This is a genomic window from Rathayibacter sp. AY1B6 (genome assembly GCF_002932755.1).
In the GTDB taxonomy this organism is placed as follows: Bacteria; Actinomycetota; Actinomycetes; order Actinomycetales; family Microbacteriaceae; genus Rathayibacter.
This window is the reverse complement of record NZ_PSWL01000003.1, coordinates 1-192,670: the sequence shown is the minus strand read 5'-3', so window position 1 is coordinate 192,670 and position 192,670 is coordinate 1. Positions and strand designations below refer to the sequence as shown.

Here is a 192,670-nt window from a genome sequence, read left to right as displayed (position 1 = left end):
CTCGCAGAGCGAGGGCGGCGTCTCCGTGGTGCTCGAGAGCGGCGCCATGGCGGAGGGCGAGATCCTGCTGGTCGCCGTCGGCCGCGGCCTCGGGCGCGGCGGGCTTCTCGGCGGCCGGGGCGGGCTCGGGCTCGGCGGGGGCGGGAGCCTCGGCGTCGCTCTCGGCGTCGACCGACGGGGTCGCCTCGTCGGTGGGCTCGGTCTCGGCGGCCTGGACCTCGGGGGCCTCCTCGGCGGGAGCCTCGGGCTTGGACGCCGACGCCGCTCCGGAGCCGTCGCCGATGCGCACCAGCTCGGCGCCGACCTCGACGGTCTCGTCCTCCTGGACGAGGATCTCCTCGATCACGCCCGCGACGGGCGACGGGATCTCGGTGTCGACCTTGTCGGTCGAGACCTCGAGCAGGGGCTCGTCCACCTCGACGCGGTCCCCGACGTTCTTCAGCCAGCGGGTGACCGTTCCTTCCGTGACACTCTCTCCGAGTGCCGGGAGGCTGACGGATTCGCTCATGAGCCTGTCTCCTTAAGACGCTTGTGTTTCGATGTCCAGCTTACTGATGCGGAAGCGGCGGGTCGCCGCACCGCAGTGGTTCTACAGGGCGTGCAGCGGCTTCCCGGCCAGAGCGAGGTGCGCCTCGCCGAGCGCCTCGTTCTGAGTGGGGTGCGCGTGCACGAGGGGCGCGACGTCCTCGGGGTGCGCCTCCCAGTTCACGATGAGCTGAGCCTCGCCGATCAGCTCGCCGACGCGGGCTCCGACCATGTGCACGCCGACGACGGGGCCGTCGACCAGGCGCACGACCTTCACGGAGCCGGTGGTCCCGATGATCGTGCTCCGGGCGTTGCCGCCGAGGCCGTAGTCGTGCACGGCGACGCGCTCGGCGCCGTACTCGGCGATCGCCCGGGCCTCGCCGAGGCCGACGGAGGCCACTTCGGGGTCGCTGTAGGTCACCTTCGGGACGTTGACGTCCGAGACGACCTGCGGGCCCAGGCCGGCGATCTCCTCCGCGACGAAGATCCCCTGCTGGAAGCTCCGGTGCGCGAGCTGGAGTCCCGGCACGATGTCGCCCACGGCGTACACGCCGGGGACGGAGGTCTGCAGGCGCTCGTCGGTCAGCACGTAGCCGCGGTCGAGGCGGACCCCGGCCTCCTCGAGGCCGATGCCCGCGGTCACCGGGCCGCGGCCGACGGCGACCAGCAGGATCTCGCCCTCCGCCATGGCGCCGCTCTCGAGCACCACGGAGACGCCGCCCTCGCTCTGCGAGACCGACGCGACGCGGGAGCCCAGCTGGAAGGCGATGCCCCGCTTGCGGAAGGCGCGCTCCAGCTGCTTGCTGACGCTCTCGTCCTCGTTGGGGACGAGGTGGGGGAGTGCCTCGACGATCGTGACCTCGGCGCCGAACGAGCGCCAGACGCTCGCGAACTCGACGCCGATCACGCCGCCGCCGAGGACGACGACGCTCGCGGGCACGTGGTCGAGCTCGAGAGCCTGGTCGCTCGCCAGGATGCGGCCGCCGATCTCGATCCCGGGGAGGGTGCGGGAGGCGGACCCGGTGGCGACGACGACCGATGCTCCGTGGAGCACGTGCTCGCCGACCGTCACCGTGCCGGGCGCGGTGAGGCGGCCCTCGCCCGCGACGACCGTGATGCCGCGCGAGGACACGAGGCTCTGCAGCCCCTTGTACTTGCCGGCGACCACTCCTTCGCGGTAGCGCGTGACGCCTGCCATGTCGATCCCGGCGAAGCTCGAGAGCACGCCGTACTTCTCTCCCTCACGGGCGCCGTCCGCCAGTTCGGCGGCGTGCAGGAGTGCCTTGGTGGGCACGCACCCGCGATGCAGGCAGGTGCCGCCGAGCTTGTCGCGCTCCACGAGCGCGACGCTCATCCCGAGCTGCGTCGCCCGGAGGGCCGCCGCGTACCCGCCGCTGCCACCTCCGAGCACGACCAGGTCGTAGCGCTCTTCCGACACCCAGTGACTCCCTCGCGACGTGCGGTCCCGCTTCCCGGCCGACCGGCTCCGGCGCTGGGCGCCGAGCGGATCGGGAGGGGGGACGAGGCGGGATCTCCCGCCCCGTCGACCCTACTACGCGCTCGCGAAGCCCTCGGCCAGAGCGATCAGGGCGCGCACCGAGACGCCCGTGGCGCCTGCTCCGGTGAAGCCGTGGCCGGCGCCGCCGTTGCTCGACGGACCGGCGATGTCGAGGTGCGCCCACGGGATCGTGGCGGCGTCCTCGCCCTCGCCGCGCTTCCCGACGAACTCGCGGAGGAAGTGGCCGGCGAGGAGCATGCCGCCGGCGGTGTTGCCCGGCTTGACGTTCGCGATGTCGGCGATGTCGGAGTTGAGCAGCGGCCGCAGCTCCGCGGGGAGGGGCATCTGCCAGAAGGGCTCTCCCGCCGCGCGGGCGGCGTCGAGGACGCGCGAGACCAGCTCGTCGTCGCCCAGGGCGCCGACGGTCCGGTTTCCCAGGGCGACCACGGAGGCGCCGGTCAGCGTCGCGACGTCGATGATCGCGTCGGGCTGCTCCTCGCTGGCGGCGACCAGGCCGTCGGCGAGCACCAGCCGGCCCTCGGCGTCGGTGTTCAGCACCTCCACCGTGGTCCCGCCGCGCACGGTCAGCACGTCGTCCGGGCGGATCGCGGTCCCGGAGGGGAGGTTCTCGGCGATGCAGAGCCAGGCGGTCGCGCGGAGCGGGAGGCCGAGCTCGGCGATGGCGCGCACCACGGCGAAGACGGTCGCCGCGCCCGCCATGTCGGTCTTCATCCCGATCATCGAGGCCGGCGGCTTGAGCGAGAGTCCGCCGCTGTCGAAGGTGATGCCCTTGCCGACCAAGGCGAGGTGGGTGCTCGCGCCCTCGGGCGCGTAGGCGACCTTCACGAGGCGGGGCGGACGGGAAGAGCCGCTGCCGACTCCGAGGATGCCCCCGAACCCCTCCTCCGCGAGGGCCTTCTCGTCCCAGACGGTGACCTCGAGGGGCAGGCCCTCTGCGCCGGTCTGCACGGCCTCGGCCAGCGTCTGCGGGTAGAGGTGCGACGGGGGAGTGTTGACGAGGTCCTTCACCGTGCCGACCGCGCGGCCGAGCACGAGAGCGCGGTCCAGGACGGCGGGGTCGGCCGACTCGCCGCCGCCCAGCAGGACGACGTGCTCGACGGGCGCCTTCGCGGCGGCGGCGGTGCTGCCGCGGAAGGCGGTGAAGGAGTAGGAGCCGAGGGCGGCGCCCTCGGCGACCGCGGCGAGCGTGCCGTCGGAGCCGGCCGGGAGGGAGAGGGCGACGGAGGCGGACCCCGCGAGCAGGCGGACGGCGGCGCCCGCGGCGTTCCGCAGCGCGGCGTCGTCGGGCTCCGCCGAGCCGAGGCCGACGAGGACGATCACTCCGGCACGGACCGAGGACGGCACGCGCACGAGCGTCTCGGCTGCGCCGGTCGCGCCGAGCGCGCTCAGCGCGGGGGCCAGCTCCTCGAAGCCCTCCGCGCCGACGAGCCGGGGACCGTCGGGTCCCGGTGCGACGCCGAGGACGAGGGCGTCGGTGTCGATGTCGGAGGCGGGAACGGTCGAGTACTCGAGAGAGGAGAGGGGCATGGCGGCAATGCTAGGCGCTGTTCGCTGAGGGCTCAGCGGACCCGGCCGGGGCGCCGGGACCCCCGTTTAGACTGGACGCATGCTGGATCCGGAAGACCTGTTCGAGATCGAGGGCGACCTCTCCGAGATCCCGCGCGGGCTGCACCTCGTCGCGGGCCTCACCGGCTCGGCCGACGCCGGCGGAGCCGTGGGGCAGCTGGGCGAGTACCTCTTCGAGACGCTCGAGCACCGCGACGTCGCGGTCTTCGACCAGGATCAGCTGCTCGACTACCGGGCCCGCCGCCCCATCATCACGTTCGACCAGGACCACCTGACGGACTACCGTCCGGCGATGCTCCGGCTCTCGCTCGCACACGACGAGCTGCACCAGCCGTTCCTCCTGCTCACCGGCTTCGAGCCCGACTTCCAGTGGGAGCGCTTCACCCGCGCGGTGGTCTCCCTCCTCGAGCGGCTCGACGTCGCCTCGACCACGTGGGTCCAGGCGATCCCGATGCCCGTGCCGCACACCCGGCCGGTCGGCGTCACCGTGAGCGGCAACCGCGAGGACCTGATCGAGGCGATGTCGGTCTGGAAGCCGCACACGCAGGTGCCCTCGAACGTCCTCCACCTGCTCGAGCTGCGCCTCTTCGAGCGCGGCCTGACCGTGGTCGGCTTCGCCCTGCTCATACCCCACTACCTGTCGGACACCGAGTACCCGCAGGCGGCGGTCGCGGCGCTCGAGAGCATCTCGGCGTCGACCGGCCTCATCTTCCCCACGGACCGCCTGCGCGAGAGCGGGCGGGACTTCCTCGGCAAGGTCGACGAGCAGGTCGGCGGCAACGACGAGCTGCGGAAGCTGGTCTCGGCCCTGGAGGCCCGTCACGACACCTACATGGAGGGGACGAGCCTCCGCTCGCCGCTCACCGACGAGGACGGCTTCGTGCCCAGCGCCGACGCGATCGCCGCCGAGCTCGAGAAGTTCCTCGCGATCCGCCGCCCGGGCGAGGAGCCCACCGCCCCCTGAGCGGCCGTAGGATCGGACGAGTGCGTGATCGTCGAGCCTGGTTCGTCTTCGGTGCCGGAGCGTTCGCCTACCTCGTCGCGGTCCTGGACCGCACGACGCTGGGCGTCGCGGGAGTGGACGCCGCGGAGCGGTTCGGAGTGGCGGCCGCCGTCCTCTCGTCGCTCGCCGTCGTCCAGCTGATCGTCTACGCCGGGATGCAGATCCCGGTCGGGATCCTCATCGACCGGTTCGGCCCGCGGACCCTGATCCTCTCGGGCACGGCCCTGATGATGGCGGGTCAGATCGTGGTCGCGATCGCACCGAGCATCGGCGTCGCGATCGTCGGGCGGATCCTGCTGGGAGCGGGGGACGCCGCGATCTTCACCTCCGTCATCCGCCTCACAGTCACCTGGTTCAGCGGACCGATCGTGCCGCAGCTCTCGCAGTGGATCGGCAACATCGGCCAGGTGGGCCAGATCCTCTCCGCACTCCCGTTCGCGGCGATCCTCCACACGTTCGGCTGGGAGCCCGCGTTCCTCAGCGCCGCCGCCCTCGGGGCCGTGTCCTTCCTCGGCGTGCTCCTCCTGGTCGCCGACGTCCCGCCGCGCACCGAGCCGATCACCGTGGTGCCGCCGACGCTCCGGGCGACGATCGCGCAGCTCGGAGTGAGCCTGCGCCGGCCCGGCACGCAGCTCGGGTTCTGGTCGCACTTCGTCACGCAGTCCTCAGGGACGGTCTTCACCCTGCTCTGGGGCTACCCCTTCCTCGTCTACGCGATCGGCCTGCCTCCGACCGTCGCCGCGCCGACCCTCACGATCGTCGTCATCGCGGGGATCGTCGTCGGGCCGGTGCTCGGCGTCCTGACCGCGCGCCACCCCATGCGCCGCAGCAACCTCGTGCTCGGGATCGTCTCGGCGATGGCGGCCGCCTGGACCGTCGTGCTGCTCTGGCCCGGCGTCCCGCCGTACTGGCTCGTCGTTCTGCTCCTGATCGTGGTCGGAGCGGGCGGCCCCGGCTCCATGATCGGATTCGACTTCGCCCGCACGTTCAACCCCTCGCGGAGCCTCGGCGCGGCCAACGGAGTCGTCAACGTGGGCGGGTTCCTGGCCAGCTTCACGATGATGTTCGCGATCGGCCTGATCCTCGACGCGCTGGCCGGTCCCGGCGCCTCCTCGGAGCAGACCTACTCGCTCGAGCACTTCCGCCTGGCGTGGTGCGTGCAGTACGTGGTGGTCGGCGCCGGAGTCGTCGGACTCGTCGTCGCGCGCCGCCGGACCCGCCGCCGCCTGGCCGAGGACGAGGGAATAACAGTGGCCCCCCTCTGGGTTGCACTGAGTGACCGGATGCGCCGCGGCCGCGCGGGGCGCTGACGGTCGTCCCCGTCGATCCGCCCTTCTGCAGACGCGATGTCCCAGCTGAGCGGCCCGGATCCCGTCGGATCGAGCCCCACTCGCACCGCACCGCACGGCTGCACTACTCAGACGTGCAATAATTGTCAATAGGACCCGTTCGGGTCGAGGAGCACCAGGCCCACGTCGGGCGTGCGACGTCCTCGACTTGACATGGGTCCTCGTAATGCCCACCGACGGACGACGCCCTCCCGCGCCGCCCGCCCCCGGGACGCAACGGATGGAGAGGTGCCGCCATGGCCACCAGAGCTACCAAGACCGCAACGCTCGACGCCGTCGACGACGACGTGACGACGACCACCAAGAAGCCCGCGACGCGCAAGCCCGCGGCGAAGGCCACGGCGGCCAAGACCACCGCGGCCAAGACGACCCGCTCGCGCGCCACGACCAAGGCCGCCGCTCCCGCCGACACCGAGGAGGAGCCGACCGACGCCGTCGAGCCCGACGAGGCCGCGGAGGACGAGGAGACCGAGGTCGTCGCCGAGGACACCGAGACCGACGCGAAGGACGACGCGGAGACGCCGGAGGCCCCGGCCGCCGCTGCCGTCGCCGCTCCGGCCGAGCCGCTCCCGAGCGGCGCGCTCGTGCTGTCCTTCGGCGGGGAGGACGACGAGGTCCCGGTCTACTCGACCGCGATCACCGGCGCCACCGCCGACCCGGTCAAGGACTACCTCAAGCAGATCGGCAAGGTCGCGCTCCTGAACGCGGCCGAGGAGGTCGAGCTCGCGATGCGCATCGAGGCCGGCCTGTTCGCCGAGGACAAGCTCGCCAACTCGACCGACCTTAGCCCGGAGCTCGTCCGCGAGCTGCGCTGGGTCGCGAAGGACGGCCAGCGTGCGAAGAGCCACCTGCTCGGAGCGAACCTCCGCCTCGTCGTCAGCCTCGCCAAGCGCTACACCGGTCGCGGGATGCAGTTCCTCGATCTCATCCAGGAGGGCAACCTGGGCCTCATCCGTGCGGTCGAGAAGTTCGACTACACCAAGGGCTTCAAGTTCTCGACCTACGCGACGTGGTGGATCCGCCAGGCGATCACCCGTGCGATGGCCGACCAGGCGCGCACCATCCGCATCCCGGTGCACATGGTCGAGGTCATCAACAAGCTGGCCCGCGTGCAGCGCCAGATGCTGCAGGACCTGGGCCGCGAGCCCACGCCCGAGGAGCTCTCGCGCGAGCTCGACATGACCCCCGAGAAGGTCATCGAGGTGCAGAAGTACGGGCGCGAGCCGATCTCGCTGCACACGCCCCTCGGCGAGGACGGCGACAGCGAGTTCGGCGACCTCATCGAGGACACCGAGGCGGTCGTCCCGGCCGACGCCGTGGGCTTCACCATGCTGCAGAAGCAGCTGGAGTCGCTGCTCGACTCGCTCTCGGAGCGCGAGGCCGGCGTGATCCGCATGCGCTTCGGCCTCGGCGACGGCATGCCGAAGACACTGGATCAGATCGGCGACACCTTCGGCGTGACGCGCGAGCGCATCCGTCAGATCGAGTCCAAGACGATGGCCAAGCTCCGCCACCCGTCCCGCTCGCAGTCGCTCCGCGACTACCTCGAGTAGGCCGGTGATCCGCTACGCGCCGGCGGTCCTCCTCGGGAGGGCCGCCCGGTTCGCCGCGCGGGTCCGGAAGCCCGGCGGGGGATCCGCCGTGCCCGGACTCGTGGTGAACCGCGTCGCGCCGGGGTTCCTGCCCGCGGTGCTCGACGGGTTCCGGGACGGCCTCGTGGTCGTCACGGGATCGGCGGGCAAGTCGACCACGACCAAGATGCTGGTCGCGGTCCTCCGCGCGCACGGGCTCCGGGTCTTCACCAATCCCTCGACGGCCAACATCGCGCAGGGGCTGACGTCCGCGCTGCTGGAACGGGCCGACCTCCGCGGACGGATCGACGCCGACATCGCCGTCCTCGAGATGGACGAGGGTCACGGCGCGCGCCTCGCGCCCCGGATGCACCCCCGCGTCGTCCTTCTGACGAACGTCGTGGTCGACCAGATCGACCGCTTCTTCGATCCGGCGATGGTCGCCCGGATGCTCGGCACCATCGCCTCCCGCGCGACCGGTCCCGTCGTGCTGAACGCCGACGACCGCCACGTCGCCGACCTCGCGACCACCCTTCCCGACGAGCGGATCCGCTGGTACGGCGTCTCCTCCTCCGTCCGCGAGTCCGCGTCCGGTGGCCTGGGCTACGCCGCGGAGGCGGAGGCCGGAGCCGACCGCGCCACCACCGTCGTCGAGAGCACGACGGGAGCGGCCGCGCGCATCGTCAGCGACGGCGACCCGCTCGAGGTCCGGCTCCCCGCACGGGGCGTCCACTACGCGGTCGACGCCGCGGCCGCCGTCTCCACGGCCCGCGCCGTACTCGCCGAGCGTTTCGACCCGGCTCTCGCCGCCTCCGCGCTCTCGAGCATCGACCCCGTCTTCGGGCGGGGCGAGATCGTCACGGTGCGCGGCCAGGAGGTCGAGTTCGTCCTGGTCCAGAACCCGGCGAGCTACCGTCTGAACATCGCGGAGATCCCCGAGGGGACCGATCAGATCATGCTGGCGATCGGCTCCGACGTCCGAGACCCCTCCTACTTCTGGCCCGTGGACACCTCCGTGCTCGGGCATGTCAGGGTCGTCTCGGGGTCGAAGGCGCACGAGGCGGCGCTGCACCTGCGCTACGACGGCGTGCGCGTCGATTCCGTCGACGAGGACCTGGGTCGCGCGCTCGACGCGTTCCTCGCTCTGCCGACCCCCGCCTCCGGCCGGAAGACCATCGTCTTCTCGGCCGATTCGATGCGCCGCACGCGTGCGCACCTGCAGCTCGTCACCAACCGCGAGGAGACCGCGTGACCACCCTCCGCATCGCCGTGCTCTCTCCCGATGTCCTGGACAGCAACGGCGACGCGGCGAACGCCCGGGTCCTCGCGGCTCGGGCGCGCTGGTCGGGCGTCGAGGCGGAGGTCGTGCCGCTGGCGACCGCCTCCGACGCCGAGGTCCGTCCGGACGTCCTGGTCGCCGGAACCGGAGCGGACGAGGACCTCCCGGGCGTCCTGGCGCTCCTCCACCAGATCGCGCCGACGCTGCGCGCCTGGGTCGATCGGGGCACCCAGGTGATCGCTGTCGGAGCCGGTTGGGAGATGCTGGCCGGCGCGATCAGCACGGCCGCGGGCGGTGCCCGGGGGATCGGACTGTTCCCCGGCGACTCGGTCACGGGTGAGCGCGCGACCGACGACCTCGTCGTCGAGACTCCGGGCGGCGTCCTCGTCGGCTTCGAGAACCACGAGCGCCGGATGACCGGGGTCGCGCCCGAGCATGCGCTCGGCCGAGTGCTGCACGGCACCGGCGACGGTGCCGGCCACGAGGGCTACGCAGTGGGGGGCCTTCTCGGCACGCACCTGCACGGCCCCGTCCTCGCGAAGAACCCCTCGCTCGCGGATGCGATCCTGCGGCGCGCCCTCGGCGACGCCTACTCCCCGTCGGACGAGCGGTTCCGCCTGGTCGATGAAACGGCACGAGCCGCTCGCGAAGTGATCGCGAAGCGGCTCGGTGTCGGTCGGTAGGGCGCTGACGCGCCGTCCGGGCTGATCGGGGACGCGCTAGGGGCGCTGCTCCTCGAAGAGCCGGGCGGACTCGTCGTGCCAGCTCTGGGCGATGCTGGAGAGCTTCTCCTGGTACTTCTTCCCGTGGTGTGCGCAGAACAGCAGCTCTCCGTTGTTCACGATCACTCGGATGTACGCCTGCGCACCGCAGCTGTCGCAGCGGTCGGCGGCGGAGAGCTGGTGGGCACCGGCGAGCTCGTCCACGCCGTTCTGGGTTGCTGTGGTCGACATGACTTGGCCTCCTGCACTCGGTCTTCGATCTCTGCTTAGTGGAACCCATCCAAGCACGCGATTGTTTCCGCACGGAGTCGATCGGTCGGCATTTCGCTCTGCGCGTAGGGGCCCCGCGCCGAGCGGCCATCGTGCTGTCGCCGAGTGCCGCGCCACCGCGGCCGGAGCGGTTCCCGAAAGTAGACTGGGCGGATGGCCTCCACCGACTACAACGCCCGTCACCTCTCCGTCCTCGAGGGTCTCGAGGCGGTCCGGAAGCGGCCCGGCATGTACATCGGGTCGACCGACTCGCGCGGCCTCATGCACTGCCTCTGGGAGGTCATCGACAACTCCGTCGACGAAGCGCTGGCCGGGCACGGGACCGAGATCAGCGTGCTCCTGCACGCCGACGGCAGCGTCGAGGTGCGCGACCGCGCCCGCGGGATCCCGGTGGACATCGAGCCGAAGACGGGGCTCTCCGGAGTCGAGGTCGTGTTCACGAAGCTGCACGCGGGCGGCAAGTTCGGCTCGGGGTCCTACGCGGCGTCCGGCGGTCTGCACGGCGTCGGCGCCTCCGTGGTCAATGCGCTCTCGGAGCGCCTGGACGTCGAGGTCGACCGCAACGGCCGCACCTACCGGATGTCGTTCCACCGGGGGGAGCCCGGTCGCTTCGCGGACGGGGGCGAGCCCACGCCCGACGCTCCGTTCACGCCGTTCGAGAACGGGTCGGAGCTGACCGTCGTCGGCAAGGTCGCCAAGGGCGTCACCGGCACGCGCGTGCGCTACTGGGCCGACCGGCAGATCTTCACGAAGGGCGCGTCGTTCCAGACGGACGACCTCGTGACGCGCGCCCGGCAGACCGCGTTCCTCGTCCCCGGCCTGACGATCGACATCGTCGACGACCGCGCGGACGAGCGCCGCGCCGAGATGTTCCGCTACGACGGCGGCATCTCGGAGTTCGTCGAGTTCCTCGCCCCCGACGCGCCCGTGACCGAGGTGCTGCGCCTCACCGGCTCGGGCACCTTCACCGAGACCGTGCCGGTGCTGACCCCCGGCGGCGCGATGGTGCCCACCGAGGTGGAGCGCACCTGCGAGGTCGACATCGCCCTGCGCTGGGGAACCGGCTACGAGACGGTGATGCGCAGCTTCGTGAACATCATCTCGACGCCCAAGGGCGGCACGCACCAGACCGGCTTCGAGCAGGGCCTGCTGAAGCTGCTCCGCTCGCAGGTGGAGGCGAACGCCCGCCGCCTCAAGGTCGGCTCGGACAAGCTCGAGAAGGACGACGTGCTCGCCGGGCTCAGCGCCGTGCTGACGGTGCGGCTCCCGGAGCCGCAGTTCGAGGGCCAGACGAAGGAGGTGCTGGGCACGCCCGCGGTGCGCGCGATCGTCGCCTCCACCATCGCCTCGACGCTGGGCGCTGTGTTCTCCTCGACGCGCCGCGAGGACAAGGCGCAGACCTCGCAGCTCCTCGAGAAGGTCGTCGCCGAGATGAAGTCGCGGATCTCGGCCCGCGCGCACAAGGAGACGCAGCGCCGCAAGAACGCGCTGGAGTCCTCCTCTCTGCCGGCGAAGCTGGTCGACTGCCGCAGCAGCGACGTCGAGAACAGCGAGCTCTTCATCGTCGAGGGCGACTCCGCCCTCGGCACCGCCAAGCTCGCCCGCAACAGCGAGTACCAGGCCCTGCTGCCGATCCGCGGGAAGATCCTCAACACGCAGAAGGCGAGCATCGCCGACATGCTCTCGAACGCCGAGTGCGCCTCGATGATCCAGGTGATCGGAGCCGGCTCCGGCCGCTCCTTCGACCTCTCTGCCGCGCGCTACGGGAAGATCATCCTGATGAGCGACGCCGACGTCGACGGCGCCCACATCCGCACCCTGCTGCTCACCCTCTTCTTCCGCTACATGCGGCCGCTCGTCGAGGCGGGGCGCGTCTTCGCCGCCGTGCCTCCGCTGCACCGGCTCGTGGTGATGAACGCGGGGAAGAAGCCGAACGAGACGATCTACACCTACTCCGAGAAGGAGCTGCAGAGCGTGCTCGCGGCCCTCGGCAAGGCGGGCCGCCGCTACCAGGACCCGATCCAGCGCTACAAGGGGCTCGGCGAGATGGACGCGGACCAGCTGGCCACGACGACCATGGACCGCTCGCGCCGCACCCTCCGCCGGGTGCGGGTCGCCGACGCCGAGAACGCGGGCCGGGTGTTCGAGCTGCTGATGGGCAACGACGTGGCACCCCGCAAGGAGTTCATCGTCCGCGGGTCGGAGTCGCTGTCGCGCGACCGCATCGACGTCTGAGACGCGGGGCTCAGAACACCTCGGGCGCCGCTCCGATCGTCGCGATCGGCGCCGCGAGCGCCACTCCGGAGCCGTCGCGCTTCATCCCCGAGTCGGGCAGCGCGGCGACCGAGCCGTCGGCCTCGAGCGCGTGCGCGGGACCGGGGCCGACCCAGGCCACCCCGAGGGCCGTCTCGCCCTTCAGGAAGCGCTGCGCACGGACTCCGCCGGTGGCCCGGCCCTTGGCGGGGAACTCCGAGAACGGCGAGACCTTCGCACTGCCGGTGTCGGTCCCCGAGAGGGCCCAGCTGTCGACGGCGACCGTCGCCACGACGGCCTCGTCCCGGTCCTCGGCGGCGACGACGGCGAAGTGCACGACGTCGTCGGTCTCGGCGAGCTTCACCCCGGCCATCCCCGCGGCCGTCCTGCCCTGAGGGCGGACGGCGGACGCGGAGAAGCGCAGCAGCTGGGCCTCGCCGGTGACGAAGACCAGCTCGTCCTGCTCCGCCGACGCGGCCGCGCCCACGACCGCGTCCTCGGGCTTCAGGGCGATGAGCTCGATGTCCGGGCGGTTGGGCAGCTCGCCCGGCGCGACGCGCTTGACGACGCCCTGCTGGGTGCCGAGGGCGATCGGCCGCTCGTCGTCGAGAGCGACGAGCGCGAGCACCCGCTCGTCCTTCGCCAGGTGCGGGAGGTAGTCGCTCATCCGCACGCCCGCCCCCAGCTGCACTGAGGAGGAGGGGACGGCGGGAACGTCGACCGGCGAGAAGCGGAGGAGCCGGCCGGCGCTGGTGACCGCGCCGATCTCCGTCCGGCTGGTCGTGTCGAGCACACTGAGCACGGCGTCGTGCTTCGAGCGGCGCGTAGCGCGCTCGGGGTGGGGAGCGGCCTCGGGGTCGCGGTCGACCCGGACCATGCGGCCGGTGGTGCTCAGCAGGACCCGGCAGGGCACGTCCGCGATCTCGAGGACCGCGGAGGCCTTCCGCCCGGTGGTGGCGACGGAGGGGCGCGCCTCGGTGAGCAGGGTGCGCCGCGGGGTCCCGAGGCGCTGGGCGACCTCGTCGAGCTCGTCCGAGACCAGCTCGTCGATCCGGGAGCGGCTGGCGAGGAGGGCCTCGAGCTCGGCGATCTCGGCGAGGAGGGTGTCGCGCTCGGTCTCGAGCTCGATGCGCGAGAACTTCGTGAGACGGCGGAGCTGGAGCTCGAGGATGTAGTCGGCCTGCAGGGTGCTGAGGTCGAAGACCTCGATCAGCCGGGCCCGCGCCGCCGCGGTGTCGTCGCTCCCGCGGATCAGCTGGATGACCTCGTCGATGTCGAGGATCGCGATGAGCAGGCCCTCGACCAGGTGCAGGCGCTCCTGGCGCTTGCGCAGGCGGTAGCGGGTCCGCCGGGTGACGACCTGCACCCGGTGGCCGATGTAGACCTGCAGCAGCTCCTTCAGGCCGAGGGTGCGCGGGCCGCCGTCGACCAGCGCGACGTTGTTGATCGAGAACGCGTCCTCGAGGGGCGTGTAGCGGTAGAGCTGCTCGAGGACGGCCTCCGGGCTGAAGCCGGTCTTGATCCCGATGACGAGCCGGAGGCCGTTGTCGCGGTCGGTGAGGTCGGTGACGTCCGAGATGCCGCTGAGCTTCTTGTTCTGGACGCCGTCCTTGATCTTGTCGATGACCTTCTCGGCGCCGACGAGGTAGGGCAGCTCGGTGACGACCAGGCCGGACTTGCGCGCCGTGATGCTCTCGACCGAGACGCGGGCGCGGGTCTTGAAGCCGCCCCGCCCGGTCGCGTAGGCGTCGCGCACGCCGGCGAGGCCGACGATCGTGCCACCGCTCGGGAAGTCGGGGCCCGGGACGAACGACATCAGGTCGTCCAGGGACGCGTCGGGGTGGGCGATCAGGTGCCGGGCCGCCCCGACCACCTCGACGAGGTTGTGGGGCGCCATGTTCGTCGCCATGCCGACGGCGATGCCGCTGGCGCCGTTGACCAGCAGGTTCGGGAACGCGGAGGGGAGGACCTCGGGCTGGTCGTGCGAGTTGTCGTAGTTCGGGACGAAGTCGACGACGTCCTCGCCGAGGTGCTCGGTCATGGCCGTGGCGGCCGGGGCGAGGCGGGCCTCGGTGTAGCGGGACGCGGCCGGGCCGTCGTCGAGGGAGCCGAAGTTGCCGTGCCCGTCGACGAGGGCGACCCTCATCGTGAACGGCTGGGCGAGGCGCACGAGGGAGTCGTAGATCGAGGCGTCGCCGTGCGGGTGCAGCTTGCCCATCACCTCGCCGACCACGCGGGCCGACTTCACGTGGCCGTGATCGGGCCGCAGCCCCATCTCGCTCATCATGTAGAGGATCCGACGCTGCACCGGCTTGAGGCCGTCGCGGGCGTCGGGCAGGGCCCGCGAGTAGATGACGGAGTACGCGTACTCGAGGAAGGACCCCTCCATCTCGGCCGAGACGTCGACGTCCTCGATGCGCTCGGTGAGCGAGGATCCGGAGGAGGGGGCTGCAGCGTTCATGACTCGATTCGGTGGCGGGCGCGGGACGGCGGCGGGGGACTGCACCGCCCTGCGGCGCCCGGCGGGACGGGCGGAGCGGGGACGGCGCCTCGCGGACGGGACCGGCCCTCCCGTGCACGCGGACGCTCCGCTGCACCGGCCCGGCGGGGACGGCGGCGCTGTGCGAAACTGGGCGCGATGACCCACATGCTACCGCCAGCCCCCGACGGGCGGCGGAGCCTCGCCGACGTCCTGCCGGGCGCCCTCGACGCGCTCCTCGGCCGCCCGGGCCTGTTCGGCTCGCCCCGCGTCGAGCGGATCGTGGTCGTCCTCGTCGACGGACTGGGAGCCGCGAACCTCCGCCAGCGCGCGGGACACTCGCGCACGCTCGCTCCGGCCCTCAACCGCGGCACCACGCTCGTCTCGGGCTTCCCGACGACCACCGCTGCGGCCCTCGCGAGCCTGACGACGGGCCTGCGCCCGGGCGGGCACGGGATGGTCGGCTACCGCGTGCTCGACCGCGCGTCCGACCGCCTGGTCAACCAGCTCTCCGGCTGGGACGAGGGCATGGTGCCCGAGACGTGGCAGCCCCACCCCACGCTCTTCGAGCAGGCCTCGGCCGCCGGTGTCCGGGCCGGAGTGATCGGCCCCGCGCGGTACGCCCGCTCCGGTCTCACTCGGGCGATCCTGCGCGGCGCCGAGTACCACTCCGCCGGCGGCGTCGCCGAGCGCTTCACGGCCGCGCGCGCCCTGCTCGACGAGGGCGGCCGCCAGCTCGTGTACCTCTACGTCCCCGAGCTCGACCAGGCGGCGCACGCGCGCGGCTGGGAGTCGCCGGAGTGGACGGCGGCGCTCGAGCTCCTCGACGGCGAGATCGGCGGAGCGGTCCGCGGGCTCTCCGCCCGGGAGAGCGTGCTGGTCACCGCCGACCACGGCATCGTGGACGTCCCGGCGTCCTCGCACGTGCTCGTCGAGCGGGGACCGCTGCTCGAGGGCGTCCGGCACCTCGGTGGAGAGCCCCGCTGCCTGCAGCTGCACCTCGAGCCGGGCGTGGACCCCGACCAGGTGGCGCGGCGCTGGATCGAGGCGGAAGGCGCGCGCGCCTGGATCGCGACGCGCGACGAGGTGGCCGCGAGCGGCTGGTTCGGCGAGGTCTCGCCGGCGGCGGCCGAGCGGATGGGCGACGTCTTCATCGCGGCACGGAGGACCATCGCGTACTACGCGGCGGACGACTCCTCCGGCCGCTCGATGATCGGGCAGCACGGGTCGCTCACGCCGGAGGAGACGCAGGTTCCGCTCCTGCGCTTCGGCGCGCTGGCCTGAGCCGCGCCCGAGGGCCCGTTTCCGACCGCACGATCCGCCTCGGCGGAGCCGCGCGCCCGCGGAGGGTCAGTCGTCGCTGCGCGCCCCGAAGACGATCTCGTCCCAGCTCGGCATCGACGCCCGTCCCCGGCGGAGGCTCCCGCGCACACCCGACGGCTGCTCGGGGACCGGGGGAGCGGTGCGCGGCGGCTCCGGCGCCTTCTCGACCGGAGGAGCGGCCTCGGCCTCGGGCTCCGGCTCCTCGCGGACGCGGAGACTCGAGGCGTGGTCGCGCTCGCCCCGGCGTCGCCGCAGGGCGTCGAGCAGGTCGGCGGTGTCGTTGAGGTTGCGCTCGCGCTGCTCCGTCGTGCTGGTGACGGGGCGGGGGAGCGTGGAGATCGGCCGCGGGGAATCGGAGAGGGCCGGCTGCGGCTCCGTGTCGGAGGGGCGGACGGCGGCCGGACGGGCGTGCGGCATCGCGGCGGGGCGGCCGGCCGTGGGGTGGTCGGCCCGGGCGGAGCGGGTCGGCGCCTCCGCGGACTCCGGGTCGAAGCGCGTGGCGAGCTCGTCGACAGCGGCGGGGATGACGGCGCGCAGGCGCGGGATGAGGGTCGGCCGGATCTCGCCCTGCTGCGAGAGCGTGATCGCCTCGGAGGTCAGCGGCGACAGCAGTGCCTTCCGCGGGTCGAAGCGCCATCGGGCGTCGTGGTCGATCTCGTCCGAGCGGAAGAGGAGCTTGACGACCCAGCTCTCTTCCTCCTTCCAGCTCGACCACTGCTCGCCCTCGGCGCCGAGGGACGCGAGGCGGTCGCGGATGACGTCGCCGAACGGCGTGCCCTCCTCGAGGGGATCGGGGTCGGTGGTCGTGTAGACGCGCACGGCGAGAGCCGAGGCGACGATGTGCTCGCGCTCGGCCGTGACGGGTCCCTCGAAGCGCTGGACGTAGCCCAGGTCGGCGCCCGTGAGCTCGGCGACCTCCTCGGCGGAGAGCCCGGAGCGGATGTGCGCCTGGATCTCGCGGGGGGAGACGCGCTTCTCGCGCGGCGGGAGGGTGTGGACCCGGGGCCGCAGCTGGCTCTGCAGCGTCTCGTCGATGCGGACCGAGAAGCGCTCGCCGCCCTCGGACACGAGGACGAGCGATCCGCCCTCGACGCCGATCACCTTCAGTTCCATCATCGTGGGGACCCTCCTTCTGGACGCGGACCGGGCAAGGATGCCACGCGCCCGGGCGATCGGCCGGGAATACCCCGGGCGGGTCGAAAGTTGGTGCGGAAGGAGGCGGGGCGAGCGGGTGTCAAGAGCCGTTCGAGGTGGTTTGCGAATCGATGCGTCGTGATGCACACTGACCCCGCCGATTTGTTGAACAGCAGAAATAAGAAGTGGATGGGAATGGCTACGGACTACGACGCCCCCCGCAAGACCGATGACGACTCCGAGTCGATCGAGGCCCTGAAGGAGCGAGTCCCCGACAAGATGTCCGGAGTCGTCGACGTCGATGACGCCGACAACCCGGGCGGATTCGAACTGCCCGGTGCCGATCTGTCCGACCTCGATCTGGACGTCGTGGTCCTTCCGCCCCAGGCGGACGAGTTCACGTGCGTGAGCTGCTTCCTCGTGAAGCACCGCTCGCAGATCGACCACGAGGAGAAGCTCGGACCGATCTGCCTGGAGTGCGCCGCTTAAGCGCCTCCCGGCCCCGAAGGACGACCGCTCCGTCGCCGTGATCCCCGGATCGCGGCGACGATGTCGTCCGGGCGGCGGGTCGAGACCAGCCAGTACGGCGTCGGGTCGGCCGGATCCTCGATCGGGACCCGCACCACGTCCTTCACCCAGCCGCGGATGACCAGGTAGGCCCGCGCGTCCAGGCGCGTCCCCCGCTCGGCGAACGCCTGGTCCCCCGTGTAGGAGGACGGCTCGCCCACGAGGTCGAGCGGGATGTGAGCGCGGCCGGCGCGCAGCTCCCCCTCCGCCACCTCGATCACGGGGGAGAGGGCGAGCAGCGACAGCACGCAGCCCGCGTACAGCACGACCGCGACGATCACCCCCACCGCGAAGTCGATGGGCGCGAACACCAGGATGCTGGCGGGGATCACGAGGGCGGTGGCGACGAAGAGCCAGGGCGCGGGCCACAGCCTCTCTCGGTAGGACGGCATGACCCTATTGGATCAGACGTTTGGTCTACCCTCGTCACGTGCCTGCAACCGTCGACGTCCCGATCACCGCGGACCGGCTCCCCTCCTACGCCCGTCCGGGCGACGCGGGAGCCGATCTCCACTCGACGGAGGACGTGGTGCTCGCTCCTGGCGAGCGCGCCTCCGTCGGCACCGGAGTGGCCGTCGCCCTCCCGGACGGCCACGCCGGCTTCGTCGTCCCCCGCAGCGGGCTCGCCTTCGCGCACGGCATCACCGTCGTCAACGCCCCCGGCACGATCGACGCGGGCTACCGCGGCGAGATCCGGGTGGCGCTGCTGAACACCGACAGCCGCGAGACGTACCGCGTCTCGGCGGGGGACCGGATCGCGCAGCTCGTGATCGTCCCCGTCGTCCAGGCGAGGTTCACGGCCGTCGACGAGCTTCCCGAGTCGGTCCGCGGTACGGGCGGCTTCGGATCCACCGGGTACGCCGCCGGCGCCCAGGAGACCAGAATCCACGAGGAGAGCGCATGAGCGACATCCAGCCCACGGCCGGCGAGGCCGCCGAGCCGGTCCAGCAGGACTACGAGAAGTCGGCGCCGGAGGACCGCGCGGAGGCCGGGCCCCTGGACGAGCGCGAGGCCAACCCGGTCCGCCCCTACATCGACCTCGGCGGAGTGAAGGTGCTTCCCCGCGAGGGCATGCACATCCGCCTCGAGGTCGAGGAGGGGACCAAGCGCGTCATCGCCGTCGGCCTCGACTACGCCGGATCGACGCTGCAGGTGCAGCCCTTCTCCGCGCCGCGCTCCTCGGGGCTCTGGCACGAGATCCGCGGACAGATCGCCGAGCAGATCGGCCGTCAGGGCGGATCGACGACGGAGCGCGACGGCGTCTTCGGTCCGGAACTCGTCGCCGAGCTCCCGATCGCCGGCGGCCAGACCCGCGTCGCCCGGTTCGTCGGCGTCGACGGTCCGCGCTGGTTCCTCCGCGGCGTGATCGCCGGAGCCGGAGCCGTCGACGAGGAGGCCGCGGCCTCGGTCGAGGAGCTCTTCCGCAGCATCGTCGTGGTCCGCGGCAGCGGCCCGATGCCTCCGCGCGACCTGATCCCGCTGAAGGTGCCCACCGGCAGCCAGACCCAGCAGAGCGCGAGCTGACCGGCATGGAGCCGGTGCGGCCCGAGGACCCGGCCCGCCCGGAGGAGCCGGTCCGGCCCGAGGTGGGCGACGCGATCGCGCAGGCCGCCCGCCGCTCGGGCCTCGGCGCGGTCGCCGACGGCGAGCCGTTCGACGGGAAGGCGCTGCTGCGCACGATGGGCGGCGTCCGCGGGATCCTCGAGGCCGTCGTGCCCGGCATCGCCTTCGTCCTGCTCTACACGGTCACCTCGGAGCTGGTGCTCTCACTGGTCGCGTCCGTCGGGCTCGCCGTGGCGTTCACCGTGGCGCGGGTGCTCGGCCGGACACCCGTGATCCAGGCCGTCGGCGGACTGCTCGCCGTGGTGGTCTCGGCCGCGTTGGCGCTGTTCACCGGGCGGGGTGTCGACAACTTCGCCCTGGGGCTGCTCACCAACCTCGTCTACGGGCTCGTCTTCCTGATCTCCGTCCTCGTGCGCTGGCCCCTGATCGGCGTCGCCGCCGGCTTCCTGATGGGGGACGGCACCTCCTGGCGGTCCGATCGGCGCAAGCGCCGCCTCTTCGGGGCCCTGACCCTCGCGTGGGCGGGGCTCTTCCTCCTGCGCCTGGCCGTGCAGTACCCGCTGTTCCTCGCCGAGGACACCACGGCGCTGGGCATCTGGAAGCTGGCTCTGGGCCTGCCCCTGTACGCGCCGCTGCTGGTGCTCACCGTGCTCGCCGTCCGGGCCGAGTACCGCGGGGCCGGCGAGCGCGCCGATGCGGGCGATGCTCCGGATCGGGCATAGAATTGTCTCGACGTCGAGATAAATAGCGCTCGCCTCCCCGCACCGTCGCGGCGAGGTCGACCGGGCGCCTCGGCGTCGAGGAGTTAGGTCCTCCTTGGTGGCAGGCCGCTGTGCGCGGTCGTCAAGATGAGGACGGAGAGCGGCTCCGCCCGTCGGCGGAAGCTGCAGTCAGCGAAGGAGAGGGCGACGTGTCCGCGGTAGACAGCTTTGGATCGAAAGACACCTTGAAGGTCGGCTCGACCGACTACGAGGTGTTCCGCATCGACCGGGTCCCCGGTCACGAGAAGCTCCCGTTCAGCCTCAAGGTGCTGCTCGAGAACCTCCTCCGCACGGAGGACGGCGCGAACATCACCGCCGACCACATCCGCGCCCTCGGCGAGTGGGTCCCGGAGTCGGAGCCCGACACCGAGATCCAGTTCACGCCGGCCCGCGTGGTCATGCAGGACTTCACCGGCGTGCCCTGCATCGTCGACCTCGCCACCATGCGCGAGGCCGTCGCGGCCCTGGGCGGCGACGCGAACCGGATCAACCCGCTCGCGCCCGCCGAGATGGTCATCGACCACTCCGTCATCGCCGACCTCTTCGGCACCGAGGACGCGCTCGAGCGCAACGTCGAGCTCGAGTACGAGCGCAACGGCGAGCGGTACCAGTTCCTCCGCTGGGGCCAGACCGCCTTCGACGACTTCAAGGTCGTCCCGCCCGGAACCGGCATCGTGCACCAGGTCAACATCGAGTACCTGGCCCGCGTCACCATGACCCGCGAGGTGGGCGGCGCGCTGCGCGCCTACCCCGACACCTGCGTCGGCACCGACTCGCACACGACGATGGTCAACGGCCTCGGCGTGCTCGGCTGGGGCGTCGGCGGCATCGAGGCCGAGGCCGCGATGCTCGGCCAGCCCGTCTCGATGCTCATCCCGAAGGTCGTCGGCTTCAAGCTCACCGGCTCGATCCCGACCGGCGTGACCGCGACGGACGTCGTGCTCACCATCACGCAGATGCTGCGCAAGCACGGCGTGGTCGGCAAGTTCGTCGAGTTCTACGGGGCCGGCGTCGCCGCGGTGCCGCTCGCGAACCGCGCCACCATCGGCAACATGAGCCCCGAGTTCGGCTCCACCGCCGCGATGTTCCCCATCGACGACGTGACCCTCGACTACCTGCGCCTCACCGGCCGCAGCGACGAGCAGATCGCCCTCGTCGAGCAGTACTCCAAGCTGCAGAAGCTCTGGCACGACCCCGCGGTCGAGCCGGTCTTCAGCGAGTACCTCGAGCTCGATCTCGGCACGGTCGTCCCCTCGATCGCCGGCCCGAAGCGCCCGCAGGACCGGATCGAGCTCTCGTCCGCCAAGACGCAGTTCGAGTCGGACCTGACCAACTACGCGGACGTCTCGCACGACATCGTCGACCTGACCATCGCGGAGTCGTTCCCCGCCTCCGACCCCGGAGAGCTGCAGCCGCAGGACGAGCACAGCAGCCACGAGCACACCCACCGCTCGCACGCGCCGTCGACCGCCTCCAAGCCGACCACGGTCGAGCTCGGCGAGGGCGGGACCTTCACCATCGACCACGGCGCCGTCGCGATCGCGGCGATCACCTCGTGCACCAACACGTCGAACCCCTCCGTCATGCTCGCTGCCGGCCTGCTGGCCCGCAACGCGGCGCAGAAGGGCCTGAAGGCCAAGCCGTGGGTCAAGACCACGCTGGCGCCCGGGTCGAAGGTCGTCACCGACTACTACGAGAAGGCCGGCCTGACCGAGTCGCTCGAGGCGCTGGGCTTCTACACCGTCGGCTACGGCTGCACGACCTGCATCGGCAACTCCGGCCCGCTGCTCGAGGAGATCTCGGCCGCGGTGCAGGACAACGACCTCGCCGTGACCGCCGTGCTCTCGGGCAACCGCAACTTCGAGGGCCGCATCAACCCGGACGTGAAGATGAACTACCTGGCGAGCCCCCCGCTCGTCATCGCGTACGCGCTCGCCGGCTCGATGAACTTCGACTTCGAGGTCGACGCGCTCGGCACCGACTCCGACGGCAACGACGTGTTCCTCAAGGACATCTGGCCCGACGCGGCCGAGGTGCAGGCGACCATCGACTCGTCGATCGACAAGTCGATGTTCGACACGCAGTACGCGGGCGTGTTCGACGGCGACGAGCGCTGGCGCGCGCTGCAGACCCCCGAGGGCTCGATCTTCGAGTGGGACGAGTCGTCGACCTACGTGCGGAAGCCCCCGTACTTCGACGGCATGACGATGGAGACGACCCCGGTCACCGACATCGCCGGTGCGCGCGTGCTCGCCAAGCTCGGCGACTCCGTCACGACCGACCACATCAGCCCCGCCGGCTCGATCAAGGCCGACAGCCCCGCCGGCCGCTACCTCGACGAGCACGGCATCGACCGCAAGGACTACAACTCCTACGGCTCGCGCCGCGGCAACCACGAGGTGATGATCCGCGGCACGTTCGCGAACATCCGCCTGCGCAACCAGCTGCTCGACGGCGTGGAGGGCGGCTACACCCGCGACTTCACGCAGCCGGACGCCCCGCAGTCCTTCATCTACGACGCGTCGCAGAACTACCAGGCCGAGGGCACCCCGCTCGTCATCCTGGGCGGCAAGGAGTACGGCTCCGGCTCGTCGCGCGACTGGGCGGCCAAGGGCACGAGCCTGCTGGGCGTCAAGGCGGTCATCGTCGAGAGCTTCGAGCGGATCCACCGCTCGAACCTCATCGGCATGGGCGTCGTCCCGCTGCAGTTCCCCGCGGGCGAGAGCTGGGAGTCGCTGGGCCTGGACGGCACCGAGTCGATCAGCATCTCGGGCATCGAGGAGCTGAACGAGGGCGTGACCCCCAAGACGGTGCACGTCGTCGCGGAGCCGACCGAGCACTCGGCCGAGGGCAGGCAGACCGTCGAGTTCGACGCGGTCGTCCGCATCGACACCCCCGGTGAGGCGGACTACTACCGCAACGGCGGCATCCTGCAGTACGTGCTGCGCTCGCTCGTCTAGATCGGCCGCAGAACGTGTGCGCCTTCCCTCCGGGGGAGGCGCACACGCGTTCCCGGGGGCCCCGTGCGTAGACTCGGAAGACGTCCTCACCTCGCTCACGACCCCGGAAGGCGGCGCGCATGGCTGTTCTCGAGACCATCGGCGGTCCTCGCGATCTCGATCGCCTGACCGCGGCCGAGCTCGAGACGCTGGCGCAGGAGATCCGCGACTTCCTCGTGCGCGAGGTCTCGAAGACCGGCGGCCACCTGGGCCCGAACCTCGGCGTCGTCGAGACGACCATCGCGATCCACCGGGTCTTCGACTCGCCGCACGACGCGATCGTGTTCGACACCGGCCACCAGTCCTACGTCCACAAGCTGCTCACCGGCCGCCAGGACTTCTCGAAGCTCCGGCAGCGCGGCGGCCTCGCCGGCTATCCGCAGCGGCGGGAGTCGCCGCACGACATCGTCGAGAGCTCGCACGCCTCCAGCTCGCTGTCCTGGGCGGACGGCATCTCCCGCGCCTTCACGATGACCGGCCAGACCGACCGCCACGTCGTCGCGGTCGTGGGCGACGGCGCCCTCACCGGCGGCATGACCTGGGAGGCGCTGAACAACATCAGCGACGACAACTCCCGCGGCCTGGTCATCGTGGTCAACGACAACGGGCGCTCCTACGCCCCGACCATCGGCGGCATGGCCCGCTTCCTCAACGGCGTCCGCACGCGGCCGACCTACCGCACGATGCACCGCGGCTCCCGGGCCGTCTCCGAGCGGCTGGGCGGCCCCGCCGCCGCCGTCTACCGCGGGGTCCGCGGCGGTCTCCACGGCTTCCTCAGCCGCTTCATCAACAACGAGGCGCTCTACTCCAATCTCGACATCAAGTACCTGGGTCCGATCGACGGGCACGATCTCACCGCGATGGAGGAGGCACTCCAGCAGGCGAAGGACTACGGCACGCCGGTCATCGTCCACGCGATCACCCAGAAGGGCAAGGGCTTCGGCCCGGCCGTGCACGACCTCGCCGACCAGTTCCACGCCGTCGGGCAGATCGACCCCGAGACCGGCGAGCCGCTGAGCGCGGCCGGTGCCCGCTCGTGGACGTCGGTGTTCGCCGAGGAGATCGTCACCCTGGCCGACGAGGACCCGACCATCGTCGGCATCACGGCCGCGATGCTCCGGCCCGTCGGTCTCGACCGCCTCGCCGAGAAGTACCCGGAGCGCGTCTTCGACGTCGGCATCGCGGAGCAGCACGCCGTGACCTCGGCCGCCGGTCTCGCCTTCGGCGGGCTGCATCCGGTCGTCGCGCTGTACGCCACCTTCGTGAACCGCGCCTTCGATCAGGTGCTCATGGACGTCGCGCTGCACCGCGCGGGCGTCACCTTCGTGCTGGACCGCGCCGGGGTCACCGGGCCCGACGGTCCGAGCCACCACGGCATGTGGGATCTGGCGATCCTCCAGGTCGTCCCGAATATCCGCCTCGCCGCTCCGCGGGACTCCGTGCGCCTGCGCGAGGAGCTGCGCGAGGCCGTCGGCGTCACCGACGCGCCGACCGTGGTGCGCTTCTCGAAGGGGAGCGTCGGCGACGAGATCGACGCCGTCGAGCGCCTCGGCGACGGGGTCGACGTGCTCGCCCGCGCCGAGCGCAAGGACGTGCTCCTCGTCACGGTCGGGCCGATGGCCGAGATGGGCCTCGAGGTCGCCCAGCGGCTCGCGGCGCAGGGCATCGGCGCCACCGTCGTCGACCCCCGCTGGGTCGTGCCCGTGCCCACCAGCATCATCGAGCTCGCCCGCGAGCACCGCATCGTCGTCTCGATCGAGGACGGGGTGCGCGTGGGCGGGATCGGCACGCGCATCCGCCAGGACCTGCGCGAGGCCGGCGTGGACACCGCGGTGACCGAGCTCGGGCTGCCCGATCAGTTCCTCGACCACGCCAAGCGCGAGGAGATCCTCGAGGACGTCGGGCTCACTCCCCAGCACATCGCCCGCGACGTGGTCGCGCAGGTGCTGGGCAGCAAGATCCCGGTCGCCCGTCCGCTCCAGGACGAGGTCGAGGCCCGGGACGACGCCCGCAGCGACTGATCGGCCGCGGTCGGTGCGCGGGCGGCGGGTGGACCGGGCCCGGTCGCCGGGCGCGCGCGCTGAGGGCGGACGCTGAGGCGGCCGGTCGCGAGCGGTGTGCAGTCCCGGGTGTCCTCTGAAGGCGCGTGTGCGATCTGCAGGGGTTTGTGCCGCCCGCAGGGGATTGGTCCCGTCCGCAAGGGACCGTGCCGTCTGCAGGGGACCGTCTCTTCTGCTCGAGTCTGTGCCGTCTGCAGGGGTCTGTGCCGTTTGCAGGCGGCCGTCTCGTTTGCAGGTGCGATCTGCAGGCGTTCCGGGCCGCAAGGGCGCTTCTGCCGCGCGAACCGATCGCTACAGGGTCGATCCCCTGCATACCGAACGTTCCCCTGCAGATCGCACGGCGGCCTGCACACGGCACGTTCGCCTGCAGATCGCACGTGTCCCTGCAGACGGAACGGTCCCCTGCAGATCGAGGGGGCGGCACGAGCGGGCGGGCGGCGATAGGGGCGGACGCGGAGAGGGGGACGCGGACTGCGGGTCGGCGTCCCCACTCCGCGTCAGTCGACGCCGCGGATCGCGGGGTGGTGGAACGTGTCCCCGAACGCCCGCTCGCTCGCACCGACGCGGTCGAGGTAGGGCGTGAGCCCGCCCATCTGGAACGGGTAGCCCGCGCCGAGGATCAGGCAGAGGTCGATGTCCTCGGCAGCGTGGACGACGTCGTCGTCCAGCATCCGCTTGACCTCGTCCGCGAGACCCGTCTCGACGCGCAGCCGCAGTTGCTCGGCCGTCATCGGCTCCGTTCCGCCGGCGACGATGGCGACCGCGCGCTTGTCGACGCCCTTCACCCGCCCCTTCGCGTCGCGCTCGAAGACGTGGCCGAGCTCGGCGAGGCGGTGCAGGTTGGGGCTGTCGAAGAAGCGGTCCGGGAACGCGGCGTGGTGGGTGTCGAGCACGTGCGCGCCGACCTTGAGGCCCACCAGCTCGAGCAGCTCGAACGGGGTCATCGGCAGGCCGAACGGAGCCAGCGACTGCTCGACGACCTCGAAGGGAGTGCCCGTGTCGACCGCGTGCATCGCCTCGCCCAGGACCTTCGCCAGCACGCGGTTCACCACGAAGCCCGGGGTGTCGCGCGTGATGACGGCGTTCTTCCTGAGCTTCGCGGCGGTGACCATCGCGGTCGAGAGCGTCTCGTCGTCGGTGTGCGGCGTCCGGACCACCTCGATCAGCGGCATGACGGCGACCGGGTTGAAGAAGTGGAACCCCACGAGGCGCTCCGGGTGCTGCAGCCGCTCGCCGATGCGCTCGACCGAGAGCGACGAGGTGTTGGTCGCGAGGACCGCTGTGGGCGAGACGTAGCGCTCGATGTCGGCGAACACCTCCTGCTTCACCGACAGCTCCTCGAAGACGGCCTCGATCACCCAGTCGGCGTCGGCGAAGTCGGAGCGGTCGGTCGTGCCGGTGATCAGCGCGCGGAGGCGGTTCGCGTCGTCGGGGGAGACGCGTCCCTTCGCCAGCAGCGCGTCGATCTCGGCGCGGATGCCCGCGACGCCCTTGTCGACCCGCTCCTGGTCGAGGTCGGTGATGACCACCGGCACCTGGAGTCGGCGGAGGAAGAGCAGCGCGAACTGCGAGGCCATGAGGCCCGCGCCGACGACCCCGACCTTGGTGACGGGCTTGGCCAGCGCCTTGTCGGGTGCTCCCGCGGGGCGCTTGGCCCGCTTCTGCACCAGATCGAACGCGTAGATGCTCGCGCGGAACTGATCGCCCGAGATCAGATCGGCCAGCGCCTCGTCCTCGGCGGCGAAGCCCTCGTCGCGGGTGGTGTTCTTCGCGGCCTTGAGCAGATCCAGCGCTCTGTACGGCGACGCCGCGACCGTGCCGATCCGCGACTCCAGCTGCTTGCGCGCGATCGAGATCGCGACGTCCCACTTGACCAGCCGCTCCAGCTTGCCGGGCGCGTTCGGCCGCTCCACCTTCACGGAGCCGCCGATCACGCCGTCGGCCCAGCGGAGGGAGTCCTCGAGGAAGGCGGCGGGCGGGAAGATCGCGTCGGCGATGCCGAGGTCGAACACCTCCTGGCCCTTGAGGGTGCGGTTGTTCTTCAGCGGGTTCTCGACGACGACCTTAAGAGCGTTCTCGATGCCGATCAAATTCGGCAGCAGCCACGCGCCGCCCCAGCCGGGGATGATGCCGAGGAAGACCTCGGGGAGCCCGAGCGCGGGGATGGAGGAGTCGACGGTGCGGTAGTCGGCGTTCAGGCCGATCTCGGTGCCGCCGCCCAGGGCGAGGCCGTTGATGAAGGCGAACGACGGCACTCCCAGCTCGGCCAGCATCCCCAGCGTGCGGTGGCCCAGGCGCGCCAGCTGACGGCCGAGCACACGGCTGGGGATGGCCCCGACCTTGCTGAGGTCCGCTCCCGCGGCGAGGATGAACGGCTTGCCGGTGATGCCGACCGCCTGGATCTCGCCGCGCGAGGCGCGCTCCTTCTGCGCCAGGAGGACGTCCGCCAGCTCGAAGAGCGACGCCGGCCCGAAGGTGTTGGGGCGGGTGTGGTCGCGGTCGTTGTCGAGCGTGATCAGGGCGAGCGTGCGGCCGCTGGGCAGCGGCACGTCGCGGACGTAGGAGTGGGTGACGACCTCGCCCTCGGCGAGGTCCACGAGGTTCTCGAATCCGTCGAGCATGGGTCAGCGTCCCTTCCGTCGTCCGCGCTTGCCGTCGTAGTGGGGGTTCTCCCAGATCACCGTGCCGCCCTGGCCGAGGCCGACGCAGAGGGCCGTCACTCCGTAGCGCACCTCGGGGTGCGACTCGAACTGCCGAGCCAGCTGGATCATCAGCCGGACCCCGGAGGAGGCGAGCGGGTGCCCGATCGCGATCGCTCCGCCGTACTCGTTGACGCGCGGGTCGTCGTCGTCGAGGCCGAAGTGGTCGAGGAAGGAGAGCACCTGCACGGCGAACGCCTCGTTGAGCTCGAAGAGCCCGATGTCCTCGATGCCCAGGCCCGCCTTGCGCAGGGCCTTCTCGGTGGAGGGGACCGGGCCGAGCCCCATGATCTCGGGCTCGACGCCGGCGTACGCGAAGCTCACCATCCGCATCTTCGCGGACAGGCCCAGCTCCCGCGCGGCCTCGGCGCTGGCCAGGAGCGACACCGTCGCTCCGTCGTTGAGACCGGAGGAGTTGCCCGCGGTCACCCGGCCGTGGGGGCGGAACGGGGTGCGCAGGCCCGCGAGGCCCTCGAGGGTCGTCTCGGGGCGCGGCGCCTCATCGGCGGTCGCGAGCCCCCAGCCCGCGGCGCTGCGCGTGGCGACGGGGACGAGGTCCGGCTGGATGTCCCCGGCGGCGTACGCGGCGGCGAGCTTCTGCTGGCTCCGCAGGGCGTAGTGGTCGGCGCGCTCCTTCGTCAGGTGCGGGAACCGGTCGTGGATCCGCTCGGCCGTGCGGCCCATGTTGAGCGCGTCCTCGCCGACGAGGCGCTCGGAGAGGAAGCGCGGGTTCGGATCGGCGCCGAAGCCCATCGGGTGCCGGCCCATGTGCTCCACGCCGCCGGCGAGGACCACGTCGTAGGCGCCGAACGCGATGCCGCCCGCGGTCGCGGTGACCGAGGTCATCGCTCCGGCGCACATGCGGTCGACGGCGAAACCGGGCACCGACTTCGGCAGCCCGGCGAGCAGCGCCGCCGTGCGGCCGAGGGTCAGGCCCTGGTCGCCCTGCTGGGTGGTGGCGGCGATCGCCACCTCGTCCACCCGCTCCTTCGGCAGCGCGCCGTTGCGCTCCAGCAGACCGATCATCGCCTTGACGACGAGGTCGTCGGCTCGGGTCTGCCAGTACATGCCCTTCTCGCCGGCACGCCCGAACGGAGTACGGACTCCGTCGACGAACACGACTTCGGATCTCTCGGCCACAATGCCTCCCAGGAACTCACGGTCGCCGACGATCGTAGGAACCGGCACCGCGCGGCCGGAATCCTTTGCCGCTTCCTACGAAGGGGTTTCGGTGCCCTCGGCCGCCGCTTGGGCCGCTTCGACAAACGCGGTGGCGATCGAGCCCGATGTGGCCTCGACCTGCCAGGCGCGGGCGCCGGCGCGGGTGAGCTCGGCGGCGACCGAGTCACCGGTCAGCGGCTCGGGTGGGTTCCAGGCCACCCGGCGCAGCAGCTCCGGCGTGAGCAGGTTCTCGACCGGGAGCGAGAGCAGCTCGGCGATCTCGGTGACCACGGCGCGTCCCGCCTTCAGGCGAGCGTCGGCGGCCGGGTTGCGATCGCCCCACGCGCGTGGCGGAGGGAGCGTGTCGGCGGCCGGGCGGGTCGGGCTCGGCAGGTCCTCGGTCGTCGTCCCGCGCTCGATCGCGGCCCACCAGCGCTCGACCTCGCCGCGGCTGGCGCGGCCGGTGAAGTCGCGGCGGCCCGAGAGCTGGCCGATGCTGGTCGGGATGTTGCGGGCGACCGCGATGATCGAGGAGTCGGGGATGAGCCGGCCGGGTGCGATGTCGCGCTCGCGGGCGAACGCGTCGCGGGCCAGCCAGAGCTCGCGCGCCACGGCGAGGGGGCGCGGGCCGCGGAGCGAGTGCATGCCGGAGAGGCGGCGCCACGGGTCCGGGGGGACCGCCTTGGGAGCGCGCGCGAGCGTCGCCTCGAACTCCTCGCGGGCGATGCGCGTCTTCCGCGCGGCGATGAGCATCTCCTCCATGCGGTCGCGGAGGTCGACGAGGAGCTCCACGTCCTTCGCGGCGTAGACGAGCCAGCTCTGCGGGAGGGGGCGGGTCGACCAGTCCGCGGCCGAGTGCTCCTTGGCCAGGTGGATGCCGAGGAGGTCCTCGACGACGGCGCCGAGCCCCACCCTGGGCAGTCCGAGGAGCCGGGCGGCGAGCTCGGTGTCGAAGATCCGCACCGGGTCCAGGCCCACCTCGCGCAGGCAGGCGAGATCCTGACTGGCGGCGTGGAGGATCCACTCCTCCTGGCCGATGACCGCCTGCAGGGCGTCCATCCGGCCGATGGCGGGGGGATCGAAGAGGAACGCGCCTGCGCCGCGCCGGTAGACCTGGATCAGGTAGGCGCGCTGCGAGTAGGTGAAGCCGGAGGCGCGCTCGGCGTCGACGGCGACGGGACCCTCGCCGGCGGCGAGGGCGTCGACCGCGGCGAGGAACTCGTCGGGCGTGGAGAGGACACGGTAATCAGTCACGGTTGTTCCGTCGGAAGGCGAGCGGGGTCACACCGTCGCTCGATACGGGCGGGAGACCCGCGAGCATGCACAACAGCTCCCCCCACCCTTCCACGTGAGCGGCGAGCTCCGCATCATCGGGACTCCAGGAGGCGCGGATCTCGATCTGCGCACCGTCCCCCTGAGCGGCCAGCTCGCCGAAGCCGGTGGAGAGCACCTTGGTGGCCGTGCCGGACGCGGCCGAGTAGGAGGCGCCCCGCGCCCCGAGGGCGTCGATGAGCCAGGACCAGGCGACCTCGGCGAGGAACGGATCGGTGCCGATCTCGACCTCGAGCGGAGCCTGCGCGAAGCAGACGACACGGAAGGGGCCGCCCCACTGCTCGGGCTCCTCGGGGTCGTGGAGCAGGATGAAGCGCCCCGTGCCCAGCTCGGAGTCGCGTCCGTGCGCGTGCGGCGCGACGTCGCCCGACAGGGCGAGGGCCCAGGGCGCGAGACCCGACGGCGAGGCGATCTCGGACACGGTGAGCTCGTCGCGCGTGGCAGCGGCGCGGATCGACTCCGTCGCGACCCGGAACTCCTCGGGGAGCTGGGACGACGCTGGGAATTCGGGCACGATCGCAGACTAGGGTTCCGACGCGCCCGGGACGCGGAGGCACGCCGGGTGGGCGGCTCTCAGCGCGTGCGGCTCCACCGGGTGTACACGGCCCCGGAATCGTCGGCGGCCAGCAGCGTGAGGGCGTAGGCGTCGTCGACGACAGCGGTGCCCGTCGCGACCGGGAGGCCCGGGAGGACGACCCGCGGGGAGGTGGTGAGGCACAGCTCGTCCACTCGGCCCGAGGCGAGGAACTGGCCCGAGAGCGAGGCGCCGCCCTCGCAGACGACGCGACGCAGGCCGAGCCCGGCGAGAGCGTCCAGGAGCTCGTCGACGCCGATCCGCTCCGAGGAGGACGGGATCCGGACGACCTCGACGCCGGCGGGGAGCCCCTCCACCGCGCCGCGCGACTCCGGCACCAGCAGCAGGACCCGGGAGCCCTCCTGCAGCTCCAGGCGGTGCCCGGCGAGATCGCCCGAGGCGGAGACGACGGCGAGCGGGACCCGCCGGGGCACGCGGTAGCCCTCGGCGCGGACGCTGGCGGCTCCGACGAGGACGACGTCGGCCTGCTCGCGGATCACTCCGAGGATCGTGCGGTCGACGCGGTTGGTGAGCGTCTCGCTGGTGCCGTCGGAGCCGGTGCTGGAGCCGGTGACGCTCGCGATCATGTTCAGGCGCACGCGCACCGCCCCGTCGGGGCGCCAGGCGTCCGCGACCGCCGCTCGCGCACCGTCCTCACCGATCACGATCGGCGGACCGGGGGGGACGAGCGGTCGGAGGATCATGCGGCCAGGTGCGCGCGGACCTGCCGCTTGGTGCGGCCGAGCAGCGCGGTCATGCCGCGCAGGCGCAGCGGCGAGACCGCCTCCGAGAGGCCGATGGTCTGCGGGAAGTCGTCGGGGACGGCGAGCACCTGCTCGGGGGTGAGCCCGGCCAGGCCCTGCGCCAGGATCGACGCGAAGCCGCGCGTCGTGGGCGCCTCGCGGGGAGCCGTGGCGTGCAGGTGCACGATCCCGCCCTCCACGTCGACGACGATGAAGACGGGCGCCTGGCACTCCTCCACGCGCTCGAAGAGGTCCGGGTGGTCGCGGTAGCGCTCGGGCAGGTCGGGGAGCTCGTTCGAGAACTCGAGCAGGAGCTGCAGGCGCTCCGGCTTCTCGAGGGCGAGGAACTCCTCGCGGATGTCGCGCAGAGCGTCGGGGAGCGTGGTGTCGGTCATCGGTTCCAGTGTCTCATCGGGAGTCGGTCGGAGGGCCCTCACGACGAAGGCCGAGAGCCCCGATCCGGGCCCTCTCGGGGCCTGTCGGCGCTCTCGGCCTTCGTCGTGACGGTCAGCGGGCGGCGGGGGCCTCGCCGGCCTCGGCACCCTGCACGATCGGGACGCGGACGGCGCTGCCCCACTCGGTCCAGGAGCCGTCGTAGTTGCGGACGCCCTCGAAGCCGAGGAGGTGGGTCAGCACGAACCAGGTGTGGGCGGAGCGCTCGCCGATCCGGCAGTAGGCGATGACGGAGTCGCCGTCCTTCAGCCCCGCGCCCTCGCGGTAGACGCCGTTCAGCTCGTCGAGGGGGCGGAAGGTGCCGTCCTCGGCGGCGGCCTTGCCCCAGGGCACGTTCTGCGCGCTCGGGATGTGACCGGCGCGCAGGGCGCCCTCCTCCGGGTAGGCCGGCGCGGTCGTGCGCTGCCCGGTGAACTCCTCCGGGGAGCGGACGTCGATCAGCGGGTTGCCGAAGTGCGCGAGGACGTCGTCCTTGAAGGCGCGGATCTCGGCGTCGCTGCGCTCGACGACCGGGTACTCGGCAGGCTCCGGGGAGGAGGCGTCGGTGGTCGTCGGGCGGCCCTCGGCGAGCCACTTGTCGCGGCCGCCGTCGAGCAGACGGACGTCCTCGTGGCCGAAGAGGGTGAAGACCCAGAGCGCGTAGGCGGCCCACCAGTTGTTCTTGTCTCCGTAGATCACGACGGTGGTGTCGCGGGCGATGCCCTTGCCGCCGACCAGCGCGGCGAACGCGGCGCCGTCGATGTAGTCGCGCTGCACCGGATCGTTGAGGTCGGTGTGCCAGTCGATCTTGACGGAGCCGGGGATGTGGCCGGTCTCGTAGAGCAGGACGTCCTCGTCGGACTCGACGACGACGAGACCGGGAGTGCCGAGGCGCTGCTCGAGCCAGTCGGCGCTGACGAGCCGTTCGGGGTGCGCGTAGGAGGCGAACTTCGGCGACGGATCGGTTTCGACGGACAAGGAGGACCTCCAGGATGGTGCGCGGAGCGCGGGCGTGATTCCACGGCGGGCTACGCTGGAGCCCGCCCTTCAGCGACAGTACGCGTCCGCGGACGACGCCGCACGGAGGGCGCCGTAAGAGTTCGACACAGAACCGCGGCGGGTCCGTTCCCGGTGCGGCCGCCGCCACTGAGCGCACAGGCCCCCGCCGTGTGCAGGATGCGAGACGCGAGTGAGCCCCGACGACGTCCGATCGACGAGCAGCCTGACCGCCCGCTCGCCCCAGATCAGCGGGCACGAGATCGCGTCGACGCTGGTGCCCCCGCGCCAGTTCGAGGGCGCCACCTTCGAGAGCTACCGTCCCGACCCGGAGTACCCCTCGCAGGCCGACGCGGTGGAGGCTCTCCGCGCGTTCGCCGCCGGCGGCGGGTCGAAGGGCGGCGGAGGCGGCTTCCTGGGCTTCGGCCGGAAGAAGGCCCCGGCGGTCAAGCCGGGCGTGTACCTCGACGGCGGCTTCGGCGTCGGCAAGACCCACCTGCTCGCGGCGATCTGGCACGCGGTGCCGGGCCGCACCTACTTCGGGACGTTCATCGAGTACACCGCGCTCGTCGGCGCCCTCGGCTACGCGGCGACCGTCTCGCTCCTCAAGGGCTCGGCGCTGCTGTGCATCGACGAGTTCGAGCTGGACGACCCGGGCGACACGATGCTGATGACCAGGCTCCTCGGCGAGCTCGTCGCCTCCGGGACCCGCATCGCCGCGACCTCGAACACCCCGCCCAACGCGCTGGGCGAGGGGCGCTTCGCCGCAGCGGACTTCCTCCGCGAGATCCAGTCGATGGCCGCCCACTTCGAGACGATGCGGATCGACGGCACCGACTACCGGCGCCGCGACATCGAGGGCCACGCCGTGGTGCGCAGTGACGAGGAGATCGACGCCCTCGTCGCGGCCGCCCCCGTCGGCTCCGTCGTCACCGACGACCCGTTCGCGGACGCCGTGCACCACCTGGGCACCGTGCACCCCTCCCGGTACATCAAGGTGATCGACGGCGTCGACACCATCGTGCTCCGGGGCGTCACCGCTCTGACCGACCAGACCGACGCCCTGCGCCTCGTGGCCTTCATCGACCGGGTCTACGACGCGCAGATCCCGGTCCTCGCCTCCGGGACGCCCCTGGACGAGGTCTTCGGTGGCGACATGCTGAGCGGCGGCTACCGCAAGAAGTACCTGCGCTCGATGTCGCGGCTGATCGCGCTCACGTCGATGGCGCCCCGCTCCTAGGAGCCGATCCTCCGAGGAGCCGGTCCTCCGAGGAGCCGATCCTCCGAGGAGCCGATCCGCTCTCCTCCCGGCGTTCCCGGGGTCGTCGTCGTGCCGTTCGCCAGCGTGCCGTAACGCGCTTTTTACACAGGGGCCTCGGCCGTAACCTCCCCGAAACGCGGTGCCTCACGGGACGAAACCTCGCGCCACCAGACTGTCGGCTACCCGAGGTGACCCGACACCCGCGTGTCTCCAGGCCGTGCTCCGACGCAGCGTCCTCGCTCCGGGCTTTTCTCTGCACACTCACGAGAGGTTCAACAATGGATCAAGGCAATACCGCGTTCCTGCTCATCGCAGCCGCGCTGGTCCTGCTCATGACCCCCGGGCTCGCCTTCTTCTACGGCGGCCTGGTGCGTGCGAAGAGCGTCATCAGCATGATGATGCTCAGCTTCGGAGCCATGGGCCTCATCGGGGTCCTCTGGGTCCTGTACGGCTACGCGATCGCGTTCGGCAACGGCCCGTCCGGCCCCGCCGGCACCGACACCTTCGTCGGCATCGACGGCGTCCTCGGCATCGACACCGCTCAGATCGGCCTGCAGGGCATCTACAACGACGCGCTCGGCGAGCAGACGTCGGCCTACCCGACGCTGGCCTTCGCCGCGTTCCAGGCGACGTTCGCGATCATCACCGTCGCGCTCATCTCCGGCGCCATCGCGGACCGCGCGAAGTTCGGCGCCTGGATGGTCTTCGCCGGCGTCTGGGCCACCGTCGTCTACTTCCCGGTCGCCTCGTGGGTCTTCAACTTCACCCTCGGCGACGACGCCACCGTCGTCGACGGCGGCTGGATCGCCTACAACGTCGGAGCGATCGACTTCGCCGGAGGCACCGCGGTGCACATCAACGCCGGTGCGGCGGCCCTCGCCCTCGCCCTGGTGCTCGGCAAGCGCGTCAACTTCACGAAGGGCGCGCACCAGCCGCACAACCCGCCGTTCGTGCTCCTGGGCGCCGGACTGCTCTGGTTCGGCTGGTTCGGCTTCAACGCCGGCTCCGAGCTCGCCGCCGACGGCATCGCGGCCGTCGCCTTCCTCAACACCATCGCCGCTCCGGCCGCCGCGATCCTCGGCTGGCTCGTCGTCGAGAAGATCAAGGACGGCAAGCCCACCTCCATCGGCGCCGCCTCGGGCGCGGTCGCGGGCCTCGTCGCGATCACCCCGGCCTGCGCCAGCCTGTCGCCGTTCTGGGCGATCGTCCTGGGTGTCATCACCGGTGCCGTCTGCGCCCTGGCGATCGACCTCAAGTACCGCCTCGGCTACGACGACTCGCTCGACGTGGTCGGCGTGCACCTCGTCGGCGGCCTCATCGGAACGCTCTACATCGGCTTCTTCGGCACCGGCGTGGGCCTGTTCCTCACCGGCGACGCGAGCCAGCTCGGCAAGCAGGCCCTCGCGGCCTTCACCGTCCTCGCCTACTCCTTCGTCATGACGCTCCTCATCGGCTGGATCATCCAGAAGACCATGGGCTTCCGCGTGAAGAACGAGGACGAGATCGCCGGCATCGACACGGCCATCCACGGCGAGGCGGGCTACGTCCTGGCGGACTGACCTCGCGCTCCTCGCAGCATCCGACGGGGTGCCGACTCTCCGGAGCCGGCACCCCGTCGGCGCGTCCGCGAGGCACGGGCACTCGGGGCGGCGGGGACCTGATCCGGGCTAGGGTTCCGGGGTGCCCTCCTCGCGCTCGGTCGTGTCCCTGCTCCTCCGACTCCTCGGCCGCGCGGTCGCCCCGCGGCCGGACGCCGGGCCCCGCCCGCAGCGCCCGTACCTGAGCACGACGGCGCCGACGCCGGGCGCGAGCGGAGTGGGCCGCACCGTCGAGGTCGACCCGTCGCGGCTCCGCGGCGTCCGCCTGGGCTACGCGCCCACGCCCGACGGCGACCCGGACCCGGGCGAGGTCGTCTGGACCTGGGTGCCCTACGAGGAGGACGACGGCCGCGGCAAGGACCGCCCGGTGCTCGTGCTCGCGGTCGAGAAGTCGGGGACGGTGCTCGCCGTGCGGCTGAGCTCGAAGGAGCACTCCGACTACCTGGCCGTCGGCACCGGTGGCTGGGACCCGGACGGACGTCCCAGCTGGGTCGACCCGGAGCGCGTGTTCCGCGTGCATCCCGCAGGGATGCGCCGGGAGGGCGCCGCCCTGGATCGTCCCCGGTACGACGCCGTCGCCCGGGTGCTCTCGGCGCGGTACGGCTGGCACTGAGCGCTCGACGCCGCCGAGCCGCCGCGAGAGATCGCCGCTGAGCGCCTCAGGAGGAGATCCCGGCCCGACGGACGAGGGCCGTGCTCCTCGGAGGAGGCGTCAGGCCGGGTCGATCGGCACGAAGCCCGCGTACTTCGCAGCGCGACCGTCCCCGGAGGACGTGCCCGTGAGCCTGCGCTGCACCCAGGGCGCGACGTGCTGCCGGTAGTACTGGACCGTTCCGCCGCGCCGGAGTGCGGTCTCGGGGGCGTCCGGCAGCGCGGGGAGCGGCGTGAGCCCGAGCGCCCGGAGGACCCGGTCGGCCACCCGCCGGTGCCCCCGCGGGCCGAGGTGCAGGCGGTCCTCCGACCACAGCGCCGGGTCGGCGAAGGCCGGGTCGTGCCAGTTGTCGGCCACCACCACGTCGGTCCGGTGGCTCGTCCGACGCAGGACGGCGTCGGTCAGCGCGTCCCCGCGGCGGCGGATGAGCGACCCGAGCGGGAGCCGGGGGGACGGGTCCGCGCCGGCGAGGGCGATCAGCACGACGCCCTGCTCGTCGCAGCGCTCGAGGACGCGGAGGTAGGCGTCGGCGATCCGCTCGATGTCGGCCCGCGGGCGCAGCATGTCGTTGCCGCCTCCGTTGAAGGAGAGGTGGGTCGGGCCCAGGGCGAGCGCGGGCTCGAGCTGCTCGGCGAGGATCGGCGCGATGAGCCGGCCCCGGATCGCGAGATTGGCGTACTCGACCCGCTCACCCGTGGCCGCCGCCCATCCCGCGGCCGTGAGGTCGGCCCAGCCTCGCGGGGTGCCGTCCGGCCGCTCGTCGCCGACCCCCTCGGTGAAGGAATCGCCGATCGCGACGTAGCGGACGGCCGTCATCGGCGGGTTCCGGAGGTGCGCATCGTGGCACTGTACCGCTCCGCGGCAGGGCTCAGGCGCGGCGCCTCAGGGGGGTGACCGGTGCCGAGCGGACGCTGCTGAGGCGGGCCGGCGTCGTGGCGCCCGGCGCTGCGGCGAGCAGCTCCTCCTCGGGCCGGGTGCCCGGACGGGGCTCGCGCTCGGGACGCGGGGCGGCCCGGAACCAGGCGCCCAGCGCGGAGGACCGGCGGTGCCTCCGGTGATCGCGGTCCAGCTCCGCGGTGCCGCGGTAGCCGGAGCACCGGGCGATGCGGTCGAGGCCGCCGAGCCCCACGGGGGTGCTCGCCATCAGGACGGCGGCCAGCTCGAGTCGGCGGAGGGCGAGGTGCTCGTCGAGGCCGAGCCCGTAGCAGCGGCGGAACCGCAGCCGCAGCAGCAGGGCGGGCATCCGCAGCTCGGCGGCGAGGCGGGCGACGGTGAAGCGCCGATCGAGGTAGCGCTCGTTGACGAGGGCGGCCGCCGCGATGGCGAAGACGTCGAGCGGCCGGCGGGACGCTGTGGGGCGGGGGGCGGGGGTTCGGGTGTCCAGGGTAGGCATGCAGAGGAGACGCGCGAGGTCCCTGTTCGTGACGCGGAGGCGCGGAATGCGCTCGGGTGGCGCGGTGATCGGTGTCGGAGAGGCTCGACCGTCGGGGGCTGTGCCATCGTCGGGTGGGCGCGGACTCCCCGCCGATCCGGAACAGACACCCCAGGAGACGACCGCATGGCGCACGCCGCGCTGATCATCCACAGCGCACGGAAGGTCGACGCGGCCGGGTCGGTGGAGGACCACTGGCTCCTCGCGCGGGACGGCGCGATCACGGCGACCGGCACCGGCTCCGGTTGGCGCCGGTCCGCGGAGGGGGCGGAGCTGCACGACGCGCGGGGCCTCACCGCTGTCCCGGGCTTCATCGACCTCCACGTGCACGGCGGCGGGGGTCACGGCTTCGACGGAGGAGCGGAGGCGATCCGCGCGGGCCTCGCGCTGCACCGCTCCCGCGGCACCACGCGCTCGCTGGTCAGCCTGGTCTCGGCGCCGCTGGAGCAGCTGGAGGCCTCGCTGGACGCCGTCTCGGCCCTCGCGGCCGTCGACCCGCTCGTGCTCGGCGCGCACCTCGAGGGCCCGTTCCTCGCGCCCTCGCGCAGCGGTGCGCACGACCCCGCGACTCTCGCGCACCCCTCCTCCGGCGCGGTCGACCGGCTGCTGGACGCCGCCCGCGGACGGCTCGCGCAGATCACGCTCGCGCCCGAGCTGCCGGGAGCCCTCGCAGCAGTGGAGCGGCTCGCCGGCGCCGGCACGGTGGTCGCGGTGGGCCACACCGAAGCGGACGCCGACCAGACGCGGGCCGCGTTCGACCGAGGAGCCCGGCTGGTCACGCACGCGTTCAACGCCATGCCCGGGATCGGCCACCGCTCCCCGGGCCCGATCCCGGTGGCCCTCGGCGACGAGCGGGTCGCGCTCGAGCTGATCCTCGACGGCAGGCACGTGGACGTCGAGGTGGCGCGGCTCGCGTTCGCGGCGGCTCCCGGGCGGATCGCACTGGTCACCGACGCGATGGCGGCGGCAGGGGCGGGCGACGGTGCGCACCGCCTCGGCCCGCTCGACGTCGAGGTGCTCGGCGGAGTCGCCCGACTCGCGGGCACCGCCGTCCTCGCCGGATCCACGCTCACGCAGGACGAGGCGCTGCGGCACGCCGTCGGACCCGGCCGTCTCGGGCTGGAGGCGTCCGTCGCCGCCCTCACCGCCGTTCCCGCCCGCGTGCTCGGCCGTGGCGACCTCGGCCTGCTGGCTCCCGGGTACCGCGCCGACGTCGTCCTGCTCGACGCGTCACTCCGCGTGCGGCGGGTCTGGGCAGACGGGGCGCCCGTCCCCTGACTCCGCGGTCGGTGCGTCGCGACCCCGGGTCAGGGCGTCGGTGTGACGGTCCAGGTGCCCTCGGTCTGGACGGCCATCACGCCGGGGAGATCGGCGTCGAACACCTCGGAGAAGGCACCGGTGTCGCCGAACAGCTGCGGCTGGTCGGAGGTGGTGAACACCCGGCCCGAGAACGAGTCGTCGGGTCCGGCCGGGGTGTACTCGACCGTCACGCGCGGGACGTCGTCCGAGAAGAAGAGGACGGCCGGGCCGGTGCCGGACTGCGCCCCGCTCACCGTCGCGAGGTCGTTCCAGCTCTGGAGGCCGAGCGTCCACGGCCCCTCCGCTCGGACGATCACCTGCTGATCGACGGGGTCGTCGCGGAAGACGCCGGTCAGGAACGAGCCGGTCATCGGGGCGGCGGCCTCGCCGAAGGGCGACATCCGGCCCGCGGCGGTGACGATCGCCGTGCCGGTGCAGGCCGAGCAGTCCAGGCTCAGGACGACCGCGAACTCGCCCTGCCGCTGGAACGACACGTCGGCCGGCCCCGTGCCCGAGACGGTGGCGGGGACTCCTTCGCCGACCGGCCCCGCGTCGACCACGGTGCCGACCGGCTCGGCGGTCGCCGGAGCGGAGGAGGTCGGGCTCGGAGTGATCAGGTCGATGATGGCGGGTCTCGGCGTCCGCGAGGCGGGTGCGGACGCCGTGGCGCCCGTGTCGGCCCCGCCGCCGGCGGTGCACCCGCCCAGCAGCAGGAGCCCCGCCGCTGCCGTCGTCACCAGTGCCGCTGTCGTCCCCCGTGCCCTCATGCCTCCAGCCTGCCAGGGCCGGACCCGATCATCGCCCCCGAGGGAGTCAGAGGAGGAGGGCGCCGAGGCCCGCGGCGGCGAGGACGACGATCCACGGGGGCACGGTCCAGCGCGTCAGCGCCACGAAGGCGCCGATCGCGAGCGCCAGAGCACCGGTCGAGCCGATGCCCTCGGTCAGCACCGGGTCGTAGAGGGCCGCTCCGAGCAGTCCCACCACGCCGGCGTTCACGCCGGCCAGCGCCCGCTGCGCGACCGGCAGGTGTCGCAGCCGCTGCCAGAACGGGAGCACGCCGATCACGAGCAGCGCGCCCGGCAGGAAGATCGCGACCAGCGCGATCGACGCCCCCGCGACGCCGTCCGGCGTCCCCGCGCCCACCGCGCCGAGGAACGCGGAGAAGGTGAAGAGCGGGCCGGGGACCGCCTGCGCCGCTCCGTAGCCGGCCAGGAACTCGCTCTGCCCGACCGCGCCGGCGCCGACCGTCTGCGCCTCCAGCAGAGGGAGCACGACGTGCCCGCCCCCGAACACCAGAGCGCCCGCGCGGTAGAAGACGGAGGCGAGACCTGCCGCTCCCTCGCCGGTGAGCGCGGCGGCCAGGGGGAGGCCGGCCAGGAGGAGTCCCCAGAGGGCGAGAGCCGAGACCGCGAGCGCCGTCGGGATCCGGACCGCGAAGCCCGGGCCGTCGTCCGGAGCCGCCTCCTCGCGGCGCAGCCACAGGACGCCGGCCAGGCCCGCCGCCGCGATCACCGCCACCTGCAGCGAGGGCTCCGGGGCGAGGAGCACGGCGACGGCCGCCGCGCCGGCGATCGTCGCGCGGCGGCGGTCCGGTGCGAGTGTGCGCGCCATCCCGAGCACGGCCTGCGCGACGACCGCGGCCGCCGCTGCCTGGAGGCCCAGGAGCCGGCCGGCGGCGGCGACGTCGCCCGCGCCGACGACGACACCGGCGACGAGGACCAGGGCGATCGCCGAGGGGAGCGTGAATCCGCACCACGCGGCGACGAGTCCTGCGAGTCCCGCGCGCTGCAGGCCGACCGCCATCCCGACCTGGCTGGACGCGGGTCCGGGGAGGAACTGGCACAGCGCCACGAGGTCGGCGTACGCGCGATCGGTCAGCCAGCCGCGGCGCACCACGAACTCCTCACGGAAGTAGCCGAGGTGCGCGATCGGCCCGCCGAACGACGTCAGCCCGAGGCGGAGGAACACGAGGAGCACGGGGAGGGCGCCGCCCCGCTGCGGCCGACCCGTCTGCGACACGGGGGCATCCTGCCAGACAGCGGTGTCCGGCAGGAGTCGTGTCACCGGAGAAGGGACGATAAGCGACCGGACAATCGACTCCTCGCGCATTCTCTTTTCGATGGATGAAGCGGTGGGTATAAATACTGAACCGCTTCTCGATCCCCCTGTTAGCCTGGCCCGGCTTCCCTTTCCTTCTCGAGGAGAAGGCGATCCGCATCGGTATCGCGAGCACTGCCGCTCGTTCACTGAACGCCTTCTCCTCCTCTTTCGATCGGTGTACCCGGAACGGTGACGATCGGAAAGGCGTTCTCTTCCGTGACTCCTCAGGACACTGCCGTCGGCGACTCCGGCGACTCCTCCCGCACCGACCCCCGATCCGGCGTCGAGGCACGCTCCGCTCTCTCGCGCCGCACGATCCTCGCCGGATCCGTCGCCGGCGCGGGCGCGATCGCCTTCGCGACGCCGGCCCTCGCGGCCGGCGACCTCACCGCGGTGCCCCGGCTGCCCGGCGAGGTCTCCCGCCTGTCCACCGCCACGTCGAAGACGGGCGGCAAGCGCTACGAGATCATCGACGTCGTGGTCGCGGGAGACCGGGCGCGCCTGTTCGTGCCGCACGCGACGCCTCCGTCGCAGACCAGGGGCGCATCGATGCTCTGGTACTACCACGCCCGCAACGGCACCCACACGGCGCTCTCGAGCGCCTTCGCCTACTCCGCCGACCTCGCCGTGGACCGCGGCATCGTCAGCATCTGCCCGACCTACGGCGGCAGCATCTGGTCGAGCCCTCGGGCGATCGAGCTCCAGGCCGCGGTCGCCGCCTGGGCTGCGTCGGTGTGGCGGATCGACGCGAGCCTCCTGCGCTCCGACTCCGGGGGCGGACCGCTCCTGGCCTGGGCCTACGGGAAGCGGATGGTGCCGAACATCCGGGGCGCGTACGTCTGCAGCAGCTCCTACGACATGGAGGAGCGCGCGGCGAGCGAGCCGGACAAGATCGGCCCCGAGTACGCGGACGCCGCGGCGATCGCCGCCACCAATCCCGCGCGACTGCCCGCGTCGGTGTGGCGCGGCGCCCGGCTGAGGATCACCGGATCGCCCGACGACGTCATGGTGCCGCTCGCCCTGCACGGCGCCGCCCTGCACGCCGCGGCCCTGCCCCTGGCGAAGGAGGCGACGCTGCGCACCCACCCGGGGGAGGGCACCGACGGCCACAAGGTCCCGAGCTTCACCAACAAGGAGATGATCGACACCTTCCAGCGCTGGATCGCCGAGGGCCCCGTGCCGCAGACGGAGCCCGCGCCCGAGACTCCCCCCGTGTCCACGCTGCCCGGCGCGGGCACCTACGAGAACGGCTCCGCGCAGATCGCCACCACGGGCACCTGGACGACCCTGAAGGCCACGGCGGACAGCGGCGGGAGCATCGCCTACTCGACCAGCTCCGGCGCCTCCGCGACCCTCGCCTTCACCGGCACGAGCATCGCCTGGATCAGCCGCCTCACGTCGTCCTCCGGGATCAACGACGTCGAGCTCGACGGGGTGAAGGTCGCGTCCGTCGACCGCTACAGCGCGTCCACCCGCTCGAAGCAGACGGTGTGGAGCAGCGGACAGCTCGCCGCCGGGCCGCACACGCTGACCATCCGCCGCGGGAGCGGCCGCAATCCGGCCTCGACCGGGACCAACCTGCTGCTCGACTCCTTCGTGGTCCAAGACGCGACGCCTCCGCCTGCGACGACCCTTCCCGGTGCGGGCACGTACGAGAACGGCTCCGCCCCGATCGTCACGACCGGCACCTGGTCGACGCTCACGGCGAGCACGGACAGCGGCGGCAGCATCGCCTACTCGACCACCGCGGGCGCCTCCGCCACCCTCGCCTTCACGGGCACCAGCGTGAGCTGGATCAGCCGCCTGACCGGCTCGTCCGGCATCAACGACGTCGAGCTCGACGGCGTGAAGGTCGCATCGGTCGACCGCTACAGCGCCGCGACGCGGTCGAAGCAGACGGTCTGGAGCAGCGGGCAGCTCGTGGCCGGGCCGCACACGGTGACGATCCGCCGCGGGAGCGGGCGCAACCCCGCCGCGAGCGGCACCAACCTGATCCTCGACGCGTTCGTCGTCGGGGACGCCGCCCCGGTCCCCACGGTCAGCGTGCCCACGCCGATCGCGGAGTGGTCCTTCGCCGAGAGCGCCGCCCCCTTCGCCTCGGCCGTCGCGGGCGCTCCGGCGTTGCGGCAGGGCGCCGGCTCCTCCGCCCGCGCCGTCGCCACGCCCTTCGGCACCGGAGTCGCCCTCAACGGGACGACGGACCACCTCCTCGTCCCCAAGGGCGAGGTCGGCCCGCTCAACCTGGGCGCTTCGACCGGCCAGGTGACGATCGCGGCGTGGGTGCTCAACTCCGACCCGGACGGCGCCTGCATCGCGGGCGTCTGGGAGGAGTCGACGGTCGGGCCGCTGCGCTCCTACGCACTGTTCAACAACCTCCCCGAGTACGGCGGCTGGGAGCGGGTGTGCATGCACGTCTCGAAGCTCGGCGGGCCGACGCCCGGCTACCCGTACTCGCGCGACTACTCGGTGGAGCCCCGCCGGATCACGCGCGGGACGTGGCAGCTGCACGTCGGGACGTACGACGGCGCAGTCGCGGTCTCGTACCTCGACGGCGCCGCCACCGCGTACCCGGTCTACACCGACAAGCTCGGCGCGACCTACGCGAAGAACCCCTACGTCTATCCCGACGGCCTCAACGCGGCTCCGGGCGACTTCGTGGTCGGAGCGGTCGGCCGGGACGGCACGATGATCAACCGCTTCGCCGGCTCCCTCGCTCGACTGCGGGTGTGGGACCGGGCGCTGACCGCGGAGCAGGTGAAGCAGCTCTATTCCGCCGAGAAGGGCGCCCTCGGCTGATGTCCCGAATGCCGTGACACGAGTCCGAGAAGCGGATGTTCCGCTTATCGGATCACGCCGTGTGGTCGATGAAGCATGTCCCTCTTCCGGGGAGGGTGCGCCGGGTGGCCATAGCCGGTCCACTGACCGGATCACGATCGTCCCGTCGTTCTCCGCCGCCTTTTCGAGGAGGGCGGGAGTCCGGTGCCTCTCTCTCTCCGGAGAGGCACCGGATCCGGTCCGGAATCACGTGGACGTGCATTCCCGGAGGGACGATCGGCGGAGGAGCTGAATCCGGCGACCGAGCCGCCCGGTCGTGGGCCTCAGAGTGCGGCTCCGCGCCAGATGCGCACCGGCGCGACCACCTCCCACCCGAGGGCGAGGTAGAGGGAGCGGCCGTCCGTGCTCGCGACGAGGAGACCGCTGCGGGCGCCCTCGACGCGGGCCCAGGCGGTGAGGGAATCGACGACCTGCCGCCCGAGCCCGCGCCGGCGGAACCGCGCATCGGTCTCGATCCGGTCCAGCACCGCCACCGTCCCGTTCACGGCGGCGCTGCCGCGGGCGGCGACGACTCCCTCGACCAGCAGCCGGACGGTCGCCACTTCGTCGGCGGCCTCGAGCACGGCTCCCTCGACGGTGCGACCCGGGCCGAGGAGCGCCGCCATCAGGCTCTCGTCGCCCGCGACGAGCTCCAGCCCGGCGGCGGGCGCGAGGCGGGCGTCGTCGCCCACTCCCACGATCGTCAGCCACTCCGCGGGGCCCGCTGTCCGCTCGGCGCCCTGCTGCAGCGCGGAGGGCGACGGATCGACCAGGATCCGCTCCCGCGTGCGGGACTCCGCTCCGACGTCGACCAGCCAGGCCCCGTCCTCGCGGACGCGCTGCACGCCGCGTGCACGGCACCAGCCCCCGATCCAGTCGTCCACCCGCTCCGTCGTCGTGATCACGCCCCGAGAGTAGCCGCGACCGGACGGGTGCGGGCACGGAAGCAGGCTCCCCGGGCGGTGGTCGTCCGCCGACGCCACGACCGCCCAGGCCAGGACCGCCCACGCCAGGACCGCCCCCTCCGCACGGCGATCCGCCGGGCGCTCCCGTTGTCAACCTCAGTGCCACGGCGCCGTCCCCGGCCCTACCGTCGGCGCGAGACATCCGCTGCACCGCCGGGACCCTGACGGCCGTGCCGAGAGTGAGGGGCCGATCCGATGCCCAGGCAGAAGGGCGACCCGCGGAGCACCACCCGAGTGCTGCGCGAGCTGGTCGCCGCGTTCGAGGACCCGGGAGCCGTGCACCCGGCGCTGGCCCGGCAGGTGCGGAGCGCCGCCCGCGAGCTGCTCGGCGTCTCGGAGCGGGAACCGCTGCGCCTGCGCGTGCGGATGCCGACCCTGATGGTCCCCCGCTCGGTCGTGGACGAGGTGCCCGATCCGCCCCCGGTGCCGCCCGCCGCGCTCTGAGCCTGCGGCGCTCGTACACTCGGACGATGCGACACGGCATCGTCATCCTCCCGCAGGACCCGTGGGCCGAGGCTCGCCGGAAGTGGCAGTCGGCCGAGGGCCTGGGCTTCGACCACGCGTGGACGTACGACCACCTCTCCTGGCGCTCCCTCGCCGGCGAGCCGTGGCACGCGACCGTCCCCACCCTCACCGCTGCTGCGATGGTGACCGAGACGCTCCGCCTGGGCACGTTCGTGGCCTCCCCGAACTTCCGCCACCCGGTGCCGTTCGCCAAGGAGATCGCGACGCTGGACGAGATCTCGGGCGGTCGGACGGTCCTCGGGGTCGGCTCGGGCGGCACGGGCTTCGACGCGCGCGTGCTCGGACAGCCCGAGTACTCGCCCCGGCAGCGGCACGAGCGCTTCTCCGAGTTCGTCTCGGCCCTCGACGCGCTGCTGCGCTTCGAGGAGCCCGGCTCGGGCGGCGTGGACCTCGAGGGGGAGTGGTTCACCGCCCGCTCGGCGCGCATGGTGGGCGAGCCCGTGCAGCGCCCTCGCGTCCCGCTCGTCCTCGCCGCGAACGGGCCGAAGGGCCTCGCGCTCGTCGCCGAGCGCGGGCAGGGCTGGGTCACCACCGGCCCGGAGGGAGTGTCGAGCGAGGAGTGGTGGCGGGCGATCGCGTCTCTCTCCCGGCGGCTCGACGCAGCGCTCGAGACGGCCGGGCGCGACCCGCGCACCGTCGAGCGCCACCTGTCCCTCGACTCCGGGAGCGACTACTCCCTCGAGAGCGTCACCCGGTTCGAGGACATGGCCGGCCGGGCGGAGGAGCTCGGCTTCACGGACGTCATCGCGCACTGGCCGCGCCGGGACGGGATCTACGCGGGCGACGACGAGGTCCTCTACGAGGTCGCCTCGCGCTTCTGAGCGGGCCTCGATGTCTTCCGCGTCCGGGGCTCAGACCGCCCGGGCGCTCCCGCGGTCGACGAGACGGGCGGGCAGGAGGCGGATCGACGGCTCCTCGCCGCGGGACGGCTGCTCGATCCGCTCGACGAGGGTGTCCACCAGGTGCGCGCCGAGTTCGGCGGGGCCGGTCTCGACATAGCTGTAGGGGAGTGAGAAGTCGCGGGCGAACTCCGCCGAGTAGAGGCTCACGACCGAGAGCTGCTCGGGCACGACGACGGCCCGTCGGCCGAGGATCGCCGGGAGCATCGCGATCGTGCGGTCGCTGTGGACGACCAGCGCCGTGAGACCGGGGTGGTCATCGAGGAACGCCGCGACCATCGGCTCGACGGCGTCGGCGGCGGTGGCGGCCGGGCGCAGCACCAGCTCGATGCCGAGCCGGCCGGCGGTCTCGAGAGCCGACTCGCGGAACCGGAGCCCGTAGGTGCCTCCGCGGTCGAAGACGCGCTCAGGAGGAGTGATGAGACCGATGCTCCGATGCCCGAGGGCGCCCAGGTGCTCGATCAGCAGGCGGGCCGCGTCGCCGAAGTCGAGGTCGAAGACGTCCACCCCGGAGGCGTCCGCGGGCACGCCGAGGGCGGCACCGGGCCGCCGCGAGGCGCGCAGGACGGGCAGCCGGTCGTCGTCGTCCGCGACGCTCAGGAGGATCAGTCCGTCGACCTGGCCGGAGCGCGTGAGCCGGCGGACCGCAGCCGCCCCGTCGGCCTCGGTGGCCAGCAGCACGTCGTAGCCGAGCTCGCGGGCGCGGGCCGTGATGGGGAGCACGTACTCGACCATCGCGGGTGCGAACTCGTCCGGGTCGAAGTGGACGAGCAGGCCCAGCGCCATGGTGCGGCGCGTGGCGAGCGCTCGTGCTCCGGCGTTGACCGTGAAGTCGAGCTCGGCGATCGCGTCCTCGATCCGCTTGCGCGTCTCGGGGGAGATGCTGCGCTTGCCGGAGAGGACGTACGACACCGTGCTGCGCGAGACCCCGGCCGCTTTCGCGACGTCTCCGATCGTGGCCATCTCCACCCCCGCTCGAACCGTGTCGAGAGTGGCAGTGCGGCGCGGCGCACGCAACTCGGGCGCCGCGTCCGCTGCCCGAGGACCGGACGCTCCGGCTCCGGCGCTCTGCTCGTCCACGGCGCGCTCGTCCCCGTCGCGGCCCGTCCGGTCCCGACGGCACGCCGACGCGGCCGGGCGCACGAGGAGCCCGGCCGCGTCAGCGCGTTCTGGACGGATCAGCCGCAGCGCGCCGCACCGTAGGCCGGTGCCGTGGATCCGCTCGCCGCAGCGCCGTCGACAGTCCCCGCGATCCGCACGTCGAGAGCGCCGGCTCCGACGCTCGCAGCGCGGGTGCTGAAGGCGGCCGAGACCGTCTTGCCGGGAGCGACCCCGGTGAAGGTCTTCGTGCCCCAGGCCGAACCGATCGTGATGTCAGCGGCGACCGCGCTGGTGTTGGTCGCCGTCCCCGTGATCGTGACCTTCCCCGCCGTGCAGCGCGAGGCCGCCGTGCCGGTCACCGTCAAGCCCGCGGTCCGTCCGACGAAGGGCGTGACCGAGATCCTGTCGATGTTGGGCGCGTACTGCGAGGTGAGCAGGACGCCGGGGAAGGTGTCGGAGAGGTAGGTCGTCCCGTCGAAGCCCGGGAGCTCCTTCGAGGTGATCGCGATGGTGTTCGAGCCCTTCCTGAGCGTGACCGGCACGCTCAGGTCCCACAGCTGGTTCTGGTGGAACGTGTGCGGGAAGAGCACGCGCTGCGTCACTCCGTTGACCGTGATGTCCGCGTGGCGGGCGAGCGGGTCGGGGTTGTAGTGCGTCGCGGGGGACTGCTCCTCGTTGGAGTAGCGCAACGTGAGCGCGTACGTCCCGTCCTGCTCGGCCTTCACGTCGCCGAAGGTCAGGGTCGAATCGCCGTCGCGTCCGCCGCCGATGTTCCCGACGGCCTTGCCGCCCGACGCGAAGGACAGGTCGCGGACAGTGGCGGGGCCGGTGATCGTGGCCGCCTCCGCTTCGTAGCTCGTCGTCGCGGGCGGGTTCGCGCTCGCTCCGATGACGATCCGATCGACGAGGAGCGTGCCGCTCGTGCCGACGACCTCGATCTTGTTCACGCCGCCCGAGAGGAAGACCTGACGGGTCGAGCTCGCGCCCACCGGCCCGACCTTCACGTCGTTGACGTAGAGGTCGCCGGTGCCGCCGCCCAGGGTGTCCACCGTCACGGAGGACGGCGCGTCCTTCGCGGAGTAGCCCCAGACAGTGGTGGAGGCGCCGCTGGTGAGCATCGCCGTGCCCGATCCGGAGACCCCGGTGCGGGAGTAGTCGGCCGTCGCTCCGTTCTCGAGCGTGCCGGTTTCGGCCTCGTGGATCGAGGTCGCGGCGGCCGCGCTGGGGAGGGAGAGCTCGATCTTGTCGACGATCGCGTCGCCCACGGTCGACTTCGTGCCGGCGAGGTTCTTCGCGGCGAGCGAGATCGTGTGGGTGCCGGCGGTCAGCTTCACCTTCGTGTCCGCGTGGTCCCAGACCACGAACTTGTAGGCCAGCGGAAGGAGGATCTCCTGCTCCGCAGCGCCGTCGACGCTCAGGAACGCGTTGATCGGGCCCTGCTGGGCGTTGGCGGCGTAGGTGTTGAGGGAATTGGCGAAGACGCTGAGGTCGTACTCGCCGTCCTTCGGGACGGTGACCGCGAAGTCGAGCTTCAGGTCGCCGCCGGTGCGGATCCCGCCCACGTTGCGTCCACCCGAGGTGTAGAAGCCGCCGACGTTGGTCGGCGAGCCCTCGGGTCCGTTGAGGTTCCGCGATCCGGTGTAGCGAGCGTCCTCGGCCTCGTACTTCTGGCGGAAGTCGACGGGCGAGGCGGACGGCGACGACGCGTTGGCGCCCGGGGTCAGGACGACCTCGTAGGCGGAGTCGATGTCGAGCGCGGGGAGGGATCCGCCGAAGTCCAGCGAGAGGGCGCCGTCCACGACGGACGCGTCGAACTCCTTCACCGTCTGCGGGGCTCCCGAGTCGCCGACCTGGCCGGTCCAGCGGATCTCGCTGACCTCCACGTGGACCTTCGAGCCGAAGGTGGCGGCCGGGACGCTCTCGAACGCGACCTTCTGCGAGCCGCCGACGCCTCCGAAGAGGGCTCTCGCCTGCTTGGCGGCGGTGTCGAGGGTCGCGACGCCCTGGAGGGTGTAGCTCTGGCCGGGCTTGGGCGGCGTGACCGCGACAGTGTCGCCGGTCATCGAGGCGTAGGCGTTGAGGAGCCACCACTGGCCGTTGGCGCGGTTGGCCTGCACCGCGGAGTCGGAGAGGTTGCCGTCGATGTTCCAGTAGGCGATGTCGCCGTCGACCTTCTTGTCCTCGAGCGCGCTGATCCACTGGACCATCTGGCCGGGCACGGAGGTGTGGTAGTTGAAGGCGTACTCGTTGAGGTTCACCGGCAGGTGCTTCCCGGCGTAGGACGTGCCCGCGTACAGCTCGTCCTCCCAGGCCCGGAAGCGGTCGACGTTGGTGCGGATCTCACCCGGGGCGCTCAGCTCGTGCCAGGTCATCACGTCGGGGACGGTGTCCTGCTCGAGCGTGTGGGTCATGAACCCGCGGACCTGGTCGTAGAGGACGCTGGTGTTCGGTCCGGCGATGCGGGCGTCGGGCATCCTGTCGCGGATCAGCGCGTAGGTGCTGTCCCAGGCCGCGAAGAACGCGGTCGGGTCCTCCAGCCAGCTCTTCCCGTTGTAGCTCCACTTCCCGTTGCCGAACATGTTGCCCTCGGGCTCGTTGAACGGCACGAACACGATGTTGTCCTGGTACTCCTCGGGGAGCGCGAGCACCTGGTCGACCTGCGTGGCGATCTTCGCCTGGTAGTCGGCCAGCTTCTCCTGGGGAGTGCTGCCCGGCCACTCGTAGGGGAAGCCGCGGTAGATGTCCGTCATGTAGATGTAGGTGTCGCCGTCCGAGGTGTCGGCGACGGCTTTCGCGACGCTGAGCGCGTCGGCGCCCGGGTGCTGCGGCCCGTCCTGCGCCTTGGTCGAGACCGTGCGCAGGTCGATCCCCTCGAGGAGGTTGTCGGAGGGGAGGCCCTCGCCGTAGACCCCGTAGAGGGTGCCGGACGCGCCGCCCATGAACTCTCCGGTGCTCGTGCCGAGGTCGATGGTCATCTCGTCGAGTGCGCGCACCGTGACGGTCGCCGTGACCGCGGTGCCGAGGCCGGTGACGGTGCCCTTCACGGTGAAGGTTCCGCGCTTCGCGTAGGCGGCAGCGGGGACGCTCTCCCAGGTGACCGGGGCGTCGCGGTTCACGCCGTCGGAGTAGGTGGCGGGGACCCCCGGCAGGGCCGGCGCGACGCCGATGCCGGTAGTGACCGCGACGCTCGTCGAGAGAACGCCGGTGACGGCCGGTGCGGCGTCGCCCGCCAGCCCCCGGACCTGAGCGGCGGTCAGGGCGCGGTTGTAGACGCGGAAGTCGTCGATCGCTCCGTCGAAGTAGGGGTGCACGTTCCAGAGCGCCCGGCCGATGTTGCCGCTCTTGGAGGCGGAGGCGGAGTAGAGCTGCTTCGCGAGATCGACGGAGGCGGGAGCCGTCGCGACCTGCAGACCGTTGAGGTAGAGGGTCACGGTCGTGCCGTCCATCGTCGCGGTGACGTTGACCCACTGGTCCTTCTGCAGCGGCGAGGAGCTGGAGACCCCGGTCTCGCCGCCGTCCTTCAGCTGCTTGATGATCGCGCGGGCGCTGCCGCCGTCGAACGACGGAGCGAAGGCCGACGCGGCGTCGGGGCTGATGCCCAGGCACCACAGCCACTGGAAGCCCCCGGTGCCGGACCACTTCGTCCAGGCGGAGACGGTGGTCTGCGTCACGCCCTGGAAGAGCCCGTTCGGCACGGTCAGGTAGGGCGCGGAGGTCGAGTCCGCCGCGCCCCCGGGAAGGTCGATCGCCGTCGTACCGGCCTTCCGACCCGCGACGTACGTCGCTCTCGCGCTGTTGACGACGGTGCCGTCGAGCTTCTTCGACGAGAGGTCGGCGACCGTGGATCCGGACACCTGCCCCTGCTCGAAGTCGTACTGGAGGATGAGCGCGTCGGCGGGGACGGAGGTGTCGGCCGCGGAGGCGGACTCGGCGCTCGGGAGAGCGACGGCGAGGGCGGCGAGTGTCGCGGCACTCAGCGCGAGGGCGAGGGAGCGGGTGCCGCGCCTCGGGGAGGACATCGTTGTCACGCTGGTCACTTTCTGTGGGGACAGCCGGCCGGACGACGGCGGGCGTCGGTCCGGGGTCGGAGCAACAGTGCTTCGAACCGGTTCGACAAAACTAGGTTCCGGGCCTGCGACACGCAAGAGGACCTGAGAAGTTCCTCGTCCGGCTCGCAGGTGACGGCGGTCGCTCGGGCTCTCGACGGGACTCGTCCGTCCGCCGGACCAGGACGAGCGCTCGACGGATCTGCTCCTCCGCCCGGGCCTGTGCCGCGTGCGGGAGGATGAGGGCATGACGCTCCCTCGGCCGACGCTCCTCTCCCCGCCGCTCCAGGACCGGCTGGCCCGGTGGTTCGACGAGGAGGCGCCGCCGGCCCCCTCGCTGAGCTGGGCCCTGTTCGACCGCACCGGGCTGCTCGTCCACCACGGCCGCGGCGAGCACCGCCTCGACGGGGCCGCTCCCGGGCCCGGGACCGTGCACCGCATCGCCTCCATGTCCAAGAGCTTCGAGGCGGCGGCGGTGCTGATCCTGCGCGACCGCGGGCTGCTCCGCCTCGACGACCGCATCGCCGATCACGTTCCCGCGTTCACCGATCCGGTCGACTCCGCGGGCCGGACGCTGCCCGTGACGATCCGGATGCTCCTCAGCAACTGCTCGGGGCTCCCGGAGGACAACGGCTGGGCCGACGACGTCATGGCTCTGACGCGGGAGGAGTTCCTCGAGGTCGTCGGCCGCGGGCTGACCTTCACGGAGCGGCCGGGCGAGGTCTACCAGTACTCCAACATCGGCTTCTGGCTGCTCGGCGTGCTCGTCGAGAACGTGACCGGCGAGGACTTCCCCTCCTTCGCGACGCGGACGATCCTCGAGCCGCTCGGTCTCCACGACACGCGCTACAACAGCGGCCACTACCCCGACGGCACCGACCTGGCGGCCGGCTTCAGCACCTTCGACGACGGAGCGACCTGGGTGCCCCGCCCCGTCACCGGCACCGGAGCGGGCGCCTGCGCGGCGAGCATGTTCAGCACGGTCGGCGACATCGCCCGCTGGAGCGGCTGGCTCTCCTCCGCATTCGAGGGCGAGGACGGCGCGGACGACGATCCGGTGCTGAGCCGCGCCTCCCGCCGCGAGATGCAGCGCGGCTGGACGCCGGTCCCCGCGCTGGGCCCTCGCGCCGTCGAGAGCACGCTCGACGGCTCCGCCTACGGGTTCGGCCTGGTCGTCGAGCACGACGTCCGCTTCGGCGGGATCGCCCACCACTCCGGCGGCCTGCCGGGCTGGTCGTCGAACATGCGCTGGCATCTGGAGTCGGGCCTGGGGGCCGTGGTCTTCGCGACCGCGAACGGGGCGAAGCTCGCCGCCGCCGCGACGGGACTGCTCCGCGCCGCCCTCGAGGACACCGCTCCGCCGGCGCGGACCATCGCCCTCCTCCCGTCGACCCTCGCCGCGGCCGCCGCCGTCGAGGCCGCGATCGTCGCGGGAGACCTCGCCCGGGCGGGGGAGCCGGGCAGTGGCGCCCTGTTCAGCCCCAACCTGCTGAGCGATGTGCCGGCCGACGTGCGCGCTCGCCGCCTCGGCACGGCGATCGCGGAGATCGGCGGGCTCGCCGAGGACCCGACCGCGCGGCCGCTGGCAGAGCGATTGCTCTGGAGCGCCTCCGCAGCGCAGGCGGCCTTCCTCCTGCCGGGCCGCGACGGGGAGCTCGAGTGCCGGTTCGAGACCACGCCGACCGTCCCGGCCCTGATCCAGCGCCTCGAGATCGTCGTGCGCGAGACGCCGACGGCAGCCCTCCCGGTCGTGCGCTTCTACCGCCCTCAGGTCGGCTAGCGGTCGGAGACGAGGCGCGGGCGTGCCGGACCTCCACCCTCCCGGCACGCGGAACGGCGGGCGGCCCTCGAGGGACCGCCCGCCGTCACGCTCCCGCGGTCAGCGGATCGTCGTGCTCGCCGTGTCCGCATTGCTGCGGATCGACGGGTCGGGCGTCTTCGTCGAGAACGCCGCTCCCAGCGCGGTCGCCGTGCCCGGGACGGTCGCCCTCACCGTGATCTTCTCCGACACGGTCCGCCCGTCCGCCAGGCCGACCCGCTGGAACACCACGACGTTCCCGACCCTGGTGTACGAGCCGGTCGCCGAGACGAACTGCACGCCCGCGGGCAGGACGACCTGCGAGAAGACCGACGCCGCGGGGGCCGGACCGGCGTTCGTCGTGATGAGGGTGTAGGTGAGCGTCCTCCCCTTCACCGCCGAGACGGGCCCGGAGAGGTCGACGCGCAGATCGGCCTTCGTCGCGACCTGCTTCGGCGAGACCGTCAGCGTGCTCGTCGCCCGTGCCGTGCCCGCCGAGTTCACGGCCCGGATGCTGAAGGTGGTGGTGCCGGCCGTGGTCGGCGTCCCGGAGAGGCGCCCGGTCGCGTCGAGGGTGAGCCCGGCGGGCAGTGCGCCGGAGACCAGGGAGACCGACGGGGCGGGCGTGCCGCTCACCGCGTAGCGGAAGTCGTAGGCCGAGCCGACGACGCCCGCCGCGACCGTCCCGGAGAGGGTCGGCGCGACCGTCGGCGACGAGACGGTGACGGTGCTGGTGGTCTCCGCGGAGGCGGTGCCGGTGCGGGCCGCCAGCGTGAACGCGAAGGTGCCCGCCTCGGACGGAGTCCCCGACAGGCGTCCGGCCGGAGTGAGGGTGAGGCCGGGCGGGAGCGCACCGGAGGAGACGTCCACTGACGGCGCGGGGAAGCCCGCGACGGTGTAGGCGAAGTCGTAAGGGGTGCCGACGACGCCCGCCCCGGGGGTGCCCGAGATCGCGGGTGCCGCGTCCGCGGGGGAGACGACGACGGTGCTGGTGGTCTCCGCGCTCCCGGCGGTGCTCGAGGCCCGCAGCGTGAAGGTGGAGCGGCCGGCGGTGGTCGGCGTCCCGGTCAGGCCGCCGCGCTCATCGAGGCTCAGGCCCGCGGGGAGCCGGCCGGAGACGAGCGAGACCGTCGGGGCGGGGGTGCCCGTCACGCTGTAGTCGAAGTCGTACAGGGTGCCGACCGTCGCGGCGGGCGGGTCGCCCGCCAGCGTCGGCGCGACCGTCGTCTCCGCGACGGCGAAGGTGTGCGTGGCGCCGACGGTGGCCCCGAAGGGGTTCCGTGCGGAGACGGCGAAGGTGGACGTCCCCGCGGTCGTCGGCGTGCCGGAGAGGAGTCCGGACGCGCTGAGGGTCAGGCCGTCGGGGAGGGAGCCGGAGGCGACCGCGAACGAGGCGGGGCGGTCGGCCGCGAAGGTGTACGAGACGGCCGCTCCGAGCGACCCGGACGCGGGAGGAGTATCCGCCGTCAGGACGGGACGCGGGCCCCGGGCCAGGACGTGATCGGGTCCGGCCGCGAGAGCGGTCGTGCCGGCGAGACCCGCGGGGAACTGCAGCTGCCCGGCCGAGCTCCGGCCCCAGCCGACGACCGTGCCGTCGCCCTTCAGCGCGAGGCTGTAGTCCGACGCGGCGGCGATCGCCACGACTCCGGACAGACCTTCCGGCACCGTGGTCTGGCCGTAGTCGACGACGACCGAGTCGGAGCTCGCACCCCAGGCGACGACGGTGCCGTCCTCCTTCAGCGCGAGGCTGTGGGTCTCTCCCGCCGCGACGGCGACCACGCCCTCGAGGCCCGCGGGGACGTCGGTCTGCCCGTAGAGGTCCCAGCCCCAGGCGACCACCCTGCCGCCGGACACGGCGAGGCTGTGGCGCTGGCCCGCGGCGATGGCCGTGACGTCTCCGAGCCCGGTCGGGACCAGGCCCTCGCCCAGCCCGTTGCTGCCCCAGGAGGTGACGGTGCCGTCGCTGCCGAGCGCGAGGCTGTTGTCGCGGGAGGACGAGATCGCGACGATCCCGGTCAGCGCGGCGCTCCTCGAGACCTGTCCGTCACCGTCGTAGCCCCAGGAGACGACGGTCCCGTCGCTCTTCAGAGCATGGCTGCTGTAGTCGCCGGCGGAGACCGCGACGACCCCCGTGAGACCCTCGGGGACGCTGGTCTGCCCGGACGAACCGCGGCCCCAGGCGACGACCCTGCCGTCGCCGTTCGCGGCGAGGCTGTGGGTCCGGCCCGCGGCGAGGGAGAGGGCGCCCTCGACCCCGGCCGGGACCGTGGTCTTCCCGTCGGCGCTGCTTCCCCAGGCCGCCACCCCGAGGACCGGGGCCGACGGAGCGGCGACCGCCGCGAGGGGGACAGCGGCGCCGACGAGGAGCGCGACGGTGGCGGTCAGCCCGAGCAGGCCCCGCCGGAGCCGTCGCGCCGCCCCTGGATCCCGCGGCTGCGACGTGCCGTCCTCGACGGCGGGAGGAGGAGGGACGGTGCTGGAGCGCATGTGCTGCCTTCGGTCGGGACGGCCCTCATCGGCCGCCCTCGAACCGTGGCACGGCCGTCCCGCCGCTGACAATGTCCTCTAGCGGCCCTGTCCGGAAGAGGGCGCCGCGGAGCACCGCCTTCGGCACGCCCTCCCGGTGGGGCGGCTGACGACCGCTCAGCGCGGTCGGAACGGAGACCCCGCCCCTCCCGCGTACGGGGCGTCCGCCTGATCGAAGTCCCAGCCGCCGGCGGGTGAGGGGCGGACGACGACCGGCGCCCTGGTGGGGGTGGGCGTCGCCGTGGGAGTGGGAGTCCTCGTCGGCGTCGCCGTCGGAGTGGGAGTCCTCGTCGGCGTCGCGGTGGGCGCGGGAGCGGGCGCCGAGCCCTGCCCGGTGTGCCAGCGGAAGATCGCGTCGATGCCGTCCTGGTTCACCCACGACGGCGCGTTGTGGCCGAGCCCGTGCGTCCGCACAGTCGCCTCCCTCGCCGTCGGTGTCGCTCGCGAGACGAGGGCGAGTCCGTGCAGAGCGGGCGGAACGCTCGGGTCCGGGTGCGCCGTGTCGGAGACCACGGCGCGGATGTTCGCGCCCGCCCAGGCGGAGGCGGGCAGCCGCTTCGGGTTGTGGGAGTCGATCTGAGCGGTGCTGCCGTCGAAGGCGCCGCCGATCGAGAAGCGGCCTCGCGCGGTGCGGCTGTAGGTGTCGCGCAGGTCGTAGACGCCGTTGACCAGGTACACGCCGTTGATCCCCGGGAAGACCCGGGCGCCGTAGTTCTCGCAGGCGAGCGCCCCGCCCGCTGACATCGCCCAGAGGTAGCTCGCGGCGATCGGGAACTGGCCGGAGAGGTAGGCGTAGCCGTTCCGCTGGTGCTTCTGCGCGGTGTCGTTGGTCCAGACCGTGCCGCCGAGCGTCTGGCAGATCGCGATGGCGCCCCGCTCGACGGCGAGCTCGGCCGGGTACTGGAAGACGCTGGACAGCGACGTGTGGTCGGCCTGCGCCGAGTGGATGAACCAGATGACCGGGACGGGCGCCGCCTGCCGCGGCTTCACCGTCTGCGGGACGAAGACGCGCGCGAGGTCTCCGCCGATCGAGATCGTGAGGACGTCGTAGAGGACGCCGCGGTTCTTCGTCGTCACATTGATCGTCCGGGACTTCTCCCCGGGGAGGCCGGGAACGGGGGAGGCGGCGGCGGAGACGGCCGGGAGCGCCGCCGCCCCCAGGGCGAGAGCACCGGAGAGCGCGCCGCCCATGACGGTGCGCCGCCGGAGACCGGGGGCTCGGGAGGGGGTTCCTGCGGATTCGTCGGGGGACACGGGAGCTCCTCGTGCAGTGACCGCGCGCCGACGAGATCAGCGGACGGTCCGGGTCGGCGGGGGGTCTGCGGACAACGCTAGCGGGAGGACGGACCTGTCGCTCCGTCCATCTGCGTCAGTCGCTCGGCGACGGCAGCTGCTGCTCCGTCGCGCCGGGCAAGGCGAGTCCTCGACGCACTGTTCGTGGCCGCCGGACGGGCGTCCGGAGCGACGACGCCTCCTCTCGTCCGGCCCGTCCTAACGGTCGGCCCGCCCCAGCATCACTCCAGCACGGACCCCAGCTCCGCCAGGACCTCCGCGACCCGGGCCCGCGCCCGTGCGTCGAGCCCGCGGACCGGACGCGGGAGGCAGCGCGCCTCGGCCAGACCGAGCTGCTCCGCCATCGCCGCGACCACGCGGTAGCTGCCGCCGTGCTCCGCGAAGAGGTCCCAGACGGGCTGCAGGCGCGCCGATGCCGCGCTCGCGGCAGCCTCGTCGCCCGACTGCGCCGCCCGGGCGATCGACAGCGCCGCCCGCGGGAAGAGGCCGCCGATCACCGAGTACCAGGCGTCGCAGCCGCCGAGAAGCCCGCGCGCACCGGCGGCGTCCCCCGAGACCCCGATGGTGACCCCTTCCGGCACCCGCGCCCTGATCTCGCGCACGTGCGCCGCGGCGGAACCCGCCCCCTCCGGCACACCGGGGATCTTGAGGGAGGCGACCCGCGGCAGCCGGGCGACGGCCCCGTAGAGGTCGTCGGAGAAGGAGAAGCGCGTGGTCCCGGGGTTGTCGTACACGACGAGCGGCACCGAGAGCTGAGCCGTCACGTCCTCGTAGAGCCCGAGCACGTCCTCGTCCGTCAGCGGCTGGTAGCCGAGCGGCGCCAGGAGCACCGCGCTCGCCCCGGCGGTCTGCGCGTCCTCGGCGAGCGCCAGCACCTGCGAGGTGCGCAGCGCCCCGATCCCGATCACGACCGGCACCGGGCCGGCGCTGCGGACGGCGATCTCGGCGGCGCGCCGGCGCTCGCCGCGGTCCAGGTACGGAGCCGAGCCGGTCGACCCCAGCGCGCCGATCGAGTCGACTCCCGCCAGCGCGAGCCGCTCGACGAGAGCGGCGAACGACCGCTCGTCGATGCTGTCGTCGCGCAGCGGTGTGAGGGGGAAGGCACTGAGTCCGGTGAGCACGTCGGTCCGTTCGCTGGGGGCGGGAGGGGCCCGGCCAGTCTCCCCGGCGGCAGGAGCGCGGTCGAGGCCAGAACCGCCGGGGGCCGGGGGACCAGCCGTCACTCCGCGTCGAGCACCACTCGGGAGTGGAGTCCGAGCCGGTCGAGGAACGCCTCGTCGTGGCTGACGACGATCAGGCCGCCCCGCCACGCGGCGAGCACGTCGACGAGGTGGTCGGCCGTGGCCGTGTCGAGGTCGTTCGTCGGCTCGTCGAGCACCAGCAGCTGCGGCGCGGGCTGCGCCAGCACGAGCCTGGCGAGGGCCACGCGGAAGCGCTCGCCGCCCGAGAGCGTCACGATCGGCCGATCGACCACGTCGCCGCGCACAAGGAGCCGCGCGAGGGCGTTCCGCAGCTCGACGACCGGAAGGTCCGGCGCGGCCCGCGCGACGTGCTCCCGTGCGGTCGCCTCCTCGTCGAGAAGGCTCTCGCGACGCTGCGGAAGCCAGCCGATCCGGTCCGTGAGTGCTGCGGCCGTCGTGCCGGGCAGCGGATGATCACGCGCTCCCGCCGCGCCGACGAGCTGCTCCAGGAAGGTCGTCTTCCCTATCCCGTTCGCGCCGGTCACGGCGATCCGTTCCGGCCCCTGGAGGACCGTGGTCCGACCGCCGACCGTCAGCTCGGCGAGGCGACGTCCCGCCGCGACCCCGGGGTCCGGCAGGTCGAGGCGGACCCGGTCGTCGTCCCGCACCGCTCGCGACGCTGCGTCGACCCGCTCGCGGGCCTGCGCCTCCGCGGCGCCGTGCCCGGAGCGCAGGCGCCCCGCGGTCGCCTCGGCCCGGCCCTTCCTGGCGTGCGCGAGGATCGCCGGCATCGACTCCGCCGATCGCGCTCCCGCCCGCGCCCGGCGCGCGATGGTCGTCTCGGCCTCGATGCGCTGCCGCCGCTCGGCGCGCAGCAGCCGGTCGGCGTCGCGCAGATCGCGCTCCGCGGCCGCCTGCTCGAGGGCGAGCCGCTCCTCGAACGCCGAGAGCGTCCCGCCGGAGGTGCGGACCGCGCCGTCGCGCAGCTCCGCGATCTCGTCGACGTGCTCGAGCAGCTCCCGGTCGTGGCTGACGAGCACGAGCGTCCCGCGCCACCGGTCGACCAGGTCGAGCAGAAGCCCCCGGGAGCGCCGGTCGAGGTCGTTCGTCGGCTCGTCGAGCACGGCGATCGGCCGGTCGCGCAACCGGACGCCGGTCACGGCCGTGAGGACGGCCTGCCCTCCCGAGAGGGTCGCGACCGGCCGCAGCAGGTCCGCCTCCTCCAGGTCGAGACCGGCGTCGCCGAGTGCGGCGAGCGCCCGGGCCTCGAGGTCCCAGTCGTCCGCGAGCACCTCGAAGTGCCGCGGATCCGCGTCGCCGCGGAGGATCGCGTGCAGCGCGTCCAGGCGCTGCCGGATCCCGAGGAGATCGGCGCCGGTGTCGTCGGGCCCCCGCCGGAGGCGCTGGGGCAGCAGGTCGACGGGTCCCGTCGTCGAGACGTTCCCGGCGGAGGGGGAGAGGTCGCCCGTGACTAGGCGGACGAGGGTCGACTTGCCGGCGCCGTTCGCGCCGACGAGACCGGTGCGACCACGGCCGAACGCAGCGGTGACGCGATCGAGGACGACGGAGCCGTCGGGCCAGACGAACGTGCAGTCGTGGAGGACGACGGCGGGCGGGGTGGTGCGGGACGTGGAGGGCACGGTGCTCCAGGGGTCGGTGTCGGCGCACGACGACCACCGGGCTCCGAGGGAGCAGCGGCTCGCCCCTGAGGGGCGGGCACGGGGGACGTCAGTGCGAGAGCAGCTGCTGCGTCGTGGACGCAGTACCGGTGCTGGAGCGCAAGAATCCGTCTTCCGTGCGGGGAGCCCCCGTGACCGCGAGCCGCTGGATCGGCCGGTATGGCGGCCGCACCGACGTCGCGGCTCGCGACGAGGTACCCGACGACCGTACGTGCCGGCCGGATGCGCGCGCAACCGGGAGCACCTGCTCGGCCCCTGCCGACGTCCGCGGGACGGCCTTACCGCCCGGGTCCGCACGCTGCCGCCCACCGGTCGAGGGGGCCGATGGCGGGCCCTTCCGCCGCCGAGCCCTCACTACGCTGAGCCCATGGTGACCATTCGCGACGTCGCGGCCGATGCGGGGGTGGCCCGCAGCACGGTGTCCTACGTGCTCTCCGGCAACAAGAAGCTCCCGGAGGCGACCCGCCTGCGCGTGCTCGCGAGCGTGGAGCGGCTCGGCTACCGGCCCGACCCGATGGCGCGGGCCCTGGCGCTGCGGCGCACGAACATCCTGGGCTTCTTCGCCTCCGTCGATCCGGAGTCGCGGCAGACCGACGTCGACGTCTTCATGCGCTTCGTGCGGGCGGCGATGTACGCGGCCCGCGCCCGGGGCTTCGACCTGCTGATGATGGGCACGGGCGAGGGGGAGCTCTCACGCGATGTCCTCGCCGATGCGCTCGTCGTGATGGACATCCGCCGGGACGACCCCCGGCTGCCGGTCCTCGCGAGCATAGGCCTGCCGACCGCGCTGGTCGGCTACCCGGGCGAGGGCAGCCCGTTCAGCGCGATCGACCTCGACTTCGACGGCGCCGCGCGGGTCGCCGTCGACCACCTCGCCGACCTCGGGCACGTCGAGATCGCGGTCCTCGGCATGGGCCCCGACGCCTACGAGAGCGGCTACGCCTTCGCACTGCGGTTCCGCGAGGGCTTCCTCGACCAGTGCCGCCTGCGCGGCGTGCGGGGCGCCGTCATCCCCAGCACCGACGACGTCGACGACTGGTTCGAGCAGGCGCAGGAGCAGCTCCCCGGCCTCAGCGCCGTGGTCACGCACGGGCCGGGCGTGCTCGAGCCGTTCCTGCAGCGCCTCAGCGGCCTGCGCCTGCGCGTCCCGGAGGACTGCTCGATCATGACCATCGCCCCGGAGGCGGTGATGCGCCACGCCGACCAGCCGGTCACCGTCGTGGACCTGCCCGGCGACCAGATGGTCTCGCGGGCGGTCGACCTGGTGCTCGACGAGCTCGCCGGCACCGCGACTCCGGGAGTGACGGAGCTGCTGCCCGCGGTCGTCGTCGACCTGGGCACCACCGCGCCCTTCTCGCCGGGCACCAGCCGGGGCGTCGTCCCCTCGTGGCGGCGGGCGCGCGGCTGAGGTCGACCCAGTCGTCTGCGGCGTTCAGCCAGCGGTCGGTGAACCGGTTCTCCGCGATCTATTGAACCGGTTCTCCAACTCGGTTAGGCTCGCCACGACTTCCGGACGGACCGCCTCGGCGGGTGCCTCCGGAGGCTCTTCCCGGCGCGAGCGCTCCGCTCGATCCGACCGTATTCAGAGAGGAATACCGTGAAGAACAGCATCAAGCGGGCTGCAGGCGCCGCCTCCCTCGTCCTCCTCGCCGGAGTCGCCCTCAGCGCGTGCAGCGCACAGGGAGCGGGCGACGACTCGTCGAAGTCGCTCACCCTCTGGGACAGCTTCACCCAGTACGACGCGTCGTCGCCCTACGGCCAGCTCCTGGCCGGCTGCGAGGCCTCGACCGGGATCACCCTCGAGCGCACCTCCGACCCCGACCTCACCACCAAGCTCCTGCAGTCGGCCGCATCGAAGACGACGCCGAACCTCGTCGTCCTCGACAACCCCAACGTCGCGAAGTTCGCCGACACCGGCCTGCTCGTCGACAACGCGACCTCCGGCCTCGACACGACCGACGTCCTCCCGAACGTGCTCGCGGCCGGCCAGCTGGACGGGAAGACCTACGGCTCCTCGATCGGGTCGAACACCCTCGCGCTCTTCTACAACAAGGCGCTCTTCCAGGCTGCCGGCGTCACCCCGCCGACGACCTGGGACGAGCTGACGACCGCCGCGAAGGCACTCACCACGGGCGACGTCACCGGGCTGGGCTTCTCGGCGATCGGCACGGAAGAGGGCACGTTCCAGTTCCTGCCCTTCTTCTGGGGCTCCGGCGCCACCCTCGAGGACATCTCCTCCGACGACGCCGTCTCGGCGCTCGCGCTCTGGACCGACCTGGTGAAGAGCGGATCGGCCTCGCAGGCGAACGTGAACGCCAACCAGCAGGACGTCCGCGACCAGTTCCTCGCCGGCAAGCTCGGGATGATGGTCAACGGCACGTGGCAGCTCTCCGCCCTCGACGAGGCGGGCATCGACTACGGCGTCGTACCGATCCCGGCGAAGGACGGGGGAGCGGCACCGAGCCCGCTCGGCGGCGAGTTCGTCGAGGTGGTCGCCTCCGACGCCGCGAAGCAGACCCTCGCGACGGAGTTCGCGCAGTGCGTCATCCAGCCCGACAGTCTGAAGGCGTGGGCGGCCGGCCAGTCGTACATCATGCCGTACGCCGACGCGGCCGCCGAGCAGGCGACCGAGGACCCCGCGCTCCAGCCGTGGGTCGAGGCCATCTCGGTCGCGCAGGGACGCACCAGCGACCTCGGAGTCGCCTACCCCGACACCTCGAAGGCGCTCTGGACCGCGATCCAGGAGTCGCTGACCGGCTCGAAGACGCCGCAGGCGGCCCTCGACGACGCCGCGGCGAGCCTGAAGTAGCGGCCGCATGACCGACCCCGCCGTGCTCACGGCGCCGGTCGCGGGCGGGGCGGCCGTGCGGCCGCCCGCCCGCCGCCGACCCCGTTCCCACCTCCGCCTCGCCGCTGCCGCCTTCATGGCGCCCGTGGTGATCTTCCTCGCGGTGTTCTTCGTCTACCCGATCATCCGCGGCGTCGTCCTCAGCCTCCAGGACTTCGGACCGTCGTCCTTCGTGACCGGGGTCGCCCCCTTCGTCGGCTTCGACAACTACGTCACGGTCGTCACCGATCCGATCTTCGCGAGCATCGCCTGGCACACCGTGGTCTTCACCGTGGTCTCGCTGGTGGGTCAGTTCACGATCGGCATGGCTCTGGCGCTGTTCTTCAGCCGCCGGTTCCCGCTCTCGGCGACGTTCCGCTCCCTCATCCTGCTGCCGTGGCTCCTGCCGCTGATCGTCTCGGCAACGGCCTGGCGCTGGATCTTCGACCAGCAGTTCGGCATCCTGAACGCCGCGATCGGCACCTCGGTCGGCTGGCTGACCGATCCGTCCGTCTCGCTGTGGGCCGTCATCATCGCCAACATCTGGCTGGGCATCCCGTTCAACATGGTGCTGCTGCACGGCGGCCTGCAGGGGATCCCGGAGAGCCTCTACGAGGCGGCGGCACTGGACGGCGCGTCGCGCTGGCGCTCGTTCTGGAGCATCACCTGGCCGCTGCTGCGACCGGTGACCTCCGTCACGCTGCTGCTCGGCCTCGTCTACACGATCAAGGTGTTCGACGTCATCTGGATCCTCACCAAGGGCGGGCCGGCCAACAGCTCGCACACCCTCGCGACGTGGGCCTACGAGCAGTCCTTCACCGACCTGCAGTTCGGAGTCGGAGCGGCGGCCGGCCAGATCCTCGTGATCGTCGCCCTCGTCTTCGGCGTGATCTACATCCGCGCCCAGCGCAAGGAGGACCTCGGATGAACCGGCACACCACCGGGCTGCGCCGCGGGATCGACGTGGTCGTCGCGATCGTGCTCTGCGGCTTCCTCCTGTTCCCGCTGTACTGGATGGTCAACGTCTCGCTGACCAAGCCGCAGAACCTGATCCAGACCCCGCCGAGCCTGTTCCCCGGCGACCCGACCCTCGACGGGTACGTGCAGGCGTTCTCGACGCAGCTGCCGAACCTGATCACGAGCCTCGTGATCTCGATCGGCTGCGTGATCCTGACGCTGGCGATCGCCCTGCCCGCCGCCTTCGCGATGGCGAAGTTCCGGGTGCGGGGGACCGGCGTCGTGATGTTCGTGTTCCTGCTCGCGCAGATGATCCCCGGGATCGTCCTGGTCACCGCGCTGTTCGCGATCTACAACGCGCTGGGGCTGCTCAACACGTATCCGGGCCTGATCCTCGCCGACGCGACCGCCTCGGTCCCGTTCGCGGTGATCATCCTCCGGGCCTTCATGCTCGGCATCCCCGACGAGCTGATCGAGGCCGCGCGGATCGACGGTGCGAGCAACTGGCGCTCCTTCGTCTCGATCGTGATCCCGCTGAGCCGGAACTCGATCGTGACCGCGGGCCTGTTCTCGTTCCTGTTCGCCTGGGCCGACTTCCTCAACGCGAACTCGCTCACCTCGGGCAACAGCATCGTGCCGTTCACCCTCGGGCTCTACCGCTACATCGGATCGACCACCACCAACTGGAACGGGATCATGGCGACCGCCGTGATCGCCTCCATCCCGGCCGCCGTGCTGCTGATCGTGGCCCAGCGCTACGTCGCCGCCGGGGTCACCGCGGGCGCGGTCAAGGACTGAGCGCCGTGCCCGACTCGAGGAAGCAGGAGCACATGGACACCGACGCGTTCGCGCTCGAGGGGGACCGCCTCGTCTGGCGCGGGGACGGCGAGACCGTCGTCGTCGAGCCCTGGGGGAGGGACAGCGTCCGGGTCCGCGCCCGCCGGTCCGGGGAGGTCCTCGACACCGACTGGGCGCTGATCACCCCCGAGCACCACGCGCCGGAGGTCTCGATCGAGGGACCGCGGGCGACGCTGCGCGCCGGCGGGATCACCGTCGTCCTCGAGCAGCAGGAGGGCTACGGGTACCAGACCGGCTACCACGAGCTCTCCTGCACCCTCTCCTTCTACGACCGTCGAGGGGAGCTGCTCTTCCGGGAGCTGGGGAGCGGAGGTGCGCTCAAGCTGCGCGCCCGCGAGCAGCGTCCGCACCTGGGCGGCGACTTCCGGCTGACCGCGCTGTTCGAGACGTCCCCCGACGAGAAGCTGTACGGGATGGGGCAGTACCAGCAGGACATCCTCGACCTGAAGGGCTGCACGCTCGAGCTCGCGCACCGCAACTCCCAGTCGAGCGTCCCGTTCGTGCTCTCGAGCCGCGGGTACGGCTTCCTCTGGCACAATCCCGCGATCGGCCGCGCGACCTTCGCGGCCAACCGCACGGAGTGGTCCGCCGAGTCCTCCCAGCAGCTCGACTACTGGGTGACCGCGGGGGAGACCCCGGCCGACATCACCCGGGCCTACGCCGACGCGACCGGGCACGTCCCGATGATGCCCGAGCACGGCCTCGGCTTCTGGCAGTGCAAGCTGCGCTACTGGAACCAGGAGCAGCTGCTCGAGGTCGCCCGAGAGCACCGGCGGCGCGGCCTGCCGATGGACGTGATCGTGGCCGACTTCTTCCACTGGCCGCACATGGGCGACTTCCGCTTCGAGGAGGAGTTCTGGCCGGATCCGTCCGCCATGGTCGCCGAGCTGCGCGAGCTCGGGATCGAGCTGATGGTCTCGGTCTGGCCGCAGGTGTCGGTCGAGTCCGAGAACTACATCGCGATGAAGAAGGGGAACCTGCTCGTCAAGGCCGAGCGCGGCCTGGACCTGCACATGCAGTTCGAGGGTCCGAGCGCGTTCTACGACGCGACGAGCCCCGCCGCCCGGAGATTCGTCTGGGAGGCGTGCCGGCGCAACTACGGCGAGCACGGGATCCGGCTCTTCTGGCTCGACGAGGCCGAGCCCGAGTACGGCGTCTACGACTTCGACAACTACCGCTACGCCGCCGGCCCCGCCGTGCAGGTCGGCAACCTCTACCCGCAGGCGTTCTCCCGCGGCTTCTTCGAGGGGCAGCGCGAGAGCGGGGAGACCGCGATCGTGAACCTCGTCCGCACCGCGTGGGCGGGCAGCCAGCGCTACGGCGCGCTCGTGTGGTCGGGCGACATCCACTCGACGTTCGCCGATCTCCGCCACCAGATCACGGCCGGCATCCACATGGGGGTCGCGGGGATCCCGTGGTTCACGACCGACATCGGAGGCTTCGCCGGGGGAGACCCGGCCGACCCGGAGTTCCGCGAGCTCCTGGTGCGCTGGTTCCAGTTCGGCGCGTTCAGCCCCGTGATGCGCCTGCACGGGGACCGAGCGCCGTCCTCACCGGTCACGGCCGCTGACGGGAGCCGCCGCGCCGCGACCGGAGCCGCGAACGAGGTGTGGAGCTTCGGCGAGGAGGCCACCCCGATCCTCACGCGCCTGCTGCACCTGAGGGAGACATTGCGGCCCTACACGCGCGAGGCGATGCGCGAGGCCCACGAGCACGGGCAGCCGGTGCTGCGCGCGGTGTTCCACGAGTTCCCCGGCGACCCGGAGGCCTGGGATCTGGCCGACCAGTACTTGTTCGGCTCGGACCTGCTGGTCGCTCCGGTCACTCGTTCGGGAGCTGTCTCACGGCGGGTCTACCTTCCCGCCGGAGCGCGGTGGACCGAGCTCTCGACGGGCGCCGAGCACGAGGGCGGGCAGTGGATCGTCGCCGATGCGCCCCTGGCCGTCATCCCGGTCTTCGCGCGCGACGGCCGGCAGGCGCACCTCGTCGGGCAGCTCTGAGCGGTGCGTCAGAGGCCGAACGCGGGCGGATCGAGCCCGGTACGGTGGCGAGGTGATCGCCTCCTCATCCTCAGCAGGAGCGCTCGGAGTGCTCCGCGCCGCGTGGGTGATCGGCTTCCTCGTCGGGACGACCACTCACCTGACCGATCTGATCGTCGGGGGAGTGGACGCCTACAGCGCCTTCCCTCCCGGCGTCCGGCTGTTCTGGACGGCGTTGACGGTCCTCGACCCGGTCGTCGCTGCGCTGATCGTCCTCCGCCGGCGGTCCGGCATCGTGCTCGGCTGCGCCGTGATGATCGCCGACATCACCACGAACTGGACCGTTCTCGCGGTCGTCGGCGGACTCTCGCTCTTCGGCGTCGTCAGCCAGAGCCTGTTCGCGGCGCTCGTGCTCTCGACGGCTCGCCCGCTGTGGAGACGGTTCGGGCGATCCTGATCAGGAGGGATCCGCGCCGGTGACGGAGACCGGTGAAGCAGCCGGTTCACCGGGTCGCGTCCCCGTCGGTCGTCTTCGAACTGACATAATGTGCATTATCGGATAACGACGGAACAGGCGGACGGACCGGGATCGCGGCCGGTCCGTGCGTCCGCCCGCCCGGCACGGCGTCAGCGGATCGGCGAGCGCTCGACCCACGGCTCGACGTCCTCGTACCAGCACGTCTCCGTCGGAGTGTCGAAGCGCGTGCTCCGCCCGGCGGCCGCCGATGAGCGGAACCCGTCGGCGCGGACGGACTCCCCGATACCGGTCCGCTGCCGCTCACCGGAGTCGTCCTCAGCCGCTCGCAGACCTGCGCACCTGGCCTGCGCACCGGCGTCAGCTCGAGAGAGGATCAGGCGAAGTCGGAGATGTCGCCGACGAGGCGGGTGTTGTCCGCGGGGATCGGCTCGACGGCCGCCAGAGCGACCTCGGCCGCGAACTCCTGGACGTTGTAGAGCTTGCCGGCCGACTCACGACGCGAGCTGATCGCGCCCGGGTTCGCACGCTCCAGCAGAGTCGCCGTGATGGTGCCCTCGATCATGTCGCCCGAGACGACGACGAACTCGATGCCGCGATCGGCGAGCTCGCCGATCCGCTCGCGCAGCGCGTCCTCGCCGGCGCGCTTGGACAGCGCGACGGGCTCGTACTCGGGCATCGTGGGCGTGGTCCGGATGAAGTGCGCCTGGTGGCTCGTGACGAACACGACACGCGAGCCCTCGCCGAGCATCGGCAGCGCCGCGTCCAGCACGGCGACCTGCGAGTCGCGGTTGAGGACCATCGCGTAGTCCTCCCCCATGTTGCTCTCCATGCCGCCCGAGGCGTTCAGGACGAGGACGTCGAGTCCGCCGAACTCCTTCTCGATGCGCGAGAAGAGCTCCGTGCGCGAGTCGGCGTCCGTGAGGTCGGCGCCGACGGCGATGGCGGTGCCGCCGGCCTCGACGATCTGCGCGACGAGCTTGTCGGCGCGCGGCGCCTTGGAGCGGTAGTTGACGACGACGCGGGCTCCGGCCTCGGCCAGGTAGCGGACCGTGTCGGCGCCGATGCCGCGGGACGATCCTGTCACGAGAGCGCGCTTGCCGTCGAAGGAGCCGGGGGCGAGGGGGTTGGACACGGGTATTCCTCCAGAACGCCGGCTCGGAGACCGGATCGGGCACGATGACGGGCCGCGGCCCGACGGAGGAGTCTACCAAGCGCCTCGAGACCCTCGGCGCACCCCTCCTCTCCCAGCCCTCGTCCGGGGGGCGTTGATAGCCTGGGAATGCTCGTCGAGGGGAAGGAGCACACAGCATGGACGCTGTCACCCAGTACGCGTGGATCCTCTGGCTCGCGCTGATCCTCATCTTCGTGATCGTCGAGATGATCACTCTCGAGTTCACGTTCCTGATGCTCGCCGTCGGCAGCATCGGCGGTCTGCTGACGGGGCTGGTCGGCGCTCCCTTCTGGGTCCAGGTGCCCGTCGCGGCCGTCCTCGCCGCCCTCCTGCTGTTCACCGTCCGGCCGCCGCTGCTGCGGCTGTTGAAGCGGGGCGGCGATCCCACCCCGAGCGGAGCGGACGCTCTTCTCGGCCTCGCCGGCAGCGTCGTGCTCGCCGGCCCCGGAGCCGGGCAGGTCAAGCTGGCCAACGGCGAGACCTGGACCGTCCGCCTGTCCCCGCTCGTCGAGGACCGCACACTCGGAGTCGGCGAGAGAGTCGTCGTCACCGCCATCGAGGGCGCGACCGCGGTCGTCGTCCCCGCCGAAAGGAGCACACCGTGACACCGTCCTCCGTCGTGACGATCGTCGTCGTCGCCGCCGTCGTCCTCTTCGCGCTGGTCGTCCTCTTCCGGGCGGTCCGCATCATCCCCCAGGCCACCGCCGGGGTCGTGGAGCGCCTCGGCAAGTACCACAAGACCCTGCTGCCGGGCCTCAACCTCGTCGTGCCGTTCATCGACCGGGTCCGCCCGCTGATCGATCTGCGCGAGCAGGTCGTCTCGTTCCCGCCCCAGCCCGTGATCACCGAGGACAACCTCGTCGTGTCGATCGACACGGTCGTCTACTTCCAGGTGACGGACGCCCGGGCGGCGACGTACGAGATCGCGAACTACCTCGGCGCGGTCGAGCAGCTGACCACCACCACGCTCCGCAACGTCGTCGGCGGCCTGAACCTCGAGGAGGCGCTGACCTCCCGCGACAACATCAACGGGCAGCTGCGCATCGTCCTCGACGAGGCCACCGGCAAGTGGGGCATCCGCGTCGGACGGGTGGAGCTCAAGGCCATCGACCCGCCCCTCTCCATCCAGGACTCGATGGAGAAGCAGATGCGCGCCGAGCGCGACCGTCGAGCCGTGATCCTCACCGCCGAGGGCACCAAGCAGTCCCAGATCCTGAACGCCGAGGGTCAGCGCCAGGCCGCGATCCTCGCGGCGGAGGGCCAGGCGAAGGCGGCGGTCCTGCGGGCCGAGGGTGAGGCCAAGGCGATCACCACCGTCTTCCACGCCATCCACGAGGGCCGCCCCGACAGCGAGCTCCTCGCCTACCAGTACCTCCAGACCCTCCCCAAGATCGCCGAGGGCAGCGCGAACAAGCTCTGGGTCATCCCGAGCGAGCTCACCGAGGCGCTGAAGGGCATCGGAGGCGCGCTCGGCCAGCGCAGTCAGACCGCCCCGGCGGTCCGCCCGCAGGACGCGGCGCCCGCGGCGTCCGCGCCTGCCGCATCCGGGTCCGTCGGCTCCTCGCCTGTCGTGTCCGGATCGGACGCGTCCGCCCCCGTGGCGCCCGCGCCGATCGACGGAACTCCCGACTCCGCGCACACTCCCCCGCCGCCGGCCGTCTGATCCGCGGAATCCCGCCCGCGATGCGCGCCTCCGAGCGACCCCTCGTCCTGAGCGGGCCGACGCCCCGGGTGTTCGCGCATCGCGGGTTCGGCCCGCCGGCGGAGGGCAACACGCTCGCCGCCTTCGAGCGTGCCCTCGCCGCGGGTGCGGACCTCCTCGAGACCGACGCGCGCGCCTCCCTCGACGGGGTCGCCGTGCTCGTCCACGACGCCGAGGTGATCGACCGCTCCGGCCGCCGCCACGCCGTGGCCGACACCCGGTGGGAGGAGCTCGCCGACCTCCGGCTGGCGGGCGGTGCCCGGCTCGCCTCCCTCGAGCAGGCCCTCGCCGCACTCCCCCGGGCCCGCTTCACCATCGACGTGAAGTCGCGGGACGCGGTCGGCCCGGTCGTCGCTGCGGTCGCCGGTGCCGCCGCCGCGGAGCGCGTCCTGGTCACCTCGTTCTCCGAGCGTCGGCGTGCGGCCGCCCTCCGCCGCCTGCCCGGTGCGGCCACCTCGGCGTCGGCGGTCCGTTTCGTCGTCGCGCTGGTCGCCGCACACCTCGGTGCCGCCCTCCCCGTGCGCCTCGCTCTCCGCGGCATCGACGCGCTCCAGGTGCCCGAGCGCGCGCTCGGCCTCCCCGTCGCCGAGCCGCGGATCCTCGCCCGGCTGCGAGCGACCGGCTGCGAGATCCACCTCTGGACCATCGACGATCCGGAGCGGATGGAGCAGCTCCTCGCGCTCGGGATCGACGGGCTCGTGACCGACCGCACCGACCTCGCCCGAGCGGCCGTCGACACCCTCCGCGACGCCCGTCGGGGCCGCCCTCAGAAGCCGCGGAATACGCCTCCGACCTGAGGATTCTCTGGCAATGGCAGGGACGGGAAGACCACCTCCAGGTACGACGTTGACACTGGGGAAGCACAGCGAGAGGAGACCACACAATGGCAGATCGAAGCTTGCGAGGAATGCGGCTCGGATCCCAGAGCCTGCAGAGCGAAGAAGGCGTCGTCTTCTCCCCGCGATCGACCTACGAGTACCACTGCGCGAACTGCGGCCACGACACCGACATGGTGTTCTCGGCCGACGCGGAAGCACCGGAGACCTGGGAGTGCCGCTCCTGCGGTCACGAGGCCACTCTGATGGTGGACTCGAAGCCGGTCGTCGTGGACAAGGGCGAGCAGAAGGCTCCGCGCACCCACTGGGACATGCTGCTCGAGCGGCGGACCCGCGCGGAGCTGGAGGAGCTGCTCGAGGAGCGGCTCGCCTATCTGCGCGCCAGGCGCGGCGAGCACAAGATCGGCGCGTAGCGCCGGTCAGCGGGAACGGCGTCGCGGCTCGCGCGTCCTGAGGACGAACGAGACCATGCCGATGAGACCGGCGGCCAGGAAGTACCAGCCGAGGTCTCGCGCCCACACCAGAGCCGGGGTCGTGGTGGAGCTGAGGGGGACCTCATCCACCATGGCACCCGGCTCGAACCATGTCAGGGAGTCGATCGTCGTGCCGTCCGGCCCGATGATCGCACTGGTCCCGACCGTCGAGATGTTGACCACGCTGCGCCCTGTCTCGATGGCGCGCAGGCGCGCGATGGCGAGCTGCTGGACGCTCTCGTCGGTCCGGCCGAAGTCGGCGTTGTTGGTCTGCCCGAGGATGACCTGGGCTCCCCCGTCGACCATCGCGTTCGTCAGCGCGTCGTCCGAGATGTCGAAGCAGATCGCTATGCCCGCGAGCACGCCGTTCACGTCGAAGACGTTGGGACGTGTGCCGATCGAGTAGTCGCGGCTCACCAGGTCGACCAGATCAGGAGCGAACATCCGCCAGAACGCGCGGTCCGGCATGTACTCGGCGAACGGGACAGGGTGCACCTTGTCGTAGACCTGCGTCGCCCCCTCCCCCGCCTTCCAGAGCAGCGAGCTGTTGTAGAAGACGTCGTCCGACGGATTGGTGATCGTGCCCACGATGAACGGCGCGTCCATCGTCCGGCTGAGGTAGTCGAGGACGGCAGCCGACTGGGCGTTCCGGGTCGGATCGATGTCGACCCCGTTCTCGGGCCACACCACCATGTCGACGTCCTCGTCGAGGATCGGCAGCGTCGCCGAGGTGTGGTCCTCGAGGATCTGCCCGCGGTAGCTCTGCGAGAACAGGCCCGCATCGGAGTCGCCCTGGACGGCGGCGATCCGGGTCGTGCCCTCCGTCGGCGCCGGCCAGGCGGGGAACACCAGCGCCACGATCGCGAAGCCCGCGAGAGTGCTCACGCGGGCGGAGGCCGGGACGGAGACCTCGCGGACGGCCTGCGCGAGCACGGCGGCGAGGAACGCCACGACGAAGCCGAGCCCGGCGAAGCCGATCCACGCCGCGAGACCGGCGAGCGGACCGAGGGACTGCGAGATCGCGAGACGGCCCCAGGCGAAGCCGCCGTAGGGCCACACGCTGGTGATCGACTCCCGCCCGATCCAGAGCGCCCCCAGGAGGGCGGGGAGACCGACCATCCGGCCGAGCGGCCCGGTCCAGACGCGGTGGCCGCGCGTGGAGACGACCGCCATGAGCCCGGCGGAGAGGGCGAAGAAGATCGCCTGCAGGCCGGCGAGGGCCACCCACGGGACCGGACCGAGGTAGAGAGTCAGCCACTCGATGTGGACACCCCAGAAGACCGCTCCGCCGACGAGGCCGACGAGGGTCCCGCTCCAGAAGCTCCGCCCCGCCAGCGCGAACAGGATCGCCGCGGCGCCCACGATCGCCAGCGGCCAGACATCGGAGTCGGGGAAGCCGCGGTCGAGCACGGCACCGCCGAGGGCCGCGAGGGGCAGCGCCACCCACAGCGGAACGGTCCGCCCGTCGGGCGGAGGAGCGAGGGGCGTCATGCGACGGTCGAGTACGCGACGATGCCCCGGCGGACCAGGTCGAGGGCGGTCCGGGCCGCCCGGCCGACCTTGCCCTCGGCGACGACGGAGAGCTGGTCGAGGAGGTCGATGGTCTGCTTCGCCCAGCGCACGAAGTCGCCGGCGGCCATGTCGGACTCGCGGAGCACCATGTCGAGCGGCATGCCCTTGGCCCACATGTTCATCGAGAGCGCGAGGCTCGTCGAGATCGGGTTGCTGCCCGGCAGGCGGTGGTCGCGCTCGACGTCGTCGAGCCGGGCCCACAGCAGCTGGGTCCTCTCCAGCGCCTCCGGGAACGCGCCGCGGGGCAGGAACTGCTCGCCCAGCGTCCCCTCCTCGCGTCGCGGCTCGAAGACGAGGCAGCACGCCATCGCCGCGAGGCCGGCCGGATCGAGCTCCGTCCACGCCTGCTTCCGGAGGCACTCGGCGACCAGCAGGTCCCGCTCCCCGTAGATCCGGCGGAGCGTGCGTCCGTTCGGCGTCAGCGAGAGCTCGCCGACCTCGTCCCGGCGGAAGTAGCCCAGCTCGAGCAGCACGTCCGTGATGTGGTCGAAGATGCGGGCGACGGCGCCGGTGCGCGAGCGGATCTGACGCTCGATCTCGTCGGTCTCGCGGCGCAGCTTCCACCACCGCTCGGCCCAGCGGGCGTGCTGCTCGCGGTCGGAGCAGGCGTGGCACGGGTGGGCCTTCATCCGGCGCCGCAGGCTCGTGAGCTGTCCCTGGCGCTTCTCGCGCTCGGCGTGGGAGGCCGATTCGCCGCGCACCGCCCCCCGGCGCTCGAGGTCGCCGATCTCGCGGCGGATCGCCGCGTACTGCTCGAAGTCGCCCAGGTGGCACTGCATCGCCGTGACGTAGCCCGCCATCGACTCCTCCTGCTGGCGGACCCGGCGGGCGAGATCGACGACGGACCGGTCGGCCTGGAACTGCGCGAACGACGACTCGAGGATCTCGCGCGTGCGCACCCGCCCGAACTGCTCGATCAGGTTCGCGGCCATGTTGTAGCTGGGCCGGAAGCTGGAGTTGAGCGGGTAGGTCCGCCGCGAGGCGAGGGACGCGACCGCCTGCGGGTCCATCCCGCCGCGCCACTGGATCACCGAGTGGCCCTCGACGTCGATGCCCCGTCGGCCGGCGCGGCCGGTGAGCTGGGTGTACTCCCCCGGCGTGATCGGGACGCGCGCCTCGCCGTTGAACTTCTCGAGCTTCTCGAGGACGACCGTGCGGGCCGGCATGTTGATGCCGAGCGCGAGCGTCTCGGTCGCGAAGACCACGCGCACGAGCCGGCGCAGGAACAGCTCCTCCACGACCTCCTTGAAGGCGGGGAGCATCCCGGCGTGGTGCGCGGCGACGCCCCGCTGGAGTCCGTCGAGCCACTCCCAGTAGCCGAGCACCGCGAGGTCCTCGTCTCGGATGGTCCGGCAGCGCTCCTCGACGATCGCGCGGATCTCGTCGCGCTCGTGGCGCTCGGTGAGGCGCACGCCCGACCGGAGGACCTGGCGCACGGCCTGGTCGCAGCCCGCGCGGCTGAAGACGAAGAAGATCGCGGGGAGGAGGTTCTTGCCGCGCAGGATCTCGACGACCTCCGAGCGCAGCACGAGCTCCTCGGTGCGCTGCTCCGGGTAGCGGCCGCGACCGCCTCGGCCGTTGCGGCCGCCCCGGCCGCCGCGCTCGACCCGGGAGCCGCCCTGGGCCATGCGGGCGAGCTCCGGGTTCACCCGGTTCGTCGCCGCCCGTCCGGAGGAGTCGAAGAGGTCGACGAGCTTGCCGCCCACCAGCACGTGCTGGTCGAGCGGGACGGGGCGCTCCTCGGAGACGATGACCTCGGTCTCGCCGCGGACGGTCTGGAGCCAGTCGCCGAACTCCTCGGCGTTCGACACGGTCGCGCTGAGCGAGACCAGCCGCACCCGCTGCGGGAGGTGGATGATGACCTCCTCCCAGACGGCGCCGCGGAAGCGGTCGGCGAGATAGTGCACCTCGTCCATCACGACATAGGCGAGGTCGCGCAGGAGGTCCGAGTCCGCGTACAGCATGTTGCGCAGCACCTCGGTCGTCATCACGACGATGCGGGCTCGCGCGTTGACGTTCGAGTCGCCGGTCAGCAGGCCGACCTCGGAAGCTCCGTAGTCGTCGACGAACTCCTGGAACTTCTGGTTGCTCAGCGCCTTCATCGGCGTCGTGTAGAAGACCTTGGCCGTCGGGTCCTGCATGGCCAGATGGATCGCGAACTCCGCCACCGCGGTCTTGCCGGCACCGGTCGGCGCGGCGACGAGGACGCTGTGCCCGTCGTCGAGCGCGCTGCAGGCCTCGTACTGGAAGGGGTCGAGATCGAACGCGAGGGTCGAGCGGAAAGCCTCGACCCTCGCGTGGCCCTGGCGCGTCCGGAACGCGGCGAACCGCTCGGAAGGAGACGGTCCGGTCACGCGGGCAGGTCGGAGGGGCTGCCGTCGAACACCAGCTGGCGCTTGGCGGCGCGCCTGTCGTGCAGGATCGCGATCCCGCAGGCGAGGAAGAACAGGAAGATGATCGGGATGGCCAGGAGGAACATCGAGATCGGGTCGGCCGCGGGGGTCGCGATCGCCGTGAAGAGCACGATCGCCATGATCGCGAGGCGCCACGACTTGAGGATCAGCATGCCGGGGAGGATGCCGAGGAAGTTGAGGAGCACCAGGAAGACGGGCAGCACGAAGGCGATGCCGACGACCAGCACGAGCTTGAGAACGAACTCGTAGTAGACCTTGGCGTCGAGGAAGCTCGCCGCGTCGCTGCCGGTGAAGCTGGTCAGGAGCTCCACGATGTGCGGGAACACGAACCAGCCGGCCGCGCAGCCCGCGAAGAACAGCGGGATGGCGGTGAGGATGAAGCCGAGGCCGTACCGCATCTCCTTGCGGGTCAGGCCCGGGACGAGGAACGCCCAGATCTGGTAGAGCCAGACCGGGCTCGCCAGGACGACGCCGACCGTGATGGCGATCTGGAGCCGCAGGTCGAAGGCGCCGGCGATCGTCGGGAAGTTGAGGATCGCCTCCTTGCCCTGGGTGGCGGCCACCTCGGAGATCGGAGCCTTGAGCGCCTCGAAGACCCACTCCGAGACGAACCAGCCCGCGACGCACGCGATGACGATCGTGATCGCCGACTTGAAGAGCCTGTTGCGAAGCTCGACGAGATGAGCCCCGAGCGACATGCGCCCGTCGGGGTTCTTCGTCCGCTTCGTCCGTGGCTTCTTCGATGCCACGGACGTCATTACTTGAGCGGGGACTCGGGCGGCGTGGTGGTGCCGGTGCCGGTGGTCGTGCCGGTGGATCCGGCGACGGTGCCGGTGGTCCCCTCGGTCGACTCACGGCGCTCGGTGCCGTCCTCGTCCTTCATGGTCTTGACCTCGCTCTTGAAGATCCGCATCGACTGCCCGACACTGCGGGCCAGCTGCGGGAGCTTGGGCGCACCGAACAGGAGGAGGATCACGGCGAGGATGATGAGGAGGTGCCACCCCTGGAGGCCAGCGAACATTGCAGACTCACTTCACTTGTCGGTTGCGGTGTACGAGGAGCTTACCCCGTTCGACCCTTCCTGACCGGCGGAGATCGATCCTGTCGCGACGTGCGTCGCGTCGGCCCTCGTGCGCACGCCTCACGTCGTCGCGATCGGCGAACAGCGACGAAGGCGGCCGGGGCGGCAGGTCGTCCGTCACTCCGGGACTCAGTGCCTCGAGTTTCGCGGTGACCTCCGACAGCTGTCCGAGGAGCGTCTTCCCCTTGCGCCAGTAGGAGAGGGCGAAGAGGACCAGCATCGTCAGAGCGCCCAGCGCGAGGCCGAGCCAGATCAGGATCCACGACCACCACGTCATGACGGCTCCCCCTCGTTCGCGGCGAGTGCGGCGGCGACCCAGTGCGCGACCGCGGTGCGCGCCTCCGGGGGCGCCACCACGGTGACGAGTCCCGCCAATGACGCCACCAGGCGTGTCAGTCCCTGCAGATGGGCGACGCGGAGACGGACGAGGACGCCGTGGTCCTCCTCCCCCGGCTCCGGATCAGGGAACTCGGCGTCCGCCGCGTAGTCGCCCAGCAGCACGACGGCGCTGGGGGCGACGCGCAGGTCCACGACGAGATCGGAGGCGGAGGCCTCGAAGAGTCGCTCCGAGAGGGTCACCTCGTTGCGGCGCCGGACGATCGGCGTCCCCGTATCGCGGAGGGAGCGCATCCTGTCGACGCGGAACGTCCTGACGCCCTCGCGGAGGTGGTCCCATCCGCGGAGGTACCAGTCCCGGTCGACCGATTCGAGCACGAAGGGGTCGACGAGCCGGGACTCGGTCTCGCCGCGGGCGCTGCGGTAGTCGAACGCGACCTGCGTCGCGGAGTCCATCGCGGTCCGCAGGAGCGCCACAGCGGTGTCGGCGCCCGTGCCGCGCGAGACCGCCACCGCGCTCGGGGCCGAGGAGGCGCCGCGCGCGAGCTTCCCCATCAGCGAGGCGATCCGGTCGTTGCCCTGGTTCTCGGGCAGGGCTGCGAGGTACTGCATGCCGGCGATGAGGGCCGCGGCCTCGCGCGCCGAGAACCTCGGCGAGTCGTCGATGGCGACCTGGTGGGTGAGGACGACGTGGTCGTTCTCCTCGAAGTCGTCCCAGCCGATGTCGAAGAGGTCGTTCGCCTGGTACTGCGCGGTCTCGCCGGGGATGCCCGAGACGGCGATGAGTCGCACCGCGCGGCGCACCTCCTCCTCCGGGATCTCGAAGTGCGCGGCGACCTCGGCGACGGAGACGCGGCCCCGGTCGAGCAGGTAGGGCACGAGGGAGAGCAGGACGGCCAGGCGGTCGCGCGCCTGCAGGGAGCGGGGCCTAGCCACGGGGATCCCCTCCATGGTCGGCCAGGGTGCGGCGGAGGCGGTCGAGGACGCGTCGGCGGAGCTCCTCCGGCTCGAGCACCCGCACCTCGGGACCGTGGCCGGCGAGCTCGTCGGCGAGCACGTCCGGGTCTGTGTAGTGCAGGCGCAGCAGGCCCTGGCCCTCGCCCTCGGCCTCGGCACGCCCGCCGAGACGGAGGGCGGCGTCGGAGTCGGGGGCGACGCGCAGGAGCGCGCTGTTGCGCTGCAGGATCTCGTCGAGCTGGGCGAGAGCGGTCGCCGCGTGGTCCCCCTCGGCGGGGGGCGCGATGCGGCCGGTCGGTGCGACCGGCCCGACGATCCGCGACAGGAGGAAGGTCCGCGTGCCCTCGGCGCCCTCGTCCCAGCCGTGGAGGTGCCAGCGCCCCTGGTGGTTCACCAGGGCGCGCGGCTGCACGGTGCGCACGCGCGGCTCCTCGCCGCCGGGCTTGAGGTAGGGGAAACGGACGACCTGGCCGCGGTCGAGCGCGGCGTTGAGCGGCTCGAACGAGGCCTCGCGGACCCGGATCGAGGGGCTGATGCCGATGACGGGATCGACGGACTCGACTCCGATCGAGCGCAGCTTGATCAGCGCGCGCCGCGACTCCGCCGAGAGCGTCCCCTCACGCCAGACGGCACCGGCCAGGCGGAGCAGGGCGAGCTCCTCAGGATCGAAGGTCAGGTCGGCCGGGAGGTCGTAGCTGCGCTTCGCGATGCGGTACCGGACGGTCTGGGTGTTGCCCGGGTCGCCCGGGGCGTCGACCGTCTCGATCGGGATGCCCAGCTCGCGCAGGTCGTCCTTGTCGCGCTCGAACTGGCGCTCGAGCGAGGTCCGATCGCCCCGGCCCACCCGCTGCCGGTAGCCCTGCACCGTCGAGAGGACGTCGGCCTTCGTCAGTCCGTTCTCGGCCGCGACGAGCGCGAGCACGAGGTTGAACAGACGCTCCTCGGCCGGGACGCGGCTCGAGGACGGGGCGTCGGAAGGCACGCCCTCCAGTCTAGGGCCGGGCCCGGTCAGACCTTTCCGAGGATGTCGGCGACGAAGATCAGCGTGGCGCCGCCGGGGATCCCGCCCTGGGGCGAGCCCTGGTCGCCGTAGCCCTGGTCCGGCGGGATGACCGCGATGACCTGGGAGCCCACGGGCTGGCCGATGAGGGCGTCGGCGAACCCGGCGATCACTCCGCCCTGGGTGGTCGAGCCGTCGGCGGCCGTGAAGACGGCGGGCGCGCCCTTCTCCCAGCTGGAGTCGAACACCTTCCCGTCGCTCCACTGCCAGCCCGTGTAGGCCACGACGACCTGGTCGCCCTCGGCGACGACGTCGCCGTCGCCCTTCTTGAGCTGGGCGATGCGGAGGTCGGTCGGCGCGTCGCCGGAGGGCTTCGCGAGCCCCGGACGTCCGTCGTCGCCGAGGGTCACCGTCGGGAAGCCGTCGGGCGCGGGCTGGGCGGCGCCGTTCGCGCGGGCCAGCGAGGCCTCGCGGACGTCCGCGACGAGCACGAGCGTGTCGTCCTCCGAGATGCCCAGCTGCGACGAGGACTGGCCGAAGCCGTCCTCGGGGGCGATCGCGATGGCGACGCGCGAGCCGACCTGCGTGCAGAGGAGGCCCTCGTTCAGGCCGACGAGCCCGGCTCCGCCGACGCCGAAGCGGGCGGTGCTCGACCCGTCGTAGGGCGAGGTCTCGAGCACGGTGCCGTCCGCTCCGTTGACCAGGGTGTAGTCGATGGTGACGAGCTGGCCCTTCTCGAGCGGTGCGCCCGAGCCCTCGATGAGGGTGCTCACCTGCGTGCCGTCCGCCTTCAGCGGCGTCGGGACGCTGACGTCCGGCTTCGCTCCGAAGTCGCCCGTGGCGCTGACCGCCGCCGAGGAGTCGCCGGAGGAGAACGGAGCGTCGCAGTCGGCCTGCGAGGAGGACGCGGTGCATCCGGTGAGAGCGGCGACGATGCCGATGCCGGCGATGAGCGCGGTGGTCCTGCGCACGGGTCCTCGATTCGAGAGAAGGGGAGCGGTGACGCCCGAGGTGGAGACGGCCCGGAGGCCGGGAACAGCTTAGAGGATGCCCTCGTCGTCGGGCTCCGCGGTCTCCTCGCCGAAGCCGCGGGCCCGCGAGAGCTCGGCACTGGTGGCGGACTCGCGGACCCGCTTGCGCAGGCTCTTGGGGCTCACGGCACGCTCGCCGAGCGCGCCGGGCGTCCAGGCCTCCACGTCCTCGTCGCTGAAGTCGGTCTTCGACGGGCGCCGCTTGAGCTCGGGGAGCACGGTGTCCGGAGCGAGCCGGCGCGCGGTGATGAGGAAGCCGGTGTGGCCGATCATCCGGTGGTCCGGCCGGACCGCGAGGCCCTCGACGTGCCAGCCGCGGACCATGGTCTCGTTCGACGAGGGGTTCGTGAACAGGCCCGAGGCGCGGATCGCCTCCGCCGTCCGCGAGAGCTGAGTGACGGTGGCCACGTAGCAGAGGAGCACTCCCCCGGGCGTGAGAGCCACGGCGGCGACGTCGAGGCACTCCCACGGTGCGAGCATGTCGAGCACGACGCGGTCGGCCTCGCCGGACGGGACGGTGCCGGGCAGCGCCTCGACGAGGTCGCCGACGGTGACGCTCCAGTTGTCGGGCGTGTAGCCCAGGAAGGTCTCGATGTTCGCCCGTGCGACATCGGCGAACTCCTCGCGCCGCTCGAACGACGACAGCCGTCCGGTCGGCCCGACCGCCCGCAGCAGCCAGAGCGAGAGCGCGCCGGAGCCGACACCGGCCTCGACGACGCGGGCGCCGGGGAAGACGTCGGCGAGGGCGAGGATCTGGGCGGCGTCCTTCGGGTACACGATCGCCGCGCCGCGGGGCATCGACATCACGAAGTCGGCGAGGAGGGGACGCAGTGCGAGGTGCTCGACGCCGACGGTGTTGGTCACCACGGAGCCGTCGGGCAGCCCGATCACCGTGTCGTGCTCGATGCCGCCCCGGTGGGTGTGGAACACCGTGCCGGGAACGAGCGTGATGGTGTTCATCCGCCCCTTGGGGCCCGTCAGCTGGACGCGGTCCCCCGCGCGGAAAGGTCCGGAATGCTGCAGTGCCTCACCGGTCATCGGCGGGCCTCCGTCTCGGTCGTGGCCGGGCCGGAGCCGCGGTGCTCGGAGGACACCGACGCGAGGTCCGCGACGGTGCGGCCCGCGAGGGTGGGCCAGAGGGCGTAGGGGGCGGCGGGGTCCAGCTCGAGCTGGTGCGGGACGCCGATCGCCGCGGCACCGGAGGCGACGGCCGCGCCGAGGCCCGGGAGGGAGTCCTCGATCGCCACGCAGGCGGCGATGTCGACGCCGAGAGTGCTCGCAGCGAGGAGGTACGCCTCCGGATCGGGCTTGCTGCGCTCGACCATGCCCCCGCTGACGACGGCCGCGAAGGCGGGGAACGGGATCCGGTCGACGACGGCCGCGGCCATCCGCGAGATCGACATCGTGACCAGCGCCTGCGGTACTCCCGCGTCGGACACCGCGCGCAGCAGCTCGAGCGCGCCCGGGCGCCACGGGATGCTCACGGCCAGCCGGTCGACGACCTCGTCGGTCATCCGGTCGATGATCGCGTCGACGGAGAGGTCGACGCCCTTGCCCTGCAGGATGCGGGCGGCGGCGGGCAGGCCCGAGCCGACGAGTCCCATCGCGTCCTCGTGCGTCCACACTCCGCCGAAGGAGGAGACGAGCGCGTGCTCCGAGGCCATCCAGTACGGCTCGGTGTCGACGAGCGTCCCGTCCATGTCCCAGAGGACGGCGTCGGGGACGGCTGCTCCTTCGAGCGGCTCGGAGGACAGCGGCCGGGCGGAGGTCTCGGGAGTCACGAGCGACCATGGTACCGGCAGGGCCGCGCCCCTCCCCGGCCGCGGGCCGAGAGCGAACAGCGCGGTCGATCCCGCCGGGCGGGACGGGCGGGGTCGGAGGCGGTCCTATCCTGGACGGAGGGACAGGCGCGGTGTGCGCTCCCCGGACATCGAGCCGAACGCGGAGATCCTGCCTATGAATGTGATCACGGGGAACGTCCTGGTCGTGGCCTTCGAGGGCTGGAACGACGCCGGGGACGCCGCCAGCGGCGCGCTGCGGCTGGTCAAGGACGCCGGGGAGTACGTGCCCCTCTTCGCCGTCGACGCCGAGCAGTACTACGACTTCCAGTACACCCGCCCCATGCTCTCGATCGGCGAGGACGGCCGTCGCAGTCTCGCCTGGCCCGGCACCCAGATCTTCGGCCCGGCCGACACCTCGGTCGACGCCGAGAGCGCGCTGTACCTCATGATCGGCACCGAGCCCTCGCGCAGCTGGAAGAGCTTCGCCGCCGAGGTCGTCGACGCCATGCTCGCGATCGACATCTCCGCCGTCGTCTTCCTCGGCGCGATGCTCGCCGACGTCCCGCACACCCGGCCGATCTCGATCTTCGCCTCGAGCGAGAACGCGGAGCTGCGCAGCTCGTTCGAGCTCGAGCGCTCCAGCTACGAGGGGCCGGTCGGCATCCTCAGCGTGATCGGCGAGGCCGCGCAGAAGGTCGGCATCCCCGCCGTCTCGATCTGGGCCTCCGTCCCGCACTACGTGCACAACGCGCCCTCGCCCAAGGCGATGCTGGCGCTGCTCGAGAAGCTCGAGGAGGTCGTCGGCCTGGCGATCCCCCGCGGCGACCTCGTCGAGGAGGCGGAGGAGTGGGAGCACGGCATCGACGCCCTCGCCGCCGAGGACGAGGAGATGGCGGCGTACATCGCCCAGCTCGAGCAGGCGCGCGACACCGTCGACTCGCCCGAGGCGAGCGGCGAGGCGATCGCCCAGGAGTTCGAGCGCTACCTGCGCCGCCGCGGCGACGGCCGCTCGGGCGAGGAGCCCTGGCGGCCGTAGCCCCCGCCGGCGCTCGAGCGTCGGAGCCGGCGATCACAGGACCGGTCCCGACCGGTGACCCTCCGGCCTTCCTCAGAGGACCGGGCCCTGAGGGGGTCCGAGCCGGTCGGGCCTGAGGCCGGTCGGGCCTCAGGCCGGTCGGGCTCAGGCCGGACCGACCACGGACCGGACACGCCTCGAGCCGGACGGGCGTCAGGCCGGACGGACTCCGAGCAGGGCGTCGACCGCGTCGCGCAGGAGCGACGGGTCGTCCACGCCCTCGGTGAGTGCGGCGTCCACGACCGCGAGGGCGGCCGGAGTGTCGAGGTCGTCGGCCAGCACCTCGCGCAGCTGCGTCAGCACCTCGAGCGCCGAGCGCGGTCCGACGGCGGCGAGGGCCGACTCCCAGCGCGCCAGGCGCGCCTCGGCCGACGGCAGGTCCTCGGGCAGCCACTCCCAGTCGGAGCGGTAGTGGTGCGCGAGGAGTGCGAGGCGGATCGCTCGCGCGTCCGCTCCTTCGCTCCGCAGACGCGAGACCAGCACCAGGTTGCCGAGCGACTTGCTCATCTTCTCGCCCTGGTAGGCGACCATCCCGGCGTGCGCGTAGGCGCGGGCCAGAGGACGGCCGGACAGGGAGGCGGCGTGGCCGGCGCTGAACTCGTGGTGCGGGAAGACCAGGTCGCTCCCGCCGCCCTGCAGGGTGAACTCGGGTCCGAGCCGGTCGAGGGCGATCACCGAGCACTCGATGTGCCAGCCCGGACGACCGCGGCCGACCTCGGCGTCCCAGGCGGGCTCGCCGGCGCGCTCGGCGCGCCAGAGCAGCGGATCGAGGGGGTCGCGCTTGCCGGCGCGCTCCGGGTCGCCCCCGCGCAGCGCCGAGAAGCGGACCATCGACTCCGCGTCGAGCCGGCTCTCGCTGCCCAGGTGCCAGACGGCGCTCTCGGCCGCGGCGATGTCGTAGTAGAGGTCGCTCGCGCCGTCCTCCGCCGCGTCCGGAGCAGGGACGCGGTAGGCGACGCCGTCGCGCTCCAGACGGGCGACCGCCTCCGCGATGGGATCCACCGTCTCGGTGACGCCGACGTAGTGCTGCGGAGGCAGGACGCGCAGCGCGGCCATGTCGCCGCGGAACAGCTCGACCTGCTCCTCGGCCAGGTCTCGCCAGTCGACGCCGGTGGCCGTCGCCCGCTCGAGCAGCGGGTCGTCGACGTCGGTCACGTTCTGGGCGTACTCGACCGTGTAGCCCGCGTCGAGCCAGACGCGCTGGACCGTGTCGAAGGCGAGGTAGGTCGACGCGTGCCCGAGATGGGTGGCGTCGTAGGGCGTGATGCCGCAGACGTAGAGGCTCGCGACTCCGCTGGGCGCGTCGAGCTCGACGGGGCCGGCGGTCGCGGTGTCGTGCAGGCGCGGGGCGCTCCCCCGGCCGGGCAGGGCGGGGACGTCCGCGGCGGTCCAGGCGCGCATCTAGGCGGCGATCAGGCCGGTGGCGAGCGCGACCATCAGGACGACGCCGAGCACGATGCGGTACACGACGAACGGGAGGAAGCTGCGGCGGGAGATGTAGCTCATGAAGAACGCGATCACGACGAAGCCGACCACGAACGCGACGATGGTCGCCACCAGGGTCTCGAGCCCGCCGACCTGGACCTGGTTCGGGAGCACCACCGGGTCGCTGATGCTCTTGTACAGCTGGTAGAGGCCGCTGCCGAACACCGCGGGGATCGCGAGGAGGAAGGAGTAGCGCGCCGCCGCTTTGCGCTCGTAGCCGAGGAAGAGGCCGGCGGTGATGGTGCCTCCCGACCGGGAGACGCCGGGGATCAGGGCGAGCGCCTGCGCGCCTCCGAAGATCAGGCCGTCGCGGACGCCCAGATCGCGCAGGCGGCGCTTCTTCGCGCCGACCGCGTCGGCGATGCCGAGCAGGATGCCGAAGAGGATGAGGGTGGTGGCCACCACCCACAGGGAGCGGAGGGTCGTCTCGATCGCGTCCTGGAAGACGAGGCCGAGGACGATGATCGGGAGGCTGCCCAGGATGATCAGCCAGCCCATGCGGGCGTCCGGGTCCGAGCGCGGGATGCGGCCGACCAGGGAGCGGGACCAGTGCGACACGATCCGCACGATGTCGCGCCAGAAGTAGATGATGACGGCGGTCTCGGTGCCCAGCTGCGTGATCGCGGTGAACGCGGCTCCGGTGTCGCGGCCGCCGAGACCGGGCAGCAGCTCGCTGACGATCCGGAGGTGGGCGCTGGAGGAGATGGGGAGGAATTCGGTCAGACCCTGGACGAGTCCCAGGATCAGCGCGTCGAGCAGGCCCATGCGTCACTTTCGAGGAGGGCTGGGGCGTCGTCGGCCAGCAGTCGGTCGGGATCGGTCGGTGCTGACCCGGTCCGCGGCGCCGTCAGGAGCTCAGCAGGAGATCGGTCAGGACCTTCCTGCCAAACACTAGTGCGTCCAGTGGAACGCGCTCGTCGACCCCGTGGAACAGCGCCGGGAAGTCCAGGGACGACGGCAGCTGGAGCGGCGCGAACCCGTAGCCGGTGATGCCGAGCGTCGAGAGCGCCTTGTTGTCGGTGCCTCCGGAGAGCAGGTACGGCAGGACCTCGGCGCCCGGGTCGAACCGGCGGATCGAGGCGGCCATGCTCTCGACGAGGGGGCCGGCGAAGGGCACCTCGAGCCCGATGTCGCGGTGCTGGACGAGGATCTCGACATGCTGGCCCGCGAGGACCTTCAGGCGCTCGAGCACCGCGTCCTCCTCGCCGGGGAGGACGCGCACGTCGATGGTGGCCTCCGCCGTGCCCGGGATGACGTTGGCCTTGTAGCCGGCCGACAGCATCGACGGATTCGCGGTGGTGCGCAGCGTCGCGGCGATGAAGCGCGAGGCGGTGCCGGTGGCGAGTGCGAGCTCCTCCGGAGTGCTGCGCTGAGGGTCGTGGCCGAGCAGGCGGGCGACCTCGTCGAGCAGCTCGCGCGTGGTGTCGGTGAGGCGGGTGGGCCACTCCTCGCTGCCGATGCGGGCGATCGCCTGCGCCAGCCGGGTGACGGCGTTTTCGGAGTTGATCTGCGAGCCGTGCCCCGCCGTGCCGTGCGCGCGGAGGGTCAGCCACATCAGCGCCTTCTCGCCCGTCTGCACGAGGTAGGCGCGCTTGCCCGCCAGCTCGATCGAGTAGCCGCCGACCTCGCTGATCGCCTCGGTCGCTCCGGCGAAGAGCTCGGGCCGCTCACGGGCCAGGAATCCCGAGCCCCGCACGCCGCCCGCCTCCTCGTCGGCGAAGAAGGCGATGACGAGGTCGCGGGAGGGGCGCCTCCCCTCGCGGAGGATGTCGCCGAGCGAGGCGAGGATCATCGCGTCCATGTTCTTCATGTCGACCGCGCCGCGGCCCCAGAGCATGCCGTCCTTGATCTCGCCGCCGAACGGATCGACGCTCCAGTTGTCGGCGATGGCGGGCACCACGTCGAGGTGCCCGTGGACGACGAGGGCGCCGCGCTCGCGGTCCTCCCCCGCGACCCGCGCCACGACGCTCGTGCGTCCCGGGTCGGAGTCGATCAGCTCGGGCTCGAGGCCGAGGTCGCGCAGCTTCGCCGCGACGTACTCCGCGGCCGGGCGCTCCGGCTCCGCCTTCCCGTCGCCGTAGTTGCTGGTGTCGAAGCGGATGAGATCGCGCGCGATGAGCGCGGTCTCGTCGAGGGTGCTGTCGGCCACGGGCGCGCTGTCGATGCTGTCGGACATGCGGGCAACGGTACCGGCGCGGGCTCGACGGCGCGCGGAGGCCGGGGGGCCGGGGGGTGGCGTGAGAGGCTCCGGAACCGTGCTAATGTCTTCTTCGGCCGCGGAAACGCAGGTCGAAGGAAACACTCGTCCGGGTGGCGGAAATGGCAGACGCGCTAGCTTGAGGTGCTAGTGCCCGTATAGGGCGTGGGGGTTCAAGTCCCCCCTCGGACACACTGATCGGAACCCCTCGTCCCTCTTCGGAGAGGCGGGGGGTTCCGTCGTTTCCGGCACCGTCCCCTCCTCGCGTCGGCGGGAGGGATGCGAGGGGCGGAGAAAGACGGACGCCCCGCCTCTCCTCGAGGAGACGGGGCGTCCGGCATCGGGCCTCGGCGTCAGACTCTCACGGTCGCCGGCGACCAGCCGAGAGCCGGGGCGATCGACTCCGCCACGGTGCGCAGGAGCCGCGCGTTGTACTCGACGCCCAGCTGGTTGGGCACGGTGAGCAGCAGCGTGTCCGCCTCCTGCACGGCGACGTCGGCGGCCAGCTCGGCGGCCACGCCGTCCGGCTCGCCCGTGTAGCTGCGGCCGAAGCGGGCGCGGACGCCCTCGAGGGTGGCGACCTGGTCCTGCTCGCCGCGGCCGCCGAAGTACAGGCGGTCGAGATCGGTCGTGATCGGAAGGACGCTGCGCGAGACGGAGACACGCGGGGCGCGCTCCCAGCCCGCCTCGCTCCAGGCGGCGCGGTAGTCGCGGATCTGGCGCGCCTGCAGCTCGTCGAAGGGCACGCCCTCCTCCTCCAGGAGCAGGGTCGACGACTGCAGGTTCATGCCCTGCTCGGCGGCCCAGCGAGCGGTCGCGAAGCTGCCCGCACCCCACCAGATCCGGTCCGCGAGCCCGGGCGAGTGCGGCTCGATCGAGAGCGGGAGCGATTGGCGCGTCATCGCCGGATCCGACTGCGCGACCGGCGCCCCGGCGAGCGCTTCCCGGAGGATCCGCACCTTCTCCCGGGCGAGGTCGGAGTCGGTCATCCCCTCAGGCGGAACGAAGCCGAACGCCTCGGACCCGCGCAGGGCCGTCTCGGGCGATCCCCGGCTGACGCCGAGCTCGAGCCGGCCGCCCGAGATCAGGTCGGCGGCAGCCGCCTCCTCCGCCATGTAGAGCGGGTTCTCGTAGCGCATGTCGATGACCCCGGTGCCGATCTCGATGCGGCGGGTGCGCGCGGCGATCGCCGCCAGCAGCGGGAAGGGCGAGGCGAGCTGCGGCGCGAAGTGGTGCACGCGGACGTAGGCGCCGTCGATGCCGATCTCCTCCGCCGCCTCCGCGAGCTCGATCGTCTGGAGGAGGACGTCGCGGGCGGAGCGCGTCTGCGACCCGGGGACCGATTGGTAATGGCCGAAGGAGAGGAAGCCGATGCGCGAGACCATGCCTGCCTCAGCGCTCGGAGGTCCACCGCTATTCCCGGTGGTGCGCACGGTGGACGCCGAACCGCGACAGAGCTGCCGAGGAGTGCTCAATACTCGTATGGTGGTCGATGCCTGGTGGTCGGGCGGAGATGGGGTCGTCGTGGAGACGACGGATGAACGCTTCGAGCCGTTTCTCACGGTCGGCGTCGAGACGATCAGCGGGTCGCAGGTGCCGGTTCGCGCTCTCGGACCGCAGCGGGATCGCACGCCCGAGCGCGGCTCCGCGTCAGTGCGCCTCGAAGTCGGCGGAGACCGACGCGGTGACCTCGATGTCCTCCGGCTTGAGGGCCAGCGGCTCCTCCGACGAGGAGAACGCCTTGGCGCGGCTCATCAGCGCCGAGCCGCCCTCGATGCGCGTGTGCGGGCGCAGGCCCGGCTCGAAGAGGGTCAGCACCCGTACCTCGGTCAGGCCGAGGGCTGCCGCGTAGGCCTCGGCCCGCTCGCGCGCGTCGCGCACGGCAGCGGTACGGACCTCGCGCTCGATGCCCGCCCGTCGCGCCGCCGTCACGTCCCAGTCGACCCCCGAGATCTGGATCCCCGGCACCTCCGAGATCGAGCCGACCCAGCGCCCGAGAGCCGCGAAGTCGCGGTACTTCACCCGGATCCCGGCGGCCGCGACGTGGAACAGCTGCGTGACGTCCGAGTCCTTGATGTACCGGCGGACCGAGGACACCGAGATCTGATCGGAGGACCACCAGGTGGCGGCGCCGGACGCCTGCTCGGCGGCCGCCTCCTCCCGGACCCGCGCATGCAGGGCGGTGACCTCGGCGAGCGCCTGGGGCCGGGACCGCGACTCGCGCCGGATCTCGAGGCGGACGGTGCCGCGCTCGGCGGGGTGGAAGTGCTGGGCGAGACCGGCGACGGTGATGGTGACCATGGTCCCATCGTGCCGTACGCACCCCGTCAGCTCCGAGCGGCGAGCATCGCTCGGATGCGCTCGGCGAGGGCCCGCTCCGTCGTCAGGTTGCTGACCAGCTGGGCGCGGTGGCCCCCACAGGCACCCGGAAGGGGTTCTCCGGTTCTCGGGTCGATCCGGCCCAGCAGTGCCCGCTCCCCCTGGGCGATCGACGCCTCGAGCAGGGCGAGCCGCCGCTCGAGCCGCTCGGTCTCGAAGCTCTCGGGCGTGATGTCGGACTCGCGGAAGTGGCCGGCTGTGGAAGTGGGGACGCTCATCGATGATCCGTTCCGTCGGGGCGCCCAGGAGCGGCGCCATCACCAGGAAGACACCGGAGAACGGAGATCATGACGCGAAGGCGCGAAATGAACTGATTCGTGGCGCGCCTCCGGCGGTCAGGAGCGGAAGACGGCCAGGTTCTCGTTCTCCACGATGGCGAGGGTGCGGACGAGCCGGGTGTAGCGCTCGACCAGCTCGCCCTCACCCGCTCCCTGACCCAGCAGGGCCGAGAAGCTCTCGGCGGGGAAGAGGGAGACGATCTCCATCGCGACGGCCCGCGCGTGCTCGGAGGAGAGAGTGCGCGCGTACTCCAGAGCGCGGGTCAGCTGCGGCCTCTCCTCGCCCCCGGGACTCTCCGACGGCGAGGTCGTGGCGGCATGGCCGAGGACCGCCACGAAGACCCGGGCGATCTCGTCGACCCGGAGCGCGCGGACCAGGGTCAGCAGACGCGAGGAGACGCGGGAGACGCCGCGCGCCAGGAGCTCTCCACTGAGGGCGCGCACCTCGATCACGTCGCCGCCGCCGAACTCGCCGGAGACGCGCTTGATGCCCGAGGCGAACAGGCTCGAGCCCGCGCCGATGCTCCGCTCGGCCTCGAGGTTGATCTCGACGCGGCCGCGGCCGGTGGCCACTCCGGAGATCCAGCGCTGCTCCACGGGCGGATGCGCGTGCACGGCTCGGACGAGGGTGCCCGGACCCGGCCCACCCAGAGCGCCCAGGATGACCTCGGGGGTGCGCGCCCCGGCGATCCTGGTCGAGACTCCGTTGTGCGCGGCGAGCTCGGCGGCCCGCAGCTTGGAGCGGATGCCCCCTCGGCCGGTGCCGCCCTTCTGCACGCCGATGCGGCGCAGATCCGAGATGCCCAGCTCCTCGAGATGCACGCCCTCGGCGATGCTGCCGGCGAAGACGCCGGGGACGTCGGTGAGCAGCAGCAGAAGGTCCGCGCCGAGGAGCATCGCCAGTCCGCCGGCGACGCCGTCGTTGTCCGAGCCTGCGGAGTCGATGGTGTCGTTGCCGTTGACCACGGGCACGACTCCGGCGTCGAGGGCATGGCGGATCGCCTCGGCGACGTGCGCCATCTGCCGGGGCGAGGCGAGGTCCGACTCGCCGATGAGGATCTGCGCGACCAGGGCGCCGGAGAGCTCGGCCACGGAGCGGTAGAAGCCCATCAGGACGGTCTGGCCCACCGCTGCCGCCAGGCGGGCGCTGATCGGCTCCTCCTGCGAGCGGGCGAAGAGCGCCCTGCCCGAGGACACGGCACCGGAGGAGACCAGCACGACGTCCCAGCCCATCGCGCGGGCGGCGAACGCGCTCTCGAGCGCGCCGGCCAGGAGAACGGGATCCGGACCCGACTGCTTGGTGACCGAGCTGGACCCCATCTTGACCACGAGGGTCCGCCTGCGCGGCGCGGCCGGGGCTGTGGCGTCGGAGTCGGCGGGGTCGGGCAGGGCGTCGGACATGGCTCCCATGGTAGAGGCGCGGGCGGAGGCCCCTGCCCCGCCGGGATCCGGCGGAGGACGTCGCCGGACGGTGATGTCGGGGGCGGATGCGAGACTGCCCGGGACGTCGGGAACCACCTCCACGGTGCCCCGTGCGGGCCGGTCGCGGAAGGGTCCGAACGGCTCGCCGGTGGATGTCGGTGGCGATTGACATACTCGAACACATGTTCGAACATGGGCAGATGAGCCCCCCTTCACCCCTCGTCTCCGCGGAGACGGCCGAGGCCGCAGAGCCCCTTCTGCGGCAGCTCGCGTCGGTGAAGGAGCTGCAGTCCCGCATCCGGGACATGCAGGCGACCACCCTCGAGACCAGGAGCCTCGGCACTCTGCCGGCCTTCTCCTCCGTGCTCCCGGGCGGCTCGCTCAAGCAGGGTGCGGCCTACTCGGTGGAGGGCTCGATGAGCCTGGCGATGGGGCTGCTCGCCGGCCCGTCCGCCGAGGGCTCGTGGTGCGGAGTGGTGGGTGTCCCGGAGTTCGGGGCCGAGGCCGCCGCCGGCATGGGGATCGACCTCGAGCGCCTGGTGCTCGTGCCCGCACCGGCTGAGCACTGGCTCACCGTCACCGCCGCTCTGGTCGATGTGCTGACCGTCGTGCTCACCCGTCCGCCCGCCTCCGTCTCCTCGGCAGACGTCTCGCGTCTGGGAGCACGACTGCGTCAGCGGGGTGCCGCTCTCGTGGTCCTCGGCGAGTGGCCCCAGGCCGAGGCGCGGCTCAGCGTCCGCAGCAGCCGCTGGGAGGGGCTCGGCGACGGCCACGGCTACCTGCGCTCCCGGGAGGCGATGGTCGATGTGGTCGGCCGGGCCGGCACCCGGGTGCGCACGGTGCAGATGAGCATGCCCGGCGTCGAGAGCGCCTTCGGTTCCCGGGTCGAGCACGGCCGCCTGCACGAGAGGGCGGTCTGAGATGGCGAGCGCACCCGAGCTGCGGCGGACGATCCTCGTCTGGTGCCCCGACTGGCCCCTCCTCGCGGCCGCCGCCGACGCCGGCCTCGGCGCCGAGCACCCCCTGGCCCTCACGGAGAAGAGCCTGGTCTTCGCCTCCTCCCCCGCTGCCCGGGCGGAGGGGGTCCGGCGGGGCATGCGCGTGCGCGAGGCGCAGTCCCGCTGCACGGGTCTCGCCGTCCTCCCGTACGACCCGGTGCTCGACCACCGGGCGTTCGAGCCGCTCATCCAGGCGCTCGAGGAGATCACCCCGGGCGTCCAGCTGATCCGGCCCGGCCTGTGCGCGATCCGTGCCCGCGGTCCCCGCCGCTACTACGGGAGCGAGCAGAGCGCGGCCGAGGCGATCCTGCAGCGTCTGGCCGAGCTGGGTCTGCCCGACGCCCGCATCGGGATCGCCGACGGGCTCTTCGCCTCCGAGCTCGCAGCGAAGCACTCCGGCCGCCCCGTCGCCGTCGTGCCCGCAGGAGCAGCGGCCGGCTTCCTCGCCCCGCTCCCGCTCGACGCCCTCGAGACCGAGTCCGTCGCGGCCCCTGCCCGCGTACCCCGCCGAGGGGACGACCTGGTGGCGCTCCTGCGCAAGCTCGGCGTCCGCACCCTCGGCGCCTTCGCCGCCCTGCCTCGGGAGGACGTCGCCGCCCGGTTCGGTCCGGAGGGCGCACACGCGCACCTCCTCGCCGCCGGAGCGGAGTCGGAGACGGTGGTGCCCCGGCTCCCGCCGGAGCGCCTCGACCGGGCGATGGAGTTCGAGCCCCCTCTGGACCGCATCGACCAGGCCGCCTTCGCCTTCCGCGTTCCCGCTGAGGAGTTCGTCGCCGGGCTCACCCGCGCACAGCTGGTCGCGACCGCGATCCGCATCGAGGTCGTCAGCGAGCGCGGTGAGGTCTCCTCCCGGAGCTGGCTGCACCCGAGATGGTTCACCCCGGGCGACGTGCTCGACCGGGTCCGCTGGCAGCTGCAGGGCAGCGGGGCGATCGACACCGGTCTCGGAGCGCCGATCTCGCGGCTGTGCGTCGAGCCCGAGGCGGTCGACGCGATCGGCAACCATGAACAGGGTCTCTGGGGCACCGCCCCGGAGGAGCGCGTCCACCACGGGCTGAGCCGCGTGCAGAGCATGCTCGGGCACGAGGCCGTGATGACCGCGTCGATCGGAGGGGGTCGGTCCCTCCGCGACCGCCAGCACCTGATCCCGTGGGGCGACCGGGAGCCGGGCGACGCCAGGCCGAGGACACTGCCCTGGCCCGGCTCCCTGCCGCCGCCCCTCCCGCCGACGGTCTTCGCGGAGCCCGCCGCCGTGCTGGTCCGCGGACCGAGGGGCGAACCCGTCTCGGTCGACGAGCGCGGCGCCCTCAGCTCCGTGCCCGCCTACTTCACCCCCGGGACGTCCCAGGCCCGCCTGGAGCCCCTCGCCGGATGGGCGGGTCCCTGGCCGATCGACGAGCGCTGGTGGGATCCGAGCACCGCCGTCCGCTACGACCGCTTCCAGGTGGTCGACGCCGGCGGTGTCGCCTGGCTGCTGCTCTGCCTCGACGGGGTCTGGGCCGCCGAGGCCCGCTACGACTGACCCGGAGAGTCCCTCCACCACCGCGAACGAGCACCGAAGGAGCCCCGATGGGCTGGAACAATCCGCCGATCCCCTGGTCGGAGTTCGAGCGCCGCCTCTCCAGCGGCAAGCGCGCCGACGGCACGGTCGTCCGCGGCGACGGCGGCGACAGCCCGGCCTGGTCGCACAAGCGCCCCGCCTACGTGGCCGGGGACGACGTCCGGCCGCCGGCTCATCCGGTGCCCTACGCCGAGCTGCACGCCCACTCCCACTTCAGCTTCCTCGACGGGGCGAGCAAGCCGGAGCAGCTGGTCGAGGAGGCCGTCCGGCTCGGCATCGACACTCTCGCGCTCACCGACCACGACGGCCTCTACGGCATCGTGAGGATGGCTGAGGCCGCGCAGGGGCACCCCGTCCGCACGGCCTTCGGAGCCGAGCTCTCGATCGGGCTCACCTCGCCTCAGAACGGGGTCGCCGATCCGGAGGGGACCCACCTGCTCGTCCTCGCCCGTCGCGAGGAGGGCTACCACCGCCTCGCCCGCGCGATCACCACCGCCCAGCTCGCCGGAGCCGAGAAGGGCAAGCCGAGCTACGACCTCGAGGAGCTCGCCCGCGCCGCCGACGGCCACTGGATCGTGCTGACGGGCTGCCGCAAGGGAGCGGTCCGTCACGCGCTCGCCGCTGCGGGAGAGGCCGCGGCCGAGCGGGAGGTCCGCGAGCTCGTCCGGCTCTTCGGTCCCGCCAATGTCCTCGTGGAGCTGTACGACCACGGGGACCCCCTCGCCTCGCGCGCCAACGACCAGCTGGCGGCGATCGCCGAGAAGCTCCGGCTGCGGACGGTCGCCACCGGGAACGTGCACTACGCCCGGCCGGAGGAGCGCCCCCTCCAGACGGCCCTCGCCGCGGTCAGAGCACGCCGGAGCCTCGACGAGATGGACGGCTGGCTCCCCGCTGCCGGCGGCGCCCACCTGCGCTCCGGCGCCGAGATGGCCGAGCGCTTCCGCCGCTACCCCGGCTCCGTGGAGAACACGGTGCGCGTCGCCGACGAGATCGCCTTCGAGCTCGGCCGAGTCCGGCCCCGGCTGCCGCGCCAGGAGGTCCCCGAGGGGCACACCACGATGAGCTGGCTGCGCGAGCTCGTGCGGGAGGCGGTACCGGCCAAGTACCCCCGCGCAGACGCCGACGTCCTCGCCCGCCTCGAGAAGGAGCTCGCGGTGATCGAGCAGAAGGACTTCCCGGGCTACTTCCTGATCGTCCACGACATCGTCCACTACGCCAAGCGGAACGGCATCCTCTGCCAGGGACGCGGCTCGGCCGCCAACTCGGCGGTCTGCTACGTCCTGGGCATCACGGCGGTCGACTCGATCTTCTACGACCTGCCGTTCGAGCGGTTCCTCTCGAGCATCCGCGACGAGGAGCCCGACATCGACGTCGACTTCGATTCGGAGCGTCGCGAGGAGGTGATCCAGTACGTCTACCGGAAGTACGGACGGCTGAACGCGGCCCAGGTCGCCAACGTCATCACCTACCGGCCCAAGTTCGCCGTGCGCGACATGGCCAAGGCCCTCGGATACAGCGCCGGGCAGCAGGACGGCTGGTCGAAGCAGGTCGAGCGGTGGGGGTCCGTCACCGAGAGCACCGACCACGACATCCCCGAGGACGTGGTCGCCCTGACCACGCGGGTGCTGGGCACGCCCCGGCACCTGGGCATCCACTCCGGGGGCATGGTGCTGACCGACCGGCCCGTGGGCGAGGTCTGCCCGATCGAGCCCGCGCGGATGGAGGACCGCACCGTCCTGCAGTGGGACAAGGACGACTGCGCCTGGATGGGGCTGGTCAAGTTCGACCTCCTCGGGCTCGGGATGCTGGCCGCCCTGCAGTACACGTTCGACCTCGTCGCCGAGCACGTCGGCGAGAAGTGGGACCTCTCCACCCTCCCCCGGGAGGAGAAGGGCGTCTACGACCAGCTCTGCCGCGCCGATTCGATAGGCGTGTTCCAGGTCGAGAGCCGCGCGCAGATGGGCACCCTCCCCCGGCTGCAGCCGCGCCGCTTCTACGATCTGGTGATCGAGGTCGCGCTCATCCGTCCCGGCCCCATCCAGGGCGGTGCGGTCCACCCCTACATCCGCCGCAAGCTCGGCGAGGAGCCGGTGACGTACCAGCACCCCCTCCTCGTGACGCCGCTCAAGCGCACACTCGGCGTGCCGCTCTTCCAGGAGCAGCTCATGCAGGTGGCCGTGGCCGTCGGCGACTGCAATGCGGAGGACGCCGACCTGCTGCGCCGGGCGATGGGGTCCAAGCGCGGGACCGAGAAGATCGAGACCCTCCGCGAGCGGCTCTACCAGGGGATGGCCCGCAACGGCATCACCGGCGAGGTCGCGGACGACATCTACCTCCGGATCCAGGCGTTCGCGAACTTCGGCTTCGCCGAGAGCCATGCGATCAGCTTCGCCCTGCTGGTCTACGCGAGTGCCTGGCTCCGCCTGCACTACCCCGCCGCTTTCACCGCCGCGCTGCTGAGGGCGCAGCCCATGGGCTTCTACGCCCCGCACACCCTGGTCGCCGATGCGCGCCGTCACGGAGTGGAGGTCGTCTCGCCCGACGTCAACCGCTCCCTGGCGCCTCCCGGGCTCGAGGCGAAGGAGGGCGCCCCCGCACGCCGGAGGGGCGGCGCCGCCTACGGGAGCGACGACTGCCTCCGCGCCGATCAGCCGCCCACGGGGCTGTTCGACCGCACCGAGCACTTCCACACGGACGACCACCGGCGCGACAGCGGCTTCGTGATCCGGCTCGGGCTGGCCGGGGTGAAGGGCATCGGCACCGCGCTCGCCGAGCACGTCGTCGCCGAGCGCGAGCGCGGCGGACCCTACGCGAGCATGGCCGACCTCTCTCGGCGGGTCGGCACGACCGCGGCTCAGCTGGAGGCCCTCGGCGCCGCGGGCGCCTTCGACTCGCTCGGTCTGCAGCGACGGCAGGCGCTCTGGGAGGCCGGCACCGCCGCAGGCGACCGCGAGGAGTTCCTCGCCGGCTCGACGGTCGTCGTGCAGCCCCCGCTTCTGCCGATGCTCTCCCCTCAGGAGCGCGTGGTCTTCGACTTCTGGGCCACCGGCATCTCTCCCGACGACCATCCGCTGCGCCACCTCCGCGAGGGGCTCACCCGGCGCGGCGCCCGCTCCTCGGCCGATCTCCCCGGCGTCCCCTCGGGGACCCGGATCGAGGTCGGCGGGGTCGTGATCCACCGCCAACGTCCCTCCACAGCCGGTGGAGTGACCTTCCTCAACCTCGAGGACGAGCACGGGATCCTCAACGTGATCTGCTCCGTCGGAGTATGGAACCGCTACCGCCGTGTGGCCCGCGAGGCACCCGCCCTGCTGGTCAGGGGGATCCTCGAGCGCTCCGACGAGGGGGTGACGAACCTCCTCGCCGATCGGTTCGAGACCCTCACGGTCGGCGCTCGCACCACCTCCCGCAACTTCCGATGACCCCTCCGCGGCACCTCCCGCTCGCCCCACGAGAAAGCGACACCATGACCACTCTCGACCACGCCGCTCCCGCTCCGCACCTCGATGCGCCGCTCCTGAACGACCGCGAGCTGCGCGAGCGCGTCTCCTCGCTGATCGGGCCGGCCTACCGCCGGGCCCTGTGGCCGATCTTCCTCGACCGCGACGGCGTGCAGCTGCCGATCCTCTACCCGGTGGACGGGCTCCCCGTGCACCCCGACGAGGAGAAGACCGAGCGGATCGTCGCCACCCTCGCCAAAGCCGTGGCGCACCAGGACGTGGGCTCGCTCGCCTTCGCCCTGGAACGTCCCGGTCGCGCCTTCCTCGGCGAGACCGACCGGATCCTCGCCCGTCACCTGGCAGCGGCCTGCCACAAGCGGGCCATTCCCCTGCGGGCGCTCCTGCTCGTCCACGACGAGGGAGTGCGGGTCGTGACCGCGACGGAGTACGCCGCGGTCACTCCCTGAGCCCTCGGGCCGAGGCGGCCGATCAGGAGCTCGGGCGGCCGGCCACGAGCAGCCGGCCGCCGCGGAGATCAGGCGCTCAGCGTCACCAGCAGCGAGGAGGCTCCGAGATCCACCTCGGTGTCCCCCGGCCGGACCGCGTACTCCCCGACACCGAGCAGCGTCTCCGCCACCTCCGGCAGGGCGATGCGCGCGGCGGCCTGGCCCACGTTGATCGCCACGGTCACGCGACCGCGGCCGAGAGTCAGCCAGCGGGCCTCCTCGTCGAACTCCACGCGGAGCGACCCGAAGCGCGGATCCGTCAGCTCGGGGTAGCGGCGGCGGATCGCCGCCAGCTCGCGGTACACCTCGAGGGTGCGGGCGTGACGCCCCTCCCCGACCTCGGACCAGTCGAGCCGCGAGCGCAGGAAGGTCTCCGGGTCCTGCGGATCGGGCACGACCTCCGGGTCCCAGCCCATCTTCGCGAACTCCTCGATGCGGCCCTTCGCCGTCGCCTCGCCCAGATCCTTCTCGGGGTGCGAGGTGAAGAACTGCCAGGGGGTCGACGCCGCCCACTCCTCGCCCATGAAGAGCATGGGAGTGAAGGGGCCCAGCAGCGTCAGGGCGGCGGCGATCGCGAGCCGCCCCTCGTCGAGGGACGCCGTCAGACGGTCGCCGACCGCCCGGTTGCCGATCTGGTCGTGGTTCTGGCTGCAGACCACCAGGCGCCAGGTCGGCATGTGCTCGGTGTCCACCGGACGGCCGTGGTGACGGCCGCGGAACGTCGAGAGGGTGCCGTCGTGGAAGAAGCCCCGGGTCAGCACCTTCGCAAGGGCGCCGAGCGGCGCGAAGTCCTCGTAGTAGCCCGTCGTCTCCCCGGTCAGCGCGACGTGGACCGCGTGGTGGAAGTCGTCGCTCCACTGCGCGTCGAGCCCGTAGCCGTGCGCCTCCCGCGGAGTGATCAGCGTCGGGTCGTTGAGGTCGGACTCGGCGATCAGCGTCAGAGGGCGCCCGACGTGGGCCGACAGCACGGCCACCTCGCTCGCCATCTCCTCGAGCACGTGCACGGCCCGCTCGTCGGAGAGGGCGTGCACCGCGTCCAGGCGCAGGGCGTCGACGTGGTAGTCGCGCAGCCACATCAGAGCGTTGTCGATGATGTATCCGCGGACGGTGTCGGAGCTCTCGCCGTCCAGGTTGATCGAGCTGCCCCAGGTGTTGGCCTTCTCGTTCTTGAGGTAGGGGCCGAACTCCGGGAGGTAGTTGCCGCTCGGGCCGAGGTGGTTGTAGACGACGTCCTGGACCACGCCGAGTCCGGCCCGGTGGGCGGCGTCGACGAAGCGCTGGTACGCCTCGGGTCCACCGTACGGCTCGTGCACGGCGTACCAGAGGACGCCGTCGTAGCCCCAGTTGTGCGTTCCGTTCACCGCGTTGACCGGCAGCAGCTCGATGAAGTCGACGCCGATCGAGCGCAGGTGCCCGAAGCGCTCCGCTGCCGCGTCCAGGGTGCCCTCGGGCGTGAACGTGCCGAGGTGCAGCTCGTAGATGACGGCACCGGCGAGCTCGCGCCCGGTCCAGGCGGAGTCGCCCCACTCGTGCGCCGAGGGGTCGAACGTCCGGGAGAGCTCGTGCACGCCCTTCGGCTGGCGGCGCGAGCGGGGGTCCGGCAGCGGACCGCTGCCGTCCACCCGGTACCCGTAGTCGACCTCGCCGGTGGCCGGGGCCGACGCGGGCGCCCGCCACCATCCGTCGTCTCCGTGGCGGGTCATCGTCAGCGACGAGTCGCCGCCGAGCAGGAGCTCGACCGTCGAGGCCTCGGGGGCCCAGACATCGAACCGCTCGGGACCGGTCGTCGGGAGTGCGTAGCGGTAGGGGGTCGTGCTGATCACTGCTGTCTCCAGGAGGGGTCGGGTCGGTCTGCGGTGCGCTGGCGGAACCGGTCAGGAGACCGGGGCGAGCAGGGCCACGGGGTAGTCGGCGAGGATCTCGGCGACCGGGGTCACTCCTCCCGCGAAGGTGCGGCCGGTGAGGACGTCCTCCATCGGGTGCCCGGGCAGGACCACGACCGTGCCGTTCCAGCCGCCGGCGGTGCCCAGGCCCTCGGGGAGCCGGGTCGCGACGGTCAGCGCGCCGCCGCGGTCGAAGGCGATCGCGTGCTCGGCGGCGGGCCCGATCGCGGGGACGGCGGCGTAGCGCGTGAACAGCTCCGGGCGGTCGCGGCGGAGCCGGAGGGCACGCGAGGTGACGAGGAGCTTCGCGGCGCCCTCGGCGTCGATCGCGGGCTTCCAGCCGCCGTCGATCCGCTCCAGCAGTGCTCGGCGCTGCCCGAAGTCGACCTCGCGGCGGTTGTCCGGGTCGACGAGGGAGGTCTCCCAGAGCTCGCTGCCCTGGTAGACGTCCGGGATGCCCGGGGCGGTGATCTGCACGAGCTTCGCGGCGAGGCCGTTCGACCAGCCGGCGGCCGACACCCGCTCGACGGTCTGCTCCACCAGCCGGCGGACGGCGGGCTCGTCGAACGCCGCGTCGATCGCCGCGTGCATCCGCTTCTCGAACTGCTCGTCCGGAGCGGTCCAGTGCGTCGAGTCGTCGGCCTCGCGCGACGCCTTCTCGGCGTAGGCGTGCAGGCGCTCGCGGCTCGCGGGCCAGGTCCCCACGACGGCCTCCCAGAGCAGATGCTCGATCGGGCCGTCGCCGAAGCCGACGAGGGCGTGGAGCTCGCGGAGCGTCGCCGCCCACGCCTCCGGGTCCTCGGCCAGTGCGGTGATGCGGGCGCGGTTGTCCTCGCCGCGCTTCGTGTCGTGCGTCGAGAGCGTGGTGAGCGAGGCGGGGAACGAGGCCTGGCGCACGGCCTGGCGGCGGTGGAACTCGACCAGGTCGATCGCGAACTCGTCCGGGTCCGCTCCGACCTCGTTCAGCGAGGTGAGGCGGCTGAAGCGGTAGAACGCCGTGTCCTCGACGCCCTTCGCCATCACCATGCCGGAGGTCTGCTGGAAGCGCACGGACACCGGGGTCCCGGTCTCGCCGAGCGCCGCGGCGACCTCGTCGATGGTCGCGCGGATCTCGGGGCGGCGGCGCACGGCGTCGACGCGGGCGTGCTCGAGGTGCTCCGCTCCGTAGGGGAGGTAGCTGCGGTAGACCGGGTAGGTCGCCAGGAGCTCCGCCACTGCGTCGTCCGCTCCCTCGATGCCGGGGATCAGGCGGGCCAGCCGCAGGACCTCGGAGCGGAGGATCCCGTCGGCGATGCCGCGCTTGGTGTCGTGGATGAGGTCGGCCCACTGCAGTGGCGCGCCCCTCCCCGTGAGCTCGGCATCGAGGCCCTCCAGCACGGGCCGCGCGTCGGGGTCGACCAGGATGCGGTCGACGTCGGCCAGGGCGTCGTAGCCGGTGGTGCCGACCGTCGCCCAGTGCGGCGGGAGCTCCTCGTCGCCCTCGAGGATCTTCTCGACCCAGACCGGTGCGCCGCCGATCGCGCGGGCCAGGTCGTCGAGGTATCCGCCCGGGTCGGCCAGGCCGTCCGGGTGGTCGACGCGCAGGCCGTCCGCGAGCCCCTCGGTGAACCAGCGGACGATCTCGGCGTGCGAGGCGTCGAAGACCTCGGGCCGCTCGACCGTGATGGCGGCGAGGGTGTTCACCGCGAAGAAGCGGCGGTAGTTCAGCTCGGCGTCGGCACGGCGCCAGTTCACGAGCTCATAGCTCTGGCGCTCGTGCACCGTGCGGCCGGAGTCGCCGGGCTCGGCGGTGCCGGGCGCGATCGGCAGGCGGTTCTCGTAGTAGTGCAGCTCGTCGCCGACGACCTCGAGCGCGTCGAGCTCGCTGTCGCTGTCGCCCTCGCTCGCACCGTCGCCGAGGATCGGCACGCGGAGCTTCCCGCTCCCCGCCTCCCAGTCGATGTCGAAGGCGGTGGCGTAGCGGGAGGACTTCCCGTTCTTCAGCAGGTCCCACCACCACGAGTTCTCGCTCGGGGTCGCGACGCCCATGTGGTTGGGCACGATGTCGATGAGGACGCCGAGACCCTCCGCCCGCGCCGCGGCCGAGGCGTTCGCCAGGCCCGCCGCGCCTCCGCGGTCGGGATCGACCTCGGTGTGGTCCACCACGTCGTAGCCGTGGTCCGAGCCGGGCTCGGCCTTCAGCAGCGGCGAGAAGTACAGCCAGTCGGCTCCGAGCGCGCGCACGTAGTCGGCGACGCGGGCGGCGTCGTCGAGGTCGAACGCCGACCGGATCTGGAGGCGGTAGGTGGAGGCGGGCAGACGCACGTCAGGCTCCTGTCGAGGGGGCGGTCGCGGAGTCGGTCGACTCGGCGTGGGGGCTGGTGGGTCCGGACGAGGACACGATCGGGATCGCCGACGTCGCGGCGAGGGACGCGAGCGAGGCCGCGACCGAGTGGTCGACCTCGGGCTCGGGGGTGCTGTGCTCCTGCAGGATGACGAGCGACTTCGCCTGGACCGTGAGCATCGCCCCGGCCGGACGAGGGATCGAGTCGGCCTCGGCGCCGGCCGTGTCGACCAGCACGCTCCACTCGAGCGCGTACTCGTCGCTCGGGATCGCGAACTCGACGTCGACGTCGTCGGCGTTGAAGTACAGGAGGAAGCTGTCGTCGGTGACGGGGCGCCCGCGCTGGTCGCGCTCGCGGATCCCGTTGCCGTTGAGGTAGATGCCCACCGATCGCCCGAGGCCGGAGTCCCAGTCGGACGGGGACATCTCGGTGCCTGCGGCCGTGAACCAGACGATGTCGGGCAGGGGCTCGCCGTCGCCGCGCAGGACGGGGCGGCCGTCGAAGAAGCGCATGCGGCGGAAGGTCGGGTGCTCGGCGCGCAGGCGGATGAGCGCCGCGGTGAACTCGAGCAGCGGCCGGTCGGCGTGCGCCCAGTCGATCCAGGTCAGCTCGCTGTCCTGGGCGTAGGTGTTGTTGTTGCCGTTCTGGGTCCGGCCGAGCTCGTCGCCGTGGAGGATCATCGGGACGCCCTGGGAGATCAGCATCGTCGCGAGGAAGTTCCGCTGCTGGCGCGCCCGGAGCGCGAGCACCCGCGGGTCGTCCGTGGGCCCCTCCACACCGTGGTTCCAGGAGCGGTTGTGCGACTCCCCGTCGTTGCCGTCCTCGCCGTTGGCGTCGTTGTGCTTCTCGTTGTACGAGACCAGGTCGCGGAGGGTGAAGCCGTCGTGCGCCGTGACGAAGTTGATCGAGGCGACGGGGTAGCGGCCCGAGTGCGCGTAGAGGTCGGCCGAGCCGGTGAGGCGCGAGGCGAACTCCCCCAGCGTCGACGGCTCGCCGCGCCAGAAGTCGCGGACCGTGTCGCGGTACTTGCCGTTCCACTCCGTCCACTGCGGCGGGAAGTTGCCCACCTGGTAGCCGCCGGGTCCGACGTCCCACGGCTCGGCGATCAGCTTCACCTGCGAGACCACCGGGTCCTGCTGGACGAGCTCGAAGAAGGTGGAGAGCCGGTCGACGTCGTAGAACTCTCGTGCCAGCGCCGAGGCCAGGTCGAAGCGGAAGCCGTCGACGCGCATCTCCGTCACCCAGTAGCGCAGCGAGTCCATGATCAGCTGCAGCGAGTGCGGGTGGCGCACGTTGAGCGTGTTCCCGGTGCCGGTGTAGTCCATGTAGTAGCGCTTGTCGTCGTCGACGAGGCGGTAGTAGGCCTCGTTGTCGATGCCGCGGAACGACAGGGTGGGGCCGAGGTGGTTGCCCTCCGCCGTGTGGTTGTAGACCACGTCGAGGATGACCTCGATGCCGGCCGCGTGGAGCGCCTTCACCATGCTCTTGAACTCCTGGACCTGCTGGCCCTGGTCGCCCGTGGAGGAGTAGGTGTTCTGCGGAGCGAAGAAGCCGATCGTGTTGTAGCCCCAGTAGTTCGAGAGGCCCTTGTCCATCAGCGTGGAGTCGTTCACGAACTGGTGCACGGGCATGAGCTCGATCGCCGAGACGCCCAGGTGCTTGAGGTGGTCGATCACCGCGGGGTGGGCGACTCCGGCGTAGGTGCCGCGGAGCTCCTCCGGCACGTCGGGGTGCGTCTTGGTGAGCCCCTTCACGTGCGCCTCGTAGATGACGGTGCTGTCGTAGGAGGTGCGCGGGCGGCGGTCCCCGGCCCAGTCGAAGAAGGGGTTGATGACGACGCCCATCATCATGTGCGGCGCCGAGTCCTCGTCGTTCGTCGAGTCCGGGTCGCCGAAGGTGTACGAGAAGAGGGACTGGTCCCAGTCGATCTCCCCCGAGATCGCCTTCGCGTAGGGGTCCAGCAGCAGCTTGTTGGGGTTGCAGCGGTGCCCCGAATCGGGGTCGTAGGGTCCGTGGATCCGGAAGCCGTAGCGCTGGCCCGGCTGCACCTGCGGGAGGTAGCAGTGCCAGACGTACGCGTCCGACTCCTGGATCTCGACGCGCGTCTCCGTGCCGTCCTCCTCGAAGAGGCACAGCTCGACGCGCTCGGCGATCTCGCTGAACAGGGCGAAGTTCGTTCCGCTTCCGTCGAACGTCGCGCCCAACGGGTAGGCGGTTCCGGGCCAGGTCTCCACGAGACTCCTCAGGGGATTGGTCTCGGGCAGTCCGGGAGACGCCGATGTGCGGTCTGCGGATGCCCGACGTCGGGGGTGATGGTCCGTCACTTCCGCGACGGACCGACTGCTCAGCTTAGCGAGCGTGTCTCGAGCATTCCCCTGACGGTCAGCGCTCATCGCGCGGTCCCTCCTCCGGTGGTCACGACCGGCGGCCGGAACCGCCGTCCGATCCGTCCTGCGGGCGCGTCGGCGGGCAGGTCGTTCCAGTGGGTCACGCTCGAACAGTACGGTCGCACCCGGCCCGCCGGGGAGGGCTGGCGCCGCGCCGGGTGCATCGGCTAGACCGCGCCGGAGACACCGGCCGGCCCACGTGGAGGAGCCCGCCGGTCCTGACAGGAGCAGCGATCGGCTCCGTCAGAGGGAGCGCCCCCGCACCGGGACGCCCCACCGCGATCAGTGCGAGCCGAGCCTGCGCCGCAGGAGGTCGATCCGCGCCTGCAGCTGGGTCACGCTCGCCTGCGCCACCGCGGGTCCGCCGCAGAGCCGGCGCAGCTCGGTGTGCACCTGGCCGTGCGACTCGCCCGTCCCCCGTGCCCACAGGCCGACCAGGGAGTTGAGCAGGCTGCGCTGCTCCTTGAGCGTGCGGTAGAGCGGCGCCGGGATCTCGCTCGCCGGCTCGGCCGGGGCCGCCGCCCCCGCGCGGCTTCCGGCGCGCTTGGCCTGCCGCTGCTGCCGGTGCTGAAGCAGCTCCCGCACCTGGTCGGGCTCGAGGAGCCCCGGCAGGCCGATGAAGTCGAGCTCCTCCTCGCTCTCGACCTCGACCTCCATCCCGAACTCGGCGCCCTCGTAGACGACGCGGTCGAAGGTGGCGGCCGAGCCGATCGACTCGAAGCGGCCCTCCTCCAGCAGGTCGGAGGAGGCCTTGTCGCTGCGCTCGGCGTCGGCCATCAGGTCGGCCTCGGGGTACTCCTCGTCGTCGGAGGTCCTGCGGTCGAGGGCGTGGTCGCGCTGCAGCTCCATCGAGCCCGCCAGCGCGAGCAGGCCGGGCACGTTCGGGAGGAACACCGAGGCGGTCTCGCCGCGGCGCCGCGCGCGCACGAAGCGGCCGATCGCCTGGGCGAAGAACAGCGGAGTCGACGCCGACGTCGCGTAGACGCCGACGGCGAGCCTCGGCACGTCGACGCCCTCGGAGACCATGCGCACCGCGACCATCCAGCGGCTGGTGTCCTTCGCGAACTCCTCGATCCGGTCGCTCGCCTCCTTCTCGTCGGAGAGCACGACGGTGACGGTCTCCCCGCTGATCTCGCGGAGCATCGCGGCGTAGGCGCGCGCGGTGTAGTGGTCGGTCGCGATGACCAGGCCGCCGGCGTCGGGCACGGCGCGCCGCACCTCGGTGAGGCGGGTGTTCGCGGCGCGGAGGACCGAGGGGATCCAGTCGCCCTTGGGATCCAGCGCGGTGCGCCAGGCCTGCGAGGTGATGTCCTTGGTGTTGCCCTCGCCGAGCCGCGCCTCCATCTCGTCGCCGGCCTTGGACTTCCAGCGCATCTGCCCGGCGTAGACCATGAACAGCACGGGCCGGACGACGCCGTCCGCGAGCGCGCGGCCGTAGCCGTAGGCGTAGTCGGTGAGCGAGGTGCGGATGCCCTCCTCGTCCGGGAGGTAGCTGACGAACGGGATCGCCGCCGTGTCCGAGCGGAACGGCGTCCCGGTCAGCGAGAGCCGACGGACGGCGGGCTCGAAGGCCTCGCGCACCGCGTCGCCCCAGCTGAGCGCGTCGCCGGCGTGGTGCACCTCGTCGAGGATGACGAGGGTGCGGCCGGACAGGGTGAGCTCGCGGTGGAGCTCGGCGCGGACGGCGACCTGCGCGTAGGTGACGGCGACGCCGTGGTAGTGGCGGGCATGGCGGCCCATGCGGTTGGTGAAGGTGGGGTCCAGGCGGATGCCGACGCGGTGCGCGGCCTCGGCCCACTGGCGCTTGAGGTGCTCCGTCGGCGCGACCACGGTGATCCGGTCGACCGTGCGGTTGTGCAGCAGCTCGGCGGCCAGCCGCAGCGCGAAGGTGGTCTTTCCCGCGCCCGGGGTCGCGGCCGCCAGGAAGTCGCGCGGCTCGTGCTGGAAGTAGGCCTCGAGCGCCTCCGCCTGCCAGGCGCGGAGCTTGTTCGCGGTACCCCACGGGGCCCTGCCCGGGAACGACGGGGACAGGTGCTCAGCGGCGGAGGTGCCGACCTGATGACCGAAGCTCGAGGGACTGTTCACGTGGATCGAATCTAGCCGACGCCACCGACAGCGGCTCGGCCTCCGCGGCCCGCCGCGAGGCGCCCGGCGTGTCGCACTGTGCCGCCGCCGGCCGGGTGCGGAGCATGATGGAGGGATGGTCGAGCAGCGTCATCCGTGGTCCCGCTACGTCGCCCTGGGCGACTCCTTCACCGAGGGGATCGGTGATCCCGAGCCCGGCAGTCCCGGCGGGCACCGCGGCTGGGCCGACCGCGTGGCGGAGGTCCTGGGCAGCCAGAACGAGGACTTCGCCTACGCCAACCTGGCGGTGCGCGGCCGCCTCCTGCAGCAGATCGTCGACGAGCAGGTCGAGCCCGCGCTGGAGCTGCGTCCCGATCTCATCACCATCTCCGCGGGCGGGAACGACGTCATCCGCCCGGGGACCGACCCGGACGACATCGCCTCCCGCTTCGAGGCGGGCCTCGCCCGGCTCCGCTCCGACGGGGCGACCGTGGTCCTGTTCACCGGGGTCGATGTGGGCTTCTCCCCCGTGTTCGGGCGGATCCGCGGCAAGGTCGCGATCTACAACGAGAACCTGCGGGCGCTGGCCAAGCGCTACGACTGCATCGTCGCCGACCAGTGGTCCCTCCAGGAGATCCAGGACGTGCGGATGTGGGCGCCGGACCGCCTGCACCTCAACCCGCACGGCCACCACGAGGTCGCGCGGATGGTGCTCGAGTCGTTGAACGTCGAGAACGACCTGCGGCCCCTGGCCCCGGAGCTGCTCGCCCGCACGTGGCGTGCCGCCCGCACGGAGGACATCCAGTGGGCGCGGGAGTACCTCGTGCCGTGGGTGCTGCGCCGCGTCCGCCACCAGTCCTCCGGCGACTTCGTCACAGCCAAGCGTCCCTCCGCCGAGCGCTGGCGCACGGATCCGGCGGCCTCCGAGCCGGGGTCGGTCGTGCCGGGCAACGCCACTCCGGAGGAGGTCGCCGAGGACATCGCTACCGCGGGGGTGCGGATCGTCGGCGACCAGGCCGCGGATCCCCTCGCCTGATCCGCTCCGGGGGGGCGTGGGGCCGCTCGCCCCGCGCTCAGCCGAACAGCTCGGCCGGGTGGCCCAGGCGCCAGGCGAAGCCCGGGTCCTCGATCGACCCGTCGGCGACGAGGGGAAGCTCGTACGGGGTGCCGTTGACGTCGACCGTCGCGGATCCCACGCGCTCGCCGTCGGCGACCGTCTCGAGAGGATCGAGGGCCACCGTGGTCGTCGTCGACACCGCGCCCCAGACCAGCACGGACCGCGCCTCCACGGTCTCGGCCGTCGCCGTCTCCCCCCAGGCGCTGGTGAGGGTGCCGTAGTCCTGGCCCTCGACGGTCAGCGGGACGGTCCGGAAACCCGCCTCGACGGTCGGGACGAGGGTCAGCACGTCCGCGGCGAGCTGCGGATGCGTGCGCGCGCCCACCACCACGCCGACCAGGGTGACCGGCTGCCCCTCCACGGTCGCGTCGAGCGAGAACAGCAGGCAGGAGCCCGCTTCGTCGGTCGTCCCCGTCTTGATCCCGTCGACTCCCGAGCGGCCGAGGAGCGAGTTGGTGTTGTCGACCTCGCCCACTCCCGGAATGACGGCGGTCGGCATCGCGACGATCGGAGCGAGCACCGGGTCCGCGATCAGCAGCTCGCCCAGGCGCACCATCTCGGCCGTCGTGCTGACCGTCGCCGGCGACAGCCCGCTGGTGTCGGCGAGGGAGGTCCGCTCGAGTCCCTGCCCGTCGAGCCAGCTGCGCGCGGCGGCGAGGAAGGCGTCCTCCGAGCCGTAGGCCCAGATCGCGAGCGACTTCGCGTAGTTGTTCGCGGACGGGAGCATCATCGCGGTCAGCGCCTGCCGCTCGGTCAGCTGCAGGCCGGCGGTGACCGGAGCGTTCGAGCCGTTCTCTGCCAGGGTCTCGTCGTAGTACCGCACGTCCGCGCTCGTGAACGTGATCGTCTCGCCGTCCGTCCCGTCCGCGATCGGCTTCGCGGCGAGGACGACCAGGGCGGTGACGACCTTGGCGATGCTCCCGGTCGGCACGGTGTCCGTGGAGCCGTAGCGCGCGAGCAGCCCGTCCTCCTCCGTCCCGTCGACGCCGACGGCCGCCACGGCTCCCGAGCCGTAGGCCGGCCAGGCCAGGGCGGGCGCGTCGATCGCGGTCGGGACCGTCTCCACCGCGACGGCGGTCGCCGTCGGCAGCTCGGCCGTCGCGGCGTTCGTCGCGTAGGCGCCGCCCCCGCCCACCAGCACGGTCGCGGCGACGAGGCCCGCGATGAGCGCCCCGCGCCGTCGACGCGGCCGCGGCTCCTGCGCGGCGGGCTCCCCGAACAGGTCGAGAGCGTCGTCGGATCGGGTCGGGGAGGTCACCCCGTCATCGTACGGGCGGGCCTCGCACGTGGCCCGGAGTGCGCCCCGGAGCGGCGCCGTGGCGCCTCCCCGCCGAGCGCCTTCTGGTCACCGCCGGCCCGTCAGCGCCCGCAGATCGGCGCCCGCCCGTGAGCGCCCGCGGGTCAGCGCCCGCGGGTCAGCGCCCAGAGCGCGACGGCGCTCGCCGAGGCGACGTTGAGCGAGTCGACCCCGTGCAGCATCGGGATCGTCACCACCGTGTCCGCGGCGTCCAGCGCCGCCCGGCTGAGCCCGTCCCCCTCCGCTCCCAGGACGATCGCGACGCGCTCGGGCCGGGTCGCCGCGTACTCGTCCAGCGGCACCGCGTCCGGGGCGAGCGCCAGCGCCGCGACCGAGAACCCGGCCTCCAGCAGCGCCTCGCGAGCCGGTGCCCACTCGGGCGTGCGCGTCCACGGCACCTGCAGGACCGTGCCCATGCTCACCCGGACGCTGCGCCGGTACAGGGGGTCCGCGCAGCGCGGCGTCACGAGAACCGCGTCCGCGCCCATGCCGGCCGCGGCGCGGAAGACGGCGCCGACGTTGGTGTGGTCGACCAGGTCCTCCAGGATCACGACGAGGCGCGCGCCCTCCAGCAGCTCGGCCATCGGACGCAGCGGCGGACGGTGCATCGACGCGAGGGCTCCGCGGTGGAGGTGGAACCCGGTCAGCTCCTCGATCAGAGGATCCGGCGCCACGAAGACCGGCACCCCGGGGTGACGCTCGAGCACCCCGGCCGCGTCCGGCAGCCGCTTCTCCTGCACCAGCACCGAGCGCGGGCGGTGCCCGGCGTCGAGGGCGCGCTCGATCACCTTGGCCGACTCGGCGATGTACAGCCCGCCCTCCGGCTCCAGCACTCGCCGCAGCGCCACGTCGGTGAGGCGGTGGTAGTCGGCGAGGAGCGGGTGGTCCAGGTCGGTGACGGGCACGATCGGCATCCCGGCAATCTAGGGCACGGCGCGGACTAAACTCGTCCAGGGGCCGCTCGAACGGCCCTCGAAGGAGGCGCGGATGGAGTCGAGTCCGACACCGGTCGCCGAGGGCCCCGAGGCGCTCGCGGTCGAGCAGGCCGTCGAACTCCTCAGCGGGCGCCGCATCGCCGCCGTCACCGGCGCGGGCATGAGCACCGACTCGGGCATCCCCGACTACCGCGGAGCCGGCGCGCCGGTGCGCAGCCCGATGACCTACTCCCAGTTCGTCGCCGATCCCGACTACCGCCGCCGGTACTGGGCCGGCAGTCAGCTCGGCTGGCGCCGCTTCACCAGCACGCTGCCGAACGACGGCCACCGGGCGCTGGCCCGGCTCGAGGAGCGCGGCCTGCTCACGGGCGTCGTCACCCAGAACGTCGACGGCCTGCACGTCCGCGCCGGCTCGCGCCGTGTGGTGGATCTGCACGGCTCGGCGGACCGCGTGCGCTGCATGACCTGCGGCCAGTACTTCGCCCGCGACGCGGTCGCTGAGCGGATCGAGGAGCTGAACCCCTGGCTCGACGACCCCGACGTCTCCTCGCTCAACCCCGACGGCGACGCGGAGGTCCACGACGTCTCGGCGATGACCGTTCCCGAGTGCACCGTCTGCGGCGGGATCCTGAAGCCGGACATCGTCTTCTTCGGCGAGTTCATCCCGACGGAGCGGTTCGAGGAGGCGCGCGCCATCGTCGCGGGCGCCGACGCCCTGCTCGTGGCCGGCTCGTCGCTCGTGGTCAACTCCGGCATCCGCTTCCTCGAGATCGCCCGTCGCGCCCGGATGCCGATCGTGATCGTCAACCGCGGCACCACCAAGGGCGACTCGCGCGCGAGCATCAAGATCGAGGGCGGCACCAGCGAGGTCCTCCGCGAGCTCGCCGAGCGCCTGCCCGCCCGTCGCACCGCCGCCCTCTGAGCTCCTGACCGCTCCGCACCCGACCTCCCGAGAGACCCCTGTGACCCAGCTCACCCTCGTCCGACACGGCCAGACCGACTGGAACGCCGCCCGGCGCATCCAGGGCAGGAGCGACATCCCGCTCAACGCGACCGGGCGCGCCCAGGCGCGGGCGGCGGCGCGGCTGCTCGCCGAGCGGCGCTTCGACGCGGTGGTCGCCAGTCCGCTGCAGCGCGCCTTCGACACCGGAGCGATCATCGCGCGCGGTCTCGGCCTCGACGAGCCGCTGGCCGTCCCGGGGCTCGCCGAACGCGCCTACGGCGAGGCGGAGGGGATGACCGGCCCCGAGCTCGCCGAGCGCTTCCCCGGAGGCATCGAGCGCGCACCGATCCCCGGCTGTGAGACCCGAGCCGAGGTCGTCGAGCGGGCGACCGCCGCGCTGCTCGAGGTCGCCGAGCGCTTCCCCGACGCGTCCGTCGTCGTGGCCACGCACGGTGCGGTCATCGGCAGCCTGATCCGCGCGCTGAGCAGCGAGGACCTCCCCGTGCACGGCGTCTCGGTCGGCAACGGCTCCCGGCACGACTTCGCGATCGTCGACGGCGCCCTGCGCATCGTCGGCGTCGACGACTCCGGCGACGTGGTCGTGGCGGACGTCGACCTCGACGACGTGCTCAGCCCGGCCCCGGGAGCCTGACGGTTCGCCTCCCGGAGGCGGCCCGGTCGGCGGGCCTGCGTCAGCGCCGGCCGAGGTCCTGCAGGAGCCCGAAGAGCACCCGGGCGGAGTCGCGCCAGGAGAAGGCCGCGGCCCGCTCCCTCGCGCGGGCCGAGTGCGCCCGCCACACGGTGCCGTCCTCGAGCGACCGCACGCCGTCGGCGATGCCCTTCGGGCTCGACGGGTCGACGTACACGGCGGCGTCCTGGGCGATCTCGCGGAAGATCGGGATGTCGCTCACCACGACCGGCGTCCCGAGCGCCATCGCCTCGACCAGCGGGATCCCGAAGCCCTCGTCGCGGCTCGCCGTCACGAGGGCGGTCGCCCGCGCGAGCACCGCGCGGTACTCCGCGTCCGGCGCCCCCTGGTGGAACACCAGCTTCGCGGTCGGTGCCAGAGCCCGCAGCGTCTCGACGGTCTCGTCGCTCGCCCGGCTCATCAGGTGCAGCTCGTAGTCGGGCAGCAGGCGCATCGCGCGGGCGAGCGTCTCGACGTTCTTGTAGGGCATGAACGAGCCCATGTAGACGAGCGAGCGCGCGGCCGACCGGTCCGGCAGCGATCCCGCCAGAGCGACGCTCGCCTCGTCGGGCTCGGTCGCCGCGTTCGGGACGACGACCACCGGCCGGGTGGTGAGGCGGTGGGAGCGGATCAGGTCGCGGGTCGTCTCCGAGACGGTGACGACCGCGTCGGCGCGCTGGAGGAGCCTCCGCTGCGGCCACCAGGCGAGGTGGTAGAGCCGCCAGAGCGCGCGCACGGGAGCGGCCAGGTCGCGCGGCGGAGTGCGGTGGCGGTAGTAGATCAGGTCGTGCACGGTCAGCACGAGCCGGTAGCGGCGGCCGAGCGAGCCCATGGTCTGCATCGGTGAGAAGACCACGTCGGGCCGCAGCCGGTTCACCAGCAGCGCGACGAACGGCTCGAACGGGCTGGTCGGCCCGGTCACGCGCTCCCACGGGAGCGACGGGAGCATCGCGAGCTGGCGGCGGTCGCTGATCAGCATGGTCACGTCGTGGAGCTTCGCGAGCTCGCGGACGAGCTCCGCGGTGTAGCGGCTGATCCCGTCGTGCCGCTCGAGCCGGGTGTACCGGCAGTCGACGACGATCCTCATCGGTCGATCCCCTCCTCGAGGGCCGCCCGCAGCACGGCGGCGGCCTCGTCCGGCGTCTCGTAGTGGATCAGGTGGCCGACGCCGTCGATGACGTGCAGGCGGGCGTGCGGGAGCCTCACGAGGAGGCGGTACTGGGCCGCGAGCGGAGTGATGTCGTCCTGCGCCGCCGCGATCAGCTGCGTCGGCACGGCGATCCGGGGCGCGTACTCGCCGACGTCGTGGGAGACGGAGGCGCGGAACGCCTCGAGGACGGTGTCGCGGGAGGCGAACGCGCTGAAGTAGCGGTCGTGCTGGTCGTGCACGAAGCGTCGCAGCGCCGGCTCCTTCGTCTTCACCATCGCCAGGCTCATCACCCGCACGATCAGCGGGTCGCTGAGCAGGCGCCGCCCCAGTGGCCCCGGCAGGAGCGCGCCGAGCCGGTAGTAGAGGACGGCGAGCCGGGTCAGGACGCCGCGCGGTCCCTGCAGCGCCGGCGCTCCGATCGGGTTGACCAGGACCAGGAGCGGAGTCGGCAGGCCCCCGGCGATCGCGGCGGCCGCGACGATCGAGCCGAAGGAGTGGCCGAGGACGGCCGCCTCGCCGCGGAGCCCCAGCGCGTCGAGGAAGGAGCCGAGCCAGGAGGCGTAGCCGTCCACGTCGTGCGGCAGGCGCGTCATCGGGGTCGAGGCGCCGAAGCCGGGCAGATCGGGAGCGAGCACCCGCACGTCCGCTCCCCCGGCGAGCAGGCGGGCGATGACGGGCTCGAGGCCGTGGTGCTCGCCGCGGAATCCGTGCACCAGCACGAGGACGGTCGAGGCGTCCGCAGCGCCGTAGGTCCAGTAGGCGGTGTGGGATCCGGCGACGTCCACCGCGGCCTCGCGGACGGGGACACGGCCGAGATCGGAGGCGTAGGGGGAGGGAGTGGTCATCGCGTTCCTTATCGTAGGGAAAGCCCGTCGAAGATCTGGCCGCAACGCCTTGCGTGGCCTCGATCCGAGCCGGGAGCATGATCACGCGCTCGCAACACGGCGCACCGCCCACCCGTCTCGCGAGACGGTCATCCGCTCAGGCAGCAGCAGAAGGAGCACCGTGAGCTTCACGTCGCCGATCCAACTCCCCGGACTCGCCCTCGACCCCCAGTGGTACCGCCGGGCGGTGTTCTACGAGGTGATGATCCGGTCGTACTACGACTCGAACGGCGACGGCGCCGGCGACATCAACGGGCTCGCCTCCAAGCTCGACTACCTGCAGTGGCTCGGGATCGACGCCCTGTGGCTCCCGCCGTTCTACATGTCGCCTCTGCGCGACGGTGGCTACGACGTCTCCGACTTCAAGGCGATCCTCCCCGAGTTCGGCACGATGGAGGACTTCCGCGACCTCGTCCGGAAGGCCCACGAGCGCAACATGCGCATCGTGATGGACTTCCCGCTCAACCACACCAGCGACCAGCACGAGTGGTTCCAGCAGTCGCGCTCCGACCCCGAGGGCCCCTACGGCGACTTCTACGTCTGGAACGACACCGACGACAAGTGGCCGGACATCCGCATCATCTTCGTCGACACCGAGGACTCGAACTGGGCCTTCGACGCCGAGCGCCGCCAGTTCTACTTCCACCGCTTCTTCTCGCACCAGCCGGACCTCAACTTCGAGAACCCCGCCGTGCACGAGGCGATCCACGACGTGGTCAAGTTCTGGCTCGACCTCGGCGTCGACGGCATCCGGCTCGACGCGATCCCCTACCTCTACGAGTCCGACGAGGGCAACGGAGAGGGCGAGCCGCCCACGCACGAGTTCATCAAGAACCTCCGCACCATGGTCGACCGCGACTACCCCGGCCGCATCCTGATCGCCGAGGCGAACCAGTGGCCGCGCGAGGTCGCCGCGTTCTTCGGCACGGAGGAGGAGCCCGAGTGCCACATGGCGTTCGACTTCCCCGTCATGCCGCGCATCTTCTACTCGCTCCGCGCGCAGACGGCGAACGAGCTGAAGAAGGTGCTCTCCGAGACGTTCGACATCCCCAGCGGCGCCGCCTGGGGCGTGTTCCTGCGCAACCACGACGAGCTCACGCTCGAGATGGTGTCCGAGGAGTACCGCCAGGCCATGTACGGCTGGTACGCCTACGACCCGCGGATGCGCTCCAACATCGGCATCCGCCGCCGGCTCGCACCCCTGCTGGACAACTCGCGCGCCGAGCTCGAGCTGATCAACGCCCTGCTCTTCTCTCTCGCCGGCAGCCCGTTCCTCTACTACGGCGACGAGATCGGCATGGGCGACAACATCTGGCTCAACGACCGCGACGCGTCGCGCACGCCGATGCAGTGGACACCCGATCGCAACGCCGGCTTCTCGGCCGCCGACCCCGGCAAGCTGGTGCAGCCGATCGTCCAGTCGCTCGTGTACCACTACAACCAGGTCAACGTCGAGGCGCAGCTGGCGCAGTCGCGCTCCCTGCTGCACTGGATGCGGAACGTCCTGCACGTGCGCCGCGGCCACCCGGCGTTCGGTCTCGGGTCGATGCGCGTCCTCGAGACGGACCACGAGTCGGTACTCGCGTTCGTGCGCGACTACGCGGGCTCGGGCACGGCGATGGGCGACCAGCCGGAGGAGGTCCTCTGCGTCTTCAGCTTCAACCACAACCCGGTCTCGGTCACCATCACCGACCCCGAGAACCCCGGATCGACGCTGAGCGACCTGTTCGGCGGCGGCCGCTTCCCCGGATTCTCGGACGACGGCACGCTGATGATGACGCTCGGCACGCAGGGCTTCTTCTGGCTCCACGTCGCCAAGGCGCACGAGGCCCGCTGACCGGGCAGCACGCCGAGGGGCCTCCGGCCGATGTCGGAGGCCCCCTTTAGGCTGTCCGCGTGAGCACCACCGGAACGACCGAGACGCAGACCGAGCCGATGCTGTTCGACGACGCCGAGCAGGCGCTCGTCCCCTCCGAGGGGGCGCGCTGGTTCGACCTGCTGGCCGTGTTCGACCTCGAGACCACCGGCATCGACGTCCGCACGAGCCGCATCGTCACCGCACACGTCGGCGTGATCGACGCGGCGGGCGAACCGATCGAGGGCACGACCTGGCTCGCCGATCCCGGGGTCGCGATCCCGGCCGGCGCCTCCGCGGTCCACGGCATCAGCACCGAGCACGCCCGCGCGCACGGCCGCCCCGCCGGCGAGGTCGTGGCCGAGGTCTCCGAGGCGCTGCGCTCGCTCCTCGCGCGCGGCATCCCCGTCGTCGTCTACAACGCCCCCTACGACCTCTCACTCCTCGCCCACGAGGCGCGGCGCTGGGGTGTGCCCGTGCTGCTCGACCCGAGCCCGGTCGTCGATCCGCTCGTGATCGACAAGGCGGTGGACCGCTACCGCAGAGGCAAGCGCACCCTCACCCTCGCCGCCGAGCACTACGGCGTCGCCCTCACCGAGGCCCACGACGCGGGCGCGGACGCCGTCGCGGCGGGCCGCGTCGCCCAGGCGCTGGGCCGCGCCTTCGCCGACGAGCTCGGAGTGGGTGCGGAGGCCCTGCACGCGCTCCAGGTCGACTGGTGCCGAACCCAGGCCGAGTCCTTCCAGGAGTACATGCGCCGCGTCCGCGACGAGTCCTTCGTCGCCGACGGGAGCTGGCCGGTCCGCCACTGACGCCTCAGGCCAGTGTGCGCCCCTCGTGGAGGAGCGCCACGTACTCCGCGATCCGCCGCTCCCGCGTTTCGGCCCGCTTCAGCTGCGAGAGGCGGAAGAGGAACGCGAAGCGCTTCTGCCCGCCGACGGTCGCGAAGAAGGCCAGGGCCTGCGGATCCGCGTCGAGCGCCCGCTGGAAGTCGTCCGGCACCTCCGCGTCGCGCTGCCGGTAGGCCGCGTCCCAGCGCCCGTCGCCGCGAGCCCGCTCGACCTCGGCCAGCCCGCCCGGCAGCATCCGGCCCTCCGCCAGCAGCCGCGCGACGTGGTCGCGGTTGACCTTCGACCACGGGCTCGCGCGACGCCGCGGGGTGAAGGCCTGGAGCTTGAACTGCTCGTCGAAGGCTCCCGCCTGGCCGTCGATCCAGCCGTGGCAGAGCGCGACGTCGAGCGCCTCGGCGTAGGTGATCCCCGGATCCACGGCGGCCTTCTTGCGCAGCTTCAGCCGGACCCCGTCCGGGTCGGGCTCGCCGCGGAGGTAGGCGTCCCACTCCTCGGGAGTCGTGAACGGCAGGATCGGCTTGTCGGCGAAGGACACCATGCCGGGACGCTACCGCGCCGGCTCCCCGAGGGCCACGGACTGCGCGTCGGCGCAAGCCCTCGCTCCGCGGACCGCGGCGCTGTGGGATCGGGTGAGCACGTGCTCCCCCTCCCCCTCTCGCAAGGAGAAGTCATGCCCACGATCCGCACGGTCACCGTCCTCGGCAGCGGAGTGCTCGGCTCCCAGATCGCCTTCCAGTCGGCCTTCCACGGCTTCGCCGTCACCGTCTACGACCTCTCCGACGAGGTCCTCGAATCGGCGCGCGAGCGGCTGCGCGGCCTCTCGGGCGTCTACGAGTCGGTGCCCGGCGGCGTCGCCGGCGGACCGCAGGAGGCGCTCGACTCCCTCCGCCTCACCTCCGACCTCGCGGAGGCGGTCGCCGACGCCGACCTCGTGATCGAGGCCGTCCCCGAGGACCTGAGCGTGAAGCAGGAACTGTACGGCCGGCTGGGTGCGCTCGCTCCCGAGCGCACGGTCTTCGCGACCAATTCGTCCACGCTGCTCCCCAGCGATCTGAAGGCCTCGACCGGCCGACCCGACCGCTTCCTCGCCCTGCACTACGCCAACCACGTCTGGGCGCAGAACACCGCCGAGATCATGGGGACGGCGGACACCGACCCCGCCGTGGTCGACGCCGTCGTGGAGTTCGCCGTCGCCAGCGGCCTCGAGCCCGTCCGGCTGCAGAAGGAGAAGGCCGGCTACGTCCTGAACTCCCTGCTGGTGCCGCTGCTCAACGCCGCGTCGGGTCTGCTCATGGGCGGCTACGCGGATCACGAGACCATCGACAAGACCTGGAGGATCGGCACCGGCGCGCCTCTCGGACCCTTCCAGATCTTCGATGTCGTCGGTCTGCGGACCGCCTACACCATCGCCGCCGCGGCCCCGGACGAGGCCTCCCAGGCGTTCGCCGCCCATCTGAAGACGGAGTACCTCGACCGCGGCCGCCTCGGGACGGCCACCGGTGAGGGCTTCTACCGCTACTGAGGACCGCCCGGCGGGAACGACGAAGGGCCCCCGACCGTGAGGTCGAGGGCCCTTCGGGGAGTGCTACTTGCCGAAGTTCTTGTAGCGGCTGTTGAACTTCTCGACACGGCCGGCCGAGTCCATGATGCGCTGCTTGCCCGTGTAGAACGGGTGCGAGGCGGAGGAGATCTCGACGTCGATGACGGGGTAGGTCACGCCGTCGAGCTCGATCGTCTTGCTGCTCTTCGCGGTCGAGCGGGTGAGGAAGGTCTCACCGGACGCGAGGTCGCGGAAGACGATCGCGGAGTACTCGGGGTGGATGTCGGTCTTCATGGTCGTGTCCTGTCGTCGATGGTCCTGAACCGCACCTGTCGTCGACGGGAACGGGTGGATGAGGGCGGGCGCACCGCGAACGGGCCCGAACCAGCTACCGAGAATACCAGACCGGCAGCGCGCGCAGAAGACGCGCCGCGCCCGGACCCCGGAGCCGGGTCAGCCGCGGGCGCGGGCCGAGAAGCGCCCGTTCTCGCGGGTGAGCGCGATGTCGAGCCCGAAGGTCTCGGCGAGCGTCGCCTCGGTCAGGGCCTCGGCCAGCGGGCCCGCCGCCACCACCGCTCCGTCGCGGAGGAGCAGGGCGTGGGTGAAGCCGTCGGGGATCTCCTCGACGTGGTGGGTCACCATCACGATCGCGGGCGACGCCGGGTCCTTCGCGAAGCCGCCCAGCAGCTGGACGAGCTCCTCGCGGGCGCCGAGGTCGAGGCTCGCGGCCGGCTCGTCGAGCAGGAGCAGCTCGGGGTCGGTCATGACCGCGCGGGCGATCTGGACGCGCTTCTGCTCGCCGTCCGAGAGCGTCCCGAACGTGCGCTCTGCGAGGTGCTCGAGTTTCCACTCGGACAGCACCCGGCGGGCGCGGCGCTCGTCGATCGCGTCGTAGCCCTCGTTCCAGCGGCCGGTCACGGCGTACGCGGCGGTCATCACGACGTCGAGCACGGTCTCGCCGGCCGGGAGGCGGCGGGCCATCGCGGTCGACGCGTAGCCGATGCGCGGACGCAGTTCGAACACGTCGACGCGGCCGAGGGTCTCCTCGAGCAGGTGCGCGGCACCGGTCGAGGGGTAGTTCTGCGCGGCGGCGATCTGCAGGATCGAGGTCTTGCCCGCCCCGTTGGGGCCGAGGATCACCCAGCGCTCGTCCTCGGCCACGTCCCACGACACGTGGTCGAGGATCCGCTTGCCGTTCCGGACGAAGGACACATCGACGAACGAGACAACGCTGGGCATGGGAGCCATTCTAAAGGAGGCGGCCGGGAGGCTCAGACGAGCGAGTCGTAGATCGCCCGGGTGTCCCGCGCGATCTGCGTCCAGCTGAAGTGGCTCTGCGCGCGCTCGCGGCCCGCGGCGCCCATCCGCTTCGCCGCCTCGGGGTCCGCGACGACCTCCGCCAGGGCGGCGGCGAGATCGGCGACGTAGCGGTCCGGGTCCACGGGGGTGCCGGTGCCGTCGGTGACCTGCTCGATCGGGACGAGGCGGCCCGTGACTCCGTCCTCGACGACCTCCGGGATGCCGCCGGTCGCCGTCCCGACGACCGCCGCACCGCAGGCCATCGCCTCGAGGTTGACGATGCCCAGGGGCTCGTAGATCGACGGGCAGACGAACGTGGTCGCGCTCGTCAGGACCGCGGAGAGCTGGTGGCGCGGCAGGTGGCGGTCGATCCAGACGACGCCGGTGCGCTCCTCCTGGAGGCTGCGGACGAGGGAGGTCACCTCGGCCATGATCTCCGGGGTGTCGGGGGCGCCGGCGCAGAGCACGAGCTGCACCTCGGGAGGCAGGGTCGCAGCGGCGCGGAGCAGGTAGGGCAGGCCCTTCTGCCGGGTGATGCGGCCGACGAAGACGACGGAGGGGCGCGAGGGGTCGATGCCGAGCTCGGCGAGGACGGCCTCGTCCTCGACGGGGTGCCAGGCGTCGAGGTCGATGCCGTTGTAGACCACGTGGACCTTCGCCGGGTCCAGGGCCGGGTAGGAGCGGAGGATGTCCTCGCGCATGCCGCCGGACACCGCGATCACGGCGTCGGCGTTCTCGTACGCCTCCCGCTCGATCCAGCTCGAGACGCGGTAGCCGCCGCCGAGCTGCTCGGCCTTCCACGGACGCAGCGGCTCGAGGCTGTGCGCCGAGACCACGTGCGGGATGCCGTGCAGGAGCTGGGCGAGACGCCCCGCGGCGTTGGCGTACCAGGTGTGGGAGTGGACCAGGTCGGCCCCCGCCGCGTCCTGCGCGATCTGCAGGTCGACCCCGAGGGTCTGCAGGGCGCCGTTCGCCTCGGCGAGCTCCGCGGGGACGGAGTACGCGAACGTGCCCGCCTCCTCGCGCGGCGCGCCGAAGCAGCGCACCACGACCTCCAGGTCACTGCGCAGCGCCTTGGTGAGCTCGGCCACGTGGACACCGGCTCCCCCGTACACCTCGGGCGGGTATTCCTTGGTCAGCAGATCGACTCGCACCCCCGAACCGTAGTACAGGGCGCTCCCCCGGCGACAGCCGGGGTCCACGGGGAAGCGCGAGCCCCTACTGTGGTGCCATGCAGTCAAAGAAGATCTTCGGCATCGTCCTCGCCGGCGGCGAGGGAAAGCGCCTCATGCCCCTCACAGCGGACCGGGCCAAGCCCGCGGTGCCGTTCGGCGGGCAGTACCGGCTGATCGACTTCGCGCTGTCCAACCTGATCAACTCCGGTCTCACCCAGATCGTCGTGCTGACGCAGTACAAGTCGCACTCGCTCGACCGCCACGTCTCGCAGACCTGGCGCCTCTCCGGGCTCCTGAACTCCTACGTCGCCTCGGTCCCCGCGCAGCAGCGCCTGGGCAAGCGCTGGTTCAGCGGCTCGGCCGACGCGATCCTGCAGAGCCTCAACCTGATCCGCGACGAGAAGCCCGACATCGTCGTCGTGGTCGGCGCCGACCACGTCTACCGCATGGACTTCTCGCAGATGATCGACGCGCACATCAAGTCGGGTGCGAAGGCGACCGTCGCGGCCATCCGCCAGCCGATCGAGCTCGCGGACCAGTTCGGCGTCATCCAGCTCGCCGGAGACGAGGCGGGCGACGGCATCGTGCCGACGATGATCTCCGAGTTCCTCGAGAAGCCCAAGGACGCCGTCGGCCTGGCCGACTCGCCGCACGAGGTCCTCGCCTCCATGGGCAACTACGTCTTCGACGCCGACGCCCTGATCGACGCGGTCATCCGCGACGGGGAGTCCTCCACGTCGGACCACGACATGGGCGGCGACATCATCCCCGACTTCGTCGCGCGCGGCGAGGCCGGCGTCTACGACCTCAAGCTCAACGACGTCCCCGGCTCGACCGACCGCGACCGCTACTACTGGCGGGACGTCGGCACCATCGACTCCTTCTTCGAAGCCCACCAGGACCTCATCTCGGCTCTGCCGGTCTTCAACCTCTACAACCAGCAGTGGCCGATCTTCTCGTCGCAGCTGAACTCCCCGCCGGCCAAGATCGTCCGCGACGGCAAGGGCAACATGGGATCGACGGTCGACTCGGTCGTCTCGCTCGGCACCGTCATCTCGGGCGCGCACATCGAGCGCAGCGTCGTCGGGCCCTGGACGGTCATCGAGTCGAACGCGACGGTCACCGACTCTGTGGTCTTCGACAAGGTCCGCATCGGCCCGGACGCGCTGGTCGTCCGCGCTATCCTCGACAAGGACGTCGTCGTCGAGCCCGGTGCTCGGGTCGGCGTGGACCACGACCACGATCGCGAGCGCGGGTTCACCGTGACCGAGTCGGGCATCACCGTCGTCGGCAAGGGCGTCGTCGTCCACCCGTAGCACCCCCACGGGTCGAGCTCTGCGCCCCGGCGCGCCCACCCGACCGATCGGACCGGCCCATGAGTGAGCGTCCTGCGACGCCTGCCCGCTTCCTCGTCGTCCTCGACGCGGACTCCACCCTCCTCCAGGACGAGGTGATCGAGCTCCTCGCGGTGCACGCCGGCTCCGAGGAGCGCGTCGCCGCCGTCACCGAGCGGGCGATGCGCGGCGAGCTCGACTTCGGCGAGAGCCTCCGCGAGCGCGTCGCCACTCTCGCCGGGATCCCCGAGTCGGTGCTCCCGGGCGTGAGCTCGGGCGTCCGCGTCACGCCCGGCGCCGCTGAGCTCGTGGCCGGCGTGCACGCTGTCGGCGGCCGCATCGGAGTCGTGTCCGGAGGGTTCCACGAGGTCCTCGACCCGGTCGCCGGCGCGCTCGGCCTCGACTTCGTCCGGGCCAACCGCCTCTGCTGCCGGGGCGGCCTGCTGACCGGAGCGGTCGACGGAGCGGTCATCGACGCCGCGGCCAAAGCGGAGGCGCTCCGCGAGTGGGCGGCGCTCTCGGGCGTTCCGCCGCAGCGCACGATCGCCGTCGGCGATGGTGCGAACGACCTGGAGATGATGGCGGTCGCCGCCCTCGCCGTCGCCTTCAACGCCAAGCCCCTGGTGCGCGAGCGCGCCGACCTCGTCGTCGGCGGCCTCGACCTCTCGCAGCTGCTGCCCGTCCTCGGCCTCCGCGGCTGAGGCCCGTCTCCTCCGCCCTCGAGGGGGTCAGCCGCCCGCGGTCGCGACGAGCCCGGCACAGCCGAGCGCCAGCGCCCAGCTGACGAGCGAGCCCACCAGGAAGTACTCCGCCTTCTCCCCGCTGCCGCCGTCGCGGGAGATCTCGGGGAAGCGCACGATCCCCTTGGCGGCGAGCACGGCACCGGCGAGGCCGATCGCTCCCGCGAGCGTGAGGCCGGCGATCAGCAGCCGCTCCAGCGGTCCGATCGTGCGCCCGCCCTGGAGGTCCGGCAGGCGGGCGTCGGTCGGCTCGCGACGCGCGAACCGCTCGCTCCAGCGCGGACGCGGCGCGGGCTCGGCCTGCGGGAGCTCGCGGAACAGCGCCGCCCGCACGATCACGTTGCCGCTCTCCAGCAGGAAGAGCCCGGCTCCGACCGCCAGGGCGAGCGGCTCGAGCGGAGGGAGCGTGTTCGCGACGGCGGCAGGCGCGAGCGGCGCCGTCGGGACGCCGGCGGCGCGGTCGACGATGGTCAGCACCAGGACCGCCGCGATGAGGCCGACGGCCGGGCGCAGCCCCCCGGGCGGCCGCGCGTTCTCGACGGTCGTGGTCGTCAGCAGCCAGGCTCCGGCCAGGACGACGACGATCGCCGCACCGAGCGGCGGGGCTCCGACGACGAGCGCTGCGGTCACGGCTGCGGCGGCGAGCACGGGGATCGCGAGGAGGGCCGCACGGCGGCGGAGGTGCGTGCGCGCGAGGTCGGCGGGGCCGATCACGGCGAGCAGCAGCGCCGTCAGCACGTCTCCTCCAGCAGGCGCGCGCCGGCGAGGAGGGCGCCCGCTCCCGCGCGCCGCAGCGCCTGCGAGACGGCGGGCTGCGAGATCGACTCCTGCTCGCCCAGCTCCTTCTGCGACGCTCCGCGCAGGCTCCCGAGCACGAGCCGGCGGTCGCGCGCGCTGAGCGCTCCGACCAGGGCGTCGCGGGAGAGGAGGTAGGCGTTGACCGCCGCCTCGCCGGGGCTCCCGTCCGAGTCTCCGGCGACGAACCACCCGCGTGCCGTGGGCACGGCGCCGTCCTCGAGCGCGTGGGCTCGGTCGATGGCCTCGCGCGCGCGCCACCAGCCGGAGCCGTCCTCGAGGTCCCCTGCGATTCCCGAGCCGACCACCCGCACCTCGCCCAGGCCGATGCCCACGCGGCAGTCGATGCCGGCCGGGAGCGAGAGGCGCGCCTGCAGCGTCGCCCGGAGCGCGGAGTGGACGGAGGGGTGGATCGCCTGGAACTCGTCGCCGACCGTCGGATGCAGGGGCTGGATCGCCGGGACCGCGGCCTCCACGTCGGCGAAGCCCTGCTCGATCTCGCGCTGGGCGCCCGCACGGTCGACGAGGGAGCGGGAGGTCACCAGGTCCAGGAGGACGGCGACGACGTCGGAGGAGGTCATCGCATAAGCCTAGAGCTTATATCCGGCAGATATAAGCTCCAGGCTTATCGGTCAGTGGCCCATCCCGAGGCCGCCGTCGACCGGGATCACGGCACCGGAGATGTACGCCGCCTCATCACTGGCCAGCCAGCGCGTGACCTTGGCGACCTCGGCAGCGGTGCCGTAGCGGGCCAGCGGGATGCTCTTGCGGTACTCCGCCTGCTGCTCCGGCGAGAGCTCGGCGGTCATGTCGGTCTCGATGAAGCCGGGGGCGACGACGTTGGCGGTGATGTTGCGGGCGCCGAGCTCGCGGGTCAGCGAGCGGGCGAAGCCCACGAGGGCGGCCTTCGACGAGGAGTAGTTGATCTGGCCGGGCGACCCGTAGAGGCCGACCACGCTGGAGATGAGGACGACGCGGCCGAAGCGCTGCTTGAGCATCCCCTTCGACGCGCGCTTGACCACGCGGAACGCCCCCGTGAGGTTCGTGTCGACGACGGAGGTGAAGTCCTCCTCCGTCATGCGCAGCAGCAGGGTGTCGCGGGTGATGCCCGCGTTCGCCACCAGGATCTCGACCGGGCCCAGCTCGGCCTCGACCTGCGTGAACGCGGCGTCGATGGAGGCGGCGTCGGTCACGTCCGCGACGACGGTGAGGGAGCCCTCCGGACCGGAGCCCGAGCGCGCCGTCACGGCGACCCGGTGACCGGCGGCCACGAACTCCTGGGCGATGGCGAAGCCGATCCCCCGGTTGCCCCCGGTGACGAGGACGGTGCGCGGCGTGGTCATGGTGTCCCTCCTGCCGGCGCTCGTGCGGCGCCGGGCGACCCGTACATCCTAGAGGCGCGTCGCGCAACAGATTCCGGGATGAGGCCCTCCCGGCCTGCACCCACCTGCCGCGACGTAGGCTTGCAGGGCTGTGAAACCACGCGAGACACTCACCTCCCTACCGCCGTCGCCGAGCGCCGAGCGGCGCTCCCGTGCGATCAAGTACTCGATCGCCATGGGCATCAGGATGCTCTGCGTCATCTGCCTCCTCTTCGCCCACGGATGGTGGCTGCTGTTCTTCGCGATCGGCGCCGTGGTCCTGCCCTACTTCGCCGTCGTGCTGGCCAACGTCGGCAGCGCGGGCGAGCGCGGCAACGTCGAGCGGCCGGGTGCGATCGTCCTCTCCCGACCGGTCCCGCCGGCTCCGGCTCCCGCCCCGGCCCCCGACTCCGAGGCGCCGACCGGCCCCGAGGGCGGCGACCCTCGGGGAGACCGACCGTGATCCCCCTCGGCCGGGTCCCCGACGCGCACGCCTGCTCCCGAGCGGGCTGCCCGAGGACGGCGACCTTCGCGATCGAGTGGCGGAACCCGAGGATCCACACGGAGGACCGCCGGAAGACCTGGCTGGCCTGCGGCGAGCACCGGGAGTTCCTGCGCGAGTTCCTCCTCGCCCGCGACTTCCCGCTCGAGGTGAAGCCGCTCTACACGGTCGACCGCGGAGCGGAACGGTGAGCAGCGACGCGCCCCGACCCTCCTGGCGCTTCGTCTTCTCCCGGCGCTGGTTCGGCTACCTCGCGCTCGCGATCGTCTTCGCCGTCGCCTGCGTGCTGCTCTCTCGCTGGCAGGTCGCGCGGCTCGACCAGGCCGCCTCGACCAACAGGCTGGTCACCGCGAACTGGACCGCCGACCCGGTCGCCCTCGACGGGCTGCTCCCCGCCGACTCCGCCTGGGACGACGCGCTCGAGTACCGCCCGGTCGAGGTCGCCGGCGTCTACGAGACGCAGGGGCAGACGCTCGTCCGCAACCGGCCCTACAACGGCAATCCCGGCTTCGAGATCCTGACGCCGCTGCGGCTCGACGACGGCAGCGTGTTCGTCGTCGACCGTGGCTGGGTGCCCGTCGGCTCGACCCAGGACTCCCCCGACACGATCCCCGCACCGCCCGAGGGGGAGGTGACCGTCGTCGCCCGCTTGAAGCCCGCGGAGGGACGGATCGACGGACGCTCCGCGCCGGCCGGCCAGATCGCCACCATCCAGCTCGACGACCTGTCGACGCAGCTGGACGAGCCCCTGCGGACCTCGGCGTACGGCCTGCTGGTCGGCGAGGCGCCGGCGCCGATCGACGCTCCCCCGCTGGCCGCGATCAAGCCGGTCGCCGACGAGGGCCTGCACATCAGCTACGCCATCCAGTGGGTGCTGTTCGCCGTCATGGGCTTCGGCGGGCTCGGCTGGGCGATCCGCCACGAGTACCGCATCCGCAATGCCGACGACCCCGAGGTCGTGGCGGCCGAGGAGCGGCGCGAGGAGCGCCGCCGACGCCGCGGCCGCAGCGACTCCGAGGTCGAGGACGAGCTGCTCGACGCCCGCTAGGCGAGCGTGATCAGGTCGAGGTAGTCGGCCGCCCAGTGGTCCTCGGTGCCCTCCGGCATGATCAGGACCCGCTCGGGGTTCAGCGCCTCGACGGCCCCCTCGTCGTGGCTGACCAGGACGACCGCGCCCTCGTAGTGCGCGAGCGCGTCGAGGATCTCCTCGCGGCTCGCCGGGTCGAGGTTGTTGGTGGGCTCGTCGAGCAGGAGCACGTTCGCTCCCGAGACCACGATCATCGCCAGGGCGAGACGGGTCTTCTCCCCGCCGGAGAGGACCCCGGCCGGCTTGTGCGAGTCGTCCCCGGTGAACAGGAACGAACCCAGGACCCGGCGCGCCTCGGTCTCGGTGAGGTTCGGGCTCGACGACACCATGTTCTCGAGCACCGAGCGCTTGACGTCGATCGTCTCGTGCTCCTGCGCGTAGTAGCCGATCCGGAGGCCGTGCCCGGCCTCGATCACTCCGGTGTCGGGCTGGTCGACGCCGCCCAGGATGCGCAGGAGCGTCGTCTTGCCCGCTCCGTTGAGCCCCAGGATGACGACCTTGGAGCCGCGGTCGATCGCGAGGTCGACGGCGGTGAAGATCTCGAGCGAGCCGTAGCTCTTCGACAGGTTCTGAGCCTGCAGGGGGGTGCGTCCGCAGGCGGACGGAGTCGGGAACCGGAGCTTCGCGACGCGGTCGACCGCGCGGACCTCCTCGAGTCCGCTGAGCATGCGCTCGGCACGCGCGACCATCTGGTGCGCCGCCGCGGCCTTCGAGGCCTTCGCGCCGAACTTGGCGGCCTGCAGCTGGAGGGCGCCGGCCTTCTTCTCGACGTTGACCCGCTCCTTCTTGCGGCGCTCCTCGTCGGCGGCGCGCTGGCGCTGGTAGTTCTTCCAGTTCATGTTGTAGACGTCGATGACCTGGCGGTTGGCGTCGAGGTAGAAGACGCGGTTCACGGTCTCGCCGACCAGCTCGATGTCGTGGCTGATCACGATGAAGCCGCCGCGGTAGTTCTTGAGGAACTCGCGGAGCCAGACGACGGAGTCGGCGTCGAGGTGGTTCGTCGGCTCGTCGAGGATCAGCGTGCTCGCGTCCGAGAAGAGGATCCTCGCGAGCTCGATGCGGCGCCGCTGGCCGCCGGAGAGCGTCTTGAGCGGCTGGTCGAGGATCCGGTCGGGGAGGTTGAGGTTGCTCGCGATCGACGCGGCCTCCGCCTCCGCCGCGTATCCGCCCAGGGAGAGGAAGCGGTCCGTGAGGTTGCCGTACTTCTTCATGCCGGCCTCGCTCAGGGAGGTGTCGCTGCTCGACATCGCGATCGTCGCCTCCTGCATGCCGAGCACCAGCTGCCCCAGCCCGCGCGCGTCGAGGATGCGGGTGCGCGCCAGCTCCTCCGGGTCGCCCGAGCGCGGGTCCTGGGGGAGGTAGCCGATCTCGCCGCCGCGGTCGACCGTGCCCTTCGAGGCGATGAGGTCGCCCGCGAGGACCTTGGTCAGCGTCGTCTTCCCCGCCCCGTTGCGGCCGACGAGGCCGACCTTGTCGCCGTCGCCCACCCGGAAGGAGACGTTCTCCATCAGGAGTCGGGCGCCGACTCGGAGTTCGAGGTCGTGCACGCTGAGCACAGTGCTGTCCGTTCCCGCCAAGAAATGGCGTTCGGTTCGGGAGGAGTGGGGCATGAGGCCGCGATGCGGCAGCCCCCTAGTATATTTCCTGAGCCGCGGGGCGGATCCACGTCCGCTCACCGCGGACGCGCTCGCTCCTCGCTCTCGGGCGACCAGGACCCTCGGAGATCACCCATGTCCCCTTCCTCTTCCGCCCTCCCGCGCCCGGTCCTCGCCGACCGGCTCGTCACCCGCTCCGTCGCGACCGACGCCCTGCTGGTGCTCGCGGGTGCGGGTCTCACCGCGGCGATGGCGCAGCTGTTCATCCCGATGTGGCCGGTCCCCTTCACGGGCCAGACCTTCGCGGTCCTCCTGGTCGGCACGACGCTCGGCGCGCTCCGCGGCGCGCTCTCCATGCTCGTGTACGCGCTCGTGGGCGCTCTCGGCGCCCCGGTCTTCACCGAGGGCTCGCACGGCTGGGCTGTCCTCGCGGGTCCCACCGGCGGCTACATCGTCGGCTTCGTCCTCGCGTCGATCGTCACCGGATGGCTCGCCCAGCGGCAGTGGGACCGTCGCGTCCTCGGCACGCTGGTGACCTTCCTCGCCGGCACAGCCACCATCTACCTCGTCGGCCTGCCCTGGCTGGCCGCCGCCCTCGCCTCGCTGGGGCTGCCCGCCGACCTCGGCTCCGTCCTCTCCGCGGGGCTCGTGCCCTTCCTCATCGGCGACGCGCTCAAGGCGCTGGTCGCCGCCGCGCTGCTCCCCACCACCTGGGCGATGCTCTCGCGCCGCTCGCGCTGAGCGGTCGCACGAACGCCGAAGGGCCGGGAGGACGAATCCTCCCGGCCCTTCGGCGTTCGCGTGCGTCTGCTAGATGGAGAAGCCGAGCGCGCGCATCATGTCGCGGCCGTCCTCGGTGATCCGGTCGGGACCCCACGGCGGCATCCAGACCCAGTTGATCCGGAAGGCCTCGACGATGCCGTCGAGCGACTCGGCGGTCTGCTCCTCGAGCACATCGGTCAGCGGGCAGCCCGCCGAGGTGAGGGTCATGTGGATGACGAGGGCGTCGTTCTCGTCGTCCCAGCCCAGGTCGTAGATGAGTCCCAGGTCGACCACATTGACCCCGAGCTCGGGGTCCATGACGTCCTTGAGGGCCTCCTCGACCTGGTCGAAGAGCTTCGGCTCGAGAGTGGTGACCGCCATGATCAGACCGTCGCCGAGGTCAGGAAGCGGTCGTAGCCCTCGTCCTCGAGCCGGGTGGCGAGCTCCTTGCCGCCCTGCTCGGCGACGCGGCCGGCGACGAAGACGTGGACGAAGTCCGGCTGGATGTAGCGCAGGATCCGCGTGTAGTGCGTGATCAGCAGCACGCCGAGGCCGGTGCTCTGGTGGGCGCGGTTGACGCCCTCGGACACGATCTTGAGCGCGTCGACGTCGAGGCCGGAGTCGGTCTCGTCTAGGACGGCGAACTGCGGGGCGAGCAGCTCGAGCTGCAGGATCTCGTTGCGCTTCTTCTCGCCGCCCGAGAAGCCCTCGTTGACGTTGCGCGCCGCGAAGGACGAGTCCATGCGGAGGTTCGCCATCGCGGACTTGACGTCCTTCGTCCACGTGCGGATCGCGGGCGCCTCACCGGCGATCGCGGTCTTGGCGGTGCGGAGGAAGTTGGTGTTGGTCACGCCGGGAATCTCGACCGGGTACTGCATGGCGAGGAAGAGGCCCGCGCGGGCGCGCTCGTCGACGGTCATGTCGAGGACCTCGACGCCGTCGAGGGTGATCGAGCCGCCGTCGACGTGGTACTTGGGGTGTCCCGCGATCGTGTACGCGAGGGTGGACTTGCCGGACCCGTTGGGGCCCATGATCGCGTGGATCTCACCCTGGTTGATGGTGAGATCGACACCGCGGAGGATCTGCTTGGTCCCCTGCTCGGTCTCGACACTGACGTGGAGATCGCTGATCTGGAGAACGGACATTCAGACTTCCTTCGTGACGGTCGGGTCGATGTAGACGTCGCCGTCGATGATCTCGACGACGAAGACGGGGACCGGCTCGTAGGCCGGGAGGTTCAGCGGGGTGCCGGTGCGGAGGGAGAACTGGGAGCCGTGCGCCCAGCACTCGAGGCTCTCGCCCTCGACGAAGCCCTCGGAGAGCGAGATCTCGCCGTGGGTGCAGGTGTCGCCGATCGCGTGGATCTCGCCGGCGGAGTCCTGCACGACCGCGATCGCGACTCCGTCGACCTCGACCCGCATGGCCTGGTTGGGGATCAGCTCGGAGACCGAGCAGATCATCGCGGCGTTGCTCATGCGGTGACCGCCGATCCGCGGGAGGAGCCGGTCTGGCCGGCGCTGCCGGCGAGCTCCGCCTCGATCGCGAGCTGCAGGCGGTCCTCGAGCTCGGCGACCTTGATCTGCTGCACGATCTCGCTGAGGAATCCGCGCACGACGAGGCGTCGCGCCTCGTCCTCGCGGATCCCGCGGGACTGCAGGTAGAAGAGCTGCTCGTCGTCGAAGCGGCCGGTCGCCGACGCATGTCCCGCTCCGGCGATGTCGCCGGTCTCGATCTCGAGGTTCGGGATGGAGTCGGCGCGCGTGCCGTCCGAGAGGACGAGGTTGCGGTTCTGCTCGTAGCTGTCGGTTCCGGTGGCGCTGTTGCGGATGAGGACGTCGCCGATCCAGACGGTGCGCGCACCCTCGCCCTGCAGCGCGCCCTTGTAGGTCACGCGGCTGCGGGTGTCGGGGGCGTCGTGGTCGACGTACACCTGCTGCTCGAGGTGCTGGCCGCCGTCGGCGAAGTAGAGGCCGAAGAGCTCGCCGTCCGCTCCGCGCTCGACGAGGTGCGCCGAAGGGTTGACCCGGACGATGGAGCCGCCGAGGGTGACCACGATGTGCTTCACCTTCGCGTCGCGTCCGACCCGCACGAAGTGGTTGGCGAGGTGCCGGGCGTCGTCCGCCCACTCCTGCACGGTGACGACGGTGAGCTGCGCGCCCTCGCCGACGAGGATCTCCACGTTCTCGGCGAGGGAGGCCTCTCCTTCGTTCTGCAGCACGACGACGGCGCGGGCGTAGGGCGCCGCCTCGATGATCATGTGCGCGGCGCGGGGTGCGGAGCCGAGGCCCGAGCGGACGAGGGTGGCGACCTTCTCGTCCTCTCCCGTCACGCGGACGGCGAGGGCCTTCTCGAAGCTCGACCAGGCGTTCGCGGCGGCGCGGTCCTCGGGGAGGCCGGCCGTGCCGATCCGCTGGTCGTCGCGGCCGACCCACGAGACGTCGACGCCGTCCACCGCTGCGTGCTCGACGGGAGTGGGCGAGCCGTCGAGAGCGCCGTCGATGAGATCGCCCAGGCGGGCGACGGGCGTCAGCTTCCAGGCGATCTCGCGTCCGGTGACGGCCTCGAAGGCCTCGACGTCGGACGAGGCGAAGCGCTCGGAGCGCGTCTGCACGGGCGTGAACGCCCCGTCGGAGTGGGCGCTGATGCCCAGGCGCTCGGCGGCGGCCGCGCCGTCGATCTCGGGGGTCGCGGCGCTCGTGGGGACCGTCATCTGGCGGTGGTTCCTTTCGATGGGTGCGGGGCGCCCCGTCCGGGCGCCCCTTCGAGGGGGGAGGCGGGCGTCAACCGACGCTGCCCTCCATCCCCATCTCGATGAGCTTGTTCAGCTCGAGGGCGTACTCCATGGGCAGCTCGCGTGCGATCGGCTCGATGAAGCCGCGGACGATCATGGCCATGGCCTCGTCCTCCGGCAGGCCGCGCGACATCAGGTAGAAGAGCTGCTCCTCGCTGACCTTCGACACCGTCGCCTCGTGGCCGAGCTGCACGTCGTCGACGCGGATGTCGATCGCCGGGTAGGTGTCGGAGCGCGAGATGGTGTCGACCAGGAGGGCGTCGCAGCGCACGGTGTTCGCCGAGTGGTGCGCGTTCGCGTCCACCCGGACCTCTCCGCGGTATCCGGCACGACCGCCGCCGCGGGCGATCGACTTCGAGACGATCGACGACTGCGTGTACGGCGCCATGTGGACCATCTTCGCGCCGGCGTCCTGGTGCTGGCCGGGGCCCGCGAAGGCGACGGAGAGGGTCTCCCCCTTGGCGTGCTCGCCGACCAGGAAGATCGACGGGTACTTCATCGTGACCTTGGAGCCGATGTTGCCGTCGATCCACTCCATCGTCGCGCCCTCGTGCGCGATCGCGCGCTTGGTGACGAGGTTGTAGACGTTGTTCGACCAGTTCTGGATCGTCGTGTAGCGCACGCGGGCGTTCTTCTTCACGATGATCTCGACCACGGCCGAGTGCAGCGAGTCCGACTTGTAGATCGGCGCTGTGCAGCCCTCGATGTAGTGGACGTAGCTGTCCTCGTCCGCGATGATCAGGGTCCGCTCGAACTGGCCCATGTTCTCGGTGTTGATCCGGAAGTAGGCCTGCAGCGGGATGTCGACGTGCACGCCCTTGGGGACGTACACGAAGGAGCCGCCGGACCAGACCGCGGTGTTCAGCGCCGCGAACTTGTTGTCGCCCGCGGGGATGACCGTGCCGAAGTACTCCTCGAAGATCTCGGGGTGCTCGCGCAGAGCCGTGTCCGTATCCATGAAGATGACGCCCTGCTCCTCCAGGTCCTCGCGGATCTGGTGGTAGACGACCTCGGACTCGTACTGGGCCGCGACGCCGCCGACGAGGCGCTGGCGCTCCGCCTCCGGGATGCCGAGCTTCTCGTACGTGTTCTTGATGTCGTCCGGGAGGTCGTCCCAGGTCTGCGCCTGCTTCTCGGTCGAGCGGACGAAGTACTTGATGTTGTCGAAGTCGATGTCCGACAGATCGGCACCCCATGTCGGCATGGGCTTGCGCTCGAAGAGCTTCAGGGCCTTCATGCGACGGTCGCGCATCCAGGCGGGCTCGTTCTTGAGCGCGGAGATGTCGGAGACGACCTCGGGCGAGATGCCGCGGCGTGCGGAGGCTCCGGCGGAGTCCGAGTCGGACCAGCCGAACTCGTAGACGCCCAGGCTCTCGAGCTCGGGGCGGTCGATCAGGATGTCTGACATGTGTACCTCGTTTCCTACCCACTGCTAACCGGTCGGGTCCCGGAGTCATTCCCCCGGGGGTGGCCCGCGGGTGCTCTCCGGCCGGTCGCGCGATCGATCTGATGCGCGGAGCGGATGATGTGCGTCCCTGGATTCCGGAGGTGTGCGTCGGCGCTCCATCGGGCCGTGTGCGGATCACGTGCGCAGGGTGCGTCGAACCGTGACCAGCTTCTCATTCTACCGGCGTCCGCCGTTCAGCGGAACCTCCGCACCTGGGTGTCGGCCGGGCACCGGCGGCCGGACTCCAGACGCGCATGACCATACCGGTGTCGGTGGTCCGTGATTCGGTTCCGTCATGACGAACGACGCCTCGACCCCGATCCCCGCCCGACTCGTGACCGCACTGATGGGCGCCGGCCTGCCGGCCGGACCCGCTCGGGCGTTCGGCCCTCTCGCCCGCGCCGTCGCGGCCGACCTCCCGCTTCGGGCGCTCCCCCGCGTGCTCCGGCGCCTCCGGCGGCACCTGCTCTCCGCCGAGCCGGAGCCCGCGGTCAGGCGGTGGGCTGGAGCTCCTGAGCGGCGTCCCGGCGCTGGGCGCGCACGGTGAAGAGCCGCGGGTTCACGTCGAGCAGCACGCGGACCGCGCCGACCCAGATGAGCGCCGAACCGAGGAGGTGCACCGCGACGAGCGTCTCAGGCAGCGCGGTGAGGGACTGCGCGACCCCGACCAGGGCCTGCAGCAGGACGACCACGAGGAAGGCGATCACGCGCCGCCGGGCGAGCTCCGCGCCCGCCGCCCGCGACAGGCGCAGGAGCAGCGCGGCTCCCGCGACGAGCACCGCCGTTCCGAGCACGCCGTGCAGGACGGTCACGCTCTCCCAGTGGAACTGCATCCGCGGCACCTCCGCGGAGTCGCCGGCGTGCGGCCCGGTGCCCGTGACGAGGGTCCCCACGAGGATCACGAGGAGGGTCAGGCCGACGAGCCCGATGCTGAGGGCCCGCGTCGTGCGGTCGGGCTCGAAGGCCACGGACTGCGAGCGGTGGGCGCGGTGCCACGTCAGTGCGGTGGTGGTGAGCAGGGCGATGGCCAGGACGAAGTGCCCCGCCACGATGTACGGGTTGAGGCCGGAGTGCACGGTCGCTCCGCCCGCGAGGGCGTTCGCGACGACGAGCCAGAACTGCGACCACGCGAGCCGGGTCATGGTGCGGTCGCGCGGCTTCTGCAGGCGCGCGGCCGTGATCGCCCAGCCCACAGCGACCACGAGGACGCCGGTGAACGCGCGGTTCGTGAACTCGATGAAGCCGTGGATGCCGAGCTCGGGGGTCGAGGTGAGCGAGCCCGGCTCGCACGCCGGCCAGGTGGGGCAGCCGAGGCCCGAGCCGGTCAGCCGGACGACGCCCCCGAAGAAGATGATCAGGATGCTCGCGACCAGCGCCGCGGTGGTCCCCCAGCGCAGTGCGCGCGGACCCAGGGTCACCCGCTCGGCGAGGAAGGAGAACGGGGTCACCATCAGAAGGGCAGCAGCGGGTCGATGCCGACGGCGAGGAAGAGCAGGGTGAGGTACCCGATGGACCCGTGGAACACGCGCATCGGCGAGACGTGCTCGTGACGGATCGCGAGGCTGTAGAGGCGGTGCGTCTCGGCGATGAACCAGATCCCGCTGCCGAGGGCGACCACCGTGTAGAGCACGCCCATGCCGGCGACGGGGATCAGCAGGAGCGAGCAGGCGACGGTGGCCCAGGCGTAGAGGATGACCTGGAGCCCGACGATCGTGCGCCCGCGCACGACGGCCAGCATCGGCACGCCGGCGGCCTGGTAGTCGTCGCGGTACTTCATCGACAGCGGCCAGTAGTGCGGCGGCGTCCAGAGGAAGATGACGGAGAAGAGGATGACGGGGGCCCAGTCGAGCGAGTCCGTGACCGCCGCCCAGCCGATCAGCACCGGCATGCAGCCCGCGATGCCGCCCCACACGATGTTCTGCGGCGTACGGCGCTTGAGGAAGAGCGTGTAGAACACGACGTAGATCAGGATCGCGGCGAGCGAGAGGCCTGCGGAGAGCCAGTTGGCCGTCAGGCCGAGCCAGACGATCGACAGGACGCCGATCGTGGTCGCGAAGACGAGTGCGGACCGGTCCGAGATCTCACCGGTCACGAGCGGCCGGTTCTTCGTCCGGTTCATGATCCGGTCGATGTCGCGGTCGAAGTAGCAGTTGAACGCGCCCGCGGACCCGGCGCTCAGGGCGCCGCCGATCAGGACGTTGAGGACCAGCAGCAGGTTCGGGATCCCGCCCTGCGCCAGGATCATCGTCGGAGCGGTCACCACGAGGAGCAGCTCGATCACGCGCGGCTTCGTCAGAGCGACGAAGGCCTTCACCTTGCGCGAGAGGGTCGTCGTCGACGCCCCGTCCCGCTCGACGGCGGTGGTCTCCACGACTGCGTCCATTGCTCCTCTAACGATTCGATGATCCCGAACGAGTGTAATGCGCCCGTCCGGGAGCCGGGCCCGGCGTGCACGCTTGTCCAATCGGACGCAGACATATGCGACCGCACAACCCCCGGTCCGCGGCGCACCCCCCTCCGTATACTCGGGACTGCTCGCCAGAGCGCCCGGCACGCACCCGAGCCCGCCCGACGATCGTCGGCACGGGGCCGAGAGGGTCGTCGCCGGAGCATCGTGTCGAAGTCGTCATGCGGCGTGCTCCACCATGCGAGAGGGCGGACGGTCCCCGTCTGCCCCACGTCTCGAGAAGGGTCAGTACCAAGTGTCAGAACTGCAATGGGAATCCATTGACGAGAAGGCAGTCGACACGGCGAGGGTTCTCGCCGCGGACGCGGTCGAGAAGGTCGGCAACGGCCATCCCGGAACCGCCATGAGCCTCGCGCCCGCCGCCTACCTCCTGTTCCAGAAGGTCATGCGCCGCGATCCGTCCGACGCGACCTGGATCGGCCGCGACCGGTTCATCCTGTCGGTCGGCCACTCCTCGCTGACGCAGTACGTCCAGTTCTACCTGGGCGGCTACGGACTCGAGCTCGACGACCTCAAGGCGCTGCGCACCTGGGGCTCGAAGACCCCGGGCCACCCGGAGTACGGCCACACCGACGGCGTCGAGATCACCACCGGACCGCTCGGCCAGGGCCTCGCCTCCGCCGTGGGCTTCGCCTACGCCTCGCGCTTCGAGCGCGACCTGTTCGACCCGGAGGCCGCCGCGGGCACCTCCCCGTTCGACCACTTCGTCTACGTCATCGCCGGCGACGGCGACCTGCAGGAGGGCGTCACCAGCGAGGCCTCCTCGCTGGCCGGCCACCAGAAGCTCGGCAACCTGGTCGTCATCTACGACTCCAACCAGATCTCGATCGAGGACGACACGAACATCGCCTTCACCGAGGACGTCAAGGCGCGCTACGAGGCCTACGACTGGCAGGTCCAGGTCGTCGACTGGAAGAAGACCGGCGAGTACCACGAGGACGTCGCCGAGCTGCACGCCGCGATCGAGGCCGCGAAGGGCGAGACCGACAAGCCGTCGCTCATCATCCTGCGCACCATCATCGGCTGGCCGTCGCCGAAGAAGCAGAACACCGGCAAGATCCACGGCTCCGCCCTGGGCGCCGACGAGCTCCGCGGACTCAAGGAGGTGCTCGGCTTCGACCCCGAGAAGACCTTCGACGTCGCCGACGAGGTCATCGAGCACACCCGCAAGGCCGTCGAGCGCGGTCAGGCCCAGCACGCCGAGTGGGACGAGCAGCTCGCCGCCTGGGCGTCCGCGAACCCCGAGAAGAAGGAGCTGCTCGACCGGGTCCTCTCGGGCGAGCTGCCCGAGGGCGTCCAGGAGGCGCTCCCCGTCTTCGAGCCCGGCAAGGAGGTCTCGACCCGCGCCGCGTCCGGCAAGGTCATCAACGCCCTCGCCGGCGTGATCCCCGAGCTGTGGGGCGGCTCCGCCGACCTCGCCGAGTCGAACAACACGACGATCGAGGGAGCCGGCTCCTTCGTCCCGACCGAGTTCTCGACCCACGAGTGGACCGGGAAGAAGGGCGGCCGCGTGCTGCACTTCGGCATCCGCGAGCACGCCATGGGCGCGATCCTCAACGGGATCGTCCTGCACGGCAACACCCGCCCCTTCGGCGGCACCTTCCTGATCTTCTCCGACTACATGCGCCCGGCGGTCCGTCTCGCCGCGCTCATGAAGGCGCCGGCCATCTACGTCTGGACCCACGACTCCGTGGCGCTCGGCGAGGACGGCCCGACGCACCAGCCGGTCGAGCAGCTGTCGACCCTCCGCGCGATCCCGGGCCTGGACGTCGTCCGCCCCGGCGACGCGAACGAGGTCGCCTACGCCTGGAAGACCATCCTCGAGCGCCGCGAGGGCCCCGCCGGCCTCGCGCTCACCCGTCAGAACATCCCGGTGTTCGAGCGCGGCGAGGGCGACGCCGAGGGCGAGACCTTCGCCTCCGCCGCGAACGTCGCCCGCGGGGCGTACATCCTGGCCGAAGCGCCGGGCGGCACTCCGGACGTGATCTTCATCGCGACCGGCTCCGAGGTCCAGATCGCCGTCGAGGCGCGCGAGGCCCTGAAGAGCGAGGGCGTCAACGCCCGCGTCGTCTCGGCTCCGTCTCTCGAGTGGTTCGAGGAGCAGGACGCCGAGTACCGCGAGAAGGTCCTGCCCTCCTCGGTGAAGGCCCGCGTCTCGATCGAGGCCGGCCTGAGCCTGGGCTGGCAGAAGTACGTCGGCGACGCCGGCCGCTCGGTCTCGATCGAGCACTTCGGCGCCTCGGCCGACTACAAGACCCTGTTCCGCGAGTTCGGGATCACCACCGAGGCGGCACTGTCCGCCGCCAAGGAGTCGCTCGCAGCCTCCTGACCCGAAGGCCGCGTCCACCACGGACGCGGCCTTCGCCGTCGGAGCAGCGGCTCCCCCCTCACACCACGCACCACCTACGCAGAAGAAGAAGAGACATGACCGAGAACACCCCCACCGCAGAGCTCTCCGCCGCCGGCGTCAGCATCTGGCTCGACGACCTCTCCCGCTCGCGCATCTCCACCGGAGGACTGCAGAAGCTCATCGAGGAGAAGAACGTCGTCGGAGTCACCACGAACCCCACGATCTTCGCCGCGGCCCTGACCAACGGCGAGTCCTACGACGCCCAGGTGCGCGAGCTCGCCGCCGCCGGCACCTCGGTGACCGACGCCGTCTTCGCGATCACCACCGACGACGTCGCCGCGGCGTCCGACATCTTCCGCCCGATCTACGACGCGACCAACGGCTACGACGGCCGCGTGTCGATCGAGGTCGAGCCCGGCCTGGCGCACGACGCCCAGGGCACCATCGAGCAGGCCAAGGCCCTCTGGGCCAAGGTCGACCGCCCCAACGCGATGATCAAGATCCCCGCGACCGTCGAGGGCCTCGAGGCCATCACCGAGGTCATCGGCTCCGGCATCTCGGTGAACGTCACCCTGATCTTCTCGCTCGCCCGCTACCGCGCCGTCATCAACGCGTACCTGGCCGGCCTCGAGAAGGCCAAGGACGCCGGCATCGACCTGTCGACCATCCACTCCGTCGCCTCGTTCTTCGTCTCGCGCGTCGACACCGAGATCGACAAGCGCCTCGAGGCCGTCGGCACCGACGAGGCCCGCGCCCTCAAGAGCAAGTCCGGCGTCGCCAACGCGCAGCTGGCCTACGAGGTCTTCGTCGAGGCGTTCGCCACCGAGCGCGCGCTGCTGCTGCAGGAGTCCGGCGCCAACCGCCAGCGCCCCCTCTGGGCCTCGACCGGCGTCAAGTCGACCGACCTCCCCGACACCCTCTACGTGACCGAGCTCGTCGCGGCCGGCGTGGTCAACACGATGCCCGAGAAGACCCTCGAGGCGACCTTCGACCACGGCGTCATCACCGGCGACACCGTCACCGGCTCGTACGCCGACGCGAACGCCGTCCTCGACGCCGTCGCGGCGCAGGGCGTCTCGTACGCCGACGTCACCGAGCTGCTCGAGAAGGAGGGCGTCGAGAAGTTCATCGTCTCCTGGAACGAGCTGCTCGACACCGTCACCGCGGCGCTCGAGGGCGCGAAGGCGCAGGCCTGATCATGGCCATCCAGATCCACGTCAGCGGAGACGCCGAGAAGGCCGTCGACCGCGTGGTGCCCGAGCTCGTCGCCGACGAGGTCGCGTCCGGGATCACCGCTCAGGTCCCCACCCTGTGGGGCGCCGCGGCGGAGGAGGAGGCGGCCAAGCGCCTCGGCTGGACCGAGTCGACCACCGTCTCCCGTCCCCTGATCCCCCAGATCCTCGCTCTGCGCGAGGAGTTCCAGGCCAAGGGTGTCGACCACATCGTCCTCGGCGGCATGGGCGGCTCCTCGCTCGCGCCCGAGGTCATCACCCGCACCGCCGGCGTCGAGCTCACCGTGCTCGACTCGACGGCGCCCGGGCAGGTGCTCGCGGCCCTGAACGACCGGCTCGCCTCGACCGCGGTCGTCATCTCCTCGAAGTCCGGCTCGACCGTCGAGACCGCGAGCCAGAAGAAGGCCTACGAGAAGGCGTTCACGGAGGCGGGGATCGACCCGCTCGACCGCATCGTCATCGTGACCGACCCGGGCTCACCGCTGGACACCTCCTCCCGCGAGGCCGGCTACCGCGTGTTCAACGCCGACCCGAACATCGGCGGGCGCTTCTCGGCGCTCTCCGCGTTCGGCCTCGTGCCGTCCGGGCTCGCCGGCGCCGACATCGACGCCCTCCTCGACGAGGCGGCCGAGGCCTCCCTCGGGCTCGCCGTGGACTCCCCCGAGAACCCGGGCCTGATCCTCGGAGCGGCGATCGCCGCGACCAGCCCGCGCCGCGACAAGCTCGCGATCGTCGCCGACGGGACCGACATCGTCGGCTTCGCCGACTGGGCGGAGCAGCTCATCGCCGAGTCCACCGGCAAGGACGGCACGGGCATCCTCCCCGTCGTCCTGGGCACGCTGGCCCCCGAGCTCTCGGAGGACCTGCCCGACGTGCAGGTCGTCCGCCTGGTCGAGGACGCCACGGCGCTGCACCTCTTCCCGCGCGACCGCCACGAGGGCGAGATCCTCCTGTCCGGCTCGCTCGGCGCGCAGATGCTGACGTGGGAGTACGCCGTCGCCGTCGCGGGTCGCCTCCTGGGCATCGACCCGTTCGACCAGCCCGACGTCGAGTCGGCGAAGGTCGCGACCCGGGCCCTGCTCGAGAAGCGCCCCGAGCCCGAGGCCCCTGCGTTCACCGACGCCGGCATCGAGGTCACCGGCACCAGCAGCGTCACCGAGGGCGTCTCGACCGTCGCCGCCGCTGTCGACCGCCTCCTCGCCCAGCTGGGCGACGGCGGCTACGTCTCGATCCAGGCGTACGTCGACCGCCTCGCGCTCCCGCAGCTCGAGGGCGTGCGCGACCTCCTCGCCGCGCAGGCCCAGCGCCCCGTCACCTTCGGGTGGGGCCCGCGCTTCCTGCACTCGACCGGGCAGTACCACAAGGGCGGAGCGCCGACCGGCGTGTTCCTCCAGATCACCGAGCGCTTCGACGTGGACCTCGAGATCCCGGACAGCCCGTTCACCTTCGGCCAGCTCATCCTGGCCCAGGCCGCCGGCGACGCGAGCGTGCTCGCCGAGCACGGCCGGCCGGTGCTGACCGTCACGCTGACCGACCCCGAGGCCGACCTCGAGGCGCTCTTCGAGGCTCTCAACACCTGATCCGACGGGCACGCCGCCGCCGCGCTCTCCAGCGCGCGGCGGCGTGCCCTCGGTCGTCCCGCGACCTCTTCCCGGGGCAGCAGCGGGGCGCGCCCGCTCCTCCCCCTCCCTCACCGATAGCAGTGCGCCGGTCCCACCGGCACACAGAAGGACACTGCACATGTCTGTGGACATCACCCCCGAGTTCAACCCGCTGAGGTTGAGCTTCGACCGCCGGCTGAACCGGATCGCCGGGCCCAGCGGGCTCGTCATCTTCGGCGTGACCGGCGACCTCTCCCGCAAGAAGCTCATGCCCGCGGTGTACGACCTGGCCAACCGCGGCCTCCTGCCTCCCGGCTTCGCCCTCGTCGGGTTCGCCCGCCGCGACTGGGACGACCAGGACTTCGAGCAGGTCGTCCACGACTCCGTCAAGAAGCACGCCCGCACCGAGTTCCACGAGGAGGTCTGGGCGCAGCTCGCGCAGGGCATCCGGTTCGTGCAGGGCGAGTTCGACGACCCCGAGGCGTTCGCCCGCCTGAAGACGACGGTCGACGACCTCGACCGCGAGCGCGGCACGAACGGCAACTTCGCCTTCTACCTGTCGATCCCACCGAAGTCCTTCCCGCAGGTCACCGAGCAGCTGCGAAGCTCGGGCCTCGCTGAGCAGAAGGACGGCCAGTGGCGCCGGGTCGTCATCGAGAAGCCGTTCGGCAGCGACCTGAAGACGGCCCGCGAGCTCAACGACGTCGTCGAGTCGGTCTTCCCGCCCGACTCCGTCTTCCGGATCGACCACTACCTCGGCAAGGAGACGGTCCAGAACATCCTGGCCCTGCGCTTCGCCAACATGATGTACGAGCCCCTCTGGAACTCGAACTACGTCGACCACGTGCAGATCACCATGGCCGAGGACATCGGCGTGGGCGGTCGCGCGGGCTACTACGACGGCATCGGAGCGGCGCGCGACGTCATCCAGAACCACCTGCTGCAGCTGCTCGCCCTGACCGCCATGGAGGAGCCGATCTCGTTCGACGCGGCCGACCTCCGTGCGGAGAAGGAGAAGGTCCTCGCGGCCGTCCGCCTCCCCGCCGACCTCTCCACCGCCACCGCCCGCGGACAGTACGCCGGCGGCTGGCAGGGCGGCGAGAAGGTGCTCGGCTTCCTCGAGGAGGACGGCATGAGCCCCACCTCGACCACCGAGACCTACGCCGCCATGCGCCTGGACATCGGCACGCGCCGCTGGGCCGGCGTGCCGTTCTACCTGCGGGCAGGCAAGCGCCTCGGCCGCCGCGTCACCGAGATCGCGGTCGTGTTCAAGCGGGCGCCGCAGCAGCTCTTCGCCGAGAGCCAGACCACGTCGCTCGGCCAGAACGCGCTCGTCATCCGGGTCCAGCCCGACGAGGGCGTCACCATGCGCTTCGGCTCGAAGGTGCCCGGCGCCGGCATGCAGGTGCGCGACGTGACGATGGACTTCGGCTACGGCCACGCGTTCACCGAGGCGAGCCCCGAGGCCTACGAGCGCCTCATCCTCGACGTCCTCCTGGGCGAGCCGCCGCTCTTCCCGCGGCACGAGGAGGTCGAGCTGTCCTGGAAGATCCTCGACCCGATCGAGGAGTTCTGGGCAAAGCAGGGCCAGCCCGAGCAGTACCGCCCCGGAACCTGGGGCCCCGATTCCGCCGACGAGCTCCTCGCCCGCGACGGCCGCACCTGGAGGCGTCCATGATCGTCGATCTGCCCGACACCACGACGAGCGAGGTCTCGAAGACCCTCGTCAAGATCCGCGAGGAGGGCGGCGCCGTCGCCCTCGGCCGCGTCCTCACCCTCATCATCGCGACCTCCCGAGGTCACGAGGAGGAGGCCATCGAGGCCGCGAACGACGCGTCCCGCGAGCACCCGATGCGCGTCATCGTGGTCTCGAAGGACGACGGCACCACCACGGTCCCGGTCGACGCGACGGCCCGCGTCGACGCGCAGATCCGGGTCGGAGGCGACGCCGGCGCGAGCGAGGTCGTCGTGCTCCGCCCCTTCGGTGACGCTGCCGAGGACGAGGAGAGCCTGGTCACGGGCCTGCTCCTCCCCGACGCCCCCGTCGTGGCCTGGTGGCCGAACAGCGCTCCGGACAACGCCTCGGCGTCCCCGATCGGCCGGATCGCCACCCGGCGGATCACCGACGCGTCGGCTCAGTCGAACCCGGCGGAGGCGCTGCACCACCTCGCCTCCACCTACGCGCCCGGGGACACCGACTTCGCCTGGACCCGTCTCACCCTCTGGCGGGCGCAGCTCGCCGCCGTGCTCGATCAGCCGCCCTACGAGCCGATCACGGCCGTCGAGGTCTCGGGCGCGCCCGACTCCCCCTCGACGATCCTGCTCGCGGCCTGGCTGCAGCTCGAGCTCGACATCCCCGTCGACCACGAGCTCACGATCAGCGCCACCGGGTCCAGCGGGATCCACGGCGTGCGGCTCATCCGCGACTCCGGAGTGATCGAGCTCGAGCGCTCGGTGCCCAACGTCGCGACGCTCACGCAGCCCGATCAGCCGGTCCACGACATCTCGCTCCCGCGCCGCAGCCTCCGGGACTGCCTGGCGGAGGAGCTGCGCCGGCTCGACCCGGATGACCTGTACGGTGAAGTGATCTCGCGCGGGGTCGACATGCTCACCGAGAAGGCCGAGGCCCGCAGCGCCTCCTGAGGTGGGGGCGCCCGTCCAGGGTGCCCCGCCTCAGAGCTTCCCGACACGGAGCCGAACCCCGCCGATCGGCACCCGAACCCGAAGGAGTCCCCTGAGATGACCACCGAACGCCGCGTGCTGGTCCACCGCGACAAGCAGACCCTCGCCGGCTCGGTCGCCGCCCGGTTCCTCACCAAGACGATCGACGTCCTCGACGACCTGGGGTCGGCGAACGTCGTGCTCACCGGGGGGACGATGGGAGCCGCCACGCTCAAGGAGATCGGCTCCTCCTCCGCGGCCGGCAACGTCGACTGGTCGCGCGTGCACTTCTGGTGGGGCGACGAGCGCTGGGTGCCCCGCGGCCACGAGGACCGCAACGACGTCCAGGCGGGGGACCTCTTCAGCGTCCTCGACGTGCCGGCGGCGAACGTGCACTCCTACCCGGCCTCGGACGAGGGGCTGGACCTCGACGGCGCCGCTGCCGCCTACGACGCGGAGCTGCGCGAGCACGCCTCCGAGGGGCGCGAGTACCCGCGGTTCGACATCACCTTCCTCGGCGTCGGACCGGACGGGCACATCGCGTCGCTGTTCCCCGAGCGCTCCGCGATCCGCGCCACGACGCCCGGCGTCCTGGCGGTCCGCAATTCGCCGAAGCCGCCGCCGGAGCGTCTCACGCTCACACTGCCGCTGATCAACCAGTCGGATCGCATCTGGATGGTGCTCGCCGGCGCGGACAAGGCCTCGGCCCTGGGCCTCGCGCTCGCGGGTGCCAGTACGAACGAGGTGCCCGCGTCGGGCGCGTTCGGCCGCAAGCGCACGGTGTTCTTCGTCGACCAGGAGGCTGCGGCCGAGGTCCCCGAGTCGCTCATCGCTCCGAGCTACTGAGCCTCCGGAGACGACGGAAGGCCCGTCCCCCCAGGGGGCGGGCCTTCCGTCGTTCGTCGTCCGGTGAGGATCAGGACGGGGTCGCGGTCCCCCGTCGGGCGCGCAGCTGCTGCAGCGCCTCCTCGAGGAGCTGGGCCGCCTCGGCCTCGGTGCGGCGCTCCTTCACGTAGGCGAGGTGCGTCTTGTAGGGCTCGGTCTTCGCGACCTGGGGCGGGTTCGCCCGGTCGCGGCCCGCGGGGAGACCGGACTGCGGGGAGTCGATCACCTCGGGGATCTCGTCCTCGGGGAGGGCCGCCGAGAAGTGGCGCACCGTCTCGTTGCCGAGAGCGTCCCAGTAGGAGACCGCGACGCGCTCCGCGTGGAAGCCCCGGTCCTGCTCGCCCATGGGTCCTGCGCCGACGCGCGAACCGCGGATTGCACTGCCGCCTGATGCCATTGCGAGTACCCCTATGCTCCGGTGGTGAACTTGGTGATGAGTCCGAGCACCACGATGCAGGCCAGCCAGACGAGGCCCAGAATCACGGTGATGCGGTTCAGGTTGCGCTCGGCGACGCCCGACGCCCCGAGGTTGGAGGTGACTCCTCCCCCGAACATGTCGGACAGACCGCCGCCGCGCCCCTTGTGGAGCAGGATCAGCATGGTGAGCAGGAGGCTCGTGATGCCCAGGATGACCTGGAGCACGACCTGGAGGATGTCCACGCGGTACCTTTCGAAGTTCTGGCGCGTTGCGCGCCCCGTCGAGTATAACGGCGCCTGCGAATCCGCGAGGAATGCGTCGTCCCGTGTTCGGCCCGATGTATACGGGGGGCGGAGCGGATGGCCTCGTCGCGGTGCCCTCCCGCGCCCCTGCGGGGCGCTCGCCAGGCCCGGCCGGGCACCGCGACGAGGCCACCCGATCCGGCTGGTCCGGGGACGCACCACCCGACCGTGCCGAGCACGTGATGCCGCCCGACCCGTGAGCCGGTGCGAGGCCGCGCAAGGCGGACCGGTGATCCGCGTGGGAGCGGATCGGCGTAGCCGTACGCGCCCCGCTCTCGGAAACGCACCGCGCCGCGAAGCTGACTGCGCCACGCCGCGCGAGGAGCGGCGTGGACCACAGCACCGCCAACCGGCGATCCGCGTGCCAGCGGATCGCCGTGGCAGACCGCACCCCGCTCCCTGAAACGCATCCCGCGGCCGAGCCGCCAGCACGAGGCCGCCGAACGTCGGGGAGCCGCGCGGCCCCGTGCGAGGGGAACCGGCGATCCGCGTGTCAGCGGATCGACGTAGCCGACCGCACCCCGCTCTCGGAACCGCACCCCGCGGCCAAGCGCAAGCACGAGACCGCCGAACGTCGGGAACCCGAGCGGGCCCGTCCGAGGCGAACCGGCGATCCGCGTCCCAGCGGATCGACGTAGCCGACCGCACCCCGCTCTCGGAACCGCACCCCGCGGCCAAGCGCAAGCACGAGACCGCCGAACGTCGGGAACCCGAGCGGGCCCGTCCGAGGCGAACCGGCGATCCGCGTCCCAGCGGATCGACGTAGCCGACCGCACCCCGCTCTCGGAAACCATCCCCGTCGCGAAGCCGACCGCGCCACGCCGCGCAGGGAGCGGCGTGGACGACGAAAGGGCGGGCCCGACGGGCCCGCCCTTTCGTCGCAGAAACTCAGACCCCGACGTGATTCCGGAATCGTGCGATCGCCGCGAATTCGTCGACCTGGAGGCTGGCGCCTCCGACGAGTGCTCCGTCGACGTCGGGCTCGCGCATGAAGCCGGCGATGTTGCCGGACTTCACGGAGCCGCCGTAGAGGATGCGGGTCTTCGCGGCGGTGTCGGCGCCCAGGACGTCGGCGACGACTCCGCGGAGCGCCTTGCAGACCTGCTGGGCCTGCTCGGGCGTCGCGGCCTGTCCGGAGCCGATGGCCCAGACCGGCTCGTAGGCGACGACGAGGTCGGCGTCCGCGGGGAGGCCGGTGAGGGCCTCCCTCAGCTGCGCGACCGGCACGGCCGAGGGGCCGTGCTTCTCGAGGTCCTCCGCGGTCTCGCCGACGCAGACGATCGGAGCGACGCCGTGCTTGAGAGCCGCAGCGGACTTGGCCGCGATGTCCGCGTCCGTCTCGCCGTGGAGCGTGCGACGCTCCGAGTGGCCGACGATCACGTAGTCGCAGTCGAGCTGCTTGAGGAACTGACCCGAGATCTCGCCGGTGTAGGCGCCGCTGTCGAACTTCGAGACGTCCTGCGCGCCGTACTTGAGCGGCAGCTTGTCCGAGTCGACGAGGATCTGAACGGGACGGAGATCCGTGAAGGGCGGGAACACCGCGACCTCGACGCCGTCGAAGTCGTGATCGGCGTCCTTGAGGCTCCACGCCAGCTTCTGGACGAAGGCGATGGCCTGGAGGTGGTCCAGGTTCATCTTCCAGTTGCCGGCGATGAGCGGGGTGCGGGCGGTGGTGTCTACCATCCGAGGACCTCCAGTCCGGGGAGGCGCTTGCCCTCGAGGAATTCGAGGCTCGCTCCGCCTCCCGTCGAGATGTGGCCGAACTGGTCGTCCGTGAAGCCGAGGGCGCGAACGGCCGCGGCGGAGTCGCCTCCGCCGACGACGCTGAGCCCGTCGACCTCGGTGAGCGCCTGAGCGACGGTCTTCGTGCCGGCCGCGAACGGCTCGAGCTCGAAGACGCCCATGGGGCCGTTCCAGAACACCGTCCTGGACGCCGCGATGATCTCGGCGAAGTGCGCCGCGGTGTCCGGTCCGATGTCCAGGCCGAGGCCCTTCTCGCCGAAGGGCGTGCCCTCGATGGCGTCGGCCGAGGCGACCTGGTGCTCGGCGTCGGGGCCGAACTCCGACGCCACGACGACGTCCGTCGGCAGGACGATCTCCACGCCCAGCTCCTTCGCCTTCGCGAGGTAGCCGAGCACGGTGTCGACCTGGTCGGCCTCCAGCAGGCTGGCGCCGACCGCGTGGCCCTGGGCCTTGAGGAAGGTGAAGAGCATTCCACCGCCGATGAGGATCGAGTCGACCTTCGGAAGCAGGTGCTCGATCACGCCGAGCTTGTCCGAGACCTTCGAGCCGCCGAGCACGACCGCGTAGGGGCGCTCGGGCTTCTCGGTGAGCCGCTCCAGCACCTCGAGCTCGGCCGCGATCAGCGTGCCGGCCGCGCTGGGGAGCAGCTCGGCGAGCTCGTAGACGCTCGCCTGCTTGCGGTGCACGACGCCGAACCCGTCGGAGACGAAGGCGTCGCCGTAGGCGGCCAGCTTCTCGGCGAAGGCGCGGCGCTCGGCCTCGTCCTTGCTCGTCTCGCCGGAGTTGAACCGGAGGTTCTCCAGGACGACGACCCGGCCGTCCTCGAGGGCGTCGACGGCGGCCGAGGCGGCCTCGCCGACGGTGTCCTCGGCGAAGGCGACCGGAGCGTCGAGCAGCTCGCCGAGGCGGGCGGCGACGGGAGCGAGGCTGTACTTCGCCTCGGGCTTCCCCTCGGGGCGCCCGAGGTGGCTCACGACCACGACTCGGGCACCCTCGGAGACCAGACGCTGGAGCGTGGGCACCGACGCGCGCACGCGGCCGTCGTCCGTGATCGTTCCGTCCTTCAGGGGGACGTTCAGATCGCAGCGGACGACGACGCGCTTGCCTGCGAGGGAGCCCAGTGAGTCCAGAGTGCGGAGCGTCACTGCGCGCAGCCCTTAGAGCTTGCCGGCGACGAACTCGGTGACGTCGACGAGGCGGTTGGAGTAGCCCCACTCGTTGTCGTACCAGGAGGCGACCTTGACCTGGCTGCCGATGACCTTCGTGAGGCCCGCGTCGAAGATCGACGAGTGCGGGTCGGTCACGATGTCGCTCGAGACGATCGGGTCCTCCGTGTACTTGAGGATGCCCTTGAGGTCGCCCTCGGAGGCGGCCTTGTACGCCGCGTTGATCTCCTCGACGGTGGCGGGCGTGGTCAGCTCGACGGTGAGGTCGGTGATCGAGCCGGTCGGGACCGGGACGCGGAGGGCGTAGCCGTCGAGCTTGCCGACGAGCTCCGGGATGACCAGGCCGAGCGCCTTGGCGGCACCGGTCGAGGTCGGGATGATGTTGACGGCGGCGGCGCGCGCGCGACGCAGGTCGCTGTGGGGGCCGTCCTGCAGGTTCTGGTCGGCGGTGTACGCGTGGACCGTGGTCATCAGGCCGCGCTCGATGCCGAAGTTGTCGAGCAGCACCTTGGCGAGCGGCGCGAGGCAGTTCGTGGTGCAGGACGCGTTCGAGATGATGTCGTGCGTCGCCGGGTCGTAGGTGTTCTCGTTCACGCCGAGGACGAGGGTCGCGACGTCGCTGCCGGTGGCGGGAGCGGAGACGATGACCTTCTTGGCACCCGCGGTGATGTGCTTGCGCGCATCCTCCGACTTGGTGAAGCGGCCGGTCGACTCGATGACGACGTCGACTCCCAGCTCGCCCCAGGGGAGGTTCGCGGGGTCGCGCTCCTCGAGGACGATGATCGGCTTGCCGTTGACGACGATGCGGTCGCCGTCGAGCTCGACGGTCGCGTCGAGGCGGCCCGTGATGGAGTCGTACTTCAGGAGGTGCGCGAGGGCCTTGTTGTCGGTGAGGTCGTTGACCGCGACGATCTCGAGGTCGCTGCCCTTGGCGAGGGCTGCACGGAAGAAGTTACGGCCGATACGGCCGAAGCCGTTGATGCCGATCTTGACGGACACAGATATCTCCTGGTGAGGAAAGGCACCTCGACGGTGCAGTGGAGGGGTGGAAGCCGACGACAGGGCGTCCCGGACGCGGGGCCCGGGACGCCGAGATCGCTACGACAGTAGCAGCAGGCCCGAAGTCTTCTCGCGGGCCTTCTCGAAGCGCGCGGAGACGTCGGCCCAGTTCACGATGTTCCAGAACGCCTTGACGTAGTCGGCCTTCACGTTGACGTAGTCGAGGTAGAAGGCGTGCTCCCACATGTCGAGGAGGAGGACCGGGACGGTCGCCGCGGCGAGGTTGCCCTGGTGGTCGTAGAGCTGCTCGATGATGAGCTTCTCGCCGAGCGAGTCCCAGGCCAGGATCGACCAGCCGGAGCCCTGGATGCCGAGGGCGGAGGCGGTGAAGTGGGCGCGGAACTTGTCGAACGACCCGAAGTTGTCGTCGATGGCCGCGGCGAGCTCGCCGACGGGCTTGTCGCCGCCGTCCGGCGAGAGGTTGTTCCAGAACACGGTGTGGTTCACGTGACCGGCGAGGTTGAAGGCGAGGTCCTTCTGGAGCTTGTTCACGTTCGCGAGGTTCTCGCTGTCGCGAGCCTCCTGCAGCGAGGCGAGGGCGGTGTTCGCCCCGGCCACGTACGTCGCGTGGTGCTTGTCGTGGTGGAGCTCCATGATCCGCCCACTGATGTTCGGCTCGAGGGCCGAGTAGTCGTAGGGCAGTTCGGCGAGCGTGTAGTCAGCCATGTGCGATCTCCTGTTCGTGGTCGTCGCTCCCGTGCGACCCGCCGGCGTCTCGGCGTCCTCCGCGAGGCGGAGGAGGAGGGCCGGGAGTGTCTTGAGCGACCCGATCAGTCTAGCGAGGGGGCCCCTCCGCGTTCGGAGGGCTTGCGTTGTTCGACCAGGAGACACTCAGCGTTCGCCGGGCGGGGCGCGCCGCGCGGCCGGGCCTACAGATCCTGCAGCTCGGCCGGGAGGTTCGCGTCGGTGCCCGGGATGCCGAGGTCGGAGGCGCGCTTGTCGGCCATCGCCAGCAGTCGGCGGATGCGGCCGGCGACGGCGTCCTTCGTCATCGGCGGATCGGCGTGGTGGCCGAGCTCGTCGAGACTCGCGTCGCGGTGGGCGAGGCGCAGGCGCCCGGCGTAGCGGAGGTGCTCGGGGATGTCGTCGCCGAGGATCTCCATCGCGCGCTCGACGCGGGCGCACGCGGCGACGGCGGCCTGGGCGGAGCGGCGGAGATTCGCGTCGTCGAAGTTCACGAGGCGGTTGGCGGTCGCCCGGACCTCGCGGCGCTGGCGCAGCTCCTCCCAGCTCGCGACGGTCGCGGTCGCGCCCATCAGGGTGAGCATCGCGCTGATGCTCTCGCCGTCGCGGATGACGACCCGGTGGACGCCGCGGACCTCGCGGGACTTGGCCTGGACGCCCAGGCGTCCGGCCGCTCCGACGATCGCCATCGCCGCCTCGTTGCCGGGGCAGACGATCTCGAGCGCCGCGGAGCGGCCCGGGTCGGTCAGCGAGCCCTGCGCCAGGAAGGCGCCGCGCCACAGGGCGGCGAGCTCCTCGCGGGAGCCGGTGGTCAGGCGGTTCGGCAGGCCGCGGACGGGCCGGCCCCGCTGGTCGAGGAGGCCGGTCTGCCGCGCGAGGGTGTCCCCGCCCTCGACGACGCGCACCAGCCAGCTCGTGGTCCGGCGGGACCCGCCGGCCGAGACGATGCTGCCCTCGCTGCGGACGCCGTACAGCTCGGCGAGGTCGCGGCGCACGCGGGTCGCGAGCGGGGCGGAGTCGAGCTCGACCTCGACCGCGAGGCGGTTGGAGATGATGTGCAGTCCCCCGGAGAAGCGGAGGATGGTCGCCAGTTCGGCGGCACGGACGGTGTTCTTGCGCGAGACGATCGCGACCAGTTCGCCCTTGACGTCTGCGGTGAGGGCCACGGAGTCTTCCTTACGTCGGGTGCGCGGCGGAGCGCGCGCGGATCATTCTCGGCCGAGGTCGCGGTGCGCCACGTTGACGGCGACGCCCGGCAGCTCGGCCAGGCGGGCCGCGACACGGCCCGCGACCGCGACGGAGCGGTGCTTGCCTCCCGTGCAGCCGATCGCGATGGTCGCGTGGCGCTTGTTCTCGCGCTGGTAGCCGTCGAGCACGGGGCGCAGGGCCCGGGAGTAGGAGTCGATGAACTCCTCGGCGCCCTGCTGGGCCAGCACGTAGTCTCTCACCTCTTCGTCGAGACCCGTGTGCGGACGCAGCTCCGGGATCCAGTACGGGTTCGGCAGGAACCGCGCGTCGGCCACCATGTCGGCGTCCGTCGGCAGCCCGTACTTGAAGCCGAAGCTCATCACCGTGATCTGGAGGCCGGCGCGGCCGGCCTCGGCGAAGCGATCGGTGATGCTCGTGGCCAGCTGGTGGATGTTGAGGTCCGAGGTGTCGATGACGATGTCGGCCGACTCCCGCAGCTGCGCGAGGCGCGCGCGCTCGGCGGAGATGCCGTCGAGGAGGGTCCCCCGGCCCTGCAGCGGGTGCGGACGGCGCACCTGCTCGAAGCGGCGGACGAGCGCGGCGTCGGTGGCCTCGAGGAACACCACGCGCAGGTCGACCCCTGCGCGCAGCTCGCGGACGATGTCGCCGAGGTCCTCGAAGAAGTCGCGTCCGCGGACGTCGACGACCGCCGCGATCTTCGGCAGCGTGTCCCCCGCACGCTGCGCCAGGTCGACCAGCGGGCGCAGCATCTGCGGCGGCAGGTTGTCGACGACGTACCAGCCGAGGTCCTCCAGCGCGTTCGCGGCCGTGGAACGGCCCGCTCCGGACATCCCCGTGACGATCAGCACGTCCTGCTGCTCGCTCTCCGTGCTCATGCGCTCTCCGTGCTCGTGTCTGCTCGTGTCCTCGGTGCCCGGCACCGGCCGCTCTCCCCCGGAGCGCGGGCCTCCAGCCTAGGGCGTGCCCCCGAGGGCGGGCCCGTCCGGGTGCAGGTGCGCATGGATCGCGCCCGCCAGCGTCGGGCCGATGCCCTTGACCTCGGCGATCTCGGCCTCGCCCGCCTCGCGGAGCCGGGCGACGGATCCGAAGTGCTTCAGCAGGTCGCGCACGCGCGTGCCTCCGAGCCCGGGCACCTCGGCCAGCTGCGACGAGATGTCGCGCTTGCGACGCGTCCTCTGGTGGGTGATCGCGAAGCGGTGCGCCTCGTCGCGGATGCGCTGGAAGAGGAAGAGCGCATCGCTGTTGCGCGGCAGGATGACGGGGAAGTCGGAGTCCGGCAGCCAGATCTCCTCGAGCCGCTTGGCGATCCCGCAGAGGGTGATGCCGGTCACCCCCGTCTCGTCGAGCGCTCGCTGGGCGGCCGCGACCTGCGGCTGGCCGCCGTCGACGATCAGCAGCTGCGGGGGGTACGAGAACTTGCGCCGCTTGGCCTCGCCGGTCTCGGGATCGACCGCGGCGGGCTCGGCCGGCTCGCGCAGGTAGGCGAGGCGGCGGGTGAGCACCTGGTGCAGCGACTCGGTGTCGTCCGTCGACTCCGCGATGGAGAAGCGCCGGTACTGGTCCTTCCGCGCGAGCCCGTCCTCGAAGACCACCATCGAGGCGACGATGTTGGTGCCGCTGAGGTGGGAGACGTCGTAGCACTCCATCCGCAGCGGTGCCTCGCTCATGCCGAGAGCGTCGCGGATGTCCTCGAGGGCCTGCGTCCGAGCGGTGAAGTCGGCGGAGCGGCGGGTCTTGTAGAGCATCAGCGAGTGCTTCGCGTTCTGCGTCGCCGTCTCGAGGAGAGCGGCCTTGTCCCCGCGCTGGGCCGCTCGGAGGCGGACGTTCGTGCCGCGCAGTCCGCTCAGCCACTCCTCGAGCGCCTCGGTGTCCTCGGGCAGCTCCGGCACGACGACCTCCCGGGGCGGGACGTCGCCGGTCTCGTAGGCGGCCTGGAGGGCCGTGTCGACGAGCTCCGCCGTGCTCATGTCGAGCTCCTTGTCGACCACCCAGCCCCGCTCGCCGCGGATGCGGCCGCCGCGGACCCGGAACTGCTGCACCGAGGCGGCCAGCTCGTCGTGGACGATCGCGTAGAGGTCGACGTCCACGTTGTCCTTCAGCACGACCGCGCTCTTGGCGAGGACCGCGTCGAGGGCGGCGGCCTGATCGCGCAGCTTGCCTGCGCGCTCGTACTCCATCGCCGCGGCGGCTTCGCGCATCTCCTTCTCGAGCTCGCCGATCATCCGGCGGTCGTGGCTGCCCATGAAGGCGACGAAGCGGTCCACCATCTCGCGGTGCTCGGCGAAGGTGACGCGGTGGGAGCAGGGCCCGCCGCAGCGGCCGATCTGCGACGCGAAGCAGGGTCTGCCGCTCTGCATCGCGCGCTTGTAGTTGGAGTCGTTGCACGTCCTGATCGGGAACGCCTTGATCATCAGGTCGATGGTCTCGTGGATCGCCCAGATCTTCGGGTAGGGCCCGAAGTAGCGGGCCTTCCTGATCCTGGCGTTCCGCGTGACCATCACCCGCGGCGCCTCGTCGCCGAGCGTCACCGCCATGTAGGGGTACGACTTGTCGTCGCGGAACTTGACGTTGAAGGGCGGATCGAACTCGTTGATCCAGGTGAACTCGAGCTGCAGGGCCTCGACATCGGTGCCGACGACGGTCCACTCGACCCCGGAGGCGGAGGTGACCATCCGCCGGGTGCGCTCGTGCAGGCTCGGCAGCGGGGCGAAGTAGTTGCTCAGCCGCGCGCGGAGGTTCTTGGCCTTGCCCACGTAGAGCACCCGCCCGCGGGCGTCCGTGAAGCGGTACACGCCCGGGAGGGTCGGGATCTCGCCCGGCTTCGGCCGGAAGTCGACTGTCTGCGCCATGCCTCTCGCTCGCGTCAGCCGAGGATCTCGGCGAGGAACATGCCGGTGTGGCTGCCCTCGACCTTCGCCACGTGCTCGGGGGTGCCCACCGCGACCACCTGGCCGCCGCCGGCGCCGCCCTCGGGACCCATGTCGATCAGCCAGTCGGCCGACTTGATGACGTCGAGGTTGTGCTCGATGGTGATCACCGTGTTGCCCTTGTCGACCAGGCCGTTGAGGACCAGGAGGAGCTTGCGGACGTCCTCGAAGTGCAGGCCGGTCGTCGGCTCGTCGAGCACGTAGACGCTGCGGCCGTTGGAGCGGCGCTGGAGCTCGGTGGCCAGCTTGACGCGCTGCGCCTCGCCGCCGGAGAGCGTCGTCGCGCTCTGACCGAGGCGGACGTAGCCGAGCCCCACCTCCACCAGCGTGCGGAGGAAGCGGTGGATCGCCGTGATCGGCTCGAAGAAGTCGGCCGCCTCGGCGATCGGCATGTCGAGCACCTCGGCGATGTTCTTGCCCTTGTAGTGCACGGTCAGGGTGTCGCGGTTGTAGCGCGCTCCCCCGCAGACCTCGCACGCGACGTAGACGTCGGGCAGGAAGTTCATCTCGATCTTGATGGTGCCGTCGCCCGAGCACGCCTCGCAGCGGCCGCCCTTGACGTTGAAGCTGAACCGGCCGGGCAGGTACCCCCGCGCCTTCGCCTCGGTGGTCTCGGCGAAGAGGTTGCGGATGCGGTCGAACACGCCCGTGTAGGTGGCGGGGTTCGAGCGCGGCGTGCGGCCGATCGGATTCTGGTCGACGTGCACGACCTTGTCGAGGTTCTCGAGGCCGGTGACGCGAGTGTGCTTGCCCGGCACCTTGCGGGCGCCGTTGAGCTGGTTGGCGAGCACCCGGTAGAGGATGTCGTTCACCAGGGTGCTCTTGCCGGAGCCGGAGACGCCGGTGACCGCGACGAAGGTGCCGAGCGGGAACTCCGCGTCGACCTTGCGCAGGTTGTTGGCGTTCGCGCCGACGACCTTGATCATCCGCTTGCGGTCGATCTTCCGCCGCTTCTTCGGCACCTCGATCGCCTTGCGCCCGGACACGTAGTCGCCGGTCAGCGAGTGGGTGTTCTCGAGCAGCGACTCGTAGGAGCCGGAGTGTACGACCCTGCCGCCGTTGACGCCGGCGCCCGGGCCGATGTCGACGATCCAGTCGGCGGTGCGGATCGTGTCCTCGTCGTGCTCGACCACGATCAGGGTGTTGCCCAGATCGCGCAGCTTGATGAGCGTGTCGATCAGCCGGCGGTTGTCGCGCTGGTGCAGGCCGATGCTCGGCTCGTCCAGCACGTAGAGCACTCCGGTGAGGCCCGAGCCGATCTGGGTCGCCAGGCGGATGCGCTGCGCCTCGCCGCCGGAGAGGGAGGCGGCCGCGCGCGAGAGGTTGAGGTAGTTGAGCCCGACCTCGATGAGGAAGTCGATGCGCGCGCGGATCTCGCGCAGCACCTGTGCGGCGATGTGCGCCTCGCGGTCGGTCAGCTCGAGCCGGCTCATGAAGTCCTGAGCGTCGCCGAGGCTGAGATCGGCCACGTCCGCGATGCTCGCCCCGTGCACGAGCACGGCGAGCACCTCGGGCTTGAGGCGGGAGCCCTTGCACACGGGGCAGGGCACCTCGCGGAGGAACTCGGACCAGCGGGTGCGCTGGACGTCGGTCTCGGCCTGGACGAACTGGCGCTCGATGTAGGGGACGACGCCCTCGAAGCCGGAGGTGTAGCTCATCTCGCGGCCGTAGCGGTTCTTCCACTTGACCTTGACCTCGAAGTTGTCGCCGTGGAGGACCGCCTGCTGCACCTCGGTGCTGAGGCGCTTCCACGGGGTGGTCAGCGAGAATCCGAGGTCGCGGGAGAGGCCGTCGAGCAGCTTCTCGTAGTACTGGAACAGTCCCTTGCCCTGGGTGGTCCAGGGGATGATGACGCCCTCGGCGATGCTCAGGTCGGGGTCGCCGAGCAGCAGCTCGTCGTCGACCGACATGCGGGTGCCGAGGCCCGAGCACTCCGGGCAGGCGCCGAAGGGCGCGTTGAAGGAGAAGGTCCGCGGCTCGATCTCGGTGAGCGAGATCGGGTGGTTGTTGGGGCAGGACAGCTTCTCGGAGTAGGTGGTCCAGGCGCCGTCGCCCTCGCCGTCGACGAAGTTGATCTGCACGATGCCGTCGGTGAGCCGCAGGGCCGTCTCGAGGGAGTCCGTGAGGCGCCCGAGGATGTCCGGTCCGGCGACGAGGCGGTCGACGACGACCGAGATGTCGTGCTTGTACTGCTTCTTGAGCACCGGCGGCTCGCTCAGCTGGATGAGCTTCCCGTCCACCATCGCGCGGGAGTACCCGCCCGCCGTCAGCTCCTTGAAGAGGTCGACGAACTCGCCCTTCTTCTGCGCGACGACGGGGCTGAGGATCTGGTACCGGGTGCCCGTCTCGAGCTCCATCAGCTGGTCGGCGATCTGCTGCACGGTCTGCGCCGAGATCCGCTCGCTGCAGATGGGGCAGTGCGGCACGCCGATGCGCGCCCAGAGCAGGCGCATGTAGTCGAAGATCTCGGTGATCGTGCCGACGGTCGAGCGCGGGTTGCGGTTCGTCGACTTCTGGTCGATCGAGACCGCGGGGCTGAGGCCCTCGATGAAGTCGACGTCCGGCCGGTCCACCTGGCCCAGGAACTGGCGGGCGTAGGCGGAGAGGGACTCGACATAGCGCCGCTGCCCCTCCGCGAAGATCGTGTCGAAGGCCAGGGAGGACTTGCCCGAGCCCGAGAGACCGGTGAACACCACCATCGAGTCGCGCGGGATCTCGAGGTCGACGTTCTGCAGGTTGTGCACCCGCGCGCCGCTCACCACCAGCTTCGAGGACGACTCGTCGAGCGAGGAGACGAAGCGGTGGAAGGAGGGAGAGGGGGTGGAGGAGGGGTCCGTAACGGCGTTCAGGATCGACACTCGGAAAGTGTATGCGGAGCCACCGACATCGCCCGTGGCGTTCGCTGGGCGCTGATCCGCGGGCCCCTCCCCTTGCGGATCAGCGCCGCCGATCAGGACAGGTGTCCGGCCTTCTCCATCTGGCGGAGCTCGCGCTTGAGCTCCTGGACCTCGTCGCGCAGCCGGGCCGCGAGCTCGAACTTGAGCTCGCCCGCCGCCTGGAGCATCTGCCCGTTCAGGTCGGAGATGATCGCCTCGAGATCGTTGCCGCCGTTCGCGGCGAGACCCTGACGGCGCAGGTTCGGCGTCGGGCTCTTCTTCTTGGCGTCGCGGCCGGCGAGCAGCTTGGCGGTGTCGGCCCCCTCGCGGGCGAGGGCGTCGGTGATGTCGGCGATCTTCTTCCGCAGCGGCGTCGGGTCGATGCCGTGGTCGAGGTTGTAGGCGACCTGCTTCTCGCGTCGGCGGTCGGTCTCGTCGATCGCGAGCCGCATCGAGTCCGTCACCTTGTCGGCGTACATGTGGACCTCGCCCGAGACGTTGCGGGCGGCACGGCCGATCGTCTGGATGAGCGACGTGGACGAGCGGAGGAAGCCCTCCTTGTCGGCGTCGAGGATCGCCACGAGCGAGACCTCGGGCAGGTCGAGCCCCTCGCGCAGCAGGTTGATGCCGACCAGGACGTCGTACACGCCCGCCCGCAGCTCCGAGAGGAGCTCGACCCGGCGCAGGGTGTCGACGTCGGAGTGCAGGTAGCGGACGCGGACTCCGGCCTCCGTGAGGAAGTCGGTCAGTTCCTCGGCCATGCGCTTCGTCAGCGTCGTGACGAGCACGCGCTCGTCGCGCTCGGTGCGGCGCTTGATCTCCTCGAGCAGGTCGTCGATCTGGCCCTTCGTCGGCTTGACGACGATCTCGGGGTCGATCAGGCCGGTCGGGCGGATGATCTGCTCGACGATGCCGTCGGCGATGCCCATCTCGTAGCGGCCCGGGGTCGCCGAGAGGTAGACGGTCTGGCCGACGCGCGACTTGAACTCCTCCCACTTCAGGGGCCGGTTGTCCATCGCCGAGGGCAGCCGGAAGCCGTGCTCGACCAGCGTGCGCTTGCGGGAGGCGTCGCCCTCGTACATCGCGCCGATCTGCGGCACCGTCACGTGCGACTCGTCGATCACGACGAGGAAGTCGTCCGGGAAGTAGTCGAGCAGGCAGTGCGGAGCCTCGCCCGACTCGCGGCCGTCGATGTGGCGGGAGTAGTTCTCGATGCCGGAGCAGAAGCCGATCTGCTGCATCATCTCGAGATCGAAGGTCGTGCGCATCCGCAGGCGCTGGGCCTCGAGGAGCTTGTTCTGCTTCTCGAGGTCGGCCAGGCGCACCTCGAGCTCCTGCTGGATGGTGTCGATCGCGCGGTGCATGACGTCCTGGCTGGCGACGTAGTGCGAGCCGGGGAAGACCGACACGGAGTCGAGCTTCCGGACGATGTCGCCGGTGAGCGGGTGGAGCGTGTAGAGCGCCTCGATCTCGTCGCCGAACATCTCGATCCGGATCGCGAGCTCCTCGTACATCGGGATGATCTCGATCGTGTCGCCCCGCACCCGGAAGGTGCCGCGGGCGAAGTCGACGTCGTTGCGCGCGTACTGCATCGACACGAACTTGCGGATGAGCCGGTCGCGGTCGACGCGCTGGCCGACCTGGAGAGCCACCATCGCCTCGAGGTACTGCTCGGGCTGCCCGAGGCCGTAGATGCAGGAGACGGTCGACACCACGATCACGTCGCGGCGGCTCAGGAGCGAGTTCGTGGTGGAGTGGCGCAGCCGCTCGACCTCGGCGTTGACCGAGCTGTCCTTCTCGATGAAGGTGTCCGTCTGCGGGACGTAGGCCTCGGGCTGGTAGTAGTCGTAGTACGAGACGAAGTACTCGACGGCGTTGTTCGGGAACAGCTCGCGGAACTCGTTGGCGAGCTGCGCCGCGAGGGTCTTGTTGTGCGCGAGCACGAGCGTGGGGCGCTGCACGGCCTCGACGAGCCAGGCCGTGGTCGCGGACTTGCCGGTTCCGGTGGCGCCCAGGAGGACGACGTCGGTCTCGCCGGCGTTGATGCGGGCGCTCAGATCGGCGATCGCGCCGGGCTGGTCACCGCTCGGCTTGTACTCGCTGATGACCTCGAACGGGTGCACGGCACGGGTTGGCTCCATGGTTCGAAGCGTAGCCGCGACCACCGACACCGGACGGCGCGTGCGCTGGCGGCGAACGGGGGTGCGCTCCCCGGCCGGACTGCTCCACCCCGAGGGAGGTGCCCTCGGAGGACCGTCAGCGGGCGAGCCGCTCCCACAGCGCGTCGGTCCGGGCGAGCGTCTCCTCCAGCGTGCCGGAGGAGTCGATCACGACGTCGGCGAGAGCGAGACGCTCCTCGTCGCTCGCCTGCGACGAGACCCTCGCACGCGCCTCCTCCTCGGTCATCCCCCGGAGGGCGACGAGGCGCTGGATGCGGACGTGCTGCGGCGCGTGCACGACGACCACCTCGTCGAACTCCCCCGCGCCACGGCCCTCGGCCAGAAGGGGGACGTCGTAGACGACCACCGCGGCCGGGTCCGCCTCGGCGGCCTGCGCGAACAGCCGCTGCGAGCGGAGAGTCACCGCCGGATGGGTGATGGCGTTGAGATCCGCCCGCGCCGCGGCGTCCGAGAAGACGATCGCGCCGAGCGCCGGACGGTCGAGCGTGCCGTCCGCGCGGATCACGGACGGGCCGAAGCGCTCGGAGATCGCCGCCAGCGCCGGCTCCCCCGGCTCGACGACCTCCCGCGCGAGGACGTCGGCGTCGACCACCACCGCTCCGTGCTCGGCGAGACGGCGGGCGACGGTGGACTTGCCCGAGGCGATGCCTCCGGTGAGGGCGACGAGATGCACCCGGCCACCCTACCCAGCGCCGTCGCCCGGAACGCCGAACGGCCGGCCCCCGAGGGGACCGGCCGTTCGTTGCGATGTGCTCGCGATCAGTTGTTCGAGGACAGCTTCTCGCGGAGCGCGGCGAGCGACTCGTCGTCGGCGAGGGTGCCGCCGGTGGTCGACTCGCTGGTGAAGCCGGCACCGACCGAGACGCCCTCGGAGACGGTGGCCGCCTCCTCCTGCGACTTGGCGACCTGGGCCTTGTGGGCCTCCCAGCGCGCCTGAGCAGCGGCGTACTCCTGCTCCCAGGCCTCGCGCTGCGACTCGAAGCCCTCGCGCCACTCGTTGGTCTCGGGGTCGAAGCCCTCGGGGTACTTGTAGTTCCCCTGGTCGTCGTACTCCGTGGCCATGCCGTAGAGCGCCGGGTCGAACTCGGTGCCCTCGGGGTCGATGTTCTCGTTCGCCTGCTTGAGCGAGAGGGAGATGCGGCGACGGTCGAGGTCGATGTCGATGACCTTGACGAACACCTCTTCGCCGACCGACACGACCTGCTCGGCGAGCTCGACGTGCTTGCCCGACAGCTCGGAGATGTGGACGAGACCCTCGATGCCGTCCGCGACGCGGACGAAGGCACCGAACGGGACCAGCTTCGTGACCTTGCCCGGCGCGACCTGTCCGATCGCGTGGGTGCGGGCGAAGACCTGCCACGGGTCCTCCTGGGTCGCCTTGAGCGAGAGCGACACGCGCTCGCGGTCGAGGTCGACCTCGAGGATCTCGACGGTGACCTCCTGGCCCACCTCGACGACCTCGGAGGCGTGCTCGATGTGCTTCCAGGAGAGCTCGGAGACGTGGACGAGACCGTCGACGCCGCCGAGGTCGACGAACGCACCGAAGTTGACGATCGACGACACGACGCCCTTGCGGACCTGACCCTTGTGCAGGTTGTTCAGGAACGTGGTGCGGCTCTCGGACTGGGTCTGCTCGAGGAGCGCGCGACGAGACAGGACCACGTTGTTGCGGTTCTTGTCGAGCTCGAGGATCTTCGCCTCGATCTCCTGGCCGAGGTACGGCGTGAGGTCGCGGACGCGGCGCAGCTCGATGAGCGAGGCCGGGAGGAAGCCGCGGAGGCCGATGTCGACGATGAGACCGCCCTTGACGACCTCGATGACCGAGCCGGTGACGACGCCGTCCGACTCCTTGATCTTCTCGACGTCGCCCCACGCGCGCTCGTACTGCGCACGCTTCTTGGACAGGATCAGGCGACCCTCCTTGTCCTCCTTCTGGAGGACGAGGGCCTCGACGCTGTCGCCCACGTTGACGACCTCGGAGGGGTCGACGTCGTGCTTGATGGAGAGCTCGCGCGAGGGGATGACGCCCTCGGTCTTGTAGCCGACGTCGAGGAGGACCTCGTCGCGGTCGATCTTCACGACGGTGCCTTCGATGAGGTCTCCGTCGTTGAAGAACTTCAGAGTCTTTTCGACCGCGGCAAGAAAGTCTTCAGCAGACCCGATGTCGTTGATCGCGACCTGCTTGGTTGCCTTGTCGGTCGTTGCGGTTGTCATTAAGGGATGCTCCAGGATGGATGGGTCTCGGGCGGCGGCCGCCTGCGGGCCTCGCGGCTCGGCGGAGTGGTGACCACTGCGGTGGTGAGGGATGTGCCTCCGACCCGGGAGCCGCGCTCGGCCGGCCGGATGACCGGCCTTCCTCGCGCGCCGCGGGCACGGCGGCGCCACAGATGTGACACCCCAGCTTAGACGCCCCGGGAGGCGCACGGCAATCTCGCCGCACCCGTCCAGGCGCGTGTTCCGGGGTCAGCCGGCGAGGGAGGAGCGGAGGGTGTCGAGACCGACGCCGCCGAGGTCGAGCGCCCTCCGGTGGAAGCCCGCGAGCGAGAACGCGGCGCCCTCGCGCGCCTTCGCCTCGTCGCGCAGCTGCTCCCAGATCCGCTGCCCGATCTTGTAGGACGGAGCCTGTCCCGGCCAGCCGAGGTACCGGTTCACCTCGAAGCGCACGAACGCGTCGTCCATGTTGACGTTGGCGCGCAGGAAGTCGAGGGCCGAGTCGGCGGTCCAGACGGTGGCGGAGCCCGGCATCGGCTTCTGCAGGTGCACACCGATGTCCAGCACGACGCGCGCCGCGCGCATCCGCTGGCCGTCCAGCATGCCCAGGCGGTCGGCCGGGTCGTCGAGGTAGCCGAAGCGCTCCATCAGCCGCTCCGCGTAGAGCGCCCAGCCCTCGGCGTGGCCGGAGGTCCCGGCCAGCTGACGGCGCCAGGTGTTGAGGCGGGCGCGGTTGTGGACGGCCTGGCCGATCTGCAGGTGATGGCCCGGGACGCCCTCGTGGTAGACCGTGGTCAGCTCTCGCCAGGTGGCGAACTCGGTGACCCCGGCCGGGACCGACCACCACATCCGACCCGGCCGCGAGAAGTCGTCGCTCGGGCCGGTGTAGTAGATGCCGCCCTCCTGGGTCGGCGCGATCCTGCACTCGAGGCGGCGCACCTCCTCCGGGATGTCGAACGCGGTGCCGGCGAGCTCGCGGACCGAGCGGTCGCTGGTCTCCTGCATCCAGGCCTCCAGAGCGTCGACGCCGTGCAGAGTGCGGGCCGGGTCCGCCTCGAGGTGGGCGACGGCCTCGGCGACGGAGGCGCCGGGCAGGATCTCGCGCGCGATCGCCTCCTGCTCGGACGTCATCCGGGCCAGCTCCTCGATCCCCCACTCGTAGGTCTCGTCGAGGTCGACGACCGCGCCGAGGAACCGGCGGGAGTGCAGCGCGTACAGCTCCCGGCCGACGGCGTCCTGCTCGGTCGCGGCAGGGGCGAGCTCACCCTGGAGGAACTGCGCGAGCGACCCGTAGGCGGCCGAAGCGCGGCGGGCGCCGTCCTCCAGCCGCTGGGCGAGCGACGCGGGCAGGGATCCCGCGGTGGGAGCGGCCTCCGCGGCCAGCTCGGCGAAGAACCCGCGGGGAGCAGCGATCTTCCGCGCCTGCTCGGCGACGAGCTCGACCTGGCGGCGGGCGGGGACCACGCCGGTGCGGATCCCCTCGCGCAGGGTCTCCGCGTAGCCCTCGAGTGCGGCCGGCACGGCCAGCAGCCGCTCGGCGACCGCCTCCCAGTCGGCGACCTCGTCCGTCGGCATCAGGTCGAAGACGTCGCGCAGCTCCTGCGCCGGGGACGCGATCACGTTGAGGTCCCGCAGCGGCAGGCCGGCGTCGTGCCCCTCCAGGGAGAGCCGGAGCTCGGCGCCGAGGTCGGCGACCGTGACGCGGTCGACGTCGTCCTCGGGCTCGGCGGCCTCGAGCTCGGTGAGGGCCGAGGCGGTCGCCGCTCGGGCGCGCTCGAGACCGGCCGGCGAGTAGTCGCCCAGCCGGCCGTTCGCGCCGCTGCGTCCGATCGCGGTGCCGAGGGTGGGGTCGAGGTCGACGAGGGTGTCGACCCAGCGCTCGGCGACGGCGTCGACGGCGGTGGGCTCGCGGGGGAGGTCGGGGCTCATGCCTCCGAGCCTAGCCAGGCGCCGCGTCCGGCTCAGTGCGCGGCGACGTCCCAGTCGGACCCGTGGCCCACCTGCACCTCGAGCGGGACGCTCAGGTCGGCGGCCCCCGCCATCCGGCCGCGGACGATCGCCTCGAGCGGCTCCTCCTCGCCGGGGGCGACGTCGAAGATCAGCTCGTCGTGCACCTGGAGGAGCATCCGCGAGCCGAGCCCCTGCTCGTCGAGGTCGGCCTGCACGCCGATCATCGCGCGCTTCATGATGTCGGCGGCCGAGCCCTGGATCGGCGAGTTCAGCGCCGCCCTCTCGGCGTTGTCGCGGAGGACGCGGTTCGCGCTCTGCAGGTCGGGGAACGGACGTCGGCGACCGAAGATCGTCTCGGTGTAGCCGGTCTCGCGGGCCTGCTCGACGACGCTGCGGAGATAGTCGCGCACCGCGCCGAAGCGGACGAAGTAGTCGGTCATCAGCTGCTTGGCCTCGGCGCTCGAGATGCGCAGCTGCTTCGACAGGCCGAAGGCGCTCAGGCCGTAGGCGAGGCCGTACGACATCGCCTTGACCTTGTTGCGCATGGCCGACGTGACGTCGCCCGGATCGACGCCGAAGATCCGCGATCCGACGAAGCGGTGCAGGTCCTCGCCGGAGTGGAAGGCCTCGATCAGTCCGGCGTCCCCGGACAGGTGCGCCATGATCCGCATCTCGATCTGCGAGTAGTCGGCGGTGAGGAGGGTGCTCGCCTCCGCTCCGTGGACGAAGGCGGTGCGGATGCGGCGGCCCACCTCGCTGCGGACCGGGATGTTCTGCAGGTTCGGGTCGTTGGAGGAGATGCGGCCGGTGGCCGTGCCGGTCTGGTCGTAGCTGGTGTGGATCCGGCCGTCGGCGGTGACCGACTTCTCGAGCGTCTCGATGATCTGCTTGAGCTTGGTCGCGTCGCGGTGCTCGAGCAGCAGCCCGAGGAACGGGTGCGGGTGCGACTCCTGCAGGTCGGCCAGGGCGGAGGCGTCGGTGGTGTAGCCCGTCTTCGTCGCCCGGGTGCGCGGCATGTCGAGCTCCTCGAAGAGGACCTGCTGCAGCTGCTTCGGCGAGCCGAGGTTCATCTCGTGGCCGATCTCGGCGAACGCGCGGCTCGCGAGGTCGGCGGCCGAGACGGTCAGCTCGGCGCGGAGGCGCGCGAGCACGTCGGCGTCGATCGCGACGCCGGTGAGCTCCATGGTCGCGAGGACCTGGACGATCGGCAGCTCGATGTCGACGAGCACCGAGAGCATCCCCTCGCCCAGGCGCTCGCGCAGCGGAGCGACGAGCCGGTACGCGTACCAGGCCTCGGTCGCGGGCCCCATCGGCTCGACGGTGGGGACCAGCTGGTTCGGGTCGCCCTGCGCCATGGTCTCGTCGAGGTGCTGCGCGACCTGCGCCGCGAGCGTGGCCGGGTGCCCGGTGGGCTGCACCAGCCAGGAGGCGACGCGGGTGTCGAAGGCGAGCCCCCCGACGGGGAGTCCGGCCCGCCGCAGCGCCTTGATCTGGGGCTTCGCGTCGGCGAAGTACTTGGGAGCGGAACCGGCCAGCCACTGCTCGAGCGCGGTGTAGTCCGGCCGCTCGGCGGCCCACGGGACGAACGCCGTCTCCTTCTCGACCGCCAGGCCCACGCCCTCGAGCCCGCCGGCTCCGAGCTGCACCTGGACGGCGACGGGGGCGGTGCCCTTCGCCGAGACGCGGTCGAGCCAGTGCGCGAGCTCCTCGTCCACCAGGGTGCGGACGGCGGGGGCGGAGGTCGTGACCACGTCGCCCGCCAGGGCCGCGGCGGCGCCGTCGACGCCCTCCTCCGCGGCGATCGTGAGGACCCGCTCCTGCAGGGTCTTGAACTCGAGGCGGCTGAAGATCTCGCGGACCGCGTCCGGGTCGATCGGGCGGCGCGTCAGGTCGTGCGGCCCGAGCGGCAGCTCGACGTCGGTCACCAGGCGGTTGAGGCGGCGGTTGCGGAGGGCGTTCTCCTTCTGCTCGCGCAGCTTCTCGCCGACCACGCCCTTGATCTCGTCGGCGTGGGCGATGATGTCGGCGACGGTGCCGTACTGGTTGACCCACTTGGCGGCCGTCTTGGGGCCGACCTTGTCGACGCCGGGCAGGTTGTCGCTCGTCTCGCCGACGAGGGCGGCGATCTCGGGGTACTGGTGCGGCTCGACGCCGTACTTCTCGAACACCTTGTCGCGGTCGTAGCGCGTGAGCTGCGAGACACCCTGGGTGGAGGGGTAGAGCAGGGTGACGTCGGGGGTCACCAGCTGGATGGTGTCGCGGTCTCCCGAGACGACCAGCACGCGGAAGCCGGCCTCGGCCCCCTGCCGTGCGAGCGTCGCGAGGATGTCGTCGGCCTCGAAGTCCTCCTTCGAGACGGTGCGGATGTTCATGGCGTGCAGAGCCTCCTCGAGGAGGGGGACCTGGCCCTTGAACTCGGGCGGGGTCTCGCCGCGGGTGCCCTTGTACTCCGGGTACTCGCGGGTGCGGAACGAGTAGCGGGAGATGTCGAAAGCGACGCCGAGGTGGGTCGGCTTCTCGTTCTTCAGCAGCAGGATCAGCATCGACAGGAAGCCGTGGATGGCGTTCGTGTGCTGGCCCTCGCGGGTCTGGAAGCTGTCGACCGGAAGCGCGTAGAACGCCCGGAACGCCAGGGAATGGCCGTCGACGAGCAGGAGGGTAGGCTGTTCCGGATCTGACACAGGGCCAGACTACACAGCGCCTCCGACACCGGATCGGCCCGCTCGCGCCCGCCGGTCAGGACCGCTCCGAGGCTCCAGTTCGAGGAGCGACGTGACCGAGCCGACCCCCACCACGACCGCCTGGATCCGCCCGCCCGCGCTCGACCTCGTCGCCGGGATCGGCCGCGGCATGGGCGAGCTCGCCGAGCGGATGGGGATCCTCTGGCACGAGCTCACGCCGCAGCACTCGGTGGCCTCGATGCCCGTCGAGGGCAACCGGCAGCCGGTCGGCATCCTGCACGGCGGCGCGCACGTCGTGCTCGCCGAGTCGATGGGCTCGATCGCGGCGAACGTGCACGCCGGCGAGGGCAGGCTGGCGATGGGCATCGAGCTGAACGCGAGCCACAGCCGCTCGATCCGCTCCGGCTTCGTGATCGCCACCTGCGACGCGATCCACCTCGGCTCCACCCTCACCACGCACGAGATCGTCGTGCGTGATCAGGAGGGGCGCCGCCTCTCGACCGTGCGGATCACCAACATCATCCGCGACGCCCGCTGACCGAGCGGATCCGCTCTCGATCAGGCCTCGCTGCGGGAGGTGAGATCGAGGATCGTGCCGAGGACCGCCACGATCCCCGCCGCGATCGATGATGCGATCGGCGCTCCGACCTCAAGAGCGACCACCGCGCCGACGATGCCCACCGCGAGTTGCAGGTAGTACGCCCGTGCCGCAGACCTCGTGCTGATTCGTTCGAAGAACCATGACCACCGTCCTCCCGAAGACGGCGGGATCGCTCGTGGCACGAAAGCGAGGATGAGGAGGCCGCCGATCAGGATCACGGGAGGCGCCGTCGTCTCGATGGCGGATCGAGATGCCCCGACCGCGAGAAAGGTGACGAGCGAGACGGTGAAGAGAAGAAGGCCGAGCCTGGTCCGAGGTCGACCCCATCTGGGCTCACGAACTGCGTGTACTCGGACCATCTCCTACTCCCTGCACGGTTCCACGACGGGGAAGGATGCACCGGCCACAGAGTGCAGGTGCCGAATACCGACACATTTCCCTTCGTCGTGAGCGCGGTCGGCTGCAGCGATCGCGACCCCGGCAGCCGCTCCACATCGCTGAGCGACCGATTCGCTGACCGAAAGAGCATCCTCCGTGGGTGACCATTCGGACCGTAGCACCGCGGCGCGCGGCCCTGTCAAGCGACGGCGCGCGACTGTGCCAGGTGGCGCACGAAGGACGACACTGAGCGGATGAGCCTTCGCCAACTCCTCAAGAGCCTTCCGTCCATGCCCTCCGATCTGCCCTCCTTCGATACGGAGGCGGCTCCGGCCGATCCCCTCGAGCTGTTCGCGCAGTGGCTCGAGGAGGCGAAGGACGCCGGGCAGCTCCTCCCCCACGGCGCGACGCTCTCCACCGCCTCCGACGACGGCACCGTCTCGGCACGCGTGCTCGTGCTGCGCGAGATCGACGAGGCGGGCTGGGCGTTCTCCACCCACGCCACCAGCCCCAAGGGGCGCGCCATGGAGGAGAACCCGCACGCCGCGCTGACCTTCTTCTGGCCGGTGCAGGGCCGGCAGGTCCGGGTCGAGGGCCGCGTCGAGCGCGCGTCCGCGCAGGAGTCGGCCGACGACTTCCGCCGCCGCTCCGAGGCCGGGCGCACCGCCCTGCTCGTCGGACGCCAGAGCGAGCCGATGCGCAGCGCCCAGGACTTCGGGCTCGTCACGCTGCAGACCAGCGTCGCCGTCGGCTGCTCACCCGCGACGCTCGACCGCGAATGGGCCGTGTACCGCGTGGTCCCCGAGCGCATCGAGTTCTGGCAGGGCTCGACGGCGCCGGAGCAGGACCACACCCGCCTCGAGTACCGCCCGGGAACGACGGAGGCGGGCGGCTCCCCGTGGGAGCGCACCCGCCTCTGGCCGTGAGCCCCGGAGGGCGGTGAGCGCTAGGCCTTCTTCGGGCTCAGCTGCTCGATGATCGCCTGGGCGACGTCGTGCATGGTGAGGCGGCGGTCCATCGACGCCTTCTGGATCCAGCGGAACGCCTCGGGCTCGGTGAGGCCCATCTTCTCGTTGAGCAGGCCCTTGGCGCGATCGACGAGCTTGCGAGTCTCGAAGCGCTCGACCATGTCGGCGACCTCGGCCTCGAGGGTGAGGATCTGGGCGTACCGCGAGAGGGCGATCTCGATCGCGGGCAGCAGGTCGTTGGGCGTGAAGGGCTTCACGACGTAGGCGAGCGCTCCGGCCTCGCTGGCACGCTCGACGAGCTCCTTCTGGCTGAAGGCGGTGAGCAGGACGACGGGCGCGATGTGCGCCTTCGAGAGGCGCTCGGCCGCCGAGATGCCGTCGAGCTGGGGCATCTTGACGTCCATGATGACGAGATCGGGGCGCAGCTCGGTGGCGAGGGCCACAGCGGTCTCGCCGTCGCCGGCCTCGCCGACGACCTCGAAGCCGTTGTCGCGGAGGATCTCCACGATGTCGAGGCGGATGAGGGATTCGTCTTCGGCGACGACGACCCGACGGGGTGCGGTCGACGAGGGTTCCTGGTCAGTCACGCCGATGAGCCTACGGTATTCTCGACGGGCTGGTGATGAGCCGGTGTGGCGGAATGGCAGACGCGGGGCACTCAAAATGCTCTGTCCGAGAGGGCTTGTGGGTTCGAGTCCCACCACCGGTACCCGCCGGGTCGCGCGCTGCGCGCCTCCGCTCGCTAGCGTCGTCGGATGAGCACCGACCCCTGGCCCCTGTTCTCGCTGGAGCTGCGCACGCCGCGGCTCGAGCTGCATCCGGTCCGCGACGCCGACCTCGGCCCTCTCGCCGACGCCGCTCTCGCGGGCGTGCACGACAGCGGCCGCTCGCCGTTCCCCTCCCCCTGGGCCGAGGCGCCGCCGGAGCGCCTGCCCGGCGAGCTCGCGCGCTTCCACTGGTCGCAGCGCGCGCAGACGACGGGGGAGTCGTGGCGCGTCGCGTTCGCCGTGGTCGAGGACGGCCGGGTCGTCGGCTGCCAGGACGTGGTCGCCGAGTCCTTCGCCGCCACCCGCACCCTGACCTCGGGCTCGTGGCTCACCCGCTCGGCGCAGGGCCGCGGCCTCGGGCGCGAGATGCGCGCCGCCGTGCTCCTCCTCGCCTTCGACCACCTCGGAGCCGAGGTCGCCGAGAGCGCCGCCCTCGCCTGGAACGCTCGCTCGATCCGGGTGTCGGAGGCTCTCGGCTACCAGCCGAACGGGGCGCACCGGATCGTCGGCCCGGACGGCGCGTCGGTCGAGGAGCTGCGATTCCGCGTCACCCCGGAGACCCTGGTGCGGCCGGAGTGGACGCTCGGGGTCGCCGGGCTCGACGGTGCACGGGCGATCCTCGTCCAGGACTCGCTCGGTCCGTCCTCCCCGGCCTGATTCACCAGAACATCGTGCCCGGGGACCCCTTGAACGGACCGACCACGCGCGAGGTGATCCAGCCGCCGTAGAAGTCGCCCGGCTGCGGCTGGACCGTCTCGCCGTCGACCGTGCAGGAGTCCATCCGCCCGGGGTAGAGGGCGACCGTGTCGACGAGGGCCTCGAAGCCGCCCATCGGCTCCGGGTACGTCCAGCCCGCCGCCTCCGCGACCGCTACTCCTCCGCGCACGGTGAGGTAGGAGGCCGCGCCCTTGAACTCGCAGATGCTGCGGCCGGGCGCGGGCTCGAGCGCCCCTGGCGCGAACGAGGACACGGGGAGGTAGTAGACGGGAGGGTGGCTCGTCTCGAGGACGCGCAGCGCCTCGCGGGTCTCGGCGACGACGACTCCCCCGAGCGTCACGACGACGTGCTCGGAGGTGGTCTCGACCCTGGGGGGTCGCGGGTAGTCCCAGACGGATTCCTGGCCCTCGGCGGGCGGCACACGCTTCATCCCGCTCACGCTACGCGGCGGGGAGCGGCGCCCCGGCGCCTCCCAGAGGATGCCCGGCCGGGCGCCGCGGCCCGGCGGATCGCCGCCGCCGGGACGCACGGGGGCCCCGGTCGCGTAACGTCGTCCCTGCGGCGGAACCCCGAGCCCGCGCGCAGAAGGAATCCAGAGTGCCCACCGAATGCATCCACGGCCTCGACATCGCGCTCTGCGACGTCTGCACCCCGAAGAAGCTCCCCGAGCAGGTCGGCCGTGCCACCCGCACCCCCGCGCGCGTGCCCGGAACCTCCCGTGCAGCCACCGCCCGCGCGGCCGCGCGCGGCACGGCGCGCGAGAAGCCCCTGCCCAAGGTCGACATCGCCGCGCAGCGGATCTACCACGTCACCCACCTCGACAACCTCGAGGCGATCGTCGCCGCCGGCGCGATCCTGGCGGACCAGCAGCTCGAGGAGCGCCCCGCGATCGACGTCAGTGCCGAGACCACCCGCGAGCACCGCCGTGCCGTGCAGGTGAAGGACGGCATGAGCGTCGCCGGCTTCGTGCCCTTCTTCCTCTCCCCCGACGCCGCGCTCTGGGCCGACCTGCGCGGCGAGCGGGTCGCTCCGCACTGGTCGCCGAGCGCCCACACGACAACGGCCTCGCAGTACGTCGTCCTGGTGGGCTCGCTCGCCTCCGCCCCGGTGCTGAGCGACGGCGACGCCTCCCACGTCCTCACGCGCTTCACCGAGGGCGACGCGCTCGTGCGCACCTTCGCGCGCCTCCTCGTCGACGAGCCGGCTCTGCGCAGTGCCGAGGCGCTCGTGCCCGAGCGCTTCCCACTCGACGGCGTCGCGACTGTCGGCGTGGCGTCGGTCGCCGCCCGGAACCGCGTCAAGGCTCTCTTCGAGGGCATCGACGCCGCTCCCCGCGTCGCTGTCTACCCGCCGTGGTTCCACCCGGTGGCCGAGGAGGAGTGACCCGGCGCTAGTCGGCCTCGAGGAGGTCGAGGCGGTCGGCCAGGTACCGTCGCAGCGGCATCAGTCCCTGCTCGCCCAGACCGGGCGCCCAGCGCACGAGCACCTCGGAGCCGCGCAGGGCCAGCGGCTCCTGGCCAGACTCGAGCGCCGGGGCGTCCAGGATGAGGCGCCGCCAGCCGTAGTTGACGATCTCGCCCTCCTGGAACGGTCCGTCGAAGGCGGCGCGCCGGATCTCGCGGCGCGCCTCCTGCGACTCCGACTGGTTGTTGGCGTGCAGTGGAGCGACGGCGCGGGTCACCGAGCCCGTCGCGAACAGCTCGCCTCCGCGCCCGAGGAGCACGACGCCCAGGCGCCACGCGCGGGTGACGGAGGCCATCACGGGCTTGCGGCGGAAGCCGAGGATCGCGCGCGGAGTCCGCAGCTCGGCGACGGCCTGGTCGGCGATGCCGCGGGCGTCGAGCTCGGCGGAGACCTCGCGCAGGAGCGCGGCCAGATCGGCGGCGGCCTGCTCGGCCCCTGGTGCTGCGGGCATCGGTCCTCCTCGGCTCGTCCCGCCAGCCTACGGGCGCGGTGTGCACCGGCCTCCCCGCTCCGCACCGCTAGCATCGCCTGACGACACCGAGGAGGACGAGCGATGCGCGTCATCATGATGGGCCCGCCCGGCGTGGGCAAGGGCACCCAGGCGGCCGTGCTGTCGCGCGAGCTGGGGGTGCCGGCCATCTCCACCGGCGATCTGTTCCGCGCGCACGTCGCCGACGGCACCGACCTCGGACGGCGCCTGCAGGCGCTCGTGGAGGCCGGCGAGTACGTGCCGGACGAGCTGACGAACGCGCTGGTGGCGGAGCGCATCGCCGAGGAGGACGCCCGGGACGGGTTCATCCTCGACGGCTACCCGCGCACGCTCGCCCAGGTGGACGCGCTGGCGGAGCTCCTCGAGGAGCGGGGCACGCCGCTGACGTGCGTCGTGCTGCTGACGGCAGACTCGGACGTGGTCCTCGCGCGGCTGCACGTGCGGGCGCAGGAGCAGGACCGTGCCGACGACGACCCCGAGGTCGTCCGGAACCGGATCGAGGTCTACGAGCGCGAGACCGCTCCCCTGGCGGAGGTCTACGACGAGCGCGAGCTCCTGGTGCGGATCGACGGCTCCGCCTCGCAGGACGAGGTCGCCGCGAGGATCATCGCGGCGTGCCGACCCGAGTGAGCCGGCACGCCGCGACGGGAGGTCAGATCGCCGAGGCGAGGACCTCGTCGAGCTTGGCAGAGGCCTCCTCATCGGTGCCCTTCAGGGCGAGCGAGAGCTCCGACACGAGGATCTGACGCGCCTTGAGGAGCATCCGCTTCTCGCCGGCGGAGACGCCGCCCGCCTGCTCGCGGCGCCACAGGTCGCGGACGACCTCGCTGACGCGGTACACACTGCCGCTGGCCATCTTCTCCTGGTTGGCCTTGAAGCGGCGGGACCAGTTGCTGGCCTCCTCCGCGACGTCGCTGCGCAGGACGTCGTAGACCGCCTGGACTCCGGCGTCGTCGATGATCTCGCGGACGCCGACGAGCTCGGCGTTCTCGACGGGGAGGGTGATGGTGAGCTCGCTGGTGTGCACGTTCATGGTCATGAACGTCTTCTCGACGCCCTTGACCGAGCGCTTCTCGAGCCCGGTGATCGTCACCGCTCCGTGGTGCGGGTAGACCAGCGTCTCGCCGACCTCGAATGTCATCATGTCGTGCCTTTCGTCGTGGGGCGTGGTGGGAGTGAGGAGTCCAGGGGGCGCAGCGGCGCCGCGGCGAGCCAGGCCGGGAGCAGCGCGACGAGGTGCTCGACCAGCTCCTCGTCGGTGCCGTCGAGGGAGCCGGCGAGCCAGGCGCCGACCACGGAGAGGACACCGCCGGCCGCGAAGACCGCGGTGAGCTCGGGGTCGACCGATGCGGGGACGTCGACCCGGGCGAGCACCTCGCGGTGCAGGGCGAGCGCCGTGTCGAGCACGGCGTCGTCGGAGGCGACCCGGGCGGAGGCTCGCGCGCGGAGCCGGGCGTGGAAGGCGTGGCGGTCGACCAGCCGCTCGACGAGCCGCGAGTAGCCGCGCTGCAGGGCGTCGGCTCCGCAGCGGTCGGCGGGATCGCCCTCGGCGACGTCGGCGACCGCGAGGTCCTGGCGGAGCAGCGCGGAGGCGACTCCCGCCGCGTCGTCGAAGTGGGCGTAGAACGAGCTGCGGCTGATCCCGGCCTCGCGCACGATGTCGCTCACCGCGATGCCCTCGGCCCTCTCGCCGTCGCTCTGCATGACGAGGCGCTCGACCGCGTCGAACACGCGGCGGCGGGTGCGCCGGGCCCGCGGGTCGGCGGAACCGGGCACCACCGGGGACTCCGCCGCGGGCACGGAGGCGAGGCGGGCGGAAGTCATCGACGTCAGTCTACCACTTCCCGGACAGGTGTACGGAAAGAGCGTCAGGCGCCGGTGCGCACCGGATCGAGGCCGGCGATGCGGTCGATCGCGGCCTGCTCGCTCGGCGAGACCCGGCCGAGATACCGGCCCAGGAACACGAACAGCAGGCGGTTCGCCGTGATCGCCGGCCACCACGGGCGCCGGAGGCCCAGGAGCCTCCGCACCTCGGGGCTGAGCGAGGCGACCGCGCCGGCGAACAGTAGCGGGTAGACCACGCCCGCCTCCCCCGGCAGCCGGATGTCACGGAGGAAGCCGACCGCCTCGTGCACGCGCGCGTCGGGCTTGAGCTCGCCCGCGAATCCGGCGAGCTGCGCGCGGAGCTCCGCGACGCTCTCGGGCGGATCCTCCACTCCGAGCAGTCGGCCGGAGGCGGCCCACTCGCGCACGTAGGCGTCGGGGCCGCCGGGGATCCGTCCACCCCAGATCTCGTGAGCGCCGAGGAACGCGTCGGTGAAGGCGTCGTGCACCCAGAGCAGCAGGCGGGGATCCTGGGCGGAGTAGGAGCGCTCGCGCCCGCCGGCGTCCTCGTAGGAGCCGACGATCCGCTCGTGCACGCCGGTCACCCAGCGCGCCGCTCCGCTCGCCGCGGCGGTGTCCCCGAAGCTGGTGGTCAGGACCCAGCGGACCGTGTTGTCGAGCCGGCCCATCGGGTCCTCGCGGTAGCGGGAGTGATCGTGGACACCGGCCATCGCTCCGGAGTGAAGGGTCTGCATGAGCAGAGCCCGCACTCCGGCGATCATCGTCGGCAGCCCTCCGTTCACCGCCCAGACCGCGCTGCCCGGCCCGAAGAGCCCGGCGTCGTCGCCCTTCTCGAGGGCCACGATCCAGTCGGCGCGGGGGCGGGGGCGGCGGCGTCTCATCCGCTCAGTGTGCGCTCGGACCCTGGGTCGCGGCTGGCCGTTCCGTCACCCTTCGTGGGGCCGTGGTCACTCGGCCAACAGCTCGCGGACGTCATCGGCCGTCAGCGCCCGCGCGAAGAGCTCGCCCTCGTCGAGCACCGCTGCGCTGAGGCGGCCCTTGCGCTCCTGGAGGCGCACGATCTTCTCCTCGATCGTGTCCGCCGCCACCAGCCGGTACACGTTCACCCGCCGCTCCTGGCCGATGCGATGCGCGCGGTCGACGGCCTGCGCCTCGGCCGCCGGGTTCCACCACGGGTCGAGGATGAAGACGTGATCGGCCTCGGTGAGCGTGAGCCCGGTGCCGCCCGCCTTCAGGCTGATCAGGAAGACGGGCGCGGCTCCCGAGCGGAACTCCTCGATCACTCCCGCGCGGTCCCGGGTGGAGCCGTCGAGCTGCACGAAGGGGATGCCGCGCCGGCGCAGCCGCTCCCCCGCCCGCTCCAGGTACGACGTGAAAGTGCTGAAGACGAGGGCTCGGCGGCCCTCCGCGATCACGTCGTCGAGCTGCTGGACGAGCACGTCGAGCTTCGCGGACGGAACGTGCCGGTAGGCCGGGTCGACCAGGGACGCGTCGAGCGCGAGCAGGCGCAGCAGGGTGAGCGAGCGGAACACCGTGAAGCGCTGCCGGTCGAGGTCGTCGACCAGGCCCAGGAGCTTCCGGCGCTCGCGCTGGAGGTAGCCGTCGTAGAGCACTCGGTGGGCGGGAGTCAGCGCGACCTCGATCGTCTGCTCCTGCTTCTCGGGGAGCTCCGGCGCCACCGCCTCCTTGGTGCGGCGGAGCAGGAACGGACGCAGTCGCCGACGCAGTCTCTCGAGGCGGCGGCGCGCGCCCTCGGTGTGGCTGACGGTCCGCCCCTCGGACAGATCGGGCGAGGCGATGCCGACGGGCGCCTCCGCGTGCAGGATCGGCCGGGTGTACTCCTCGCGGAAGCGGCGCAGCGGCGGCAGGAGCCCGGGCGCCACGAGGGCGAGGACCGCCCAGAGCTCATCGAGCGAGTTCTCCAGCGGAGTGCCCGTGAGAGCGAGCGTGACGGGCGCGCCGACCCCGCGGGCGGCCAGGTGCGTCTGCGAGGCCGGGTTCTTGACGAACTGGGCCTCGTCGAGGATCAGCGCCGACCACGTCCTCGCCGCCCAGCGCTCGCCACCGAGGCGCAGGACCGCGTAGCTGGTGAGGACCACGTCCGCGTCGGCCGGGATCGCGTCGAGCGCGCCCTCCCGCGAGCTCGCGACGACGTGGACGCGCAGGGCGGGCGCGAAGCGCTCGGCCTCCGAGCGCCAGCCCGGCACGACCGACGTGGGGGCGACCACGAGGAACGGCGCGCGGCGGATCCCGGCGCGGCCCGCCTCCTCGACCGCGTCGAGCATCATGGCCAGCGCCTGCAGGGTCTTGCCGAGGCCCATGTCGTCGGCCAGGATCCCGCCCAGTCCGTGGCGGAGGCGGTGCACGAGCCAGGCGTAGCCCGCCCGCTGGTACGGGCGCAGCCGGGCGGTCAGTCCCTCCGGCGGCTCCACGTCCTCCGGCGACCCGGCGGCCAGCGCGGAGTCGAGCACGGCGCGCCACGCGTCGGAGGGGACGCTCTCGTCAGCGAGCTCCTCCAGCTCGTTCCAGAGCCCGGTCTGGTGCCGGCCGAGCCGCGGTCCCGTCTCCCACTCCTCGAGCTCGTCCGCCCGGGTCAGCAGCTCCCGGAGCCGGTCGAGGCCGGGGTGCGCGAGCGAGAGGTAGGAGTGGTCGACCAGGCGGATGCGGTCGCCGCCCGCCGCCAGAGCGCGGAAGAGGGGCAGGAACGGCACGGTCGCGTCGCCGATCGTCACGACGACGCCGAGGTCGAACCAGTCGGCGCTCTCGGTGTCGACGGCGGTGACGGTGAGCGTGAGCGGCCCGGTCAGCAGGCGGTAGTCCGGGGCCGCGCCCTCGCGCTCGACCCGGACGCCGCCGATCCCCTCCAGCTGCGGGAGCTGCTCCACCACGAACACCGCCGCCTCGGCCCCGCGCAGGACCGCGCTCGTCCCCGGCTCCGGCACGACGGCGGATCCGGCCTCGCCGAGCACCGAGCGCACCCGGCGGAGCACCGCGCGCTCGAGAGCCGCGTCGGCCGTGCCGTCGAGCTCGCCCGCGCGATCGGGCGAGCGGCGCCAGTGCCAGCCGACCCTGACGGCGCGCCGCGGCTCGAACGAGACCGTGCAGACCAGGCGCGGCGGCTCCGGGTCGTCCAGGACGAGGTCGACGCCCTCCTCGCGGACCGCGACCCGGCCCCGGAGGGCGGGGAGGTGCTCGCCGACGAACTCGGGCACGTCCTCCGCCGGGACCACCGTCTCCTCGGGGTGGTCGAGGAGCCGCAGCTCCTCGTCGTCGAAGGGAAGGGACGCGGGCGCGAGCAGGAGCGAGGAAGGATCGCCGCCCTCGACCGCGTACACGCCGTGCCGGGCGACCGGACGCGCCGACTCCGGTGCGTGCTCCGCACCGTCGATCCGCAGCACCGGCCGCAACCGGAGCGATCCCTCCTCCGCCGAGACCGTCACCGCCACGTGCGCGGGACCGGCGAGGCGGACCGATCCCTTCTCCGGGGCGAGCAGCGGGATCCCGGCGGCCTGCGCCTGCTCGAGAAGCCGCCAGAGCAGCGGGCTCTCGTAGTCGTCGAGGTGGATCCAGTCGGGGTCCTGCCCCAGGTGGACGGTGCGCGTGGCGCGGTGCAGGGCCGCGAACTCGGCGAACCAGCGCTGGTGAGCGGGGTCGAGCGAGAGCCGGTGGGTCTGGAAGTTCAGCGACTTCCACGTGAGGGTGGTGCGGTTCCAGGCGCCCCCGCGCCCGCGGACGACGGGGCGGGTGGCCAGACGGTGGTCGCGGCGCTCGCCGGGGTCGTAGGTCTTCGCCGTGACGCGCTCGCTCGCGGGCGCCCGCCACGGATCGTCGGCCCGGCGCACCAGTCGGCGCAGCTCGAACTGCAGCCCGATCGGCGTGAGGACGGGCGGCGACTCGGCCTCGGCGGATCCGCTGAGCTCGCCGACGCGGGCGCGCCAGGAGGAGGGGATCGACTCGGGAGGCACCGCCCCATGCTGCCACGCGCCGCCGACATGCCCGCCCGCACCGCGCGACGGGCAGAATCGGAGAATGACCAGCAGCGACTCCCCCGCGCCCACCGCCCTCACCCTCGGCAGCGAGAGCCTGCGCCTCGCCCTGACGACCGCCGGCGCCGAGATGACGTCCCTCCGCGACGAGGAGGGCCGCGAGTACCTGTGGCAGGCCGGCCCGGAGTGGCGCCGGCACGCGCCCGTGCTGTTCCCGATCATCGGCCGCCTCCCCGGCGACACGCTGCACCACGACGGCGCGGACCACCGGATGGGTCAGCACGGCTTCGCGCGGGACCGCGTCTTCGAGCTCGCGGGCGTCTCGGCGGACGAGGCGGTGTTCCGGCTCCGGAGCGACGACGCCACGCGCGCGGTGTTCCCCTTCGACTGGACGCTCCTCATCGCCTACGCCGTGACCGGCGCCTCGCTCCGGATCACCCAGACCGTCGAGAACAGGGGTCCCTCTCCCCTGGGCTTCTCGCTCGGCAACCACCCGGCCTTCGCGCTGCCGCTGCCCGAGGGCCGCGGCGAGCACCGCATCCGCTTCGCGCAGCCCGAGCCGGAGGGGTTCCGCCGCGCTCCGGAGAACCTGCTGCTGGAGGCCCGCCACCCGGCGCCGCTCGAGGACGGGGTCCTGACGGTCGACGACGGCCACTTCGAGGAGGGCGTGATGATCTTCGACGAGCCTCGCCGCCGGACCCTCAGGCTCGAGGCCGACGGCGCCGCCCGTGCGATCGTCGTCGACACCGGGGACTTCGACGTGGTCGGCGTATGGAAGCCCGTCGGGGCACCGTTCGTCTGCCTCGAGCCGTGGCGGAGCGTCCCGACACCCGAGGGCTGGGACGGCGACATCGTCGACAAGCCGCGCCAGATCGTCCTCGAGCCGGGCGGACGGCGGTCGCTGTCCTACAGCATCGCGCTGAGCTGAACGTCCTCGCGCTGGATCTGCGCGTCGAGCAGCTCGAAGCGGCGGATGATGAGCCCCTCGCGGGTGGCCCAGGGGCAGATCACCAGCGTCTCGACGCCGAGGGCGTCCATGGCCGCCTCCGCGACGAGAGCGCCCGCGAGCAGCTGCGGAGCCCGCAGAGCGGAGACGCCGGGGAGGGCTGAGCGGTCGGCCGTGCTGATCGCGGCGAGGCGGGAGGACCACAGCCGGAGGTCGACCAGGTGAAGCTCGCGGCGCACCAGCGGACCGGCCGCGCTCGGAGCGGCGCCGGTGATCCGCGCCAAGGAGCGGAAGGTCTTCGACGTGCCTGCGACCAGGTCGGGGCGCCCCAGGGCGAGGAAGCCGCGGACGGGCTCCGCGAGCACCTCGCGGGCGTGACGCCGGGCGGCCTTCACGCTCGTGGCCGAAGCGGGATCGCCGAGCAGCAGGTCGCGCGTCACCCTGCCCGCTCCGAGCGGGACCGACACGGCGAGCTCGGGCACCTCGTCCACACCCATCGAGAGCTCGAACGAGCCGCCGCCGATGTCGAGGTCCAGGATCGAGCCCGCGCCCCAGCCGAACCAGCGGCGCACGGCGAGGAAGGTGGCCGAGGCCTCCGCCTCGCCTCCGAGCTCCTGGAGGTGCACACCCGTCTCGGCGCGGACCCGGTCGAGGACCGCCGCACCGTTGCCGGCCTCGCGGATCGCGGAGGTCGCGAACGCCAGCAGGTCCTCCGCGCGATGCTCGCGGGCGACCTCGGCGGCCTCGGTCACGAACGCGATCAGTTCGCGCTGGCCACGCTCGGTGATCTCCCCCGCCGCGTCCAGGTGCGCCACGAGAGCGAGGCTCCGCTTGTGCGAGCGGTAGGGCACCGGGCGGGCGCCGGGGTGCGCGTCGACGAGGAGCAGGTGGACCGTGTTGGAGCCGATGTCGAGTACGCCGAGTCGCATGGGTCCACGGTATAGGCCCGCGGAGGCACGTCCCGCCACGCGGACCGCCGGGAAACGCCGGAGGGCCCGGCCGCTCGCGCGGCCGGGCCCTCCGGGGGTGCTGGACTCAGTGGTCCCAGTTCTCGGCCCTGTCGGCCGAGCTGGACGAGCCGACGATGTGCACCCGCATGTCGTTCGTCGTGCCGGCGCGCCCGGGGGGCGATCCGGAGACGACGACCACGGTCTCGCCCGCCTGGGCGAGGCCCTCGCGGAGCAGCACCGCGTCCACCTGCGCGAACATCGCGTCGGTGTGGTTGACGCGCGGCGTGACGAAGGACTGGACGCCCCAGTTCAGCGCCATGCGGCGGCGGACGGCGGGCTCGGGGGTGAAGCCGATGATCGGGATGCCGTGGCGCAGGCGCGTCATGCGGCGGACCGAGTCGCCCGACTCCGTGAACACGCAGAGGAACTTCGCCTCGACGAACTCCGCGACCTCGGCGGCGGCCAGCGTGACCGATCCGCCCTGGGTGCGGGGCTTGCTGCCCAGCGGGGGGATGCGCTCCAGGCCGTGCTCCTCGGTGGACTCGACGATGCGGGCCATGGTCTGCACGGTGACGACGGGCCAGGCGCCGACGCTGGTCTCGCCCGAGAGCATGACCGCGTCCGCGCCGTCGAGGATGGCGTTCGCGACGTCCGAGGCCTCGGCCCGCGTGGGGCGGGGGCTCTCGATCATCGACTCGAGCATCTGGGTGGCGACGATGACCGGCTTCGCCCAGCGGCGGGCGAGCTCGACGGCGTGCTTCTGCACGATCGGCACCGCCTCGAGGGGCAGCTCGACGCCGAGGTCGCCGCGGGCGACCATGATGCCGTCGAAGACGTCGATGATCTCCTGGAGGTTGTCGACCGCCTGCGGCTTCTCGATCTTGGCGATGACGGGAGCCTTGCGGCCCTCCTCCGCCATGATCTCGTGCACGCGCTCGATGTCGCTGGCGTTGCGCACGAAGGAGAGGGCGATGATGTCGGCGCCGAGGCGGATCGCCCAGCGGAGGTCGTCCTCGTCCTTCTGGGAGAGTGCGGGGACGTTGACCGCGACGCCGGGCAGGTTGATGCCCTTGTTGTTCGAGACGTTGCCGGGGACGACGACCTCGGTGACGACCCGGGGGCCCTCGACGGCGGTGACGCGGACAGCGACCTTGCCGTCGTCGATGAGGAGCATGTCGCCCGGGTTCACGTCGTCCGGGAGGCCCTTGAACGTGGTGCCCGAGAGCTCGCGCGTGCCGAGGACGTCCTCGGTGGTGATGGTGAAGACGTCGCCCTCGGCGAGGGCGTACGGACCGCCCTCGAACTTGCCGAGGCGGATCTTCGGACCCTGCAGGTCGACGAGGATCGCGACCGCGCGCCCGGCGTCGTCCGCGGCCTTCCGCACGAGGCGGTAGATCCCTTCGTGGACGTCGTAGCTTCCATGACTGAGGTTCATGCGGGCCACGTCCACGCCGGCGTCGATGATCGCACGAATGGTCTCGTACGACGACGTTGCCGGGCCGAGGGTGGCGACGATTTTCGCTCGTCTCATTGAGGGGGTGCTCCGTTGTTCTGCGCCCGGAGGCGCGTCGTTAGCGGGGAGGGTGAGCTGATTGCTGGCGGGCCGAGACTATCGCGTCCCGGGGACTAGAGCGTGAAGCCCCGGTCGTTCGGACCGACCGGCGCGGGCAGCTGGGTCGTGCCCTCGAGGTAGCGGTCGACCTCGGCCGCGACGGAGCGGCCCTCGGCGATCGCCCAGACGATCAGGGACTGGCCCCGCCCGGCGTCTCCGGCCACGAAGACCCCGGGGACGCTGGTCTCGAAGGCGTCGCCGCGCGCGACGTTGCCGCGCTCGGTGAAGGGGACTTCGAGCTGGCGGCCGAGGTGGTCCGACTCCGGACCGGTGAAGCCGAGCGCCAGGAGGACCAGGTCCGCCGGGATCTCGCGCTCGGTGCCCGCCTTGGGGACGCGGCGTCCGTCGAGGTACTCGGTCTCGGCCACGCGCACCGCGCGGACCTCGCCGCCCTCGTTCGCGAGGAACTCCACGGTCGACGCGAGGAACATCCGCTCCCCGCCCTCCTCGTGAGCGCTCGAGATCTCGAACACGGTCGGGTCCATCGGCCAGGGCTGGCTGTCCGGGCGCTGCGACGGCGGCTGCTGCCCGATCGCCAGGTTCGTGACCGAGGCGGCCTTCTGGCGATGGGCGGTGCCGATGCAGTCCGCTCCGGTGTCGCCTCCACCCAGGACGACGACGTGCTTGCCCTCGGCCGAGATCTGCTCGAAGACGCGGTCGCCCGCGATCGCGTGGTTCGACTGCACGAGGTACTCCATGGCGAAGTGCACGCCGTCGAGGTCGCGACCCGGGATCGGCAGATCGCGCGGCACGAGGGCGCCGGTGGCGACGACGACCGCGTCGTAGCGCGCCCGCAGGTCGTCCCAGGTGATGTCGGAGCCGATGTCGACGCCCGCGCGGAAGCGGGTGCCCTCGGCCTTCATCTGGTTCAGGCGCAGCTCGAGGTGCTTCTTCTCCATTTTGAAGTCCGGGATCCCGTAGCGCAGGAGGCCGCCGATGCGGTCGTCGCGCTCGTAGACCGCGACGGTGTGCCCGGCGCGGGTGAGCTGCTGCGCGGCGGCGAGCCCCGCGGGTCCGGAGCCGACGACCGCGACGGTCTTGCCGGTCAGGCGCTCCGGCGGGTGCGGCTGCACCCAGTCGTTGCCGAACGCCTGATCGATGATCGAGACCTCGATCTGCTTGATCGTGACGGCCGGCTGGTTGATGCCGAGCACGCAGGACGACTCGCACGGCGCCGGGCAGAGCCGGCCCGTGAACTCCGGGAAGTTGTTCGTCGCGTGCAGGCGCTCGATCGCCTGGCGACCCTCGCCGCGCCACATCAGGTCGTTCCACTCGGGGATCAGGTTCCCCAGCGGGCAGCCCTTGTGGCAGAACGGGATGCCGCAGTCCATGCAGCGGCCCGCCTGCCGGCGCAGCACGGCGGAGTCGCCCTGCTCGTAGACCTCTTTCCAGTCCATCAGGCGGACGGACACGGGACGCCGCTTGGGCAGCTCCCGGTCCTGCACCTTCAGGAACCCCTTGGGATCAGCCACCGGTCACCTCCAGAATCCGTCCCCAGACGACGTCGCCGTCGGGGTCGAGCCCCTCCTCCACAGCGGATGCGCGCGTCGCGAGCACCGCGGCGAAGTCGCGGGGCAGTACCTTGACGAAACGCGAGACCGTTCCGTCGAAATCGTCGAGCATCCCCTGGGCCAGGGTCGACTCGGTCTCCGCGACGTGCCGCTCGAGCAGGTCGCGCAGGATCTCCACATCGGCGCTGCCGAGCTCGGAGAGGGTCAGCTCGCCGGAGGCGATCGCGTCGCGGTTCACGAGCTCGCGGCGCAGGCCGTGGATGTAGGCGGTGCCGCCGGACATGCCTGCGCCGAGGTTGCGCCCGGTCTCGCCGAGGATCACGGCCAGACCGCCCGTCATGTACTCCAGCGCGTGGTCGCCCACTCCCTCGACCACGGCGGTGGCGCCGGAGTTGCGGACCAGGAAGCGCTCGCCGACCATCCCGCGGATGAACATGGTGCCCTGGGTCGCCCCGTAGCCGATCACGTTGCCCGCGATCACGTTCGTCGAGGCGTCGAAGGTGCTGCGGCGATCCGGCCGCACCACGATCTGGCCGCCCGAGAGGCCCTTGCCGACGTAGTCGTTGGAGTCGCCCTCGAGCCGCAGCGTGATGCCGGCGGGAAGGAAGGCTCCGAGCGACTGCCCGGCCGAGCCGCGGAGCGACACGACGATGGAGTCGGCCGGCAGGCCGTTCTCGCCGAAGCGGACCGTGACCTCGTGGCCGAGCATGGTGCCGACGGCGCGCTCGGTGTTCTTGATCTCGCGCTCGATCCGGACGGTGCCGCGGTGGTCGAGCACGTTCGCCGCGAGGCGGATCAGCTCGTTGTCGAAGTGGCGTTCGAGCTCGTGCTCCTGCGCGCGGCCGTGGCGGCGCGGCTCCTCGGCCGTGAAGACCGGTCCGACGAGGATCGGCGTCAGGTCGAGCCCGCTCGCCTTCCAGTGCTCGATCGCCCGGTCGACGTCGAGCAGCTCGCGGTGGCCGACGATCTCGTCGACGCTCCGGAAGCCGAGCTTCGCGAGGTACTCGCGCACCTCCTGGGCGATGAACTCGAAGAAGTTGACGACGAACTCGGGCTTGCCGGAGAACCGCTGGCGCAGCTCCGGGTTCTGCGTCGCGACGCCCACCGGGCACGTGTCGAGGTGGCAGACGCGCATCATGATGCAGCCCTCGACGATCAGCGGAGCCGTCGCGAAGCCGAACTCCTCGGCTCCGAGCAGCGCGCCGATGACGACGTCGCGGCCGGTCTTCATCTGGCCGTCCACCTGCACGACCACGCGGTCGCGCATGCCGTTGAGCATCAGCGTCTGCTGGGTCTCGGCCAGGCCGAGCTCCCAGGGCGTGCCCGCGTGCTTGAGCGAGTTCACCGGGCTCGCACCGGTGCCGCCGTCGTGACCCGAGACGAGGATCACATCGGCGAGGGCCTTCGCGGTGCCGGCGGCGACCGCTCCGATGCCCGACTGGCTGACCAGCTTCGCGTGGATGCGCGCCGACGGGTTCGCCCGCTTGAGATCGAAGATCAGCTGCTTCAGGTCCTCGATCGAGTAGATGTCGTGGTGGGGCGGCGGCGAGATCAGGCCGACGCCGGCGGTCGCGTGCCGGGTGCGCGCGATCCACGGGTAGACCTTCGTGGGCGGCAGCTGACCGCCCTCACCGGGCTTGGCGCCCTGAGCGAGCTTGATCTGGATGTCGTCGGCGTGGGTGAGGTACATGCTCGTGACGCCGAAACGGCCCGACGCGACCTGCTTGATCGCGGAGCGGCGCTCGGGGTCGAGCAGCCGCTCGGTGTCCTCGCCGCCCTCTCCGGTGTTCGACTTGGCGCCGAGGCGGTTCATCGCGATGGCGAGGGTCTCGTGCGCCTCCGGCGAGATGGAGCCGTAGCTCATCGCGCCCGTCGAGAAGCGCTTGACGATCGCCTCGACCGGCTCGACCTCGTCGATCGGGATCGGGGTGCGTCCCGCGGTGTCGAGCGTGAACATGCCGCGGAGGGTCATCAGCGAGCTCGCCTGGTCGTCGACCATCTTCGTGTACTCGCGGAAGACGTCGTAGCGGCGGTTGCGCGTCGAGTGCTGCAGGCGGAACACCGTGTCCGGGTTGAACAGGTGGGGGGCGCCGTCGCGGCGCCACTGGTACTCGCCGCCGACCGCCAGGCGCTCGTGGGCGACGATCGCGCCGTCCTCGGGGTACGCGGCGCGGTGGCGCGCGGCGTTCTCCTCGGCGACGACGTCGATGCCGATGCCGCCGAGCTTCGAGACGGTGCCGGTGAAGTACTGGTCGACGAACACCTGGCTGAGGCCGACGGCCTCGAAGGTCTGCGCGCCGGCGTAGCTCGACACGGTCGAGATCCCCATCTTGGACATGATCTTCAGCACGCCCTTGCCGAGCGCCTTGATCACGTTCTTCACGGCCTTCTCCGGCGAGACGTCCGACAGCATGCCGCTGCGGACCAGGTCCTCGCAGGTCTCCATCGCCAGGTACGGGTTGACCGCGGAGGCGCCGTAGCCGATCAGCGTCGCCACGTGGTGCACCTCGCGGACGTCGCCCGCCTCGACCACGAGCCCCACGCGCATCCGGTTCTCGGTGCGGATGAGGTGGTGGTGCACGGCGGCGAGCATCAGCAGCGACGGGATCGGCGCGAGGTCCTTGGTGGAGTCGCGGTCCGAGAGCACCAGGAACTGGGCTCCCGCGGCGATGGCCTCGTCGGCCTCGTCGCACATCTCGTCGATGCGGTCCTGCATCGCCCGGGGTCCCGCGTCGACGCGGTAGAGGCCGCGGATCGTCGTGGTGATGTGGCTCAGCGGGCGCGGCGCGATGTGCTGGATCTTCGCGAGCTCGTCGTTGTCGATGACCGGGAAGTCGAGGACCACCTGGCGTGCGTGCTCGGCGCCGGCGGTCAGCAGGTTCCGCTCGGGGCCGAGCCCCAGGCGGAGCGAGGTCACGACCTCCTCGCGGATCGAGTCCAGCGGCGGGTTCGTCACCTGCGCGAAGGCCTGCGTGAAGTAGTCGAAGAGCAGGCGGGGGCGCTTCGACAGCACGGCCACGGGGGTGTCCGAGCCCATCGCTCCGAGCGGCTCCGCACCGGCGCGCGCCATCGGCAGCAGGAGGAGACGGACCTCCTCCTCCGTGTAGCCGAAGGTGCGCTGGCGGCGGTTGACCGATGCCGGCGTGTGCACGATGTGCTCGCGCTCGGGGAGGTCCTTGAGGTTGATGCGGCCCTTCTCGAGCCACTCCTCGAACGGACCGGAGGCGGCGAGCTGCCCCTTGATCTCCTCGTCCTCGACGATGCGGCCCTGCTCGGTGTCGACGAGGAACATGCGTCCGGGCTGGAGGCGTCCCTTGCGGACCACCTTCGCGGGGTCGATGTCGAGCACGCCGATCTCGCTGGCCAGCACCACGAGCCCGTCGTCGGTGACGACGTAGCGGCCGGGGCGCAGGCCGTTGCGGTCGAGGGTGGCGCCGACGAGCTCGCCGTCGGTGAAGACGATCGCGGCCGGGCCGTCCCACGGCTCCATGAGCATCGAGTGGTACTCGTAGAACGCGCGCCGCTTCGGGTCGAGCGCGCCGTCCTGGTTCTCCCAGGCCTCCGGGACCATCATCATGACCGCGTGCGGGAGCGACCGGCCGGCCAGGTTGAGCAGCTCGACGGTCTCGTCGAACGAGGCGGAGTCGCTGCGGCCGGGCGAGACGATCGGGAACAGCGGAGCCAGGTCGCCCAGCTCGCGGCTCTTCAGCTGCGACTGGCGTGCGCGCATCCAGTTGCGGTTGCCCTGCACCGTGTTGATCTCGCCGTTGTGCGCGATCATCCGGAACGGCTGAGCGAGCGGCCACGACGGGAAGGTGTTGGTGGAGTAGCGGGAGTGCACCAGCGCGAGCTTCGAGGCGAAGCGCTCGTCGGACAGGTCCGGGTAGAACGGCTCCAGCTGGAGCGTCGTCACCATGCCCTTGTACACGAGCGTCCGGCTCGAGAGCGACATGAAGTAGACCTCGAGCTCGCGCTCGACGCGCTTGCGCAGGCGGAAGGTCAGGCGGTCGAGGCGGATGGAGGAGAGGGGCGTGCCGCTCTCGTCGGTCAGCTCGCTCCGGATGAACAGCTGCTCGATCGCCGGCATGGCGGCCCGGGCGAGCGTGCCGATCTCGTCGGGCTGCACGGGCACGGAGCGCCAGCCGACCACGGCGAGGTTCTCCTCGCGGGCGATGTCGGCGATCGTCGACTTGACCCGCTCGCGTTCGAACACGTCCACCGGGAGGAAGGCGTTGCCGACCGCGTACTGGCCCAGCGGTGGGAGCTCGAAGGGAGCGACCGCGCGGAGGAACTCGTCCGGGATCTGCGTGATGATGCCCGCGCCGTCGCCCGTTCCGGCGTCGGAGCCGACCGCGCCGCGGTGCTCGAGGTTGCGCAGCGCGTTCAGCGCGGCGTCGATGATGTCGTGGCCGGCGGTGCCGCGCATGGTGGCGACCATCGCGAGACCGCACGCGTCCTTCTCGGCGGCCGGGTCGTACATCCCCTGCGCCGGCGGCATGCCCAGGAAGGGCACGGCGCGGGCCGGGGTCGAGGGCTGGGCGGAGGCCATGGGAACCGTCCTCACGGGGGTGATGGCTGATCGGGACGTCGCTGGCCCGCGGTGGTGGAGGAGGGGCGGCTCCCCGATCGGGAGGGCCGCAGGGTTCTGCCGCGGCGCGAGCGTCGCGCGCCGTCGGCGGTGCCTGCACGACGACCCGCCCGCGGCAGCGCTCGTGGCTGCGCCGCGATGGGGCGGTCGTGGAGGTGTCGGGCACCCGGGTGGCGGTCGCGGAGGCTCCGCGACCTCCGTCAGGTGCGGGAGACCGTCGGCTTCTCGGCGTCGGTGCCGGAAGCAGGGGTGGTGGTGTCGTCGGAGTCGTACTCGACGTCCTCGAATTCTACCGCAGCCGGGGCGGGCGTCCACTCGCGACCCGGGCGGTAGGCCGAGGGCTCGGCACCGGGGTGCTCCCGCTTCTGGATCACCACGAGGACCAGGCCGACGACCACGGCGATGAGCGCGGCCCAGACGTTCGTGCGGATGCCCCAGAAGAACTCGCTCGGATCGATCCGGATGGACTCGAACCAGACGCGTCCGATCCCGTACCAGATCAGGTAGGCGGCGAAGACGGTCCCCCACTGCAGCTTCAGACGGCGCTCGAGCAGGAGGATGACCGCGATGCCCACCACGTTCCACAGGATCTCGTAGAGGAAGGTCGGGTGGAAGAGCGTGCCCGCCGGGAGGCCGACGGGGAAGGCGGGGTTGGTGGTCTCGATCTCGAGGCCCCAGGGCAGGGTCGTGGGCAGGCCGAAGAGCTCGTGGTTGAACCAGTTGCCCAGGCGCCCGAGCGCCTGCGCGGCGAGCATGCCGGGCGCGAGGGCGTCGGCGAAGGTCCAGAAGCGCACTCCTGTCCAGCGGCAGCCGATGAACGCGCCGACCGCGCCTCCGATCAGGCCGCCGAAGATGGCGTTGCCGCCGTTCCAGATGCGGACGACCTCCCACGGGTCGGCGCCGTCGTAGAAGTAGTCGCCGGGGTGGGTGAGCACGTGGTAGGCGCGGGCGCCGACGATGCCCAGCGGCACCGCCCAGATGATGATGTCGAGGACGACCCACGGCTCGGCGCCGCGGCGCTTGAGGCGCTGGTTCGTCATGATCGTCGCCACGATGATCCCCGCGAGGATGCAGAGCGCGTAGGTGTGGATCGCGAGCGTGAAGGTGCCGATCGTGAGGTCGTACTGACTCCACGCGTCGGGGGGGCTCGGAATGCTCAGCGGTACGGACACCGGTACTCGACCTTTCGAAGGAGGGGGTCCCCCGGGCACGGCTCGGCCGAGCCCCGGTGGGCATCCCGATTGTAGCGGGAGGGTGTCAGCGCGCGGAGCGCAGGCGGGTGCCCTCGGCGAGGCCGCGGGAGGTCTCGGCGACCGCGTCGACACCGCCGGACGCCAGGGCGCGCACGAGAGCGGAGCCGACGATCGCGCCGTCCGCGTAGGCGAGGATCTCGGCGACCTGCTCGCCGGTCGAGATGCCCAGGCCGACGCACGCGCTCTCGGAGCCGGCGGCGCGGAGGCGGTCGACCAGGGTGCGGGCCGCGGAGTCGACGTCGGTGCGCGCGCCGGTGATGCCCATCGTCGAGACCGCGTAGACGAATCCGCGGCTCGAGTCGACGGCCTGACGCAGGCGCGTGTCCGTCGAGGACGGTGCCGCGAGGAACACGCGGTCGAGTCCGAGCCGCTCGGAGACGGCGAGCCACTCGGCGCCCTCGTCCGGGATCAGGTCGGGCGTGATGAGGCCGGACCCGCCGGCCTCGGCCAGATCGGTGGCGAATCGCTCGACCCCGTACTGCAGGACCGGGTTGTAGTAGGTCATCACCAGGACCGGCACGTCGACGCGCGCCCGGATCTCACGGACCGCCTCGAAGCCGTGGCGGAGGCGGAAGCCGCCCGCGATGGCGGCCTGGGTCGCCTCCTGGATGACGGGACCGTCCATCACCGGGTCGGAGTACGGCAGGCCCAGTTCGATCGCGTCGACGCCGTTCTCGGCCATGGCAACGGCGGCGTCGATGCTGGTCGGCAGGTCCGGGAAGCCGACGGGGAGGTAGCCGATCAGGGCGCCCGCCGCCTCCTCGTTCCGGCGCCGGACGGTCTCGGCGACGCTCGGTCCGCGGCCGCTCACGACTGCACCGCGCCCTGGTCCATGAGGCCGAAGTAGTGCGCCGCCGTCGTCATGTCCTTGTCGCCGCGGCCGGAGAGGTTCACCAGGATGGTGGCCTCGGGGCCGAGCTCGCGCCCGAGCTCCAGCGTGCCGGCCAGCGCGTGCGCGGACTCGATCGCCGGGATGATCCCCTCGGTGCGGCTGAGGAGCATGAGCGCGTCCATCGCCGCCGAGTCGGTGACCGCGCGGTAGTCGGCGCGGCCGATGCTCGAGAGCCACGCGTGCTCCGGGCCGATTCCCGGGTAGTCGAGGCCGGCCGAGATCGAGTGCGACTCGACGGTCTGGCCGTCCTCGTCCTGGAGGAGGAAGCTGCGGGCGCCGTGCAGGACGCCGGGGCGGCCCTTGCTGATGGTCGCCGCATGGCGGGGCGTCTCGATCCCGTCGCCGCCGGCCTCGAAGCCGACGAGGCGGACCTCGGGGTCGTCGAGGAAGGCGTGGAAGATCCCCATCGCGTTGGAGCCGCCGCCGACGCAGGCGGTGACCGCGGTGGGCAGCGAGCCGGTGAGCTCGAGGACCTGCTCGCGCGCCTCCTCGCCGATGATCTTCTGGAAGTCGCGGACGAGGGCCGGGAACGGGTGCGGGCCCGCGACGGTGCCGAAGATGTAGTTCGTGGTGCCGACGTTCGTGACCCAGTCGCGCATCGCGTCGTTGATCGCGTCCTTGAGGGTGCGCGAGCCGGTCGTCACGGGGATGACCTCGGCGCCGAGCAGGCGCATGCGGGCGACGTTGAGGGCCTGGCGCTCGGTGTCGACCTCGCCCATGTAGACCACGCAGTCGAGGCCGAACAGGGCGGCGGCCGTGGCGGTCGCGACGCCGTGCTGGCCCGCTCCCGTCTCGGCGATGACGCGGGTCTTGCCGATCCGCTTGGTGAGCAGCGCCTGGCCCAGCACGTTGTTGATCTTGTGCGAGCCGGTGTGGTTGAGGTCCTCGCGCTTGAGGATGATCCGCGCACCGCCGGCGTGCTCGGCGAACCGCGGCACCTCGGTGATGATCGACGGACGGCCGGTGTAGCTGCGGTGCAGCTCCATCAGCTCGGCGGCGAACGCGGGGTCGACCTTCGTGCGCTCGTACTCGGCGCTCAGCTCGTCGAGGGCCTCGACGAGGGACTCGGGGACGTAGCGTCCGCCGAACTCGCCGAAGTAGGGGCCGAGTTCATCCCGGAGTGCCATGGGGGTACCGCCTATCGGTGTGGTCAGTGCGCCAGGAAGCCGGCGAGGGTGGAGACGGGGTCGCCGCCGGTGACGAGAGCCTCGCCCACGAGGACGACGTCCGCTCCGGAGCCGCGGTAGTGCGCGACGTCGTCGGCGGTGAGGACGGCCGACTCGGCCACCTTCACCGCGTCGTCGGGGAAGCGCTCGGAGAGGCGGCCGAAGAGGTCGCGGTCGAGCTGGAAGGTGGAGAGGTCGCGGGCGTTCACGCCGATGAGCCGTGCGCCGAGGTCCGCGGCCCGGTCGAGCTCATCGGCCGAGTGCGTCTCGACGAGCGGGGTCATCCCCAGCTCGAGGACGAGGGCGTGCAGCTCGACGAGCAGGGGCTGCTCGAGCGCGGCGACGATGAGGAGGACCAGGTCGGCTCCGGCCGCGCGGGCCTCGAGGACCTGGTAAGGCTCGGCGACGAAGTCCTTGCGCAGGACGGGGATCGACACGCGCTCCCGGACCGCCTCGAGGTCCGCGAGGGATCCCTTGAAGCGGCGCTCCTCTGTGAGGACGCTGATCGCGCTCGCTCCCCCGAGCTCGTACTGCCCGGCCAGCTCGGCGGGGACGGGGATGTCGGCGAGGGCTCCGCGCGACGGGCTGGCGCGCTTGACCTCGGCGATGATCCTGACGCGCTCGGCGGGGGCCAGTGCGGCGAGGGCGTCGAGGGCGGGCGCCTGGGCGAGCGCACGGCGCTCGACGGCCTCGAGCGGAGCGCTCTCGCGGCGCCGGGCCGCGTCGGCCAGGGCGCCGGCGGTGAGGTCGGCGAGCACCTAGGCGCGCGCCTTCGGGTTCGCCTTCGCGCCGTCGACGCCGTAGCCCGCCTTGGCCATGCCCATGCCGACGAGCAGGCCCACCACGACCAGGCCGGCCGAGAGCCAGACCACCAGGGGCACGTCGAACCAGAACGCGATCGTGCCGATCGTGAATCCGACCAGCATGATGACGACGGCCGTCCACGCTGCCGGCGAGTGGCCGTGGTTGTCGTCGTCGTGCTCGGTGCTCATGGGTCTCCTCCTGGGGGTGCATCGGGACCAGAGCAGTCTAGCGTGAGGCGCCTGGGCGCCCGGCCCCGGACTCGCCCCGAGGAGCCCCCCTCAGGAAGCCGGGATCCCGGACCGCAGGACGCGCCCCGGCCGGTGTCAGCGGCCTGAGGTGGGGTCGTCGCCGCGGGAGAGCTCGTCCCACGAGACGACCGGATCGATGTCGCCGTCGTCCGTCTGCACGGTCGTCGCGCCGTGGCCGTAGCCGTCGGCGGGCTCGAAGCGGGACGCGCGCTTCTTCGCCGCCCCCGGCCAGCGGCGCGAGGTCGCGAGGACGCCGATCCCGAGCAGCGCCGTGAGCACGCCGCAGACCAGGGCGACGACGGGCCATGCCGTCGCGGAGGACGAGGCCACCAGCGCCGCGACGGACTGCTCCCCCGCGATGGCGGTCGCCTCCGTGACCAGCGCGGCCCCGGCGCGCACGGGATCGCCCAGCGCCGTCGCGGCCGCGAGGACCACCGAGGCGCCGAGGACGGCCTGGAGCAGTCCGAGCACGATCCGGAAGACGGGACCGGCGATGGCCAGGGCCGCGGCGAGGGCGAGGCCCGCGAGCGCCAGTGCGGAGAGCGCGGGCGCGGCGACGGTCCCGGCCACGTCGATCCGCTGGCCCTCCCCCTCGATCGCGGCCAGGGTCAGCGTGGACCAGGTCTGCGTTGAGGAGGTCAGCTCGAGCGCGGCGAGCAGCACGACCCCGAGGATCGCGGTGTACTTCAGCCGCCGTCCGCTCATGCTCGATCCGCCGGGCCGAGGCCGGTGAACGGGACGAGGGGATCGACGTCGAAGCAGGCGTGCTCGCCCGTGTGGCAGGCGGCGCCGATCTGCTCGACCTGCACCAGCAGGGTGTCGGCGTCGCAGTCGAGGGCGGCACCCCGCACGTACTGCGCGTGACCGGACGTGTCGCCCTTCCGCCAGTACTCCTGACGCGAGCGCGACCAGAAGGTGACGCGGCCCTCGGTGAGGGTCCGCCGGAGCGCCTCGCGGTCCATCCAGCCCATCATGAGCACCTCGCGGGTGTCGTGCTGCTGGATGATAGCGGGCAGGAGCCCGGTCGGATCGAAGGCGGCGCGGTCCAGCACGGCGTCGAGCTCGGCGGGGGTCATCGGATCTCGATCCCGGAGGCGGCGAGCGCGCGCTTGACGTCGCCGATCGTCAGCTCGCGGTTGTGGAAGACGGAGGCGGCGAGCACGGCGTCGGCTCCCGCGTCGACGGCCGGGGCGAAGTGCTCGACGGCGCCGGCGCCTCCGGACGCGATCACCGGCACGGAGCTCAGCTCGCGCATCGCGGCGATCAGCTCGAGGTCGAAGCCCTGCTTGGTGCCGTCGGCGTCGATGGAGTTGACCAGCAGCTCCCCGGCGCCGCGCTCGACGGCCTCGGCCGCCCAGGCCAGGGCGTCGAGCTCGGTCTCGCGGCGGCCGCCGTGGGTGGTGACGACGAAGCCGGACGCCGTGGCGTCGCTCCGCTTGACGTCGAGCGAGAGCACGAGCACCTGAGCGCCGAAGACGTCGGCGATCTCGCCGAGGAGCTCGGGCCGGGCGATCGCGGCCGAGTTGACGCCCACCTTGTCGGCGCCGTGCGCGAGCAGTCGCGAGACGTCCTCGGCGCTGCGCACGCCTCCGCCGACCGTGAGCGGGATGAAGACCTGCTCGGCCGTCGCCCTCACCACGTCGTAGGTGGTCGAGCGGTCGTCGACCGTGGCGGTGACGTCGAGGAAGGTCAGCTCGTCGGCGCCCTGCTCGAAGTAGAGGCGGGCGAGCTCGACGGGGTCGCCCGCGTCGCGCAGGTTCTGGAAGTTGACGCCCTTCACGACGCGGCCGGCGGCGACGTCGAGGCACGGGATGACGCGGACGGCGAGACTCATCGGCTCCCCCTCTACAGGCGCGCGGCGTGGATGGAGGTGACCAGGATCGCGCGGGCGCCCAGGTCGTACAGGCGGTCCATCACCTGGTTCATGTCCGAGCGCGGCACCATCACGCGGACGGCGACCCACTCGGCGTCGTGCAGCGGCGACACCGTCGGCGACTCGAAGCCCGGCGCGATCGCCGTGGCGCTCTCGAGGAGCGCGACGGGGCAGTCGTAGTCGAGCAGCACGTACTCGCGGGCGACCAGCACGCCCTGCAGGCGGCGCAGCAGCACCGGGATGCCCTCGGGCTCTCCCGCGGCGGAGACGAGGACGGCGGTCGAGTCGAGGATGACCGGGCCGAATATCTCGAGGCCGGCCTTGCGGAGCGTGGTGCCGGTCTCGACGACGTCGGCGATGACGTCGGCGACGCCGAGCTGGATCGCGGACTCGACCGCGCCGTCGAGGCGGATCAGCGTCACCTCGACGCCGTGCTCCCGGAGGAAGCGGCCCACGAGGCCCGGGTAGCTGGTCGCCACGCGGAGGCCGTCGATCTGCGCGAGCTCGTCGTAGCGGCCGGCGGGCCCGGCGAAGCGGAAGGTGGAGTTCGCGAAGCCGAGGCTCGCGATCTCGCGCGCCTCGGAGCCGGAGTCGATCAGGAGGTCGCGGCCGGTGACCCCGACGTCGAGAGCGCCGGAGCCGACGTAGGTGGCGATGTCGCGGGGGCGCAGGTAGAAGAACTCCACCCCGTTGCGCTCGTCGACGACGTGCAGCTCCTTCGGGTCGCGACGGCCGGTGTAGCCCGCTTCCGCGAGCATCTGACCGGCGGTCTCCGAGAGGGAGCCCTTGTTGGGGACGGCGACGCGCAGGAGCGCCGGGGCGGGGGTGGTGGTCACGGGACGTCCTTCATGACTCGACGGCTGTTCAGGGGGCGGCACGGCTCCTCGGGGAGCGTGCGGGCGCGACGGCGCGGAGCGGAGGCGCACCCCGGCGAGCGGGGCGGGGCTCACAGATGCCGGTAGACGTCGGCCGTCGTGAGTCCTTTGGCGAGCATGAGCACCTGGAGGTGGTAGAGCAGCTGCGAGATCTCCTCGGCGGTGCGCTCATCGCCCTCGTACTCGGCGGCCATCCACACCTCGGCGGCCTCCTCGACGATCTTCTTGCCGATGAAGTGCACGCCGGCGTCGAGCTCGCGGACGGTGCCCGAACCCTCGGGACGGGCGGCGGCCTTCTCGCCCAGCTCAGCGAAGAGGTCGTCGAAAGTTTTCACCGGGGAAGTCTATACGGCGGGCGGGCCGCAGCCGCGTGGGGGCTGCGGTGCAGGGCGGACGTGCGCGGACGTCGCTCCCCCGCGATCCGCCGGTGATGGTGCGATTCGCAGGGGACGGTGGCGTGTGCACGAGGTCGTGCCGTCTGCAGG

Annotated in this window: 163 protein-coding genes and 2 tRNA genes; 62 read left to right on the top strand and 103 right to left on the bottom strand. The window is 71.9% G+C overall.

The features are described from left to right. The 3 genes from C5D08_RS02690 to C5D08_RS02680 form a co-directional block, all read right to left on the bottom strand. Positions 1-508: biotin/lipoyl-containing protein (locus C5D08_RS02690; RefSeq protein WP_308471621.1), on the bottom strand; the 508-nt coding region annotated here is incomplete at its 3' end. Positions 509-589: 81 nt separating this feature from the next. Continuing rightward, the gene (lpdA, locus tag C5D08_RS02685) at positions 590-1,963 is read right to left on the bottom strand and encodes a dihydrolipoyl dehydrogenase (protein ID WP_104275691.1); all 1,374 of its coding nucleotides are present in this window, start codon (positions 1,961-1,963) and stop codon (positions 590-592) included. A 114-nt stretch (positions 1,964-2,077) separates the two neighbouring features. Further along, positions 2,078-3,571 (bottom strand): leucyl aminopeptidase, encoded by a 1,494-nt coding sequence (locus C5D08_RS02680; protein ID WP_104275690.1) that lies wholly within the window; start codon positions 3,569-3,571, stop codon positions 2,078-2,080. A 79-nt stretch (positions 3,572-3,650) separates the two neighbouring features. Here C5D08_RS02680 and C5D08_RS02675 point away from each other — a divergent pair, with 79 nt between their 5' ends. The 5 genes from C5D08_RS02675 to C5D08_RS02655 all read left to right on the top strand — a co-directional run bounded on the left by C5D08_RS02675 (position 3,651) and on the right by C5D08_RS02655 (position 9,495). Next, the gene (locus C5D08_RS02675; protein ID WP_104275689.1) at positions 3,651-4,574 is read left to right on the top strand and encodes a proteasome assembly chaperone family protein; all 924 of its coding nucleotides are present in this window, start codon (positions 3,651-3,653) and stop codon (positions 4,572-4,574) included. A gap of 20 nt (positions 4,575-4,594) precedes the next feature. Further along, entirely contained in the window at positions 4,595-5,923 is a 1,329-nt protein-coding gene (locus tag C5D08_RS02670) for a nitrate/nitrite transporter (protein WP_104275688.1), read from the top strand. A 275-nt stretch (positions 5,924-6,198) separates the two neighbouring features. After that, positions 6,199-7,515 carry an RNA polymerase sigma factor gene (locus tag C5D08_RS02665; RefSeq protein ID WP_104275687.1) on the top strand — a complete coding sequence of 439 codons (1,317 nt, stop codon included), beginning with the start codon at positions 6,199-6,201 and terminating at the stop codon, positions 7,513-7,515. Between the two features lie 4 nt (positions 7,516-7,519). Next, positions 7,520-8,785, top strand: a complete 1,266-nt coding sequence (locus C5D08_RS02660; RefSeq protein WP_104275686.1) for a Mur ligase family protein — start codon at positions 7,520-7,522, stop codon at positions 8,783-8,785. Continuing rightward, a complete protein-coding gene (locus C5D08_RS02655) occupies positions 8,782-9,495 on the top strand; it encodes a type 1 glutamine amidotransferase (RefSeq protein ID WP_146086045.1) in 714 nt (237 codons plus the stop codon). The genes C5D08_RS02660 and C5D08_RS02655 overlap by 4 nt, the downstream gene beginning before the upstream one ends. Positions 9,496-9,531: 36 nt before the next feature. Here C5D08_RS02655 and C5D08_RS02650 read toward each other — a convergent pair whose 3' ends face one another. Further along, positions 9,532-9,765 carry a hypothetical protein gene (locus C5D08_RS02650; protein WP_104275684.1) on the bottom strand — a complete coding sequence of 78 codons (234 nt, stop codon included), beginning with the start codon at positions 9,763-9,765 and terminating at the stop codon, positions 9,532-9,534. A gap of 192 nt (positions 9,766-9,957) precedes the next feature. On the opposite strand from C5D08_RS02650, the gene C5D08_RS02645 reads away from it, so the two are divergent. After that, a complete protein-coding gene (locus tag C5D08_RS02645; protein WP_104232564.1) occupies positions 9,958-12,039 on the top strand; it encodes a type IIA DNA topoisomerase subunit B in 2,082 nt (693 codons plus the stop codon). Between the two features lie 10 nt (positions 12,040-12,049). Here C5D08_RS02645 and C5D08_RS02640 read toward each other — a convergent pair whose 3' ends face one another. Continuing rightward, entirely contained in the window at positions 12,050-14,518 is a 2,469-nt protein-coding gene (locus tag C5D08_RS02640; protein WP_104275683.1) for a DNA topoisomerase (ATP-hydrolyzing) subunit A, read from the bottom strand. A 177-nt stretch (positions 14,519-14,695) separates the two neighbouring features. Here C5D08_RS02640 and C5D08_RS02635 point away from each other — a divergent pair, with 177 nt between their 5' ends. Further along, positions 14,696-15,820, top strand: a complete 1,125-nt coding sequence (locus tag C5D08_RS02635) for an alkaline phosphatase family protein (protein WP_258067235.1) — start codon at positions 14,696-14,698, stop codon at positions 15,818-15,820. A 66-nt stretch (positions 15,821-15,886) separates the two neighbouring features. Here the strand turns inward: C5D08_RS02635 and sepH are convergent, their stop codons facing one another. After that, a complete protein-coding gene (sepH, locus tag C5D08_RS02630) occupies positions 15,887-16,975 on the bottom strand; it encodes a septation protein SepH (protein WP_104275682.1) in 1,089 nt (362 codons plus the stop codon). Positions 16,976-17,188: 213 nt separating this feature from the next. On the opposite strand from sepH, the gene C5D08_RS02625 reads away from it, so the two are divergent. Then, on the top strand, positions 17,189-17,482 hold the full coding sequence (locus C5D08_RS02625) for a DUF4193 domain-containing protein (RefSeq protein WP_055792269.1): 294 nt from the start codon (positions 17,189-17,191) through the stop codon (positions 17,480-17,482). Here the strand turns inward: C5D08_RS02625 and C5D08_RS02620 are convergent. Then, positions 17,479-17,952, bottom strand: a complete 474-nt coding sequence (locus tag C5D08_RS02620) for a DUF3093 domain-containing protein (protein ID WP_104275681.1) — start codon at positions 17,950-17,952, stop codon at positions 17,479-17,481. The two genes, C5D08_RS02625 and C5D08_RS02620, sit on opposite strands and share 4 nt — an antisense overlap. Positions 17,953-17,990: 38 nt before the next feature. On the opposite strand from C5D08_RS02620, the gene dut reads away from it, so the two are divergent. From dut to dxs, 5 genes are all read left to right on the top strand, one after another. Then, the gene (gene dut, locus C5D08_RS02615) at positions 17,991-18,464 is read left to right on the top strand and encodes a dUTP diphosphatase (protein WP_104275680.1); all 474 of its coding nucleotides are present in this window, start codon (positions 17,991-17,993) and stop codon (positions 18,462-18,464) included. Next, positions 18,461-19,084 carry a DUF3710 domain-containing protein gene (locus C5D08_RS02610; RefSeq protein WP_104275679.1) on the top strand — a complete coding sequence of 208 codons (624 nt, stop codon included), beginning with the start codon at positions 18,461-18,463 and terminating at the stop codon, positions 19,082-19,084. Before dut ends, C5D08_RS02610 begins: the two co-directional genes overlap by 4 nt. 5 nt (positions 19,085-19,089) lie before the next feature. Further along, positions 19,090-19,845 carry a DUF3159 domain-containing protein gene (locus C5D08_RS02605; RefSeq protein WP_104275678.1) on the top strand — a complete coding sequence of 252 codons (756 nt, stop codon included), beginning with the start codon at positions 19,090-19,092 and terminating at the stop codon, positions 19,843-19,845. Between the two features lie 188 nt (positions 19,846-20,033). After that, on the top strand, positions 20,034-22,844 hold the full coding sequence (gene acnA, locus C5D08_RS02600) for an aconitate hydratase AcnA (RefSeq protein WP_104275677.1): 2,811 nt from the start codon (positions 20,034-20,036) through the stop codon (positions 22,842-22,844). 119 nt (positions 22,845-22,963) lie between these two features. After that, positions 22,964-24,904 carry a 1-deoxy-D-xylulose-5-phosphate synthase gene (gene dxs, locus C5D08_RS02595; RefSeq protein ID WP_104275676.1) on the top strand — a complete coding sequence of 647 codons (1,941 nt, stop codon included), beginning with the start codon at positions 22,964-22,966 and terminating at the stop codon, positions 24,902-24,904. Between the two features lie 536 nt (positions 24,905-25,440). Here dxs and C5D08_RS02590 read toward each other — a convergent pair. From C5D08_RS02590 to C5D08_RS02560, 7 genes are all read right to left on the bottom strand, one after another. Then, a complete protein-coding gene (locus C5D08_RS02590; RefSeq protein ID WP_104275675.1) occupies positions 25,441-27,564 on the bottom strand; it encodes a 3-hydroxyacyl-CoA dehydrogenase NAD-binding domain-containing protein in 2,124 nt (707 codons plus the stop codon). Between the two features lie 3 nt (positions 27,565-27,567). After that, complete coding sequence (locus C5D08_RS02585) at positions 27,568-28,782, bottom strand: thiolase family protein (RefSeq protein WP_104275674.1); 1,215 nt, start codon at positions 28,780-28,782, stop codon at positions 27,568-27,570. A 75-nt stretch (positions 28,783-28,857) separates the two neighbouring features. Further along, positions 28,858-30,057 carry a ribonuclease D gene (locus C5D08_RS02580; RefSeq protein ID WP_104275673.1) on the bottom strand — a complete coding sequence of 400 codons (1,200 nt, stop codon included), beginning with the start codon at positions 30,055-30,057 and terminating at the stop codon, positions 28,858-28,860. Next, positions 30,050-30,649, bottom strand: a complete 600-nt coding sequence (locus C5D08_RS02575; protein WP_104275672.1) for a DUF3000 domain-containing protein — start codon at positions 30,647-30,649, stop codon at positions 30,050-30,052. Before C5D08_RS02575 ends, C5D08_RS02580 begins: the two co-directional genes overlap by 8 nt. 59 nt (positions 30,650-30,708) lie before the next feature. Next, the gene (locus tag C5D08_RS02570; RefSeq protein ID WP_104275671.1) at positions 30,709-31,413 is read right to left on the bottom strand and encodes a dihydrofolate reductase family protein; all 705 of its coding nucleotides are present in this window, start codon (positions 31,411-31,413) and stop codon (positions 30,709-30,711) included. Further along, positions 31,410-31,847 (bottom strand): SufE family protein, encoded by a 438-nt coding sequence (locus C5D08_RS02565; RefSeq protein ID WP_104222086.1) that lies wholly within the window; start codon positions 31,845-31,847, stop codon positions 31,410-31,412. Before C5D08_RS02565 ends, C5D08_RS02570 begins: the two co-directional genes overlap by 4 nt. A gap of 112 nt (positions 31,848-31,959) precedes the next feature. Further along, positions 31,960-32,862, bottom strand: a complete 903-nt coding sequence (locus C5D08_RS02560; protein ID WP_104275670.1) for a sulfurtransferase — start codon at positions 32,860-32,862, stop codon at positions 31,960-31,962. 211 nt (positions 32,863-33,073) lie between these two features. Between C5D08_RS02560 and zapE the strand changes: the two genes are divergently transcribed. The 3 genes from zapE (at position 33,074) to C5D08_RS02545 (ending at position 36,352) form a co-directional block, all read left to right on the top strand. Then, a complete protein-coding gene (gene zapE / locus C5D08_RS02555; RefSeq protein ID WP_104275669.1) occupies positions 33,074-34,120 on the top strand; it encodes a cell division protein ZapE in 1,047 nt (348 codons plus the stop codon). Positions 34,121-34,419: 299 nt separating this feature from the next. Next, positions 34,420-35,700, top strand: a complete 1,281-nt coding sequence (locus tag C5D08_RS02550) for an ammonium transporter (RefSeq protein ID WP_104275668.1) — start codon at positions 34,420-34,422, stop codon at positions 35,698-35,700. A 121-nt stretch (positions 35,701-35,821) separates the two neighbouring features. Continuing rightward, positions 35,822-36,352 carry a type II toxin-antitoxin system PemK/MazF family toxin gene (locus C5D08_RS02545; RefSeq protein WP_219815138.1) on the top strand — a complete coding sequence of 177 codons (531 nt, stop codon included), beginning with the start codon at positions 35,822-35,824 and terminating at the stop codon, positions 36,350-36,352. Positions 36,353-36,451: 99 nt separating this feature from the next. Here the strand turns inward: C5D08_RS02545 and C5D08_RS02540 are convergent, their stop codons facing one another. Together C5D08_RS02540 and C5D08_RS02535 are read right to left on the bottom strand one after the other, a co-directional pair. Beyond that, on the bottom strand, positions 36,452-37,207 hold the full coding sequence (locus tag C5D08_RS02540; RefSeq protein ID WP_104275667.1) for an SGNH/GDSL hydrolase family protein: 756 nt from the start codon (positions 37,205-37,207) through the stop codon (positions 36,452-36,454). A gap of 52 nt (positions 37,208-37,259) precedes the next feature. After that, positions 37,260-37,784: a hypothetical protein gene (locus tag C5D08_RS02535; protein WP_104275666.1), complete on the bottom strand. Its 525-nt coding sequence runs from the start codon at positions 37,782-37,784 to the stop codon at positions 37,260-37,262. A 165-nt stretch (positions 37,785-37,949) separates the two neighbouring features. Between C5D08_RS02535 and C5D08_RS02530 the strand changes: the two genes are divergently transcribed. Continuing rightward, a complete protein-coding gene (locus C5D08_RS02530) occupies positions 37,950-39,101 on the top strand; it encodes an N-acetylglucosamine-6-phosphate deacetylase (protein ID WP_104275665.1) in 1,152 nt (383 codons plus the stop codon). 29 nt (positions 39,102-39,130) lie between these two features. On the opposite strand, the gene C5D08_RS02525 is transcribed toward C5D08_RS02530, so the two are convergent. Both C5D08_RS02525 and chrA read right to left on the bottom strand, forming a co-directional pair. After that, positions 39,131-39,889, bottom strand: coding sequence for a hypothetical protein (locus C5D08_RS02525; protein ID WP_146086046.1), 759 nt, complete (start codon positions 39,887-39,889; stop codon positions 39,131-39,133). Between the two features lie 46 nt (positions 39,890-39,935). Further along, entirely contained in the window at positions 39,936-41,141 is a 1,206-nt protein-coding gene (chrA, locus tag C5D08_RS02520) for a chromate efflux transporter (protein ID WP_258067232.1), read from the bottom strand. Between the two features lie 297 nt (positions 41,142-41,438). Between chrA and C5D08_RS02515 the strand changes: the two genes are divergently transcribed. Continuing rightward, positions 41,439-44,018, top strand: coding sequence for a LamG-like jellyroll fold domain-containing protein (locus C5D08_RS02515; protein WP_104275662.1), 2,580 nt, complete (start codon positions 41,439-41,441; stop codon positions 44,016-44,018). 302 nt (positions 44,019-44,320) lie between these two features. Here C5D08_RS02515 and C5D08_RS17165 read toward each other — a convergent pair whose 3' ends face one another. Then, entirely contained in the window at positions 44,321-44,941 is a 621-nt protein-coding gene (locus C5D08_RS17165) for a GNAT family N-acetyltransferase (protein WP_219812808.1), read from the bottom strand. A 255-nt stretch (positions 44,942-45,196) separates the two neighbouring features. On the opposite strand from C5D08_RS17165, the gene C5D08_RS02505 reads away from it, so the two are divergent. Both C5D08_RS02505 and C5D08_RS02500 read left to right on the top strand, forming a co-directional pair. Continuing rightward, positions 45,197-45,445, top strand: coding sequence for a hypothetical protein (locus C5D08_RS02505; RefSeq protein ID WP_146086047.1), 249 nt, complete (start codon positions 45,197-45,199; stop codon positions 45,443-45,445). Between the two features lie 26 nt (positions 45,446-45,471). Then, positions 45,472-46,347 (top strand): LLM class flavin-dependent oxidoreductase, encoded by an 876-nt coding sequence (locus C5D08_RS02500; protein WP_104275659.1) that lies wholly within the window; start codon positions 45,472-45,474, stop codon positions 46,345-46,347. Positions 46,348-46,377: 30 nt separating this feature from the next. On the opposite strand, the gene C5D08_RS02495 is transcribed toward C5D08_RS02500, so the two are convergent. Both C5D08_RS02495 and C5D08_RS02490 read right to left on the bottom strand, forming a co-directional pair. Next, complete coding sequence (locus C5D08_RS02495) at positions 46,378-47,388, bottom strand: LacI family DNA-binding transcriptional regulator (protein ID WP_104275701.1); 1,011 nt, start codon at positions 47,386-47,388, stop codon at positions 46,378-46,380. A gap of 215 nt (positions 47,389-47,603) precedes the next feature. Further along, the gene (locus C5D08_RS02490) at positions 47,604-51,545 is read right to left on the bottom strand and encodes a LamG-like jellyroll fold domain-containing protein (RefSeq protein WP_104275658.1); all 3,942 of its coding nucleotides are present in this window, start codon (positions 51,543-51,545) and stop codon (positions 47,604-47,606) included. A 274-nt stretch (positions 51,546-51,819) separates the two neighbouring features. Between C5D08_RS02490 and C5D08_RS02485 the strand changes: the two genes are divergently transcribed. Further along, positions 51,820-53,352, top strand: coding sequence for a serine hydrolase (locus C5D08_RS02485; RefSeq protein ID WP_104275657.1), 1,533 nt, complete (start codon positions 51,820-51,822; stop codon positions 53,350-53,352). 99 nt (positions 53,353-53,451) lie between these two features. Here the strand turns inward: C5D08_RS02485 and C5D08_RS02480 are convergent, their stop codons facing one another. The 4 genes from C5D08_RS02480 to C5D08_RS02465 form a co-directional block, all read right to left on the bottom strand. Continuing rightward, entirely contained in the window at positions 53,452-55,857 is a 2,406-nt protein-coding gene (locus C5D08_RS02480) for a putative Ig domain-containing protein (RefSeq protein WP_104275656.1), read from the bottom strand. Positions 55,858-56,013: 156 nt separating this feature from the next. Next, entirely contained in the window at positions 56,014-57,150 is a 1,137-nt protein-coding gene (locus C5D08_RS16880; RefSeq protein ID WP_181109964.1) for a hypothetical protein, read from the bottom strand. A 260-nt stretch (positions 57,151-57,410) separates the two neighbouring features. Next, entirely contained in the window at positions 57,411-58,310 is a 900-nt protein-coding gene (locus C5D08_RS02470; RefSeq protein WP_104275655.1) for a dihydrodipicolinate synthase family protein, read from the bottom strand. Between the two features lie 98 nt (positions 58,311-58,408). Continuing rightward, entirely contained in the window at positions 58,409-60,010 is a 1,602-nt protein-coding gene (locus C5D08_RS02465; protein ID WP_104275654.1) for an ATP-binding cassette domain-containing protein, read from the bottom strand. A 406-nt stretch (positions 60,011-60,416) separates the two neighbouring features. Between C5D08_RS02465 and C5D08_RS02460 the strand changes: the two genes are divergently transcribed. The 6 genes from C5D08_RS02460 to C5D08_RS02435 all read left to right on the top strand — a co-directional run bounded on the left by C5D08_RS02460 (position 60,417) and on the right by C5D08_RS02435 (position 67,127). Then, a complete protein-coding gene (locus tag C5D08_RS02460) occupies positions 60,417-61,457 on the top strand; it encodes a LacI family DNA-binding transcriptional regulator (protein ID WP_104275653.1) in 1,041 nt (346 codons plus the stop codon). A gap of 189 nt (positions 61,458-61,646) precedes the next feature. Next, positions 61,647-62,858: an extracellular solute-binding protein gene (locus C5D08_RS02455; RefSeq protein WP_181109966.1), complete on the top strand. Its 1,212-nt coding sequence runs from the start codon at positions 61,647-61,649 to the stop codon at positions 62,856-62,858. Positions 62,859-62,865: 7 nt separating this feature from the next. Next, positions 62,866-63,804, top strand: a complete 939-nt coding sequence (locus C5D08_RS02450) for a carbohydrate ABC transporter permease (RefSeq protein WP_104275651.1) — start codon at positions 62,866-62,868, stop codon at positions 63,802-63,804. Further along, positions 63,801-64,631 carry a carbohydrate ABC transporter permease gene (locus C5D08_RS02445; RefSeq protein WP_104275650.1) on the top strand — a complete coding sequence of 277 codons (831 nt, stop codon included), beginning with the start codon at positions 63,801-63,803 and terminating at the stop codon, positions 64,629-64,631. Before C5D08_RS02450 ends, C5D08_RS02445 begins: the two co-directional genes overlap by 4 nt. A gap of 32 nt (positions 64,632-64,663) precedes the next feature. After that, entirely contained in the window at positions 64,664-66,691 is a 2,028-nt protein-coding gene (locus C5D08_RS02440; protein WP_104275649.1) for a TIM-barrel domain-containing protein, read from the top strand. A gap of 52 nt (positions 66,692-66,743) precedes the next feature. Beyond that, positions 66,744-67,127 (top strand): hypothetical protein, encoded by a 384-nt coding sequence (locus tag C5D08_RS02435; RefSeq protein ID WP_146082646.1) that lies wholly within the window; start codon positions 66,744-66,746, stop codon positions 67,125-67,127. A 394-nt stretch (positions 67,128-67,521) separates the two neighbouring features. On the opposite strand, the gene C5D08_RS02430 is transcribed toward C5D08_RS02435, so the two are convergent. Next, entirely contained in the window at positions 67,522-68,280 is a 759-nt protein-coding gene (locus C5D08_RS02430; protein ID WP_104275647.1) for an SDR family oxidoreductase, read from the bottom strand. Positions 68,281-68,456: 176 nt separating this feature from the next. Between C5D08_RS02430 and C5D08_RS02425 the strand changes: the two genes are divergently transcribed. The 4 genes from C5D08_RS02425 (at position 68,457) to C5D08_RS02410 (ending at position 71,270) form a co-directional block, all read left to right on the top strand. After that, complete coding sequence (locus C5D08_RS02425; protein ID WP_104275646.1) at positions 68,457-68,924, top strand: NfeD family protein; 468 nt, start codon at positions 68,457-68,459, stop codon at positions 68,922-68,924. A 14-nt stretch (positions 68,925-68,938) separates the two neighbouring features. After that, positions 68,939-69,982 (top strand): SPFH domain-containing protein, encoded by a 1,044-nt coding sequence (locus C5D08_RS02420; RefSeq protein ID WP_374953934.1) that lies wholly within the window; start codon positions 68,939-68,941, stop codon positions 69,980-69,982. A gap of 20 nt (positions 69,983-70,002) precedes the next feature. Next, positions 70,003-70,818, top strand: a complete 816-nt coding sequence (locus C5D08_RS02415) for a glycerophosphodiester phosphodiesterase family protein (RefSeq protein ID WP_104275644.1) — start codon at positions 70,003-70,005, stop codon at positions 70,816-70,818. Between the two features lie 86 nt (positions 70,819-70,904). After that, a complete protein-coding gene (locus tag C5D08_RS02410) occupies positions 70,905-71,270 on the top strand; it encodes an RNA polymerase-binding protein RbpA (protein WP_068207052.1) in 366 nt (121 codons plus the stop codon). Positions 71,271-71,276: 6 nt separating this feature from the next. Here C5D08_RS02410 and lnt read toward each other — a convergent pair whose 3' ends face one another. The 10 genes from lnt to C5D08_RS02360 all read right to left on the bottom strand — a co-directional run bounded on the left by lnt (position 71,277) and on the right by C5D08_RS02360 (position 81,502). Further along, positions 71,277-72,821: an apolipoprotein N-acyltransferase gene (gene lnt, locus C5D08_RS02405; protein WP_104275643.1), complete on the bottom strand. Its 1,545-nt coding sequence runs from the start codon at positions 72,819-72,821 to the stop codon at positions 71,277-71,279. Beyond that, a complete protein-coding gene (locus C5D08_RS02400; RefSeq protein ID WP_104275642.1) occupies positions 72,818-75,256 on the bottom strand; it encodes an RNA helicase in 2,439 nt (812 codons plus the stop codon). Before C5D08_RS02400 ends, lnt begins: the two co-directional genes overlap by 4 nt. Next, positions 75,253-76,074 (bottom strand): twin-arginine translocase subunit TatC, encoded by an 822-nt coding sequence (gene tatC / locus C5D08_RS02395; protein WP_374953932.1) that lies wholly within the window; start codon positions 76,072-76,074, stop codon positions 75,253-75,255. Before tatC ends, C5D08_RS02400 begins: the two co-directional genes overlap by 4 nt. Beyond that, positions 76,074-76,337, bottom strand: a complete 264-nt coding sequence (tatA, locus tag C5D08_RS02390; RefSeq protein ID WP_104222022.1) for a Sec-independent protein translocase subunit TatA — start codon at positions 76,335-76,337, stop codon at positions 76,074-76,076. The genes tatC and tatA overlap by 1 nt, the downstream gene beginning before the upstream one ends. 7 nt (positions 76,338-76,344) lie before the next feature. Further along, positions 76,345-76,674, bottom strand: a complete 330-nt coding sequence (locus C5D08_RS02385; protein WP_104275640.1) for a hypothetical protein — start codon at positions 76,672-76,674, stop codon at positions 76,345-76,347. Further along, positions 76,671-77,669 carry a YafY family protein gene (locus C5D08_RS02380; RefSeq protein ID WP_258067227.1) on the bottom strand — a complete coding sequence of 333 codons (999 nt, stop codon included), beginning with the start codon at positions 77,667-77,669 and terminating at the stop codon, positions 76,671-76,673. The genes C5D08_RS02385 and C5D08_RS02380 overlap by 4 nt, the downstream gene beginning before the upstream one ends. Then, positions 77,662-78,672, bottom strand: coding sequence for a YafY family protein (locus C5D08_RS02375; RefSeq protein WP_104275638.1), 1,011 nt, complete (start codon positions 78,670-78,672; stop codon positions 77,662-77,664). The genes C5D08_RS02380 and C5D08_RS02375 overlap by 8 nt, the downstream gene beginning before the upstream one ends. Before the next feature lie 26 nt (positions 78,673-78,698). Beyond that, positions 78,699-79,661, bottom strand: coding sequence for an FKBP-type peptidyl-prolyl cis-trans isomerase (locus C5D08_RS02370; RefSeq protein ID WP_104222014.1), 963 nt, complete (start codon positions 79,659-79,661; stop codon positions 78,699-78,701). Between the two features lie 69 nt (positions 79,662-79,730). Beyond that, entirely contained in the window at positions 79,731-80,759 is a 1,029-nt protein-coding gene (locus C5D08_RS02365; RefSeq protein ID WP_104275637.1) for a tRNA (adenine-N1)-methyltransferase, read from the bottom strand. Then, positions 80,756-81,502, bottom strand: coding sequence for an HAD family phosphatase (locus C5D08_RS02360; protein ID WP_258067226.1), 747 nt, complete (start codon positions 81,500-81,502; stop codon positions 80,756-80,758). Before C5D08_RS02360 ends, C5D08_RS02365 begins: the two co-directional genes overlap by 4 nt. Before the next feature lie 175 nt (positions 81,503-81,677). Between C5D08_RS02360 and C5D08_RS02355 the strand changes: the two genes are divergently transcribed. Then, positions 81,678-82,538 (top strand): proteasome assembly chaperone family protein, encoded by an 861-nt coding sequence (locus C5D08_RS02355; protein WP_104275699.1) that lies wholly within the window; start codon positions 81,678-81,680, stop codon positions 82,536-82,538. A 192-nt stretch (positions 82,539-82,730) separates the two neighbouring features. Here C5D08_RS02355 and mshC read toward each other — a convergent pair whose 3' ends face one another. The 3 genes from mshC to C5D08_RS02340 form a co-directional block, all read right to left on the bottom strand. Continuing rightward, positions 82,731-83,978 carry a cysteine--1-D-myo-inosityl 2-amino-2-deoxy-alpha-D-glucopyranoside ligase gene (mshC, locus tag C5D08_RS02350; RefSeq protein WP_104275636.1) on the bottom strand — a complete coding sequence of 416 codons (1,248 nt, stop codon included), beginning with the start codon at positions 83,976-83,978 and terminating at the stop codon, positions 82,731-82,733. Then, entirely contained in the window at positions 83,979-84,827 is an 849-nt protein-coding gene (locus C5D08_RS02345; RefSeq protein WP_104275635.1) for an undecaprenyl-diphosphate phosphatase, read from the bottom strand. An 82-nt stretch (positions 84,828-84,909) separates the two neighbouring features. After that, positions 84,910-86,238 carry a M20/M25/M40 family metallo-hydrolase gene (locus tag C5D08_RS02340; RefSeq protein WP_104275634.1) on the bottom strand — a complete coding sequence of 443 codons (1,329 nt, stop codon included), beginning with the start codon at positions 86,236-86,238 and terminating at the stop codon, positions 84,910-84,912. Positions 86,239-86,366: 128 nt separating this feature from the next. On the opposite strand from C5D08_RS02340, the gene C5D08_RS02335 reads away from it, so the two are divergent. After that, positions 86,367-86,451, top strand: a tRNA-Leu gene (locus tag C5D08_RS02335). A gap of 161 nt (positions 86,452-86,612) precedes the next feature. On the opposite strand, the gene C5D08_RS02330 is transcribed toward C5D08_RS02335, so the two are convergent. The 4 genes from C5D08_RS02330 to proB all read right to left on the bottom strand — a co-directional run bounded on the left by C5D08_RS02330 (position 86,613) and on the right by proB (position 90,317). Further along, positions 86,613-87,644, bottom strand: coding sequence for an LLM class flavin-dependent oxidoreductase (locus tag C5D08_RS02330; protein WP_104275633.1), 1,032 nt, complete (start codon positions 87,642-87,644; stop codon positions 86,613-86,615). 265 nt (positions 87,645-87,909) lie between these two features. Beyond that, the gene (locus C5D08_RS02325; protein ID WP_181109968.1) at positions 87,910-88,560 is read right to left on the bottom strand and encodes an SIMPL domain-containing protein; all 651 of its coding nucleotides are present in this window, start codon (positions 88,558-88,560) and stop codon (positions 87,910-87,912) included. Between the two features lie 26 nt (positions 88,561-88,586). Beyond that, positions 88,587-88,856 carry a hypothetical protein gene (locus C5D08_RS16875; protein ID WP_104304731.1) on the bottom strand — a complete coding sequence of 90 codons (270 nt, stop codon included), beginning with the start codon at positions 88,854-88,856 and terminating at the stop codon, positions 88,587-88,589. Positions 88,857-88,973: 117 nt separating this feature from the next. Next, the gene (proB, locus tag C5D08_RS02320; protein ID WP_181109970.1) at positions 88,974-90,317 is read right to left on the bottom strand and encodes a glutamate 5-kinase; all 1,344 of its coding nucleotides are present in this window, start codon (positions 90,315-90,317) and stop codon (positions 88,974-88,976) included. Between the two features lie 221 nt (positions 90,318-90,538). Between proB and C5D08_RS02315 the strand changes: the two genes are divergently transcribed. The 4 genes from C5D08_RS02315 to C5D08_RS02300 are packed head-to-tail and all read left to right on the top strand — an operon-like array spanning position 90,539 to position 96,804. Continuing rightward, the gene (locus tag C5D08_RS02315) at positions 90,539-91,258 is read left to right on the top strand and encodes a hypothetical protein (protein ID WP_104275630.1); all 720 of its coding nucleotides are present in this window, start codon (positions 90,539-90,541) and stop codon (positions 91,256-91,258) included. 1 nt (position 91,259) lies between these two features. After that, positions 91,260-92,858 (top strand): DNA polymerase Y family protein, encoded by a 1,599-nt coding sequence (locus C5D08_RS02310; protein WP_104275629.1) that lies wholly within the window; start codon positions 91,260-91,262, stop codon positions 92,856-92,858. 47 nt (positions 92,859-92,905) lie between these two features. After that, complete coding sequence (locus C5D08_RS02305) at positions 92,906-96,319, top strand: error-prone DNA polymerase (protein WP_104275628.1); 3,414 nt, start codon at positions 92,906-92,908, stop codon at positions 96,317-96,319. Positions 96,320-96,363: 44 nt separating this feature from the next. Further along, on the top strand, positions 96,364-96,804 hold the full coding sequence (locus C5D08_RS02300; protein ID WP_104275627.1) for a hypothetical protein: 441 nt from the start codon (positions 96,364-96,366) through the stop codon (positions 96,802-96,804). A gap of 68 nt (positions 96,805-96,872) precedes the next feature. Here C5D08_RS02300 and treZ read toward each other — a convergent pair whose 3' ends face one another. The 4 genes from treZ to C5D08_RS02280 form a co-directional block, all read right to left on the bottom strand. Beyond that, positions 96,873-98,666: a malto-oligosyltrehalose trehalohydrolase gene (gene treZ, locus C5D08_RS02295; RefSeq protein WP_258067225.1), complete on the bottom strand. Its 1,794-nt coding sequence runs from the start codon at positions 98,664-98,666 to the stop codon at positions 96,873-96,875. 51 nt (positions 98,667-98,717) lie between these two features. Next, a complete protein-coding gene (treY, locus tag C5D08_RS02290; protein WP_104275626.1) occupies positions 98,718-101,030 on the bottom strand; it encodes a malto-oligosyltrehalose synthase in 2,313 nt (770 codons plus the stop codon). Position 101,031: 1 nt separating this feature from the next. Beyond that, entirely contained in the window at positions 101,032-103,284 is a 2,253-nt protein-coding gene (gene glgX / locus C5D08_RS02285) for a glycogen debranching protein GlgX (protein WP_104275625.1), read from the bottom strand. Between the two features lie 435 nt (positions 103,285-103,719). Beyond that, positions 103,720-105,522, bottom strand: a complete 1,803-nt coding sequence (locus C5D08_RS02280; protein WP_104237466.1) for a DEAD/DEAH box helicase — start codon at positions 105,520-105,522, stop codon at positions 103,720-103,722. Between the two features lie 115 nt (positions 105,523-105,637). Here C5D08_RS02280 and C5D08_RS02275 point away from each other — a divergent pair, with 115 nt between their 5' ends. Next, on the top strand, positions 105,638-106,537 hold the full coding sequence (locus tag C5D08_RS02275; RefSeq protein ID WP_104275624.1) for an SGNH/GDSL hydrolase family protein: 900 nt from the start codon (positions 105,638-105,640) through the stop codon (positions 106,535-106,537). A 37-nt stretch (positions 106,538-106,574) separates the two neighbouring features. Here C5D08_RS02275 and C5D08_RS02270 read toward each other — a convergent pair whose 3' ends face one another. Together C5D08_RS02270 and C5D08_RS02265 are read right to left on the bottom strand one after the other, a co-directional pair. Beyond that, positions 106,575-107,876, bottom strand: a complete 1,302-nt coding sequence (locus C5D08_RS02270) for a D-alanyl-D-alanine carboxypeptidase family protein (RefSeq protein WP_104275623.1) — start codon at positions 107,874-107,876, stop codon at positions 106,575-106,577. 143 nt (positions 107,877-108,019) lie between these two features. Then, positions 108,020-108,829, bottom strand: a complete 810-nt coding sequence (locus C5D08_RS02265) for an RNA methyltransferase (protein ID WP_104275622.1) — start codon at positions 108,827-108,829, stop codon at positions 108,020-108,022. A 73-nt stretch (positions 108,830-108,902) separates the two neighbouring features. Between C5D08_RS02265 and C5D08_RS02260 the strand changes: the two genes are divergently transcribed. Together C5D08_RS02260 and C5D08_RS02255 are read left to right on the top strand one after the other, a co-directional pair. Next, complete coding sequence (locus C5D08_RS02260; protein ID WP_104275621.1) at positions 108,903-109,772, top strand: Sir2 family NAD-dependent protein deacetylase; 870 nt, start codon at positions 108,903-108,905, stop codon at positions 109,770-109,772. 40 nt (positions 109,773-109,812) lie between these two features. Then, positions 109,813-110,445, top strand: a complete 633-nt coding sequence (locus C5D08_RS02255) for a histidine phosphatase family protein (RefSeq protein WP_104257555.1) — start codon at positions 109,813-109,815, stop codon at positions 110,443-110,445. 40 nt (positions 110,446-110,485) lie between these two features. On the opposite strand, the gene C5D08_RS02250 is transcribed toward C5D08_RS02255, so the two are convergent. Then, positions 110,486-111,568: a glycosyltransferase family 1 protein gene (locus C5D08_RS02250; RefSeq protein ID WP_104275620.1), complete on the bottom strand. Its 1,083-nt coding sequence runs from the start codon at positions 111,566-111,568 to the stop codon at positions 110,486-110,488. After that, positions 111,565-112,476: an alpha/beta fold hydrolase gene (locus tag C5D08_RS02245; protein WP_104275619.1), complete on the bottom strand. Its 912-nt coding sequence runs from the start codon at positions 112,474-112,476 to the stop codon at positions 111,565-111,567. Before C5D08_RS02245 ends, C5D08_RS02250 begins: the two co-directional genes overlap by 4 nt. Before the next feature lie 160 nt (positions 112,477-112,636). Between C5D08_RS02245 and treS the strand changes: the two genes are divergently transcribed. Next, a complete protein-coding gene (gene treS, locus C5D08_RS02240; protein WP_104275618.1) occupies positions 112,637-114,352 on the top strand; it encodes a maltose alpha-D-glucosyltransferase in 1,716 nt (571 codons plus the stop codon). Between the two features lie 98 nt (positions 114,353-114,450). Further along, positions 114,451-115,182: a 3'-5' exonuclease gene (locus tag C5D08_RS02235; RefSeq protein WP_104275697.1), complete on the top strand. Its 732-nt coding sequence runs from the start codon at positions 114,451-114,453 to the stop codon at positions 115,180-115,182. Positions 115,183-115,186: 4 nt separating this feature from the next. On the opposite strand, the gene C5D08_RS02230 is transcribed toward C5D08_RS02235, so the two are convergent. Continuing rightward, a complete protein-coding gene (locus tag C5D08_RS02230) occupies positions 115,187-115,759 on the bottom strand; it encodes a YdeI family protein (RefSeq protein WP_104275617.1) in 573 nt (190 codons plus the stop codon). 132 nt (positions 115,760-115,891) lie between these two features. Between C5D08_RS02230 and C5D08_RS02225 the strand changes: the two genes are divergently transcribed. Beyond that, positions 115,892-116,743, top strand: a complete 852-nt coding sequence (locus tag C5D08_RS02225) for a 3-hydroxyacyl-CoA dehydrogenase (RefSeq protein WP_104275616.1) — start codon at positions 115,892-115,894, stop codon at positions 116,741-116,743. A 63-nt stretch (positions 116,744-116,806) separates the two neighbouring features. On the opposite strand, the gene C5D08_RS02220 is transcribed toward C5D08_RS02225, so the two are convergent. From C5D08_RS02220 to glgA, 3 genes are all read right to left on the bottom strand, one after another. Beyond that, positions 116,807-117,055, bottom strand: coding sequence for a type B 50S ribosomal protein L31 (locus tag C5D08_RS02220; RefSeq protein ID WP_068253003.1), 249 nt, complete (start codon positions 117,053-117,055; stop codon positions 116,807-116,809). 159 nt (positions 117,056-117,214) lie between these two features. Next, a complete protein-coding gene (locus C5D08_RS02215) occupies positions 117,215-118,000 on the bottom strand; it encodes an ABC transporter ATP-binding protein (protein WP_104275615.1) in 786 nt (261 codons plus the stop codon). A gap of 32 nt (positions 118,001-118,032) precedes the next feature. Further along, the gene (glgA, locus tag C5D08_RS02210; protein ID WP_104275614.1) at positions 118,033-119,214 is read right to left on the bottom strand and encodes a glycogen synthase; all 1,182 of its coding nucleotides are present in this window, start codon (positions 119,212-119,214) and stop codon (positions 118,033-118,035) included. Positions 119,215-119,291: 77 nt separating this feature from the next. Between glgA and C5D08_RS02205 the strand changes: the two genes are divergently transcribed. Both C5D08_RS02205 and serB read left to right on the top strand, forming a co-directional pair. Then, positions 119,292-120,551, top strand: coding sequence for a glucose-1-phosphate adenylyltransferase (locus tag C5D08_RS02205; RefSeq protein WP_104275613.1), 1,260 nt, complete (start codon positions 119,292-119,294; stop codon positions 120,549-120,551). A gap of 59 nt (positions 120,552-120,610) precedes the next feature. Next, positions 120,611-121,270 (top strand): phosphoserine phosphatase SerB, encoded by a 660-nt coding sequence (gene serB / locus C5D08_RS02200; protein ID WP_104275612.1) that lies wholly within the window; start codon positions 120,611-120,613, stop codon positions 121,268-121,270. Positions 121,271-121,297: 27 nt separating this feature from the next. On the opposite strand, the gene C5D08_RS02195 is transcribed toward serB, so the two are convergent. The 3 genes from C5D08_RS02195 to C5D08_RS02185 are packed head-to-tail and all read right to left on the bottom strand — an operon-like array spanning position 121,298 to position 123,447. Continuing rightward, positions 121,298-122,047, bottom strand: coding sequence for a hypothetical protein (locus C5D08_RS02195; RefSeq protein ID WP_104275611.1), 750 nt, complete (start codon positions 122,045-122,047; stop codon positions 121,298-121,300). After that, positions 122,041-122,685 carry a SatD family protein gene (locus C5D08_RS02190; RefSeq protein ID WP_104275610.1) on the bottom strand — a complete coding sequence of 215 codons (645 nt, stop codon included), beginning with the start codon at positions 122,683-122,685 and terminating at the stop codon, positions 122,041-122,043. The genes C5D08_RS02195 and C5D08_RS02190 overlap by 7 nt, the downstream gene beginning before the upstream one ends. Before the next feature lie 51 nt (positions 122,686-122,736). Further along, positions 122,737-123,447, bottom strand: coding sequence for a beta-ketoacyl-ACP reductase (locus C5D08_RS02185; protein ID WP_104275609.1), 711 nt, complete (start codon positions 123,445-123,447; stop codon positions 122,737-122,739). Positions 123,448-123,577: 130 nt separating this feature from the next. Between C5D08_RS02185 and C5D08_RS02180 the strand changes: the two genes are divergently transcribed. Genes C5D08_RS02180 through C5D08_RS02170 form a run of 3 tightly spaced genes read left to right on the top strand, consistent with a single transcriptional unit; the run spans position 123,578 to position 125,015 of the window. Further along, the gene (locus tag C5D08_RS02180; protein ID WP_104275608.1) at positions 123,578-123,928 is read left to right on the top strand and encodes a DUF3099 domain-containing protein; all 351 of its coding nucleotides are present in this window, start codon (positions 123,578-123,580) and stop codon (positions 123,926-123,928) included. Next, positions 123,925-124,158: a hypothetical protein gene (locus C5D08_RS02175; protein ID WP_104275607.1), complete on the top strand. Its 234-nt coding sequence runs from the start codon at positions 123,925-123,927 to the stop codon at positions 124,156-124,158. Before C5D08_RS02180 ends, C5D08_RS02175 begins: the two co-directional genes overlap by 4 nt. Continuing rightward, complete coding sequence (locus C5D08_RS02170; protein ID WP_104275606.1) at positions 124,155-125,015, top strand: SURF1 family protein; 861 nt, start codon at positions 124,155-124,157, stop codon at positions 125,013-125,015. Before C5D08_RS02175 ends, C5D08_RS02170 begins: the two co-directional genes overlap by 4 nt. On the opposite strand, the gene C5D08_RS02165 is transcribed toward C5D08_RS02170, so the two are convergent. Then, positions 125,012-126,610, bottom strand: a complete 1,599-nt coding sequence (locus C5D08_RS02165; protein ID WP_104275605.1) for an ABC-F family ATP-binding cassette domain-containing protein — start codon at positions 126,608-126,610, stop codon at positions 125,012-125,014. The two genes, C5D08_RS02170 and C5D08_RS02165, sit on opposite strands and share 4 nt — an antisense overlap. A 174-nt stretch (positions 126,611-126,784) precedes the next feature. Here C5D08_RS02165 and C5D08_RS02160 point away from each other — a divergent pair, with 174 nt between their 5' ends. Continuing rightward, a complete protein-coding gene (locus C5D08_RS02160) occupies positions 126,785-127,390 on the top strand; it encodes a biotin transporter BioY (protein ID WP_104275604.1) in 606 nt (201 codons plus the stop codon). A 69-nt stretch (positions 127,391-127,459) separates the two neighbouring features. On the opposite strand, the gene C5D08_RS02155 is transcribed toward C5D08_RS02160, so the two are convergent. The 7 genes from C5D08_RS02155 to C5D08_RS02125 all read right to left on the bottom strand — a co-directional run bounded on the left by C5D08_RS02155 (position 127,460) and on the right by C5D08_RS02125 (position 134,032). Continuing rightward, complete coding sequence (locus C5D08_RS02155) at positions 127,460-127,792, bottom strand: metal-sulfur cluster assembly factor (protein WP_104221939.1); 333 nt, start codon at positions 127,790-127,792, stop codon at positions 127,460-127,462. 2 nt (positions 127,793-127,794) lie between these two features. Beyond that, on the bottom strand, positions 127,795-128,556 hold the full coding sequence (gene sufC, locus C5D08_RS02150) for a Fe-S cluster assembly ATPase SufC (protein WP_104275603.1): 762 nt from the start codon (positions 128,554-128,556) through the stop codon (positions 127,795-127,797). Then, positions 128,557-128,886, bottom strand: a complete 330-nt coding sequence (locus C5D08_RS02145; protein ID WP_181109971.1) for a non-heme iron oxygenase ferredoxin subunit — start codon at positions 128,884-128,886, stop codon at positions 128,557-128,559. Then, positions 128,883-130,121 (bottom strand): Fe-S cluster assembly protein SufD, encoded by a 1,239-nt coding sequence (gene sufD / locus C5D08_RS02140; protein ID WP_104275602.1) that lies wholly within the window; start codon positions 130,119-130,121, stop codon positions 128,883-128,885. Before sufD ends, C5D08_RS02145 begins: the two co-directional genes overlap by 4 nt. A gap of 70 nt (positions 130,122-130,191) precedes the next feature. After that, the gene (sufB, locus tag C5D08_RS02135; protein WP_104221933.1) at positions 130,192-131,610 is read right to left on the bottom strand and encodes a Fe-S cluster assembly protein SufB; all 1,419 of its coding nucleotides are present in this window, start codon (positions 131,608-131,610) and stop codon (positions 130,192-130,194) included. Between the two features lie 530 nt (positions 131,611-132,140). Beyond that, complete coding sequence (locus C5D08_RS02130; protein WP_104275601.1) at positions 132,141-133,100, bottom strand: heme A synthase; 960 nt, start codon at positions 133,098-133,100, stop codon at positions 132,141-132,143. After that, positions 133,100-134,032, bottom strand: coding sequence for a heme o synthase (locus tag C5D08_RS02125; RefSeq protein ID WP_104275600.1), 933 nt, complete (start codon positions 134,030-134,032; stop codon positions 133,100-133,102). Before C5D08_RS02125 ends, C5D08_RS02130 begins: the two co-directional genes overlap by 1 nt. Positions 134,033-134,351: 319 nt before the next feature. Here C5D08_RS02125 and tkt point away from each other — a divergent pair, with 319 nt between their 5' ends. From tkt to pgl, 6 genes are all read left to right on the top strand, one after another. Further along, entirely contained in the window at positions 134,352-136,445 is a 2,094-nt protein-coding gene (gene tkt, locus C5D08_RS02120) for a transketolase (RefSeq protein ID WP_104275599.1), read from the top strand. 95 nt (positions 136,446-136,540) lie between these two features. Beyond that, positions 136,541-137,662 (top strand): transaldolase, encoded by a 1,122-nt coding sequence (gene tal / locus C5D08_RS02115; protein ID WP_104275598.1) that lies wholly within the window; start codon positions 136,541-136,543, stop codon positions 137,660-137,662. 2 nt (positions 137,663-137,664) lie between these two features. Continuing rightward, positions 137,665-139,278: a glucose-6-phosphate isomerase gene (locus C5D08_RS02110; protein ID WP_104275597.1), complete on the top strand. Its 1,614-nt coding sequence runs from the start codon at positions 137,665-137,667 to the stop codon at positions 139,276-139,278. 160 nt (positions 139,279-139,438) lie between these two features. Beyond that, positions 139,439-140,977, top strand: a complete 1,539-nt coding sequence (gene zwf / locus C5D08_RS02105; protein ID WP_104275596.1) for a glucose-6-phosphate dehydrogenase — start codon at positions 139,439-139,441, stop codon at positions 140,975-140,977. Then, the gene (locus C5D08_RS02100) at positions 140,974-141,942 is read left to right on the top strand and encodes a glucose-6-phosphate dehydrogenase assembly protein OpcA (protein WP_104275595.1); all 969 of its coding nucleotides are present in this window, start codon (positions 140,974-140,976) and stop codon (positions 141,940-141,942) included. The genes zwf and C5D08_RS02100 overlap by 4 nt, the downstream gene beginning before the upstream one ends. A gap of 96 nt (positions 141,943-142,038) precedes the next feature. After that, the gene (gene pgl / locus C5D08_RS02095; RefSeq protein WP_104275594.1) at positions 142,039-142,806 is read left to right on the top strand and encodes a 6-phosphogluconolactonase; all 768 of its coding nucleotides are present in this window, start codon (positions 142,039-142,041) and stop codon (positions 142,804-142,806) included. A gap of 70 nt (positions 142,807-142,876) precedes the next feature. Here the strand turns inward: pgl and C5D08_RS02090 are convergent, their stop codons facing one another. The 15 genes from C5D08_RS02090 to polA all read right to left on the bottom strand — a co-directional run bounded on the left by C5D08_RS02090 (position 142,877) and on the right by polA (position 164,251). After that, entirely contained in the window at positions 142,877-143,242 is a 366-nt protein-coding gene (locus tag C5D08_RS02090) for an RNA polymerase-binding protein RbpA (protein WP_055791968.1), read from the bottom strand. Positions 143,243-143,253: 11 nt separating this feature from the next. Then, positions 143,254-143,505 carry a preprotein translocase subunit SecG gene (secG, locus tag C5D08_RS02085; RefSeq protein WP_068207965.1) on the bottom strand — a complete coding sequence of 84 codons (252 nt, stop codon included), beginning with the start codon at positions 143,503-143,505 and terminating at the stop codon, positions 143,254-143,256. Between the two features lie 948 nt (positions 143,506-144,453). Then, a complete protein-coding gene (tpiA, locus tag C5D08_RS02080; protein WP_104275593.1) occupies positions 144,454-145,248 on the bottom strand; it encodes a triose-phosphate isomerase in 795 nt (264 codons plus the stop codon). After that, positions 145,242-146,453, bottom strand: coding sequence for a phosphoglycerate kinase (locus C5D08_RS02075; RefSeq protein ID WP_104275592.1), 1,212 nt, complete (start codon positions 146,451-146,453; stop codon positions 145,242-145,244). Before C5D08_RS02075 ends, tpiA begins: the two co-directional genes overlap by 7 nt. Positions 146,454-146,465: 12 nt before the next feature. After that, complete coding sequence (gene gap / locus C5D08_RS02070; protein ID WP_104275591.1) at positions 146,466-147,473, bottom strand: type I glyceraldehyde-3-phosphate dehydrogenase; 1,008 nt, start codon at positions 147,471-147,473, stop codon at positions 146,466-146,468. Positions 147,474-147,572: 99 nt separating this feature from the next. Then, positions 147,573-148,199 carry a superoxide dismutase gene (locus tag C5D08_RS02065; RefSeq protein ID WP_104221907.1) on the bottom strand — a complete coding sequence of 209 codons (627 nt, stop codon included), beginning with the start codon at positions 148,197-148,199 and terminating at the stop codon, positions 147,573-147,575. 203 nt (positions 148,200-148,402) lie between these two features. Further along, entirely contained in the window at positions 148,403-149,383 is a 981-nt protein-coding gene (gene whiA, locus C5D08_RS02060) for a DNA-binding protein WhiA (RefSeq protein WP_104275590.1), read from the bottom strand. A 42-nt stretch (positions 149,384-149,425) separates the two neighbouring features. Continuing rightward, on the bottom strand, positions 149,426-150,301 hold the full coding sequence (gene rapZ, locus C5D08_RS02055) for an RNase adapter RapZ (RefSeq protein ID WP_104275589.1): 876 nt from the start codon (positions 150,299-150,301) through the stop codon (positions 149,426-149,428). 78 nt (positions 150,302-150,379) lie between these two features. Continuing rightward, complete coding sequence (uvrC, locus tag C5D08_RS02050) at positions 150,380-152,275, bottom strand: excinuclease ABC subunit UvrC (RefSeq protein WP_104275588.1); 1,896 nt, start codon at positions 152,273-152,275, stop codon at positions 150,380-150,382. A gap of 14 nt (positions 152,276-152,289) precedes the next feature. Continuing rightward, positions 152,290-155,115 (bottom strand): excinuclease ABC subunit UvrA, encoded by a 2,826-nt coding sequence (gene uvrA, locus C5D08_RS02045; RefSeq protein ID WP_258067238.1) that lies wholly within the window; start codon positions 155,113-155,115, stop codon positions 152,290-152,292. A 188-nt stretch (positions 155,116-155,303) separates the two neighbouring features. Continuing rightward, on the bottom strand, positions 155,304-157,370 hold the full coding sequence (uvrB, locus tag C5D08_RS02040) for an excinuclease ABC subunit UvrB (RefSeq protein ID WP_104221901.1): 2,067 nt from the start codon (positions 157,368-157,370) through the stop codon (positions 155,304-155,306). A 115-nt stretch (positions 157,371-157,485) separates the two neighbouring features. Continuing rightward, positions 157,486-158,082: a dephospho-CoA kinase gene (gene coaE / locus C5D08_RS02035; protein WP_104275587.1), complete on the bottom strand. Its 597-nt coding sequence runs from the start codon at positions 158,080-158,082 to the stop codon at positions 157,486-157,488. Positions 158,083-158,168: 86 nt separating this feature from the next. After that, positions 158,169-159,623 (bottom strand): 30S ribosomal protein S1, encoded by a 1,455-nt coding sequence (gene rpsA, locus C5D08_RS02030; RefSeq protein WP_104275586.1) that lies wholly within the window; start codon positions 159,621-159,623, stop codon positions 158,169-158,171. 249 nt (positions 159,624-159,872) lie between these two features. Then, positions 159,873-161,549, bottom strand: coding sequence for a DUF885 domain-containing protein (locus C5D08_RS02025; RefSeq protein WP_104275585.1), 1,677 nt, complete (start codon positions 161,547-161,549; stop codon positions 159,873-159,875). A gap of 32 nt (positions 161,550-161,581) precedes the next feature. Then, a complete protein-coding gene (gene polA / locus C5D08_RS02020) occupies positions 161,582-164,251 on the bottom strand; it encodes a DNA polymerase I (protein ID WP_104275584.1) in 2,670 nt (889 codons plus the stop codon). Between the two features lie 91 nt (positions 164,252-164,342). Between polA and C5D08_RS02015 the strand changes: the two genes are divergently transcribed. Then, positions 164,343-164,789 (top strand): PaaI family thioesterase, encoded by a 447-nt coding sequence (locus C5D08_RS02015; protein WP_374953933.1) that lies wholly within the window; start codon positions 164,343-164,345, stop codon positions 164,787-164,789. Positions 164,790-164,809: 20 nt separating this feature from the next. Here the strand turns inward: C5D08_RS02015 and C5D08_RS16605 are convergent, their stop codons facing one another. Continuing rightward, complete coding sequence (locus C5D08_RS16605; RefSeq protein WP_146086050.1) at positions 164,810-165,070, bottom strand: hypothetical protein; 261 nt, start codon at positions 165,068-165,070, stop codon at positions 164,810-164,812. 414 nt (positions 165,071-165,484) lie between these two features. On the opposite strand from C5D08_RS16605, the gene C5D08_RS02010 reads away from it, so the two are divergent. Further along, positions 165,485-166,156, top strand: coding sequence for a pyridoxal 5'-phosphate synthase (locus tag C5D08_RS02010; RefSeq protein WP_104275583.1), 672 nt, complete (start codon positions 165,485-165,487; stop codon positions 166,154-166,156). A gap of 20 nt (positions 166,157-166,176) precedes the next feature. Here C5D08_RS02010 and C5D08_RS02005 read toward each other — a convergent pair whose 3' ends face one another. Next, on the bottom strand, positions 166,177-166,785 hold the full coding sequence (locus C5D08_RS02005; RefSeq protein ID WP_104275582.1) for an ANTAR domain-containing response regulator: 609 nt from the start codon (positions 166,783-166,785) through the stop codon (positions 166,177-166,179). A 39-nt stretch (positions 166,786-166,824) separates the two neighbouring features. Here C5D08_RS02005 and C5D08_RS02000 point away from each other — a divergent pair. Both C5D08_RS02000 and C5D08_RS01995 read left to right on the top strand, forming a co-directional pair. Continuing rightward, a tRNA-Leu gene (locus C5D08_RS02000) sits at positions 166,825-166,907 on the top strand. A gap of 46 nt (positions 166,908-166,953) precedes the next feature. Then, complete coding sequence (locus tag C5D08_RS01995) at positions 166,954-167,622, top strand: GNAT family N-acetyltransferase (RefSeq protein ID WP_104275581.1); 669 nt, start codon at positions 166,954-166,956, stop codon at positions 167,620-167,622. A gap of 1 nt (position 167,623) precedes the next feature. Here C5D08_RS01995 and C5D08_RS01990 read toward each other — a convergent pair whose 3' ends face one another. Continuing rightward, entirely contained in the window at positions 167,624-168,112 is a 489-nt protein-coding gene (locus C5D08_RS01990) for a DUF427 domain-containing protein (RefSeq protein ID WP_104275580.1), read from the bottom strand. 167 nt (positions 168,113-168,279) lie between these two features. On the opposite strand from C5D08_RS01990, the gene C5D08_RS01985 reads away from it, so the two are divergent. Continuing rightward, complete coding sequence (locus tag C5D08_RS01985) at positions 168,280-169,065, top strand: DarT ssDNA thymidine ADP-ribosyltransferase family protein (protein WP_181109973.1); 786 nt, start codon at positions 168,280-168,282, stop codon at positions 169,063-169,065. A 7-nt stretch (positions 169,066-169,072) separates the two neighbouring features. Here C5D08_RS01985 and C5D08_RS16870 read toward each other — a convergent pair whose 3' ends face one another. Then, positions 169,073-169,597, bottom strand: coding sequence for a hypothetical protein (locus tag C5D08_RS16870; RefSeq protein ID WP_181109975.1), 525 nt, complete (start codon positions 169,595-169,597; stop codon positions 169,073-169,075). 102 nt (positions 169,598-169,699) lie between these two features. Here C5D08_RS16870 and C5D08_RS01975 point away from each other — a divergent pair, with 102 nt between their 5' ends. After that, the gene (locus C5D08_RS01975; RefSeq protein WP_104275577.1) at positions 169,700-170,266 is read left to right on the top strand and encodes an adenylate kinase; all 567 of its coding nucleotides are present in this window, start codon (positions 169,700-169,702) and stop codon (positions 170,264-170,266) included. Between the two features lie 22 nt (positions 170,267-170,288). On the opposite strand, the gene C5D08_RS01970 is transcribed toward C5D08_RS01975, so the two are convergent. From C5D08_RS01970 to C5D08_RS01955, 4 genes are all read right to left on the bottom strand, one after another. Further along, complete coding sequence (locus C5D08_RS01970; RefSeq protein WP_068257183.1) at positions 170,289-170,777, bottom strand: CarD family transcriptional regulator; 489 nt, start codon at positions 170,775-170,777, stop codon at positions 170,289-170,291. Then, positions 170,777-171,460, bottom strand: a complete 684-nt coding sequence (locus C5D08_RS01965) for a TetR/AcrR family transcriptional regulator (RefSeq protein WP_104275576.1) — start codon at positions 171,458-171,460, stop codon at positions 170,777-170,779. The genes C5D08_RS01970 and C5D08_RS01965 overlap by 1 nt, the downstream gene beginning before the upstream one ends. A 44-nt stretch (positions 171,461-171,504) precedes the next feature. Beyond that, a complete protein-coding gene (locus C5D08_RS01960; protein WP_104275575.1) occupies positions 171,505-172,362 on the bottom strand; it encodes an oxygenase MpaB family protein in 858 nt (285 codons plus the stop codon). 66 nt (positions 172,363-172,428) lie between these two features. Next, on the bottom strand, positions 172,429-175,446 hold the full coding sequence (locus C5D08_RS01955) for a DEAD/DEAH box helicase (protein ID WP_258067218.1): 3,018 nt from the start codon (positions 175,444-175,446) through the stop codon (positions 172,429-172,431). 64 nt (positions 175,447-175,510) lie between these two features. On the opposite strand from C5D08_RS01955, the gene C5D08_RS01950 reads away from it, so the two are divergent. Beyond that, positions 175,511-176,395: an aldose 1-epimerase family protein gene (locus C5D08_RS01950; RefSeq protein WP_104275574.1), complete on the top strand. Its 885-nt coding sequence runs from the start codon at positions 175,511-175,513 to the stop codon at positions 176,393-176,395. On the opposite strand, the gene C5D08_RS01945 is transcribed toward C5D08_RS01950, so the two are convergent. From C5D08_RS01945 to C5D08_RS01880, 14 genes are all read right to left on the bottom strand, one after another. Next, positions 176,374-177,342 (bottom strand): exopolyphosphatase, encoded by a 969-nt coding sequence (locus tag C5D08_RS01945; protein ID WP_104275573.1) that lies wholly within the window; start codon positions 177,340-177,342, stop codon positions 176,374-176,376. The genes C5D08_RS01950 and C5D08_RS01945 overlap by 22 nt on opposite strands. A gap of 106 nt (positions 177,343-177,448) precedes the next feature. Further along, positions 177,449-178,894 (bottom strand): pyruvate kinase, encoded by a 1,446-nt coding sequence (gene pyk / locus C5D08_RS01940; RefSeq protein WP_104275572.1) that lies wholly within the window; start codon positions 178,892-178,894, stop codon positions 177,449-177,451. 95 nt (positions 178,895-178,989) lie between these two features. Next, a complete protein-coding gene (locus C5D08_RS01935; protein WP_104275571.1) occupies positions 178,990-180,447 on the bottom strand; it encodes a glutamate synthase subunit beta in 1,458 nt (485 codons plus the stop codon). Next, positions 180,440-185,035 (bottom strand): glutamate synthase large subunit, encoded by a 4,596-nt coding sequence (gltB, locus tag C5D08_RS01930; protein ID WP_104275570.1) that lies wholly within the window; start codon positions 185,033-185,035, stop codon positions 180,440-180,442. Before gltB ends, C5D08_RS01935 begins: the two co-directional genes overlap by 8 nt. 239 nt (positions 185,036-185,274) lie before the next feature. Further along, the gene (gene lgt / locus C5D08_RS01925; protein ID WP_258067216.1) at positions 185,275-186,246 is read right to left on the bottom strand and encodes a prolipoprotein diacylglyceryl transferase; all 972 of its coding nucleotides are present in this window, start codon (positions 186,244-186,246) and stop codon (positions 185,275-185,277) included. 85 nt (positions 186,247-186,331) lie between these two features. After that, the gene (gene trpA, locus C5D08_RS01920; RefSeq protein ID WP_104232657.1) at positions 186,332-187,138 is read right to left on the bottom strand and encodes a tryptophan synthase subunit alpha; all 807 of its coding nucleotides are present in this window, start codon (positions 187,136-187,138) and stop codon (positions 186,332-186,334) included. Then, positions 187,135-188,346 carry a tryptophan synthase subunit beta gene (gene trpB / locus C5D08_RS01915; protein ID WP_104225310.1) on the bottom strand — a complete coding sequence of 404 codons (1,212 nt, stop codon included), beginning with the start codon at positions 188,344-188,346 and terminating at the stop codon, positions 187,135-187,137. Before trpB ends, trpA begins: the two co-directional genes overlap by 4 nt. A gap of 23 nt (positions 188,347-188,369) precedes the next feature. Further along, a complete protein-coding gene (trpC, locus tag C5D08_RS01910) occupies positions 188,370-189,143 on the bottom strand; it encodes an indole-3-glycerol phosphate synthase TrpC (protein WP_104275569.1) in 774 nt (257 codons plus the stop codon). Further along, positions 189,144-189,377, bottom strand: coding sequence for a DUF6704 family protein (locus C5D08_RS01905; RefSeq protein WP_104275568.1), 234 nt, complete (start codon positions 189,375-189,377; stop codon positions 189,144-189,146). A gap of 135 nt (positions 189,378-189,512) precedes the next feature. Then, on the bottom strand, positions 189,513-190,142 hold the full coding sequence (locus C5D08_RS01900) for a Trp biosynthesis-associated membrane protein (RefSeq protein WP_104275567.1): 630 nt from the start codon (positions 190,140-190,142) through the stop codon (positions 189,513-189,515). Next, on the bottom strand, positions 190,139-190,513 hold the full coding sequence (hisI, locus tag C5D08_RS01895; protein WP_104275566.1) for a phosphoribosyl-AMP cyclohydrolase: 375 nt from the start codon (positions 190,511-190,513) through the stop codon (positions 190,139-190,141). Before hisI ends, C5D08_RS01900 begins: the two co-directional genes overlap by 4 nt. Further along, positions 190,510-191,271, bottom strand: coding sequence for an imidazole glycerol phosphate synthase subunit HisF (hisF, locus tag C5D08_RS01890; RefSeq protein ID WP_104221853.1), 762 nt, complete (start codon positions 191,269-191,271; stop codon positions 190,510-190,512). Before hisF ends, hisI begins: the two co-directional genes overlap by 4 nt. Positions 191,272-191,282: 11 nt before the next feature. Then, entirely contained in the window at positions 191,283-192,146 is an 864-nt protein-coding gene (gene hisG / locus C5D08_RS01885; protein WP_104221851.1) for an ATP phosphoribosyltransferase, read from the bottom strand. 110 nt (positions 192,147-192,256) lie between these two features. After that, positions 192,257-192,520: a phosphoribosyl-ATP diphosphatase gene (locus C5D08_RS01880; RefSeq protein WP_055791842.1), complete on the bottom strand. Its 264-nt coding sequence runs from the start codon at positions 192,518-192,520 to the stop codon at positions 192,257-192,259. Positions 192,521-192,670: the final 150 nt, after the last annotated feature.

Excerpts from the sequence above, each read along its gene's own strand:
- C5D08_RS02680 (WP_104275690.1), bottom strand. The coding sequence starts at position 3,571 with ATGCCCCTCTCCTCTCTCGAGTACTCGACCGTTCCCGCCTCCGACATC.
- C5D08_RS02675 (WP_104275689.1), top strand. The coding sequence starts at position 3,651 with ATGCTGGATCCGGAAGACCTGTTCGAGATCGAGGGCGACCTCTCCGAG.
- C5D08_RS02665 (WP_104275687.1), top strand. The coding sequence starts at position 6,199 with ATGGCCACCAGAGCTACCAAGACCGCAACGCTCGACGCCGTCGACGAC.
- C5D08_RS02650 (WP_104275684.1), bottom strand. The coding sequence starts at position 9,765 with ATGTCGACCACAGCAACCCAGAACGGCGTGGACGAGCTCGCCGGTGCC.
- C5D08_RS02645 (WP_104232564.1), top strand. The coding sequence starts at position 9,958 with ATGGCCTCCACCGACTACAACGCCCGTCACCTCTCCGTCCTCGAGGGT.
- C5D08_RS02640 (WP_104275683.1), bottom strand. The coding sequence starts at position 14,518 with ATGAACGCTGCAGCCCCCTCCTCCGGATCCTCGCTCACCGAGCGCATC.
- C5D08_RS02635 (WP_258067235.1), top strand. The coding sequence starts at position 14,696 with ATGACCCACATGCTACCGCCAGCCCCCGACGGGCGGCGGAGCCTCGCC.
- sepH (WP_104275682.1), bottom strand. The coding sequence starts at position 16,975 with ATGATGGAACTGAAGGTGATCGGCGTCGAGGGCGGATCGCTCGTCCTC.
- C5D08_RS02625 (WP_055792269.1), top strand. The coding sequence starts at position 17,189 with ATGGCTACGGACTACGACGCCCCCCGCAAGACCGATGACGACTCCGAG.
- C5D08_RS02620 (WP_104275681.1), bottom strand. The coding sequence starts at position 17,952 with ATGCCGTCCTACCGAGAGAGGCTGTGGCCCGCGCCCTGGCTCTTCGTC.
- C5D08_RS02610 (WP_104275679.1), top strand. The coding sequence starts at position 18,461 with ATGAGCGACATCCAGCCCACGGCCGGCGAGGCCGCCGAGCCGGTCCAG.
- C5D08_RS02605 (WP_104275678.1), top strand. The coding sequence starts at position 19,090 with ATGGAGCCGGTGCGGCCCGAGGACCCGGCCCGCCCGGAGGAGCCGGTC.
- dxs (WP_104275676.1), top strand. The coding sequence starts at position 22,964 with ATGGCTGTTCTCGAGACCATCGGCGGTCCTCGCGATCTCGATCGCCTG.
- C5D08_RS02590 (WP_104275675.1), bottom strand. The coding sequence starts at position 27,564 with ATGCTCGACGGATTCGAGAACCTCGTGGACCTCGCCGAGGGCGAGGTC.
- C5D08_RS02570 (WP_104275671.1), bottom strand. The coding sequence starts at position 31,413 with ATGATCCTCCGACCGCTCGTCCCCCCCGGTCCGCCGATCGTGATCGGT.
- C5D08_RS02565 (WP_104222086.1), bottom strand. The coding sequence starts at position 31,847 with ATGACCGACACCACGCTCCCCGACGCTCTGCGCGACATCCGCGAGGAG.
- C5D08_RS02550 (WP_104275668.1), top strand. The coding sequence starts at position 34,420 with ATGGATCAAGGCAATACCGCGTTCCTGCTCATCGCAGCCGCGCTGGTC.
- C5D08_RS02540 (WP_104275667.1), bottom strand. The coding sequence starts at position 37,207 with ATGACGGCCGTCCGCTACGTCGCGATCGGCGATTCCTTCACCGAGGGG.
- C5D08_RS02535 (WP_104275666.1), bottom strand. The coding sequence starts at position 37,784 with ATGCCTACCCTGGACACCCGAACCCCCGCCCCCCGCCCCACAGCGTCC.
- C5D08_RS02530 (WP_104275665.1), top strand. The coding sequence starts at position 37,950 with ATGGCGCACGCCGCGCTGATCATCCACAGCGCACGGAAGGTCGACGCG.
- C5D08_RS02525 (WP_146086046.1), bottom strand. The coding sequence starts at position 39,889 with ATGAGGGCACGGGGGACGACAGCGGCACTGGTGACGACGGCAGCGGCG.
- C5D08_RS02505 (WP_146086047.1), top strand. The coding sequence starts at position 45,197 with ATGCCCAGGCAGAAGGGCGACCCGCGGAGCACCACCCGAGTGCTGCGC.
- C5D08_RS02500 (WP_104275659.1), top strand. The coding sequence starts at position 45,472 with ATGCGACACGGCATCGTCATCCTCCCGCAGGACCCGTGGGCCGAGGCT.
- C5D08_RS02495 (WP_104275701.1), bottom strand. The coding sequence starts at position 47,388 with ATGGCCACGATCGGAGACGTCGCGAAAGCGGCCGGGGTCTCGCGCAGC.
- C5D08_RS02490 (WP_104275658.1), bottom strand. The coding sequence starts at position 51,545 with ATGTCCTCCCCGAGGCGCGGCACCCGCTCCCTCGCCCTCGCGCTGAGT.
- C5D08_RS02485 (WP_104275657.1), top strand. The coding sequence starts at position 51,820 with ATGACGCTCCCTCGGCCGACGCTCCTCTCCCCGCCGCTCCAGGACCGG.
- C5D08_RS02480 (WP_104275656.1), bottom strand. The coding sequence starts at position 55,857 with ATGCGCTCCAGCACCGTCCCTCCTCCTCCCGCCGTCGAGGACGGCACG.
- C5D08_RS02460 (WP_104275653.1), top strand. The coding sequence starts at position 60,417 with ATGGTGACCATTCGCGACGTCGCGGCCGATGCGGGGGTGGCCCGCAGC.
- C5D08_RS02450 (WP_104275651.1), top strand. The coding sequence starts at position 62,866 with ATGACCGACCCCGCCGTGCTCACGGCGCCGGTCGCGGGCGGGGCGGCC.
- C5D08_RS02445 (WP_104275650.1), top strand. The coding sequence starts at position 63,801 with ATGAACCGGCACACCACCGGGCTGCGCCGCGGGATCGACGTGGTCGTC.
- C5D08_RS02440 (WP_104275649.1), top strand. The coding sequence starts at position 64,664 with ATGGACACCGACGCGTTCGCGCTCGAGGGGGACCGCCTCGTCTGGCGC.
- C5D08_RS02425 (WP_104275646.1), top strand. The coding sequence starts at position 68,457 with ATGGACGCTGTCACCCAGTACGCGTGGATCCTCTGGCTCGCGCTGATC.
- C5D08_RS02415 (WP_104275644.1), top strand. The coding sequence starts at position 70,003 with ATGCGCGCCTCCGAGCGACCCCTCGTCCTGAGCGGGCCGACGCCCCGG.
- C5D08_RS02410 (WP_068207052.1), top strand. The coding sequence starts at position 70,905 with ATGGCAGATCGAAGCTTGCGAGGAATGCGGCTCGGATCCCAGAGCCTG.
- lnt (WP_104275643.1), bottom strand. The coding sequence starts at position 72,821 with ATGACGCCCCTCGCTCCTCCGCCCGACGGGCGGACCGTTCCGCTGTGG.
- tatC (WP_374953932.1), bottom strand. The coding sequence starts at position 76,074 with ATGACGTCCGTGGCATCGAAGAAGCCACGGACGAAGCGGACGAAGAAC.
- tatA (WP_104222022.1), bottom strand. The coding sequence starts at position 76,337 with ATGTTCGCTGGCCTCCAGGGGTGGCACCTCCTCATCATCCTCGCCGTG.
- C5D08_RS02385 (WP_104275640.1), bottom strand. The coding sequence starts at position 76,674 with ATGACGTGGTGGTCGTGGATCCTGATCTGGCTCGGCCTCGCGCTGGGC.
- C5D08_RS02365 (WP_104275637.1), bottom strand. The coding sequence starts at position 80,759 with ATGACCGGTGAGGCACTGCAGCATTCCGGACCTTTCCGCGCGGGGGAC.
- C5D08_RS02355 (WP_104275699.1), top strand. The coding sequence starts at position 81,678 with ATGAATGTGATCACGGGGAACGTCCTGGTCGTGGCCTTCGAGGGCTGG.
- mshC (WP_104275636.1), bottom strand. The coding sequence starts at position 83,978 with ATGCGCGCCTGGACCGCCGCGGACGTCCCCGCCCTGCCCGGCCGGGGG.
- C5D08_RS02345 (WP_104275635.1), bottom strand. The coding sequence starts at position 84,827 with ATGGGCCTGCTCGACGCGCTGATCCTGGGACTCGTCCAGGGTCTGACC.
- C5D08_RS02340 (WP_104275634.1), bottom strand. The coding sequence starts at position 86,238 with ATGTCCGACAGCATCGACAGCGCGCCCGTGGCCGACAGCACCCTCGAC.
- C5D08_RS02330 (WP_104275633.1), bottom strand. The coding sequence starts at position 87,644 with ATGGTCTCGCGCATCGGCTTCCTCTCCTTCGGCCATTACCAATCGGTC.
- C5D08_RS02325 (WP_181109968.1), bottom strand. The coding sequence starts at position 88,560 with ATGGTCACCATCACCGTCGCCGGTCTCGCCCAGCACTTCCACCCCGCC.
- C5D08_RS16875 (WP_104304731.1), bottom strand. The coding sequence starts at position 88,856 with ATGAGCGTCCCCACTTCCACAGCCGGCCACTTCCGCGAGTCCGACATC.
- proB (WP_181109970.1), bottom strand. The coding sequence starts at position 90,317 with ATGTCCGACGCCCTGCCCGACCCCGCCGACTCCGACGCCACAGCCCCG.
- C5D08_RS02315 (WP_104275630.1), top strand. The coding sequence starts at position 90,539 with ATGAGCCCCCCTTCACCCCTCGTCTCCGCGGAGACGGCCGAGGCCGCA.
- C5D08_RS02310 (WP_104275629.1), top strand. The coding sequence starts at position 91,260 with ATGGCGAGCGCACCCGAGCTGCGGCGGACGATCCTCGTCTGGTGCCCC.
- C5D08_RS02305 (WP_104275628.1), top strand. The coding sequence starts at position 92,906 with ATGGGCTGGAACAATCCGCCGATCCCCTGGTCGGAGTTCGAGCGCCGC.
- C5D08_RS02300 (WP_104275627.1), top strand. The coding sequence starts at position 96,364 with ATGACCACTCTCGACCACGCCGCTCCCGCTCCGCACCTCGATGCGCCG.
- C5D08_RS02275 (WP_104275624.1), top strand. The coding sequence starts at position 105,638 with ATGGTCGAGCAGCGTCATCCGTGGTCCCGCTACGTCGCCCTGGGCGAC.
- C5D08_RS02265 (WP_104275622.1), bottom strand. The coding sequence starts at position 108,829 with ATGCCGATCGTGCCCGTCACCGACCTGGACCACCCGCTCCTCGCCGAC.
- C5D08_RS02260 (WP_104275621.1), top strand. The coding sequence starts at position 108,903 with ATGGAGTCGAGTCCGACACCGGTCGCCGAGGGCCCCGAGGCGCTCGCG.
- C5D08_RS02250 (WP_104275620.1), bottom strand. The coding sequence starts at position 111,568 with ATGAGGATCGTCGTCGACTGCCGGTACACCCGGCTCGAGCGGCACGAC.
- C5D08_RS02245 (WP_104275619.1), bottom strand. The coding sequence starts at position 112,476 with ATGACCACTCCCTCCCCCTACGCCTCCGATCTCGGCCGTGTCCCCGTC.
- C5D08_RS02235 (WP_104275697.1), top strand. The coding sequence starts at position 114,451 with ATGCTGTTCGACGACGCCGAGCAGGCGCTCGTCCCCTCCGAGGGGGCG.
- C5D08_RS02230 (WP_104275617.1), bottom strand. The coding sequence starts at position 115,759 with ATGGTGTCCTTCGCCGACAAGCCGATCCTGCCGTTCACGACTCCCGAG.
- C5D08_RS02225 (WP_104275616.1), top strand. The coding sequence starts at position 115,892 with ATGCCCACGATCCGCACGGTCACCGTCCTCGGCAGCGGAGTGCTCGGC.
- C5D08_RS02220 (WP_068253003.1), bottom strand. The coding sequence starts at position 117,055 with ATGAAGACCGACATCCACCCCGAGTACTCCGCGATCGTCTTCCGCGAC.
- C5D08_RS02215 (WP_104275615.1), bottom strand. The coding sequence starts at position 118,000 with ATGCCCAGCGTTGTCTCGTTCGTCGATGTGTCCTTCGTCCGGAACGGC.
- C5D08_RS02205 (WP_104275613.1), top strand. The coding sequence starts at position 119,292 with ATGCAGTCAAAGAAGATCTTCGGCATCGTCCTCGCCGGCGGCGAGGGA.
- serB (WP_104275612.1), top strand. The coding sequence starts at position 120,611 with ATGAGTGAGCGTCCTGCGACGCCTGCCCGCTTCCTCGTCGTCCTCGAC.
- C5D08_RS02190 (WP_104275610.1), bottom strand. The coding sequence starts at position 122,685 with ATGACCTCCTCCGACGTCGTCGCCGTCCTCCTGGACCTGGTGACCTCC.
- C5D08_RS02185 (WP_104275609.1), bottom strand. The coding sequence starts at position 123,447 with ATGACCACGCCGCGCACCGTCCTCGTCACCGGGGGCAACCGGGGGATC.
- C5D08_RS02160 (WP_104275604.1), top strand. The coding sequence starts at position 126,785 with ATGTCCCCTTCCTCTTCCGCCCTCCCGCGCCCGGTCCTCGCCGACCGG.
- C5D08_RS02155 (WP_104221939.1), bottom strand. The coding sequence starts at position 127,792 with ATGGCGGTCACCACTCTCGAGCCGAAGCTCTTCGACCAGGTCGAGGAG.
- sufC (WP_104275603.1), bottom strand. The coding sequence starts at position 128,556 with ATGTCCGTTCTCCAGATCAGCGATCTCCACGTCAGTGTCGAGACCGAG.
- C5D08_RS02145 (WP_181109971.1), bottom strand. The coding sequence starts at position 128,886 with ATGAGCAACGCCGCGATGATCTGCTCGGTCTCCGAGCTGATCCCCAAC.
- sufD (WP_104275602.1), bottom strand. The coding sequence starts at position 130,121 with ATGACGGTCCCCACGAGCGCCGCGACCCCCGAGATCGACGGCGCGGCC.
- sufB (WP_104221933.1), bottom strand. The coding sequence starts at position 131,610 with ATGTCAGACATCCTGATCGACCGCCCCGAGCTCGAGAGCCTGGGCGTC.
- C5D08_RS02130 (WP_104275601.1), bottom strand. The coding sequence starts at position 133,100 with ATGGTGACCCCGTTCTCCTTCCTCGCCGAGCGGGTGACCCTGGGTCCG.
- C5D08_RS02125 (WP_104275600.1), bottom strand. The coding sequence starts at position 134,032 with ATGGACGCAGTCGTGGAGACCACCGCCGTCGAGCGGGACGGGGCGTCG.
- tal (WP_104275598.1), top strand. The coding sequence starts at position 136,541 with ATGACCGAGAACACCCCCACCGCAGAGCTCTCCGCCGCCGGCGTCAGC.
- C5D08_RS02110 (WP_104275597.1), top strand. The coding sequence starts at position 137,665 with ATGGCCATCCAGATCCACGTCAGCGGAGACGCCGAGAAGGCCGTCGAC.
- zwf (WP_104275596.1), top strand. The coding sequence starts at position 139,439 with ATGTCTGTGGACATCACCCCCGAGTTCAACCCGCTGAGGTTGAGCTTC.
- C5D08_RS02100 (WP_104275595.1), top strand. The coding sequence starts at position 140,974 with ATGATCGTCGATCTGCCCGACACCACGACGAGCGAGGTCTCGAAGACC.
- pgl (WP_104275594.1), top strand. The coding sequence starts at position 142,039 with ATGACCACCGAACGCCGCGTGCTGGTCCACCGCGACAAGCAGACCCTC.
- C5D08_RS02090 (WP_055791968.1), bottom strand. The coding sequence starts at position 143,242 with ATGGCATCAGGCGGCAGTGCAATCCGCGGTTCGCGCGTCGGCGCAGGA.
- tpiA (WP_104275593.1), bottom strand. The coding sequence starts at position 145,248 with ATGGTAGACACCACCGCCCGCACCCCGCTCATCGCCGGCAACTGGAAG.
- C5D08_RS02065 (WP_104221907.1), bottom strand. The coding sequence starts at position 148,199 with ATGGCTGACTACACGCTCGCCGAACTGCCCTACGACTACTCGGCCCTC.
- rapZ (WP_104275589.1), bottom strand. The coding sequence starts at position 150,301 with ATGAGCACGGAGAGCGAGCAGCAGGACGTGCTGATCGTCACGGGGATG.
- uvrC (WP_104275588.1), bottom strand. The coding sequence starts at position 152,275 with ATGGCGCAGACAGTCGACTTCCGGCCGAAGCCGGGCGAGATCCCGACC.
- uvrB (WP_104221901.1), bottom strand. The coding sequence starts at position 157,370 with ATGGAGCCAACCCGTGCCGTGCACCCGTTCGAGGTCATCAGCGAGTAC.
- rpsA (WP_104275586.1), bottom strand. The coding sequence starts at position 159,623 with ATGACAACCGCAACGACCGACAAGGCAACCAAGCAGGTCGCGATCAAC.
- C5D08_RS02025 (WP_104275585.1), bottom strand. The coding sequence starts at position 161,549 with ATGAGCCCCGACCTCCCCCGCGAGCCCACCGCCGTCGACGCCGTCGCC.
- C5D08_RS02010 (WP_104275583.1), top strand. The coding sequence starts at position 165,485 with ATGAGCCTTCGCCAACTCCTCAAGAGCCTTCCGTCCATGCCCTCCGAT.
- C5D08_RS01995 (WP_104275581.1), top strand. The coding sequence starts at position 166,954 with ATGAGCACCGACCCCTGGCCCCTGTTCTCGCTGGAGCTGCGCACGCCG.
- C5D08_RS01990 (WP_104275580.1), bottom strand. The coding sequence starts at position 168,112 with ATGAAGCGTGTGCCGCCCGCCGAGGGCCAGGAATCCGTCTGGGACTAC.
- C5D08_RS16870 (WP_181109975.1), bottom strand. The coding sequence starts at position 169,597 with ATGCCCGCAGCACCAGGGGCCGAGCAGGCCGCCGCCGATCTGGCCGCG.
- C5D08_RS01975 (WP_104275577.1), top strand. The coding sequence starts at position 169,700 with ATGCGCGTCATCATGATGGGCCCGCCCGGCGTGGGCAAGGGCACCCAG.
- C5D08_RS01970 (WP_068257183.1), bottom strand. The coding sequence starts at position 170,777 with ATGACATTCGAGGTCGGCGAGACGCTGGTCTACCCGCACCACGGAGCG.
- C5D08_RS01965 (WP_104275576.1), bottom strand. The coding sequence starts at position 171,460 with ATGACTTCCGCCCGCCTCGCCTCCGTGCCCGCGGCGGAGTCCCCGGTG.
- C5D08_RS01960 (WP_104275575.1), bottom strand. The coding sequence starts at position 172,362 with ATGAGACGCCGCCGCCCCCGCCCCCGCGCCGACTGGATCGTGGCCCTC.
- C5D08_RS01950 (WP_104275574.1), top strand. The coding sequence starts at position 175,511 with ATGACCAGCAGCGACTCCCCCGCGCCCACCGCCCTCACCCTCGGCAGC.
- C5D08_RS01945 (WP_104275573.1), bottom strand. The coding sequence starts at position 177,342 with ATGCGACTCGGCGTACTCGACATCGGCTCCAACACGGTCCACCTGCTC.
- pyk (WP_104275572.1), bottom strand. The coding sequence starts at position 178,894 with ATGAGACGAGCGAAAATCGTCGCCACCCTCGGCCCGGCAACGTCGTCG.
- gltB (WP_104275570.1), bottom strand. The coding sequence starts at position 185,035 with ATGGCCTCCGCCCAGCCCTCGACCCCGGCCCGCGCCGTGCCCTTCCTG.
- trpB (WP_104225310.1), bottom strand. The coding sequence starts at position 188,346 with ATGGCACTCCGGGATGAACTCGGCCCCTACTTCGGCGAGTTCGGCGGA.
- C5D08_RS01905 (WP_104275568.1), bottom strand. The coding sequence starts at position 189,377 with ATGAGCACCGAGCACGACGACGACAACCACGGCCACTCGCCGGCAGCG.
- C5D08_RS01900 (WP_104275567.1), bottom strand. The coding sequence starts at position 190,142 with ATGAGCGGACGGCGGCTGAAGTACACCGCGATCCTCGGGGTCGTGCTG.
- hisI (WP_104275566.1), bottom strand. The coding sequence starts at position 190,513 with ATGACCCCCGCCGAGCTCGACGCCGTGCTGGACCGCGCCGCCTTCGAT.
- hisF (WP_104221853.1), bottom strand. The coding sequence starts at position 191,271 with ATGAGTCTCGCCGTCCGCGTCATCCCGTGCCTCGACGTCGCCGCCGGC.